At 73.0% G+C, this 224,620-nt stretch carries 205 protein-coding genes, 1 tRNA gene, 10 pseudogenes and 1 riboswitch (2 of these 217 running past the window's edge); of the genes and pseudogenes, 103 read left to right on the top strand and 113 right to left on the bottom strand.

All coding sequences use genetic code 11. The features are described from left to right. Window positions 1–355, top strand: the 3' portion of a protein-coding gene (locus DMB38_RS18770) for a TetR family transcriptional regulator (RefSeq protein WP_125936162.1). 317 nt of this gene lie to the left of the window's left edge; the window shows 355 of its 672 coding nt (coding positions 318–672); its start codon lies off the left edge, out of view; the stop codon is at window positions 353–355. 5 nt (window positions 356–360) lie between these two features. Here the strand turns inward: DMB38_RS18770 and DMB38_RS18765 are convergent, their stop codons facing one another. Together DMB38_RS18765 and DMB38_RS18760 are read right to left on the bottom strand one after the other, a co-directional pair. Beyond that, on the bottom strand, window positions 361–1,278 hold the full coding sequence (locus DMB38_RS18765) for a phosphoribosylaminoimidazolesuccinocarboxamide synthase (protein WP_125936161.1): 918 nt from the start codon (window positions 1,276–1,278) through the stop codon (window positions 361–363). A gap of 74 nt (window positions 1,279–1,352) precedes the next feature. Next, window positions 1,353–2,456: an alkene reductase gene (locus DMB38_RS18760; protein ID WP_125936160.1), complete on the bottom strand. Its 1,104-nt coding sequence runs from the start codon at window positions 2,454–2,456 to the stop codon at window positions 1,353–1,355. Between the two features lie 99 nt (window positions 2,457–2,555). Here DMB38_RS18760 and DMB38_RS18755 point away from each other — a divergent pair, with 99 nt between their 5' ends. Beyond that, window positions 2,556–5,276 carry a LuxR family transcriptional regulator gene (locus DMB38_RS18755; protein WP_125936159.1) on the top strand — a complete coding sequence of 907 codons (2,721 nt, stop codon included), beginning with the start codon at window positions 2,556–2,558 and terminating at the stop codon, window positions 5,274–5,276. On the opposite strand, the gene DMB38_RS18750 is transcribed toward DMB38_RS18755, so the two are convergent. Continuing rightward, complete coding sequence (locus DMB38_RS18750; RefSeq protein WP_125936158.1) at window positions 5,277–5,870, bottom strand: TetR/AcrR family transcriptional regulator; 594 nt, start codon at window positions 5,868–5,870, stop codon at window positions 5,277–5,279. It abuts the gene before it with no gap. Between the two features lie 70 nt (window positions 5,871–5,940). On the opposite strand from DMB38_RS18750, the gene DMB38_RS18745 reads away from it, so the two are divergent. Beyond that, complete coding sequence (locus DMB38_RS18745) at window positions 5,941–6,798, top strand: NmrA family NAD(P)-binding protein (RefSeq protein WP_240662364.1); 858 nt, start codon at window positions 5,941–5,943, stop codon at window positions 6,796–6,798. Between the two features lie 4 nt (window positions 6,799–6,802). Here DMB38_RS18745 and DMB38_RS18740 read toward each other — a convergent pair whose 3' ends face one another. Further along, window positions 6,803–7,396, bottom strand: a complete 594-nt coding sequence (locus DMB38_RS18740) for a TetR family transcriptional regulator (protein WP_125936157.1) — start codon at window positions 7,394–7,396, stop codon at window positions 6,803–6,805. 170 nt (window positions 7,397–7,566) lie between these two features. Between DMB38_RS18740 and DMB38_RS18735 the strand changes: the two genes are divergently transcribed. Continuing rightward, window positions 7,567–8,466: an NAD(P)H-binding protein gene (locus tag DMB38_RS18735; protein WP_125936156.1), complete on the top strand. Its 900-nt coding sequence runs from the start codon at window positions 7,567–7,569 to the stop codon at window positions 8,464–8,466. A gap of 15 nt (window positions 8,467–8,481) precedes the next feature. On the opposite strand, the gene DMB38_RS18730 is transcribed toward DMB38_RS18735, so the two are convergent. The 4 genes from DMB38_RS18730 to purD form a co-directional block, all read right to left on the bottom strand. Continuing rightward, entirely contained in the window at window positions 8,482–9,003 is a 522-nt protein-coding gene (locus DMB38_RS18730; protein WP_206337827.1) for a DUF488 domain-containing protein, read from the bottom strand. A gap of 185 nt (window positions 9,004–9,188) precedes the next feature. After that, on the bottom strand, window positions 9,189–10,640 hold the full coding sequence (locus tag DMB38_RS18725) for a N,N-dimethylformamidase beta subunit family domain-containing protein (protein WP_125936154.1): 1,452 nt from the start codon (window positions 10,638–10,640) through the stop codon (window positions 9,189–9,191). A gap of 136 nt (window positions 10,641–10,776) precedes the next feature. Beyond that, the gene (locus DMB38_RS18720; protein WP_125936153.1) at window positions 10,777–12,798 is read right to left on the bottom strand and encodes a hypothetical protein; all 2,022 of its coding nucleotides are present in this window, start codon (window positions 12,796–12,798) and stop codon (window positions 10,777–10,779) included. A gap of 274 nt (window positions 12,799–13,072) precedes the next feature. Further along, window positions 13,073–14,344, bottom strand: coding sequence for a phosphoribosylamine--glycine ligase (gene purD, locus DMB38_RS18715; protein WP_125936152.1), 1,272 nt, complete (start codon window positions 14,342–14,344; stop codon window positions 13,073–13,075). A 270-nt stretch (window positions 14,345–14,614) separates the two neighbouring features. Here purD and DMB38_RS18710 point away from each other — a divergent pair. Together DMB38_RS18710 and DMB38_RS18705 are read left to right on the top strand one after the other, a co-directional pair. Further along, window positions 14,615–15,453 (top strand): annotated as a pseudogene (locus DMB38_RS18710) (SLATT domain-containing protein). Window positions 15,454–15,573: 120 nt separating this feature from the next. Then, the gene (locus tag DMB38_RS18705) at window positions 15,574–16,512 is read left to right on the top strand and encodes a M23 family metallopeptidase (protein ID WP_125936151.1); all 939 of its coding nucleotides are present in this window, start codon (window positions 15,574–15,576) and stop codon (window positions 16,510–16,512) included. On the opposite strand, the gene DMB38_RS18700 is transcribed toward DMB38_RS18705, so the two are convergent. Together DMB38_RS18700 and DMB38_RS18695 are read right to left on the bottom strand one after the other, a co-directional pair. Beyond that, on the bottom strand, window positions 16,505–17,155 hold the full coding sequence (locus DMB38_RS18700; protein ID WP_047017051.1) for a hypothetical protein: 651 nt from the start codon (window positions 17,153–17,155) through the stop codon (window positions 16,505–16,507). The genes DMB38_RS18705 and DMB38_RS18700 overlap by 8 nt on opposite strands. A 128-nt stretch (window positions 17,156–17,283) precedes the next feature. Continuing rightward, complete coding sequence (locus DMB38_RS18695; protein ID WP_125936150.1) at window positions 17,284–17,964, bottom strand: GntR family transcriptional regulator; 681 nt, start codon at window positions 17,962–17,964, stop codon at window positions 17,284–17,286. Between the two features lie 189 nt (window positions 17,965–18,153). Between DMB38_RS18695 and DMB38_RS18690 the strand changes: the two are divergent. The 3 genes and pseudogenes from DMB38_RS18690 to DMB38_RS18680 form a co-directional block, all read left to right on the top strand. After that, window positions 18,154–18,684 (top strand): annotated as a pseudogene (locus DMB38_RS18690) (MarR family winged helix-turn-helix transcriptional regulator); the annotation flags it as partial. Between the two features lie 326 nt (window positions 18,685–19,010). Beyond that, complete coding sequence (locus DMB38_RS36955) at window positions 19,011–21,743, top strand: serine/threonine-protein kinase (RefSeq protein ID WP_240662363.1); 2,733 nt, start codon at window positions 19,011–19,013, stop codon at window positions 21,741–21,743. A 30-nt stretch (window positions 21,744–21,773) separates the two neighbouring features. Then, window positions 21,774–23,609, top strand: coding sequence for a DUF4328 domain-containing protein (locus DMB38_RS18680; RefSeq protein WP_125936149.1), 1,836 nt, complete (start codon window positions 21,774–21,776; stop codon window positions 23,607–23,609). 24 nt (window positions 23,610–23,633) lie between these two features. Here the strand turns inward: DMB38_RS18680 and DMB38_RS18675 are convergent, their stop codons facing one another. Next, entirely contained in the window at window positions 23,634–24,917 is a 1,284-nt protein-coding gene (locus DMB38_RS18675; protein ID WP_125936148.1) for an adenylosuccinate synthase, read from the bottom strand. A gap of 145 nt (window positions 24,918–25,062) precedes the next feature. Between DMB38_RS18675 and DMB38_RS18670 the strand changes: the two genes are divergently transcribed. From DMB38_RS18670 to DMB38_RS18660, 3 genes are all read left to right on the top strand, one after another. Next, entirely contained in the window at window positions 25,063–26,160 is a 1,098-nt protein-coding gene (locus DMB38_RS18670; protein ID WP_125936147.1) for a diacylglycerol kinase family protein, read from the top strand. 154 nt (window positions 26,161–26,314) lie between these two features. Then, window positions 26,315–27,685: an FAD-binding protein gene (locus DMB38_RS18665; protein WP_206337709.1), complete on the top strand. Its 1,371-nt coding sequence runs from the start codon at window positions 26,315–26,317 to the stop codon at window positions 27,683–27,685. A gap of 74 nt (window positions 27,686–27,759) precedes the next feature. Continuing rightward, a complete protein-coding gene (locus DMB38_RS18660) occupies window positions 27,760–27,960 on the top strand; it encodes a hypothetical protein (protein ID WP_101423106.1) in 201 nt (66 codons plus the stop codon). Window positions 27,961–27,969: 9 nt separating this feature from the next. On the opposite strand, the gene DMB38_RS18655 is transcribed toward DMB38_RS18660, so the two are convergent. Further along, the gene (locus DMB38_RS18655; RefSeq protein ID WP_125936146.1) at window positions 27,970–28,530 is read right to left on the bottom strand and encodes a helix-turn-helix domain-containing protein; all 561 of its coding nucleotides are present in this window, start codon (window positions 28,528–28,530) and stop codon (window positions 27,970–27,972) included. Window positions 28,531–28,623: 93 nt separating this feature from the next. Between DMB38_RS18655 and DMB38_RS18650 the strand changes: the two genes are divergently transcribed. The 3 genes from DMB38_RS18650 to DMB38_RS18640 all read left to right on the top strand — a co-directional run bounded on the left by DMB38_RS18650 (window position 28,624) and on the right by DMB38_RS18640 (window position 32,201). Next, the gene (locus tag DMB38_RS18650) at window positions 28,624–29,547 is read left to right on the top strand and encodes an ABC transporter ATP-binding protein (RefSeq protein ID WP_125936145.1); all 924 of its coding nucleotides are present in this window, start codon (window positions 28,624–28,626) and stop codon (window positions 29,545–29,547) included. Further along, entirely contained in the window at window positions 29,547–31,232 is a 1,686-nt protein-coding gene (locus DMB38_RS18645) for an ABC transporter permease (RefSeq protein ID WP_125936144.1), read from the top strand. The genes DMB38_RS18650 and DMB38_RS18645 overlap by 1 nt, the downstream gene beginning before the upstream one ends. Window positions 31,233–31,469: 237 nt before the next feature. Further along, window positions 31,470–32,201, top strand: coding sequence for a class I SAM-dependent methyltransferase (locus DMB38_RS18640; protein WP_125936143.1), 732 nt, complete (start codon window positions 31,470–31,472; stop codon window positions 32,199–32,201). On the opposite strand, the gene DMB38_RS18635 is transcribed toward DMB38_RS18640, so the two are convergent. Both DMB38_RS18635 and DMB38_RS18630 read right to left on the bottom strand, forming a co-directional pair. Further along, window positions 32,202–33,218, bottom strand: coding sequence for a 2-hydroxyacid dehydrogenase (locus DMB38_RS18635; RefSeq protein WP_125936142.1), 1,017 nt, complete (start codon window positions 33,216–33,218; stop codon window positions 32,202–32,204). Window positions 33,219–33,297: 79 nt separating this feature from the next. After that, window positions 33,298–34,488: a pyridoxal phosphate-dependent aminotransferase gene (locus DMB38_RS18630; RefSeq protein WP_125936141.1), complete on the bottom strand. Its 1,191-nt coding sequence runs from the start codon at window positions 34,486–34,488 to the stop codon at window positions 33,298–33,300. A 100-nt stretch (window positions 34,489–34,588) separates the two neighbouring features. On the opposite strand from DMB38_RS18630, the gene DMB38_RS18625 reads away from it, so the two are divergent. The 7 genes from DMB38_RS18625 to fbaA all read left to right on the top strand — a co-directional run bounded on the left by DMB38_RS18625 (window position 34,589) and on the right by fbaA (window position 41,171). Next, a complete protein-coding gene (locus tag DMB38_RS18625) occupies window positions 34,589–34,813 on the top strand; it encodes a hypothetical protein (protein WP_125936140.1) in 225 nt (74 codons plus the stop codon). A gap of 225 nt (window positions 34,814–35,038) precedes the next feature. Continuing rightward, on the top strand, window positions 35,039–35,557 hold the full coding sequence (locus DMB38_RS18620) for a DUF2617 family protein (protein WP_125936139.1): 519 nt from the start codon (window positions 35,039–35,041) through the stop codon (window positions 35,555–35,557). A gap of 118 nt (window positions 35,558–35,675) precedes the next feature. Then, complete coding sequence (locus DMB38_RS18615; protein ID WP_125936138.1) at window positions 35,676–37,340, top strand: polyamine aminopropyltransferase; 1,665 nt, start codon at window positions 35,676–35,678, stop codon at window positions 37,338–37,340. A gap of 166 nt (window positions 37,341–37,506) precedes the next feature. Next, window positions 37,507–38,439, top strand: a complete 933-nt coding sequence (locus tag DMB38_RS18610) for a hypothetical protein (RefSeq protein WP_240662362.1) — start codon at window positions 37,507–37,509, stop codon at window positions 38,437–38,439. A 211-nt stretch (window positions 38,440–38,650) separates the two neighbouring features. Next, complete coding sequence (locus tag DMB38_RS18605) at window positions 38,651–39,406, top strand: aldose 1-epimerase (protein WP_125939124.1); 756 nt, start codon at window positions 38,651–38,653, stop codon at window positions 39,404–39,406. 10 nt (window positions 39,407–39,416) lie between these two features. After that, complete coding sequence (gene pyrE, locus DMB38_RS18600; protein WP_047017035.1) at window positions 39,417–39,974, top strand: orotate phosphoribosyltransferase; 558 nt, start codon at window positions 39,417–39,419, stop codon at window positions 39,972–39,974. Between the two features lie 174 nt (window positions 39,975–40,148). Beyond that, a complete protein-coding gene (gene fbaA, locus DMB38_RS18595) occupies window positions 40,149–41,171 on the top strand; it encodes a class II fructose-bisphosphate aldolase (RefSeq protein ID WP_018839944.1) in 1,023 nt (340 codons plus the stop codon). Between the two features lie 203 nt (window positions 41,172–41,374). On the opposite strand, the gene DMB38_RS18590 is transcribed toward fbaA, so the two are convergent. Beyond that, window positions 41,375–41,785 carry a hypothetical protein gene (locus DMB38_RS18590; RefSeq protein WP_240662360.1) on the bottom strand — a complete coding sequence of 137 codons (411 nt, stop codon included), beginning with the start codon at window positions 41,783–41,785 and terminating at the stop codon, window positions 41,375–41,377. A 279-nt stretch (window positions 41,786–42,064) separates the two neighbouring features. Between DMB38_RS18590 and DMB38_RS18585 the strand changes: the two genes are divergently transcribed. From DMB38_RS18585 to DMB38_RS18570, 4 genes are all read left to right on the top strand, one after another. Further along, on the top strand, window positions 42,065–42,478 hold the full coding sequence (locus DMB38_RS18585; protein ID WP_125936137.1) for a DUF3151 domain-containing protein: 414 nt from the start codon (window positions 42,065–42,067) through the stop codon (window positions 42,476–42,478). A 195-nt stretch (window positions 42,479–42,673) separates the two neighbouring features. Then, window positions 42,674–43,564: a tryptophan 2,3-dioxygenase family protein gene (locus DMB38_RS18580; protein ID WP_125936136.1), complete on the top strand. Its 891-nt coding sequence runs from the start codon at window positions 42,674–42,676 to the stop codon at window positions 43,562–43,564. Beyond that, window positions 43,557–44,861, top strand: a complete 1,305-nt coding sequence (gene kynU, locus DMB38_RS18575) for a kynureninase (RefSeq protein WP_125936135.1) — start codon at window positions 43,557–43,559, stop codon at window positions 44,859–44,861. Before DMB38_RS18580 ends, kynU begins: the two co-directional genes overlap by 8 nt. After that, the gene (locus DMB38_RS18570; RefSeq protein ID WP_125936134.1) at window positions 44,848–45,606 is read left to right on the top strand and encodes an alpha/beta hydrolase; all 759 of its coding nucleotides are present in this window, start codon (window positions 44,848–44,850) and stop codon (window positions 45,604–45,606) included. The genes kynU and DMB38_RS18570 overlap by 14 nt, the downstream gene beginning before the upstream one ends. 124 nt (window positions 45,607–45,730) lie before the next feature. Here the strand turns inward: DMB38_RS18570 and DMB38_RS18565 are convergent, their stop codons facing one another. Then, on the bottom strand, window positions 45,731–46,297 hold the full coding sequence (locus DMB38_RS18565; RefSeq protein ID WP_047017030.1) for a YbjN domain-containing protein: 567 nt from the start codon (window positions 46,295–46,297) through the stop codon (window positions 45,731–45,733). 159 nt (window positions 46,298–46,456) lie between these two features. Further along, window positions 46,457–49,063 (bottom strand): ATP-dependent chaperone ClpB, encoded by a 2,607-nt coding sequence (gene clpB, locus DMB38_RS18560; protein WP_125936133.1) that lies wholly within the window; start codon window positions 49,061–49,063, stop codon window positions 46,457–46,459. A 1,073-nt stretch (window positions 49,064–50,136) separates the two neighbouring features. Here clpB and DMB38_RS18550 point away from each other — a divergent pair. The 5 genes from DMB38_RS18550 to DMB38_RS18530 all read left to right on the top strand — a co-directional run bounded on the left by DMB38_RS18550 (window position 50,137) and on the right by DMB38_RS18530 (window position 54,816). Beyond that, window positions 50,137–50,934, top strand: a complete 798-nt coding sequence (locus DMB38_RS18550) for a hypothetical protein (protein ID WP_346429511.1) — start codon at window positions 50,137–50,139, stop codon at window positions 50,932–50,934. A gap of 31 nt (window positions 50,935–50,965) precedes the next feature. Beyond that, a complete protein-coding gene (locus DMB38_RS18545; RefSeq protein ID WP_125936130.1) occupies window positions 50,966–51,940 on the top strand; it encodes a helix-turn-helix transcriptional regulator in 975 nt (324 codons plus the stop codon). 7 nt (window positions 51,941–51,947) lie between these two features. Continuing rightward, window positions 51,948–52,913: a helix-turn-helix transcriptional regulator gene (locus DMB38_RS18540; RefSeq protein ID WP_125936129.1), complete on the top strand. Its 966-nt coding sequence runs from the start codon at window positions 51,948–51,950 to the stop codon at window positions 52,911–52,913. Window positions 52,914–53,044: 131 nt separating this feature from the next. Continuing rightward, window positions 53,045–53,854 carry a helix-turn-helix transcriptional regulator gene (locus DMB38_RS18535; RefSeq protein ID WP_125936128.1) on the top strand — a complete coding sequence of 270 codons (810 nt, stop codon included), beginning with the start codon at window positions 53,045–53,047 and terminating at the stop codon, window positions 53,852–53,854. Between the two features lie 2 nt (window positions 53,855–53,856). Then, window positions 53,857–54,816, top strand: a complete 960-nt coding sequence (locus DMB38_RS18530) for a helix-turn-helix transcriptional regulator (protein ID WP_125936127.1) — start codon at window positions 53,857–53,859, stop codon at window positions 54,814–54,816. A gap of 147 nt (window positions 54,817–54,963) precedes the next feature. On the opposite strand, the gene DMB38_RS18525 is transcribed toward DMB38_RS18530, so the two are convergent. Continuing rightward, a complete protein-coding gene (locus DMB38_RS18525) occupies window positions 54,964–55,281 on the bottom strand; it encodes a helix-turn-helix transcriptional regulator (protein ID WP_240662359.1) in 318 nt (105 codons plus the stop codon). Between the two features lie 220 nt (window positions 55,282–55,501). On the opposite strand from DMB38_RS18525, the gene DMB38_RS18520 reads away from it, so the two are divergent. Continuing rightward, window positions 55,502–58,753, top strand: coding sequence for an NACHT domain-containing protein (locus DMB38_RS18520; protein WP_125936126.1), 3,252 nt, complete (start codon window positions 55,502–55,504; stop codon window positions 58,751–58,753). Between the two features lie 8 nt (window positions 58,754–58,761). Here DMB38_RS18520 and DMB38_RS18515 read toward each other — a convergent pair whose 3' ends face one another. From DMB38_RS18515 to dnaK, 4 genes are read right to left on the bottom strand one after another with little or no spacing between them, the layout of a single operon-like run. Beyond that, window positions 58,762–59,232 carry a helix-turn-helix domain-containing protein gene (locus DMB38_RS18515; RefSeq protein WP_047017025.1) on the bottom strand — a complete coding sequence of 157 codons (471 nt, stop codon included), beginning with the start codon at window positions 59,230–59,232 and terminating at the stop codon, window positions 58,762–58,764. Between the two features lie 5 nt (window positions 59,233–59,237). Further along, on the bottom strand, window positions 59,238–60,425 hold the full coding sequence (dnaJ, locus tag DMB38_RS18510; RefSeq protein ID WP_125936125.1) for a molecular chaperone DnaJ: 1,188 nt from the start codon (window positions 60,423–60,425) through the stop codon (window positions 59,238–59,240). Window positions 60,426–60,467: 42 nt separating this feature from the next. Next, window positions 60,468–61,259 (bottom strand): nucleotide exchange factor GrpE, encoded by a 792-nt coding sequence (grpE, locus tag DMB38_RS18505; protein WP_125936124.1) that lies wholly within the window; start codon window positions 61,257–61,259, stop codon window positions 60,468–60,470. Further along, on the bottom strand, window positions 61,256–63,121 hold the full coding sequence (gene dnaK, locus DMB38_RS18500; protein ID WP_047017022.1) for a molecular chaperone DnaK: 1,866 nt from the start codon (window positions 63,119–63,121) through the stop codon (window positions 61,256–61,258). Before dnaK ends, grpE begins: the two co-directional genes overlap by 4 nt. 379 nt (window positions 63,122–63,500) lie before the next feature. Between dnaK and DMB38_RS18495 the strand changes: the two genes are divergently transcribed. The 5 genes from DMB38_RS18495 (at window position 63,501) to DMB38_RS18475 (ending at window position 72,027) form a co-directional block, all read left to right on the top strand. Then, entirely contained in the window at window positions 63,501–65,801 is a 2,301-nt protein-coding gene (locus DMB38_RS18495; protein WP_125936123.1) for a (Fe-S)-binding protein, read from the top strand. Between the two features lie 248 nt (window positions 65,802–66,049). Continuing rightward, window positions 66,050–67,573, top strand: coding sequence for an FG-GAP repeat protein (locus DMB38_RS18490; protein WP_125936122.1), 1,524 nt, complete (start codon window positions 66,050–66,052; stop codon window positions 67,571–67,573). Window positions 67,574–67,741: 168 nt separating this feature from the next. Next, window positions 67,742–69,223, top strand: coding sequence for an FG-GAP and VCBS repeat-containing protein (locus DMB38_RS18485; RefSeq protein WP_125936121.1), 1,482 nt, complete (start codon window positions 67,742–67,744; stop codon window positions 69,221–69,223). A 133-nt stretch (window positions 69,224–69,356) separates the two neighbouring features. Next, window positions 69,357–70,823: an FG-GAP and VCBS repeat-containing protein gene (locus DMB38_RS18480; protein ID WP_125936120.1), complete on the top strand. Its 1,467-nt coding sequence runs from the start codon at window positions 69,357–69,359 to the stop codon at window positions 70,821–70,823. A gap of 328 nt (window positions 70,824–71,151) precedes the next feature. Beyond that, entirely contained in the window at window positions 71,152–72,027 is an 876-nt protein-coding gene (locus DMB38_RS18475) for a Yip1 family protein (RefSeq protein WP_125939121.1), read from the top strand. Between the two features lie 16 nt (window positions 72,028–72,043). Here DMB38_RS18475 and dcd read toward each other — a convergent pair whose 3' ends face one another. Further along, complete coding sequence (gene dcd / locus DMB38_RS18470) at window positions 72,044–72,619, bottom strand: dCTP deaminase (RefSeq protein ID WP_047017016.1); 576 nt, start codon at window positions 72,617–72,619, stop codon at window positions 72,044–72,046. A 28-nt stretch (window positions 72,620–72,647) separates the two neighbouring features. Continuing rightward, window positions 72,648–72,818, bottom strand: coding sequence for a hypothetical protein (locus DMB38_RS36165; RefSeq protein WP_164492553.1), 171 nt, complete (start codon window positions 72,816–72,818; stop codon window positions 72,648–72,650). Window positions 72,819–73,020: 202 nt separating this feature from the next. Here DMB38_RS36165 and DMB38_RS18465 point away from each other — a divergent pair. Next, window positions 73,021–73,094 (top strand) — tRNA-Gly (locus DMB38_RS18465). 51 nt (window positions 73,095–73,145) lie between these two features. On the opposite strand, the pseudogene DMB38_RS18460 reads toward DMB38_RS18465, so the two are convergent. The 13 genes and pseudogenes from DMB38_RS18460 to DMB38_RS18405 form a co-directional block, all read right to left on the bottom strand. Then, window positions 73,146–74,319, bottom strand: a pseudogene (locus DMB38_RS18460) (tyrosine-type recombinase/integrase). Then, the gene (locus DMB38_RS18455) at window positions 74,319–74,534 is read right to left on the bottom strand and encodes an excisionase family DNA-binding protein (protein ID WP_125936119.1); all 216 of its coding nucleotides are present in this window, start codon (window positions 74,532–74,534) and stop codon (window positions 74,319–74,321) included. The pseudogene DMB38_RS18460 and the gene DMB38_RS18455 overlap by 1 nt, the downstream one beginning before the upstream one ends. After that, a complete protein-coding gene (locus DMB38_RS18450) occupies window positions 74,527–75,867 on the bottom strand; it encodes a replication initiator (protein WP_125936118.1) in 1,341 nt (446 codons plus the stop codon). The genes DMB38_RS18455 and DMB38_RS18450 overlap by 8 nt, the downstream gene beginning before the upstream one ends. Continuing rightward, entirely contained in the window at window positions 75,864–76,076 is a 213-nt protein-coding gene (locus DMB38_RS18445) for a hypothetical protein (RefSeq protein ID WP_125936117.1), read from the bottom strand. Before DMB38_RS18445 ends, DMB38_RS18450 begins: the two co-directional genes overlap by 4 nt. 92 nt (window positions 76,077–76,168) lie before the next feature. Beyond that, entirely contained in the window at window positions 76,169–76,465 is a 297-nt protein-coding gene (locus tag DMB38_RS18440; RefSeq protein ID WP_125936116.1) for a SpdD-like protein, read from the bottom strand. Between the two features lie 21 nt (window positions 76,466–76,486). Next, window positions 76,487–76,681 (bottom strand): hypothetical protein, encoded by a 195-nt coding sequence (locus DMB38_RS18435; protein ID WP_125936115.1) that lies wholly within the window; start codon window positions 76,679–76,681, stop codon window positions 76,487–76,489. Next, complete coding sequence (locus DMB38_RS18430) at window positions 76,678–76,887, bottom strand: mobile element transfer protein (RefSeq protein ID WP_125936114.1); 210 nt, start codon at window positions 76,885–76,887, stop codon at window positions 76,678–76,680. The genes DMB38_RS18435 and DMB38_RS18430 overlap by 4 nt, the downstream gene beginning before the upstream one ends. Before the next feature lie 18 nt (window positions 76,888–76,905). After that, window positions 76,906–77,532, bottom strand: coding sequence for a DUF2637 domain-containing protein (locus tag DMB38_RS18425; RefSeq protein ID WP_125936113.1), 627 nt, complete (start codon window positions 77,530–77,532; stop codon window positions 76,906–76,908). Between the two features lie 80 nt (window positions 77,533–77,612). Beyond that, complete coding sequence (locus DMB38_RS36160; protein ID WP_164716037.1) at window positions 77,613–77,789, bottom strand: hypothetical protein; 177 nt, start codon at window positions 77,787–77,789, stop codon at window positions 77,613–77,615. Then, on the bottom strand, window positions 77,786–77,992 hold the full coding sequence (locus tag DMB38_RS18420; protein WP_125936112.1) for a hypothetical protein: 207 nt from the start codon (window positions 77,990–77,992) through the stop codon (window positions 77,786–77,788). The genes DMB38_RS36160 and DMB38_RS18420 overlap by 4 nt, the downstream gene beginning before the upstream one ends. Window positions 77,993–78,115: 123 nt before the next feature. Beyond that, a pseudogene (locus tag DMB38_RS18415) lies at window positions 78,116–79,502 on the bottom strand (FtsK/SpoIIIE domain-containing protein). 5 nt (window positions 79,503–79,507) lie between these two features. After that, window positions 79,508–79,853: pseudogene (locus DMB38_RS18410) on the bottom strand (hypothetical protein). Window positions 79,854–79,988: 135 nt separating this feature from the next. Beyond that, window positions 79,989–80,768: a GntR family transcriptional regulator gene (locus DMB38_RS18405; protein WP_125936111.1), complete on the bottom strand. Its 780-nt coding sequence runs from the start codon at window positions 80,766–80,768 to the stop codon at window positions 79,989–79,991. Between the two features lie 17 nt (window positions 80,769–80,785). On the opposite strand from DMB38_RS18405, the gene DMB38_RS18400 reads away from it, so the two are divergent. Then, window positions 80,786–81,256: an NUDIX domain-containing protein gene (locus DMB38_RS18400; protein ID WP_125936110.1), complete on the top strand. Its 471-nt coding sequence runs from the start codon at window positions 80,786–80,788 to the stop codon at window positions 81,254–81,256. Window positions 81,257–81,697: 441 nt separating this feature from the next. Continuing rightward, the gene (locus DMB38_RS18395; protein WP_125936109.1) at window positions 81,698–83,464 is read left to right on the top strand and encodes an RNA-binding domain-containing protein; all 1,767 of its coding nucleotides are present in this window, start codon (window positions 81,698–81,700) and stop codon (window positions 83,462–83,464) included. 666 nt (window positions 83,465–84,130) lie between these two features. Here the strand turns inward: DMB38_RS18395 and DMB38_RS18390 are convergent. Beyond that, window positions 84,131–85,348 (bottom strand): hypothetical protein, encoded by a 1,218-nt coding sequence (locus DMB38_RS18390; RefSeq protein ID WP_125936108.1) that lies wholly within the window; start codon window positions 85,346–85,348, stop codon window positions 84,131–84,133. Then, a complete protein-coding gene (locus tag DMB38_RS18385) occupies window positions 85,345–85,860 on the bottom strand; it encodes a DUF4365 domain-containing protein (RefSeq protein ID WP_125936107.1) in 516 nt (171 codons plus the stop codon). Before DMB38_RS18385 ends, DMB38_RS18390 begins: the two co-directional genes overlap by 4 nt. Window positions 85,861–86,459: 599 nt before the next feature. On the opposite strand from DMB38_RS18385, the gene DMB38_RS18380 reads away from it, so the two are divergent. Next, the gene (locus DMB38_RS18380; protein WP_125936106.1) at window positions 86,460–86,702 is read left to right on the top strand and encodes a DUF2188 domain-containing protein; all 243 of its coding nucleotides are present in this window, start codon (window positions 86,460–86,462) and stop codon (window positions 86,700–86,702) included. Window positions 86,703–87,242: 540 nt separating this feature from the next. Here the strand turns inward: DMB38_RS18380 and DMB38_RS18375 are convergent. Further along, window positions 87,243–88,994 (bottom strand): IlvD/Edd family dehydratase, encoded by a 1,752-nt coding sequence (locus DMB38_RS18375; protein WP_125936105.1) that lies wholly within the window; start codon window positions 88,992–88,994, stop codon window positions 87,243–87,245. A 12-nt stretch (window positions 88,995–89,006) separates the two neighbouring features. Then, complete coding sequence (locus DMB38_RS18370; protein WP_125936104.1) at window positions 89,007–90,467, bottom strand: Nramp family divalent metal transporter; 1,461 nt, start codon at window positions 90,465–90,467, stop codon at window positions 89,007–89,009. A 118-nt stretch (window positions 90,468–90,585) separates the two neighbouring features. Here DMB38_RS18370 and DMB38_RS18365 point away from each other — a divergent pair, with 118 nt between their 5' ends. Continuing rightward, the gene (locus DMB38_RS18365; RefSeq protein ID WP_240662719.1) at window positions 90,586–91,308 is read left to right on the top strand and encodes an FCD domain-containing protein; all 723 of its coding nucleotides are present in this window, start codon (window positions 90,586–90,588) and stop codon (window positions 91,306–91,308) included. A gap of 455 nt (window positions 91,309–91,763) precedes the next feature. Continuing rightward, window positions 91,764–93,536 (top strand): serine/threonine-protein kinase, encoded by a 1,773-nt coding sequence (locus DMB38_RS18360; RefSeq protein ID WP_125936102.1) that lies wholly within the window; start codon window positions 91,764–91,766, stop codon window positions 93,534–93,536. A 642-nt stretch (window positions 93,537–94,178) separates the two neighbouring features. On the opposite strand, the gene DMB38_RS36445 is transcribed toward DMB38_RS18360, so the two are convergent. The 5 genes and pseudogenes from DMB38_RS36445 to DMB38_RS18335 all read right to left on the bottom strand — a co-directional run bounded on the left by DMB38_RS36445 (window position 94,179) and on the right by DMB38_RS18335 (window position 98,373). Continuing rightward, window positions 94,179–95,663, bottom strand: coding sequence for an HNH endonuclease (locus DMB38_RS36445; RefSeq protein WP_206337708.1), 1,485 nt, complete (start codon window positions 95,661–95,663; stop codon window positions 94,179–94,181). A gap of 506 nt (window positions 95,664–96,169) precedes the next feature. Further along, the gene (locus tag DMB38_RS18350; protein ID WP_125936101.1) at window positions 96,170–96,466 is read right to left on the bottom strand and encodes an Imm53 family immunity protein; all 297 of its coding nucleotides are present in this window, start codon (window positions 96,464–96,466) and stop codon (window positions 96,170–96,172) included. A gap of 304 nt (window positions 96,467–96,770) precedes the next feature. Next, window positions 96,771–97,278: pseudogene (locus tag DMB38_RS18345) on the bottom strand (RHS repeat-associated core domain-containing protein); the annotation flags it as partial. A gap of 32 nt (window positions 97,279–97,310) precedes the next feature. Beyond that, on the bottom strand, window positions 97,311–97,751 hold the full coding sequence (locus DMB38_RS18340) for a TIGR03668 family PPOX class F420-dependent oxidoreductase (RefSeq protein ID WP_125936100.1): 441 nt from the start codon (window positions 97,749–97,751) through the stop codon (window positions 97,311–97,313). A gap of 112 nt (window positions 97,752–97,863) precedes the next feature. After that, a complete protein-coding gene (locus DMB38_RS18335) occupies window positions 97,864–98,373 on the bottom strand; it encodes a nuclear transport factor 2 family protein (protein ID WP_125936099.1) in 510 nt (169 codons plus the stop codon). A gap of 91 nt (window positions 98,374–98,464) precedes the next feature. Between DMB38_RS18335 and DMB38_RS18330 the strand changes: the two genes are divergently transcribed. Beyond that, on the top strand, window positions 98,465–99,058 hold the full coding sequence (locus DMB38_RS18330; protein ID WP_125936098.1) for a TetR family transcriptional regulator: 594 nt from the start codon (window positions 98,465–98,467) through the stop codon (window positions 99,056–99,058). 146 nt (window positions 99,059–99,204) lie between these two features. On the opposite strand, the gene DMB38_RS18325 is transcribed toward DMB38_RS18330, so the two are convergent. The 4 genes from DMB38_RS18325 to DMB38_RS18310 form a co-directional block, all read right to left on the bottom strand. Further along, a complete protein-coding gene (locus DMB38_RS18325; protein ID WP_125936097.1) occupies window positions 99,205–100,125 on the bottom strand; it encodes a hypothetical protein in 921 nt (306 codons plus the stop codon). A 130-nt stretch (window positions 100,126–100,255) separates the two neighbouring features. Continuing rightward, window positions 100,256–100,909, bottom strand: a complete 654-nt coding sequence (locus DMB38_RS18320; protein WP_125936096.1) for a DUF1707 domain-containing protein — start codon at window positions 100,907–100,909, stop codon at window positions 100,256–100,258. Between the two features lie 110 nt (window positions 100,910–101,019). Beyond that, the gene (locus tag DMB38_RS18315) at window positions 101,020–102,042 is read right to left on the bottom strand and encodes a hemolysin family protein (RefSeq protein ID WP_125936095.1); all 1,023 of its coding nucleotides are present in this window, start codon (window positions 102,040–102,042) and stop codon (window positions 101,020–101,022) included. Further along, window positions 102,039–103,385 (bottom strand): hemolysin family protein, encoded by a 1,347-nt coding sequence (locus DMB38_RS18310; RefSeq protein WP_125936094.1) that lies wholly within the window; start codon window positions 103,383–103,385, stop codon window positions 102,039–102,041. The genes DMB38_RS18315 and DMB38_RS18310 overlap by 4 nt, the downstream gene beginning before the upstream one ends. Window positions 103,386–103,684: 299 nt before the next feature. Between DMB38_RS18310 and DMB38_RS18305 the strand changes: the two genes are divergently transcribed. Then, window positions 103,685–104,644, top strand: coding sequence for a sporulation protein (locus tag DMB38_RS18305; protein ID WP_125936093.1), 960 nt, complete (start codon window positions 103,685–103,687; stop codon window positions 104,642–104,644). A 131-nt stretch (window positions 104,645–104,775) separates the two neighbouring features. Here the strand turns inward: DMB38_RS18305 and DMB38_RS18300 are convergent, their stop codons facing one another. Next, a complete protein-coding gene (locus tag DMB38_RS18300; RefSeq protein ID WP_125936092.1) occupies window positions 104,776–105,453 on the bottom strand; it encodes a response regulator transcription factor in 678 nt (225 codons plus the stop codon). After that, window positions 105,444–106,652: a histidine kinase gene (locus tag DMB38_RS18295; RefSeq protein WP_240662357.1), complete on the bottom strand. Its 1,209-nt coding sequence runs from the start codon at window positions 106,650–106,652 to the stop codon at window positions 105,444–105,446. Before DMB38_RS18295 ends, DMB38_RS18300 begins: the two co-directional genes overlap by 10 nt. Window positions 106,653–106,763: 111 nt before the next feature. Here DMB38_RS18295 and DMB38_RS18290 point away from each other — a divergent pair, with 111 nt between their 5' ends. After that, the gene (locus DMB38_RS18290) at window positions 106,764–108,089 is read left to right on the top strand and encodes a serine hydrolase domain-containing protein (RefSeq protein WP_125936091.1); all 1,326 of its coding nucleotides are present in this window, start codon (window positions 106,764–106,766) and stop codon (window positions 108,087–108,089) included. A gap of 18 nt (window positions 108,090–108,107) precedes the next feature. On the opposite strand, the gene DMB38_RS18285 is transcribed toward DMB38_RS18290, so the two are convergent. After that, window positions 108,108–108,692 carry a TerD family protein gene (locus DMB38_RS18285; RefSeq protein WP_125936090.1) on the bottom strand — a complete coding sequence of 195 codons (585 nt, stop codon included), beginning with the start codon at window positions 108,690–108,692 and terminating at the stop codon, window positions 108,108–108,110. 166 nt (window positions 108,693–108,858) lie between these two features. Here DMB38_RS18285 and DMB38_RS18280 point away from each other — a divergent pair, with 166 nt between their 5' ends. Both DMB38_RS18280 and DMB38_RS18275 read left to right on the top strand, forming a co-directional pair. Next, window positions 108,859–109,323: a hypothetical protein gene (locus DMB38_RS18280; RefSeq protein ID WP_125936089.1), complete on the top strand. Its 465-nt coding sequence runs from the start codon at window positions 108,859–108,861 to the stop codon at window positions 109,321–109,323. A 92-nt stretch (window positions 109,324–109,415) separates the two neighbouring features. Beyond that, window positions 109,416–110,135, top strand: a complete 720-nt coding sequence (locus tag DMB38_RS18275) for an alpha/beta hydrolase (RefSeq protein WP_125936088.1) — start codon at window positions 109,416–109,418, stop codon at window positions 110,133–110,135. A 22-nt stretch (window positions 110,136–110,157) separates the two neighbouring features. Here the strand turns inward: DMB38_RS18275 and DMB38_RS18270 are convergent, their stop codons facing one another. Next, on the bottom strand, window positions 110,158–111,513 hold the full coding sequence (locus DMB38_RS18270; protein WP_125939119.1) for a BTAD domain-containing putative transcriptional regulator: 1,356 nt from the start codon (window positions 111,511–111,513) through the stop codon (window positions 110,158–110,160). 100 nt (window positions 111,514–111,613) lie between these two features. Here DMB38_RS18270 and DMB38_RS18265 point away from each other — a divergent pair, with 100 nt between their 5' ends. Continuing rightward, window positions 111,614–112,144, top strand: coding sequence for a hypothetical protein (locus DMB38_RS18265; RefSeq protein WP_125936087.1), 531 nt, complete (start codon window positions 111,614–111,616; stop codon window positions 112,142–112,144). Window positions 112,145–112,225: 81 nt separating this feature from the next. Here DMB38_RS18265 and DMB38_RS18260 read toward each other — a convergent pair whose 3' ends face one another. The 10 genes from DMB38_RS18260 to DMB38_RS18215 form a co-directional block, all read right to left on the bottom strand. Then, entirely contained in the window at window positions 112,226–113,242 is a 1,017-nt protein-coding gene (locus DMB38_RS18260) for an oligopeptide/dipeptide ABC transporter ATP-binding protein (protein ID WP_125936086.1), read from the bottom strand. After that, window positions 113,239–114,243 carry an ABC transporter ATP-binding protein gene (locus DMB38_RS18255; protein WP_125936085.1) on the bottom strand — a complete coding sequence of 335 codons (1,005 nt, stop codon included), beginning with the start codon at window positions 114,241–114,243 and terminating at the stop codon, window positions 113,239–113,241. The genes DMB38_RS18260 and DMB38_RS18255 overlap by 4 nt, the downstream gene beginning before the upstream one ends. A 17-nt stretch (window positions 114,244–114,260) precedes the next feature. Next, entirely contained in the window at window positions 114,261–115,172 is a 912-nt protein-coding gene (locus tag DMB38_RS18250; RefSeq protein WP_125936084.1) for an ABC transporter permease, read from the bottom strand. Beyond that, a complete protein-coding gene (locus tag DMB38_RS18245; RefSeq protein ID WP_240662356.1) occupies window positions 115,169–116,098 on the bottom strand; it encodes an ABC transporter permease in 930 nt (309 codons plus the stop codon). The genes DMB38_RS18250 and DMB38_RS18245 overlap by 4 nt, the downstream gene beginning before the upstream one ends. After that, complete coding sequence (locus DMB38_RS18240) at window positions 116,095–117,183, bottom strand: LacI family DNA-binding transcriptional regulator (protein ID WP_125936083.1); 1,089 nt, start codon at window positions 117,181–117,183, stop codon at window positions 116,095–116,097. Before DMB38_RS18240 ends, DMB38_RS18245 begins: the two co-directional genes overlap by 4 nt. Before the next feature lie 19 nt (window positions 117,184–117,202). Continuing rightward, a complete protein-coding gene (locus DMB38_RS18235; protein WP_125936082.1) occupies window positions 117,203–118,735 on the bottom strand; it encodes an ABC transporter substrate-binding protein in 1,533 nt (510 codons plus the stop codon). Window positions 118,736–118,750: 15 nt separating this feature from the next. Next, window positions 118,751–119,125, bottom strand: a complete 375-nt coding sequence (locus DMB38_RS18230; protein ID WP_125936081.1) for a hypothetical protein — start codon at window positions 119,123–119,125, stop codon at window positions 118,751–118,753. Between the two features lie 7 nt (window positions 119,126–119,132). Next, the gene (locus tag DMB38_RS18225) at window positions 119,133–120,068 is read right to left on the bottom strand and encodes a DUF6772 family protein (RefSeq protein WP_125936080.1); all 936 of its coding nucleotides are present in this window, start codon (window positions 120,066–120,068) and stop codon (window positions 119,133–119,135) included. Then, the gene (locus tag DMB38_RS18220) at window positions 120,065–121,183 is read right to left on the bottom strand and encodes a hypothetical protein (protein ID WP_240662355.1); all 1,119 of its coding nucleotides are present in this window, start codon (window positions 121,181–121,183) and stop codon (window positions 120,065–120,067) included. The genes DMB38_RS18225 and DMB38_RS18220 overlap by 4 nt, the downstream gene beginning before the upstream one ends. A 196-nt stretch (window positions 121,184–121,379) precedes the next feature. Beyond that, complete coding sequence (locus DMB38_RS18215) at window positions 121,380–122,336, bottom strand: pyridoxal-phosphate dependent enzyme (RefSeq protein WP_125936079.1); 957 nt, start codon at window positions 122,334–122,336, stop codon at window positions 121,380–121,382. Between the two features lie 24 nt (window positions 122,337–122,360). On the opposite strand from DMB38_RS18215, the gene DMB38_RS18210 reads away from it, so the two are divergent. The 3 genes from DMB38_RS18210 (at window position 122,361) to DMB38_RS18200 (ending at window position 125,144) form a co-directional block, all read left to right on the top strand. Then, the gene (locus DMB38_RS18210) at window positions 122,361–122,888 is read left to right on the top strand and encodes a peptide deformylase (protein ID WP_125936078.1); all 528 of its coding nucleotides are present in this window, start codon (window positions 122,361–122,363) and stop codon (window positions 122,886–122,888) included. Further along, entirely contained in the window at window positions 122,885–123,556 is a 672-nt protein-coding gene (locus DMB38_RS18205) for a GntR family transcriptional regulator (RefSeq protein WP_125936077.1), read from the top strand. Before DMB38_RS18210 ends, DMB38_RS18205 begins: the two co-directional genes overlap by 4 nt. A 106-nt stretch (window positions 123,557–123,662) precedes the next feature. Then, a complete protein-coding gene (locus tag DMB38_RS18200; RefSeq protein ID WP_125936076.1) occupies window positions 123,663–125,144 on the top strand; it encodes a sulfatase-like hydrolase/transferase in 1,482 nt (493 codons plus the stop codon). Window positions 125,145–125,222: 78 nt separating this feature from the next. On the opposite strand, the gene DMB38_RS18195 is transcribed toward DMB38_RS18200, so the two are convergent. Further along, window positions 125,223–125,945: an alpha/beta hydrolase gene (locus DMB38_RS18195; RefSeq protein ID WP_125936075.1), complete on the bottom strand. Its 723-nt coding sequence runs from the start codon at window positions 125,943–125,945 to the stop codon at window positions 125,223–125,225. Window positions 125,946–126,192: 247 nt separating this feature from the next. Here DMB38_RS18195 and DMB38_RS18190 point away from each other — a divergent pair, with 247 nt between their 5' ends. The 4 genes and pseudogenes from DMB38_RS18190 to DMB38_RS18175 all read left to right on the top strand — a co-directional run bounded on the left by DMB38_RS18190 (window position 126,193) and on the right by DMB38_RS18175 (window position 129,783). Continuing rightward, on the top strand, window positions 126,193–126,936 hold the full coding sequence (locus DMB38_RS18190) for a hypothetical protein (protein WP_125936074.1): 744 nt from the start codon (window positions 126,193–126,195) through the stop codon (window positions 126,934–126,936). 140 nt (window positions 126,937–127,076) lie between these two features. After that, window positions 127,077–128,438, top strand: coding sequence for a serine/threonine-protein kinase (locus DMB38_RS18185; protein ID WP_125936073.1), 1,362 nt, complete (start codon window positions 127,077–127,079; stop codon window positions 128,436–128,438). 83 nt (window positions 128,439–128,521) lie between these two features. After that, a pseudogene (locus DMB38_RS36950) lies at window positions 128,522–128,777 on the top strand (TetR family transcriptional regulator); the annotation flags it as partial. Between the two features lie 103 nt (window positions 128,778–128,880). Beyond that, window positions 128,881–129,783, top strand: coding sequence for a TIGR03619 family F420-dependent LLM class oxidoreductase (locus tag DMB38_RS18175; protein ID WP_125936072.1), 903 nt, complete (start codon window positions 128,881–128,883; stop codon window positions 129,781–129,783). Window positions 129,784–129,814: 31 nt separating this feature from the next. Here the strand turns inward: DMB38_RS18175 and DMB38_RS18170 are convergent, their stop codons facing one another. The 4 genes from DMB38_RS18170 to DMB38_RS18155 all read right to left on the bottom strand — a co-directional run bounded on the left by DMB38_RS18170 (window position 129,815) and on the right by DMB38_RS18155 (window position 136,359). Next, the gene (locus DMB38_RS18170) at window positions 129,815–130,474 is read right to left on the bottom strand and encodes a ribonuclease H (RefSeq protein WP_125936071.1); all 660 of its coding nucleotides are present in this window, start codon (window positions 130,472–130,474) and stop codon (window positions 129,815–129,817) included. 35 nt (window positions 130,475–130,509) lie between these two features. Then, a complete protein-coding gene (locus DMB38_RS18165) occupies window positions 130,510–130,980 on the bottom strand; it encodes a hypothetical protein (protein ID WP_125936070.1) in 471 nt (156 codons plus the stop codon). Then, complete coding sequence (locus tag DMB38_RS18160; RefSeq protein WP_125936069.1) at window positions 130,977–135,674, bottom strand: RHS repeat-associated core domain-containing protein; 4,698 nt, start codon at window positions 135,672–135,674, stop codon at window positions 130,977–130,979. Before DMB38_RS18160 ends, DMB38_RS18165 begins: the two co-directional genes overlap by 4 nt. A 223-nt stretch (window positions 135,675–135,897) precedes the next feature. Continuing rightward, window positions 135,898–136,359 (bottom strand): hypothetical protein, encoded by a 462-nt coding sequence (locus DMB38_RS18155; protein WP_125936068.1) that lies wholly within the window; start codon window positions 136,357–136,359, stop codon window positions 135,898–135,900. A 347-nt stretch (window positions 136,360–136,706) separates the two neighbouring features. Between DMB38_RS18155 and DMB38_RS18150 the strand changes: the two genes are divergently transcribed. The 5 genes from DMB38_RS18150 to DMB38_RS18130 are packed head-to-tail and all read left to right on the top strand — an operon-like array spanning window position 136,707 to window position 141,472. After that, on the top strand, window positions 136,707–137,864 hold the full coding sequence (locus DMB38_RS18150; RefSeq protein ID WP_125936067.1) for a polyprenyl synthetase family protein: 1,158 nt from the start codon (window positions 136,707–136,709) through the stop codon (window positions 137,862–137,864). Then, window positions 137,861–138,658: a class I SAM-dependent methyltransferase gene (locus DMB38_RS18145; protein WP_125936066.1), complete on the top strand. Its 798-nt coding sequence runs from the start codon at window positions 137,861–137,863 to the stop codon at window positions 138,656–138,658. Before DMB38_RS18150 ends, DMB38_RS18145 begins: the two co-directional genes overlap by 4 nt. Window positions 138,659–138,669: 11 nt before the next feature. Then, window positions 138,670–139,278, top strand: coding sequence for a hypothetical protein (locus DMB38_RS18140; RefSeq protein ID WP_125936065.1), 609 nt, complete (start codon window positions 138,670–138,672; stop codon window positions 139,276–139,278). Beyond that, a complete protein-coding gene (locus DMB38_RS18135) occupies window positions 139,275–140,564 on the top strand; it encodes an FAD-dependent monooxygenase (protein ID WP_125936064.1) in 1,290 nt (429 codons plus the stop codon). Before DMB38_RS18140 ends, DMB38_RS18135 begins: the two co-directional genes overlap by 4 nt. After that, window positions 140,561–141,472, top strand: a complete 912-nt coding sequence (locus DMB38_RS18130; RefSeq protein ID WP_240662352.1) for a UbiA family prenyltransferase — start codon at window positions 140,561–140,563, stop codon at window positions 141,470–141,472. Before DMB38_RS18135 ends, DMB38_RS18130 begins: the two co-directional genes overlap by 4 nt. 66 nt (window positions 141,473–141,538) lie before the next feature. Here the strand turns inward: DMB38_RS18130 and DMB38_RS18125 are convergent, their stop codons facing one another. Then, on the bottom strand, window positions 141,539–142,003 hold the full coding sequence (locus DMB38_RS18125; protein ID WP_125936063.1) for a hypothetical protein: 465 nt from the start codon (window positions 142,001–142,003) through the stop codon (window positions 141,539–141,541). Window positions 142,004–142,116: 113 nt separating this feature from the next. Beyond that, window positions 142,117–142,860, bottom strand: coding sequence for a Crp/Fnr family transcriptional regulator (locus DMB38_RS18120; protein ID WP_125936062.1), 744 nt, complete (start codon window positions 142,858–142,860; stop codon window positions 142,117–142,119). A gap of 1,311 nt (window positions 142,861–144,171) precedes the next feature. Here DMB38_RS18120 and DMB38_RS18115 point away from each other — a divergent pair. The 3 genes and pseudogenes from DMB38_RS18115 to DMB38_RS18105 all read left to right on the top strand — a co-directional run bounded on the left by DMB38_RS18115 (window position 144,172) and on the right by DMB38_RS18105 (window position 145,300). Beyond that, on the top strand, window positions 144,172–144,507 hold the full coding sequence (locus tag DMB38_RS18115) for a metalloregulator ArsR/SmtB family transcription factor (RefSeq protein WP_047016963.1): 336 nt from the start codon (window positions 144,172–144,174) through the stop codon (window positions 144,505–144,507). Between the two features lie 2 nt (window positions 144,508–144,509). Next, a pseudogene (locus tag DMB38_RS18110) lies at window positions 144,510–144,659 on the top strand (cation transporter); the annotation flags it as partial. Window positions 144,660–144,694: 35 nt separating this feature from the next. Then, entirely contained in the window at window positions 144,695–145,300 is a 606-nt protein-coding gene (locus DMB38_RS18105) for an isoprenylcysteine carboxylmethyltransferase family protein (RefSeq protein ID WP_125936061.1), read from the top strand. A 12-nt stretch (window positions 145,301–145,312) separates the two neighbouring features. Here DMB38_RS18105 and DMB38_RS18100 read toward each other — a convergent pair whose 3' ends face one another. From DMB38_RS18100 to DMB38_RS18085, 4 genes are all read right to left on the bottom strand, one after another. After that, a complete protein-coding gene (locus DMB38_RS18100; RefSeq protein WP_125936060.1) occupies window positions 145,313–146,341 on the bottom strand; it encodes an NlpC/P60 family protein in 1,029 nt (342 codons plus the stop codon). A gap of 105 nt (window positions 146,342–146,446) precedes the next feature. Beyond that, complete coding sequence (locus DMB38_RS18095; RefSeq protein WP_125936059.1) at window positions 146,447–147,382, bottom strand: M56 family metallopeptidase; 936 nt, start codon at window positions 147,380–147,382, stop codon at window positions 146,447–146,449. Beyond that, complete coding sequence (locus DMB38_RS18090) at window positions 147,379–147,765, bottom strand: BlaI/MecI/CopY family transcriptional regulator (RefSeq protein ID WP_125936058.1); 387 nt, start codon at window positions 147,763–147,765, stop codon at window positions 147,379–147,381. Before DMB38_RS18090 ends, DMB38_RS18095 begins: the two co-directional genes overlap by 4 nt. An 89-nt stretch (window positions 147,766–147,854) precedes the next feature. After that, window positions 147,855–148,535: an RICIN domain-containing protein gene (locus tag DMB38_RS18085; RefSeq protein WP_125936057.1), complete on the bottom strand. Its 681-nt coding sequence runs from the start codon at window positions 148,533–148,535 to the stop codon at window positions 147,855–147,857. A gap of 230 nt (window positions 148,536–148,765) precedes the next feature. Here DMB38_RS18085 and DMB38_RS18080 point away from each other — a divergent pair, with 230 nt between their 5' ends. Together DMB38_RS18080 and DMB38_RS18075 are read left to right on the top strand one after the other, a co-directional pair. Then, on the top strand, window positions 148,766–149,344 hold the full coding sequence (locus tag DMB38_RS18080; protein WP_240662350.1) for a hypothetical protein: 579 nt from the start codon (window positions 148,766–148,768) through the stop codon (window positions 149,342–149,344). Window positions 149,345–149,425: 81 nt separating this feature from the next. Continuing rightward, entirely contained in the window at window positions 149,426–150,115 is a 690-nt protein-coding gene (locus DMB38_RS18075) for a thioredoxin domain-containing protein (RefSeq protein ID WP_125936056.1), read from the top strand. Between the two features lie 10 nt (window positions 150,116–150,125). Here DMB38_RS18075 and DMB38_RS18070 read toward each other — a convergent pair whose 3' ends face one another. The 3 genes from DMB38_RS18070 to DMB38_RS18060 all read right to left on the bottom strand — a co-directional run bounded on the left by DMB38_RS18070 (window position 150,126) and on the right by DMB38_RS18060 (window position 152,233). Further along, window positions 150,126–150,788 carry a DUF305 domain-containing protein gene (locus tag DMB38_RS18070; protein ID WP_125939115.1) on the bottom strand — a complete coding sequence of 221 codons (663 nt, stop codon included), beginning with the start codon at window positions 150,786–150,788 and terminating at the stop codon, window positions 150,126–150,128. Continuing rightward, window positions 150,764–151,393 carry a DUF3105 domain-containing protein gene (locus tag DMB38_RS18065; RefSeq protein ID WP_125936055.1) on the bottom strand — a complete coding sequence of 210 codons (630 nt, stop codon included), beginning with the start codon at window positions 151,391–151,393 and terminating at the stop codon, window positions 150,764–150,766. The genes DMB38_RS18070 and DMB38_RS18065 overlap by 25 nt, the downstream gene beginning before the upstream one ends. A 156-nt stretch (window positions 151,394–151,549) precedes the next feature. Then, window positions 151,550–152,233, bottom strand: a complete 684-nt coding sequence (locus DMB38_RS18060; protein ID WP_125936054.1) for a hypothetical protein — start codon at window positions 152,231–152,233, stop codon at window positions 151,550–151,552. A gap of 376 nt (window positions 152,234–152,609) precedes the next feature. Between DMB38_RS18060 and DMB38_RS18055 the strand changes: the two genes are divergently transcribed. The 3 genes from DMB38_RS18055 to DMB38_RS18045 all read left to right on the top strand — a co-directional run bounded on the left by DMB38_RS18055 (window position 152,610) and on the right by DMB38_RS18045 (window position 155,439). Further along, entirely contained in the window at window positions 152,610–153,596 is a 987-nt protein-coding gene (locus tag DMB38_RS18055; protein ID WP_125936053.1) for a bile acid:sodium symporter, read from the top strand. Window positions 153,597–153,723: 127 nt separating this feature from the next. After that, the gene (locus DMB38_RS18050; RefSeq protein WP_125936052.1) at window positions 153,724–154,161 is read left to right on the top strand and encodes an NfeD family protein; all 438 of its coding nucleotides are present in this window, start codon (window positions 153,724–153,726) and stop codon (window positions 154,159–154,161) included. Between the two features lie 120 nt (window positions 154,162–154,281). Continuing rightward, window positions 154,282–155,439, top strand: coding sequence for an SPFH domain-containing protein (locus DMB38_RS18045; RefSeq protein ID WP_125936051.1), 1,158 nt, complete (start codon window positions 154,282–154,284; stop codon window positions 155,437–155,439). Window positions 155,440–155,510: 71 nt separating this feature from the next. On the opposite strand, the gene DMB38_RS18040 is transcribed toward DMB38_RS18045, so the two are convergent. The 8 genes from DMB38_RS18040 to DMB38_RS18005 all read right to left on the bottom strand — a co-directional run bounded on the left by DMB38_RS18040 (window position 155,511) and on the right by DMB38_RS18005 (window position 162,537). Beyond that, window positions 155,511–156,560 carry an ABC transporter ATP-binding protein gene (locus DMB38_RS18040; protein WP_125939114.1) on the bottom strand — a complete coding sequence of 350 codons (1,050 nt, stop codon included), beginning with the start codon at window positions 156,558–156,560 and terminating at the stop codon, window positions 155,511–155,513. Between the two features lie 47 nt (window positions 156,561–156,607). Beyond that, a complete protein-coding gene (locus DMB38_RS18035; protein WP_240662718.1) occupies window positions 156,608–157,444 on the bottom strand; it encodes an ABC transporter permease in 837 nt (278 codons plus the stop codon). Between the two features lie 77 nt (window positions 157,445–157,521). Further along, window positions 157,522–158,340, bottom strand: a complete 819-nt coding sequence (gene modA, locus DMB38_RS18030) for a molybdate ABC transporter substrate-binding protein (protein ID WP_125936049.1) — start codon at window positions 158,338–158,340, stop codon at window positions 157,522–157,524. A gap of 21 nt (window positions 158,341–158,361) precedes the next feature. Then, window positions 158,362–158,748 carry a helix-turn-helix transcriptional regulator gene (locus DMB38_RS18025; RefSeq protein ID WP_206337707.1) on the bottom strand — a complete coding sequence of 129 codons (387 nt, stop codon included), beginning with the start codon at window positions 158,746–158,748 and terminating at the stop codon, window positions 158,362–158,364. Between the two features lie 143 nt (window positions 158,749–158,891). Further along, window positions 158,892–160,535 (bottom strand): substrate-binding domain-containing protein, encoded by a 1,644-nt coding sequence (locus tag DMB38_RS18020; RefSeq protein WP_125936048.1) that lies wholly within the window; start codon window positions 160,533–160,535, stop codon window positions 158,892–158,894. Between the two features lie 141 nt (window positions 160,536–160,676). Further along, window positions 160,677–161,396: an SDR family oxidoreductase gene (locus tag DMB38_RS18015; RefSeq protein WP_125936047.1), complete on the bottom strand. Its 720-nt coding sequence runs from the start codon at window positions 161,394–161,396 to the stop codon at window positions 160,677–160,679. Window positions 161,397–161,406: 10 nt separating this feature from the next. Then, the gene (locus DMB38_RS18010; protein WP_240662349.1) at window positions 161,407–162,210 is read right to left on the bottom strand and encodes a helix-turn-helix transcriptional regulator; all 804 of its coding nucleotides are present in this window, start codon (window positions 162,208–162,210) and stop codon (window positions 161,407–161,409) included. Between the two features lie 15 nt (window positions 162,211–162,225). Beyond that, window positions 162,226–162,537, bottom strand: a complete 312-nt coding sequence (locus DMB38_RS18005) for a hypothetical protein (RefSeq protein WP_125936045.1) — start codon at window positions 162,535–162,537, stop codon at window positions 162,226–162,228. 371 nt (window positions 162,538–162,908) lie between these two features. Here DMB38_RS18005 and DMB38_RS18000 point away from each other — a divergent pair, with 371 nt between their 5' ends. The 3 genes from DMB38_RS18000 to DMB38_RS17990 all read left to right on the top strand — a co-directional run bounded on the left by DMB38_RS18000 (window position 162,909) and on the right by DMB38_RS17990 (window position 164,371). Then, window positions 162,909–163,382 carry a hypothetical protein gene (locus tag DMB38_RS18000; protein WP_125936044.1) on the top strand — a complete coding sequence of 158 codons (474 nt, stop codon included), beginning with the start codon at window positions 162,909–162,911 and terminating at the stop codon, window positions 163,380–163,382. 336 nt (window positions 163,383–163,718) lie between these two features. Continuing rightward, window positions 163,719–163,970, top strand: a complete 252-nt coding sequence (locus DMB38_RS17995; protein WP_125936043.1) for a type II toxin-antitoxin system prevent-host-death family antitoxin — start codon at window positions 163,719–163,721, stop codon at window positions 163,968–163,970. Next, a complete protein-coding gene (locus DMB38_RS17990) occupies window positions 163,967–164,371 on the top strand; it encodes a PIN domain-containing protein (protein WP_240662347.1) in 405 nt (134 codons plus the stop codon). Before DMB38_RS17995 ends, DMB38_RS17990 begins: the two co-directional genes overlap by 4 nt. Window positions 164,372–164,570: 199 nt before the next feature. Here DMB38_RS17990 and DMB38_RS37680 read toward each other — a convergent pair. Beyond that, window positions 164,571–164,660: pseudogene (locus DMB38_RS37680) on the bottom strand (ATP-binding protein); the annotation flags it as partial. A 2,047-nt stretch (window positions 164,661–166,707) separates the two neighbouring features. Between DMB38_RS37680 and DMB38_RS36945 the strand changes: the two are divergent. The 10 genes from DMB38_RS36945 to DMB38_RS36935 all read left to right on the top strand — a co-directional run bounded on the left by DMB38_RS36945 (window position 166,708) and on the right by DMB38_RS36935 (window position 175,902). Then, on the top strand, window positions 166,708–167,262 hold the full coding sequence (locus tag DMB38_RS36945) for a discoidin domain-containing protein (RefSeq protein ID WP_240662345.1): 555 nt from the start codon (window positions 166,708–166,710) through the stop codon (window positions 167,260–167,262). Between the two features lie 81 nt (window positions 167,263–167,343). Beyond that, a complete protein-coding gene (locus DMB38_RS17975) occupies window positions 167,344–167,946 on the top strand; it encodes a hypothetical protein (RefSeq protein ID WP_240662344.1) in 603 nt (200 codons plus the stop codon). A 55-nt stretch (window positions 167,947–168,001) separates the two neighbouring features. Then, on the top strand, window positions 168,002–168,445 hold the full coding sequence (locus tag DMB38_RS17970; protein WP_125936041.1) for a GNAT family N-acetyltransferase: 444 nt from the start codon (window positions 168,002–168,004) through the stop codon (window positions 168,443–168,445). A gap of 98 nt (window positions 168,446–168,543) precedes the next feature. Then, window positions 168,544–169,650, top strand: a complete 1,107-nt coding sequence (locus DMB38_RS17965; RefSeq protein WP_125936040.1) for a hypothetical protein — start codon at window positions 168,544–168,546, stop codon at window positions 169,648–169,650. A gap of 201 nt (window positions 169,651–169,851) precedes the next feature. After that, window positions 169,852–171,441 (top strand): ABC transporter substrate-binding protein, encoded by a 1,590-nt coding sequence (locus tag DMB38_RS17960; RefSeq protein WP_125936039.1) that lies wholly within the window; start codon window positions 169,852–169,854, stop codon window positions 171,439–171,441. Further along, window positions 171,438–172,382, top strand: coding sequence for an ABC transporter permease (locus DMB38_RS17955; RefSeq protein ID WP_125936038.1), 945 nt, complete (start codon window positions 171,438–171,440; stop codon window positions 172,380–172,382). The genes DMB38_RS17960 and DMB38_RS17955 overlap by 4 nt, the downstream gene beginning before the upstream one ends. Window position 172,383: 1 nt before the next feature. After that, the gene (locus tag DMB38_RS17950; protein ID WP_125936037.1) at window positions 172,384–173,277 is read left to right on the top strand and encodes an ABC transporter permease; all 894 of its coding nucleotides are present in this window, start codon (window positions 172,384–172,386) and stop codon (window positions 173,275–173,277) included. Window positions 173,278–173,339: 62 nt separating this feature from the next. Further along, on the top strand, window positions 173,340–174,173 hold the full coding sequence (locus DMB38_RS17945; RefSeq protein ID WP_125936036.1) for a creatininase family protein: 834 nt from the start codon (window positions 173,340–173,342) through the stop codon (window positions 174,171–174,173). After that, window positions 174,170–175,165 carry an ABC transporter ATP-binding protein gene (locus tag DMB38_RS36940; RefSeq protein WP_240662342.1) on the top strand — a complete coding sequence of 332 codons (996 nt, stop codon included), beginning with the start codon at window positions 174,170–174,172 and terminating at the stop codon, window positions 175,163–175,165. The genes DMB38_RS17945 and DMB38_RS36940 overlap by 4 nt, the downstream gene beginning before the upstream one ends. Beyond that, window positions 175,153–175,902 carry an ATP-binding cassette domain-containing protein gene (locus DMB38_RS36935; RefSeq protein WP_240662340.1) on the top strand — a complete coding sequence of 250 codons (750 nt, stop codon included), beginning with the start codon at window positions 175,153–175,155 and terminating at the stop codon, window positions 175,900–175,902. The genes DMB38_RS36940 and DMB38_RS36935 overlap by 13 nt, the downstream gene beginning before the upstream one ends. Before the next feature lie 23 nt (window positions 175,903–175,925). Here the strand turns inward: DMB38_RS36935 and DMB38_RS17935 are convergent, their stop codons facing one another. After that, window positions 175,926–176,603 (bottom strand): GntR family transcriptional regulator, encoded by a 678-nt coding sequence (locus tag DMB38_RS17935; protein ID WP_125936035.1) that lies wholly within the window; start codon window positions 176,601–176,603, stop codon window positions 175,926–175,928. Between the two features lie 60 nt (window positions 176,604–176,663). Here DMB38_RS17935 and DMB38_RS17930 point away from each other — a divergent pair, with 60 nt between their 5' ends. The 3 genes from DMB38_RS17930 to DMB38_RS17920 all read left to right on the top strand — a co-directional run bounded on the left by DMB38_RS17930 (window position 176,664) and on the right by DMB38_RS17920 (window position 179,780). Next, complete coding sequence (locus DMB38_RS17930) at window positions 176,664–177,422, top strand: aldolase/citrate lyase family protein (RefSeq protein ID WP_125936034.1); 759 nt, start codon at window positions 176,664–176,666, stop codon at window positions 177,420–177,422. A 49-nt stretch (window positions 177,423–177,471) separates the two neighbouring features. Further along, window positions 177,472–178,263, top strand: coding sequence for a carbon-nitrogen hydrolase family protein (locus tag DMB38_RS17925; protein ID WP_125936033.1), 792 nt, complete (start codon window positions 177,472–177,474; stop codon window positions 178,261–178,263). Window positions 178,264–178,589: 326 nt separating this feature from the next. Then, window positions 178,590–179,780: an acyl-CoA dehydrogenase family protein gene (locus DMB38_RS17920; RefSeq protein WP_125936032.1), complete on the top strand. Its 1,191-nt coding sequence runs from the start codon at window positions 178,590–178,592 to the stop codon at window positions 179,778–179,780. 63 nt (window positions 179,781–179,843) lie between these two features. Here the strand turns inward: DMB38_RS17920 and DMB38_RS17915 are convergent, their stop codons facing one another. From DMB38_RS17915 to DMB38_RS17890, 6 genes are all read right to left on the bottom strand, one after another. Then, complete coding sequence (locus DMB38_RS17915; RefSeq protein WP_047016931.1) at window positions 179,844–180,461, bottom strand: GAF domain-containing protein; 618 nt, start codon at window positions 180,459–180,461, stop codon at window positions 179,844–179,846. Further along, complete coding sequence (locus tag DMB38_RS17910) at window positions 180,458–181,135, bottom strand: ATP/GTP-binding protein (RefSeq protein WP_047016930.1); 678 nt, start codon at window positions 181,133–181,135, stop codon at window positions 180,458–180,460. Before DMB38_RS17910 ends, DMB38_RS17915 begins: the two co-directional genes overlap by 4 nt. Beyond that, entirely contained in the window at window positions 181,113–181,481 is a 369-nt protein-coding gene (locus tag DMB38_RS17905; protein WP_125936031.1) for a DUF742 domain-containing protein, read from the bottom strand. The genes DMB38_RS17910 and DMB38_RS17905 overlap by 23 nt, the downstream gene beginning before the upstream one ends. Window position 181,482: 1 nt before the next feature. Then, entirely contained in the window at window positions 181,483–181,887 is a 405-nt protein-coding gene (locus DMB38_RS17900) for a roadblock/LC7 domain-containing protein (RefSeq protein ID WP_047016928.1), read from the bottom strand. Then, a complete protein-coding gene (locus DMB38_RS17895; protein WP_125936030.1) occupies window positions 181,884–183,899 on the bottom strand; it encodes an ATP-binding protein in 2,016 nt (671 codons plus the stop codon). The genes DMB38_RS17900 and DMB38_RS17895 overlap by 4 nt, the downstream gene beginning before the upstream one ends. 239 nt (window positions 183,900–184,138) lie before the next feature. Beyond that, entirely contained in the window at window positions 184,139–185,887 is a 1,749-nt protein-coding gene (locus tag DMB38_RS17890; RefSeq protein WP_125939111.1) for a hypothetical protein, read from the bottom strand. A 240-nt stretch (window positions 185,888–186,127) separates the two neighbouring features. On the opposite strand from DMB38_RS17890, the gene DMB38_RS36930 reads away from it, so the two are divergent. Both DMB38_RS36930 and DMB38_RS36925 read left to right on the top strand, forming a co-directional pair. Further along, window positions 186,128–187,330: a helix-turn-helix domain-containing protein gene (locus DMB38_RS36930; RefSeq protein WP_240662338.1), complete on the top strand. Its 1,203-nt coding sequence runs from the start codon at window positions 186,128–186,130 to the stop codon at window positions 187,328–187,330. Further along, window positions 187,282–188,121, top strand: a complete 840-nt coding sequence (locus DMB38_RS36925; RefSeq protein WP_240662337.1) for a tetratricopeptide repeat protein — start codon at window positions 187,282–187,284, stop codon at window positions 188,119–188,121. The genes DMB38_RS36930 and DMB38_RS36925 overlap by 49 nt, the downstream gene beginning before the upstream one ends. Before the next feature lie 27 nt (window positions 188,122–188,148). Here the strand turns inward: DMB38_RS36925 and DMB38_RS17870 are convergent, their stop codons facing one another. Beyond that, window positions 188,149–189,372, bottom strand: coding sequence for an FAD-binding oxidoreductase (locus DMB38_RS17870; protein WP_125936029.1), 1,224 nt, complete (start codon window positions 189,370–189,372; stop codon window positions 188,149–188,151). 213 nt (window positions 189,373–189,585) lie between these two features. Here DMB38_RS17870 and DMB38_RS17865 point away from each other — a divergent pair, with 213 nt between their 5' ends. The 6 genes from DMB38_RS17865 to DMB38_RS17840 all read left to right on the top strand — a co-directional run bounded on the left by DMB38_RS17865 (window position 189,586) and on the right by DMB38_RS17840 (window position 195,748). Continuing rightward, window positions 189,586–189,975 carry a RidA family protein gene (locus DMB38_RS17865; protein ID WP_125936028.1) on the top strand — a complete coding sequence of 130 codons (390 nt, stop codon included), beginning with the start codon at window positions 189,586–189,588 and terminating at the stop codon, window positions 189,973–189,975. A 95-nt stretch (window positions 189,976–190,070) separates the two neighbouring features. Further along, window positions 190,071–190,628 (top strand): RNA polymerase sigma factor, encoded by a 558-nt coding sequence (locus DMB38_RS17860; RefSeq protein WP_240662335.1) that lies wholly within the window; start codon window positions 190,071–190,073, stop codon window positions 190,626–190,628. A gap of 1 nt (window position 190,629) precedes the next feature. After that, complete coding sequence (locus DMB38_RS17855; protein ID WP_125936027.1) at window positions 190,630–191,424, top strand: hypothetical protein; 795 nt, start codon at window positions 190,630–190,632, stop codon at window positions 191,422–191,424. A 167-nt stretch (window positions 191,425–191,591) separates the two neighbouring features. Further along, entirely contained in the window at window positions 191,592–192,065 is a 474-nt protein-coding gene (locus DMB38_RS17850) for an SAM-dependent methyltransferase (RefSeq protein WP_125936026.1), read from the top strand. A 1,346-nt stretch (window positions 192,066–193,411) separates the two neighbouring features. Continuing rightward, a complete protein-coding gene (locus DMB38_RS17845; protein WP_240662333.1) occupies window positions 193,412–193,855 on the top strand; it encodes a nuclear transport factor 2 family protein in 444 nt (147 codons plus the stop codon). Between the two features lie 897 nt (window positions 193,856–194,752). Then, window positions 194,753–195,748, top strand: coding sequence for an aldo/keto reductase (locus DMB38_RS17840; protein ID WP_125936025.1), 996 nt, complete (start codon window positions 194,753–194,755; stop codon window positions 195,746–195,748). 53 nt (window positions 195,749–195,801) lie between these two features. On the opposite strand, the gene DMB38_RS17835 is transcribed toward DMB38_RS17840, so the two are convergent. From DMB38_RS17835 to DMB38_RS17810, 6 genes are all read right to left on the bottom strand, one after another. After that, complete coding sequence (locus tag DMB38_RS17835) at window positions 195,802–196,203, bottom strand: type II toxin-antitoxin system VapC family toxin (protein ID WP_125936024.1); 402 nt, start codon at window positions 196,201–196,203, stop codon at window positions 195,802–195,804. Next, a complete protein-coding gene (locus DMB38_RS17830) occupies window positions 196,200–196,424 on the bottom strand; it encodes an antitoxin (RefSeq protein ID WP_125936023.1) in 225 nt (74 codons plus the stop codon). The genes DMB38_RS17835 and DMB38_RS17830 overlap by 4 nt, the downstream gene beginning before the upstream one ends. Then, window positions 196,421–197,431: a ferric reductase-like transmembrane domain-containing protein gene (locus DMB38_RS17825; RefSeq protein ID WP_125939109.1), complete on the bottom strand. Its 1,011-nt coding sequence runs from the start codon at window positions 197,429–197,431 to the stop codon at window positions 196,421–196,423. The genes DMB38_RS17830 and DMB38_RS17825 overlap by 4 nt, the downstream gene beginning before the upstream one ends. A 160-nt stretch (window positions 197,432–197,591) precedes the next feature. Then, window positions 197,592–198,377 (bottom strand): MerR family transcriptional regulator, encoded by a 786-nt coding sequence (locus tag DMB38_RS17820; protein WP_125936022.1) that lies wholly within the window; start codon window positions 198,375–198,377, stop codon window positions 197,592–197,594. A gap of 9 nt (window positions 198,378–198,386) precedes the next feature. Next, a complete protein-coding gene (locus tag DMB38_RS17815) occupies window positions 198,387–199,175 on the bottom strand; it encodes an ABC transporter permease (protein WP_125936021.1) in 789 nt (262 codons plus the stop codon). Beyond that, window positions 199,172–200,122, bottom strand: a complete 951-nt coding sequence (locus tag DMB38_RS17810) for an ATP-binding cassette domain-containing protein (RefSeq protein WP_125936020.1) — start codon at window positions 200,120–200,122, stop codon at window positions 199,172–199,174. Before DMB38_RS17810 ends, DMB38_RS17815 begins: the two co-directional genes overlap by 4 nt. Window positions 200,123–200,246: 124 nt before the next feature. Beyond that, a riboswitch (cobalamin riboswitch) is annotated at window positions 200,247–200,402 on the top strand. Between the two features lie 206 nt (window positions 200,403–200,608). Between DMB38_RS17810 and metE the strand changes: the two genes are divergently transcribed. The 3 genes and pseudogenes from metE to DMB38_RS17795 all read left to right on the top strand — a co-directional run. Next, complete coding sequence (metE, locus tag DMB38_RS17805; protein ID WP_125936019.1) at window positions 200,609–202,927, top strand: 5-methyltetrahydropteroyltriglutamate--homocysteine S-methyltransferase; 2,319 nt, start codon at window positions 200,609–200,611, stop codon at window positions 202,925–202,927. A 320-nt stretch (window positions 202,928–203,247) separates the two neighbouring features. Beyond that, complete coding sequence (locus tag DMB38_RS17800) at window positions 203,248–203,454, top strand: hypothetical protein (RefSeq protein WP_125936018.1); 207 nt, start codon at window positions 203,248–203,250, stop codon at window positions 203,452–203,454. Window positions 203,455–205,378: 1,924 nt separating this feature from the next. Continuing rightward, window positions 205,379–207,070: pseudogene (locus DMB38_RS17795) on the top strand (ATP-binding SpoIIE family protein phosphatase); the annotation flags it as partial. 86 nt (window positions 207,071–207,156) lie between these two features. On the opposite strand, the gene soxR reads toward DMB38_RS17795, so the two are convergent. Beyond that, window positions 207,157–207,648 carry a redox-sensitive transcriptional activator SoxR gene (soxR, locus tag DMB38_RS17790; protein ID WP_125936017.1) on the bottom strand — a complete coding sequence of 164 codons (492 nt, stop codon included), beginning with the start codon at window positions 207,646–207,648 and terminating at the stop codon, window positions 207,157–207,159. Between the two features lie 54 nt (window positions 207,649–207,702). Between soxR and DMB38_RS17785 the strand changes: the two genes are divergently transcribed. Beyond that, window positions 207,703–209,244, top strand: a complete 1,542-nt coding sequence (locus tag DMB38_RS17785) for an MFS transporter (RefSeq protein WP_125936016.1) — start codon at window positions 207,703–207,705, stop codon at window positions 209,242–209,244. Between the two features lie 2 nt (window positions 209,245–209,246). Beyond that, a complete protein-coding gene (locus DMB38_RS36155) occupies window positions 209,247–209,423 on the top strand; it encodes a hypothetical protein (RefSeq protein WP_164716035.1) in 177 nt (58 codons plus the stop codon). Here the strand turns inward: DMB38_RS36155 and DMB38_RS17780 are convergent. The 3 genes from DMB38_RS17780 to DMB38_RS17770 all read right to left on the bottom strand — a co-directional run bounded on the left by DMB38_RS17780 (window position 209,407) and on the right by DMB38_RS17770 (window position 212,064). Continuing rightward, entirely contained in the window at window positions 209,407–210,585 is a 1,179-nt protein-coding gene (locus tag DMB38_RS17780) for an FAD-dependent oxidoreductase (protein ID WP_125936015.1), read from the bottom strand. The genes DMB38_RS36155 and DMB38_RS17780 overlap by 17 nt on opposite strands. 74 nt (window positions 210,586–210,659) lie before the next feature. After that, on the bottom strand, window positions 210,660–211,541 hold the full coding sequence (gene sigJ / locus DMB38_RS17775) for an RNA polymerase sigma factor SigJ (protein WP_125936014.1): 882 nt from the start codon (window positions 211,539–211,541) through the stop codon (window positions 210,660–210,662). Between the two features lie 97 nt (window positions 211,542–211,638). Continuing rightward, the gene (locus tag DMB38_RS17770; RefSeq protein WP_125936013.1) at window positions 211,639–212,064 is read right to left on the bottom strand and encodes a Rid family hydrolase; all 426 of its coding nucleotides are present in this window, start codon (window positions 212,062–212,064) and stop codon (window positions 211,639–211,641) included. A 127-nt stretch (window positions 212,065–212,191) separates the two neighbouring features. Between DMB38_RS17770 and DMB38_RS17765 the strand changes: the two genes are divergently transcribed. Continuing rightward, complete coding sequence (locus DMB38_RS17765; protein WP_125936012.1) at window positions 212,192–212,701, top strand: MarR family transcriptional regulator; 510 nt, start codon at window positions 212,192–212,194, stop codon at window positions 212,699–212,701. 51 nt (window positions 212,702–212,752) lie between these two features. Here DMB38_RS17765 and DMB38_RS17760 read toward each other — a convergent pair whose 3' ends face one another. After that, window positions 212,753–213,649, bottom strand: coding sequence for an NAD(P)-binding domain-containing protein (locus DMB38_RS17760; RefSeq protein WP_125936011.1), 897 nt, complete (start codon window positions 213,647–213,649; stop codon window positions 212,753–212,755). Between the two features lie 58 nt (window positions 213,650–213,707). Between DMB38_RS17760 and DMB38_RS17755 the strand changes: the two genes are divergently transcribed. After that, a complete protein-coding gene (locus tag DMB38_RS17755; RefSeq protein WP_047016902.1) occupies window positions 213,708–214,058 on the top strand; it encodes a helix-turn-helix domain-containing protein in 351 nt (116 codons plus the stop codon). Between the two features lie 157 nt (window positions 214,059–214,215). Here DMB38_RS17755 and DMB38_RS17750 read toward each other — a convergent pair whose 3' ends face one another. The 5 genes from DMB38_RS17750 to DMB38_RS17730 all read right to left on the bottom strand — a co-directional run bounded on the left by DMB38_RS17750 (window position 214,216) and on the right by DMB38_RS17730 (window position 220,373). After that, window positions 214,216–214,857, bottom strand: coding sequence for a hypothetical protein (locus DMB38_RS17750; RefSeq protein WP_125936010.1), 642 nt, complete (start codon window positions 214,855–214,857; stop codon window positions 214,216–214,218). Between the two features lie 47 nt (window positions 214,858–214,904). Further along, a complete protein-coding gene (locus DMB38_RS17745; protein ID WP_125936009.1) occupies window positions 214,905–217,895 on the bottom strand; it encodes a LuxR family transcriptional regulator in 2,991 nt (996 codons plus the stop codon). A 366-nt stretch (window positions 217,896–218,261) separates the two neighbouring features. Then, window positions 218,262–218,645, bottom strand: coding sequence for a MazG-like family protein (locus tag DMB38_RS17740; RefSeq protein WP_346429509.1), 384 nt, complete (start codon window positions 218,643–218,645; stop codon window positions 218,262–218,264). Further along, window positions 218,642–219,079, bottom strand: coding sequence for an ATP-binding protein (locus DMB38_RS17735; protein ID WP_125936008.1), 438 nt, complete (start codon window positions 219,077–219,079; stop codon window positions 218,642–218,644). Before DMB38_RS17735 ends, DMB38_RS17740 begins: the two co-directional genes overlap by 4 nt. A 79-nt stretch (window positions 219,080–219,158) precedes the next feature. Beyond that, a complete protein-coding gene (locus DMB38_RS17730; RefSeq protein WP_125939106.1) occupies window positions 219,159–220,373 on the bottom strand; it encodes a helix-turn-helix transcriptional regulator in 1,215 nt (404 codons plus the stop codon). Between the two features lie 69 nt (window positions 220,374–220,442). Between DMB38_RS17730 and DMB38_RS17725 the strand changes: the two genes are divergently transcribed. Further along, window positions 220,443–220,982: a GNAT family N-acetyltransferase gene (locus DMB38_RS17725; RefSeq protein WP_125936007.1), complete on the top strand. Its 540-nt coding sequence runs from the start codon at window positions 220,443–220,445 to the stop codon at window positions 220,980–220,982. A 133-nt stretch (window positions 220,983–221,115) separates the two neighbouring features. Further along, the gene (locus tag DMB38_RS17720; RefSeq protein WP_125936006.1) at window positions 221,116–221,880 is read left to right on the top strand and encodes an SDR family NAD(P)-dependent oxidoreductase; all 765 of its coding nucleotides are present in this window, start codon (window positions 221,116–221,118) and stop codon (window positions 221,878–221,880) included. Between the two features lie 26 nt (window positions 221,881–221,906). Here the strand turns inward: DMB38_RS17720 and DMB38_RS17715 are convergent, their stop codons facing one another. Both DMB38_RS17715 and DMB38_RS17710 read right to left on the bottom strand, forming a co-directional pair. After that, entirely contained in the window at window positions 221,907–222,854 is a 948-nt protein-coding gene (locus DMB38_RS17715; RefSeq protein ID WP_125936005.1) for a hypothetical protein, read from the bottom strand. A 145-nt stretch (window positions 222,855–222,999) separates the two neighbouring features. Then, window positions 223,000–223,638 carry a hemerythrin domain-containing protein gene (locus DMB38_RS17710; RefSeq protein WP_125936004.1) on the bottom strand — a complete coding sequence of 213 codons (639 nt, stop codon included), beginning with the start codon at window positions 223,636–223,638 and terminating at the stop codon, window positions 223,000–223,002. Window positions 223,639–223,824: 186 nt separating this feature from the next. Between DMB38_RS17710 and DMB38_RS17705 the strand changes: the two genes are divergently transcribed. Next, a protein-coding gene (locus DMB38_RS17705) for an FAD-binding protein (RefSeq protein WP_125936003.1) crosses the window boundary here: on the top strand, window positions 223,825–224,620 show its beginning. 878 nt of this gene lie beyond the right edge of the window; only the first 796 of its 1,674 coding nucleotides appear in the window; the start codon lies at window positions 223,825–223,827; its stop codon lies beyond the right edge, outside the window.

The raw sequence follows: 224,620 nt of genomic DNA, 5'->3' as shown, positions 1-224,620 counted from the left end.
CCGCTTCTTCTTCGGCGTCTGGGAGAACCGGCTCTCGCGCGAGCCTTTACTCGCCGTCATCCGCTCCGCCGTGAGCAACGAGACCGCGGCCGCCATCTTCCGCAGCATCGTCACGCGCAACCTGCTGCGCCGGATCACCCCGTCGCTGCCGCAGCCCGACGCCGAGATGCGCGCGGAGCTGGCGGTGGCGCAGCTCGTCGGGACGGCGATGCTGCGCTACATCATCCGGCTCGAACCGGTGGCCTCGGCTCCACCGGAGGAGCTGATCCGCCGGCTCTCGCCGATCGTGCAGTACCACCTGATGGACGGGCCGCCGTCGCCGCCGTCGCCCGCACCGTCGCCGCCGGGAGGCTGACGGACTCAGCCGTCCCAGCGCTCCCCCGTCAGCCGCTCGTACGCCTCCACGTACTTCTCCCGCGTACGCTCCACCACCTCCGCGGGCAGCTCCGGCGGCGGCGCCTCGCCGTGCCGGTCCCAGCCGGACGCGTCCGAGGTCAGCCAGTCGCGTACGTACTGCTTGTCGAAGGACGGCTGCGGCCGGCCGGGACGCCAGCCGTCGATCGCCCAGTACCGCGAGGAGTCCGGCGTCAGCACCTCGTCGCCGAGGACCAGTTCGCCCTCGCCGATCGCGTCGCCGGTGTAGCCGAACTCGAACTTCGTGTCCGCCAGGATCAGCCCCCGCCCGCGCGCGAGGTCCCGCCCGCGCCCGTACACCTCCAGCGTCACCCGGCGCAGCTCCGCCGCGACGAGCGGGCCGACGCGGCGGACCACCTCGTCGTACGTGACGTTCTCGTCGTGCTCCCCCACCTCCGCCTTCGTCGCCGGCGTGAAGACGGGCGCGGGCAGCGCCGAGGCGTCGGTGAGCCCCGGCGGCAGGTCGACGCCGCAGACCGCGCCCGATTCCGCGTACTCCACGAGCCCCGAGCCCGTCAGATAGCCCCGGGCCACGCACTCCACCGGCACCATCCGCAGCCGCCGGCACACTAGGGCGCGCCCCGCCCATGCGGCGGGGGCGCCCTCGGGCAGCTCGGTGGAGAGCACGTGGTGCGGCACGATGCCGGCGATCCGCTCGAACCACCACAGCGACAGCCGGGTGAGGATCCGGCCCTTGTCAGGGATCTCGGTGGGGAGCACCCAGTCGTACGCGGAGATCCGGTCGCTGGCGACCATCACCAGGCGGCCCTCGGCGTCCTCGTAGAGGTCGCGGACCTTGCCGGTGTGCAGATGGACGAGGCCGGGGACTTCGACGGGCTGGGGCTTCTCCACGAAACCGGTCACGGATTCCTCCGGGGTTTGCCGATGCGACAGTCGAATTGTCTCCCATCGGCGCGGCGCCTCCCCGGCCAGGCACCTCAGCCCGCGGTGGGCACCGGCGGCGCGAGCGCCGGGTAGTCGGTGTACCCGCGGTGGTCGCCGCCGTAGTACGTCGCCTCGTCGGCCTCGTTGTACGGTCCCCCGGCCCGTACCCGCGCCATCAGGTCCGGGTTGGCCAGCCAGCGCGCCCCGAGGGCCACGATGTCCGCCGTGCCCGCGGCGAGCAGTCGCTCCGCGTCCTCGACCGGGTCGCCGCCGCCGTGGTGCATCGAGTTCAGCATCAGCGGGCCCGCCCAGCCGCGGCGCACCTGCTCGGTCACCCCGCGCAGCTCCGGCGTGCCCTCCAGGAGGTGCAGATAGGCCAGCGGATACGGGGCCAGCGCCGCGACCAGCGCCGCGTACACCTCGGCCGCGTCGCTCTCGGTGACGCCGTTGGCGCCGTTGCCGGGCGAGATGCGCAGCGCGGTGCGGTCCGCACCGATCGCCTCGCTGACCGCCCGTACCGTCTCGACCGCGAAGCGGATGCGGTTCTCCACCGGGCCGCCGTAGGCGTCGGTGCGGCGGTTGGCGCCGTCGGCGAGGAACTGGTGGATGAGGTAGCCGTTGGCGCCGTGCAGTTCCACGCCGTCGAAGCCCGCCTCGATCGCGCCCCGCGCGCCGGCCGCGAAGTCCCGGACGATCTCGCCGATGTCGTCGGCGGTCAGCTCGCGCGGCACGGGGTGCGGCAGCAGCCCCCGGTCGTTGGTGAACAGGGACTCGCCGGACGCCAGGGCCGACGGCGCTTCCGGAAGCCCGCCGTCCGGGTAGAGGTAGGGGTGGCCGACGCGGCCGGCGTGCAGGAGCTGCAGGAAGATCCGGCCCCCGGCGGCGTGCACCCGGTCGGTCACCTTCCGCCAGGCGGCGACCTGGGCGGCGGTGTGGATGCCGGGAGTCTGGATGTAGCCCTGGCCGCGCACGCAGGGCTGGGTGCCCTCGGTGACGATCAGCGCGGCACCGGCCCGCTGCTCGTAGTACTCCGCCGTCAGCTCGGAGACCAGCCCGCCGTCCGCGGAGGCACGGGAGCGGGTCATCGGGGCCATCGCCAGCCGGTGCGGGAGGTCGAGGCGGCCGATCCGTACGGGCTCGAAGATCTTGTTCGTCATGTCTTCGACGCTAGGTACGGGGGAATGCCCGCCGGATCCGTAGCGCTTCGGTACTCGGATACGTGACCTGCCGCCGACCCGCCACGTAGGTGTGACTGGATGACTTTGTACGGGCGTCAGAAGGAGCTGGCCGCGCTCGACGCGCTGCTCGGCGCCGCCGCGGACGGCCGCGGGCAGAGCCTCGTGCTGCGCGGCGAGGCGGGGATCGGCAAGTCGTCGCTGCTCGCGTACGCCGAGGGCGAGGCGCGGCGGCGCGGCTTCACCGTGCTGCGCGCGGTGGGCTGGGAGGCCGAGCGGGGGCTGGCGTTCGCGGCGCTGCACCAGTTGCTGCGGCCCGTGCTCGACCGCGCCGGCACGCTGCCGCGGCCGCAGGCGGACGCGCTGGCCGCCGCGGTCGGCACCGGCGCCGCCGAGGGGCCCGACCGGTTCCTCGTCGGGCTCGCGGTGCTGTCGCTGCTCGCCGAGGCGGCCGACGGCGTGCCGGTGCTGTGCCTGGTGGACGACGCGCAGTGGATCGACGAACCCTCCGCGGACGCGCTGCTGTTCGCCGCCCGCCGGCTCGGCGTCGAGCGCGTCGCGCTGCTCTTCGCCGCCCGCGGCGACACCGGCTTCCCCGCCGCCGGGCTGCCGCAGTCGGCGCTCTCCCGGCTCGGCCGCGAGGACGCACTGGCCCTCCTCGCGGGGCTCGACGTGCCCGCGGCGGTACGGGAGCGGGTGCTGCGCGAGTCCCTCGGCAACCCGCTCGCCCTGCGGGAGTTCGGCGCCTCGGGGGTTGCGGCCGCGGGCCGTCCGCAGGCCGCCGGGCAGCCGCTGCCGGCCGCCGACCGGGTGCTGGCGGCGTACCGCGGCCGGGTGCTGGCACTGCCGGAGCGGACCCGGCTGATGCTCCTCATCGCCGCCGCCGACTCCCGCGGCACCCTGCGGTACCTGGTCGCCGCGGCCGAGCGGCTGGACGTGGAGCTGGCGGACCTGGCGGCGGCGGAGCAGCAGGGGCTCATCGCCGTGGTCGGGGAGTTCGTCGAGTTCCGGCACCCCCTGATCCGTACCGCCGCCTACACCGCCGCCCCGCTCGCCCTCCGCGTCGCCGTGCACGAGGCGCTGGCCATCGGCTCCGGCGATCCGGACTGCCGCGCCCGGCACCTGGCGTCGGCCGCGACGGGGCCCGACGAGGAGGTCGCCGCCGAGTTGGCCGACTGCGCGAAGCGGGCGCTGGCCCGCGGCGGCCCGGCGGCGGCAGCGGAGACGTACGTGGAGGCGGCCCGCCTCACCCCGGACGCGGACCCGCGGGTGCGGCGGCTGACGGCGGCGGCGTGGGCGGCGCAGCAGGCGGGGCACGCGGAGCAGGCGGCGGCGCTGGCGGAGGAGGCGTACGAGCAGACGGCGGACGCGGACCGGCGCGCGGAGCTGGCGTACGTGCGCTCCTTCTGGCTCTTCGAGAAGGACGCCGCGCCGGAGGCCGGCGCGCTGCTGCTCTCGCACGCCGCGGACTCGCGCGCGTACGGGCGGGAGATGCTGCGCGCGGCGGCGACGTACGCGTGGTTCGGCGGGGACGTCGCCGCGCTGCACCGGGCGGCGGACCTGCTGGAGGAATGCGGGGACGCGCCCGGCGCCGACGCCCGGCGCGCGGACCGCGCCGTGCGGGGGCTCGCGCACATGGCGGCCGACGACTTCGCGCGCGGGCTGCCGCTCGTCGCCGACCTGCTCGACGAGGCCGCCGTGGGCAGCCCGACGCGCCTCCAGGCGATCTCGTCCGCCTCGCTCCTCCCCGACGACGTCCAACTGCCCGTGATCACCGAGGAGATCGACTTCGCCCGCGGCGACGGCATCATCGGCCGGCTGCCGTACCTGCTGCACGTGCTGGCCCGCCAGCAGCTCTACGCGGGCGACCACCGCGAGGCGGCGCGCACGGTGACGGAAGCCGCCGCGATCGCCCGCGACACGGGGCTGCCGGTGCGCATCGGCCGGCTGCACAACCTGCTGGCGCGCATCCCGGCGATCGAGGGCGACGAGGAGCGCGTACGGACCCTCGTGACCCCCGGCATGAACGCCGGCGGCAACTACGGCGTCACCGCCCTGGCCCTCCTCGACCTGGGCCGCGGCCGTTACGAGGACGTGCTGAAGCGGCTGGCGGAGGCCCGCGCGGGGGCGGCGCGGTACAGCGCGGCGCTGCTCTTCGCGACGGCGGACGAGGTGGAGGCGGCGGTCCGCCTCGGCGCCCGGGAGCGGGCGCTGCCGCCGGCCCGCCGCTTCGCCGCGTGGGCGGCGGCGAGCGGGCAGCCGTGGGCGCGGGCCGTGGCGCTGCGCAACGAGGCGCTGCTGGCGTCCGGGACGGATGCCGGAGAGGGGGCCGGGACGGCGGAGGCCGGGGCCGCGTACGCGGAGGCCGTACGCCTCCACGCGCAGGCCCCTGGGCGCCCCTTCGAACGGGCCCGCACCGAGCTGCTCTTCGGCGAGCACCTGCGCCGCGAGCGCCGCCGCGCCGAGGCCCGTACCCACCTGCGCACCGCGCTCCGGCTCTTCGACGGCCTCGCCGCCGCCCCCTGGTCCGACCGCGCCCGCGCCGAACTCCGCGCGGCGGGCGAGGCCCAGGCCACGGCCCGCGCCACCGCCCCGGACCCGGCGGACCGCCTGACCCCGCAGGAACTCCAGGTCGTCCGGCTGGCGGCGGAGGGCACCAGCAGCCGCGAGATCGCGGCCCGGCTCTTCCTCTCCCCCCGCACGGTGGAGTACCACCTCTACAAGGCGTACCCGAAGCTCGGCGTCACCTCCCGCCGCGAACTCCCCGCCGCCCTGGCCCCGCCCGCCTCGCCGGGGCCGTAGTCACGGGCGCAGGCCCGCGAGGAGCACGGTCAGGAGGCGTTCGGCCTGTGCGTCGTCGCGGGTGCGGGTGCGGAGCCAGGACGCGGCACTGATCAGGGCGAAGACGTCGTCCGGGGTGGTGCCGGGACGGATGGCCCCGGCGGCGTGGGCGCGGGCGGTGAGGGTGCTGCCGGCGGCGGAGAGGCGTGCGCAGGCGGCGTGGAGTTCGGAGCTCTTGTCCTCGTGGCTGCCGAGGAGTTCCTCCGCGAGCCCGCTGTAGACGGCGCCGTGTTCGGCGACGGCGCGCATCCAGCGGGTGAGCTGGTCGAAGGCCGGCGGGGGCGGGGTGGCGGCCAGAAGGTCGTCGCCGAGGGCGAAGAGGGCGTCGTGGCGGTCGCGCAGCAGGGCGCTGAGCAGGGCGCGGCGGTTGGGGAAGTGGGCGTAGAGGGTGCCGATGGCGACGCCGGCGCTCCGGGCGATCTTCTCCAGCGAGGCTTCCGTGCCCTGCTCCTTGAACGCCTTGTCCGCTTCGGCGAGCAGGCGCCGGCGGTTGCGCTGGGCGTCGGCGCGCGGGCGGCGGGGGCGGGGCGGGGGCGCGCTGGGGGTGTCCGACATAACTTGAGGGGTCCTCGAATAAGCGTGGTAGGTTTTTCTTGAGACCACCTCAGGTTACTTGGAGGAGCAGATGATCCTCGTCATGGGCGCCACCGGCACCATCGGCCGGCACCTGATCCGGATGCTCGGCGAGACGGGCACGCCCTTCCGGGCGCTGGTGCGGGACGAGGCCAAGGGCCGCGCCCTGGGGTGCGACTTCGCCGTCGGCGACCTCGACCGCCCCGCCTCCCTCGCGCCCGCCCTCGACGGCGTGGAACGCCTCCTGCTGAACAGCGGCGGCGCGCTGCCGGTGGCAGGGCGGCAGCCGATGGTGCGGCAGCAGACCGCCGCCATCGACGCGGCGCGGGCCGCGGGGGTGTCGCGGATCGTGAAGGTGTCGGCCTGGCGGCCGGCGCCGGAGGCGAAGCTGTCGGTGCGGGCGCACTGGGAGATCGAGCAGCACCTGAAGTCCTCCGGCGTCCCGTGGTCGCTGCTGCGGCCCACCGGCTACATGCAGAACTTCTTCACCGGCGAGGGCGGCTTCACCGCTGAGCGCGCGGTCTCGGGTCCGTACGGGCAGGGGCGGGTCGCGTACATCGACGCGTACGACATCGCCGCCTGCGCGGCCGCGCTGCTGACGGGACCGGAAGGCGAGGGCCTGGCCTACGACCTCACCGGGCCCGAGGCGCTGACGCACGGGGAGATCGCGGCGAAGCTGGGCGTCCCGTTCCACGACCAGACACCCGCGGAGGCGGGCGCGGAGCTGCGCGCCCGGGGTCTGCCCGGCTGGTTCGTGGACGATCTCCTGTGGCTCTACGCGGACATGGCGTCGGGCGGCGTCTCCGAGGTGACGACGGCGGTACGGGACCTGACCGGGCGCGCACCCCGCAGCTTCGACGAGTTCCTGGCCGCGCAGCCCCCTCACACGCGGGGAGATCCCAGCTCTTGAGCGGTCACCCCTGATCGGCTTCCTCGCCCAGAACGGTGGCCGTGAAGCCGGCCAGTTGCGCGCGCACGCTGTCGGGCGACGCGCCCTCGCGCCCGACCACGTGCTCGACCAAGTCGGCCCGGACGGCGGCGAGCAGGACATGCGCCGTGAAGGAGCTGCCGGCCGGGCGGGGCATCTGCTCCAGCATCGCGGTGAGCAGGCCGTGCCAGTGCCCGTAGTGGTCCGCCCGGTACGGGCTGGCGCTGCCGCCTTCCTCCAGGGCCAGCGCCAATCGGCGGTTGTCCAGCTTGAAGCAGAGGAGGCCGTCCAGCAGGGCCGGCACTCGCTGCCGCGGCGCCGCGTCCGGCCCCAGGGGCGGCGGGCCGGACTCGACGGCTTGCCTCAGCGGCTCCAGGCGCGCAGCGTAGAGCGCGCGGAGCAGCCCCGGGCGGTCTCCGAAAGCCCGGAACAGAGTGCCCTTGCCGACGCCCGCCTCTGCGGCGACGGCCGCCATCGTGACGCCTTCCGCGCTGTCGCAGCGGGCGAAGAGTGCGTCGGCGGCGGCGAGCAGCGCCTGCCGATTGCGTTCGGCGTCCTTGCGCGGCTTGCGCTCGGTCATGCGGATCCCTCCCGCTTGCAAAACGGACCCATGGTCCGTATCTTCTAAACGGACCCGCGGTCCGGATAAGTCTACGAGGAGGGTACCCCCATGACCGGCCCGCCCCCTCCGGCCGACCTCGACCGCCGCAGCCTGCGACTCCTGCCGGACGAGGACATAGGGAGCACCCGATGACCACCACGCACGCCACACTCGTCATCGGGGCCACCGGCACCACCGGCAGCCGCACCGTGGCCCGGTTGGTCGGCGCCGGCCACAGGGTGAGGGCGGCGAGCCGCCGCGCCACCCCCGTACCCGGCGCCGAACCGGTCGCCTTCGACTGGTACCGACCCGGCACCCACGCCGCCGCCCTCGCCGGCACCGACCGGGTCTACCTCGTACCGCCCGTGGGTGACCCCGAACCGGCCGCGGTCATGCTGCCGTTCCTCCGCCGGGCCCGCGCCGCCGGCGTGCACCGCGCGGTCCTCCTCAGCGCCTCCGCCATCCCCCGGGGCGGGCCGGCCGCCGGAAAAGTCCACGAAGCCCTTCCCGGCATCTTCGGTCAATGGGCCGTGCTGCGGCCCTCCTGGTTCATGCAGAACTTCACCGGCGAGCACACCCACGCGACGAGCATCCGCGAGGAGGGCGTGATCCGGACCGCAACGGGCGGCGGCCGGGTCGCCTTCGTGGACGCCGAGGACATCGCAGCCGTGGCCGCCCGCGCCCTGACCGGCCCCGACGCCCCCGGCACGGACCTCGTGCTCACCGGACCCGAGGCCCTCGGCTACGACGACATCGCCGCCACCCTCACCCGGGTCACCGGCCGCCCGGTCAGACACCACCGTCTGTCCTTCGAGCAGATGCGCGATCGCCTCGCCACGCAACTGCCCCGGGAATTCGCCTCGATGCTGGCCGGCATGGACCGTGCCATCGCCGAAGGCGCGGACGCCCGGATCACCGGCACCGTCCAGCGCATCACCAACCGACCCCCACACACCTTCCGCGACGTGCTCGACCGCGAACTGGTGCAGGAGGGTCGCCGACCGGCGGAGACGCCCGCAGCCGCGCCCACTCGGCGGACCGTCACATGACCGGCCGGACAGGTCCTAGGCGGCGGCTGCGTCGTACACCAGCAGGCCGTCCTCCCGCAGCCGGGCGCCCGGCGTGACCCGGTGGGGGGTCAGCCGGCCGTCGTGGGACAGGTGCAGGACCGGGGTGCCGTGGGCCAGGACCGCGGCGTCGGCGATGAGGCGGCGGTGGCAGCGCCACCAGAGGGATTCGGCGCACATCACCGCCGTCCGTGCCGTCGCCGCCCCGCGCAGGAGGCCGGTCAGCGCCGCGGTGAAGCGCGGGTCGCGGGTGTAGCCCGCGTAGCCGCGGAAGGAGGCGTTCTCCCAGTACGTGTCCGGGGAGCCGGGCGCCGCCCTGCGGAAGCCGCCGAGGCGCGGCTCCCAGCGGTACGCGATGCCCGTGTCCGGCAGCCACCGCGCCAGGGCGTCGCGGGCCACGTCCGGGTTGCGGCGGCTGCCGGGGGCGGTGCGTACGTCGACCACCGACCGGACGCCCGCGCCGTGCAGCAGGGCGGCGAGCCGGTCGCGGTCCGCGGTGCCGTGGCCGACGGTCAGCAGCGGCGCGGGCCCGCCGCCGTCCCCGTACCCGCCACTGCCCTCCCCGCCCCCGGACCCGCCCGTCACGTCCCGTACCGGCGGCGGACGCGCGCGGGCACCGCCGCGTCCTCGACCGCATCGGGGCAGAGCTTCCGCATGGCCTCAGTCTTCGGCAACCCGCGGGCCGCCGCACGGCGAGCCGCCGGTCAGTCCCGCTTGCAGATCCGGTCCAGCAGGTTCGCCGTCGCCCGCTGGATCACGCTGTTCACGTGGTCGGGACGGTCCAGCGCGGGCGACCACGCGAACGTGCCCGCCGCGAAGACCAGCCCGCCCGCCGGCGTCTCGTACAGCGACGTCTCCTGGTACCGCCGCATGCCGCGCGAGTCCGGGTACGGCGAGTGGGCCAGCAGCTTGCGCCCGGTGTGCTTCGGCAGCGGAGCGCGCGGGAAGTAGCGGTCCGCCTCGCCCGCGACCAGGCCGGGCAGTTCGTCGCCCTCCAGCGCGCCGGTCGCCTCCCACAGCCAGTGGTCCGCGTTCCGTACGACCAGGGGGCGCGGCTCCGGCACCCGGCCCACGTACTGCACGCCCAGCAACTCCTGCTCCGGCGCGCCCTGTTCGCGCCAGAGCGCCGGGCGGCCGGGGCCCTGGCGCTTGGTGCAGTGCAGCAGCCGGTCGGGCTCGCCGGCCGCGGAGGGGGCGAGGCCGACCTGCCAGTACATGGTGTTGGCGGAGAGGAACACCAGCGACGTGCCCGCGTCCCGGGCCTTCTCCGCGGCCCGGCGCATCGGCACCGACCAGTACTCGTCGTGGCCGGGGAAGACGATGCCGCGGTAGCGCGTCGGGTCGACCCGGCCGGCGTGCAGGTCGCGGGCGTCCGCGTACGCGAGGTCGTAGCCGTAGCGCTCGGCCCAGCGGATGAAGTCGTAGGCGTGGCCGGCGTGCAGCGGCAGCCCGGCGCCCGCGTAGGGGCGGTCGAAGGAGACCGTGGTGGCCGCCTCCGGCTCGCCGAGGAGGCGGCCCTCGTCGTCCCAGGCGTGGTAGAGGCTGGCGCCCGTACGGCCGTCCTCGGGATAGAGGTTGTACGCCTGCCACGTGACGTCCGGCAGCAGCAGGAGCAGGTCGGCGGGCTCGGTCGAGCGGACGGTGAACGGCGCGTGCGAGCGGTGGCCGTCGGCGGTGGTGAGCACCGCGACGTACGCGCCCGGGGAGAAGTACGACGGGATCTGCAGCCGCCAGGACAGCCACCAGTGGTGGCACGAGACCGTGCGCCCGGCGGCCAGCGGCACCGGCTGCACGATGCCGGCGAGCCGCGGGCTGCTCGTCACCTTCGCGGCGCCGTCGCCCGCGTAGTGGCCGATGCGGTAGATGTCGACGGCGAACTCCTGCGGCGGGTCGACGGAGATGCGGAAGTCGACCGATTCGCCGGGCTCGGCGCAGGAGGGCGCGGCGAAGCCCTTGATCTGCTGGAGTACGTCGTTCGCGAGGTGGACCCCGCCGTCGCCGGTGGTGGCGGCGTCGACGTACCAGGGGACCAGGCGGCCGTCCTCGAAGGACTCCTCCCCGGCGTGCAGCCACGGCAGCGGCCCCGCCGCGAACGGGTCGGAGACCGCATGCGCGAGCGCCCCGGACTCCCATCGCCGGATGCTGTCGTGAACCACGGGCCGATTCCCTCCCTCGCCCCCGCGTGGATCGGCGAGTCCCAGACATCACATAACGCGAACAGGTCTTCACGGAACGCCGACATTCGTTCGACATGACGCCCGTACGAGGGTGGCGGTTCCGGAAAGCGTCAGGTCAGACCAGGAGAACCGGCTTCTCGGGCCGTACACCCGCGGCTGTGAGCCAGGAGCGCAACTGGGTGTCGTCGCGGGTCTCGACGAGCGTGCGGACCGCCGCCGCCGGGCTGCCGCCGCGGCGCGTGCGCAGCACCGGACCGTCGAGCCAGTCGAGTCCCGGGGCCGCGCCCGCGGTGTCGACGGCGGCGCAGCAGACCATCGCGAGGACGTGGTCCACGAGGAGTTCGCGGCCGGTACGGGGCGGCGTCAGCGGCGGCGTACCGCCGGCCGGCACGTTCTGCTGCTGCACCCGGGCGAGGGCGGCGCCGATCCGGTCCACCTCGTCCGGGCCCACGGTGAGCCGGTCCACGACGCGGGCGAGCGTGCCGCGGTCGGGGCGGCCCGCGGGCTCCGGGCAGTCCTCGAGCCGGTCGAGCACGGCGTGCAGCCGGGCGGCCTCCAGCCGCCACTTCCGGTCCACGACCTCGTCGGGGTACTGGTCCCAGCTCACCCCCGCGAACCCGGCCGCCGGCTCGCCGCCGACCACGGCGCCGGTGGCCGCGCCGCCGGGGCCGCTGAACAGCTCCGCGGCCAGCAGCGACGCCGCCTCGTCCACCATGCCGGGCTCCTCCAGCAGGTCGCAGGCGGGGCGCTCGCCGAGCCGGGTGGCGAAGCCCTCCGCGAGGCGGTCGCGGCGGGACAGCTCGGTGAGGGCGGAGACGACGCCCGCGTTGAGCCGGGAGGGCCAGCGGCCCATGCGCCAGGCGGGCAGCGCGACCCGGGTCAGCAGCCGGTCCCAGCCCGCGTACGCCAGCCCGACCTGCTCCTGCGCGACGATCCGCAGCCCGTAGTCCACGGCCTGGGCGCGCTCGGCCGCCGCGGCGGCGACGGCGCGCTCCATCTCGACGGGGTGCTCGCCGCAGGCGCGCAGCAGCAGCCGCGCGATGCCGCCGGTGAACCGCCGCCAGAGCAGGCCCGCGCGGGCGCGGGGGCCCCGGCGGGCGGGGCCGGGGGTTGGGTGAGGGCCGGGGGCGTACGGGTCAGGACCGCCGAGCGGCGCGCCCACGCCCGTCTCGTACGGCCCGGGGCCCGCGTCGTACGGACCGGGAGCGGCCTCGTACGGACCGGGGCCCTCCGCGCTCCCCGGCGCCCGGGACGGCAGCGCCGCCGCCGAGTCCAGGGCCCGTACGAAGCGGCGCGCCGCGGCGATGTCGGGCTGGGCCGAGGCCGCCGTCCCGGCGACGACCGGGGCGAGGACCGCACGCAGCTCGCCGACGCGCATCCACCACAGGAACGGCGAGCCGATGACGAGCACCGGGCCCTCCGGGTCGGCGGTGGCGCGCTCGACGACTTCGCGCCAGTTCGGCGCGTACGACGCCTCCGCCGACGCCTGCCGCCGGGCCGCGGCCGCGGCGGCGTGGCTCTCCGCGGCGGGGCCGCGCGGCGCGCCCTGCCCGTCGCCGGAGCCGAACACCGCCGCGTCGCCCGCACCGTACGCACCGGGCAGGCCCGGGGCCGTACGCGAACCGGGGACGGTGACGGAGCCGGAGCCCGTGCCGCCGGGCCCGCGGGGGCGCAGCGCCCGGGCCGTACGGCGGCCGAGGCGCCGCAGCCAGCTCCGCACGCCCGCCGGGGCGGGGCCCGGGTCCTCCAGCCAGCTGTCGCAGTCCGGGGTGAGCGCCACCGCCGCCGGCACCGGCACGCCCAGCCGCTCGGCGAGGTCGCCGACGAGGCGGTAGAGGTCGGGGGCGGCCCGGCGCGGCACCGGGACCGTCAGCGTGGCCGCGGGCTCCGCGCGCGAGATGGACCGCGCGACGGCGGCGGCCAGCGCGGGCGCCAGGACGGCGAGCGCGACGACTGGCCAGCGGAGCGCCGCGAGCACCCCGTCGACGCGCCCCATGGCCGAGCCCGCCAGCAGCACGACGGCCACCGCCGCCGGCAGCAGGACGACCCCGAAGGCCGCTCCCCGTACGCGCAGGACGGCGAGAGCGCGGGAGCGGGCGGCTTGCGCACCCGCCTCCGAACCGGTCGCTGTGGACACGTCCGTACCTCACCCCCTCAACCGCCGACGGGTAGGGCGACGGCCGTAACGAGGCGAAACGGCCGTACTCCACCACTGTCGCACCGGCCACGGCCAGTGCAATGCCGGTAGGCCAGTTGGCCTGATCAGGCCCCCACTGCCCGGACGAAGCCGACCGGACGGCCGGTACGTCGGGCAGGTGCACCATAGTTGGGGGGCGCGGCCACGTCAGCAGGACCGCCGCCCGGTCACCCGATGGAATGGCCTTGGGCAAAGGTCGGGACGCGGTGAAATTTCAGCCGGCGGCGGCCTCCGCGGCGCGCGCGGCGATGTCGCCGCGGTAGTGCGCACCGTCGAGACCGATCCGCCGAATCGCCTCGTAGGCGCGGTCGCGGGCGGCGGTGAGGTCGGCGCCCACGGCGGTGACGCACAGCACCCGGCCGCCCGCGCTGACGATGTGGCCGGAGTCATCGAGCTTGGTACCGGCGTGCAGGACGTACGCATCCGGGGCGTCCTCGGCCTCGACCGCGTCCAGTCCGGTGATGACGTCGCCCGTGCGCGGCTTCGCCGGGTAGTCCTTGGCGGCGAGGACGACGGTGACGGCCGCGTCGTCGCTCCACACCAGCGGCGGGAACGCGGCGAGCCGGCCCTGCGCGGCGGCCTGGAGCAGCCCGGCGAGCGGGGTGCGCAGCCGGGCGAGGACGGCCTGGGTCTCGGGGTCGCCGAAGCGGGCGTTGAACTCCACCACCCGTACGCCGCGCGAGGTGAGCGCCAGACCCGCGTAGAGCAGCCCGGCGAAGGGGGTGCCGCGGCGGCGCATCTCGTCGACGGTCGGCTGGAGCACGGTCTCGACGACCTCGTCGACGAGCTTCGGGTCGGCCCACGGCAGCGGCGTGTACGCGCCCATGCCGCCGGTGTTCGGCCCTTCGTCGCCGTCGTACGCCCGCTTGAAGTCCTGTGCGGGGGACAGGGGTACGACGCTCTCACCGTCCGTGACCGCGAAGAGCGACACCTCGGGGCCGTCGAGGAACTCCTCGATCACGACCTGCCCGGCGGCGGTGCAGGCGCGCGCGTGCGCGCGTGCCGCCTCCAGGTCGCCGGTGACCACGACGCCCTTGCCGGCCGCGAGGCCGTCGTCCTTGACGACGTACGGCGGGCCGAAGGCGTCGAGTGCCGTGTCGGCCTCCTCGGGGGTGGTGCACACGTAGGCGCGGGCGGTGGGCACGTCGGCCTCGGCCATCACGTCCTTCGCGAACGCCTTCGACCCCTCCAGCCGGGCCGCCTCCGCGCCCGGTCCGAAGCAGTCGATGCCGCGTACCCGTACGGCGTCGGCGACACCGGCGACGAGGGGCGCCTCGGGGCCGACGACGACGAGGTCCGCGCCGAGTCCTGCGGCGAGTTCGGCGACGGCGGGGCCGTCGAGTACGTCGACGGCGTGCAGCCGGGCGACGGCGGCGATGCCGGCGTTGCCCGGGGCGCAGTGCAGTTCGCGGACGCCGGGGTCGAGGGAGAGGGCGCGGCACAGGGCGTGTTCGCGGGCGCCGCCGCCGATGACGAGGACCTTCACGGGGTCAGCCTAACGGTCGGCTCCCGGGCCACCGGTCCGGGTGACGGCGCTTTCGCCCCCATACCCGGTCAACCACTCCTTACGAGGGTAAATAACGCCATTTTCGGCTCGTGTCCCCTCGTTCGGCGGTAGGAAGGCCGCCGCGGGCGCACCATCCGATTGCCCAGTCATCACACGTCACGTCCGTCACACAGAGCCCACAGAACCCAGAGGTCAAGCCGGAAACCGGCAGAAGCAGACGAGTTCGAGCGACGAGCAGGGAGACCCGTCATGAACCACTCGGAGGAGACCCGGACGACCGGCACCGCGACCGGCGCCACCCGCGAAGGCCGCGGCGGGCGCGGCCTCTTCGGCCGCAGGAGCCGGGCGGGGCGCGGGGGCCGCGGCGCGGACCGTGCCGGGGGCGGCCCCGGCCCCGGCACCGCGGCGCGGCCCGGTGAACTGCTGGCCCGGCCGTTCCCGCTCGGCGACTGGGGCGACCCGGCCAAGCGGCTGGACGAGCTGTACCTGTGGGCGGAGGAGGGCGCGCTGCACACCGCCGAGTCGTACCTGGCCGCCCGCCGCGTCAAGCGCCGCGCGGCGCGGGCGCTGCGGGCCTCGGCGGCGGTCTGCGCGGCGGCGGGCGCGGCGCTGCCGGTGCTGGACCTGACGGAGACGGTGCCGGACCGGTTCGCCGGCTGGGCGTTCGTGGCGCTCTTCGCGGCGCTGGCGTGCCTGGCGGCGGACCGCTTCTTCGGGGTGACGGCGGGCTGGATGCGCGACGTGGCCACGGCGCAGGCGGTGCAGCGGCGGCTGGAGGCGCTGCAGTTCGACTGGGCGTCGGAGTCGGTGCGGGAGGTGCTGGGCCCGACGGAGGGCACGGCGAGCGAGGCGGCGGAGCGGTGCCTGGTGGTGCTGCGGCGCTTCACGGAGGACGTGACGGAGCTGGTACGGGCCGAGACGGCGGACTGGATGGTGGCGTTCGGCGGCGGCAGGGCGGCGCTCGCGACGCAGTCGCTGGCGTGGGCCCGCTGCCCCGAGACCCAGCCCCAGGCCCGCGCCCCCCTCCCCCGGCCGGCCTACGCCCCACCATGCCGCGCCAACGCCCCCCGGAACCCCCGGGCCGTTAGCCGAACGGACCGCCGCACCGCCGCGCTTCCTCACCCCGGGCCCACGGCGCCAATCGGCACCCCCCGCCCGTAGGGCACAGTGGTAAGGGGCAGGCGGCAAAGGACGAGCGGGGGTTACGCGTGAGGTGGGCACGGGTCGTCGGGGTGGTGCGCTGCGCGCAGGTGGTGGCCACCGTCGCGCTGGTGGGCACGGCGCTGGCCGGGGTCGAGACGGGCGGCGCCGGGCGCGTGGCCCTGTGGGTCGCCGTCGCCGTCTGGGGCACCGCCATGGCGGAGATCGCCGTGCGGCTGGCCCTCGGTGCCGTACGGGCCCTGCGGCGGCGCGGCGCCCAGGACGCACCCGGCGCCGACGGGGCGCTCCCCGGCGCCGTCCTCCTCCACTCCCCCGTCGCCGGGCGCTGGCGCGCGTTCAACAGCCCCGCGGACAAGGTGCCCAGCCACGGCACCCACTTCCTCGCCCAGACGTACGCCATCGACATCATCCGCGCCCCCGGGAACGCCCCCGCGGACGGCGGCACCCCGGCAGCCGCGTCCGCCCCCGCGCTCCGCTGGTGGCCGCCGTTCCCCGCCAACCGGGACTTCCCCGCCTTCGGCGCCCCCGTCCTCGCTCCCGCCGCAGGCCGCGTCGTCACCGTCGCCGGCTCCGCGCACCGCGACCACCGCGCCCGCAACACCGTCCTCGGACTGGCGTACCTGATGGTCGTCGAGCAGATGGTCCGCTCGGTCGCCGCCGGTGCCGGCATCGGCGCGATCGTCGGCAACCACGTCGTGCTGGAGCTGGAGGACGGTTCGTACGCCCTCTTCGCGCATCTGCGGCGCGGCTCGGCGACCGTCCGCGAAGGCGATGCCGTACGGGCCGGGCAGCAGCTCGCCGAGTGCGGCAACTCCGGCAACTCCAGCGAGCCGCACCTGCACTTCCAGCTCATGGACGGCCCCGATCCGCGGCGGGCCACGGGCCTGCCGTTCACCTGGCGCGGCGTCGGCGTGCCGGGCAACGGCACGGACTTCACCGCCGACCCGGCCCGTACCCCCGAAGCCGCCGACCCGGCCGTCAACTGAAGACGATCATCGACCCCTGCGCCAGGCTCCGCGTCGCCGCCGCGTGCAGTCCCAGCCACACGTGCCGCTCCTGCGCGAACTCCCCGCCGTCCGCCGGCGCCGTCGCCGCCGGCTCCGACAGCTCGGTCGGCCCCGGCGGCGGTGCCGGGGCCGGGGGCGGGTTGTCCGGGTCGATGCCGATCGCCGGGGCGACGGCCATGAGTTCGCGTACGAGCCCCTGCGCCGAGCCCAGCGGCCCGCCGCCGGCCAGCAGTTCCTCCGTCACCAGCGGATGCGGGAAGTCGACGGGGACGTACGCCCCCGCGTGGTCGTAGTGCCAGACCAGGTGCGACTGCTGCGCCGTGGACTCGAACATCTCCAGCAACTGCTCGTAGTCCCCGCCCAGCTCGCCGACCGGCGTGACTTCGAGGCCGCACAACTGCAGCAGGTACGCGCGGCGCAGGAAGTGCAGCGCGTCGTAGTCGAAGCCGGCGACCGGGGCGACGTCCCCGGAGAGGCCCGGCATGTAGCTCTGCACGGGCACCGGCGGCAGCCCCGCCTGCGCCAGCGCCGCGTCGTAGGCGGCGATCTCCTCGGCGAAGGGGTTGTCGGGGCTGTGGCACAGGACGTCGACGAGGGGCACCAGCCAGAGGTCGCAGGCCAAGCGGTACGCTCCTTAACTGCGCGGTTCGGCTCAGCGTAGCCGCTGACGGCGGCCGCGCAGCACCCCCCGGCCGGGTAGCGCGCCCCGCCTCCGCCGGGTCTCGGCCACCCGGCCCCGGGGCCGGACCTTCAGCCGCCCGCGAGGCGTTCGATCAGCTCGAGCGAGTGCCGGTTGTACGTCCGTACGACCTCCTCGGCGGCGGCCACGTCACGCCGCTCTATCGCCTCCACGAGTTGCATGTGCCCCTGCCAGAACGTGCCGGGCACGCAGTCCTCGCTCGCCGCGCGCAGATACGGCACGGCGAACACCCAGCAGTGGATGCGCACCCGCTCCAGGAACTCGCTGATGTAGGCGTTGCCGATCAGGCTGGTGATCTCGCGCCAGAAGCGCAGGTCGTAGTGGACGAGCACGTCGAGGTCCCCGGCCTTCGCGGCCCGTTCCGCCTCCTCGCCGCGGCGGCGCATCGCGACGAGCGCGCCCGGCGGCGGGTCGACGATGTGCGGAGGGGTGGCACGGAAGACGCCCATCTGGACGACGGTGCGGGCGTCGGCCATGGCGCGGAAGTCGTCGAGGGTGAAGGCGTGCACGCGGTAGCCGCGGTGCTGCTCGACGTCGAGGAGACCCTGGGCGGAGAGGTCGACCAGGGCTTCGCGTACGGGGGTTGCGGAGACCCCGTACTGCTCCGCTATCTCGCCGACCGTGATGTTCTGCCCGGCCGCGAGCCGGCCGGCCAGGATCTCGTCGCGCAGGGCGTCGGCGATCTGTGCACGCAGCGTGTCGCGCCGGACCACGGCGCCTGCGGGGGTCATGCGGTGGGCCTTCCTGATGGGGGATGCCCCCACACGATAAGCGCACCGCGTGGCGGTGATCGACAGCATGCTGTCGTTTTGACAGCATGCTGTCGTGCCGGAAGGCGGGCGCCGGGCCTGCAGAACCGTTTACCTGGCCGTCTGCGCGTAACCGGCCGAAAAGCGACGGAGAGCGGAGGGCGGCGGACCATGCGCGAGAGCACCGGCGACGGCGGGTCGGACGGGGACGGCGTGCCCGCCGTCGGTGCGGCCGCGCTCCTGGACGCCGCCGCGGCGGCGTCGTTCCGGCTCGGCGGCCAGTTCCTCGCGCGCGGCGACCGGTTGGCCGCGCCCGCGGGGCTGACGGCGGCGCGCTGGCAGGTGCTGTACGCGGTCCGCCGCGAACCGCTGTCCGTCGCCGGGGTCGCGCGCGGTCTGGGCATGGCCAGGCAGAGCGTGCAGCGGATCGCGGACGTGCTGGTGGCGGGCGGGCTCGCGGCGTACGAACCGAACCCCGCACACCGCCGCGCCAAGCTGCTCCGCCCCACCCCCGCGGGGCGCCGGGCGCTGGCGCGGCTGGGGCCGGGGCACGCGGAGTTCGCCGGCCGGCTCGCGCACCGGCTGGGCGGCGAGGCACGGTTCGGCGAGACGCTGGCGGCGCTGCGGCGGCTGTCGGCCGCGCTGGAGGCGCTGCGGGCGGAGGACGCGGAAGACGCCGAGGCGGCGGAAGAGGCGGCGGAGGCGAAGGGGGCGAAGGAGGCCGGGGAGGCGGGAGAAGGCATCGGCGGAAGAGGAGGTGCGGCGGACCGGGAGGCGGACCGGAACCCCGGCCACGGCACGGGTCGGCAGCCGGGCCGCGGCCCCGGCGGGCAAAAGGCCGCTGACCTGGCCCGGAGCCCCGCGGCGCGGAGGCCCCGCAAGGCCCGTGACCGCCGCTGATCCACCGCGGGCGGAGATCACCGCCCCACGACGATGGTGTGACAGCACCGCAACGACAATCCCGGCCCCCCTCATCCCCACCCCCGGTCACCGCCTACGCTCTCCGGGTAGACCACGGGGGTAGGGGAATGGAGAGCGTGGAACCGCTGGCGCCGCAGGATCCGCGACAGATCGGGGCGTACCGGCTGCTCGGCAGGCTCGGCGCCGGCGGCATGGGCCGGGTCTACCTCGGCCGGACCGCCGGCGGCAGAACGGTGGCCGTCAAGCTGGTCAAGCCGGAGCTGGCCGCCGAGGAGGAGTTCCGCGCCCGCTTCCGTACGGAGGTGCGCGCCGCGGCGCGCGTCGGCGGCAAGTGGACGGCGCCGGTGCTCGACGCCGACACCGAGGCGCCGGTGCCGTGGGTCGCCACGGGGTACGTCGCCGGGCCGACGCTCCAGGAGGTCGTCGAGCGGTACGGGCCGCTGCCGCCGGAGTCGCTCTTCACCCTCGCGTACGGGCTGGCCTCCGCGCTCCGCGACGTCCACGCGGCCGGGCTGGTGCACCGCGACCTCAAGCCGTCCAACGTGCTGGTCACCATCGAGGGCCCGCGCGTCATCGACTTCGGCATCGCCCGCGCGCTGGACTCGCTCTCCGACGGCACGGTCACGCGCACCGGCATCGTCGTCGGCTCGCCGAGCTTCATGTCCCCGGAGCAGATCATCGGGCAGGACGTGTCGGCGGCGAGCGACGTCTTCTGCCTGGGCGGGCTGCTGGCGTACGCGGCGACGGGGCGGGCGCCGTTCGGGTCGAGTTCGTCCGGGATGCACGCGGTGATGTTCCGCGTCGTCCAGGAGGACCCGGACCTGGCGGGAGTGACGGACCCGGCGCTGCACGGCCTCATATCCGGCTGCCTGGCCAAGCTTCCGGGGAACCGGCACGGCACGGAGGCGATCGCCGGGCTGACGGGCCCGCCGGACCCGGAGGCGGCGTGGCTCCCGGCCGCGCTCACGGCCGACCTGGGCCGCCAGGCCGCACGCCTCCTGGACACGGACACGCCCCCGGCCGGTGACCGCGACACGAGCCCGCTCCGCACGGTCCCCCCGGCGGACCCGACCCCGCCGGCCCAGAGCCGCCTGGCGGCGGGCACCGGGGCGGGCGAAGTGGGCGCCCACGGAACCCCCGCGGGGGCCGGCGCGCCCGGAGACCCCGGCGCGGAGCGCCGGGTCGGGGGTGGCGAGGCACAGAACGGCGTGGGCGGCGGCTCCACGGGGGCCGAGTGGTCCCACGGTCCTGCGGCGGACGGAGCCGGCGGCTACGCAACAGGCACCGGAATCCCCCACGGCCCGGCCGGCGGCCACGCACCCGGCGCGGAGCACCGAGGCGCGGGCACGGACGGCCCGGCGACGGACCCGGACTCCGGCGCGCAGCGCCCGGTCCCCGGTGCCGGGACGGCCGGCGGAGCCGGGGCCCCGGCCTACCCCGGACCCGGCGCGGAGCGTCTGGGCAGGGGCACGAGCGAATCAGGCCACGCCGCCGGAGGCCCGGCGGAGAACCGGGACTCCGGCGCGCGGCGCCGAGTCCCCGGTGCGGGGACGGCGGGAGGAGCCGGCAGCCATGCGACGGGCGCCGCGACGGCGTACGGGCCGGGCGCGAGCCCCGCGTCCGGTGCGGCGGACGAGGCGGGTGCGCACGCGACACGCGCCGGAGGCGCGGTCGGGGGCGGGGCGTGGCCCCGGGCCGCGGGCTCCGAGGACGTCACCGTCCAGCGCTCCGCGGGCGGCGCCGGCGGCGCGCGGCCGCAGGCTGCGGACCGGGGTCCCGGGGCGGAGCCCCGGGTTTCGGGAAGGGGCGGGGACGGGGAGAACTCCCGCCCCGGCCCCACCCGCCCGTACGAGACCCCCGCCGCCTACGGCTCCGCGGCCCACCCCGCCGCCGACACCACCGCACCCGGCCCCGGCAATGACGCCCCGCCCCGCCGCCGGCGCACCCGCGCCCGGCTGCTCGCCGCGCTCGCCCTCCTCGTCGCCGCCGGCGTCGCCGTGCCCGTCGCCCTCGCCACCCAGCGCGACGGCGGCGCCCCCGCCGCCCGCGGCTCCGACGTCCCCGACGAGTACGTCGGCACCTGGCTCGGCACCCAGCTCAACGGCGGCGAACCCACCGGCACCTACCGCCAGTTCACGATCCGCCCCGGCGAGAAGGGCGAGGTCGTCGCCACCAGCATCGTGCTCAGCGGCGAGTCGCAGTGCACCAGCGAGGGCGAGCTGACCTCCACCGACAAGGGGCTGCACCTCGACACCGAGGTCGTCGAGGCCGCGCCCGCGGGCGAGTGCACGGCCGTCGGCGGGCACATGCTCACGTACGAGGACGGCACGCTGCTCTGGCGCGCCGACAACGGCCGTACCGCCGAGCTGACCAAGGTCGAGCCCCGCGACCGCCGCATGCCGCGCGAGCTGCTGGGGAACTGGCAGCGGCCCGCCGGGTCCGGCACCCAGGTGATGAAGGTCGTGCAGGCCGCCCCGGGGCAGATCGCCGTGCACTTCACGACCCGTACCGGCGACGGCGACACCTGCCGGGCGAAGGCCGACTTCGTCGGCGTCGACCAGCGCGACGACCGCGTGCTGCTCGGCCCCTCCGAGATCACCTCCGTCACGGGACCGGACAATCCCGACGACCCGGACGGCACCGGCACCGGCGAGACCCCCGACGGCCTCGGCGACGACTCGCGCACCGGCAAGCTCGGCGGCCCCTGCGTGCCCGGCTTCCCGTCCGCGATGCAGGCGACCGCCGACGGCTCTGTGCTGGACCGCCAGTTCCTCGGCGGCGAGCAGCGCACCCGGCACTACACAAGGGCGGACGGCTCGCCTGCCGACCCGACACAATAGGCTCCCCCGACGAGGGGGGAAGGGGGCAGCATGGACAGCCTCGGACCGGACGATCCACGCCGCGTCGGCTCGTACCAACTGCTGGGACGGCTCGGCGAGGGCGGCATGGGACGCGTCTACCTCGCCCGCTCCGAGCGCGGCAGGACCGCCGCGGTGAAGCTGGTCAAGGCCGAGCTGGCGCGCGAGCCGGAGTTCCGTCGGCGCTTCACGCAGGAGATCACCGCCGCGCGCCGGGTCGGCGGCGAGTGGACCGCGCCCGTGCTCGACGCCGACACGCACGCCGCGACCCCCTGGGTGGCCACCGGGTACGTCGCGGGACCCTCGCTGCACGAGGTCGTCGCCAAGGACCACGGCCCGCTGCCCGACGCCTCCGTGCGCGCGCTCGCGGGCGGGCTGGCGCGCGCGTTGCAGGCGATCCACGCCGCCGGGCTCGTCCACCGCGACCTCAAGCCGTCCAACATCCTCGTCACCATCGACGGGCCGCGCGTCATCGACTTCGGCATCGCCCGCGCGCTGGACTCGGTCACCGCCGCGGGGGACGGGCTCACCCGCACCGGCGCGGTCATCGGCTCGCCCGGCTTCATGTCGCCCGAGCAGGTGCGCGGCGAGCGGGTCACGGCGGCGAGCGACGTGTTCTGCCTGGGTACGGTGCTGGCGTTCGCGGCGACCGGGCGGATGCCGTTCGGTACGGAGGACAGCGGCGCGCACGCGCTGATGTTCCGGATCGCCGCGGAGGAGCCGGAACTGTCGGGCATCGAGGGCGAGTTGCGCACGCTGATCGAGCGCTGTCTCGCCAAGGAGCCGGACGCACGGCCGCAGGTCGCGGAGCTGGTGGCGCTGACGGAGGAGGCGGCGCAGCTCAAGCCGTGGCTGCCGGGGACGCTGCTGGAGCTGCTGGCACGGCGGGCGGTGGAGCTGCTGGACGCGGAGACGCCGCAGGCGGCGGGCGGGATGACGGGGACGGCCGGGGCGGCGCCCGCGTACGGGCCGCCGCTCACCGGCGCCGGCCCCGGCCCCGGCCCCGGCCCGTACGGTCACACCGGCATGCAGCCCCAGCACCACCAGCCGTACGGCGCCCCGGCCCACGCCCAGCAGCACCGCCCCGCCGCGTACGGCACCGCGCCCACCGCGCACCCGCCGCCCTACCGCACCCCGCCGCCGCCCTACGGCCAGACCGGCTGGCAGACCCCGCACCCGCCGCTGCCGCTCCGGCCGCGCGCGGTGCGGCCGGTCGCCACCGCGCTCCAAGTGCTGCTGGGCATCTACGCGGCGTTCGTCTGCCTCCAGGTCATCCAGGAGATCAACCTCCTGGTGCTGCTGGGCGAGGACGGCGCCGACACCTGGTACATGGCCGAGGACCTCGACCGGATGGAGAACTTCACCGCCGGCAACGTGCTCCTCTTCACGGTGTGCGCCGTGCTGTGGTCGGTCTGGTTCTACCGGCTGCGGACGAACTCGGAGGCGTTCGCCCCCGGTCAGGTGCGCTACTCCACCGGGCTGGCCGTCGGCTCCTGGTTCATCCCGGTCGCCCAGTTCTGGTTTCCCCTGCAGATCGCGAACGACATCTTCCGGATATCCAGCCCCTTCCCGCACCACGCGCGCCCGCCCGCCGGCTACGGGCCGCGGCCCGTGACGTACGGGAAGGGCGTCCTGAACTTCTGGTGGGCCACCTGGGTCGCCACCATGGTGCTCGCCCTGGTCACGGCGGAGGACTGGGAGGTCGGCAGCTCGATCGACTCGGCGATCCAGATCGTGCTGCTCGACCTGCTGTTCTCGTTCGTGCTGATCGTGACGAGCATCATGGCGCTGCTTGCCGTGCAGCAACTGACGACGCTGCAGGACCAGCGCCTCAAGGGAACGGTCTGACGGCTGACTGACTTAGGGGCAGGCTCAGAGGAACGAGTTGATCTGGATCGTCTCGTCCCGCCCGGGGCCGACGCCGATCGCCGACACGGGCGCGCCGGACATCTCCTCCAGCGCCTTGACGTAGCCCTGCGCGTTCTTCGGCAGTTCCTCGAAGGACGTGGCCTTCGAGATGTCCTCGGACCAGCCGGGCAGCATCTCGTACACGGGCGTGGCGTGGTGGAAGTCGGTCTGGCTGTACGGCAGTTCCGTGACCCGGCGGCCGTCGATGTCGTACGCGACGCAGACGGGGATGCGCTCCCAGCCGGTGAGCACGTCGAGCTTGGTGAGGAAGAAGTCCGTCAGGCCGTTCACGCGGGTCGCGTAGCGGGCGATCACCGCGTCGAACCAGCCGCAGCGCCGGTCCCGGCCGGTGGTCACGCCGCGCTCGCCGCCGATGGTGCGCAGCCGGTCGCCGTCCTCGTCGAGGAGTTCGGTCGGGAACGGTCCGGCACCGACGCGCGTTGTGTACGCCTTGAGGATGCCGATGACCCGGCTGATCCGAGTGGGGCCGACGCCGGTTCCCGTACAGGCGCCCCCCGCGGTCGGGTTGGACGAGGTGACGAAGGGGTACGTGCCGTGGTCGACGTCGAGGAGCGTGCCCTGCCCGCCCTCGAAGAGGACGACCTTCCCGTCGTCGATGGCCTCGTTGAGCACGAGGGTGGTGTCGGCGACGTACGGGCGCACCTGCTCCGCGTAGCCGAGGAGCTGCTCGACGACGGCGTCGGGGCGGATGGCGCGGCGGTTGTAGAGCTTGGCGAGGATCTGGTTCTTCTGGTCCAGCGCCGCGTCGACCTTCTGCCGCAGGATCGACTCGTCGAAGAGGTCCTGCACCCGGATCCCGACGCGGTTGATCTTGTCGGCGTAGGCCGGGCCGATGCCGCGGCCCGTGGTGCCGATCTTCCGCTTGCCGAGGAACCGTTCCGTCACCTTGTCGAGATCGGTGTGGTACGCGGTGATGAGGTGCGCGTTGCCGCTGAGGAGCAGCTTGGACGTGTCCACGCCGCGCTGCTGGAGCGCGCTCAGCTCGCCGAGCAGCACCTCGGGATCGACGACCACGCCGTTGCCGATCACCGGCGTGCAGCTCGGCGACAGGATGCCCGACGGCAGCAGGTGCAGCGCGTACTTCTGATCGCCGACCACCACCGTGTGCCCGGCGTTGTTCCCGCCCTGGAAGCGCACCACGTAGTCCACCGAGCCGCCGAGCAGATCGGTGGCCTTCCCCTTGCCTTCGTCACCCCACTGAGCACCGAGCAGCACAAGTGCGGGCACAGGCGTACACCCCTTCCGGGCGGGGCATGTCCAACGTGCGGTGCGCCGTGCACCGGGGATCGGACCGGGCCCCGGATAGACGAAGCCCCTGGCACAAGTGCGACAGGGGCTCTTGCACCGAGAGATTACCTGAGGAAGGACCGTGGTGTCGGCTCCAGACCCCACCGGGCGCTCACTGCTCGTGCTCATCGACCCCGCTGCACGGCGGGCGGACGGGGAAGCCGTACGGATCGCGAGGGACGTGCTCTCCGCGGCGGCGGCCACGAAGATCTGCCTGCCGGAGACCGCGCCGGAACTGGCGCGCGCCCTGGCCCGCCGGGGGGCCCGCCGGCCGGTGGTCATCGGTGACGACCGGGCGTTCCTGCGGGTGGTGAGCGAGCTGCGCCGCCAGGAGACGCTGGCGGACACGCCGCTGGCGCTGGTCCCGGTGGGCACGGCGAGAACGCTGGCGGCGACGCTGGGCGTCCCCACGGGCACGGTGGCCGCGGCCCGGACGGTGCTGGACGGCGAGGAGCGCCGGCTGGGACTGCTGGTGGACGACGGGGGCGGGGTGGTGCTGGACGCGCTGCGCCTGCCGGCGGCGGGGGCGGGCACGCCGGAGGAGGGTGCCAGGAGGACCCCGGAAGCCGCGAGCGCACAGACCGGTGCACAGGCGACCACCCCGGCCGCCCCTGCGCCCGGCGGCCTGGCGGCCCTGACGCAGCGGGTGGGCTCGGGAGCGAGCGCGGTGGGCCGCCGGTGGACTCCGGCGGCGGGCCTGCGGGCGCTGGCGGCCCGTGCGGTGGGCCAGCGGAACGGAACCGGCCGCGAGGCGGGTACGCCGCCGGTGGTGACGGAGTGGGGCGCGGAGGACGCGACGGGCGGCTGGGAGTCGGGCGGCGCGGAGGGCTGGCCGCCGACGCCGGAGGAGACGCCGGCCGCGGCCGGCGGCGACCCGGCGGAGACGACGCCCCCGGACGCGGACTTCCGCCTCCGCGTGGAGGCGGACGGCGTACTGCTGGCGGACCTGGACGGCCGGGCGGCGCAGGTGCGGGTGGTCACGGACCCGACGAGCGGCCTGGCCCAGGTGGTGATCCGCCCCCGCGGCCTGGGCGACCCGCTGCACGCGGAGGCCCGCAGCGTACGAGTCTGGGGCAGCGACTTCCGCTACCGCGCCGACGCCCTCCTCAGCCCCCCGGTGAACCAGCGCACGTGGACCGCCCACCCCAACGCCTGGCGCCTCATCACGGCCCCGATCCCCTGACGGAGCGCGGCGAGGCGTTTCCGGTCACCCCGGACGCGAACGGCTCAATCAGGGCAGCTCGCGCGATGCTCCCCGGGTTCCGGGAGGGGCCGCGGCAAGGCCGCCCTCTACGGTGAGGAGCCAGGGCAGCCGATCGCGGAGGAACGGAACCACCATGCCGGACGACTCCGCCTTCCCCGCGGCAGGAATGCCGCCGCTGGACGGGGACCTGCTCACGGCGTCCTCCGCCCGGGCCCCGGCCGCCGCCGACTTCGGTCACCTGGTCCACCGGATGCCGCTGGCCGTCCTGCGCCCGGGGTCGGTCGAGGACATCGCGGCCATGATCCGGTGGGCGTCGGCCAGCGGAAAGCAGCTCGCCGCCCGCGGCCGAGGCCATTCCGTTTACGGCCGCTCGCAGGTGGACGGGGGGATCGTCGTGGACATGAGCGGCCACGACGGCATCGGGCACGTCGGCCGGGACCGCGTCGTGGTCGACGCCGGGGCGACGTGGAGGGCCGTCCTCGCCCGGACGTTGCCCGCGCGCCGCACTCCGCCGGTGCTCACGAACTACCTCGATCTCACCGTCGGGGGGACCCTCTCGGTCGGCGGGATCGGCGGGACGACGAACGAGCACGGCATGCAAACCGACCACGTGCTGGAGCTGGAGGCCGTGACCGGCGAGGGAAAGGTCGTGACGTGCTCGCCGAGCGAGAACTCCGGGCTGTTCGACTCGGTCCGCGCCGGGCTCGGGCAGTTCGGGATCATCACCCGCGCCACCCTCGCGCTGGTTCCCGCCCCCGATCGCGCGCGCCGCTACGTCCTCTCGTACCCCGATCTGGAGGGCCTCGTCGCCGGCCAGCGGCACGTCCTCCGCGACACCCGGGCGGACCACCTGCAGGGCGCGATCCTTCCGGGCGGCGACCGGTGGCAGTACCAACTCGAGATGGTCGTCTTTCATCCGTCGGACGAGCCGCCGAACGACGCCCTCGTCCTGGACGGTCTCCGCGACGACCGGTCCCGTTCCGAGGTCGAGGACATCTCCTATGAGGAGTACCTGGAGCTGTTCGACCGCTTCGAGCATGCCCAGCGCTCAACCGGCGAGTGGTCGCGCCCCCATCCGTGGTTGACGACCTTCCTGCCCGGTTCGGCGGCGGAGCGGGTCGCACGCGGCGTGCTCCGTGATCTCGCGCCCGGCGAACTCGGTGGCCTCGGCCGGATCATGCTCTACCCGATCGACCCGCGCGCCGTCGCGACGCCCCTCGTCCGTCTCCCCGACGAGCCGGTCGTCTTCGCCTTCAACCTGATCCGGTCGGGCCCGCAGGACGCCGACCGGATCGAGCGGATGGTGGAAGAGAACCGGGCACTGTACGAACGCGTCCGGGACGCCGGCGGCTGTCTGTATCCCGTGAGCGCACTGGAGCTCACCGCGGACGACTGGGCGGAGCACTTCGGACCCCTCTGGCCGACGGTCCGACGAGCGAAGGAGCGTTTCGATCCTCAGCATGTGCTCACGCCCGGGTATCACCCGGGGGCAGGAGGCGCGTAGCACCAGGGATCCCCCGTGGACCCGGTTGCTGCGCCGGGGAGGCGGGGGGACGCGCGGCGGGGGAGGGTCGGGGGGTGAGTGAGTTCGATCCGCCGCCGGGGGTGCCCGTCCGGTATCGCGGTGCCCGCGGGCGGCGGGTCGAGGTGGTGACCGGGCTCGTCGTCGCCGCGACGCTGTTCGGGGGTGGCGCCGCGTTCGGGGAGTGGCTGGCCGTGGGGGAGGATGCCGGTGCCGCTACCGGGGTTTCTCTGGAGCGCTGCGCCGCGGACGACTGAGGGGGGCGGTCACTCCGCCGCCGTCGCCTCCTGGCGCCGTTTGACGTACTCCCACCAGCGCTGTTCCAGGCGGCCGTTCTCCTCGCGCAGGAACGCGAAGAACTCCGTCGTCTCCTCGATCCGGCGGCCCGCCGGGGTGTCCGCGCCGAGGATGCCGACGCCCGAGTCCAGGGTCTTCTCGAAGCGCCGGATGATGTGCTCCCGCTGGGCGAAGATCTGGTACCAGCGGTCGCTCTCCATCCGGTACCGCTCGCGCCGCGAGCCCGGTTCACGCTCGCGGGTGATGAGGCCGACCGTCGCCAGGTAGCGCACCGCGCCCGAGACCGCCGCGGGGCTCACGTGCAGCCGCTCGCTCACCTCCGCGGCGGTGAGGGCGCCCGCGTCGTCCGCCAGGAGGCACGCGAAGACCCGTGAGGCCATGCGCTGCATGCCCATCTCGGTCAGCTCGCCGGCCACCCGTTCCACGTATCTCGCCACGGCCTCCGTGTCACGGCCCGCGCCTGCTCTGCGCTCCGCGCCGTCGCCGCGCTCTTCGCGCCCACCGCGCTCGTCACGCTGCTGATCTGCCACTTCTCTACGTTCTCCCCGTCCGGCCCCGTCAGGGTCGACCCTAACGGTTTCTTAACTTCACAAATTTGTGAATACTCATGTAGTTTACATGTTATGACCAAGGCAATCACCGTCTCCGGCCTGACCAAGACATTCGGCCGGACCCGTGCACTCGACGGCCTCGACCTCGACGTGGAGACGGGCGAGGTGCACGGCTTCCTCGGCCCCAACGGCGCCGGAAAGTCCACCACCATCCGCGTGCTGCTCGGCCTGCTGCGCGCCGACACGGGCACCGCCCAGGTGCTCGGCGGCGACCCGTGGGCCGACGCCGTCACGCTCCACCGCCGACTGGCCTACGTGCCGGGGGACGTCGAGCTGTGGCCCAACCTCACCGGCGGTGAGGCCATCGACCTGCTCGCGCGGCTCCGCGGCGGCATCGACAAGCAGCGTCGCGACGACCTCATCGAGCGCTTCGACCTCGACCCGACCAAGAAGGGCCGGAGCTACTCCAAGGGGAACCGGCAGAAGGTGGCCATCGTCGCCGCCCTCGCCTCCGACGCCGAGCTGCTCCTGCTCGACGAGCCCACCGCGGGCCTCGACCCGCTCATGGAGGTCATCTTCCAGGACGTCATCACCCAGGCGAAGGCCGAGGGCAAGACCGTCCTGCTCTCCAGCCACATCCTCGCGCAGGTGGAGAAGCTCGCCGACCGGGTGAGCATCATCCGGCTGGGGAAGATCGTGCAGTCCGGCACGCTCAGCGAGATGCGCCACCTGACCCGTACGACCATCGAGGCCGAGACCGAGCGGCCCGCCACCGGCATCGACCGACTCCCCGGCATCCACCAGCTCCGCACCGACGACAGCCGGGTGCACTTCGCCGTCGACGGCGAGCACCTCGACGCCGCCGTGCGGCGGCTCGGCGAGTTCGGCATCCGCAGCCTGGTGAGCCATCCCCCCACCCTGGAGGAGCTGATGCTCCGACACTACGGCGACGAGCTGGAGCACAACGGCCACCACTCGGAGGCGGGAGCGGCCTGATGTCTGCCACCCCCTCCACCACCGACGACACCGCCCAGGGCACGAAGTCCCGGCCGGCCGCGCCCCCGCGCGCCGCCGACGGCGGCGCTGCTCTCGCCGGCGCCGGGACGCTCTTCCGGTTCGCGCTGCGCCGGGATCGCGTACGGCTGCCCGTGTGGGTGCTCGCGCTCTTCCTCGGCACCGCCTCCAGCGTCAGCAGCTTCGACACGTCGTACGACACGGCCAAGAAGCGCGCCGACATCGCCGAGACCATGGACAGCCCCGCCGGCCTGGCCATGACCGGCCCGCGGCACTACCTCGACGACTACAACATCGGCTCGATGACCGGCCACCAGATGCTCGGCTTCACGGCCGTGCTCGTCGGCATCATGAGCGTGCTCGTCATCTCCCGGCACACCAGGACCGAGGAGGAGACCAACCGCGCCGAGCTGGTGCGCTCCGGCGTCGTCGGCCGGCACTCCTACCTCGCCGCCGCGCTCGGCGTCGCCGTCGTCGCCAACGTGGTGCTCGGGCTGCTGCTGGCCGCCGGCCTGTCCGGCATGGGCGTCGAGGGCGTCGACGGCCAGGGCGCGCTGCTCTACGGCCTCGCGCACACGGCGGTCGGCATCTTCTTCGCCGCCGTCGCCGCGATCACCGTGCAGGTCACCGCGTACGCGCGCGGGGCGTCCGGCATGGCGATGGCCGTCATCGGCGCGGCGTACGCGCTGCGCGCCGCGGGCGACGTCGGCAGCGACTGGGTGTCCTGGCTCTCGCCGATCGGCTGGGTCCAGCGCACCTACGTCTTCGTCGACAACCGCTGGTGGCCGCTGCTGCTCGTGCTCGCCGCGGCCGCGGTCTGCGCGGCGGCCGGCTTCTACCTCAGCACCCGCCGCGACGTCGGCGCGGGCCTGCGGGCCGCCCGCCTGGGCAGCCCCGTCGGCTCGGAGGGGCTCACCACCCCGCTCGGCTTCGCGCTCCGGCTGCACCGCGGCCTGCTCGCCGGCTTCGGCGCGGGCGCGCTGCTGCTCGGCGTGATGTACGGATCGATCCTCGGCGACGCCGAGGAGATGATCGAAGGCGTCGACGAGCTGGAGGAGCAGCTCGCCGAGGTCGGCGGCGCCAACGTGGCGGAGTCGTTCGCCTCGGTGGTGATGATCGTGCTCGCGGTCGTCTGCTCGATCTACGTCGTGATGGCAGCCCTCCGCCCGCGCGCGGAGGAGTCCGCGGGCCGCGCCGAGCCGCTGCTGTCCACCGCGCTGTCGCGCGACCGGTGGGTGCTCAGCCACACGCTCGTCGGCGCGGCCGGCGGCACGGTGCTGATCCTGCTCGCCGGCATCGGCTTCGGCGCCTCGGGCGCGGCCTCCACCGGCGACGGCGGGCTCTTCCTCAAGCTCGTCGGCGCGGCCCTGGCCTTCGCCCCGGCCCTGTGGGTCACGATCGGCCTGGCGGTCGCCCTCTTCGGCTGGTTCCCGCGGGCCGTGGCGGTCGCCTGGGTGGTCCCGGTGTACGGCTTCGTCGTGGACTACCTCGGCGAGATCCTCAAGTTCCCGGACGTCCTGAGCGACCTGTCCCCCTTCGGGCACATCCCGCAGCTCCCGGCACAGGACATGTCCTGGCCGCCGCTGCTGGTGCTCACGGCGATCGCCGTGGGGCTGGTCTGGCTGGGCCTGCTGGGCTTCCGGCGGCGGGATCTGGAGACGAAGTAGCGGCACGGGGGCGGGCGTCCGGCCGCAAGGCGGGGCGCCCGCCCCGACGCGTGCGCCGCACGGCCCGCGGGCGCACCCGCGTACGACCGCGGGCCACGCGCGTACGACAGGCAGCCCGCGCTCGTACGGCCCGCAGGACCGCGCCCGTACGAGCCGCGCGCCCCCGTCCGTACGCCCCCGCGCCCCCGCATTAATTCGCTCGCCCCGGCCCCGCCCGCCCTGCTTGACTCCCGCCCCGTGACCGTCTTCCACGATCCCGCGTTCTTCGACCGCTACGCCCACGAATACGACCACGGCGACCCCTACGATCCCACCCCCTCCGTCGACTTCCTCGCCGCCCTCGTCCCGCCCGGCGCCCGCACCCTCGAACTCGCGATCGGCACCGGCCGCGTGGCCCTCCCCCTCGCCGCCCGCGGCGTCGCCGTCGAGGGCGTCGACGGCTCCACGGCCATGGTCGAGCAACTGCGCGCGAAGCCCGGCGGCGCCGACATCCCCGTGACCATCGGCGACATGGCCGACGTGCCGGTGGACGGCCCCTTCCACACCGCGTACCTGGTCTTCAACACCCTCTTCAACCTGCCCGACCAGGATCGCCAGGTCGACTGCTTCCGCAACGTCGCCGCGGTCCTGGAGCCCGGCGGGCTGTTCGTCATCGAGTGCTTCGTCCAGGACCTCGAGGAGTTCGACCGCAACCAGCGCGTCGCCACCCGCGCGCTGACCGAGGACAGCGTGAAGATGGAGTTCCTCGTCCACGACCCGGTCGCGCAGGCGGTCACGTACCAGCGCGTGACGTTCGACGCGAACGGAACCGCGCTGCGCCCGCTGCGGCTGCGCTACTGCTGGCCGAGCGAGCTGGACCTGATGGCGCGGCTCGCCGGGATGCGGCTGCGGGAGCGGTTCTCCGGGTGGGACCGCCGGCCGTTCGACGCGGCGAGCCGGTCGCACGTCTCGGTGTACGAGAAGGTCTGATCAGCCGGAACCGGCGGGCGGGAGCAGGAAGTTCTCGCCCGTGCGGCCCGCCAGCCAGTCGCGTACGTTGCCGAGCGTCGCCTCGGTGATCTGGCCGACCGCGTCGGCGGTGAAGTACGCCTGGTGCGAGGTGACCAGGACGTTGCCGAAGGTGATCAGGCGGGCCAGCCGGTCGTCCGGCATCACCTCCATCGACCGGTCGTGGTGGAAGAGACCGGCCTCCTCCTCGTACACGTCCAGGCCCACGCCGCCCAGACGCCCGGCGCGCAGCGTCTCGATCAGGGCGTCGGTGTCGACGAGGCCGCCGCGGCTGGAGTTGACGAGGATCGCGTCGTCCTTCATGGCCGCCAGCGCCGCCGCGTCCACCGTGTGGTGCGTCTCCGGCAGCAGCGGCGCGTGCAGGCTGATCAGGTCGGACTCGGCGAACAGCCGGTCCGTGCCGACGTACTCCATGCCCAGCGCCAGGCAGTTCCGGTTCTCCACGACGTCGCTGCCGAGCAGCCGCATGCCGAAGCCGTGCGCGATGCGGGCGAAGACCTCGCCGATCTTCCCGGTGCCGAGGATGCCGGCCGTACGGCCGTGGAAGTCGCGGCCCATGAGCCCGTCGAGGCGGAAGTCGAACTCGCGGGAGCGGGTGGCGGCGCGGACGAGGCGGCGGTTGACGGCCAGCGCCAGGGCCCAGGCGAACTCCGCGACGGAGTACGGGGAGTAGTGCGAGACGCGGGCCACGGCCAGGCCGGCGTCCCGGGCGGCGTCGAGGTCGATGTTGTTGTAGCCGGTGGAGCGCTGGGCGAGGAACCGGGTGCCGCCGGCGGCGAGGCGGTGCAGGGCGGTGCCGTCCAGCTCGTCGTTGGCGCCGGTGAGGACGATCTCGTAGCCGGCGGCGGTGGGCACGGTGTCGCGGTTGAGGAACAGGTCGAGGCAGCGCAGGGTGTGCTCGCCGCCGAACGCCGCCGCGAAGGCGGGCTCGATCACCGGCCGCTCGTCCGCCTGCACGCCGTACGCGACGATCTCCATGCCCGCGCCTCCTCTGCCGCTCGCGCTCCGGGTCCGCTGCCCCCATGCTCGGGGCCCGCCGCCCCGGCGGCCTCCCGGCTTACGCCGAACGGCCCTCCTTCAGCCGCCGCACCGCCTCCGTCAGCACCTCGTCCTTCTTGCAGAAGGCGAACCGCACGATGCTGCGCCCGGCGTCCGGATCGTCGTAGAACACCTGCGTCGGCACCGCGACGACCCCGCAGCGCTCGGGCAGCGACATGCAGTACGCGACGCCGTCCTTCTCGCCGAGGGGGGTGATGTCGGCGGTGATGAAGTACGTCCCGGACGGGCGGAAGACGCGCAGGCCGGCCTCCGTGAGCCCGGCGGCGAGGAGGTCGCGCTTGCGCAGCAGGTCGGCGCGGAGCCCGGTGAGGTAGGCGTCCGGCAGCGCCAGCGCCTCGGCGACGGCGTACTGGAAGGGGCCGGCGCTGACGTACGTCAGGTACTGCTTGGCGGTGCGCACGGCGGCGACCAGCGGCGCGGGGGCGGTGACCCAGCCGACCTTCCAGCCGGTGAAGGAGTAGCTCTTGCCGGCCGACGAGATGGACACCGTGCGCTCGCGCATGCCGGGGAGGGTGGCGAGCGGGATGTGCGCGCCGTCGAAGACGAGGTGCTCGTAGACCTCGTCGGTGACGACGAGGAGGTCCCGCTCGCGGGCGAGGGCGGCGACGGCCTCCAGCTCGGTGCGGTCGAGGACGGTGCCGGTGGGGTTGTGGGGGGAGTTGAGGAGGATGAGGCGGGTGGCGGGGGTGACGGCGGCGCGCAGCTCGTCGAGGTCGAGCCGGTACACGGGCGCGCCGGCACCTGCACCCGTGCCGGGGCGCAGGGTGACCGGGACGCGGCGGGCGCCGGCCATGGCGATGCAGGCGGCGTACGAGTCGTAGTACGGCTCCAGGGCGATCACCTCGTCGCCCGGCTCCAGCAGCGCGAGCAGCGCCGCCGCGACCGCCTCGGTGGCCCCGGCGGTGACGAGCACCTCCGACTCGGGGTCCCACTCCAGCCCGTACCACCGCCGCTGGTGCTCCGCGACGGCGTGCCGCAGCTCGGGGATCCCGGGCCCCGGCGGGTACTGGTTGCCGCGGCCCTCCCGGATGGCCCGTACGGCCGCCTCGGCGACCTCCGCGGGGCCGTCGGTGTCGGGGAAGCCCTGGCCCAGATTGATCGAACCGGTGCGTACGGCGAGGGCCGACATCTCGGCGAAGATCGTGGTCACGAAGGGGGTCAGACGGCTGCTCAGCGGTGGACGTCCCATGGGGACATGCTTGCACGGCGGAGGGTTGAGGAGGCCGTGCGCGGGGCACATCCGGTGATACAGCGGACCTCCGCGGGGGCGGGGGAGATTGGAAGGTCCGATGGGATTCATCGTTTTCGGCGTGGCCGCGATCGGGTTGGTCGTGGCGTTGTCCTTCACCCTCTCCAGGCATCCCGTCCACCGCGGCGGGCCGTCCGGCACGCGCCGCAGGGGCTTCGCCGGCGGGAGCGGCGGCGGGGCGGGTACCGGCTACTGGGGCGGGGACTCCGGCGGCGGGGACTGCGGCGGGGGTGGCGGCGGTGACGGAGGCGGCGGCGGGTGCTAGTTGTCACATAGTGAACAACTGACCAGTCGCGCGCCCGCCCGATGGAAACCCGGTGAAGAAGGGTAAAAACGCTGTCGGCGGGCCGCACTTCATGATTCCGTATTTCCCGGGCGCATTCCCCTTCTGCCGGGGCGTGCCCGTGTGCCTCTCGGCCTGCGCCCGCACTCGTGGTCCCGCCATGCGGCGGGCGGCCCGATGTCTTCCACCTGCCTGCGGAGCCGACCCATGCTCACCACTCTCAAGACCTCGTACACGGATACCCGGGCCCAGGACCTCGCATGGCGGCTCGGGATGGATCCCATGCCGGCCCTCGCGGTGCTCGACCTGCGCCTCGGCACCGCCGACGTACAGCTCAGACTCCTCGGTGCCTCCCATCAAGTGCTGCTCAGAGACGGCGATTCGGTCTGTTCCGAGACCGTCGCCTGTCTGCCGGGCAGCAGCACACCGCTCCCCCTCGGCGTGGCCAAGCAGGTCGCCGGGTGGGAGTACGAGTTCGCCGCCCGGGTCGAGACGCTGACCCGGGGGGCCTTCGAGTCCCGCGCCCAGGAGCTGCTGGCGCTGGTCGCCGACCACCCGCGCGGGCTCGCCGGCACGTTCCCCGGCAGCCCGCACGCGTTCACCGCGCTCCTGGTGCACCGTCAGGGTGACGTCGTCGGCTGGCGCACGTGGCACTCGTATCCGCAGGAAGGACGCCTGGTGGCGACGCGGACGACGATGGCCGCGCGGGTCGCGGAGCCGGTCTAGGACGGTCGCCGGGCGCGCCGCCGGTGCCGTGGACAGGGGGCAATTCGCCTATGTCCAGGGCATATTGCACACGTGTGGGTGACAAGGGGCGGCACCGGCGCAAACGTATCGTTCCTCCGTGATCGAACCGTACGAGCAGACGACGCGCGCCCCCGGCCGCGCCCCCGCGCTGCCGGGCGCGCCGCCGCCCGCCCTGCCGGTGCCGCCCGCCACCGGGCGGTTTCTCGTGCTCGCCACGGTCTTCGTCTGCGCGGCCTGCGGGTTGGTGTACGAGCTGGAGCTGGTGGCCCTCGGGTCGTACCTGATCGGCGACTCCGTCACCCAGGCGTCCGTCGTGCTGTCCGTCATGGTCTTCGCGATGGGCGTCGGCTCGCTGCTGGCCAAGCGGCTGCGGATCCGCGCGGCCGTCGCCTTCGGCGGAGTCGAGGCGGTGCTCGCGCTCCTCGGCGGCCTCTCGGCGATGGCGCTGCACGCGTGCTTCGCGTGGTTCGGCCAGCCGCGGTTCGTGCTCGTGGCGTACGCGCTGGCGATCGGCGTGCTGATCGGCGCCGAGGTGCCGCTGCTGATGACGCTCATCCAGCGCGTCCGGCGGCAGGATCCGGGCGGCGCGGTGGCCGACCTCTTCGCCGCGGACTACGTGGGGGCGCTGGCCGGCGGTCTGGCCTTCCCGTTCGTGCTGCTCCCGTGGCTCGGGCAGCTCTCCAGCGCGCTCATCACGGGGGCGGTCAACGCGACGGCGGGATGCGCCCTGGTGCTCTATCTCTTCCGGCACGACCTGAGCCGGCGTGCGCGCTGGGCGCTGTTCGCGGGGAACGCGACGGTCCTGGCGCTCCTCGCGCTCGCCGCACTCCTGTCCGCCCCTTTCGAACGTGCGGCCAGAAACGCGGTCTACGGCTCGGAGGTGCGGGTGGCGCAGACGACCGACGTGCAGGAGATCGTCCTGACGGCGGAGAAGGGGGGGTCCGTGGAGCTCTACCTCGACGGGCAGTTGCGCGTCGACTCCGCGGACGAGCAGCGCTACCACGAGGCGCTGATGCGGCCCGCGCTGGCCGCGCCGGACTCGCGGCGGCGGGTCCTCGTCCTCGGCGGCGGCGACGGCCTCGCGGCCCGCGAGGCGCTGCGGCACGCGGACGTCGCGGAGGTGACGCTCGTGGAGCTGGACCCGGCGCTGAGCCGGCTGGCGGCGGAGGATCCGCGGCTGACGAGGCTCAACGAGCACGCGTACGGGGACCCGCGGCTGCGGGTGGTGCACGCGGAGGCGTTCGACTGGCTGCGGCGGTCGGCGCCGCCGGGGCGGTACGACGTGATCGTGTCGGATCTGCCGGAGCCGCGGAACACGGGGAGCACGAAGCTGTATTCGCAGGAGTTCTACGGGCTGGCGGGGCGGGCGCTGGCGGACGGGGGCCGGCTGGTGGTCCACGCGGCGTCGTGGGCGGGTCGGGGTGCGGGGTCTGGGGCCGGCTCCGATTCCGGGAGCGGGAGCGGGACGGGGACGAGGAGCGGGACCGGGACCGGGAGCGGGGGCGAGGCCGGGGCGGCGGCGGGGCCGGGGTCCGGGGACGCGATGCACAGCCTGTGGACGGTGGCGGCGACCGTACGGGCCGCGGGGCTGGCCCCGTGCGCGTACGAGGCGGGCGACCGCGACGACCGCTGGGGCTTCGTGCTCGCCGCCCGCCGCCCCCTCGCCGCGACGCTGCCCCCGGGCGCGGCCCCGCTGGCGGCGCCGCCGGAGGCGGCGGACCTGGCGCCGTCGACGCTGCTGCACCCGAGGTATCAGGGGTGAAAACGGGCCGGGTTGCGGTCGCGCGGGTCTGTGCCTCACCGGATCGGGTGGACTTTCCGCTGGTCGGGGTGGGTGCGGTGGCCTTCGCGGGCGGTGGAGTGACCTGTTCCGCCACCCGCCGCAGAACCCTGTGCCGGGCAGGTTCCCCGTGGGTAGGCTCCGCTCCATGGAGCGAGAGGTGCACGTACCGCAGCCCGCTGAAACCGTTCGCCGCGCCCTGTCCGACGCCGAGCGGGTCGCCCGCAGCGTCCCGGGGCTGACGCTCGACGAGGACGGGGCGGAGGAGCCGGGCTTGCTGCGCGGCCGGCTGCGGCTCCGCGTCGCCGGCTCCAGCATCACGTACCGCGGCACGCTGCGGCTGACGCCGGGCGGCCCCTCCGTCGCGGTGGAGGCCGAGGGCGAGGAGTCGCGCGGCAGCGGGACGGTGACGGTGTCGCTGGCCCTCACGCCGCGCGAGGCAGTCGAGGAAGGGACGGCGACGCTGCTGTGCACGGGCACGGTGGCGAGCACGGGGCGGCTGGCTGCGGTGGAGGCGGCGCAGGCGGAGGCGGCGGGCGTACGGCTGCTGGAGCGCTTCGCGGAGAGCCTGGCGGCGGACCTGGAGGCGGAGCCGCTTGCGGAGGAACCCCCGGCGCCGGCCGGGGAGCCGGAGCACCCGGACGACGCCGTACAGCCGGGCGACGGCACCGACGCGGGGCTCGGCGACGACAACGAGCGGGCCATTCCCGGGATCCCTGCCCCTGAGCATTCCGGCGAGACGCCGCCCGGCACGGGCAAGGTCTTCGACGCCGAGGTGCCGCCGCCGTCGCTCGACCCGCTGGCCGACGACGTGCTCGACGCCCTCGCCGACGAGGAGGAGGACGCGGACGAGCCGCCTGATGACCTGCTGGAGGAGCCGGAGGCCGCGCACGCCAGGCGCACGATGATCGGCCGCAGCGCGGAGGAGGTCGACCACGCCCCGCCGCGGGGCCGGTACGCCCCGACCCCGGCCGCGGACGCACCGGCACAGGCGGCGGGCCTGCGCTGGCTGGCCCCGGCGGCGGCCCTGGCGGTCGCCACGGCGGTCATCCTGAGCCGGGCCCTGCGCCGCCGCCACTGACCGCCTCCGGCGCGGCCGGCGGGCCGCGCGGGGGCCGGGCCGCCCGGCCCGGCTCTCCGCCCCGGGCCCCGAGGCCCGTCGCTTCCCGCACACGCGCCCGCCCGCCGCCGGGCGCGTCCGTCGTCCCGGTCCCTCGCGGCGGGATGTCACGGGCCTCGTCTAGGCTCGGGGCGTGCCCACACGTCTCACCGCCGGTGACGCCGAGTTGACGATGGATCCCCGCAACGGCTGCCGGGTCGCGAGCCTGCGCGTGGCCGGGACCGAGCTGCTGCGGGCCGGCGATCGCTACGGCTGCTTCCCCATGGTCCCCTTCTGCGGCCGCCTGGAGCGGGGCGAGTTCCGCAACGGCGGCGTCAAGCACCGGCTCCCCGCCGACGCCCCGCCGCACGCCATCCACGGCACCGGCCGCGACACCGCCTGGCGCACCGTGCGCGCGGACGACGCCTCCGCCGCGTTCTCGTACGACCTCGCCGACCCCTGGCCGTACCCGGGCCGCGTGACCCAACTGGTCGAGCTGGAGCCGGACAAGGTGACGCTCACCCTCGCCGTGGAGACCACCGGCGACTCCTTCCCCGCGCAGGCCGGCTGGCACCCCTGGTTCGTACGGCACCTCTCCGACGACACGAACGACCCCGGCGTGCGCATCGACTTCGCCGCCGCCTGGCAGGAGCAGCGCGGCGAGGACCACCTCCCCACCGGCAAGCGCATCGAGCCGCGGCCCGGCCCGTGGGACGACTGCTTCGGCATGCCCGACGGCGTCGACGTGACGCTCACCTGGCCCGGCCGGCTGGAGCTGACCGTCACCAGCCGCGCGGAGTGGGTCGTCGTCTACGACGAGCAGCCCGCGGCCGTCTGCGTGGAGCCGCAGTCCGGCCCGCCCAACGGGCTCAACACCCACCCGCGCCTCGTCACCCCCATCGATCCGCTGGAGGTATCGACCACCTGGGCGTGGCGCACGCTCGGTTAGGCTCACCGCCATGAGCGACGCACACGCCGACCTGCTGGGTCAGATCAAGGACAAGGCCGTCGTGCACGGCAAGGTGACCCTCTCCTCCGGCATCGAGGCCGACTACTACCTGGACCTGCGCCGCATCACCCTGGACGGCTCCGCCGCGCCGCTCGTGGGCCGCGTCATGCTCGACCTGGCCAAGGACTTCGCGTACGACGCGGTCGGCGGCCTCACCCTCGGCGCCGACCCCATCGCCGACGCCATGCTCCACGCCTCCGCCGCCGCGGGCGACCGCGCGCGCCCGCTGGACGCGTTCGTCGTGCGGAAGGCGAGCAAGACGCACGGCATGCAGCGCCGCATCGAGGGCCCGGACGTCGCGGGCCGCCGGGTGCTGGTCGTCGAGGACACGTCGACGACGGGCGGTTCCGCGCTGACGGCCGTGGAGGCGGTGCGCGAGGCGGGCGCGGAGGTGGTCGCCGTGGCGACGATCGTGGACCGCGACACGGGCGCGGCCGAGCGCGTGCGCGACACGGCGGGCGTGCCGTATCTGTACGCCTACGGGCTCTCCGACCTGGGCCTCGGCTGAGCCCAGCGGAGCGCTCCCACGGGCCGGCGCGGGTTATCCACAGGACGGGGAAGCGCGGGCGGACATCTGGGAGGATGGGGGCACTCCAGGGGCGCCACGGCAACGGAGCCGGTCGCACTCGTACACGCACTGCAGACACCCGCACACACCCGCACGTCTCCAAGGAGCGGACAGATGCCCATCGCAACCCCCGAGGTCTACAACGAGATGCTGGACCGGGCGAAGGCAGGCAAGTTCGCCTACCCGGCCATCAACGTCACCTCGTCGCAGACCTTGCACGCCGCGCTGCGCGGCTTCGCCGAGGCCGAGAGCGACGGGATCGTCCAGATCTCCACAGGCGGCGCCGAGTTCCTGGGCGGGCAGTACAGCAAGGACATGGTCACGGGCGCCGTCGCCCTCGCGGAGTACGCGGCGATCGTCGCCGCGAAGTACCCGGTCAATGTCGCCCTGCACACCGACCACTGCCCCAAGGACAAGCTCGACGGGTACGTGCGCCCGCTCCTCGCCGCCTCCGAGGAGCGCGTCGCCCGCGGGGAGAACCCGCTGTTCCAGTCGCACATGTGGGACGGCTCCGCCGAGACCCTCGCGGACAACCTGTCCATCGCCCAGGAGCTGCTGCCCCGCGCGGCCGCCGCGAAGATCATCCTGGAGGTCGAGATCACCCCGACCGGCGGCGAGGAGGACGGCGTCACCCACGAGATCAACGACGAGCTGTACACGACGGTGGACGACGCGCTGCGCACCGCCGAGGCGCTGGGCCTCGGCGAGCAGGGCCGCTACCTGCTGGCGGCCTCCTTCGGCAATGTGCACGGGGTCTACAAGCCGGGCAACGTCGTGCTCCGTCCCGAGCTGCTGAAGGACCTCCAGGAGGGCGTCGGCGCGAAGTACGGCAAGCAGAGCCCGTTCGACTTCGTCTTCCACGGCGGCTCCGGCTCCTCCGAGGAGGAGATCGCCACGGCCCTGGAGAACGGCGTGGTGAAGATGAACATCGACACGGACACGCAGTACGCGTTCACCCGCCCCGTCGCGGCGCACATGTTCCAGAACTACGACGGCGTGCTGAAGGTCGACGGCGAGGTGGGCAACAAGAAGGCGTACGACCCGCGTGCCTGGGGCAAGCTCGCCGAGGCGTCGATGGCCGAGCGCGTCCGGACCGCCTGCGACCACCTGCGCTCGACGGGCACGAAGCTGAAGTAGCACCGCGTGGACACGTCCCGGCCGGGCCCACGGGCCGGGCCGGGCCTGCCCCGGCCGGCAGCAACCGATCGAAGAACGGCGCATCGGCGGGCGGCACACACGGAAGAACTCGGCGTCAGCGTGTGCCCTGGGGCACTGCCGACGCCGAGTTCACTGTTCCATCAGACCTCTTCCCGAGCAAAAGGCCTACGGATCAACAAACCTCAGAGGACGTCCAGCAGGTCGCCGTCGTTCTCGGTCTCGGCCTCGCTGTCGCTGGAGTTCTTGTCGTTGTCGATGCCGCAGACGTTCTGGCTGGAGGTCGAGTCCGCGTTGCCCGAGCCGAAGATCGGCACGGTGACGTCGCCCAGGTTGACCAGGCCGTACTGGCGCCGGTCGACGCTGTTGTCGATGTCCTGGTCGCACTTGACGACCGTGGTGATGTCGTAGTCGTCACCCTTGTCGTGCTTGCCCTTGGGCGCCGACTTGGGGGCAGCCGTCGTGCCCTCGGTCGAGGTGGCACCGTGCGGGGCCGCGGCCTCCGTGGTGTCGTCGGCGGCGGCCACACCGGCGCCGAGCATGGAGATGCTGCCGAGCATCGCGCCCACAACCACGGCCTGACGAAGCTTGCGCATGCCGTCCCTACTTTCTGTGTTTTGAGTGTGAATACCAGTCATCACACCACTTGGTGCCCTTTGTACCCGATTCCTGGCACCACCTAGGGAGGACACGCCACGCGTCGCCGACTGCGTTCTCGAAAATTTCGGTGCGCCGACGGCCGGCCGGAGAGCAGCCGGTCACCTCGCATCGACCGGGCAAGGCCGGCTCTCCGTGGTGAGGACCCGGCCGGGGCACCGCCGTCCATGCCGACCGCGGCGGTCACCGGCTGACCCGGCCATGGCAGGCTGGAACCCATGGCGATTCACGAGAACCTCCTCGGCGGCCCACCCCCCACCTACCTGCCCGAGGACCCGGGGCCGCGCGACCTGCTCGCGAGCGGCGCCGCCCCGTCCGAGGTGGCGGCGGAGTTCCCGGCGTCCTCGCTGGCCTGGGCGCAGCTCGCGGACGAGGCCTTCGAGGCCGGCCGCGCCGTCGAGTCGTACGCGTACGCGCGCACCGGCTACCACCGCGGCCTGGACTCGCTGCGCCGCAACGGCTGGAAGGGCCAGGGCCCGGTGCCGTGGGAGCACGAGCCGAACCGCGGCTTCCTCCGCGCCCTCGCCGCCCTCGCCCGCGCCGCGCAGGCCATCGGGGAGACCGAGGAATACGAGCGGTGCAGCACGTTCCTGCGCGACAGCTCGCCGACCGCGGCGGAAACTCTCTCCTGACGAGCCGGCCCGAGGGCTGACCGGGGCCGGCCCCGCCCGGCCCGGTCGGCTGCTCTTGCCTCCCGCCGCCGTGCCGCGGATGATGCGAAGTGGGTACGGCGCACCGGATGCCGCCGTACCCGAGGGGACCGGGGCCCTGTTGCCGGCAGGAAGGGGCGGACCGCTACCCGGTGGCTCATGTGTGGGAGACAGCTCATGGACAGCCGTGCTCACGACCCCCTGCCCGCGGAGACCGACGGTCGCCAGACCCCGGAAGACCGCCAGAACCCTGACGGGCACCAGCCCCCGAACCTCGACTTCCGGGGCACCACTCCGTACGAGGACTACGTCCAGGCGGACGTCCTCACCCATCTGCAGCACCCGCTCTCCGACGACCCCGGCGAGTTGGTCTTCCTGGTGACCACTCAGGTCATGGAGTTGTGGTTCACCGTCATCGTGCACGAGTGGGAGACCGCCGCCGAGGCGCTGCGCCGCGACGACCTGCCGGTGGCGCTGGCGGCGCTGCGGCGCAGCACGTACGAGCTGCGCTCGCTGAACGCCTCCTGGGAGCCGCTGGCGCGGCTCACCCCGCGGCAGTTCAACTCCTACCGCGCCGCCCTCGGCGAGGGCTCGGGGTTCCAGTCGGCGATGTACCGGCGGATGGAGTTCCTGCTCGGCGAGAAGTCGGCGTCGATGCTCGTGCCGCACCGCGGCGCACCGCGGGTGCACGACGAGCTGGAGAAGCAACTGGGCGAGCCCAGCCTGTACGACGAGGTGCTGCGCTACCTCGACGCCAAGGGCCACCGCCTCTCCGCCGACGTCCTGGACCGCGACCCGGCGCGGCGGTACGAGCCGCATCCCGAGGTCGAGGCCGCGTGGGCGGCGGTCTACGCGGGCCCGCAGGACTCCGGTCTGATCCAGCTCGGCGAGGTGCTGACGGACATCGCCGAGCTGGTGTGGCGCTGGCGCAACGACCATCTGGTGGCCACCCGCCGCGCGATGGGCGGGAAGGTCGGCACGGGCGGCTCGGCGGGGGTGTCGTGGCTGGAGAAGCGCGCGGCGAAGCAGGTGTTCCCCGAGCTGTGGACGGCGCGGAGCCATGTCTGAGTCGTACGGGCCGGGGGCGGCGGCCCCGGCCGGCGGCGGCGTGGTGACGGAGTTCGCGGCGCTGGCGAAGCGGGCGGCGGCGCTGGACCTGGCGGACCCGCTGCGGGCGAAGCGGGCGGAGTTCGTCCTGGACGACGCGGAGCCGCCCGGCGCGACAACGACCTCCGGCCCGCCGGTCGTCTACCTCGACGGCAACTCCCTCGGCGCCCTCCCCGCCGCCGTCCCGGCCCGCGTCGCGGACGTCGTGGCGCGGGAGTGGGGGACGCTGCGGATCCGGTCGTGGACGGAGTCCGGCTGGTGGACCGCGCCCGAGCGGATCGGCGACCGGATCGCGCCCTTGCTGGGCGCCGCGCCAGGGCAGGTGGTCGTCTCCGACTCCACCAGCGTCAACGTCCTCAAGGCCGTCGTCGCCGGGGTGCGCATCGCGCAGTCCGGCGCGGGGGCGGCCCGGGACGAGGTGCTGGTCGACGCGACGACGTTCCCCACCGACGGCTACGTCGCCGAGTCCGCCGCCCGGCTGACCGGCTGCGCGCTACGGGCCGTGGAGCCGCACGAGATCGCCGCCACCGCGGGACCGCGGACCGCCCTCGCGCTGGTCAACCACGTCGACTACCGCACCGGCCGGCTCCACGACCTGCCCGGCACCACCGCCGCGCTGCACGCGGCCGGCGCACTCGCCGTGTGGGACCTGTGCCACAGCGCCGGCGCGCTGCCCGTCGGGCTCGACGCGCACGGGGTGGACCTGGCGGTGGGGTGCACGTACAAGTTCCTCAACGGCGGCCCCGGGTCGCCCGCGTACCTCTACGTACGGCGCGACCTCCAGCCCCGCTTCGACTCCCCGCTGCCCGGCTGGAACTCCCACGCCGACCCCTTCGCCATGTCCGCCGGCTACCTCCCGGCGGACGGCTCCGTGCGCGGGCGCGTCGGGACGCCGGACATCCTGTCGATGCTGGCGCTGGAGGCGGCGCTTGAGGTGTGGGACGGCGTGGCGATCGAGGCGGTGCGGGAGAAGAGCCTGGCGCTGTCGGACTTCTTCCTGGAGTGCGTCGCGGCCCTCCCGGGCGGTCCTTCGCTCACGCCGCTCACCCCGCTGCCGCACGCCGAGCGCGGCAGCCAGGTCGCGCTGCGGTGCGCGGAGGCGGAGGCGGTGATGGGCGAGCTGATCGCGCGCGGGGTGGTCGGCGACTTCCGGCCGCCGGATGTGCTCCGTTTCGGCGTGACGCCGCTGTATACCTCGTTCTCGGACGTGTACCGCGCTGCCGGAGTGCTGGGAGAGGTGCTGGATGACCGCCGTTGACGAACTGGACGACGAGGCCCGCACGCTGTTCGCCCTGAAGCGGGTCCCGCCCACCCGCACGCTGGCGTACGGGGACCATCCGTCGCAGGTCGTCGACCTGTACGGGGACCCGTCCGCCCGGCCGGTCGTGGCACTGCTGCACGGCGGCTTCTGGCGGGAACGCTACGACCGCACGTACCTGACCCCGCTGGCGGCGGCGCTGGCCGAGGACCTGAACGGGTGCGTGGCGCTGATCGAGTACCGCCGCGTGGGCGATGCGGAAGGCGACGGCGGCGGGGGGTTCCCCGCGACGTTCGACGATCTGCCGCCCGCGCTCGCCGCGCTGCCCGGGGCCGGGCCCGTGGTCCTCGCCGGGCACTCCGCGGGCGGCCACCTCGCGCTCTGGGCCGCCTCGCGGTGCCCGACCGCCGTCTCCCGCGTCGTCGGCGTCGCCGCGGTCGCGGACCTGGCCCGCGCCCACGAACTGGGCCTCAGCGACGGCGCCGTCGCCGGGCTCCTCGGCGGCGCCGGGCGCGTGGCGGAGCGGCTCGACGAGACGGACCCGATGCGGATGCCGGCCCCGGCGGCGCCGGTCGTGCTGCTCCACGGCGAGGCCGACGCCGACGTACCGGTGGAGCTGTCCCGCCGCTACGCCCGCGCCGTGGGCGGGCGGCTGCTGGAGCTGCCCGGCACCGGCCACTACGCACCCGTCACCCCCGGCACCCGCGCGTACGAGACGCTGCGCACCGCCCTGACGGAACCCTGACCCCGGCCGCCCCGGCCGCCCCGACCGCACGGCCGCACGGCCGCACGGCCGCACGCCGGCCGGACCCGCACGCCGGGACCGGCGGCTCCGCCCGACCCGGCCGCGCCCGCGACCAGTCGCGCCCTCAGCCCTCCTTCGGCCCCTCACCGCCCGCGTCGCCGGGCCCGTCCTCACCGTCGCCGCCCTCGTCCAGCTCCTGCTGCAGCCCCAGCGTCTCCACCAGCCACTTGTCGAACTCGATCGACGCCCGCACCCAGCTCACCGTGCTCGACACGAAGTGCTCCAGCGCCACGCCGGTGCCGATCAGCATCTGCGCCTCGCCGATGAGCCGGACGGAGCCGTCGTCATGCGTGTGCGTGTAGACCTTCGGCCACAGCGTGCGCCGGTTCCAGTCGTCGATGGCCTCCAGCAGCTCCGGCTTGTCGTCCAGCGAGTGCTGCCGGTCGTAGAAGGTCCGCACCGAATAGAGCTGCTGCTCGTCCTCGCCGCGGAACATGAAGTACGTACGGAACTGCTCCCACGGCGCCGCGAGGTCCCCCTCCTCGTCGACGACGTACTTCAGCTCCATCTGGTCCAGGAGCTGCTTGACCAGATCCTGGTCGGGCACGATGGGCCCCTGCGGGCCGCCGCTGCCGCGGGATTCGGGCTGCTGGCCCCCGAAGTTCGGAATCGAGGACGGGTCGATGCTCACGTGGGGTTCCCTTCGAACGGTTCGGCGCCCATCCTCCCCCACCGGGGGCCCGTGCCCGCAACCCGGCGGCGACACCCTGTGGACAACTCGCTGCGCCGGAGCAGCGCGCCGGGCGGCACCACCGCCCGGCGCGGGCCGACAGGCCCCGTCCGGCCGCCCCTACCGCGCCGCGCCGACCAGCAACTGGTCCCCGAGCACGTCCACCCACACGGTGTCCCCGTCGCGCACCTCGCCCGCCAGGATCTCCTTCGCGAGCTGGTCCCCGATCGCCGTCTGCACCAGCCGCCGCAGCGGCCGCGCCCCGTAGCTGAGGTCCGGCTCCGGCTCGTCCTCCGGGACGCCCAGCCGCGCCAGCCAGGCCAGCGCGGCGTCGCTGACCTCCAGTGTGAGCCGGCGTTCCGAGAGCCGTTCCTGCAGATGGGCGAGTTGGATGGCGGCGATGCGCTTGAGCTGGTCGCCGCCGAGCGCGTTGAAGACGACGAGGTCGTCGAGCCGGTTGAGGAACTCGGGCCGGAAGACCTTCCGCACCGTCTCCAGCACCCCCTCCCGCTTCTGCTCGTCCTTGATCATCGGATCGACGAGGAAGGTGGAGCCGAGGTTGGAGGTGAGGATGAGGATGGTGTTGCGGAAGTCGACCGTACGGCCCTGACCGTCCGTCAGCCGCCCGTCGTCCAGCACCTGGAGGAGGATGTCGAAGACCTCGCTGTGCGCCTTCTCCATCTCGTCCAGCAGGATCACCGAGTACGGGCGCCGCCGTACGGCCTCCGTGAGCTGACCGCCCTCCTCGTACCCGACGTACCCCGGGGGCGCGCCGACCAGGCGGGAGACGGAGTGCTTCTCGCCGTACTCGCTCATGTCGATGCGGACCATGGCCCGCTCGTCGTCGAAGAGGAAGTCGGCCAGCGCCTTGGCCAGCTCGGTCTTGCCGACGCCGGTGGGGCCGAGGAAGAGGAACGAGCCCGTCGGCCGGTTGGGGTCGGCGATGCCGGCGCGGGTGCGGCGCACGGCGTCGGAGACGGCCCGTACGGCCACGTCCTGCCCGATGAGCCGCCGGCCCAGCTCCTCCTCCATGCGGAGCAGCTTCTGCGTCTCGCCCTCCAGCAGCCGGCCGGCGGGGATGCCGGTCCAGGAGGAGATGACGTCGGCGATGTCGTCCGAGCCGACCTCCTCCTTGACCATCGTGTCCCGCTTGACCTCCTCCTCGGCGGCCGACGCCTCCTCCAGCTCGCGTTCGAGGGCGGGCAGTTCGCCGTAGAGGAGCTTGGAGGCGGTGTCGAAGTCGCCGTCGCGCTGTGCGCGCTCGGCGGTGCCGCGCAGCTCGTCCAGCCGCTCCTTCAGCTCACCCACCCGGTTGAGGCCCTGCTTCTCCTTCTCCCAGCGGGCGGTGAGGCCGCGCAGTTCCTCCTCCTTGTCGGCGAGGTCGCGCTGGAGCCGCTCCAGCCGCTCGCGGGAGGCGACGTCCGACTCGTTCTTCAGCGCCAGCTCCTCCATCCGGAGGCGGTCGACGGCGCGCTGCAGCTCGTCGATCTCGGTGGGCGAGGAGTCGATCTCCATCCGGAGCCGGGAGGCGGCCTCGTCGACGAGGTCGATGGCCTTGTCGGGGAGGAAGCGGGAGGTGATGTAGCGGTCGGAGAGGGTCGCGGCGGCGACGAGCGCGGAGTCGGCGATGACGACCTTGTGGTGGGCCTCGTACCGCCCCTTCAAGCCGCGGAGGATCGCGATGGTGTCCTCGACGGTGGGCTCGGCGACAAGTACCTGCTGGAAGCGGCGCTCCAGGGCGGCGTCCTTCTCGATCCGCTCGCGGTACTCGTCGAGGGTCGTCGCGCCGACCATGCGCAGCTCGCCGCGGGCGAGCATGGGCTTCAGCATGTTGCCGGCGTCCATGGCGGACTCGCCGCCCGCGCCGGCGCCGACGACGGTGTGCAGCTCGTCGATGAAGGTGATGACCTGTCCTTCGCTCTCCCGGATCTCGGCGAGCACGGTCTTCAGCCGCTCCTCGAACTCGCCCCGGTACTTCGCCCCGGCGACCATGGCGCCGAGGTCGAGCGCGACGAGCCGCTTGTTCTTCAGGCTCTCCGGCACGTCCCCCTTCACGATCCGCTGCGCGAGCCCCTCGACGACGGCGGTCTTCCCGACGCCGGGCTCGCCGATGAGGACGGGATTGTTCTTCGTACGCCGGGAGAGCACCTGCACGACGCGGCGGATCTCCTGGTCCCGCCCGATGACCGGGTCGAGCTTGCCGTCGCGGGCGGCGGCGGTGAGGTCGGTGCCGAACTTGCCCAGCGCCTGGTACGTGCCCTCGGGGTTCCTCGTGGTCACGCGCCGGTCGCCGCGGATCTTCTCGAACGCCTGCACGAGCGCCTTGGCGCTCGCCCCCTGCTTCTTCAGCAACTCCTTGGCGGCACCGCCCTCGGCGGCGACCCCGATGAGCAGGTGCTCGGTCGACACATACTGATCGCCGAGCTTCCGCGCCCGCTCGGCGGCATCGGACACGACGGCGAGCAACTCCCGGTCCGCCCGCGGCGGCGACACGGTCGCCCCCTGCACCCTGGGCAACCCGCCGAGCAGCGCCTCGGCCCCGGACCGCACCGCGGCCTGGTCGGCGTCGACGGCGGCCAGCAGGTCCTGAAGGTTCTCGTTGTCCGCCACGTCGAGCAGGGCGAGCAGCAGATGTACGGGGGTGATGTCCGGATTGCCGCCGGACACGGCACGGCTGTTGGCGCCGGCGATCGCTTCCTGGCTCTTGTTGGTCAGCTCCGCGTCCACTGCTGTGTGCTCCTCCTTGCCGGGGTGCCGATCCTGGGTACGCCTCGGCCGCACTCGGCGTGCCTGAGGCCACGTAGCTAAGTTGAGTCTACTCCACTCAACTCCAACCCAGCACCGGCAACGGGCGACCGCGACGCGCCCGCCGCCCTCCAAGCATGCGCGCAGGAACACGCAAAAGCGGTGCCATCGCGGGGTTGCGTCCGCGATGGCACCGCTGGTGTGCCTTCGGGCGATCTGGACACGGGGGATACCGCCCGGTCAGGCACAGTGGGGGGTGATGCTCTCGCTATCAGGTACGCCGTCGGCTGCTACGGGAACGTGATCCTCTTCGCCAAGATTGACGAAGATCACGCCGCAGCGCACCACGCAGCGTACATAGCGCCTTGGCCTCCGGCGGAAGGCCCGGACGCTCCCGCCCCGGTCGCGAAGGATGGTGATCGGCTCACCCAGCAGGGCTACCGCCATCCTGTCCCCGGGTCGGGGAACCGCCGTAGCGAGATCGATGGAGTGCCATTGGTTCTCCATCTTTCGGCGGTCGTCTGGAGTCATCGCCATACCTAAGTCTGCGTTGTCAGCTTCCCTACACCTCGTCCAGGTTCAATTCCATATGGGGTCTTGCTGTGGCGCCAACGTCGCTGCGGAAGTTTCACTCCCAGGCTCAGCAACCTGCTGCTCGGCTTGAGAGTTGGCCGCAAGACCGATCGAGACTGCTGCAGCCAGCGCGACAACCCACCCAATCAACGCCCTCATGGGTAGTCCCGGCCTTCCTTGATTCGCTTCCCTGAGAAGAAGGTGCCGCACGTGGGAGCCGTTAACCACCTCCGCATTGCATCATGTTCCTGAATCACAGCTTCCTGTGGGACGGATAAATGGGTGTTAATGATGGCGAACCAGGCCACTCGCACGGATACGCGGACCTGTGCGAGGAGGGGTCGGAGCTCTACACCCGCGCCCTTCGAGCCGGCTCCGTCGCCCGATCCGAGGGGGAAGCTGCACCGTGTCTGATCAGCCTCGGACTGCTGCATCCGGACCCCGACGATCCGCAGTGGCTCCGTCCGGCCCCACCATCCGCGGTGCTGGCGCGACTTGAGCACCCCCTCGAACGGGAGATCCTGGAACGCAGGGAGCAGACCCTCGCCCTGGCCGGCGCCTTCGAACCGTTCCTCGCCATCAGTGGCGAGCACCCTCCGGTCAGCCGTGCCATCACGGAGCTGGATGGCGTCGATCACATCGACGCAACCATCGGCCGTGCCACCGAGGCGTGCGAGAAGGAACTCCTCACCGTACAGCCCGGAGGGCAGCGTTCGGCAGAGTTGCTGAACCGCGCGGTGGACCGGGTGCGTCCACTCATCGACCGCGGCGTCCACATACGAAGCCTCTACCAGCACACCGCCCGGCACAGCTACGGGTTGCTCGCCTACCAGGAGCGCGTGGGCTCCGACCGTATGGAGTTGCGGACCCTTGAGGAGCTTGTCGACCGGCTGATCATCATCGACCGCAAGGTCGCCTTCATCCCCGCCCAACGTGACCTGCCGGTGAACTCCAACCGCCAAGCGGCCCTGGAGGTGCGCCATCCAGGCCTCGTCGCCTACCTCATCGGGCTTTTCGAGCACCTCTGGCTGCACGCCACTCCCCTGGAGGAGGAAGTGCACTACGACCCCGCGGAGCCGGACGGGGTCACGGGGATACAACGCAGCATCGCCAAGCTGCTCGTCGAGGGCCACGTGGACGAGGTCATCGCCGACCGGCTCGGCATGAACGTCCGTACCTGCCGCGGCCACATCGCCAAGCTCGCCACCGTGCTCGGCAGCAACGGCCGGGCCCAACTCGGCTACCTCATCGCCCGCTCCGGCATTCTCGACAGATCCTGATCACGGACGCCACGCCCGGGAGAGTACTGAGATGTCCAGCAGGCACGAACACGTCCACGGGCCCGACGAGCCGTGCCAGGCGGCCCAGGACGTGTACGCCGACGCCCTCAGCGCCGGCCGCATCGCCCGGTCGGCGGTGCAGTCCGTGCCCTGTCTCACCGATCTCGCGCTGCTGCAACCCGACCCCGACGATGGGCAGTGGCTGCTGCCCGTCTCCGCCTCCGACGCCATGACGCAGCTCATGCTCGCTCACGAGCAGGACATCCGGGCGAAGCAGCAGCACGCGGCCGACCTGGCAGAGTCCTTCGGACGGTTCATCGAAATCAGCGCCGAGGCCGCCTCGGTCTCCTCCCCCGTCACCATCCTCGAGGGCCTCGGAACGATCAACACCGCCCTCGACCTGGCCGTCAACGAGTGCTTCGACGAACTGCTCACCATCCAGCCCGAGGCGTCCTCGCGCGGCGCCCGTGCCCTCGGCGAGGCCCTGAGACGGGTAAGACCGCTGGTCGAACGCGGAGTCCGGATGCGGAGCATGTACCAGCACGCGGCACGCGAGGCCCCGATGACCCTGGCGTATCTCCGGTTCGTCGGCCCGCAGCGCGTGGAAGTCAGAACCCTCGAAGAGATCGTCGAGCGGATGATCATCATCGACCGCAAGGTGGCCTTCGTACCCGCTCAACCGGACCGCCGGGTCGCCCTGGAAATCCGGCACCCGGGGGCCGTTGCCTACCTCGTCGGCGCCTTCGATCAGTTCTGGCAGCTGGCCACCCCCATGCACGAGGCGGCCTACACGGAGGCCACCCACGAGGGCATCACCGGTGTCCAACGCAGCATCGCGAGGCTCCTCGTCGAAGGCCACCTCGACCAGAACATCGCCCGCCGCCTCGGCATGAACGTCCGCACCTGCCGCGCCCACATCGCCAAGCTCGCTTCCACACTGGGCAGCAACAGCCGTGCACAACTGGGCTATCTCATCGCCCGCTCCGGCATCCTCGACGAGACCTGAGAGAGACATGTCGCACCCCCACCACACCACCGGCCTCTGCGCCCCGGGGAGGAAGCTCTACGCCTCTGCCCTGCGCTCCGGCCGTATCTCACACGAGGCCACGGCGACCGCGCCGTGCCTCTTCGACCTGGACCTGTTACGGCCCGAGCCCGGCGACACCCAGTGGCTGGTGCCGACGCCTCCGACGCAGGCGCTCGCCGGGCTCGTCGAGCCCCTTGAAAGAGAGCTGGGCGAGTACCGGCTTTTCGTGTCCGCGCTCGCCGACACGGTCGAGAAGCTGACGTCGCTCGATCCGGACGACCCGGCCACTTCCGCGTTCACCGTCTGGACGGGGAAGGAGCGGATCGACGCCGCCCTCGCGCGGGCCGTCGAGGACTGCACGGAGCAGTTCCTCGCCATCCAGCCGGCCAGCGGGCGGACCAACTGGAACCCCGCGACGATGCGCACCACCACCCACCGCGTCCGGCGGATGAGCGAACGCGGCGTCACGCAGCGGATCCTGTACAACCACACGTACCGGCACCACCCGGGTCAGCTCGCCTACCTGGACGAGCTGAGCGACACGGGGCTGGAGGTGCGCACCCTGGAGGTCATGCCCGAGCGACTCCTCATCGTCGACCGGGACATCGCCTTCCTCCCCGCGCAGCCGAGCCGCGAGGTGGCCATGGAGATCCGCCACCCGGGCCTGGTCTGGTTCCTGCGCGCCATCTTCGAGTACTTCTGGGAGCTCGGCGTCCCGTGGGGCCACCAGCCCCCCGAGCACGACACCCGGGAGGGCATCACCGGCGTCCAGCGCAGCATCGCCCGGCTGCTCGTCGAGGGCCACCTCGACGAGGCCATCGCCCGCCGTCTCGGCATGAACGTCCGCACCTGCCGCGCACACATAGCCAAGCTGTCCACCGCCCTCGGCAGCGACAGCCGCACCCAACTCGGCTACCTCATCGCCCGCTCCGGCATGCTCAAGGAGTCGTGACGGGTGGCGCACGTCCTCCTGCGGAAGCCCGCGGACGGTGACCGGTGCGGACGCACCGCATCCCGTGTCCGGTTCCGAGGGCCCACCGCCGGCCGCCGACCGCTCGGGCACACCCAAGGAGACCTGGCAGCATGGATCACCCCCACCCCCACACCGCCCTCTGTGATGTGGGCAGAAAGCTCTACACCTCCGCGTTACGCACCAGTCCGCTCTCCCGCGAGGCCACGGGTTCAGCGCCCTGTCTGATCGACACGGGCCTCCTGCGCCACGACCCCGCCGACCCCCAGTTCCTCGTACCCGCACCGCCGTCCGAGGCGGTCGCCGACCTCGTCCGCCCGCTGGAGCGGGAGCTGTCCGAGTACCGTCGCTTCGCCGGTGCACTCGCGGGCACGGTAGAGCAGCTCACCGCGCGCACCCCGGAAGAGGCGGCGCCGTCCCTGCTCACCCTCTGGAAGGGCAAGGACCAGATCGAAGCCGCGCTGCTGCGCGCTCTCGACGAGGGCACCGAGGAGTTCCTCGCGACCCAGCCCGCCAGCGGCAGGACCAACCGGACCGCCGAGAAGATCCACGCCACCGCACAGCGGGTCCGTGAGCTGCACGACCGCGGCATCTCCCAGCGGACGCTGTACAACCACACCTACCGGCACCCCGGCCTTGTCTGGTATCTGGTGAGCGTCTTCAAGTTGTGCTGGCAGTTCGCCGTCCCCTGGGAGCGTCAGGTCCCGTACGCGAACACTCCGACGGGCATCACGGGCGTCCAGAAGAAGATCGCGCGGCTCCTGGTCGAAGGCCGACTGGACGAGGCCATCGCCCGCCGCCTCGGCATGAACGTCCGTACCTGCCGCGCGCACGTCGCCCGGCTCGCCACCACCCTGGGCAGCACCAACCGCGCCCAGCTCGGCTACCTCATCGCCCGCTCCGGCATACTCGAGGAGGTCTGAGCATGGGGCACACCCCCCATCCCGCCTCCCACCTCTGCGCGGCGGGCAGGACCCTCTACGCCGAAGCGCTGCAGTCAGGGCGCATCACACCGGAGACGAGTGAAGCCGCGCCCTGCGTCGTCGAGTCCGGGCTCTTCCGCCGCGAAGGCGGCTGGCTGGTCCCGGCACCGCCGGCCGAAGCCATGGAGCGCCTCTTCGCACTCGTGGCGAAGGAGATCGGCGGCTACCGGGATCTCGCCCTCACCCTCGTCGGCTCCGTCGGGCGGTCGACACCGCCCGACGCCGGTACGGCCGCGGAACCCGCGATCACGGTCTGGGAGGGAAAGGAGCGGATCGACGCCGAGTTGGTGCGTGCGCTCCGGGAGTGCACCGGCGAGTTACTCACCGCCCAGCCGATGGGCAATCGGGCGGCCTGGGTGTACGAAGCGGCCGTGCAGCGCGTCTTGCCGCTCGCGGAGCGGGGGGTTCGTATCCGCAGCCTCTACAGCCACACCGCCCGGCACACTCCGCAGGCGCTGGACTACCTGGCGCGGGTGCAGCACACCGGTCTGGAAGTCCGCACCCTCGGGGAGAACATCGAGCGGGCCATCATCATCGACCGCGAGATCGCCTTCATCCCCGCGCAGGAGGACAACGTGGTGGCGATCGAGGTCCGCCATCCCGGCGTTGCCTGGTATCTCGCCGCCACGTTCGACCACTTCTGGCACCTCGCCACGCCCTGGGGCGAGGACGTCGCCGACCGGGTCACACCGGAGGGCGTCACGGGCATCACAAGCGTCCAGCTCAAGATCGCCCGGCTGCTCGTGGAGGGCCATCTCGACGAGGCCATCGCCCGCCGGCTCGGCATGAACGTCCGCACCTGCCGCGCCCATATCGCCAAGCTGTCCACCGCCCTCGGCAGCGACAGCCGCACCCAACTCGGCTATCTGCTTGCGCGCTCGGGGATCGTCGACGACGACTGAGGGGGCGCGGAGCGGAGGGGCGGAGTCGCTGGTGCGCGTGAGGCCGGGAAGCGAGCGCACCAGCGCTCCGTCCGAGGGGTGCCGCCGGCGCCCGCGTACGACGATGGCAGGTCGCCTGCGCGGCGCCCCAGAGGGCACTGGCCCCCATCATTCACGAACGCGGCGCCCCCGGCCATTGCCTCTTGGGGCAACCCGGTCGGGGCCCGCCACGGCCGGCATCAGGGCGCGGCGGTGGCGGTCGGCGACCAGGGCGGCCTGGACGCGGGACTCCACGTTCAGCTTGCGGCAGATGTTCGTCAGATGGGCGCGGACCGTCCGCTCCGCCACCCCCAGTTGCGACGCCAGCCGGCGATTGGTCGGGCCGTCGGCGAGCAGGAGGAGCACCTCGCGTTCCCGGTCGGAGAGCAGCGCGAGACCGACCGGGGGAGCCTGTCGCGCCGTGTTGTCCGAAGCGTGAGACCTCACAATATGAACTCCCGGACCAACTGAGCCGTACGTACGTCACGTCCGGCGACTTGTCCCCGTTCTCCACCAGAACATTGGCTTACCGTCCGTATCAACTCCACCCGAACCCAGCATCATCTTCCTGAAATTCATGATGCTGAGGGTGTACATAGCCGAAGGAACCGGACGTTCGGCGAACACCGCCGGTGACCTGTCACCGCCCGCTTATATCGTCTGCCCCATGGAACCCGCAGCCGTCGGCGCCAGGCTCGCGTCCGCGGTCGTGGCGCCCCTCGTCCGGCGGCTGTTCCGCAGCGAGGGCCCCGGGGCGGGGCTCGCCGGGCGGCCGGTGCGGATGGCGGCGCTGGTGTCGTTCCGCGGCGAGCGGCGGGAGCTGGACGAGGACGGCCTGCGCAAGCTCGCCGGCACGCTCGTACGCCGCGCCCTCGACGGCCCCGGAGGCGAGCCCGGAGGCGAACCCGCCCCCGTCCCCGCCGGCGAGGCCGAAGCCGTCGCCGGCGCGCTCGCCCGCAGCCTCACCGCCCTCGGCGACCTCGACCTGGACGACGTACAGGCGGTCCAACTCGGCCCGGAAGCCCTCGCCCGCCGGCTCCGCCGCGCCGCGGCGCAGCGCGGCGGCGATCCCGTACGCGAACTCTCCGCCGACGCCGCCTCCTTCCACGACACCCTCCTCGACACGGCCTGCCTGCACATCCTGCACTTCTTCAGCCAGCGCTCCACCTTCGTCGCCCGCACCCTCGTCGAGCAGTCCCGTCGCCAGGCCGACCAGATCGCCCGCCTCGACGCCCTCATCGCCCGCACGCCGCTCCCCGCCGCACAGGACGCGGCCTTCGAGCGCGACTACTTCGCATACGCCGCCAAGAAGCACGGCAGGCTCACCATCTACGGCGTCGATCTCGCCGACTCGCCCGCGAAGTGGCCGCTGGACGTGGCGTATCTGCGGCTGGAGGCCGCCGCCTCGGCGCAGGCCGCCCCGTCCCCGTTCCCCTTCGACGACACCGACCCCCTCCCCGACCCCGTGCTCCCCGCCGACCAGGCCCTCGCCACCTACGAGCGCGTTCTGCTCCGCGGCGCCGCCGGCTCCGGCAAGACCACGCTCGTGCAGTGGCTCGCCCTCTCCGCCACCCGCGCGGGCTCCGGCGCGGCACACCCCGCGGAACACTCCATGGACTACCTGGCAGGGCGCGTCCCCTTCGTCCTGCCGCTGCGCACCCTCACCCGGCACGGCCAGCGCCTCCCCGCCCCCCGCGACTTCCTCTCCGCCACCGGCAGCCCCCTCGCCGGCGCGCAGCCCGACGGCTGGGAGCATCGCGTGCTCACCGCCCGCCGCGGGCTGCTCCTCATCGACGGCATCGACGAAGTCCCCCGCGCCGAGCGCGACCGCACCCGCCGCTGGCTCTCCGACCTCGCCGACGCCTACCCCGGCAACCGCTGGCTCGTCACCTCCCGCCCCTCCGCCGTCGGCGAGGACTGGCTGGCCGCCGAGGGCTTCACCGAGCTGACCCTCGCCCCCATGCGCCCCGCGGACCTCACCCGCTTCATCGCCCGCTGGCACGAGGCCGTACGCGCCGGAGCCGTCCGCACCGGCGCCCCCGCCGCGGACGACGCGCAGCTCACGGCGTACGAACAGCAGCTCACCGCCGCCGTGCGGCACACCTCCGACCTCGGCCGGCTCGCCACCAACCCGCTCATGTGCGGCCTGATGTGCGCGCTCAACCGCGCCCGCCGCGGCTACCTCCCGCGCGGGCGCAAGGAGTTGTACGAGGCCGCCCTGTCGATGCTGCTCAGCCGCCGCGACCGCGAACGCGACATGGCCGTCCCCGACCTGCGCGAGGAACCCCAGCTCCAGGTCCTCCAGCGGCTCGCGTACTGGCTGATCCGCAACGGCCGCACGGAGCTGGACCGCGACCGCGCCGAGTCCCTGGTCGCCGCGGCCCTCCCGGCGGTCCCGGAGGTCGCGGCCCTGGGCGACGCGGTGGCCGTACTGGAGCACTTCCGCGACCGCAGCGGCCTCCTGCGCGAACCGGCCCCGGGCGCCGTCGACTTCGTCCACCGCACCTTCCAGGACTACCTCGGCGCCCGCGCGGCGGTGGAGGAGGGCGACATCGGCGTCCTGGCCGCGCACGCGGCGGACGACCAGTGGGAGGACGTCATCCGCATGGCGGTGGCCCAGGCCCGCCCGCGGGAGCGCGAGGAGATCCTGCGGGAGCTGCTGGCGGCGGCGGAGCGGAAGGGCGGGGTCGAGAGCGTACGCATCCGCCTGCTGGCGACCGCCTGCCTGGAGCACGCGGCCGAACTGGCCCCGGCGGTACGGGAGGCGGTGGAGCGCGAGACGGAGGCGCTGATCCCGCCGACGACGTCGATGGAGGCGCGGGCGCTGGGTGCGGCGGGACCGCTGGTGCTGGACCTGCTCCCGGGCCCGGAGGAGGCGGGCGACGCCGCCGACCTGGTTGCCGTGGCCGCCAGCCGCGTGGAATCCGACCGCGCCATCCCGTTCCTCGCCCGCTACGCCGCCCACCCCTCCCTGAGCGTGCGCAGGCAACTCGCCTGGGCCTGGCACCGCTTCGACACCGGGGAGTACGCCGAGGAGATCATCGCCCGGCTCGATCCCGACGGGCTGTACTTCACCGCAACCTGCGACGCCGAGCTACGGGCCCTGCGCGCGCTCGGCGGCCGCCCCATGATCGAGGTCCGCGGTCCGGCCGACCCCGCAGAGGTGCACGGCACGCTCGCCGGGATGCGCCTCACCCACCTGATCGTCCGCGCCCAGCCGAGGCTGGCGGACCTCGGCTTCGTCCGCGGCCAGAGCGAGCTGCGCCATCTGCGGCTCAGCGAGTGCTTCGGCCTGCGCGACGCGTCCGCGATGGCCGGGCTGCCCCTGCGCACCCTCATCCTCGACACCGTGCCGGGCCTGGCGGACGCCGTTCCCGAACTGCTCGCGGACCACCCGGGGCTGGAGAGCCTGTCGCTCTCACCGGAGCGGCGGTCCCGGCTGGATCTCGGCACGCTGCCGGCGCTGCCCGTGCTGCACACCCTCAATCTGCTCACCGCCCAGACCGCCGGGCTGCGCCCGCTGGCCAGGCACCCGGGGCTCCGCTTCGTCTACCTGGGCTGGCGCCACGAGGCGGCTGCGGACGACTGGCCGGCGCTGGCCGCGCTCCCCCGGCTCGAAGGGCTGCGATCCCCGCTGGACCTGCCCGCCGTCGCCCCCGCGGGCGCCGCGCTGCCGGGTGTACGCTTCCTCGGTCTGGTCGACGACCGGCCCGCGAGCGAACGCGACCTGGCCCGCATCCCCCCGCTCTTCCCGCAACTCGACCGCCTCGTGCTCGACCTGCCGCCGGGCAGCGGCCCGCTGGACCTCTCCCCGCTCGCCGCGCTCGGCACCCTGCGCGAGGTCTCCCTGCGCCCGCACATGAGAAACCTCCACGCCGGGCTCCCGCCCCGCGTGGAGGTCACCTACCTCGCCGACTGAGCCGCGGCTCAGCCCCGCTTCTTCTTCGGCTTCCACACCACCAGCGCGCTCGTCTGCTGCACCTGCTGGTACGGCACCAGGTCCCGCCGGTACGACGCGTGCACCTGCGCCTCCCGCTGCGCCATCGCGGAGGCCGCGCCGTCCAACGCGTCCGTCAGCTCCGCCACCTTCGCCTGGAGCGCGGCGACCTGCGTCTCCAGCTCGATGATCCGCTTGATCCCGGCCAGGTTGATGCCCTCGTCCTGGCTCAGCGTCTGGACCTGCCGGAGCAGCGCGATGTCCCGCGCCGAGTAGCGCCGGCCGCGGCCCGCCGTACGGTCCGGGGAGACCAGGCCCAGCCGGTCGTACTGGCGGAGGGTCTGGGGGTGCAGGCCCGAGAGTTCCGCGGCTACGGAGATGACGTAGACCGGCGTCTCCTCGGTCAGCTCGTACGGGTTGCGGCCGCGGGGGGCGCCGCGTCCGCCGTTTCTGCCGTTCATCGTCGTCAAGCTCCCTTCGCGGCCTTGAACAGCTCCGCGCGCGGGTCCTCGCCCGCGGTCGCCTTCCGGTACGACTCCAGCGACTCGCGCGCCGTGCCGTCCGTCTCCTTCGGCACCGCCACTTCGACGGTGACGAGCAGGTCCCCGCGCGTGCCGTCCTTGCGGACGGCGCCCTTGCCGCGGGCGCGCATGGTGCGTCCGTTGGGCGTGCCCGGGGGCAGCTTCAGGGTGACCGGCGGGCCGCCGAGCGTGGGCACCTTGATGTCCGCGCCGAGGGCCGCCTCCGGGAACGAGACGGGGACCGTCACCAGCAGGTTGTCGCCCTTGCGGCCGAAGACCGGGTGGCCGTCGACGTGCACGACCACGTACAGGTCGCCGCCGGGCCCGCCGCGCTCGCCCGGGCCGCCCTTGCCGCGCAGCCGGATCCGCTGCCCGTCCTGCACCCCCGCGGGGATGCGGACCTGCATCGTGCGGGACGACTTGGCGCGGCCGCTGCCCTTGCAGACGTCGCAGGGGTCCTGGGCGATGAGCCCGCGGCCCTTGCAGTCCACGCACGGGTCGGTCAGCGAGAAGCCGCCACCGCCGCCGCGGGAGACCTGACCGGTGCCCACGCAGGTCGGGCAGACCCGCGGGGAGCCGTTCTTGTCGCCCGTGCCGGCGCAGGTCTTGCAGGGGGCGGACGACGACATCCGCAGCGGGACCGTGGCGCCCTCGATGGCCTCCGTGAAGCTGAGCGTGACCTCCGACTCGATGTCCTGGCCGCGGCGCGGCTGCGTACGCCCGCCGCCGCGGTTGAACAGCCCGCCGAAGACGTCGCCGAGACCGCCGCCGAAGCCGCCGGTGGTGGTCTGGCCGCCGCCGGGGGCGCCGGGGCCCGAGCCGCCGAAGAGATCGCCGAGGTCGAAGTTGAACGAGCCGTTGCCGCCCGCGCCCGGACCCGGGCGGAAGCCGCCGTTGCCGAAGAGGGTGCGCGCCTCGTCGTACTCCTTGCGCCGCTGCGGGTCGCCGAGCACGTCGTTGGCCTCGGAGACCTCCTTGAAGCGCTCCTCGGCCGCGGCGTCGCCCTTGTTGGCGTCCGGGTGGTACTGCCGGGCGAGCTTGCGGTACGCCTTCTTGATCTCGGCCTCGGTGGCGTCCTTCGGGACGCCGAGAACCTTGTAGTAGTCCTTCTCGATGAAGTCCTTGGTACTCATTCCCGGCGTCCCTCCTCTCGTCCCTCGGCGGCCGTTACGGCGTCACCCCTCGTCCGGGCCACCGCTGTCCGTCTCTCCGCCGGACCCCGGCTTCGCGGATCCGGAGGCGTCCGAGCCGCCGCCGTCCGCGGCGCCGGCGGACTCGGGTCCGCCGTCGTCCGCGTCCGCCTGCTTCTCGTCCGGCTTCTCGCCCTCCTTGCCCTGCGACCCGGGCGTCGCCCCCGGCTGCGGCTCGGCCACGGCGACCCGCGCGGGGCGGATCGTACGCTCGCCGATCCGATACCCAGGCTGGAGAATCTGCACGCACGTCGTCTCGGACACATCCGGCGAGTAGCTGTGCATCAGCGCCTCGTGGATCAGCGGGTCGAAGGGCTCGCCCTCCTTGCCGAACTGCATGAGGCCCATCTTGGCGACGACGGTCTCCAGCGACTCGGCGACCGACTTGAACCCGCCGACCAGTTCCTCGTGGTCCCGGGCCCGGCCGATGTCGTCGAGCACGGGCAGCAGCTCGGTCAGCAGGTTCGCGTTCGCGACCTCCTTCACCGCCACCCGGTCCCGCTCGACCCGCCGGCGGTAGTTCTGGTACTCCGCCTGAAGCCGCTGCAGGTCCTTCGTCCGCTCGTCGAGCGCCTTGCGGGTCTCGTCGAGACGAGCCGCAAGCGGGCTGTTCGCGTCCCCGTTCCCGGCGGTGGCACCCGGCCCGGCTCCGTCGGCGCGCCGTGCGCCGGCGGGCGCGCTGCCCGCCCCGTCCGGGCCGCCCTGCTGTGCCTCCGCTGTCTTTGCGTCGGTGGGGACGTCGGGCTTCTCCTCGAAGCCCGGGGTCTCCTCCGTCACGCGGCACCACCCTTGGGCTTGTCGTCGTCCACGATCTCGGCGTCGACGACGTCGTCGTCGGCACCGGCGGGCGCGTCCTGCTGCGCCTGCTGGGCGCCCTCGCCGCCGGCGGCGGCGGGGCCGGACGCCTGGGCGTCGGCGTAGAGCGCCTGACCGAGCTTCTGGCTGGTGGCCGCGGCCTTCTCCGTCGCCTCCCGGATCGCCGCGGTGTCCTCGCCCTTCAGCGCCTCCTTGAGGTCGGAGATCGCGCCCTCGACCTCGGACTTCACATCGCCGGGCACCTTGTCCTCGTTGTCCTGGAGGAACTTCTCGGTGGTGTAGACGACCTGCTCGCCCTGGTTGCGCGTCTCCGCCGCCTCGCGGCGCTTGTGGTCCTCCTCCGCGTACTGCTCGGCGTCGCGCATCATGCGCTCGATGTCGTCCTTCGGCAGCGCGGAGCCGCCGGTGACGGTCATCTTCTGCTCCTTGCCCGTGCCGAGGTCCTTCGCGGCGACGTGCATGATGCCGTTGGCGTCGATGTCGAAGGTGACCTCGATCTGCGGCACGTTGCGCGGGGCCGGCGGCAGGCCGGTCAGCTCGAACATGCCGAGCTTCTTGTTGTACGCGGCGATCTCGCGCTCGCCCTGGAAGACCTGGATCTGCACCGACGGCTGGTTGTCCTCGGCCGTGGTGAAGGTCTCGGAACGCTTCGTCGGGATCGTGGTGTTGCGCTCGATGAGCTTGGTCATGATGCCGCCCTTGGTCTCGATGCCGAGGGACAGCGGGGTGACGTCGAGCAGCAGGACGTCCTTGACCTCGCCCTTGAGCACACCGGCCTGGAGGGCGGCGCCGACGGCGACGACCTCGTCCGGGTTGACGCCCTTGTTGGCCTCCTTGCCGCTGGTCAGCTCCTTGACCAGCTCGGCGACGGCCGGCATGCGGGTGGAGCCGCCGACGAGGACCACGTGGTCGATCTCGCCCAGCTCGATGCGGGCGTCCTTGATGACGTTGTGGAACGGCGTCTTGCAGCGCTCCAGGAGGTCCTGGGTGAGCTGCTGGAACTGCGCCCGGGTCAGCTTCTCGTCGAGGTGCAGCGGGCCTTCGGCGGAGGCGGTGATGTACGGCAGGTTGATCGTCGTCTCGGAGGACGAGGAGAGCTCGATCTTCGCCTTCTCGGCGGCCTCGCGGAGCCGCTGCAGCGCCATCTTGTCCTTGGACAGGTCGACGCCGTGGCCGTTCTGGAACTGCTTGACCAGGTAGTCGACGACGCGCTGGTCCCAGTCGTCACCACCGAGGTGGTTGTCACCGTTGGTGGCCCTGACCTCCACGACGCCCTCGCCGATCTCCAGCAGGGAGACGTCGAAGGTGCCGCCGCCGAGGTCGAAGACCAGGATGGTCTGGTCTTCCTTCTCCATGCCGTACGCGAGGGCGGCGGCGGTGGGCTCGTTGACGATCCGCAGGACGTTGAGGCCCGCGATCTCGCCGGCCTCCTTGGTCGCCTGGCGCTCGGAGTCGTTGAAGTACGCCGGGACGGTGATGACCGCGTCGGTCACCTTCTCGCCCAGGTACGCCTCCGCGTCCCGCTTCAGCTTCTGCAGGATGAACGCGGAGATCTGCTGGGGGGTGAACTCCTTCTCGTCGATCGGCTGCTTCCAGTCGGTGCCCATGTGGCGCTTGACCGACCGGATCGTCCGCTCGACGTTGGTGACCGCCTGGCGCTTCGCGACCTCGCCGACGAGCACCTCGCCGTTCTTGGCGAAGGCGACGACGGACGGCGTGGTCCTGGCGCCCTCGGCGTTGGTGATGACGCTGGGTTCACCGCCCTCGAGAACACTGACGACAGAGTTCGTCGTGCCCAGGTCGATGCCGACCGCACGTGCCATGTTGTCTATCCTCCGGATCAGGTGCTCTGCCTTGAGCTGGACAGGCTCAAGGGTGCCATGCCGACCACGCCGGGCGCAATTCACCTGAGTCATCTCCACTCAAGTTTTGTGCGTCATTGCAGGTGGGAACGGGTTTTCGGGCTACGGGCCGGGGGCCCCGACGACGCCGGGGACGCGACGCACGTCACCGGCCGGGCGGCTTCAGGGGGCCGGGGCCGCCCGGGTACCCTCAGGCGGAGAAGAGATAAGTTACCGCTTAGTAGTGGCTGGGTAAGCCGAGTAGCGGGGCACGTACTCCACGTACGGCCCGCACACGCACGCGGCAGATTCAGCAGACACGCAGAGCAGACAGCAGAGCAGTCCGGTCGAGGAGCCCTCCATGCAGCTCGCCGCCATCGTCGTATCGCTGGTGATCACCGCGGTCGGCACCGCGCTCTTCGCTCGCGCCATCGGGCAGATCATCGCCTTCGTCCGGCTCGGCAAGCCGGTCCCCGCCGGCAGCCGCACGGACGACCCGGTCGCGCGCAGCACCACGCTGGTCAGGGAGTTCCTCGGCCACACCCGGATGAACCGCTGGGGCATCATCGGCATCGCCCACTGGTTCGTCGCCATCGGCTTCCTCACCCTGGTGCTGACGCTCGTCAACGCCTTCGGCCAGTTGTTCGTCGCCGACTGGCTGCTGCCGGTGATCGGCGAGTGGCTCCCGTACGAGCTGTACGTCGAGTTCATCGCGCTGATGACCACGCTCGGCATCCTCACGCTCATCGTGATCCGGCAGCTCAGCCTGCCGTCGAAGGCCGGCCGCAAGTCCCGCTTCACGGGCTCGACGATGTGGCAGGCGTACTTCGTCGAGTACGTCATCCTCGTCATCGGCATCTGCATCCTCGTGCTGCGCGGGCTGGAGGGCTCGCTGCACCACGTCGGGGGTTACGAGGCCGCCTACTTCGCGTCGTACCCGGTCACCGCCGCGGTCGACGGGCTGAGCACCGGCGCCGTGCAGAACCTCGTCTACCTCTTCGCGATGATCAAGATCTCGACCTCCTTCATCTGGGCCCTCGTCCTCGGCCTCAACGCCACGATGGGCGTGGCCTGGCACCGCTTCCTCGCCTTCCCCAACATCTGGTTCAAGCGCAACGCCGACGGGGCGGTGGCCCTCGGCGCGCTCCAGCCGATGACCTCCGGCGGCAAGCCGATCGACTTCGAGACCGTCTTCGACGACGAGGACGGCGAGGAGACCGTCTTCGGCGTCAGCCAGGTCGAGCACTTCTCGTGGAAGGGGATCCTCGACTTCTCCACCTGTACGGAGTGCGGCCGCTGCCAGTCGCAGTGCCCGGCCTGGAACACCGGCAAGCCGCTCTCGCCCAAGCTGCTCGTCATGTCGCTGCGCGAGCACGCCGCCGCCAAGGCCCCGTACCTCCTCGCCGGCGGCGGCAAGTCCGCCGAGGGTGAGGAGAAGGCCACCGCAGAACAGCTCGCCGACGTACCGGCCGACGCGCTGGCCGAGGCGGAGCGCCCGCTGATCGGCACCGCGGCGGAGCAGGGCGTCATCGACCCCGACGTGCTGTGGTCCTGCACCACCTGCGGGGCCTGCGTCGAGCAGTGCCCCGTCGACATCGAGCACGTCGACCACATCGTCGACATGCGCCGCTACCAGGTGATGATCGAGAGCTCGTTCCCGTCCGAGGCGGGCACGATGCTGAAGAACCTGGAGAAGAAGGGCAACCCCTGGGGGCTGGCCAAGAAGCAGCGGCTGGAGTGGACCAAGGAGCTGGCGGCCGAGACGGGCATCGAGATCCCGGTCGTCGGCAGGGACGTCGAGGACCTCTCCGAGGTCGACTACCTGTACTGGGTCGGCTGCGCGGGCGCGCTGGAGGACCGGGCGAAGAAGACCACCAAGGCGTTCGCGGAGCTGCTGCACATCGCCGGCGTGAAGTTCGCGATCATGGGCGGCGACGAGAAGTGCACGGGCGACTCGCCGCGGCGGCTGGGCAACGAGTTCCTCTTCCAGCAACTGGGCGAGGAGAACGTCGCGATGCTCAACATGGCGTTCGGCGAGGACGCCGACGAAGGCGTGACGGTCGAGAAGGCGAAGAAGAAGATCGTCGCCACCTGCCCGCACTGCTTCAACACCATCGCCAACGAGTACCCGCAGCTCGGCGGCGACTACGAGGTCATCCACCACACGCAGTTGCTCCAGCACCTCGTGGACGAGGGCCGGCTGGTCCCGGTGACGCCGGTCGAGGGGATCATCACGTACCACGACCCCTGCTACCTGGGCCGGCACAACAAGGTCTACACGCCGCCGCGCGAGATCATCGCCAAGGTCCCGGGCGTACGGAACGAGGAGATGCACCGGCACAAGGAGCGCGGCTTCTGCTGCGGCGCGGGCGGCGCGCGCATGTGGATGGAGGAGCGCATCGGCAAGCGGATCAACGACGAGCGCGTGGACGAGGCGCTGTCGCTGAACCCGGACATTCTCTCCACGGCGTGCCCTTTCTGCCTCGTGATGCTTACGGACTCCGTAAACGGCAAGAAGAACGCGGGAACGGCGAAGGAGTCGCTGGCCGTCGTGGACGTGGCGCAGCTTCTGCTCGACTCGGTGAGGACCCCGGCCCAGGAGCCGCCGGGGGACGGCACCGAGGCGGCGGAGAGCGAGCCGGAGCCGCAGCCGGCGACGTAGCGGTACGACGGAGCTGTACGGCGGCGCGTGAGGGCGCCGCCGTACGGCGTGCGGCAGGCGTGACGTAGGACGGGACGCCACAGGCAACCCCCCACGGCGGCCGGCCCCGTGAGCCACACGGGGCCGGCCGTGGGGTGTCAGGCGCCGGTGCTGGCGCATTGGTTGGTACAACCATCGCCGGGCGGGGCGTGTCGTATGACGCGGGTGAACGCGACCCGGCCGTCAGACCGTCACCGGAAGGACCCCCCATGCGCATCCGCACCCTCGCCGCCCTCACCGCCTGTCTCGCCACCGCCGGCTCGGCGGCCGTCTCCGCCCCGGCGGCGGGGGCGGAGGACCGGGGCGGGACGGCGCCCGCCGTTTCGGCCGGCTCCGCGGGCTCCGGGGGCGGCTCCGCCGCCGACGCCCGCGCCGTACGGGCCGACTTCGACGGCGACGGCTACGACGACCTCGCCACCGGCGCCCCCGGCGGCCGGGTCGCGGGACACGCCGAGGCCGGCTACGTCCTCGTCAGCTACGGCTCCCCGGACGGCGTCGCCGCCCCCGCCTCCACCGCCCTCAGCCAGGGCACCGCCGGCGTCCCCGGCGCCCCCGCGGCGGACGACCGCTTCGGCGACCGGCTCGTCGCCCGCGACCTCGACGGCGACGGCCTGACCGACCTCGCCGTCACCGCCCGCGCCGATGACGGCGACGCGGCCGGCTCCGTCACCGTCCTGTGGGGCCGCACGGGCGGCCTCACCGGCGCCGGCGCCGCCCGCGTCCAGGTGCCCGGCGGCGGCGGCCTCGCCCGCGACCTGCACGCCGGCGACTTCGACGGCGACGGGAAGGGCGACCTGCTGGTGCCCAGCACCCGCAGCGACAGCGCCGAGGCGTACACCGTCCTCTACGGCCCGTTCACCCGCGCCGGCGCCCCCGCGCGCGAGAGCGGGCTCGTCGAGATGAAGCCCGAGGACAGCCTCGACGGCGTCGCCGTGGGCGACGTCACGGGCGACGGCGCCGACGACCTCGTGGCGTTCTTCAGCTTCCAGGGCAACGCCGAGGCCGGCTGGTTCTGGAAGGGCGGCCCCGGCGGGCTGACGCGGAGCGGCGCCGCGCTGCCCAACGGCGCCTCGCCGACCATCGGCGACTTCGACGGCGACGGGAAGGGCGACCTCGCGTACCGCAAGGTCGGCGCGAGCGTCGAGGACCTCCCGTACGGCAAGGGCAAGGTCAGCGTCGTCTACGGCACCGCGAACGGCCCCAGCGAGACGCGCCGTTCCGCCTTCACCCAGGGCACCGCGGGCGTGCCCGGCACCAGTGAGCGCGGCGACCAGTTCGGCGCCCGGCTCGCGGCGGGCGACGCGAACGGCGACGGCTTCGCCGACCTCGCCGTGGGCGTGCCGTACGAGGCCATCGGCAGCAAGCAGTCGGCGGGTTCCGTGGTGCTCCTCAAGGGCGGCTCCGGCGGGCTCAAGGCCCGTGGCGCGCAGGCGTTCCACCAGGACACCCCGGGCGTGAAGGGCGTGGCGGAGACCGGGGACCGGTTCGGCGCGGCGCTGGCGTTCGGGGACGTCACGGGCGACGGCCGGGCGGAGCTGGCCGTGGGCGCGCCCGAGGAGAACGGCACGGGCGCGATCTGGTCGCTGCGCGGCGCCGCGGGCGGGCTGACGGCGACGGGCTCCGCGGCGTTCAGCCCGGACGACTTCGAGGGGCCGGGCCGTACGGGCGGGGCGCGGTTCGGCACGGGCTTCGCGGACGAGGACCTGGGTCACTACCTGATGGGCCAGGAGTGACCGGATGAATCCCGCGAACTAGGTTCATTACCCAACAAGTTCGCGAAAAGCTGCATGAGGCATATGAAAGGCGGTAGTTCATACAACCTCGGGTGAACGTCAGGTGTCTCACCGCGTGAGAGGCCCACTGAGTAGCCGTACTCCGTCACCTACGTTCAGGAGCCCGACATGCCACGCAGCCGCCGTACGCCCACGACCGCCACCGCCTTAGCGGCCTCTCTGGCCGTCGTCGCCGGCGCCGCCCTCGCGGGCGGCGCCGCACCGGCCGCCGCCGCGCCCGCGGAAGGCGCGGTCGCGGCGCCCGCGAAGTTCCACGACGACTTCAACGGCGACGGCTACCCCGACCTGGTGGTGGCCGCCCCCTCCGGCACCGTGGACGGCGCCGCGCGCGCCGGGTACGTCGCCGTGCTCTACGGCTCGGCCGGCGGGCTCGACACCGCCAGGCGCACGGTCGTCAGCCAGTCCACCGCGGGCGTCCCCGGCACCTCCGAGGCCGGCGACGCCTTCGGCGCCACCCTCGCCTCCGCCGACTTCGACCGCGACGGGTACGCCGACCTCGCCGTCGGCGTCACCGGCGAGGACCTCGGCGGCGTCGCGGACACGGGGCGCACGATCGTCCTCTACGGCTCGGCCGGCGGGCTGTCCGGCAGCGGCGCGCAGGACCTGCGCCCCGCCTCCCTGACCGAGGGCAACGCCTACGCGACCGGCCTGGCCGCGGGCGACTGGTTCCACGACGGGTCGACCGCGCTGGCGATCCTGTCGGAGGACCACCTGGAGCTGTACGGGGGCTGGGGCCGGGCACGTACCCCTGCGCGCGCCCAGGCGGGCCATCCCTTCACCGACTTCCCGCAGGACTTCACGCCCACCGGCCTGGTCGGCGGCGACTTCGAGGGCGACGGCGCCGACGACCTCGTGGTCACCGGCCGGAAGTGGTACCTGGAGTATCTGCAGGGCCACTCCCTGTACCTCAAGGGCGGCGGCCCGGAGGGCTACACACGCACGGAGTTCGCCGGCGGTCCCGTCGGCGTCGCGGGCGACATCGACAAGGACGGCGCCGACGACCTCGCGATCGGCGATCCCTCGGTGCTGGAGCACGGCGAATACGAGCTGTCGGGCGGCGCCGTCCAGGTCTGGTACGGGGCCGCGGGCGGGCCGGGCTCGGGGCAGCCCGAGGTGTGGCAGCAGGGCAGCGGTGGCGTCCCCGGGGCGTACGAGGTGGAGGACCGCTTCGGCAGTGACGTCTCCCTCGGCGACGTCAACGGCGACGGCTTCCTCGACCTCGCGGTCGGCGCCGAGGGCGAGGCGATCGGCACCAGCGCCGGGGCGGGCGCCGTCTGGCTGCTGCGCGGCTCCGCCGGCGGGCTCACCACGACCGGGGTGCAGCACTTCAACCAGGACACCCCCGGGATCCCGGGCACCGCGGAGGCCGGCGACCTCTTCGGCTCCGACGTCCGGCTGCACGACCCCAACCGCGACGGCCGGTCCGGCCTGATCGCGGGCGCGCCCGGCGAGAACGCGGGGCAGGGGTTCGCGTGGGTGCTACAGGCCCGCAGCAGCGGGCTGATCGCGGACGGGTCGTGGAACTTCAGCGGGGCGTCGGTGGGCGCGAACGGGGCGAACGCGCGGTTCCCGGAGACGATCGCGGAGTAGCTCCCCCGTCGTTTCCGTAGGCGGAATGACACCTTCTGTCACTGTACGAACCAACTAGCCGTATTCCTACAACCTTTGGCCGCGGTACGGGGTCTTCTGATCGCCGTCATCGACCGCGCCCGGGAGCTGCCGCATGCATCACCGACTCCGTACCGCACTGGCCACCGCGACCGCCGCCGCCGCACTCTCGGGCGGCCTGGCCGCCGTCGCAGGACCCGGCGCCTCGGCCGCGGAACCCCCGGGCGCGATCGTCGACTTCAACGGGGACGGCGTCCGCGACGTCGCGGCCTCCGCGCCGGACGCGTACGTCGCCGGAGTAAGGGGCGCCGGCCAGATCGTCGCCCATTACGGGGCGAAGAACGACGGCACCACCGCCGGGCTCTCCGCCGGCCGCACCAAGCGGCTCAGCCAGCACAGCGCCGGCGTCCCCGGCACCGCCGAGGACGGCGACGGCTGGGGCGGCTGGACCGCCGCCGCGGACTTCGACGGCGACGGGTACACCGACCTCGCCGTCGCCGCCCCCGGCGAGAAGGTCGGCGGCGACGTCAACGGCGGCACGATCCAGCTCCTGTGGGGCGGGGCGAACGGCCTCGCCGGCGGTACGACGCTGCCCGACCCGCGCCCGTACGAGCACGACCTCTTCGGCCGGGGCCTCGCGGCCGGCGACTTCGACGGGGACGGCACGGCGGACCTGGCCGTGGCCTCCACGAGCGCGTCCATGGACGTCTTCACCGGCGGCTTCGGCCGTACGAAGGGCGACTACGGGGCGTGGGACACGGTCGCGGTGCCGCTGGACAACGGGAGGATCTGGGGCCGGTTCGACCTCGCCGCGGGCGACGTCGACGGGGACGGCGACGACGATCTCGTCGTCAACGGCCACGTGGACTGGGAGCGCAGCGGCGTCTACGTGCCGGGCTCCCCGGACGGCCTGACCGTCGCGGGGCAGCGGCAGCTCCCCGGAGGCGACACCACCGTCGTCGGGGACGTGAACGACGACGGCCGGGCCGAGATCATCACCGGCCTGGGGCGCGACGACGAGGGCACGCCGGGCGCGGCGCTGGGCGGCAACGTCTCCGTCACCTTCGGCTCCGCGGACGGCCCCGCCGCCACCACGGAGTTGAGCCAGGCGACGCCCGGCGTCCCGGGCACCCCGGAGAAGGGCGACGACTTCGGCACCGAGCTGGGGCTCGGCGACGTGAACAGCGACGGGTACACGGACCTGGCGATCGGCGCGGCGAACGAGACCCTGGGCGCCGCCGAGAACACCGGGACCGTCACGGTGCTCTACGGCGCGGCGGACGGCTCCGGCTTCGGCGCCGCGGGCGCCACGCTGGTCCACCAGAACACCCCGGGCGTCCCCGGCACCAACGAGACCCGCGACCGCTTCGGCACCGAACTCCTCCTCTCCGACCCCAACGGCGACGGCTTCGACGACCTGACGGTCGGCGCTGTCGGCGAGAACGACGGCAACGGAGCGGTCTACGCCCTGCGCTCGGACGCCGGCGGGGTGGCGGCGGACGGGGCGGTGGCGATCTACCCGTCGTCGGTGGGCATGCCGACGACGGGGGACCCGGGGTACGGGTCGGCGCTGGCAGGCTGAGGACGCTGCGCCGCCGGGGACGGCGACGTACCGCGTACCGCCGCCGGGCGCCCGGCGGTGCCATAGCCACGCCGGACGCCCGGCGGCGCGCCGCCTCGCCGCAGAGACGGCCAGGGCCCGGACCTCCCCCGGCCGGGCCCTGGCTCATGCCCGGGGAACACCCACACCCTGTGCCCCCACGCCCTGCCCGCCCCACCGCCCCGGGCCCCAGTAGGGCGGATCCCCTACGGGAAGTGCCGTCTTGGCCACAAACATCCCCCGTATTCCCGGGGCCCGGTGACCGCGGCGGGCAAGACCAGGTACGTTCGATCGCGTGGCAGGATTCAGGATGGGCCGGGGACGCGAGCCCCACGGCAGTCGGCAGCAGGGACGGCCGCAGGGCCCGCCGCAGGGCGGCCCCCCGCCTTACGGCGGTCCGCAGTACGGCGGTCCCCCGCCGCCGCACGGGCAGGGGCACGGGCAGCCGTACGGCGCCCAGTGGCGCCAGCCCCCCGGCAGCCACGGCCCGGGGCCCGAGTACTACGGCGGCGGCCACGACCCGTACGCCGCCGACCGCCCCGGCAACACCCAGCCGTACGGCGTCGGCGGGGGGCCGGACGACTACGGTCCGTACCAGGACGGCCACGTCTACCGCGCCGGCGAGGCGGCGGCCCCGCCCGTAGGCCCGCGGCTGCACTGGAAGGACCTGCTCAGCGGGATCGTCTTCCACCCGAACCGCACGTTCTGGCAGATGCGCGACCACAGCATGTGGGGCCCCGCGCTCACGGTGAGCTTCCTCTACGGCCTGCTCGCGGTCTTCGGCCTGGAGCAGGCGCGCGACGAGGTGCTCAACTCCACGATCTCGGCGAGCATCCCGTGGATCGTCGTCACGGGCATCGCGGTCACGCTCAGCGGCCTGGTGATGGGCACGGTCACCCACACCCTCGCCCGCAACCTGGGCGGCGCGGGGGCCCTGGCGCCGACGGTGGGGCTGGCGATGCTGATCGTGGCGCTCACGGACGCGCCGCGGCTGCTGATCGCGATGTTCATCGGCGGGGAGCACACGTTCGCGCAGGGCGTCGGCTGGCTGACGTGGCTGGCGGCGGGGGTGCTGCTGACGTCGATGGTGAGCAAGTCGCACGACCTGCCGTGGCCGCGGGCGCTGGGGGCGTGCTCGATCCAGTTGGTGGCGCTGCTGGCGCTCTTCAAACTGGGCACGCTCTGAGCCGCTACGGGCGTCGTCAGATCACGGTCCGGTGGAAGTTCTGGTACGACCGCGAGGGCGTGGGCCCGCGCTGCCCCTGATACCGGGAGCCGTACTTGGCGGAGCCGTAGGGGTGCTCGGCGGGTGAGCTGAGCCGGAACATGCAGAGCTGCCCGATCTTCATGCCCGGCCACAGCTTGATGGGCAGCGTGGCGACGTTGGAGAGCTCCAGCGTCACGTGCCCGCTGAACCCGGGGTCGATGAAGCCGGCGGTGGAGTGCGTGAGCAGCCCGAGCCGCCCGAGGCTGGACTTGCCCTCGAGCCGGGAGGCGATGTCGTCGGGGAGCGAGATGACCTCGTACGTCGAGGCCAGCACGAACTCCCCGGGGTGCAGGATGAAGCACTCGTCGCCCTCGGGCTCCACGAGCCGCGTGAGGTCGCTCTGTTCGACGGCGGGGTCGATGTGGGGATAGCGGTGGTTCTCGAACACCCGGAAGTAGCGGTCGAGGCGTACGTCCACGCTGGACGGCTGGATCATCGCGTCCTCGAAGGGCTCGATCCGGACCCGCCCGGCGTCGACTTCGGTCCGGATGTCCTTGTCAGAGAGCAGCACGCCCCGACCCTACCGGCTGCCCGGCGGGCTACCGCGTCTCGCCCTTGCCCACCGGCACGACGTTCCGCAACCGCGCACACCGCGGACACCGCACGAGCCCACCGGACCCGATCCGCCGGGCGGCGCCGACGTTCTGCATCGGGAGCGAGGCGGTGCTGAAGACGTGCCCTTCGGCACATCGGACGACGGTGGTCTCCATCAGGCTCCTTCCCCGTAACGCAACAAATGCCACACTACGGGACGAACCCCCCACCCCACACCCCACCCCCCTCCTCAAGGTAACCCCAACTCCCGCCCCACCCCGGCACCTCCACCCCACAACGCCAACAGCCCCCCGACGACCTCGCCGGGGGGCGCACATACGGTAGAGTGACAGCGAAGCGCCCCAGGGGGCGCTCTACGCGGGCGTAGTTTAATGGTAGAACATGAGCTTCCCAAGCTCAGAGCGCGGGTTCGATTCCCGTCGCCCGCTCCAGACAGAAGGCCCAGGTCAGAGACCCGGGCCTTACATGTCGTCTGGACCACGCTAAGCGTCTCGTGCCAGATCCGTGCCAGATGCCTGATCGTCCGGCCGGTCCTCCGCCGCCTTGCGCTCGGCACGTACGCGAGCGTCGAGCTTGTCCGCGATCTCCTTCTGCCGTGCCAGATCAGAGTGCTGGTAGATCAGCGCCGCCTTCTCCGAGGACTGGCCGGCACGAACCATCGTGTCCTTCAGCGTGGCCCCGCTCTGACTCGCCAGGGAGTGTCCGGTGTGCCGCAGGTCGTAGAACCGGAAGTGCTCCGGCAGCCCGACCTTGCCCCGCGCCTTGCGCCACTTCCGCCCGAAGGTCGAACGCCGGAACGGCTTGCCCCGCTCACCCACGAAGAGCAGGCCGTCAGGTTCCTTCTCTGCGTACCAGGCGAGGTGCCGCCGCAGGTCCCGCTCCAGGAACGCGGGCAGGACGAGGAACCTCCTACCGGCCTGGGACTTCGTCTCCCCTGGTGCCCGGCGGCCCGTGGTCAGCTCCGGCTCGGCAGTCCGGATCCACACGCCGATCCGGTCGAGATCTACGTCCGGGCGTCTGAGCGCAGCCTGCTCCTCCGGCCGGGCCGGGCCGTATGCCGCGATGTAGACCATCAGCCGCCAGCGCGGGCCCATGGCGTCGGCGAGCGCGTCCACCTGGGCGATGGTGGCCACCGGCCGCTCGGCCGCCGACTCCTTTCCCCGCACCCCGGATCCGGCAGGGGTTCCGGCGGATCAGTTCGTCGTCCTCGGCGGTCTGCATGATGGCCTTCAGCAGCCGGTACGCCTTGGCGATCGTGGTATCCGCGCCCGTCGCGTCCAGCCGCTCGGAGCGCCAGCTGCGGACGAGAGGCGCGGTGATCTCGTCTAGGTCCAGCGCCGCGAAGGTGGGCAGGACGTGCAGCCGGAGGAGACGGCGGTACAGCTCGTCCGTGGTGGCGGACAGCCGCCGCTCTCTGACCCAGCGCAGGGCGTACTCCTCGAAGTTGACCGCCCCGGCGTCCGGGTCCTGCCACTCACCGCGACGGATCTCCGCGTACCGCTCGGCGAGCCAGCCGTCCGCGTCCGCCACCGTCTCGAAGGTGCACGGCGCGGGACGCATGACGCCATCGGGCCCGGGATACCGAGCCTGGTAGCGGCCGGACGGCAGCTTGCGCACAGCGCCGAAGGTGCGGCGGCGGCCCTTCTTGTTCCCCATCAGGCAGCCCTCCCGTAGCGAGAGCGCCGACGCCGGCGGATGGGCTCCACGGTGTTCGCGTCGACGTAGGCCCGCAGCGCGCTCTCCGGGACACGGACGTGACGCCCGACCTTCACGTACCGGATTCGACGCTCGGCGATGAGCCGCCGGGGGAAGCGCACGGTGGTGCCCAGCACCTCGGCGACCTGGTCGACGCTGAGGTAGCGCTCATTCATCGGCGCTCCCTCCTGCCGCTGCGGGTTCTGGAGCGTGAGCGGCAGCTAGCCACTGCTCGCCGCGAGAGAGGCCGGTACCGGCGTAGACCCAGTGCGCGAGGACGAGGGTGGTGTCCGCCTCCCCCTCCGGCACGGGGTCGCCCCGCTCGGCGAGAGCCTGGAGGCGGCACCACTCCGCGCTAGCCTCACGAAGAGCCCCCAGGGCGGTCGAGTAGCGCCGGGTCTTGGTCGAGAAGTGGCCGCGAAAGCCGAGCATGTGCGCCCACGCCCGCAGCCGCAGCTCCTCCAGCTCGGGCCGCGCACCAAGACGCCACGCCGTACGGATCAGCTCGCGGGCATGGTCGGAGACGCGGAGCTGGGCCAGCTCGGCGAGGAACTTCAGCGGCCGGTCCAGGGTGCCGGTCGTCGCCTCGGCGCCTTTGGTGGCGTACTTGGCGATGTACGCGGCCACCGCACCGTCCGTCAGCTCGGTGCCGCCGTCCAACTCGGCGGAGCGGATCGGCCGGATGTCGAGCTGACGGCCGAAGGCGAAGGCGTACGCCCGTCCGTCGAGGACCGGGCCGTCCACGGTGGCGGCCGAGGCGGCGGCCCGGATGGCGTCGGTCAGCAGTTCGGCGGTATCCCAGGCGGGCGGAGCGGTGTCGCCGCCCTCGGGTCCGTCGAGCCGGACGACGGCATGGAAGTGGACGGCACCGCGGCGCTGGTACTCGGCGACCTTGGCGAACGAGACGCGCGCATGGTCGGCGAACGCCCGCTGCGTCAGGCCGGCGCGCTTGGCGACCTCCCGCCGCAGGTAGATCGTGAAGCGGGCCCAGATCTTCGGGGCGTAGGCGTTCCACAGCACGGCGTGCTCGTAGTCGTATGTCTCGGGATCGAGCGGAGCGCCCAGCTCGAGCGCGTCCGGCGCGTGCACGGCACCGCAGCGGCACCGGCCGGAGTCCGGGCGGTTATGGACCGGCCCGAAGGACGGCGCGGTGAAGGTCGCGAAGACCCTCGGGTGGCTGGCCACCTGCTCGGGGGTGCCCTTGCCGCCGCGCAGCCCGGCACTGATGAGCTGGTACGTGTCGCTCCGGTAGATCTCGGCACAGGCCGGGCACCGGCTTGCGCGCCGGTTGTTGCAGCGCATCAGCAGGTGCCCGGCGGGCAGTCGAGCGGTGTCGAGCTCGGCGCGGACCTCGCCCGTGGCGGTGTCGATGTCCGTACGCCGCCCGTCGAGCCGGACGGGGTTGGTGCAGCCGCCGAGCCGCTTCAGCTGACGGGCCAGGTCCGGGAGCGTGCCGTGCGAGGCGAGGCGGGCCAGGTCGGTGACGGGCGGCGGAGCGGTCGTCGTCATACGCGCCCCCGGGCGAAGACGGCAGTGGCCGCGCTGTCGAGCAGCTGCCGCAGGGGGTCTGCGACACCGGTCCCCTCGCAGGCCGGGCAGGCAACGGGGATGGTCTGGCGCGAGCCGGCCGGGAGCAGCTGGCCGGTGGTGATGGCGACGACGGGAAAGCCGTCGCAGTGGGCGCAGTGCCGCACGGGGGCGGGGGTTGGCTGGGTCATGATGGTTTCTCCTTCTTAACTCGGTTCGGGAAGGGGCCGGTCCGTCCGGGCAGCGGCGATGCTTGGCGGCTTGTGCGCTGCCTGGCGGCCGGTCAGCGGTGGGTGTGCTGGTTGCTGAGCAGGGAGCGCAGCACGACGGCGCATATGGCGACCGATGCGGCGCTGATGGCGACGGCCAGGAGCATCGAGACCAAGACCGTGCCGACGACGAGAACCACGGAGGTGCCGCCACCGACAGCGACCAGAAGGCCAGTCGGCGACAGTCGGAGTGCCGGGCGTGCCGGAGGCGGGGCGTGCTGGCAGCCGCAAGGCGGCGCGGTGTGCTGCTGCTCCACGACGGCGGGCACGGTGGGCACCACCGGGGCGGCGGGGTACTTGGGACGGAACATGGCAGGTCTCTCCTCTCAAGGTCACTTGGTGGTGCCGTTGATGACGTCGACGCCGGTCCGGGTGCCGGAGTCGATCGCGGGGGCAAGCAGGGTGTCGGCGAGCAGGAAGCCGACCAGCAGCAGGACGACGATCAGCCAGAGCGGCGGGCGGATCAGCTTGATGCCGAAGTAGCCGATCAGGGCCACCAGGAGGATCAGCGGGATCTCGACGTTCACGAGCGGTACCCCCGTCCACGTACGCGGCAGCGATGGGTACGGGCGGCGAGCTGAGCAGCCGACCGGGTGCCGTAGTCGGCGGACCAGCCGCAGCCCTCGGCGGTGCACACGGCGGCGTGCCGGCTACGGCCGCGTCGATCGCGGTGTGTACCAATCTGCACCGGGCCGATCTGGTGCACGGAGTGGAAGAACTCGCGGGCGGGCATGGCAGGACTCCTTTCTGATCAGGCCAGTTGGGTGGCGATCTGAGCGGCCAGCGGGGCGGGTACGCCGAGCCGGGCGCGCAGGGTGTCGGTGTCGATCGGCTCGCCGGTCCGCGCCTGGTGGGCGTCGGCGACCTTGCGGGCGTGCGCGAGAAGCGCATCCGGCACGGCGACGGGCAGCTCCGCGGCGGGCGGAGTCGCCGGAGCCTCGGCGGGTTCGCGGACGACCTCGGGGGCCGATTCGGGTTCGGCCGGCACGGCGGCCGAACGGCCGGTCTCCGGGGTGTGGGCGAGCAGGGTGCCGCCGAGGAAGGCCAGCGCGGGCCATCCGGCAACGAGGATCCGCAGCCACGCGGGCACCTGGTCGAGGTCGAGCAGTCCGGCGGTGGCGACGTTGGCGCCGAGCGAGGCGACCAGGGCGGCGGTGAACCACAGCCAGGCCCCGGCGGTCGGGGCCCCGGCGTCCCGCAGGATGCGCAAGCGACGCCAGGCCGCAACGAGCAGCAGGTCCACGGAGATCGGGTAGGCCCAGGCTTTCCAGCCGTCCTGCCCAGCAGCCTCGGCGATGTCGTGCAGGTGCGCGAAGCTGAGCGCCCCGGCGATGACCGCCTGCACGAGCACGGCGTCCGGACGAATGCTGGTGCGCATCGATCTCACTCCCTTCATCGGGTTGGGCCCGGGGCCGGGCGGGGCATCGGTGGCCTGCCGCGCGGCCCCGGGCGGACGGCTCAGTCGCCGCCCAAGTTGGGCGCGTCGAACGAGATGGGCAGGGACAGCGCGAGCGCCCAGCCGACGAGGTCGGCGAACTCGCGGTCGTGGTCGAAGCGCGTGGTGTACGCGACCAGGTCGCACAGCAACTCGACGGTGCGGGCGTGGTCATCACAGGCGGCGCACACGACGCTCACGCAGCCTTGGTCAGGTCGACGCGGGCAGCGGCGTAGTGCTCTACCGCCGCCAGGTACGCGGCGGCACCATCGACCAGCCGCCGGGCGAAGCGCAGGTGCTCCTCCAGCGGCAGCGTCGGGCCGTCGGCGATCGTCAGGTGCGTACCGTCGGCCACCAGCGCCAGGATCGGAGTGCGCTCGCCGCCGTAGGTGTGGCAGATCACCGAGCTGTCGACAGCGGGCCGGAAGTAGATCGAAGCGGAGGCTCTTCCTCTCGGGTTTCGGGCATGGCTGGGGTAGGGACTTGGCGTGAGGCGGTCACGCCGACCGATGGAGTTGGGGTGTGATCAGGCCGCTTCGCCGGTCTCGCCGGTCTCGCGGCTCAGCCGCACGTCGGCGGGCTTCACCATGTGCACGCGAGGCGGCGGCACCGGCCGGAAGGCGGCCAGCTCGGGCAGCTCAGGGGTGCGGTACGCAGTCGCGTTGCAGACGTTGACCGCGTCGCGCAGCGGCGTGAACGGAGCGCGGATCTTTGACCAGCCGCCGGAGGCGTCCCCGGCGATGGCCGTACTCGGGCGGTCGGTGGGGATGACCTGGACGGCGAGCACGGCATCCGGGGAGATGTCGCCGAACGTCATCTTGGCGGACGCCTCGTCGTTGACGCGGTGCGAGACTCGGCCGGTCAGCTGAGCGCGGAGCATGGTGATGCCCTTGCCCAGCTCGGAGCCGAAACGCTGGCCGCAGATCTCCACGTAGATCCCGGCGGCACGGCCGAGCTGCACCAGCCGCGCCAGGGCCGTGATGATCCGCTCCCGGCGCCTCTCCTCAGCCGCCCGTCCCCGCGGACAGGGCGAGTTCGGCCACCTCATCGATCAGCAGCACGACCGGCGCCGGGCGCATGTGGGCGGGCAGGCCCCAGATGTCGGCGGTGATCTCCGCATCCGGCACGTCCGAGCTGATGCGCTGCTCGGTCCGTACGACCTGGTAGTTCGCGCCCATCCGCTCCACGAGGGTATCCAGCAGATCGGCGGCATCGTCGGGGTTGTCCGCCAGGGCAGAGAACCGGCGCGCCATCGGCGCCAGCTCCACCCCCTGCTTGCAGTCGATCCCCACTAGCGCTACGTCCTGCTCGGCGAGTTCGGTCACCAGGCGCCGCTGGTAGACCGACTTGCCCGAGAGCGTGGCGCCGAGGTTTAGCCCGTGCGGCACCTGGCGGTAGTCGCGGTAATGGACGGTCCCGTCCTCCCGCAGCGCTACCGGGATCCGCAGGGTCTCGCGCTCGACCTTGGCCGGCATCTGCACACGCTTGAGCACGTCGTAGCCGGTCATGGCCAGCTCCACCACACCGGCCTTCACCTCGCGGGAGGTGACGCCCTGCATGGCGAACGAGTGCCGCAGCCGGTCGGCGGACGCGGCGAAGTCGAAGGCGTCCTCCCCCGGCCGCAGCTTCAGCCGGAGCACCAGGCCGGTACGGGTCGGGCGCAGTCGCAGGATGCGCGGCGAACGAGGCTGCGGAGCCGGACGGTTGGCCGCTCGGGCCAGAGCCAGCCGCCAGCGCGACGGCGGCGCGGTCAGCCCGCAGGCCTCCATGACCGAGCCGTACGTCACCAGGACGCGGACCGAGGCGATGACCACGCCGATGGTCAGCCAGTACCAGGCCGGGCGGCGCCAGCGCAGCACCAGCACGCCCGCACCTAGCACCAGGGCGACGATCAGCAGGACTTCTGACGACACGGAGATCAGTCCTTCCCGCCCGAAGCCGCCAGCGAGGTCACGGCGACCGCGCCGTAGGCGATCCCCCACCGCTTCTCGCCGTTGAAGGTGTTCTCCCAGTCGCGGGCCTTCAGGCCGGTCACCGCGACGGGGGTGCCGAGCGTCAGCCCGGACGGGATGCCGGTCTCCGGGATGGAGACGGTGAACAGGTTGGCTTCGCCCTCGTCCGCGATGGTCAGGCCGATGGTCATCAGCTTGGCTGGTCTCGCGGTCGATGGCGATCTCGCCGGTCTCCTTGTTGATGACCTTGTGCTTGGGCTCGACGGCCACGAAGACGACGGCGGTGGATGTGTCGATCTTGAAGGACGGCACGCGACTACTCCTCTGCATGAGACCGACTCAATCACTCATGCATATGAGTGACCTTCGAGAGTGCCTGACTCATGTACATGAGTCAACGGATCCTTCAAGATTCTTTGTACGCGGGCCCGTTGGAGCCCTCGGCGATCAATCCCCTGCCGGGATGCGGTAGTCCAGAACGAACCTGTCCGCCGCCATGATCGTGTCGCAGACCTCGACCACGCGCCCGTCGTCCGTACGGGCCTCACGGGTCAGATGGATCACCGGGGAGCCGGGGCTCAGACTGAGCGCGGTGGTCTCCTGCTTGGTGGCGAGCCGGGCCCGTACGGTCTCGGTGAACTCGTGCAGGGTGTTGCCGTGCTCCTCCAGCCGGGCGTAAATCCCGCCGCCGCCGGGCTTCTCCTCGAACATCTCGGGGATGTCCTTTACGACATCCCACGGCAGGTACGAGGTGGCTTCCTCGGTGGGGATGCCGTCGCTGAAGTACAGCCGCCGCCGGGCCAGCACCTTGGTGCCGGCGGTGACGCCCAGCCGCTCCGCGATCTCCTCCGGCACCTCGGTGGGGCCGACGTAGTGCACCTTGACCGTGGGCGTGACGCCCATCTGCTCGCTCTCCGCCAGGTAGGCAGCCTTGCCCGCCTTGCGGTGGGAGCGGCGGAAGCGGTCGGAGGACTTGCGGCTCACTGGCGGGAGCTTCTTCACGGACGAGCCCTTGCCGTGGTGGGTCTCGATGAGTCCCCGCGTGCGAAGCTCCGCGATGGCCTTACGCACCGTGCCGCCCGACACGTCGTAGCGGTCGATCAGCTCGGACTCGCTGGGCAGCATCTCACCGGGAGCGGGGCGACCCGCCTGAATCCCCCGGGCGAGGTCGTCCGCGATCTGCAGATAGCGCGGCTGGCCCGGGTCCTGCGCGGCCGGATTCCCCATAGTCCTTGCTTCCTCCTATGCTCATCTACATGAGTAACAGCAGCCGCCATGACCGGTCAACGCCGCTCCACTCTGTGTCGGTGGCAGGTGCGGTGGTCCGGGAGGACGGCCGGGTCCTGGCCATCCAGCGCGCCGACAACGGCACGTGGGAGCCGCCCGGGGGAGTGCTGGAGGTCGACGAGGCGCCGGAGGAGGGCGTACGGCGCGAGGTGTTCGAGGAGACGGGCGTCCATGTCGAGGTGGACCGGCTGACCGGGGTCTACAAGAACATGACGCGCGGGATCATCGCGATGGTCTTCAGGTGCAAGCCCTCGGGCGGCACCGAGCGCACCTCGGCCGAGTCCACCGCCGTTGCCTGGCTGACGCCCGACGAGGTGGCCGCCAAGATGAGCGAGGTCTACGCGATCCGGCTGCTCGATGCCCTCAGCGACGATGCGCCACACGTCCGTGCCCACGACGGCCGCCAGCTGCTGCACAGCGGTGGTTGAGTAGAAACCTGCTCTACGACTTCAAGGCGGCTCGCTCCGCTCGCCGCGCGGCCCGACTCCCCGGGCCGCCGCTCCTGTCTCCGCCCCGCTCCGGCCCGGTCCGCCGGCCCGCGCTGAGCGAATGCGCCATGACGTAGACGCGGAGAACCATCGTGGTCAGGGCAACCGGCTTCACGGCTCAGGCAGCCACCACGGGGCGAGCCTCGAAGATCGGGGGCCCACCTCGGGCTGTTGCGGGCAGGCAAGGTGCTGCCCGAGTCGCAGCGAGCTTACGGGTCCCCGGATCTCTCGCCCCATGGCAGCTCCCACCCAAAGCCGCTCCGCCAGCCTCACACACGTCTCGCAGCCCTGCCAGTCTCCGCCTGTGGAGGGATGCTCACCCTTTGGGACCCCTTTGGGGATACTCTGACAGCAAGACCTCTCCCAAAGGAGCCTCAAAGGATGTCACCCTCCATCACCCCCGTCCTGGAGAGGATCCTGGCTGGCAGGACGGCAGCCAAGTGCGAGACAGAGACTCTCGACTTCAAGCAGGCCAAGCCCAACCAGAAGGATACCTTCACCGATCTTGCGGAGGCTGCAGTCTGCTTCGCGAACGCCAGTGGGGGAACGATCGTCGTAGGTGTCGTGGACTCGCGCGCAGGTGAGCAGGCCTTCGTCGGGTGCGACCTAGATCCACAAACCTTGCGGGGAAGAATCCACCAGCTCACAACACCATCGCTACTCGTCGAGGTGGAAGAGCTCAATTTTGCCGGTAAGAGGCTGTTGGAGATCTCCGTGCCGGAAGGGCTGGAGGTCTACTCAACTGTAAAAGGTTACACGTACCAGAGGATTAATACGAATTGCATCCCGATGCGGCCCGCGGATGTTACTCGACTAGCTGAGGAGAGGCGAGGATTCGATTGGTCATCCACTTCAAGCGGACGCCCTCTCGAAGACATTGATCCACTCGCCTTCCGATACTGTAGAAGGCTCTTGACTAGCTCTATCGATGTCAGTCGACAAAAACATGGCAAGCTCAGCGACCTCGATCTATTGAAGGCCATGAAAGCCGTGGCCGACGACGGCAATCTAACCCGCGCAGGGGAATTGATGCTGTGTCAAGACGCTACATCATCCCCGACCGAGGCCGTTGTTTATCAGCATCGCCGAACTCAAGCGGGCGAGACCGATGCAATTCTCAGGATCGGGACGCCGATCGTTCTAGCCTTTGAAGACCTGGTGCAGGCCATTAGAGCCCGCCAGGGAATCACTCCCGTTACCCTTCCAGACGGCCGCCAGCTGCAGATTGAAGACTACCCATCGGCAGCTGTGCGCGAAGCCATCGTTAACGCATTCATTCACGGAGACTGGCGGCTCCGAGTTCCCGTGCACATCGAGCACTCACCCCAGTATCTAAAGATTGACTCCCCCGGACCACTGGTCTCGGGTGTGACCACCAGCAATATCTTGACGAGAGGGTCACGAGCGAGGTATCCAGCTCTTGCCGCCGCCTTCCGGCTCCTAGGGCTCGCAGAGGAAGTTGGTCAGGGCGTTGATCGCATGTTCCGTGAGATGATTCGTTCGGGGCGTGACATTCCCGTGATCTCGGAAGATTCAGAACAGGTCTCTGTTCTATTCCGCGGCGCACCTCCGAACACGCGAATTGCAAAGTTCCTAGCATCGCTTCCGGAAGACGAACAAGATGACACCGATGCTCTATTGATTATCCGCCTTCTCTGCAGCAAGCGCACCGTGAAGGCAAGCGAGGTCGCAGGAGTCATCCAACGAACCGAGGAAGAGGCTCAAGCGGCACTTTTGCGGCTATCCGTAGATCCACTCAACATTCTGGAGCCTACGCGCGGGACGATGAGGAATCGCTTTCCGGCGTACCGGCTAAGGGCTGAAGTGGTTGCTAAACTCGGAAGTGCCGTCACCTACCACAGTAGAGCAATCGACGATATCGACAAGAAAATCATCGAGCATATCGTCGACTACGGTGAAGTGAATAACCGCACGATTCAGCGACTGTTCGACGTTGACGTATACCAAGCACGGGACATTCTGCGCGATCTTGTCGGACGCGAGGTGATTACTCGCACATCCGAACAGAAGCGTGGCACCGCTGTGAGATACGGCCCGGGGCCGGCCTTCCCTAAGGCTAGGAAGCCGCGCGTTCGAAAGAAGGCCACCAAGCCCAACGAGAAGGATGGGGATCAGAAGATTTTCTAGTGACAGTTCGGAGCCGCATGCCAAGCACGGCCAGAAGGTCCTTCTTAGTCCTACAGGCTAGGCGGTCCCACTCACGAGAAACACCACATGGCCGGGTCCGGTCGGCTCCACGGCTTTAAGCAGCTACTTTGGGGCGAGCCTCTAAGATCGGTGGCCCCGCTCGGACCATTGCGGGCAGGCGAGGTGCTGCCCGAGTCGCGGCCAGCTTAGGGGCCCCCGATCTCTCGCCCCAAAGCAGCTCCAGCCCAAAGCCGCTCCACCGACCTCGGACTGCACGCACTGTTGGTCTTTATACCATCTGCCCACGATGCGAGCCGCCGTGACATACTGTAGCTGTCGATGCGCTGAGCCCGGCACTGCTGGGTTCCGCGCTGCTTGGCACGCTAGCGTTCGTGGTCCTTTACCGTCCCTGCCCAGCTTCAGGCAATTCGTCTGTCTCATCGCAGGAAGAGGTGACGGTCATGTCCGCTAACCGGCAGTCCCGTATTCGAGACTGGATAAACGCTCTACTCTACTGGGTGAGCACTATCTGCGCTGGAGCACCTTCTTGGGTGCTGACAGAGTACCTGGCGGGTCATGCAGTGGCGGGCTGAGCGCATCGCCTCTTCTTATGCCTACGCATGGGATATTTGCAGTACGAACTGGCCTCCGTTGGACGCAGTGGAGCTATGCACCCTCCCCCCGTTGTGGGGGAATTACATCGGGCCCACCAAGCGTATTATCACCTTCGAGAGCGTCATCCAGTGTCATGGTGGACGGATCAGGCCCGAAGGCGCTCACTTCCATCGTCGCTTGACGCCCAGTCGGCATATGCAGAACGCCTCGTACGAATACAGGACGCCGTTCAGTCATGAATTTGGAGGCCTGTCCGAACGCCTGCCAGTTCAGGTCAAATTTCACCGTCCTTACTTTTCCGTCAATAGCTGCTTGGACTGTGACCCTCCCGAATCCCTCGTGCGGCGGTGCTGCACAGTTCGTAATGATCCCGAATATCACCTGCTCCTGTACACGTTCTGCAGATTTCAAAGTATCCGCGATGTCTTCGACAATCCGCACTGACTCCTTTGGAAAGTCGACCTGACTGGTAAGAAGCCGAGGAGGGACGATGGCAGGAGCCCACTGGAAATTGACGTCGTAGCTGTCAACTTGCCCTGTGCTCAGCACCCTTGCCACTGCATCGCACAATTCTCGCGAAACACCTTCGGAGACCGCATCGTGCACCTCTGCCGAACTCGGAGTGCGATCTCGGTTCACCGAGATCTCTCCTAAGACCTCCAGTGCACGAGCCATCGTAGTTGTCACCCTACGATCAAACCGAGCAGCTTCAACCTTTAGGTCCAACTCCGGCAGTACTCCAGGACCTTCGTTGTCGGCGTAGACATCCGGAACCCGCACTTCGCTGATTACCGGGACGACATATGATCCCTCCATCGTGTGCCCTAACCTGACGTGCTTCGCATGATTAAGAGCCCGCTTCGGGATATTGCGACCGAAGTTTCCCTGTCGCATCAAAGTTGAGGCCGCAGAAGCAACCACTAACCGCTTTGCAGACTCAAAGAGTTCAATACCGGCATGCAGCGGAATTGTGTGGTCTAGTGAACTGTCAGCAGAGGCTCGCAGTTTGGTGATATCGAAGAACTGGCGAGCCATATCTTCGTGAATCTCGTCCGGACTTCTCCGCTCGATGCGCGCCAATTCAGTGGTTAGATTTCGCAACATCTGAGGGTAATCGGGGGCAGACTCGATCTTCGGCACCATGATTCGTTCAGACGCCGGCGACGACGCCTGCCAGATTTCGGCTAATGGACCGTGGACTACTGGTTGCCAATCAGCGCGTGATAGGTAGCTGGTCGCATCTTCAAACAGAACCCGCATATTACTCATGCCCGAGCCACCGCCTGCGCACCATTGACCAGGCGATCCATGGCGTAAGAAAACATCACTTCAAAACCCGCCAGGTCAATCCTCTGCTCTACCGGGAGATGAATTACTTTCGTACTAGCATTCTCAACTGGCGGCAAGTCTTGCACCTTCGCCCAGTACCCCGAGCATCGCATTTTTAATTCCTGCTCGTCATGAATCATCCATTCCTCGATATCACGAGGAACTATAACGAGCCCGAGAAATCCGACAGACGTTCGCGTCTCGATCCGTAACTTGTCATAGGTAGGAACGTCCAGGTCGTACGAGTATGCAGTCCCGTCTGCGTTTATCTTCGGGGCGTAGGTGCACTTCATCTGCAACTCAAACACCAGCCCATCCGAACGCTTGACCGATAAGTCTACGCCATCCTTGTCGACTTCCCATTTACCCAAGGTGTATCCGCCCCGGGTAGCTAGCGCCGCGACGTAGGCCAAGCTGACCTGCTCCTGCTGCCAGCTATCAGCGACCCCCACAAGCCCCCTCCGTTACTGCCTCATCTCCCTTACGGAGAGCCACAACGTACTGACGGATACGCGATCGCTCTAGAGGCCAGACGGACCCAGGTACGGGCCTGCGACGAACAAGCCCATCGCTGTTCCCGGCCAGCTGAGGCGTGGCATGTCAGAGATCGGCCACCGCGCTACCAGGTCAGACGGCATGACGTGCCCGATGCGTGCCCGATCGGGCGGGGAGCCACGGAGTACCACAGGGCTACCGACATGGAGCCAGGCAGTGTCAGGTGCTTCCCCGCCGTAGGTCAGCCGCCGCCCAAGGGTCAGTGGTACCGGATAGACTGGGTCGTTTACGTCGATTACCAACTCGCGCCACTACATGTGGGGTTCATCGGCGCCGCCTGCCACAAGATGTAGGGGGTAAGGGTTGCTGTCGGTCCGTCAGGCGTGCTCTAATTTTGGTGTTCGATTCAAGAAGGCCCCATGTTGGGGCTCGACTTGAGGTCGAGTGCACCGACATGGGGCCCACTGCGTTGGTACCGCCCTGGGACCCTATAGCGAGACCTGGCCAAGTCCAAGTGCGCGTATGCCGGTGCGTTCGCCTCAGAGAGTGAGGATGAATGTCCGGTCAGGCGAACAGCCGGGATGTGGTGCAGCGGGACGACGGCACGTGGGCCGTCACCGCCCCGGGCGCTCAGCGCGCAAGCGCCACCGCCGGCACCCAGGCGGAAGCCATCGAGCGGGGGTCGGAGATCCTTCGGAACGGCGGGGGCGGCGAACTCCGCGTCCACGGCCGGGATGGTCAGATCCGGGACCAGCGCACCATCTCCCCCGGTAACGACCCGTACCCCCCGAAGGGGTAAGCCGGGCATGGCACGGGGCTCTGCCGTCGCGCCTGCCGGGCCCCGTGCCAGATCCGTGCCAGTACGAGCGGTAAGCCGCAGTCAACAGCGGCTGCAGGATTGGGTCGCCTCGCCCTCTTCCGGCATTCATCGGCCCAGGTCAGCAGGCTGATCCGGCACGATCTATCCATGATTCCCAAGCTCAGAGCGCGGGTTCGATTCCCGTCGCCCGCTCCACGACAAACCCCCAGGCCAGCAGCCCGGGGGTTCTTTGTTGTCTAGACCGGTTCATGGACTCCGCACCAGATGCGCACCAGAAGGCCCGTCGTCGGGACCTTGCTCATCGCTCTCACGCTCCGCGCGAACGCGGGAGTCGAGTCCATGCGCGATCTCACGCTGACGCGGCTAGGGGAAGGGCACCGGCCATCGGCCCGGCGGTCCACGCGGTCTGCGAAGGTGGGTCGACGACTTCCGCGCGCACAACAACCTCCTCACCGAGGACGACGGACCGCGCGGCTGGAGTCGGAGGGAGGCTACGCGGACAACGCCGGCTACCGCCGCTCAGTGCGAGTCGCGCGGTATGGCGTGGCCGCGGGGGCCGCGCAGGAAGGTGAGGTCGGCGCCTTCGTCGGCCTGGGTGACGAACTCGGTGTAGAGCCAGGCGTAGCCGGAGGTGTGCCTGGGCTCCGGTGCCGTCCAGGCCGCGCGCCGCTCGGCCAGCTCCTCGTCGGAGACCTCCAGGCTCAGCCGGCGCCCGGCGACGTCGAGTTCGATCTCGTCGCCGGTGCGGACCAGTGCCAGCGGGCCGCCGACGGCGGCCTCCGGGGCGACGTGGAGCACCACGGTGCCGTAGCCGGTGCCGCTCATCCGGCCGTCGCAGATGCGGACCATGTCCGTGACACCGGCCTTGAGCAGCTTGGTCGGCAGCGGCACGTTGGAGACCTCGGGCATGCCGGGGTAGCCCTTGGGGCCGGCGCCGCGGATGACAAGGATGTCGTCGGCGGTGACGTCCAGCTCCGGGTCGTCGCAGACCTCGTGGTACGCCTCGGGCGAGTCGAAGACCAGCGCCCGGCCCCGGTGCTGGAGCAGCTCGGGGGTGGCCGCAGACTGCTTGAGCACCGCGCCGTTCGGGGCGAGGTTGCCGCGCAGGACGGCGGTGCCGGTGCCGGCGTCCTGGAAGGGCGTGGCCAGGGGGGTGATCACGTCGTCGCCGACTCGCTCGGCGCCCTCGGTGTTCGCGGCGATGGACCGGCCGGTCACGGTGATCTGCTGGGCGTGCAGCAGGCCGCCGGTGACCAGCTCGCGGTGGACGGCCGGCAGCCCGCCCGCGTAGCAGAAGTCCTCCATCAGGTACGCACCCGAGGGCTGCAGGTTCACCAGGGTCGGGACCTCGCGCGTGAGCCGGTCGAAGTCGTCGACGCTCAGCTCGACGCCCAGGCGGCCGGCGATCGCGGCCAGGTGGATGATGGCGTTGGTGGAGCCGCCGATGGCGGCGTTGGTGCGGATGGCGTTCTCGAATGCCTCCCGGGTCATGACCTTCGAGGGCCGCAGGTCCTCATCGACCATCTCCACGATGCGCTTACCGGCGCTCTGCGCGGTCTCGAACCGGCGGGCGTCGACCGCGGGCCAGGTGGCCGAGCCGGGTAGCTGCATGCCCAGCGACTCGGCCATGCAGGCCATGGTGGAGGCGGTGCCCATCGTCATGCAGTGGCCATTGGAGCGGGCCATGCAGCCCTCGGCGAAGAAGCACTCCTCCTGGGTCATCCGGCCGGTCTTCAGCTCCTCCTCGAACTGCCAGACCGCGGTGCCCGAGCCGACGTCCCGGCCCCGGTACTTGCCGTTGAGCATCGGACCGCCGGTGACCATCACCGCCGGCAGGTCGACGCTGGCGGCGCCCATCAGCATCGCGGGCGTGGTCTTGTCGCAGCCGCTCAGCAGCACCACGCCGTCGAGCGGGTTGGCCCGGATGAGCTCCTCGACCTCCATCGCCATCAGGTTGCGGAAGAGCATGGCGGTGGGGCGCATCAGGGTCTCGCCGGTGGCCATGGTCGGGAAGGCGAGCGGTAGGCCGCCGGCCTGCCAGACGCCGCGTTTGACGGCCTCGGCGACGCGGTCCAGATGGGCGTTGCACGGCGCCAGCTCGGAGGCGCTGACGGCTATGCCGATCACCGGGCGGCCGTCGAAGACCTCGTGGCCGAAGCCCTGGTTGCGCATCCAGGAACGGTAGATCATGCCGCCACGGCCCGCCGCGCCGAACCATGCCTGGCTGCGGCGGTCGGAGCGGGCTTTGCTGCCGACGCTGGCGTCAGTCACGTGGATCGCTCCTCAGAAGTTGTCGATGTACTGCTGGCGGATGGTGAGGGCGGCGAGCGTGCCGTAGAGGAGCACCGCCCAGATCAGCGCCGCAACCCGGTAGTTGCGGATCTTCAGGGGCGGGGGCAGGGACTTGCGGTTGAGGACGAGCAGCAGGATGGAGTACACGAACATCATCAGGCCGGAGACGCAGGCGGAGATGACGAGCAGTACCAGCGGCTGGTCGAAGCCGACGAGCAGGATCAGCGCGCCGACGGCGACGACGCCCCACACCAGCCAGAAGTACAGCCTGCTCTCGGAGACCGGGTGCCGGCGCAGGTAGGTCGACTTGAGGATGTCGGCGGCCATCCGCGAGGTGTAGTCCACGATGCCGGTCGCCGCGGTGAAGAGCGAGAAGGCGCCGATCAGCCAGAACGTCGTGCCGAACCAGCCGCCGACGGCGGACTTCAGCTCCTCGCCCTCGGCCTCCACGAAGCTGACGTCGTTGGCCAGCCCTTCCATGCCGAAGACCGTGGAGTGCGAGAGCAGCGAGGTCAACGTGATGGTCACGATGGTGACCAGCACGAACGTCATGCCCTGCTCAAGGTTGGCCAGCCGCCACCAGCGCCGCCAGCGGGACATGTTCTCGTGGTCGGCCGGGTCGAAGACGTAGCCCGCGGGTGCCTCGGTGGTTGAGGCCGCCTCCTCCTTGCCGGTGATCGGGCTGACCAGGCGTGGCACGTAGCGGCCCATGCCAAAGCCCTTGTCGCGGATCCAGTTCGACTGGCAGAGGTTCTGTCCGCCGCCGGCGCCGGCGTAGGCGATGGCGCCCATGAGCACCGCGACGCCCAGTTCGGTGGGGAACTGGCCGATGTGCGTGACGCCGTCGGGCAGGTCGCCCCAGCTCGATGCCTCCACGGCGAGCACGACGGCCAGGACGAAGAAGACGGCGACGACGGCCAGCTTGAAGAAGAGCAGCTTCTCCAGGGCGTTGTAGACCACGGGAGCCAGGGTCAGCATCGCCCCGATCGCGGCCAGCAGGCATATGCCGATGATCGCCGGGTCGCCGCCGAAGACGTAGCTGAGCATGGTCGCGGAGCTGGTCGCCCAGCCGGGCCAGAGGTTGGCGGCGTAAGTGAAGACCACCATCACCGCGCCCCAGTGCTTCCAGTAACGGTTGAAGCCGGAGACGGCGGTCTCGCCGGTGGCGAGCGTGTACCGCTCGACCTCCATGTTGATGAACCACTGGGTCAGCACGCCGACCACGGCGCCCCAGAGGAACACCAGGCCGGCCTGCGAGGCGATGTAAGGCCAGAGGATGAACTCCCCGGAGGAGAGTCCGACTCCGGCCGCCACCACGCCGGGGCCGATGATCGGCCACACCCTCTTCGGCGGGGCGGGGAGCTCGCGGACCTCGGGGGCCGGGAGGTTCTGGGTCCGCAGGGGGAATGGGCTGCTGCGCGGTGGGGTCACGTGCTCGTCAGCATGCGTCATGCCGAGCTCTCTCTTCGTTGAGGACGGCTCTCGCGTGGGCAGTTGACGGGAAAAGTTAAATCATTCGATGATTGCCGTCGAGGGGGCGGGAGGAACATTTGTGCGCAGACATCGGACGATGCACGAGTGGGCCGTCGACGAGTTGGTGCGCCGGATCGTCTCGGGTGAGGCCGCGCCCGGGGACTCGCTGCCGGTCGAGGAGGAGCTCGCCGCCGAGCTCGGGGTGAGCCGCGGGGTGCTGCGCGAGGCGGTCAAGTCGGTTGCGGGCAAGGGGATGCTGGGCATCAGGCCGCGTACGGGCACCAGGGTGCTGCCGCCCGAGGGGTGGAACCACCTGGACGCGGACGTACTGCGCTGGCAGCAGGAGTACGGGCCGCTGCGGCTGCTGCGGGAGACCGTCGAGCTGCGCCGCACCGTGGAGCCGGCCGCGGCCCGGCTGGCCGCCGCCCGTCGGCTGCCCGCAGACGTGCGCGCTCTGCTCGACGCGCACGAGCGGATGGCGGCAGCCGCCCGCCGCCCGGAGCACGCCGGCTACGTCGAGGCCGACGCCGCCTTCCACCGCGCCCTGCTCGACGCCAGCGGCAATCGGCTCTTCGGCTCACTGGGCCGCGCCCTGGACGTCGCCCTCCAGCACAGTTTCGCGATCAGCAGCGAGACCCCCGGCGCGCTGGAGGCATCCCTCCCTCGCCACCTCGCAGTCGCCGAGGCGATCGGGCGCGGCGACGGCGCGGAGGCGGCCGCCGCAGTCCTGGCCATCATCGACTCGGCGGAGCACGAGATCGAGCACTCCCCGGCGCTGGACCTCATCCCGCGGCCGGACGGCGAAGTCCGCACGCCGTAGGACAGCGGTGTGCCCCACCCGGACCTCCAACCCCCGCACGGAGCAAGGGTGCGTTGGGCCTTGACGCACGCGGTCGGGTCGGCGGCTCCGTACTGCCGCCGCCTACCGTGATGACGAGCAGGTTCAGCGAGGCTGCCGATCTCGCCCGCGCCTGGGTGGACCAGTTCACCGAGAACGGCCGGATCGTGGTGCCGCTGCGCCTGCGCGGACTCGACTGGTCCGTCGCCACTCGCGTGCCGCACACCGTGGACAAGACGGGTCTGCAACGGACACCGAGCGTGCCCTGTCGCCACCCGATACCCACACGTCGTCGCAGGCCAGAGACATACCAGCGCTCCGTGTTGTCTATACGTCTTGCCCCTCCGCGTGCCCGTTTCGTGCCCGATGGATCTTCGTCGTACCCCTGCCGAGCTTCTGCTCTCCCTCGTGCACGCCGCTCTGCAAGAGTGGTGGGCGTGGAGAATTTGAGGAGCCAGGATCCCAAGCGTCTGGGCGAGTTCAGGCTGCTGGCCAGGCTGGGTAGCGGCGGCATGGGGCGGGTGTATCTGGGACGGTCGCCGGGTGGGATGAAGGTGGCGATCAAGGTGATCCGCGAGGATTTCGCGGAGGATGCCGATGTCCTGGTCCGGTTCCGGCGCGAGGTGGCGACGGTGCGGGCGGTGCGCAGCCCGTACACCGCTCGTCTCGTCGGCGCTTCCCTGGACGTGCCGCCGTATTGGCTGGCGACGGAGTTCGTGCCGGGCCCGACGCTGCTGGAGGCATCACGCGGTACGTCCCTCGAACCCGCCCTGTGCACGGGGCTGTTCGCGGCGCTGGCGGAGGCGCTGGCGGCGGTGCACGGCCACGGGGTGGTGCACCGGGACGTGAAGCCGCACAACGTCATCCTGGCCCCGGGAGGGCCGCAGTTGATCGACTTCGGTATCGCCCGGGCGGCGGAGCACACGCAGCTCACCCGCACGGGGCAGGTGCCGGGGACCCCTGGTTATACCGCGCCCGAGGTGCTGCTGGGCGGCGAGACGGGTCCGGCGGCGGATGTGTTCGCGCTCGGCGCGACGATGGCCGCCGCCGCGACCGGCCGGCCGCCGTACGGCTGCGGGGAGTGGCCGGCCGTGAGCTACCGGGTGGTGCACGGCGAGATCGATGTCGACGGGGTGGAAGCCGGGCTGGCCGGGCTCATCCGGCAGTGCGCCGCCCGGGACCCGGCGCGGCGGCCCGACCCGCTGGATATCGTCCGGCGATGCGGCGTGACGTACGCGCTGGCGGAGTTACCGGCGTACCGGCGGCTGACCGGCGCGGCGCCGCCAGCGCTCCCGGTGCCGCCGGCGCTCCCGGCGCCACCGCGACGCCGGGGCTCGTTGATGACCGCTGCCGCCCTGGCCGTCGGAACGCTCGCGGTGGCGACAACGGTATGGCTGCTGCCGTCGGGCGGTGACGGCGCGACAGCGGGCGACTCGCCGACCGAGTGTGCCACTGACTCCTCCCCGGCCGGGTCCGGCTCCGGTGGCGGTAGGGGGCGGAAGAGTCTGACGATCGGCATCATGCCCGACCAGTCGACCATGAGCTACTGCGACCGGGACGGGAATCACGCCGGATTCGAGGTCGACGTCGCCAGGTACCTTGCCGGCGAACTCGGCGTCGAGGTCGAGGACATCACGTGGCGGGAAGTCTCCGCCGCCGAACGTACGGACGCCCTTGTGCGCGGCGAGGTCGACTTCGTCGTCGCGAGCTATCAGATCACCGACGCGCGGAAAGAAGAGGTCGACTTCGCCGGCCCTTACCTCTCCGCCCGCCAGGACCTGCTGATGCGCGCCGACGAACGGGTCCGGGATGTGACGGACCTCAACGGCATGAAGCTGTGCTCGGTCACCGGCTCCACCTCCGCGCAGGTCGTGAAGGAGGGAGGGGCACCGGGCGCGGACCTCACGGAGCGCAGTTCCTACGCGGAATGCCTCACCGCCCTGGACAGAGGCGAGGTCGATGCCCTGACCACCGACGACTCCCTCCTCGTCGGATACGCCACCCAGAGTGGGAACCCCAGTGACTACCGGCTGGCCGGACTGGAACTCAGCGCCGAGCACTTCTACGGCGTCGGGGTGCCCAAGGGCGAGACGGAGCTGCGCGACGACATCGACGCGGCGATCGACCAGATGATCGCGGACGGCTCCTGGGCGATGGCCGCCGAAACTTTCATCGGGGGCGTGGCCAACTACGATGCCCAGCCGCCTTAGCAGGCCGCGACGACCGGCTGACGCGGCACGAAGTGGCTCCAGAACAGGCGTTCATCTCATTCTCTCGCCCCGCCGGGCAAAGGCCGACGTCCGCGAGAAAGGGACCACAGGAATGCGCCCCCGCAACGTGGAGGCGAACGACACCGTACGCACGTCGCCGTCGGGGATCCCGATCCCGACGTGACCCCGGCCCGCCGGCCTCGTCAGGCCCACGGCTTCCGGCCGCCCTCGCCCGTGACCTGGGACAGATATCGCGTGACCGGGGGTTGCTGTTCTGGTGGCATTCACGTCGGTACACCGCCGTCCGGCACCCGGCGCAAGGATCACTCGACCAGTTCCCCAAGCCGCGGGCCCGCGCCGAGCAGAGCCACACCACGGGGGCGCCGGCTCCGTGGCCCAGGTTGGCCGGCCACCTCCCTACCCGCCGTGCCACTCGCGTGCCCTACACCGCGGTGAAACAGAGGCAACAAGGGTCACTGATCGCGTGCTCCGGTGGACCCGCTTCCTGCGTCGCCGCAGGTCAGACGCACGCAAGTCGTCCAAATCCTCGGGATTCCCAAGCTCAGAGCGCGGGTTCGATTCCCGTCGCCTGCTCCAGTCAGAAGGCCCAGGTCAGCGACCCGTGCCTTTTGTGTTGTCTGCTCACAGGTATGTCTTCAGTGGGCTTGCCTTCCACGCTCGGTCGAGGGAATCGTCCCAAGTCCCGTCTCGATCAAAGCTGGCGGCGCGGCAGCCGCGGGACATGGGCGCCGCAGCGGAATGGCGCCAGGGAGCGTCCCCGATCCGGGCAATGGCATTTCCGCAGTGCCGGCAGGTCGTGTGCTCCATCAGCTCATCGGCGAGCCGGTCGAATTGCGCGGTGCGGTCCGCCGCCTCCTCCCTGATGCCCCGCAGTACCTCCTCGGCGCTGGAGGCGCCCGTCGACCCGATGATGTCGCGCACTAGCGCCGCCGCCGCGATGGCGATGTCCGCCCGGCGTGCGCCCTCAACCAGGCTCCGCGCGCCATCGCTGTTGGGTGACTTGCGCACCGTTCGTTCGGCCAGTTCAACCGACGAACGACTCGACGTCGCCGCCAGGTCATCGGAAGATTCGAGTGCGGCGGCCCTGTCCTTGAGACGCTTGCGAGCCACTTCGAATGCCCATGCCTCTGTGGACGCCTTCTTGGCGACGTTGAAGTGTCTGCTGGTTGCCTTATCCATCACCGTGTGGAACTCTTCCATCAGCGCTCCCCAGTGAGGACCGCCGACGAAATCGTCCGGGCACCAGCCATAGTGACGCACAAGCTCATCGCGGACTCGGTCGAAATGGTGCCGGCTTTTCCGCACGGGACCGGATGTCTCGATGCGGATTCCGACGCGTTCCACCTGTGCCAGCATCTCGGGTTCCACGCCTGCCCACTTCATGTGACCGTCGCGTTCAGAGGCGTAGTCGACCCAGGACCAGAACGCCTCAGCGTCAGCGACGTCGGGCGCTTCACGATGGTGACGTGGGCACAGGAGGGCGAAGTTGCGCACATCGTTGGAACCGCCGAGTGCCACTGGGACCACATGGGCCCTTTCCACTGGTGACTGCCAGCAGATCAGGCAGATCGGCTCCACGAGACCGAGGTAGTTGGCGATGGCCTGGACCGAGGGCCTGGACCGGCGCTGGTCGGGGTGGCTGTCCCGACTACGTACAGGCAGGTCGCGGTGGTCATAGCTGTGCGCACGATCGGGGTCTCGTACGGACACGAGGTCAGGGATGTCCTCACGTTGCGGCTCAGGATTACTCACCTGATAGAGCGGTGTACTGATCTCCGTGAGATACGGGCCGAGGAATCCCAGCAGATAATCTCGCATGATCTCCAGGGAGTCGGCGTCGTAGCCGCCGGCGGAGTTTCGGTGTCCTTGGATATCAAGATATAGATGGCGCGGGGAACCCGGCGTCGTGCTTGCGGCCTTCTTGAGGATTGAGAATAGGCGGGTGGCACACTTGCCGAAGTCCTCTTCCACCCGCATGTCGTGGTACAGGGCAATGCCCTTCGGTTCCGGATCGGTTGTCTGCCCATCGGCAGAGGCGGTGCGGTGCGTGCCACCGGGGCGGGCTGAGCGCTGAGCCCTGGTCAGCTTCTCTGAGCTGTCATCCATGGAGGGACTGTAAGCGCCCGCTCTGACAGTACGTCCACGGCGTCTGATCTGAGCAAGCACGTGCGGTCTTGGGAGCCCACCGAGTAGGCGGAGCGCTGCACTGAGGCGCTCCACACGGCAGCGCGGCAGGCTCGTCCGGCGGAGAGGGAGCGAGGCCGTTCACCACGTCCAAGGCCGTACGTCCGGCCACCCACCCGGCGACGTTCATCCACGCAATCCCCGCCAGCAGCCATCGGCACACCTCGCCCTGACCAAGCACCGTGAGCGCGGGTCAACCCCATCCCGTGCCTTCGGCAAGTCAGTCGTCTGCCTCGCGGGCGGTCGCGAAGGTGTAGGGCGCAGCCCATCGATGCCATCCGGCCCGGAGTACCGCGTCTGATAGCGCCCGGAGGCTTCCCGCTCTCTCACCCCAGAGCAGTTCCCGCCCAAACCTGCTCCTTCGACCTCCGCTGGCCTCGGACGGTCCGGTCGTCGGTCACGCGGAGGGCAACGCAAGACCGTGGTGCTCAGGGTGAGAGGAAATCCAGGGTCGCGCGGACGGCTCTTTCCAGGTCCTTGGGGCCGCATGCGACCCGCAGGATGCGGCCGTCCGCGGATCTGTGCAGCCACGAGCCGTCGGTGCCTTCCTCCACATCAGGCGCAAGGGTGACACCGTCCTTGCTCGTGCCGGGCAGATCGACCTGGATGAGCCATCCGGGGTTGTCCAAAGTCTCGATCTTCACCCCGAACTCGTGCTCCCAGTCACCGTCGCACTGGTCTGCATACCAGGCGCTCAGTGCGCTGAGCAGATCACGGGTTTCCACCGGGGGTTATCTCCCAGGGTTCGGCCGGCCGGGCAGAGACGTCCGGGAGGTTGATGTGAGGTGTGGGGATGACCTGCCCTGTCTTCTTGTCGAAGTGTGGCTGGCCCTGCATGTCGGCACGTTTCACCATCTCCCACGGCGCGGGGTTCTTGGGATTGGACTAGGGAGCCCACTCTGCGTAGTGAACCACGCGCCCGGTTGAGGCGTCGCGCCGGAACGTCGTGTGTGGTCCGGTCGCGTTGGGGTCCGGTCGCAGCCCCTTCTTCCGGCCCTTCCCTCCGTTGCCGGCCGGCGGGCTGTGCGCGGCCAGACCCAGTGGGTCGGTCCAGGTGGTGGGGTTGTGCGGGTAGGTGTACGGGTTGGGGGCGGGGGGTCAAGCCCAGCGGGTCGAGGGTGGTGTAGCGGTGGCCGGGTCGTAGTGGCGGAGGACGTTGTAATGCCAGCCGGTTTCGGCGTCCGCGTACTGGCCGGGGAAGCGCAGCGGCATCTCGTCGGTGTCACCGCTCATCGCGAGAGGCAGTCCCCAGAGCGTGGACCTCTGCCGCCAGATCCACGGACTCGCCGCGCGTGGTCGCCTGTTCGACGAGGGTCGATCCGTCCGAGGTGAAGTCGGTGCGTTCCACCGCCGCGCCGGTGCTGTCGAGGCGCTCCTTTGCCACGCGGCGGCCGAAGCCGTCGTAACGGTAGCGCCAGGTGGTGCCGTCGGGGGTGACGGTGTGGGTGAGGCGGCTGTCGGCGTCCCAGGTGTAGCGCCAAGTCTCGGGCTTCTTCGACAGCCGGCGACGCTGCCGCAGGACGACGCGGCCGGCGGCACTCCGCTCCGCACTGGTGCCGAAGACCCAGGTCAGCGAGTTGGGCCTTTCGTGTTGTCGGTGAAAGCCCACCCGGTCCAGGTCACGACGTGGATGGCGACCACCGCGCCCGGTGGGGGTGCTTCCTCGTACTGACGGTACTTCTGTTGCAGCAGATCGACGGCCGGCAGGCGGCCGGCGTCGTCTTCCCGGATCTCAGCCCGGCCGTCGGCGCGGGCCCACCACAAGGATGCCCAGTCGTCGGCGTAGTGATCGGCGATGACCGACACGGCGGGGTTCTCCGCGATGTTGCGCAGCCGGCGCAGGTCGGTCGTGCGCTTCGGCTTGTGATCGACGGCGAAGACGATCACGTCCCCGTCGACGGCGAAGGTGATGGGTACGACGTGCGGCACACCTGCCCTGTCGGCCGTAGCCAGCCGCGCAACGGGGGAGCCGATGAAGCGATCACGAGCCTCGACCGCGGAGAGGTTCATGGGCCGAAGGTACACACCGTGCCGGATCCATGCAGGCAGCCCACGTGCCCCACGCTGAGCGGTCGCCCAAGTGACCCCGGATCCGGTCTCGACGCCCCCCCGCGAAAGGGCTTCAGCAGGCGGGGCTGCCTATGACGTTGCAGAACGTCACCGGGTTTCCGTACTCCTCTATGTGGACCAGGCGGCCGTTCTTCCAGTCGTAGCGGAAGATGTAGTCGTTCTCGTACGGGCGGCCGTCTGCCGTGGTGAAGTTGCCGGCGGCCTGGACGAACGAGGTCGTGCCGTCGGTGGTCGTGCTCACCCGGACGCCGGTGAAGTCGATCTCGCCCATGGTCGTGAACACGCCCTGGACGTAGCCCAGGACCTGTTCCTTCCCCGTGAAGCGGGCGGCGTCCTCCCTCTTTCCCGTCAACGACAGGGGCAGCGTCAGTGTGGCCTCCCGGTGCGTCAGCTCGGAGACGGTTTCGAGGTCCTTGCGCTCCAGGGCCCGGATGAACTCGTACGTCTGGCCCTTCGTTCCGGTCGCCGGCCCGGCGTTGGCGGTGCCGGTGACGGTGACGGCGGCGGCTGCGATCAGTGCTGCCACTCCCGCCGCCGGCAGCCAGATGGTTCGTGCCCGCATGGGTCGCTCCTCAGTGGACGGTTTTGAGACTGCGTATCGACTGATACTCAGTATCGTAAGCCATCCGGCGCGGCCTCACTAAGGTGACCGCATGGAACAGCAGGACCTCCCCGCCGGCTCGCTGCGCGCGCGGAAGCAGCGGCGTGCTCGTGAGGCGATCATCAAGGCGGCCCACGAGCTGTTCGCCGAGCGCGGCTTCGACCACGTCACCGTCGCCGACATCGCCCGGCACGCGGAGGTCGGACGGGCCACGTTCTTCCGGCACTTCGGCGACAAGCAGGAGGTCGTCTTCGGGAGCGACGAGCAGATCGACACGGTGATCGCGGAGGCCGCGCGGGCGCCCGTCGACGCCCCGATCGGTGACTCCCTGCCCGCGGCGCTGGCCCATGTGCGCACCATCGTCGTGGCCTTCATGGAGCGGCTGACCGAGGAGCCCGAGGCGTACACCCGCCACGAGCAGCTCGTCGCCCGGCACGCCGAACTCCGCGCCCGCAGCCTCACCAAGCAGCGCCGGTACGTCGAGGGGCTGACCGAGTTGCTGCGGGAGAAGGGCGCCGAACGGGAGACCGCCGCGCTCGCCGCCGAGATCGGGTTGGCGTGCTTCTACGCGGGGCGTACGGCTTCGGGGAACGACCCGGCGCGACTGGCCGCGGCCGTCGACGCCGCCTTCGGCCGTCTGGCCTGAACGGCAGGGGTATCGCGCCGTCGTTCGACCCCGTTGCGGCGGCCGGAGCCGGCGGCGATCCACCGCGGCGTGGCCCGCAAGCCGTAGCCGATCGCCGCCCCGGAAGACCCGGAAGCCCCGCAGCCCCGCAGTCCCGCAGCCCCGCCTCAGGCCGCGCAGAGCGGCGTCGTCCGTACGTAGCCGCCGTGGTTCTCGTCGTCCGTGCCCAGGAAGGCGTCCGTGGTGCCGGGGAGGCATTCGACCGCCTCGATCTTGTAGCCCGGGTGCGTCTCCAGCACGGCCGGGGACGCCGCCATCATGAGCCGTACGCGGCCGGCCGGCGTGACCGTGACGCTGCCCGCGTTGCTCACCGCGGAGTCGAACGGGCCGTCGTCGCCCGCGTCCGCCGCCGAACTCGCCAGGATCCGGCCGGAGTCGGTCACCGAGATGTCGGAGATGTAGCGGGTCCCGTCACCGGTCGGGTACGTCGCCCGGTAGTCCCGGCGGGTCACCGTGCCGAACAACGGCTGGCCCCAGGAGGCGAAGGTCAAAGGCGCCGCGTAGACCGTCGCCGGGCGGCCCGCGCCCGCGCCGCGGTCCGCCCAGAGGGCCGCGAGGTTGCCGTTCTGCGCGACGAGCGCGAAGCTCTCGAAGTCGTCGCCCTCGCCGATGGCCGGCAGCGGGGCGTAGTCGACGACCGTCGCCATGGCGCCGGTGACTTTCAGGCGGTAGACGATGCCGCGGCCGGCGAGCGCCAGGAACTCTCCCGGCGCTCCGGGGACGGCCTCGATGGCCTCCAGGTCGGAGGGTTCCGCTCCGTCCCAGACGAGCGGGGTGACCGCCGCGGAGCCCTCGCCGTGGGTGATCCGGGAGAGACGCGGCTGCCCGGACCGCTTGTTGTCGTGGACGACCAGGACGTCCGTCCCCGCGTCCGTACGGCCCTCGTACGCGGCGCCGCTCACGCCGCCGTGCGCATCGGTGCCGACCTTCAGCCATGCGTCGTCCGCGCCGGCCGGGGCGGTGGCGGCCATCGCCAGGAGCGCGGCCGCCGCGGTGAGCCAGGCCGTGCACTGCGTCGGAAGTTTCACCGGAGGGCTCGCTTTCTGTCCGTCGGGCGCGAAGGACTCGCGCCGGGACGTCAGGTTAGGGAGCGCCGGGCGGCCAGACCCGCCACCGTTACCCCGCTTGCCGGAGCGCACCGCCCGGCTCACGGGAGCACTACCTGCGCAGCAGCCACTGTCCGAACGTCCGCCGCCGCGGCCGTACGACGACGCGGCCGTGGGCCTTCTGCCCGTACAGCTCCACCCGCAGCCTCACCGGCACAGCGGGATCCGCGGGCGGTTCGCGGAACACGACCTTGCTGTGCACCAACTGCAGGCCGTCGGTGTCGACCACGATGCCGGGGCCGGTGACCAGCGTCAGGTTCTTCCCCATCATGGCCACGTCGATCCGCAGGGTGTCCTGCGTGATCACCGCGTCGGTGAAGTCGAGGGTCACCTCGCAGTACGTCACCGCGAGTTCCAGCCTGCGCGGCACCACCCAGCGCCCCACGCGCTCGATCGCGCCGCTGTGGATCTGCTCGATCCTGACCAGGTCCTTCACCTCGGCCCCTGCCGCACCGGCACCGGCCGACACGGGCGGCAGATCGGCGGTGAGCACGGCCAGTTCGCTGCGGGTACGGGCCGACAGGGCCGCCTCCACGCGCTGGTCCAGCTCATCCGCGGTGAGCAGGCCCTCCCCCGCGGCGATCCGCAGCACGTCCACCACCCGGTCCCGGTCGGCGTGCGAGGCGCGCAATTCGGGCTGCGAGCCCGGCGAACCCGGCGAGCCGGGGGCGGAGTGCTTCCCGGTGGGCGAGATCTCTCCCGACATGTTTCCGTCCTGGTCCGTCCTGGTCCGGTCGCGCGTGCGCGCGTGACGCGGGCATCGGCGCCCACCAGACTAGCGCTATATCGCGACACACATCCGGCCCGGCCCCGCACTCACGCCGGTTGCGCGTGAAGCAGGCGGGCGAGGATGTCGTCGAGGGTGAGCAGGCCGGTCAGCTCGCCGGAGCCGTCGCGGACGAGGGCGAGCGGCGCACGGTCGCGGCGCATGCGGGTCAGCGCGGTGGCGGCCGTGTCCGAGGCGGCGACTTCCGGTACGGGGCGGGCCAGCTCCGCGGCCGTCACGTCCCGGTCGCCCTCCCGCGCGACGAGGGCGGCGCGGGCGTGGACGACGCCCAGGACGCCGCCGGCGTCGTCGCGTACGAGCAGCCGGGTGCGGCCCGCGGCGCTCGCCGTCGCCAGGACGGCCTCCGGGCCGGCGCCCCCGTCGACGTAGACGATCCGCGCGGCCGGTGTCTGGAGGTCCCCGACGAGCGTGTCCGGCTCGGTCAGCGAGCGCGTCAGGAGCCGGGAGTCGGCGGAGTCGATGAGGCCGAGGCGCCCGGACTCGGCGACCAGGTGGGTGAGTTGCTCCCGGTTGTGGACGGAGGTCAGCTCCTCGCGCGGCGTGACGCGGCAGAGGCGCACCAGCCCGTTGCTGACCTTGTTGAGCACCCAGAGCGGCGGCCGTACGAGCATGACGACCCCGCGGAACGCCGGGGCGAGCAGCATGGCGGAGCTCTCGGGGTGGGCGATGGCCCAGGACTTGGGCGCCATCTCGCCGACGACCATGTGCAGGAACACCACGACGACCATCGCGAGCGCGAAGGCGATCCCGTAGCTCAGCCCGCCGGGCAGGCCCAGGTCCTCCAGCAGCGGGTCGACGGCGTGGGAGATCGCGGGCTTGGAGACCGAGCCGAGGCCGAGGGTGCAGACGGTGATGCCGAGCTGGGCGCCCGCCAGCATCAGCGACAGCTCGCGCATCCCGGCGAGCGCGGACCTGGCGCCGCGCCGCCCGTCGGCGACGGCCTGCTCCACCCGGTGCCGCTTGGCGGCCACGAGCGCGAACTCTGCGGCGACGAAGAACCCGCTGCCGATCAGCAGCAGCACGGTCACGAGGAGGGCGACGGGCAGGCTCATGCGTCCGCCCCCTTCGCCTCGCCGGCGGCGGGGGCCGCGGGCCGGTGTTCCAGCCGTACGCGCTCGGGCACGTGCCGTTCCAGCGCCAGTACCTCCAACTCCGCCCGGCCGCCGTCCGGCAGCTCCACGGTGACGCGGTCGCCGACGTCGGGGAAGCGGCCGAGGCGGTCGACGATCAGCCCGGCGGCCGTGTCGTAGTCCGCCTCCTCCGGCAGGGCGACGCCCGTCGCCTGCTCGATCTCGTCCAGCCGGCGGCCCGCCTCGACCAGCCAGCCGGTGCCGTCCGCGACGGCGACGGGGGTGCGGTCGTCGGACTCGTCCACGATCTCCCCCACGAGTTCCTCCGCGATGTCCTCGAAGGTGGCGATCCCGGCCAGACCGCCGTGCTCGTCGAGCACCACGGCGAACTCCTCGTGCCGCTCCTGCATACGCGCCACCGCGTCCGGCAGCGGCAGGGTCTCCGGCAGCAGCAGCGGGCGCCGGGCGGCCTCCCCGGCCGTCGTACGGTCGAGGCGGTCGGCCGGCAGCGCCATCAGCTCGTCGACGCCGAGGACGCCGACGACGTCGTCGCGGTGGTCCCCGATGACGGGGTACGCGGAGTGCCCGCGGCCCGCGATGAGCCGGACCGCCTCGCGCGCCGGGGCGCGGGCCGCCACGTACGCCACGTCGGCCGCCGGCACCATCGCCGCCGCCAGCGTGCGCTCGGAGAAGCCCAGCGCGTGGTCCAGCAGTTCGGCGTGCTCGCGCGGCAGGTGCCCGTGCTCGTGGGACTCGCCGATGAGATGGCTCAGCTCCTCCAGGGACGCGCCGTGGTGCAGCTCCTCGACGGGCTCGATGCCGACGCGGCGCAGCAGCCGGTTCGCGGCGCCGTCGAAGATCCGTACCACCGGCTGCGCCACCTTCAGGTACGCCAGCGTGGAGGCGCCGAGCGCCTTGGCGAGCCGGTTGGGGACGGCGAGCGCGAGGTTCTTCGGGGCGAGTTCCCCGATGACCATCTGCACCACGGTGGCCAGCACGAACGCGAGCGCCACGGAGATCCCGGACACGGCGCCGCCGGGTACGCCGAGGGCGGTCAGCACCGGCTCCAGCAGCTCGGACATGGCAGGTTCGGCGAGGAAGCCGACGACGAGGCCGGTGACGGTGATGCCCAGTTGGGCGCCGGACAGCATGAACGACAGCCGCCCCAGCACCGCGACGGCCCGGACGGCGCGCTTGTCGCCGGCCTCGGCCTCCCGGGCCAGCGCCAGCCGGTCGGCGGCGACGTAGGCGAACTCCTGGGCCACGAAGTACCCCGTGCCCAGGGTGAGGACGACCACCGCGGCCAGGGCGAACCAGGCGCTCATCGGTCACCGCCCGGGACGGGTCCGGCCGCGGGCACGCGGGGATGGAAGTGGCCCTGTTCGGGAGGTTCGCCCATGGGGGGACCGCTGCTCCTTGGTAGTTCGCCGCCGGCCGCCGGTCACCGGTCACCGGTCGACCGCTGCCGGCCGCCCGTCGCCCTGCTCCGTGCGAGTCGTCGGATCGAGTGGATCTGGCCGAATGCCGATGTCGCGGACACCAGAGTAAAGGGATAGTAAATCCGAGCGGCGATCCCCTCGCCCGCCACCTCATTCGCACAGACGACGAAGGAGACGACTACCGCATGGTGTTCAAGCGACTGCTCGGCGCGATCGGCGTGGGCGCGCCCAGCGTGGACACGGTCCTGGAGGGCGGTGCGGTGCTGCCCGGCGGCACCCTGGGCGGCCGGGTGCTGCTGCGCGGCGGCAGCGCCGCGGCCGACATCGAGCAGATCACCCTGGAGCTCGTCGCCCGCGTCGAGGCCGAAGGCGACGACGGCGAGCACGAGGGCACGGTGTCCTTCGGCCGCTTCCCGGTCGGCGGCGCCTTCCGCCTCGGCGAGGAGGAGGCCCACGAGGTGCCGTTCTCCCTGGTCCTGCCGTGGGAGACGCCGATCACCGAGTTGCACGGCCAGTCCCTCGGTCTCCCTCTTGGCGTCCGTACGGAACTGGCCGTGGCCGGCGCCCGTGACGCCGGCGACCTGGACCCGCTGGCGGTCCGCCCGCTGCCGGTGCAGGAAGCGGTCCTGGAGGCTTTCGGACAACTCGGCTTCGCCTTCACCTCCGCCGACCTCGAACTCGGCCACATCCCCGGCACCGGCCAGCAGCTCCCCTTCTACCAGGAGATCGAGCTGGCTCCCGGCCCGCAGTTCGCGCACGCGATGCAGGAGGTCGAGGTGACGTTCCTCGCCTCGCCCGGGGGCATGGAGGTCGTCCTGGAGGCCGACAAGCGCGGCGGGATGTTCTCCGCGGGCCACGACGCGCTCGCGCGCTTCACGGTGAGCCACCACGACGTCGCGCAGGCCGACTGGACCGCCCTGGTGGACTCCTGGGTGAAGCAGTTGGCGGAGCACCGCGGCGCCCCGCCGGGCTCGTACGGCCACGGGGGACACCACCACGGGGAGGACCACGGCCGCCGCGGCCCGGGAATGGGCACGGTCGCCGTCGCGGCGGCGGGCGGCCTCGCGGCGGGCGTCGTGGGCGGGATGGTCGCCGCGGAGGTCGTCGACGAGATCGGCGACGCCTTCGAGGACGAGGAGGAGTAACCCGCCCCCGCGGTCCGGCGGGCGTGGTCCGGCGGGCGCGGTCCGACGGGCGCGGTCCGACGGCCGCGGTCCGACGGCCGCGTCCGGCTGAGGGCCGGTAGCCGCCGGGGCGGCCTCCCGGGCCTGCCGGGTCACGTTTCGGGCGTAGCCCGGTGCCCGTCCAGGGCCCGTTGCCGGCGCAGGTGGGCCAGGACGGCGCGGACGCGGCGGTGGCCGCTGTCGCCGGGGGCCAGGCCGAGCTTGAGGAAGACGTTGCCGATGTGCTTGTGCACGGCGTTGCCGGTGATGACGAGCCGCCGGGCGATGGTCGCGTTGTCGTGGCCCTCGGCCATGAGCGCGAGCACCTCGCGCTCCCGCGCCGTGAGCGCGTCGACGGGGTCGCCGCGGGCGGCGAGAAGCTGGGCGACGACCTCCGGGTCCATGGCCGTGCCGCCGCCCGCCACCCGGCGCAGCGCGTCGGTGAACTCCGCGACGCGGCTGACGCGGTCCTTGAGCAGGTACCCGATGCCGCCGCGGGTGTCGGCGAGGAGGCGGCCCGCGTAGTCCTGCTCCACGTACTGCGACAGGACCAGGACGGGCAGCGCCGGGTGGTCGCGGCGGGCCCGTACCGCGGCCCGGATGCCCTCGTCGCGGAACGTCGGGGGCAGGCGTACGTCCACGATGGTGACGTCCGGGCGGTGGGTGGCGACGGCGGCGAGGAAGCCGCGGGCGTCGGCCGCGACGGCGGCGACCTCGAAGCCCTGGGAGTCGAGGAGGAGTTCCAGCCCGGACGAGAGCAGGACGTTGTCCTCGGCGATCACTACGCGCACGGCAGCTCCACGGTGACGACGGTCGGCCCGCCCGGCGGGCTGCTGATCCCCAGGGAGCCGTCCAGGGCGGCGGCCCGGCGGCGCATGCCGTCGAGGCCGGAACCCGGGGCGGCCTCCGCTCCGCCGGTCCCGTCGTCGGCGATCACCGTACGCAGCAGCGCTCCTTCGCGGGTGACCCGTACCGACGCGCGGGCGGCGCCGCTGTGCCGGGCGACGTTCGCCAGCGCCTCGGTGACGGCGAAGTACGCGACGGCCTCGACCGCCGCCGGGACCTCGCCGAGCGGGCCGACGTCGACGCGCGTCGGCACCCCGGCCCGGGTGGTCAGGGTGCTGAGCGCGCCGGGTAGTCCCTGGTCGGCCAGCACCGGCGGGTAGATGGTGCGGATGACGGAGCGCAGTTCGGTCATCGCGTCCTCGGTCTCGGCGTGCGCCTGCCGCACCAGCACGGCGGCCCCGGCGGGGTCGGCCGCGAAGCGATCCCCCGCCACGGCGAGCCGCATCGCGATGGCCACGAGCCGCGCCTGGGTGCCGTCGTGCAGGTCCCGTTCGATGCGGCGGAGTTCGGCGCTGTGCGCCTGGAGTACGTCCGTACGGGTCCGGGTCAGCTCCGTGACGCGCTCGACCAGGTGCTCCGCGGGCGAGGGCGCCAGGGCCGCGAGGCAGCAGCGGGCGTGCGCGCGGGCGAGCGGCGGGAGGGCGGCGGCGGCGAGGGCCGACAGGCCCGCGGCGTTCATCAGGCCGTGCGGCAGCGCGGTGTCCCAGTCGGTGAGGTGGACGCTCATCAGGGGAAGCCACGGCGGCGAGGGAAAGGCCCACCACAGCAGGGTGATCACCGGGGTGAGGGCGAGCGTGCCGAGGAGGAGCAGGGCGAGGCCGCCCGCCGCCAGGCCCGTGCCGGCCTGGATCACGAGCCACCGCAGGTTGCGGACGGCGGCGCGGGGGTGCGGCTCGACCGGCTGCCCCAGCAGCGCCCCGGCGCGCCGCCGGTGCCGCTCCGCCCAGCGCTGCGTACGCGACGGAACGCAGAGCAGCGGCGCGGCGGCGAGGGTCGCCGCGGCGGTGGCGAGGGTGGGCAGCAGGTAGCGGCCGGCGCGCCAGGCGGCGGTGCAGCGGGCGCGGGCGGCGCGGAGGAGGGCGGGCGCGGCGGGCGCGTTGGGCGCTTGCCGGCCTGCATACGGGGAGGGTGTCGGAGACCGCACACGCGTCACCGTAGGTACCGGGCGGCCCCGCAGGCACTACAGCCAGCCGTACCTTTCCTCCGGCAGTCCGGGGTAGCGACCGGCGGCCCGCCGCCTTCCTACCGTGCCGCCATGGAATCCACCCGCACGAAGACGACACCGCGGCGCCGCACCGGCGGACGGCGGTGGCCGGCGGCGGCGGCCGTCCTGGTCGCCGCCTGCGCGGCCGGCGCCGTACAACTGCCCGCCGACGCACGCGAAGACGCACACCGAGCGGCCGGACCCGGCTACGGCCGCGACGATCTGCGCCGCGACACCGACGCCGTGAGGGACCTGGGCATCACCGGCGTCCAGGCCCGCGTGACCGCGGGGCCCCCGCGCGGGGGCTCCCCGACCGCGGGCCCCCTGGCCGTGGGAGGCGGCCGGAACCTGGTCGCCACCAGTGGCGTCGCCGACGTGGACACGCACCGGCCGGTGCCCCGCAACGGCTACTTCCGGATGGCCAGCACCGGCAAGGCGCTCGTCGCCACCGTGGTCCTGCAACTGGCCGACGAGGGCAGGCTCGGGCTCGACGACACGGTCGATCGCTGGCTGCCGGGACTGGTGGCCGGCAACGGCAACGACGGCGGCCGGATCACCGTCCGCCACCTCCTCCAGCACACCTCCGGCCTCCACGACGACCTCCCCGGCTTCGCCACCCCGCGGGAGTACTACGCGCACCGGTACGACACCTACACCGCCCGGCAGGTCGTCGCGCGCGCGATGAAGCACCGCCCGGACTTCCCGCCCGGCACCGGATGGGGCTACTCCAACACCGGCTATGTCCTGCTCGACCTGATCATCGAGAAGGTCACGGGCCGCCCGTGGCACGAGGAGGTCGAGGCCCGGGTGCTGGCACCGCTCGGAATGGACCGCACCTACCTGCCGGGCGGCACGCCCACCCTGCGCACGCCGCACGCCCGTGCGTACCAGGTCTTCCCGTCCGGCGAACGCCTGGACGTCACGAAGGTGCTGGTCCCCGACCCCGGCGGCTACGTCTCCACCACCGCGGACCTCAACCGCTTCCTCCGGGCGCTGCTCGGGGGCGAGTTGCTGCCGCGGGCGCGGCTGGCGGAGATGCGGGAGACCGTCCCGGTGAGCGAGGAGCTGGCGGAGTTCTGGCCGGGCGGACGCTACGGCCTCGGCCTCGTCGAACGGCCGCTGTCCTGCGGCGGCAGCTACTGGGGCCACGGCGGCGGCGAAGCCGGCTACATCACCGTGAACGGCGCCACCGCCGACGGCGGCCGGGCCGTCACGGTCTCGATGTCCACCGCGCTGGGGGACTCCCACGAGAGCATGCTCCGGCAGGAGCGGGTCGCGGGCGAACTCGTCGACCGCGCGCTCTGCGACACGGGCGGGGGCGGCGGAGGGAAGCAGCGTCCGCCCAGGGGGGCGGCGTCCCGGGCGAACGCTTCCTGATTGCTCCGTGCCTGGTCGCTACTTGCCTGCGGCGAAGCGCATGAGCGAGTGTTCGTTGCCCTGCTTGATCTTGCCGGTCTCGTTGATCACCTGGAGCCGCCAGGTCTCCCCGGAACGGGTGGCCTTGGCGACGGCGCAGCCGTTGTCGGTGGTGAGCAGGCTGGGCCAGATGTCGGCGACCTGCTGGGTGCTGCCACCGGAGGCGTCGTACACCTTGAAGCTGATGTTGCGCGCCTTCTGGAAGCTGCTGCCCTTCTTGTAGGCGGCGGCGACGAAGACGATGGCGGTGATCTGGCCCGGGATCCGGGAGAACTCGACGGTGACCGTCTCGTCGTCGCCGTCGCCCTTGCCGGTCTGGTTGTCGCCGCTGTGCACGATCGCGCCGTTGCCCATGGGGTCCAGCGAGTCGAGGCCGGCGAGCCGGACCGGGTCGGATCCCGCCATGGCGATGGCGATCAGGTCGAGGTCGGTGCCCTTGGTCTGGCGCAGCTTGCCCATGAGCCCGCCGCTGCTCCCGACCGTGGGGTCCCAGGAGACCCCTATCGACAGGTGGGTAACCCCGGCCAGGTCCGCCGGTTCGTCATCCTTCGTAAGCGTGATCATTCCCGATCCCTTGGTGGTGAGACGGTGCAATCCGAGCGGCTCCGGCGCCACATGGGCCTCGGGTGACAGCCACTCCGTATGGGAACATACCGTGCCGGGCCGGACGCCAGGGACCCACAACGCCCCGGATCCACCCCGGAACCGCCCCTCCGGCGACACTGATTCCATGCGCAGCGTCTTCGACGACTACTTGGCCGAATGGAATCACCCGGTCTTCTGGCGGCCGGTGGTCGAGAGGCTCGCCGAGCGGGCCCGCGACTGGCCCGACGGCCTCCCCGCGCCGGACCACTTCTACGTGTACGAGGCAATCGACTGCCCCGAAGCCGCGGAAGGCGGACTGCTCGTCTGGATGGACGTGTCGGATCGGCGCACGAACCAGGTGATCCGTACGCTCGGCGGCCAGTTCGATCACGCAGGGCTGCGCTGCGGGCCGCTGGTCTCCCATGCGCCGGGTCAGCCTCGTGACCTGGTGAACCTCACCTGGTCCACCGTGCCCCTCGAAGGCCACTCGCTGCCGGAGCTGGCCGATCGGCTCCTCGCCTGGCTCGTCGACGAGTCGCAGCGCGTCGGCGGTGTCGACGAGGGCGGCCCTCCGTCCGTCGCGGGACGCCTGAAGGACCGGTCCGGCTGACCCGTGCAGGCCGGCCACGGGTCGCGGGTCCGTCTTCGGCCGCTTACCGTCGGTCGGGAGGGGGTGGCCGCCGAGCGTGAGAGCAGGTTGTGATGGCCGACAAGCCCGCCGTCGTCCTGGTGCACGGTTTCTGGGGTGGAGCCGCCCACTGGGCGAAGGTCATCGTCGAGCTGGACCGGCGGGGCTTCACCGACTTGCACGCGGTGGAGAACCCGCTGACCTCCCTGGCCGACGACGCCGAGCGCACCCGCACGATGATCAAGCAGGTAGACGGCCCCGTGCTGCTGGTCGGGCACTCCTACGGCGGGGCGGTGATCACCGAGGCCGGGGATCTGCCCAACGTCGCCGGGCTGGTCTACGTCGCCGCCTTCGCGCCCGACGCAGGCGAGAGTCCCGGGCAGATCGCCCAGGAGACCCCGCCCGCCGCGTTCGAGAACATCGCGCCGGACTCCGACGGCTACCTGTGGATCAAGCAGGACAAGTACCACGAGAGCTTCTGCCAGGACCTGCCCCGGGACGAGGCCCTGGTCATGGCGGTGACACAGAAGGCGCCGCTGGGCTCGACCTTCGGTGACAACGTCACCGCAGCGGCCTGGAAGACCAAGCCGGTCTGGTACCAGGTCTCCACCGCCGACCGCATGATCCACCCGGACAGCGAGCGCCGCATGGCCCGGCGGATGAACCCGCGCAGGACCGTCGAACTCGACGCCGGCCACGCCTCCCTGGCCTCCCAGCCCGGACCGGTCAGCGACCTGATCGAGGCGGCGGCCTCCGAACTCACGGGCGAGACCTGGAGCGCCAGGGCGGCCTGACGGCGGCTGTGCGGTGCGGGTTTCAGGTGAGGCAGGCCGCGTGCTCGCGGGCCGCGCAGGTGCCCAGGGAGCACCAGCGGCGGCGGCCCTGGGTGTCGAGGAACAGCCAGCCGCAGTCCGGGGACGGGCACGCCGTCACCGTGAAGCGCCGCGGGTCGGCGAGGAGGTCGGCGGCGCTGCGGGCGACCGCCAGTACCGGCAGGCGCAGGCCCGTCGAGGCGGGGAGCCGCCAGCGGCCCAGGCCGTCCTCGTCGCGGTGGAACTCCGCCGCCCGGGCGGCGGCTTCGGCCGTGCGCGCGACCTGCTTGAAGGCGCGCCGGTCGGCCGGGTCGACGAAGCAGTCGTGCATCGCGGTACGCAGCTCGCGGGCCTCCGCCAGCGCCTCCACGGCGGCGGCGGGCTGCTCTTCCGCCTGCTTGAGGAGCCGGGTGACCAGCCAGTCCTCCAGCACCCCGAGGTGCCCCGCCCACACGGCGAGCGCCCGGTAGCCCGTCAGCCACTCCGCCCCGGCCGCGCGGGCGCCGTCCCAGCCGGCCCAGGTGTTGCAGAACTCCAGGGCGGGCTGGCCGCTGGTGTGCAGGGGCAGGCGTACGCCCCGGACCCGGACGGCGTACGCGGGCAGCGGCGGTTCGTCGAGCGAGGGGTCGGCGCTGAGCACCTTCGCGTGTACGTCGCGGAGGGCCGGGCCCGGTGCGACGCCCAGTTCCGCAGCGAGGGCGAGGCGGGTGGTGCGGTAGACGTCGAGGGCCTCGGCCTGGCTGCCGGCGCGGTAGAGGGCGGTCATCAGGGAGGCGACGAGCCGTTCGCGCAAGGGGTAGCGGGCGACCAGGGGCCGGAGTTCGGCGGCGAGGGGGCCGCCGCCGTCGCGCGCCCCGTCGCGGCCGGTGTGCAGCCGGTCCTCGGCGCGCTGCTCCAGGGCGCCGAGCCGGAGTTCGGCCAGCTCCGCGCCGAGCCGGGCGCGGAGTTCGCCGTCCGCGAGCCCGTCGAGGAGTTCCCCGCGCCACAGGGCCAGCGCCTCCTCGGTACGGCGCAGCCGCTCCGCGGGGTCGCGCAGCGCGGCGGCGGCGCGGGCCCGTTCGGCGAACTCGGCGGCGTCGGTCCGCCACCCGCCCGGCTCGGCGGCGTACCCGTCGCCGCGGGTCACGATCCGTACCCCGTGCGGCCGGAGCGCCATGCGCAGCCGGCTGACGTAGGTGTGCAGCGTGCCCCGCGCGCCACCCCCGTCCCACAGCACCTCCGCCAGCCGCCCGGCGGCCACCGCCCGCCCGGGGGCGAGCAGCAGCACCGCGAGCAGCAGCCGCTCCTGGCGCCGTCGGCTCAGCGAGACCGGGGCGCCGTCGCGTACCGCCTCGAAGGGCCCGAGCAGGCGGAACTCCAACACGAGGGCAGCGTACGCCGGTTGTGGTGAGCGGATGGTGAGGCGGCGGGACCAGGCTCGGAGGACGAGCACGTGCCCCGATCCGAAGGAGCCGGTACCCATGCGCCGTTACGCAGCAGCCACCGCCGCAGCGCTCTGCCTCACCGCCACCCTGGCCGCCCCGGCGGCGACGGCCGCGGGCGGGGAGGGCGACGACGGGGGCTGGCGCCCGGTGGACTACCCACCGGTGAACTACCCCGCGGGCGAGCGCTGCGACTTCCCCTTCCGCACCGAACCCCTCCTCGACGAGACCATGGTCAAGACCGTCGCCACCTACCCGGACGGCTCTCCGAAGACCGAGCTGTACAAGGGCGCCCTCCTCGTCCGCGTCACCAACCTGGAGACGGGCGCGAGCTACGACGCGGACGCGGGCGGCCGCTCGATCGTCCGCTACGCCCCGGACGGCGGCCACGTCTACTACGCCACCGGCCCGGTCCTCATCGGCTTCAAGGACGGCCAGGGCAACCTGCCCCGCGGCGAGTACCTGGTCGACGGCGTCTACACCCTGGAGATCACCGCGTCCGGCCACCGCACGGTGACGTGGAAGGAAGGCACGAAGAAGCTGACCGACGTCTGCAACAAGATCGCCTGAGCCCGGCCGCAGCCCGCCGGCCGCCCCGGGGCGGAGCAGGCAGCTCCCGGGGGAGCTGCCTGCTCACCGAACGTGACCCGCTCAGCGGGCGACGGCCTCGCCCGCGGGTTCGCCCGCGTAGTGGCACGCCGCCGGGTGGGTGCCCTCGTCCCGTACGCGGAGGGCCGGGGGGTCCGTTCTGCACAGGTCCGTTGCCAGGGGGCAGCGGGTGTGGAAGCGGCAGCCGGGCGGGGGGTCGGCCGGGGAGGGGACCTCGCCGGTGAGGGGGAGGGTCGCGGTGGTGTCCGGGCGGTCGTGGACCGAGGGGGCCGCGGCCAGGAGCGCCTGGGTGTACGGGTGCTGGGGGGACTCGAAGACCTGGGCCGCCGTGCCGTGTTCCACGATCGTGCCCAGGTACATCACCGCCACCTCGTCCGCGATGTGCCGCACCACGTCCAGGTCGTGGGAGATGAAGAGGTACGCGATCCCCAGCTCCCGCTGCAGATCCGCGAGCAGGTTCAGGATCTGGGCGCGTACGGACACGTCCAGCGCCGACACCGCCTCGTCGCACACGATCAGCTTCGGCCGCAGCGCCAGCGCCCGCGCGATGCTCACCCGCTGGCACTGGCCGCCCGACAGCTCGTGCAGGCGGCGGCCCGCGTACGACGCGTCCAGGCCCACCCGGGTGAGGAGCCCTGCCACCTCCTGCGCCTCGTCCGCCGGTGCCCTCTCCTTGTGGATGTGCCACCCCTCCGCCACGATCTCCGCGACCCGCATCCTCGGGTTCAGGGACGTGTACGGGTCCTGGAAGACCATCTGCAGGTCGTTCGCCACCCGCCGCCGCTCGCGGCGGCCCGCCGTCGCCAGGTCCAGGCCCGCGAAGGAGACCGAACCCGCGAAGGGCGGCAGCAGGCCCACCACCGCGCGGGCCAGCGTCGACTTGCCGCAGCCCGACTCGCCGACGATGCAGACCGTACGTCCCGGCCGTACCGCCAGGTCGACGCCCGCGACCGCGTCGACGCGGCGGCGGCCCAGGCCCACGCGGCCCGCGACCGTGTAGCCCGCGTGCAGGTCCCGGATGTGCAGCAGCGCGTCCTGCGGTTGCTTGCCCGTGCTCATGACGCCGCCTCCACGTTCCCCGCCTCGGCCAGGACCTTCCCGCTGTGGTGGCAGGCCGACTCGTGGGCCTGCCCCACCGCCGTCAGCGCCGGGTCCTCCGTGCCGCACACCTTCGTGGCGTACCGGCACCTCGGCGCGAACGCGCACCCCGCGGGCAGCGTCCCCGGCGCCGGCGGCTGCCCCTCGATCGGCACCAGCCGCCCCGGCCGCGCCGGGTCCGGGACCGCGTCCAGCAGGCCGCGGGTGTACGGGTGCGCCGGTGCCGTGTAGACGTCGTCCAGCGCGCCCGTCTCCACGATCCGGCCCGCGTACATCACCGCCACGTCCTGCGCGACGCGGGCCACCACGCCCAGGTCGTGCGAGACCAGCAGCATCGCCATCCCCGCCTCCGTCTGCCGCCGGGCGAGCAGCCGCAGGATCTGCGCCTGCACCGTCACGTCCAGCGCCGTCGTCGGCTCGTCGGCCAGCAGCACCGCCGGGTCCAGGGTGAGGGCCATGGCGATGACCGCCCGCTGCCGCATGCCGCCCGAGAACTCGTGCGGGTACGCGCCGTACTTGACCTCCGCGTCGGGGATGCCGACGGTCCGCATCAGCTCCACCGCCCGCTCCCGGGCCGCGCGGCGGCCGGTGCCCCGGCGGCGCAGCGTCTCGGCGATCTGCCAGCCCACGGTGAACGACGGGTTCAGCGCCGCCATCGGGTCCTGGAAGACCATCGCGATCTTCGCGCCCCGCAGGTGCCGCCACTGCGCGCCGGTGAGCCCGGCGGTGTCGCGGCCCTCGATCTCGACGGTCCCCGCACTCACCCGCGCACCCGGCGGCAGCAGCCCCATCAGGGCCAGCGACGTCAGCGACTTGCCGCTGCCCGACTCGCCGACAAGGGCGGTGACCCGGCCGGGGACGAGGTCGAGGTCGACCCCGCGGACGACCTCCCGGGCACCGAAGGCGATGTGTACGTCCCGCAGCCGGGCCGCCGCGGATGTTTCCACGGTCGTGGCAGGCATCGTGTTCTCCTCTCCGCTCATATCTGCGACCGCGGGTCCGAGACGTCCCGGAAGCCGTCGCCGATCACGCCCACCGCCGTGACCACCAGCGCCAGAGCCGCCGCCGGCATGGTGGAGATCCACCACGCCGAGCCCAGGTAGTCGCGCCCCACCGAGACGGTGGCGCCCCACGACGAGGTGTCGACCGGCACGCCGAGGCCGAGGAAGCTCAGCGACGCCTCCGCGACCATCACCAAGCCCACCTGCACCGTCGCCGCGACCAGCAGCGGCTGCCAGACGGACGGCAGCACGTGGCGGACCATGATCCGCACGTGGCCCGCCCCCAGCACCCGCGCCGAGTCGACGAAGCCGAGCCGCCGCGTCGCCATCGCCGACGCGCGGGCGACGCGGGCGAAGATGACCCACCTCGTGATCGCCAGCGTGATGACGATGTTGGTGACGCTCGGGCCGAGGACCCCGGCCAGCAGGATCGCCAGCAGGATGGAGGGGAAGGCGAGCTGGATGTCGCCGATGCGGGAGGCGATCGTGTCCGGCCAGCCGCCGAAGTAGCCCGAGACCAGCCCGACGACGAGGCCGACCGCGCCGCCGACCAGGATGGTCGCGCAGGCGACCAGCAGCGAGATCCGGGATCCCGCCAGCAGGTTGGCGAGCAGGTCGCGGCCCATCTGGTCGGTGCCCAGCCAGGCGATGTCGCCGGTGTCGGTGCGCTCCCCCGGCGACAGCAGCCGGTTCGGCAGGTCGGTGGCCACCGGGTCGTACGGGCGCAGCAGCGGCCCGACGACGGCGGCGAGGACGAAGAGCGCGAGGATCCCGGCGCCTATCCACACCCGCACCGGCACCCGCCGCGCGGCGTCGCCGGGGGACTTGCCCGTACGGGGCTCCTCTGCGGCGGGCGCAGGAGCGGGCGCGGCCGCGGTCGTGCTGCTCATGCGTCCTCCGGGGTGAGGCGGGGATCGATGACGAAGTAGACGACGTCCACGAGCAGGTTGAGGACGATGTACGCCAGCGTGATCGTGAGGATCGCGGCCTCGACGACCGCGTAGTCGCGGTTGGTGATCGCGTCGACCATCAGCGAGCCGATGCCCGGCCAGGAGAAGACGACCTCGATGATGACCGCGTTGGCGATGAAGTTGCCCATCAGCAGGCCGAGTACGGTCACGACCGGGATCGCGATGTTGCGGCCGACGTGCACGTACTGGATCGTCCCCTCGCCCACGCCCTTCGCGCGGGCCGTACGGGCGTAGTCCTTGGCGCCCTCCTCCAGCGCGCTGCTGCGCACCAGCCGGGCGAGCCAGCCGATGAACGGCAGCGACAGCGTGAAGGCCGGCAGCAGCACCGCCGTGGGCGAGCCGTCGACGGTCGCGGGCAGCCAGTCGAGTTGGCGGGCGAAGATGAGGATCAGGACGATCCCGAGCCAGAACGACGGGATGGCCTGGCCGGCGAGCGAGCCGGTGGAGACCACCAGGTCGAGCAGCTTTCCGGGGCGGCGGGCGCAGAGCATGCCCAGCGGGATCCCGACGGCGACGGTGAGCAGCAGCGCCGCGAGCGAGAGGCTGAGGGTCGCGGGGAAGCGGTCCAGGGTGTTGCCGAGGGCGGAGCCGCCGAGGCGCCAGGAGTCGCCGAGATCGCCGCGTACGATGCCGGCGAGGTGGTCGGCGTACTGCCGCCACAGCGGGTCGTCGAGGCCGAAGTCGGCCCGTACGCTCTCCAGTTGCTCGGCGGAGGCGTCGGGGCCGACGATCAGCTTGGCGGGATCGCCCGGCACGACGCGCACGATGAGGAACACCAGCGTCAGCGCGCCGAAGGCGACGACGACGGCCTGCGCGAGGCGTTTGGCGAGGAACGCGCCCATCATTGCTCACCTCTTCTTCCCAGTGGTCCGGCGGAGGCGCGTACGACGAGTTCGGGGGCGAGGAGGGTACGGATCGGATCCGCGTCCTCCGCGACGGAGTCGGATCCGGACCGCACCCGCTCCAGCAGCCGGTCGACGCCGGCCCGGCCCACGTCGGGCGCGGGCAGCCGGACCGTGGTCAGGGCGGGGTCGAGGTACGCGGAGAACGGGTGGTCGCCGTGGCCGACGACCCCGATGTCCGTGCCGACCCGCAGCCCCCGCTCGGTGAACGCCCGGTAGAGGCCGAGCGCGTGGTAGTCGTTGCCCGCGAGCACCACCGCGCCGGGCCCCGCCCGCCGCGCCAGTTCCGCGCCGACGGCGTACGCCACCCCGGGGTCGAAGGGACCGGAGACCGGCACCCCCTCCGGCGCGGCCGCCGGATCCACGCGCACCACCGCGTCGTCGGGCGCGGCGATCCCGCGGGCCGCCAGCGTCTCGCGGAAGCCCCGGATACGCTCCGAGACCGGCGAGATCTCCAGGTCCTCCTCGACCAGGTACAGCTCCCTCGCCCCGCCGTCCAGCACGTGCTCGGTCGCCGCGCGCGCACCGGCGTAGTAGTCGACGCCCACGACGTCGGCGTCCAGCTCCGGCAGGTGCCGGTTGAGCAGCACCACGGGCGTACCGGACTTGCGCAGCCGGCTCCAGTGCTCCGCGCCGTGCTGCACGGGTATGGCCAGCACGCCGTCGACGCCCCAGCGCATCAGCTCCTCGGCGGCGCGGCGCTCGTTCTCCGCGGAGTCCTCGGTGACCATGAGCATCAGCGAGTAGCCGCGTTCGCGGCCGCGCTCCTCGATCGCGGAGATGAGGCGGGCGTAGAAGGGGTTGGCCGGGTTGGTGATGACGAGCCCGAGGGTCATGGCGTTCCGCAGCACGAGGGAGCGGGCCATGGTGTTGGGCACGTAACCGAGGCGTTCCGCCTCCTCCTTGACCCGCTCGCGGGTCTCGGGGCTCACCGCGTCCTTGTCGGCGAGCGCCCGGGAGACGGTGTTGACCGACAGGTCGAGCGACAGGGCGATGTCGCGCAGCGTGGGTCGGCGGCGTGGGGTCATGGGATCCTCCGGCACGGGGTCATCGGCGCCCCACCACGGCGAGGTCGGGCTGGTTGTTCGGGGCGGGGGTGAAGCCGGTCAGCTCCTCCGCGCGCCCGTACCCGGTGACGAGGGTGACGGGGAAGAGACCGACGGCGTCCGACCATATGGTCCCGCAGGCCTCGCCGTAGAGCGCGTTGCGTTCCGGTCCCTCGGGCGCACCGGCGGCCCGGGCCAGGACGGCGTCGAGCTCCCCGTTGGCGTAGCCGAGGCGCTTGGCCTCCGAGGTGTAGAGGCGGCCGATGGTGAAGGCGGCGTCGCCGGTGGTCACGGTGTTCGTCTGGAGGTTCATGTCCCAGTCGAGACCGTTGAGCCGCTCCAGCCACATCGCCTTCTCGATGCTCTGCGGCTCGACGGTGACGCCGATGTCGGCCCACGCCGAGATCAGCGCCTGCGCCAGCTCCCGCGACAGCGGCCCGGTGGCGTCGAACCACATCATCGAGGTGGAGAACCCGCGCCCGAGCCCGGCCCGCGCCAGCAGCCGGCGCGCCTCGTCCGGGTCGTACGGCCAGGGCCGCTGCGGCGCGAAGCCGGCGACGGTCTCGGGTATCGGCGCGCGCATCTGCTTGCCGCCGCGGCCGAAGAGGGAGTCCACGATCTGCGGCACGTTCACGGCCTGGCAGAGCGCGCGGCGGACGTCGGGGTCGTTGAAGGGCTCGCGCCCGCAGTTGAACCAGTTGAAGTAGTACGTCCAGGAGGGCACCGACTCGACGGTGATCCCGGAGACCCCGGTGACCTCGGGCAGTTGGTCCGGCGGCACCGGCCAGAGCAGGTCGATGTCGCCGTTACGGAGGGCGGTGATCGCCGTCGAGGTCTCCGCGATGTACGGCATGGAGACGGCGGGCAGTTCCGCCCGGCCGCCCCAGTAGTCGTCGAACCGCGCCAGCTCGACGGAGGTCGACGGGGTGAAGCCGGTGACCCGGAACGGACCGGAGCCGACGGGGCTCCGCTTCTGCTCCGGGTCCGCGACCAGCCGCGCCGGGACGACGAACAGGAGGGTGAGGTTGACCGGGAGCGAGCCGAGCGGCCCGTCCGTGGTGAAGACCACCGTGTGGTCGTCGGGCGCCTCGGCGCCCGTGACCGTCGCCCAGAGCGGGGTCTGCGCGGACGCGACCTGCTGGGTGTGCTTCAGGCACGCGACCACGTCGCGGGCGGTGACCTCGCTGCCGTCGTGGAAGACGGCGCCGCGGCGGAGCGTGAAGACCCACTTCGTGTCGCCCTCCCGCCGCCACCTGGTCGCGAGCCCCGGCGCCAGCTCCGCGCCCTCGCGCCGTACGAGGGTGTCGAAGACCAGCCGCTTGACGATCAGCGACGCCTCGTCGACGGCGGTCGCGGCGTTGTACGGGTCCAGGTCGGTGACCGGCTGCCCGAACGCCGCGCGCAGCGCCCCGCTGGGCGCGGCGCTGCCGACGCCGCAGCCGGACAGCAGCACCGCGGTGGCACCGAGCCCCGCCATCGCCAGGAAGTCCCGCCGCGCGGGGCCTCTCCCACTCGCTCTGCTCGCCCCGGTCATCTCACCACCTCCGGATCATGACTTGAGTGCCAGGTAGATCAGGACCTTGAGGGACGAGGCCGTGTCGCCGGTGGCTTCGGCCGGTTCGTCGACGACGGTGCCGCGCAGCCGCAGCCAGCCGCCGAAGCCCTCGGCGGGCCAACTGTGCAGCGGCCCGTCGTCGGGGTCGACGGACTGTTCCGTGCCGCGGTCGAGGTCGCACCAGTGGAGGCCGTCAGGCGATATCTGGGTGCGTACGAGCATCCGCGGGGCGCGCCCCGAGGCGTCGAGGACGCGCACGAACCAGCGGGCCTCGCGGGCCCAGGCGGCCTCGTACGGCTCGGTGGTGAACTCGCCCGTCAGGGTCGCGTTGCGCTCGATGACGGCGGTGAAGGACTGTCGCATGGTCATGTCGCCCTCACCAGTCCACCGAGATCAGCACGGAGTCGAGGTACAGGAAGTTCCGCACGTCGGTGTGGGTGCGGACGGAGACGTAGAAGTTGAGCAGGTTCTGCAGCGACCCGTACTCCTCGTCGTACGGCGGGACGGGCACGTCGGACATGTCGTGAACGACGTCGTTCACCTGGAGTTCGACGTTGCTGCGGGTGCGGGTGTCGATGACCCAGCGCAGATAGTGCCAGTTGACCTTGGTGGGGACCTCGTTGAAGCAGAGGTCCTGCCGCTCGCCGAACTGCCGCCAGTCGGCGGGGTCCGGGGCGGTGAAGTCCGCGGTCCGCGGGAGCTTGACCTTGCCCTCGAAGTGCTCGCGGGGGGTCGGCTCGGGGACCGTGGGGTACATCCAGCGGTGCTGCACCTCGTGGTCGAGATCGGTGTTCTGGTACCGGACGACGTTGTGGTAGCGCACGCCGTCGCAGATGTCCGTCGCGACGGTGAGCGCGCCGAACTGCTGCTCCGACGGGTGGTTGTTGGCGTCCCACCGGCCGCCGCCGGCGGCGGTCGCGGCGCCGTTCTCCGCCGAGGCGGCCTCCGCCTTGTACGCGAAGTACGTCTCGAACTGCACCCGGCCGCGGCCGGACATCGTCAGCCGCCGGATCGCCACGCCGGTGTGCCCCGTGACCGGCCGGGTGGCGACCTTCAGGGCGTACGTGCCGGACATGGCCCCGTGCGTGCCGACGTCGAAGAAGTTGCAGGAGCTGAGCTGCGGCGGCCGGAAGTCCGACATGTGGTCGTCGACGGTGTCGAGATCACCGTGCTGGTCGTGGTTGCCGATCAGCTCGATCCACCCGTGCGTCCCGGTGTTGAAGTCGTCGTGGACGAGGATGCGCCGCAGCGGGTTGAACTTCGCCAGCTTCGGGTCGAGCAGGCGCGGATCGGGGTGTGGTGCGGTCGTCACCGGTTTCCTTTCATGAGGCGGACGGTGGCGTAGGAGAGGTTGTGGTCGGAGCGGAGGAGTTCGGCCTGCGGTCCCTCGGTCGCGGTGGTCTGCGGGATCTGCACCCACTCGCTGACCTCCGTCCCGTTCCGGACGAAGAGGTGGTCGATCTTCTCGCCGAGGGGCAGCGGGATCTTGCCGCCGTTGTACGAGGCGTACTCGTCGCCGGTGACGCGGTCCGCGACCGCGAGCGCGTCGGTGAAGCCGACGTCGGAGAAGGCGTCGATGGCGCTGGCGCCCTCGGCGATGGAGCCGGAGTTCATGTCGCCGGCGAAGACGATGGGCAGGTTGCGGGTGTGCTTGTTGCGGAGGGTCAGCTCCTCGGCGGTGCGCCTGGCGTCGGCGTAGCGGACCTCGTCCCAGTTCTTGGTCCAGCCGTTGGGGTCGGTGGCGCCGTTCTTGCGGTATTCCAGGTGCATGTCGACGACGACGAAGCGGGCGCCGGAGCTCTTCTCGCGCAGCACGTTCCAGGTCATGGTCTTGCCGTAGATCTCGGTGGAGTCCGGCAGCCAGAGCAGGTCGTGGGGGAGTTCGCGGCCGCGCCTGTCGAGGTGGGAGTAGCGGGAGGCGTCGTAGTACGTGTAGCGGCCGGCGCCGGACTTGAGCGGGTAGCCCTTCTCCGGGTGGCGGGTGCCGGCGTAGTCGGCGGGGGCCTCGGCGTAGCCGTGCTCCTGGAGGGCGGCGGTGAGCGGCGCGCGGAAGGACTCGACGTCGACGGCGGGCTGGCTGGGCGTCGCGTTGTTGCCGATCTCCTGGGTGGCGACGACGCCGAGCCCGGCCGCGTCGATGTCCGCGGCGACGTCGGCGGCCCGGCCCTCGGCCCAGGGACGCAGCTTGGTGGCGCAGTCGCGGCCGATGACGCGCTCGCACTCGGCCTTGGTCGGCAGGCACCCGTGGCCGCACACGTTGTACGTGCCGACCCGGACCTCCACGGTCCGCCCGGCCGCTCCGGGCCGGCCGTTCTCCCCCTGGCCGTCCTGGTCTGAGGCCGCGGCGGCTGACCCGCCGAGCAGCGCGAGGGCTATCGCGACGCCGGGGACCACCACGGTGGATATTGCACGCAATCTGGGACGCATCTCGGCTCCAGCCTCGACATGAACGTTAACGTGAGCGTTGCGATGAGCACGCTACGCATGCCGTGGCCGGAAGTAAACGGTCCGGACGCGACTACTTGGTGAAGGGGCGGCGACAAGGCGGCGCCCCCGGCCTCGGGTTGGCGAGGCCCGGGGGCGGCGGGCGGGGCGCGGCGGGGCCGCGGGGGTCATCCGGCCGTCAGCCGGTCCCGGCGGGCAACTCCGCGAGTTCGGCGAGGAGTTCGGGTGAGAAGTTGCTGCCGGTCACGACGGTCGCCAGAGCGCCGGGGGCGAAGCGGTGGTGGAGCGCGGCGGCGACGCCGAGGGCGGCGGCGGGTTCCAGGATCAGGCCCACGGTGTCGCGCACCGCCCGCAGCGCCTCGCGGATCTGGTCGTCGTCGACGAGCACCACGTCGTCCACGAGGCCGCGCATCCTGTCGACGGCCGCGGGCACGGGCACCCGGACGGCGACCCCGTCGGCGATGGTCCGGGCCTCGGGGGTGCTGACCGGCGCGTTCCGGCGCCAGCTTTCGGCCATCGCGGGGGCGCCCGCCGCGCAGACGCCCACGATCCGGGTGCGGGGCGCGCGGGCCTTGGCCCAGCAGGCGATGCCGCCGATCAGGGCCCCGTTGCCGACCGGTACGAGCAGGGTGCCGGTGAACGGCGCGAGTTCCACGGCGATGGTGCCGGCGCCCTCGGAGATGCGCGGCTCCTCGCCGTCCTCGACGAAGAGGCGGTCCGCGGCGCCGTCCGCGTAGGCCCGCGCGGCGTCCTTCGCGGCATCGAAGTCGGTCCCGGCCAGGACCACTTCGGCGCCGAGGTCGCGCATCCTGGCGACCTTGACGGGGTTCGCGTTCCGGGCGCAGTACACCGTGACCGCGATGCCGCGCGCGCGGCCCGCGTAGGCGACGGCCTGGCCGAAGTTGCCCGCCGAGGCGCAGACCACCCGCTGCCCCTCGGCCAGTTCGTGCATGAAGTAGTCCGCGCCGCGGCCCTTGAAGGACCGGATCGGGTTGAGCGTCTCCAGCTTGAGCGCCAGATCCCGGCCCACCCGGCGGGCCAGGGCGGCGTCCTCGACGTACGGGCTGTCGCGGAAGACGGGATCGATGAGGCTCGCCGCTTCCTCGATGTTCTCCACCTGCAAGGGCTTGACCATCTGCGCATCGTATACGATGAACGCATGGCCGTACGATCGACGCTCCAACTCGGCGATCCCGCCCTGCGCCTGCCCGCCGCCGACGTCGCGGAGCCGGGCTCGGCCCGGACCGCGGAAACCGCCGCCGACCTCGCGGACACCCTGGCCGACTGGGTGGCGCGCACCGGATACGGCCGCGGCATCGCCGCGCCGCAGATCGGCGTGGACAGCCGCGTGATCCATCTGCACCTGGACCGGCCCTGGACGCTCATCAACCCCCGGATCACGGGCCGTTCCAGGGAGACCTGGGAGCCGTGGGACGCCTGCCTCAGCTTCTCCCTGCAGTTCTTCTGCCGGGTCGGCAGGGCGAGATGGGTGGACGTGGAGTACGTATCCGCGGACGGCGAGCGGCACGGCCTGCGCGCGGACGGCGACCTCGGCGAACTGCTCCAGCACGAAATCGACCACCTGGACGGCATCATGGCGGTCGACCGGATGATCTCTCCGAGCACCCTGTGCATGCGCTCGGAGTTCGAGAAACGCCACCGCGACGAAAGCCCGTACCAGCAATGACCACGTACCCCGCAGGCGCGAACGAGCCCATCACCCGGGCGGAACCGCTCCGCGAAGCCGTCTACCTCCGTATCGTCGCCCTCATCACCGCGGGCGAGTACGCCCCGGGCGCCCCCCTCACCGAGGCCGGCCTCAGCCGCACCCTCCAGGTTTCCCGCACCCCTGTGCGCGAAGCCCTCCTCCGCCTCCAGGCCGAAGGCGTCCTCCAGTCCGCCCTGGCCCGCGGCTTCACCGTCCGCCCCCTCGTCCGCCGCGACGCCGCCGAGCTGTACCCGGTGCTGGCCGCCCTCGAAGCCCTGGCCGTCCGTACGATCACGGCGCTCGACCCGGCCACGACGGAGCGGCTGCGCACCACGCTCGGCGAACTCGAAGGATGCGCGGACCCGGTACGCCGCTGGCAGCTCGACACCGAGTGGCACACGACGATCGCCGCCGCGGCCGGCAACCGCCACCTGCTGGGCATGCTCACCCAACTGCGCACGAACCTGTCCCGCTACGAACTCACGTACATGCGCGAGGTGAAGTACCGCGCGGAGGTCGACCACGAGCACCGGAAGGTCCTGGCGGCCCTCACCGCGGGCGACTTCGCGCACGCTGCCGACCTGCTGGAGGCCCACTGGCACGACGGCATGCGCACGATCCTCGACTGGCTCGGGGGGCCGGATTAAATCGTCCGGTCATTGACGGGGTCCGGCGGGCGTTCGCATGGTGCCGGTAGCACTCCTCCTTCTCGCTCTCCTTCTCCGTACCCCGCACCGGAAAGGAACGGACGCCGTGACGTGCCCTACCGCCCCCAACATCGTGTTCGTCATGACCGACCAATTCCGTGCCGACTTCACCGCGGGCGAGGGGTTCGGTCTCGACACCATGCCCTTCCTCGACTCCCTCGCCGCCGGCGGCATGCGGTTCAGGCGGGCGTACACGACCGCGCCCGCGTGCGTGCCCGCGCGCACCAGTGTGCTGACCGGGCGGTGGCCCAGCGCGCACCGGGTGCGGCAGAACTCCACGCCGCAGGGGGTGATGCGGGGCGACGACCTGCTCGACGTGCTGGGCGGGGCCGGATACCAGCTCTTCTACGCCGGGAAGACGCACATGTACCGGGGGCGGAAGGAGTTCTTCGACGCGTTCTCCGGTCCCTACTGGCACGAGAGCGGGCCCGACGAGACCGCCGAGCAGCAGGACTTCGCGCGCTGGATGCGGTCCGTCGACCACGGCCCGACGACGGAGGCGACGCCGTTCCCGGTGGAGCTGCAGTTCGCGCACCGGATCGTGTCCGACGCGATCGGGCAGATCTCCGCGCGGGACCCCGGGAAGCCGTTCTTCTCGTGGATCTCCATGCCCGAGCCGCACAACCCGTACCAGGCGCCGGAGCCGTACTTCTCGCTCTTCGGCGAGGACGAGGTGCCGGCGCGGACCTGCGGGCCGGAGGCCGCGGAGCGCAAGGGCGGGGCGTACAAGTGGCTGCGGGAGCTGGTGGAGGAGAAGCGGCCCGGGTACGACCGGCTCTGGCGGCGGTACCGCGCCACGTACTGCGGGATGCTGCGGCTCATCGACGACCAGTTGCGCCGCCTCGTCGACCATCTGAAGGCGGAGGACGTCTGGCGCGACACGCTGCTGGTCTTCTTCGCGGACCACGGCGACTACGTCGGCGACTACGGCCTCCAGCGCAAGGGCGCCGGGATGCCGGAGGTGCTGGCGCGGATCCCGATGGTCGTCCACGGCTGCGGGGTCGAGGCGCGGGACAACCGGCGGGACTTCGTCTCGCTCGCCGACCTGCTGCCGACCGTCTGCGAGGCGGTGGGACGGCCGCTGCCGCTCGGGGTCCAGGGCCGCAGCCTGTGGCAGATGCTCACCGGGGCGGACTACCCGGCGGCGGAGTTCGCGGACGTCGTCACCGAGCGGGGGTACGGCGGGCTGCCGTACCCGGACGACGCGCGGCCGGAGCTGCACTTCCCGTACGAGGGGACGACGTACGACGAGCTGAACACCGTGACGCAGAGCGGGTCTTCACGGATGCTCCGGCACGACCGGTACAAGCTCTACCAGCACGTGGACGGGGAGGCGGAGCTGTACGACGTCGCGGCGGACCCGATGGAGCTGCACGACCGCTGGGACGACCCGCGCCTGCGCCACGTCCGGGCGGACCTGACCCAGCGCCTCCACCGCTGGTCCCTCCGCCTCACCGACGACCTCCCCGACGGCGCCTACGACCCCCTCCTCCCCGCACACAACTGGCACCGCGGGGAAGGCGATTAGCGCCGGCCGCCGCGCGGGGGTGGCGCGCGGCGGCTGCATACGGGTGCACGGGACGGTTCGCGGGGCGTCATGCCGCCGTCAGCGGACCGACCGTGCCGCCTCCTCGATGAGATCGGCCACCGCGTCCGGCCGCGAGACCGTCACCGCATGGCTCGCGTCGAGCGTCACCGTACGGGCCTCGGCGCGCTCCGCCATGAACCGCTGCGCGGCGACGGGGATGTTCTTGTCCTCGGTGGTGAGGAGGGCCCAGGACGGCACCGTCCGCCAGGCGGCGGCGCCCGCGCCCTCGCCGAGGGCCGCGCTCGTGATGGGGCGCTGGGTGGCGGCCATCCGCTGCGCGGTGACGGGGGGCACGTCGGCGGCGAACTGGCCGTGGAACTTGTCCTGGTCGATGGAGAGGTCGGTGACGGCGCCGCCGTCGGGCAGCGCGGTGGGCACCTCCTTCAGCGTCTCGCCGAGGGTGCTGCCGGGGAACTTTCCGGACAGTTCCGCGGCGCTCTCGCCCTCGTCGGGGAGGAAGGCCGCGACGTACACGAGCGCCTTCACCTTGTCGTTGCCGGCGGCGGCCACGCTGATCACCGAGCCGCCGTAGGAGTGGCCGGCGAGGACGACGGGGCCTTCGACGCTGTCGAGTACGTCCCGGAGGTAGGCGGCGTCGCTGCGCAGGCCGCGCAGCGGGTTGGCGGGGGCGACGACCGGATATCCCGCGCGCCGCAGCTTGTCCACCACCCCGTTCCAGCTCGACCCGTCGGCGAACGCGCCGTGGACGAGGACGACGGTCGGCTGCTTGCGGTTCGACATGAGGAGCCTCCGTGGCTGGTTTCCTGCGCCGCCGGGAGGCCCCGGCGACACCCGTAAAGCTAGCGCACAATTCCCTTGGACACAAGTTAGTTGCGTGCGAGCTGAACGGGCGGGGGCGCGCCCGTGATCCGCGTGCGCTGGAACGTTTTGGCTGTCCGATGCTCCGCAGGTAACGTGTGCGCCTCCTCCGGCCGATCCAAGGTCAACCCCCGGGAGGCGCCCAGCAGTCGAGTGAACGAAGGTCGAGATGAAGTACGTCATACGCGGGCACCGCGTCGCCGTCGCGGCGGCCGGAACGGCGGCGTTGCTGGCGCTCACCGCCTGCGGCAGCGACGACGAGGGGGACGGCGGAGCGAGCGGGGGACCCGCGCAGACGGACGCCGTCGAGGCGATGCGCGCCGCCACGTCCGTGCACGCGGTCGGCGAGATGATCGTCGTCGCCGACCCCGCCCAGATCGACGTACGGCTGGACGACAAGGGCAACTGCGTCGGCAGCGCCACCACCGACGACGGTGCCGTGGAGTTCGTCATGCAGGGCGACAAGGCGTGGATGAAGCCGGACGCCGCCTACCTGGACTCCGAGTACATGTACGACGACGCGGTGATCGAGCAGATCGAGGGCTCGTACCTGGCGGAGACCAGGTCCGACGTCCAGTCGGCCATCACGGACCTCTGCAAGATCGACACGTATGCCGAGCAGACCGACAGCGTCGTGTCGTTCAGCCCCAAAATGACGCAGAAGGAGCAGACGAAGCACAAGGGCGTGCCGGTCGTGCCCTACGTGAACGAGGACCCCATGAACAGCGACGGCGCCGGCATGAAGATCGCCGCCGAGGGCAAGCCGTACCCGGTGACCATCACGGACCCCGAAGGGGCCGAAGTCGACCTGGCGTTCTCGGCGTTCGGTGAGCCGGTGAAGCCGAAGGCTCCCTCCGCGGATTCGGTGCTGACGGAGGACCAGGTCATGGACCTCGAGTACGAGGCCATGTAGCGGGCGGCCTCGCCGCCTTCGGGGGAAGCGGCGGCGGTACGGGTCGGGGGGCCCGTTCCGCCGCCGGCTGCCGTTTCCGGGCGGGTCCTTCCCACGGGACGGCCCGGAGGACCCCCGGGATCACTGCCTACGATGGAGACATGGCTGGGGCGAGCGGTCTGCTGATCGCGGGCCGGTACCGGTTGGACCGACCGGTGGGACAGGGCGGCATGGGCCGGGTGTGGAGCGCTCGCGACGAGCTGCTCGACAGACGGGTCGCGGTCAAGGAGATCCTCTTCGCCGCCGACGTCGGGGAGAGGCAGCGGGAGAAGCAGCTACGCCGCATGATCGTCGAGGCCCGCGCCGCGGCCCGCCTCAACCACCCGGGCATCACCACCGTGTACGACGTCGTGGAGCACGACGGCGCCCCGGTGATCGTGATGGAGTTCGTCGCCGGCAGCTCCCTCGCCGCCGTCCTGCGGGAACGCGGGCGGCTGCCGGTGCCGCGGGTGGCGGAGATCGGCGTCCAGGTCCTCGACGCGCTGGCCGAGGCGCACGCGGCGGGCGTGGTGCACCGCGACCTGAAGCCGGACAACATCCTGGTGACCGACCGGCGCGCGGTGATCACCGACTTCGGCATCGCCGCCATCGCCGACGCGGCGGGCCCGGAGGGCGCGGCGGGCCTGACGACCACGGGCGGCATGCTCGGCACGCCCGCCTACGCCTCCCCCGAGCAGTTGAACGGCGAACCGGCCACCGCCGCCTCCGACATGTGGTCGTTCGGCGCCACGCTGTACGCGGCCGTGGAAGGCCACCTGCCGTTCCACGGCGAGAACCTGTGGACGCTGCGCCAGGCCGTCTCCGCATCCGCCCCGGCGCCTTTCCGCCACGCGGGACCGCTGGCCCCGGTCCTCACGGCGCTCCTGGCGAAGAACCCCGCCGACCGGACGACCCTCGCCGCGGCGGCAGCGGAACTCCGCGCCCACACCCCCGCCCCGCCCCCGGCCCACCCCCGCAAGCTGCGCCGCCCCTGGAAACTCCTCCCCACCCGCCGCACCCACCACCCCGCGTACGCCCCGCGACTCCCGCCGACGCGGGTCATGCGGGCGGACCCCGTGGAGGAACTGGAACGCGCGGCGCGGGAACGGCTCCACAGCCAGGTCCAGGTCCACCTCGGCCTCCTGGACGTCATCGCCGCGGCACCGCCGTCGGACGCGGACCTGCTGACGGGCCTGCAGAACCTCAAGGACACGCACACCCACCGGGTGGGCCGCATCCTGGAGGACGAGGAGCACAAGTTGCTCCGCTTACGGGACCTGGAGGACGAGGAGTCGCGCCGGGCGATGGAACCGTACGCCTCCCACCACGGCGCCTGGCTGGCCACCCACCGCGACGCGCTCGCGGCCCTGGACGAAACGCTGCCGCTGTCGCCGGCCCTCCTGACGGGCGAAAGCCCCCGCGAGGCATTGCTGTCGGCGGTCGCCGCCTTCAGAACCCACATGCTCGCCATGCAGTCGGACTGAGCGGCGAGGACCGGGCGGTTCCGGCACACGACCGTCTCGTCCGCCCTGCGAGGCCACCACCCCCAGCTCACCCACCCCGCGCCTCCGCTGTCACCGCGGACCGGGAAACGCGGATCGCGGCGGCGGTCGCGGCCCGGCCCGCAGGCATGCGCCTGGCTGACGCCGTCACCGAAGCAGTGGTCCGGCAGTACACGAACACCGGCGAGCGCGAGCACCAGCGCCGGAGGACTGCTCGTACTCTCCGGCTCACTGCCCGACCGGCTCCGCACGGCACTGGACCCGCTCGCGCCCGCGTTCGACGCCGCCGAGCAACACACCGGCAGTGAGGCGGCGTCGTGAGCCGGGCGCGATCACGGCCCCCTAGGCTGGTCGCTCGGAGAGGACCACGTCGAGGCGGGGCCGACATGCGCACTGCCCGGCGGCGACGCAGGTGAAGGGCGCCATGAAGATAGGTTTCGCACTCCCCCAGTTCCACCGCCAGGCCTTCGACGTCGCTCGGACCGCCACGTTCGCCGCCGCGATCGAGGAGGCCGGAGGCGCCAGTCTCTGGGTGGGCGACCGCAATCTGGCCGCGGTCCGGCCCGTCGTGGGCTACGGCGGGCGGGGAACCACCATTCCGGAGGAACTGAACCCCGCCGCCGACCCGTTCGTCCTGCTCGGTGTGGCGGCCGCCTCGACCAGCCGGGTGCTCCTGGGCTCTCACGTACTGATCGCCCCGCTGTACCCGCCCGTCCAACTGGCCCGGTCGCTGACGACGATCGACCTGATCAGCGGCGGGCGGCTCCTCCCCGGCTTCGGGATCGGCTGGTCTCCCGAGGAGTACCGGGCGGCCGGGCTGGACTTCACCCGCCGCGGCGCGCGCATGGACGAACTGCTCGACGTCCTCGACGCCATCTGGACCACCGACCCGGCGCGGTACGAGGGCGACCAGCTCTCCGTGCCGGAGCACCACTCGCCCCTGAAGCCCGCGCGACGGCCCCGGCCGCCCTTCTACCTCGGCGCGCTGTCCGAGCGGGCCCTGCGCCGGGTCGCCCGCCGCGGCGACGGCTGGCTGCCGTTGACGGTCGTGCCCAGCTACGTGGACGTGGACGGGCTCCTCGCGCAGCGTTCGACCCTGGACGAGCTGGCCCGGCAGGACGGCCGCGACCCCCGGGCCATCGACACGGTGCTGCGGGTGAACATCGACGCGGGGACGAGCACGGCGAAGGTCGTCGACACCGTCAAGGACATCCACGAGCGGACCGGAATCGACCACTTCATGATCGACTCGATGTACGAGATCGACACCGTCGAGGGCTCGGTGGAGCACGCCCGGCGGATCCTCGAACTCGCCGGGAGAGGCTGAGCCCACGCCGAAGCGCGGGCCGCGGCCGTCGTCACGCCTTGGCGCACTCCACGTGGCCCCAGCCCGTGCCGTTCTTCGCGATCGTCGTGCCCGCCTCGTACGGCCGGCCGCAGCGGCAGCGGCCCGGGTACTTGGCCTTCAGGGTTCCGGTCCTGCCGGAACGGCGCTTCGGGGCGGCGGACGGGACGCGCGCCGGGGCGTCCTCCACCGTCGGCAGCGGGGAGCCGTGGGCCGTGCCCGCCGGGTTCTGGGTGCGGGCGGACTGGGCGGCGGCCGCGTCCGCGGCGGCGTTGTACGGGTCGCCGCCGACCTGGTGCGCGCGGACGTGGACGAGGCGGACGTCGCGGCCCGTGAGGCGGTCGTCGATGCTGCGTACCAGCTCCTGGTTGGCGACCGGCTTGCCCGCCGCGGTCTTCCAGCCGCGCTTCCGCCAGCCCGGCAGCCAGTCGGTCACGGCCTGCATCGCGTACGTGGAGTCCATGCGGACTTCCAGCGGGACGGCCGGGTCCGTGGCTTCCAGGAGCCGCAGCAGGGCGGTGAGTTCGGCGATGTTGTTGGTCGCCGTGCCCAGCGGGCCCGACTCCCAGCGCGCGACCGCGCCGTCCGGGCCCGCCACCACCCACGCCCACGCGGCCGGCCCCGGGTTCGGACTCGCGGCGCCGTCGCATGCGGCGATGATCAGGTCAGCCATGCGGCCGATTCTGCCATCCCGCCGGGGGCCACCCGTCAGCCGACGACCGCCTCGACGAGCACCGGGAGGTCGCTGTCCTGCTGGATGGCGCCGACGAGGAGCGTACGGTCCCCCAGCCGCCAGGCGCTGTGGTGGAGGTAGTCGAGCCCGCCGGTCGGATCTCCCTCCGCCGGTGCCAGCCGGGCGCCGAGCGGCCCCTGCTCCACCTCCGCCGCCACCCGGCGCGACTCCGCCTCCGCCTCCTCGTACAGCGCTTCGAGGGCCTCGAAGCCCTCGTCGTCCTCGTCCACCTCCCGCAGCCACAGCGTCACCGCGAGATGGACCCCGGGCGGATCGCCCTGGATGCCCGCTGTCAGACCGTCCTTCTGCCAGACCCGCGGAAAGGGCGCGCCCGGCCTGGCACGCAGCACCGACCAGCCTTCCTCCGCAAGCGTCGCGGCCAGCAGCTCGCCCGTGAGCTGCGGCGCGGAGGCCAGGCGCTGGACGAGAGCGATGAGTTCGTTCATGTGCTGATCATCCCGTTCGCCGGTACGTGGAACACCTGCAGTCTGCCATCACTCATGGCGTCCGCCACCGACTGGCTGACCGAGCTGTCGGAGAAGAGTTCGCGCAGGTGGTCGGCGCCCTGCGGGCTGGAGGTGGCGTAGCGGACGCCGTTGGCGCCGAGTTCGTCGTTGAGGGCCACCAGACGCTCCGCCTGGTCGATGATCCGGTCCTGGTTGTAGTGGCGGTGCTCCGGGTTGTACTGGGACGACGACCACTGGTTCTCGTTGCCCGTCCACTTCGCCTCGACGAGGAAGTTGTCGGCCGTCGGCCCGCCGTCCACGTGCACCTCGCGGCCGTTCTGCAGCTTGAAGACCTGTTCGTAGTCGGTATGCGTGACGAACCGCTGGTACTGGTACGAGACCCGCTTCAGCAGCTTCTCCGTCAGCCAGTCGATGCGCAGGAACTGCGGGCACATCTGCAGACCCAGCGGGTCGGACCAGGTGAGCGGGTTCGGCGCGTACGCGTAGGTGTCCGGTGCGGCGGCGAGGCCCAGGGGGTCGGGGGTGAGGAACCGGGTGCTGCGCGGGTCGTAGTAGCGGTGGCGGTTGTAGTGGAGGCCGCTCTCCTCGTCCGCGTACTGACCGGGGAAGCGCAGGGGGCAGGCGGCGGGGGCGGCGGGGTCCGCGCCGGCCGGGCCGCCCCACACCGTGGCGCGGTGGCGCCAGACGACCTCGCCTTCCGGGGTGATCAGGTCGGTGGGCGCGCCGACGAGGTCGGTGGCGATGGCGTAGAAGCGCCGGTCGATCTCCTCCTGCGGCGCGTCGCGCAGCGAGCGGCGTTCGCTCTGGGCGACGGGCCGGTGGCCGCCCGGTTCGTAGTCCCAGGTGACGGAGTGGCTGCCGCCGTCGTCGGTGAGCGTCGACTGCTCCGCGAGACGGTCGCCGTCCCAGGCGAAGTCCACGCGCCGGGCCACGGACCCGTCGGCGCCGAGGAGTTCCTTGGCGAGCCGGCGGCCCATCGGGTCGTAGCGGTAGCGCCACCGGCTGCCGCCGGGGGTGACGACCTCGGTGAGCTGGTCGTCCGCGTCCCAGGTGAACTGCCAGGTGCGGCGGGCGCCGGAGAGCGTGCGGCGGGTGATGCCCGTGCAGCGCCCCTGGTCGTCGTAGTCGTAGCGGGACCGTCCTGCGCGCCGGAGGCGGTTGCCCGTGTACGTGAACGCCTCCGGCTCCGCGGCCGTCCCGGGGCCGGCGGCGGCCGCCCCGGCCACCGTGCCCGCTGCCGCGGACGTGACGTTGCCCGCGGCGTCGTAGGCGTAGCGCTCGCTCCAGCCTTCGGCGCGTACCGCCGTGATCCGGCCCTCGGCGTCCAGTTCGAGGGTGCGGGAGCCGGCGTGCAGGTCGTCGAGGCCGACGAGCCGGCCGGCGGGGTCGTAGCGGTAGTCGGTGCGGCCCACGGTGCGGAACTTCGCCGGCGGGTCGTCCGCCGCGGACTCGCCGGGGGCCGTCAGCTCGCGGCCGGTGAGCCGGTGGTTCTCGTCCCACCGCCGACCGATGCGGAACTTGTCGCCGAAGACCCGCTCCGTCTCGCGGCCGATCCCGTCGTACGCGAACGTGACCTCGTGTCCGTCGGCGACCAGCCGCACCGGCAGCCCGTTGTCCGCGTACTCCCACTCGCTGACCGCCCCGGAGGGCGTGCTGCGCCGGCGCCGCCTGCCCAGCTCGTCGTACGCGTAGCCGGTGGTGCGCCCGTTGACGGTCTCGCGCAGCAGCCGCCCGGCGTCGTCCCGCTCCACCTCCAGGACGGCGTCGGCGTTCTGCGCGCGGACCATGCGGCCGTCGGTCCCGTACGCGTACGTGGTGGCGGCGGTGCCGCTGCGCTTCTCCACGATCCGGCCGCGGGAGTCCCGCCGGTACGTCGTCGTCTGCCCGGCGCCGTTGGTGCGCGCGCTCAGCCCGCCGGCGGCGTCGCGGGCGTAGCGCAGCACCCGGCCGTTGAAGTCGGACTCGGCGACGAGCCGGCCGGCGGCGTCGAAGTCGTAGGTCCAGGTGGCGCCGCGGGCGTCGGTGACGGTGGTGAGGCGCAGTTCGGTGTCGTAGGCGAAGAGCCGGCACGCTCCGTCCGCGCCCGTCTGGGCGGCGAGCAGGTCGAAGTGCGTGTACTCGAAGCGCACCGTGGCGCCGGTGGGGTCGGTGTGGGCGACGAGGTTGCCCTCGGCGTCCCAGTGCCAGGTCTCGGCCGTGCCGTCCGGGTGGGTGCGGGTGACGGGCTTGCCCTCCGTGGTCCAGGTGACGTGCGTGACCTGGCCGAGGCCGTCGACGGTGGCGGTGATCCGGCCGAAGGCGTCGCGGCGGCGCTCGATGGCGGCGCCGTGCTGGTCGACGGTGCGCACCGGCAGCCCGCGGGGGTCGCACTCGACGCGGGTGGTGACGCCGAGGGGGTCCGTGAGGGCGGTGAGGCCGCCGGCGTCGTCGTACGCGAAGGTGGTCGTCGCGCCGAGGGGGTCGGTCACCGAGGTGCGGTTGCCGCGCTCGTCGTAGGTGTAGCTCCAGCGGGTGCCGTCGGCGCCGTGGAGGACGAGGGGCAGGTGGATGTCGTTGAACTCGGCGGTGACGCGGGTCTCGTCGGGGGAGACGACGGCGGTGAGGTTGCCGGCCTCGTCGTACTCGTAGCGGGTGGTGTGGCCGAGGGCGTCGGTGTGGGAGCGGAGGCGGTTGCGGTCGTCGTAGGTCCAGTGCTCGGTGTTGCCGAGCGGGTCGGTGACGGAGGTCCGCTGGAGCAGCTCGTTGTGGTGGTGGACCGTGGTGTGGCCGAGGGAGTCGGTGTACGCGGTGGTCCGGGCCGTGGCGTCGTAGGCGATGGTGCAGTCGAGGAAGCCGTCGGGGCCGCTCCCGCGCACGCAGCGGTCCTCGGTGTCGTACGCGAACTCGTACCAGCTTCCGTTGCGGTCGATCCAGGCGGTGACGCGGCTGCGGTCGTCGTAGGTGTAGCGGAACGGTTCTCCGGAGGAGTTGACGACCTCGGTGAGGTTGCCTTCCGGGTCGTATCCGTACGACACGAGGACGGTGCTGTCCTCCCCCTCCCGCAGGGCGAGGGCGGTGATGTTGCCCTCCTCGTCCGTGCGGACGTCCACGTGGTAGCCGCCGCTGTGCCGGATCGCCTCCGGCAGGCCGTCCGCCGCGTAGTCGAAGTCGATCCGCTGCCCGTTGCGATCGGAGACGGCGCGTACGGGGAGCACGAGCGGACCGCCGTCCTCCTGCGCGCCGCCGGCGGCGAAGTGCCGTGTCAGACCGCCGGCCGGATCGGTGACCCGGATCTCGCCACCGGCCGTGCCGTCCCAGACGAGCGGCCAGGCCGGCCCCTCCGCCGGCAGCACGGGCACGCCGGGCCGGGGAACGGGGTACGCCAGCAGCATGCCGTCCTCGGTGGCGAGCGCGGCGCCGTCCGCGTCGATCTCCAGCCGCTGGTCGAAGGTGGAGGCCCACGAGGCGCCGAACCAACGGCCGTAGCGGTACGTGGACAGGTGCGTCCGCGTGCACGTCAGCGCGAGCAGTCCGGGCAGGCGGACGTCGGTCTCGATCATGATCATCTCGCCGGAGACCATGTCGACCGGATCCCCGCCGGGGCACCGGCCCACGGCCGCCTTGCCCTTGGCGACGAGGTTGTCCATGCCGCTGCGCAGGCTGTTGGCGGCGCCGCGGAGCTTGTTGAGGCCCTTGGTCCCGAGGCCCCGGATCGCGGCGGCCATGCCCTTGAGGCCCCCCTTGGCGAGGGCCTTGAGGCCGCCGGCGAGCTTGCCGAGGGTGGTGAGGCCCTTCATGCCGGGGATGCAGTCCAGGGCGGCGAAGGCGACGTCCCAGAGGGAGGCTTCGCCGTTCATGTACTTGTAGAGGGTGTCGGCGAGGACGACGAGGGCGGCGGCGAGGACGACCCAGGCCAGCGGTCCGCCGATGATGAGGACGACGATGCCGAGGACGGCGACGATGACCTTGCAGACGGTGACGATGGTGTCCCAGTTGTCCTTGACCCAGTCGACCGCCTTCTCCCACCACTTGCGGTTCTGAATCCCGGCGTCGGAGGCTTCTTCGAGCTTGTCCTTGGCCTCGGAGGCGGCGTCCTCGCGCATCTTCTTCGCGTCGGCGGCCATCTTCTTCGCGGCTTCGAGGCCGCCTTGGGCGTTGTCGACGGCCGTCTGCGCGGAGGCGCGGGCGGACTTGGCGTCGGTGGCGTTGCGGGTCGCGGCGCGTACCTCGGACTCGTCGGGCTTCTCCTTGCCCTCCTTCCCGTCGTACTCCTCCGTCTTCTTCGTCGCCCGATCCACCCACGAATTCGCCGAATCAAGACGCCCGTTCGCGGCGGTCAGATCACTCTGCGCCTCACGGCCCTTCGCCAGCGCCTTGTCGGCCAGCGACTGGGCCCGCTCCAGCTTCGGCCAGTACGCGGCGAGGGCGTCACCCGCCAGGTCGTAGGAGCGCTGGAGCTTCTTGAGGTTCTTGGGGACTTCCTCGAACTCGTCCTGGAACGCCTTCGCGGTCTTCCCCGCCCACCGCAGCAGCGCGTCCTCACCGGCCATGCCCTTGATCTGCCGCAACGCATCCGCCACGTCATCGGCGAAATCGTGCAGCTCACGCGCCAACTGCTTCACCCGCTCCGGATCACCCGGCGTCGGGTCGTCATCCAGATCGAGTACGTGCCAGTCCGTCGGCCGATTTCCCACTGCTCCCGACCCCCGAAGTCCCCTGCCAAACAGCCCTATCGGTGCCCGAACCACGCTTATCGCTACCCACGCGTGCGTGAAAAGACGACAGGTGGTGGCGTCCGGTTTCAGGCGGTGCTGGAGAGCAGGTTCGTGCCGGGGAGGTGAGGAGGGCCGGGTACTGCTTGCCGGCCGGTGGCCGGGCGGATCGCCCGGCCACCGGCCGTACGTGACCGCGGGTCTGTCACTCGAAGACGAACGGGCCCGGGTTCTGCGGGGTCGTGGCGTCGCAGGTGGCCGTGATGCCGAGGACCGAGACCGTCAGGGACGCGGCCTCCAGCGAGTCGCCGGAGGCGACCGTGCCGTCGAGGGGGCCGGTGTCGGCCGGGGCGCCGGCCGGGATGGCCGGGTTGGAGCTGCCGGAGAACTCGACCGTGTCGGTGCCGTTCCGGGTGAGGGTGAGCGTCGAGGACGCGGAGCCGGCGCCGATCGGGATCGGGGCGGTGATGGCGTCGGTGGTGATGGTGACGGTCGCGGCGGTGCCGTCCTGCGTGGCTTCGAGCGTCGCCTCGCCGGCGCCCCAACTCCCGCAGTCGAACCCGATGGTGGCGGTCTGCGGCTCCACCGCCAGCGCGCTCGGCGCCGCGAGTAACAGCGCGCCGGCGACCGCGGCACCGACGCCCAGGGCGGTGCGTGCGTTCTTCATGGAGTGCCTCTTCCTGTGGGGGGTCGGGGTGGATCACCCCGGATACGTAGGCATTGAGGCAGCTCCTCGTGGCGAGAGCAAGAGCGGCGACCCGACATTTTTGTCATGGGCATCGCTATTGCGCCATGTTTGTTACCGGCGGGTCAACAGCCCCCGGAAGCCGCGCCGGAGCGCGTCCCGTACGCCGGACCGCCGGGTCCTCGCTGCCGCATCTCCCCCGGTCGTGCGCCGCGTGGCGGGGAGCGTGCCCCCAGAGGGGTGATCCTCAGTGCCCTGGGCTTTCGCGCCGTCGTTACCAGCCAAACGGGCGCCTACGCACCCTGCCCCCGGGAAGGCGGCTAGTCCTCATGCAGCGCACCGACGCCGGCCCGGCGTGCTTTCCGCTCGCCGAGTTGCGTCACGCCGTCGACGGCGGCATCGCCGCCTGGCTGGACCGCGCCGGTGCCGGCGCCGACGGCTCCGACCACCTGGCCACGGCGCAGCGCTGGGCGCTCTGCCCGCCCGGGAAGCTGCTGCGGCCGATCACCCTCCTCGCCGCCGCCGGTGCCGTCGGCGGCTCGTACGACGCGGTGCTGCCCGCGGCCGTGGGCCTCGAACTCGCCCACGTCGCGACCCTCGTCCACGACGACATCATCGACGGCGACGAGTTGCGCCGCGGCAAGGCGGCGGCGCACCGCGAATTCGGGCTCGCGCACGGGGTGCTGGCCGCCGACTCGCTCTTCTTCGCCCTCTTCGAGCAGCTCGGCGCCTGCCGGCGGAGCGGGGTGCCCGCGGGCCGCGTGCTCGACGCCGTCGAGGTCCTGGGCGCCGTCGGGCAGCAGACCGCGCGCGGCGTCGCGCAGGAGGTCGCACTCAGCGGCAGCCTGCGCGAGGTGACCGCGGCGGCGGACGGTGGCATCGCCGCGTACGTGGAGATGGCGCGGCTGAAGAGCGCATCGCTGTTCTACTCGGCGTGCCACGTGGGGGCGCTGCTCGGCGGCGGCAGCCCGGAGGAGACGCGGGCGCTCGCGGCGTACGGGGAGGCGATGGGGATCGCGTTCCAGATCCGCGACGACCTGCTGCCGTACGTGCCCGGCGGCGACGCCGGGGACGGCGACGGGGGCGGCGGGCTGCGCGCCGGGAAGCCCGTCTGCAGCGACCTCCGCAACCGCCGCCCCGCGCTGCCCGTACTCCTCGCCCACCGCCTCGGCGGCCGCGCCGAACGGGCCGCCCTCGTCGAACTGGTCGACGGCACGAGCGACGAACTCGCCCGCCAGCGGCAGCTCTCCCGGCTCGCCCGCGACACCGGCGCGCTGGACGCGGCGCAGAAGATGGCCCGCGCGTACGTCGACCGCTGCCGGGAGGCGCTCGCGCCGGTGCCCGCGGGGGCGGACCGCGACCGGCTGGCGTGGCTGGCCGACGAGGTGGCGGGCACGGCGTACGAGCACGACGCGGCGGGCACGGCGTACGGCCATGAGGCGGCGGACACGGCCCGCGGCCACCACCCCGGCGGTGACCGGCCGTGAACGCCCCGCCCCCCGACCCAGCCGCCCCCTTCGCCATGCCCCGCGGCGGGCCCGCCGCCGCCCGCTGGGACCGGCTCTACGAGACCGGCAGGGCCGAGTACATCGACCTCCCCGGCGACCCCGCCACCACCCGCCGCGTCCTCCGCGGGCTCGACCGGTTCCAGCGCCTCACCCTCGGCTACCGCACCTGCGCCCGCCTCACCGCCGCCGAGTTCGGCCCCGCCCCGTACCCTCGCGTCCTCGAACTCGGCGCCGGCTGCGGGCGGCTCGCGTACCGCATCCTCCGCGCCCACCCCACCGCCCGGGTCACCGCCAGCGACGTCAACCCACGCGTCGTCGAAGAGCTGCGCGCCGGGCCGCTCGGCCGGCATCCGCGCGCCCGCTGCGCGGTGCTCGACGCGACGGCGATCGACGCCCCGGCGGGCGCGTACGACGTGGCGGTGATGGCGATGTCGCTGCACCACCTGCCGCCCGCCGGGGTGCTGGCGCTGCTGCGGGAGGGCACGCGGGTGGCGCGGACGCTGCTGCTCGTGGACGGGTGGCGGCACCCGTTGTGCCTGGTCTCGGTGCCGCTGATGTTCCTCACCGGCGGCCCCGCCCAGGCGCACGACGGGCTGATCAGCCTCCGCAAGGTCTACGGGGCCGCCGCCGTCCGGGCACTCGCGGGGATGTGCGGAGCGCCACTACGGGTGCACACTCGGTTCGCACTGCCGGGGTATCTCGTCGCCACCGCCACGCGGTCGTCGTACGCCCCGGCACCTGCCGTCCCGACACGTCTCCGGACCCGAAAGTGAGCCGCAACGGTATGCCCACGAGGACCGAGTTCCTGCCCGCAGCCCACAACGACGACGACTTCGACACCTTCGGCACCGACACCGCCCGCTCGGCCATCGCCCGGTTCCGCAGCCCCATGACGCGGATGCTGCTCGGCACCGACGGTCTGACGACGACGCTCCTGGAGTCGTGGGCGGGCACGCCGATGCGGGTGGGCGACGTGGCGCTGCGGGTCGTCCGCCCCGAGCTGGCCCCGCGCGGCGTCGTCGCGCTGCTCGGGACCGAGGGCGAGGTGCTCGTACGGCACTCGACGCTCAGCGACGCCGGGGGCCGGAGGTGGTCGTGGAACCGGGTCGTGGCCGGCCCCGGCGGCGACCCGGCGCTGCGGCGCTGCCTGACCGACGCCGCGGTGCCGCTGGGCCCCGCGCTGCGGGCGGCGGGCGCGCGGCTGGAGCGCACCGTCGTACGGGCCGGGGTCACGCCGTGGCCGCCGGAGCCGCGGGAGGAGGCGCGGGCGGAGGAGCCGCGGCCGGCGGCGTTCCGGACGTACCGGCTGTGGTGCGGGGACGACGTGCTGGCCGCCGTGCACGAGGTGTTCAACCCCGCGCACGTACCGGCGGACCTGGGGGAGACGGCATGAGCGGCACGAGCACGGCGGCGGGGCCGCGGCGGTTGCGTACGCAGGTCGCCGTCGTGGGCGCGGGACCGGCGGGACTGGTCCTGGCGAACGTCCTCTTACGGGCCGGGGTCGGCGTCGCCGTCGTGGAGCGCCGCTCCCGCGCCGAGGTCGAACGGCGCGCGCGGGCGGGCCTGGTGGAGCACCGGGTCGTCGAGTACCTGCGCGCGCACGGCCTCGCCGACCGGCTGCTCGCCGAGGGCACCCGGCACGGCTGGTGCGACTTCCTGTGCGCGGGCCGGCTGCTGCGCTTCGACTACGGCGCGCAGTCCGGGGGCATCCGGCACTGGGTGTACCCGCAGCAGCTCCTGGTACGGGACCTCATCGCCGACCTCGGCACGGCGGGCCACACCCCGGAGTTCGGCCTGCCGGCGACCCGCGTGCACGTCGACGGCGCCGGTCCCGCGCGGGTGGAGTGCCCCGGGCTGGACATCGAGTGCGACTACGTCGTCGGCTGCGACGGCCCGCACGGCATCACCCCGCAGGCGCTGCCGCCGGACACCGCGCCGCGCGCCGAGCTGGACGAGCGCTACCCGTACGACTGGCTCACGCTCCTCGCGGAGGTCGACCGCGGCGTGCCGGGCGTGGTGTACGCCGTGCACGAGGACGGCTTCGCGGGCGTCATGCCGCGCACGTCCCGTATCGCCCGGCTCTACCTGGAGATCCCCGCCGGGGACGCCACCGCGCGCTGGACCGCGGCGCGCGTGCACGAGCGGCTGCGCACCCGGCTGGTGGGCGCGGGCGCGGCGGTGCCGCGGCTGGGGCGCATCATGGAGACCGGGGTGCTGCGGATGCGCAGCAGCGTGCGGCAGCGGTTCCAGCACGGGCGGCTCTTCCTCGCGGGGGACGCCGCGCACGTGCTGACGCCCTCGGGGGCGAAGGGCATGAACCTCGCCGTCGCCGACGCCGCCGACCTGGCCGACGCGCTGATCCGCCGCTACCGGGACGGCGACGAGACGCACCTGGCCGGCTATACGGCCCGCAGGCTCCCCGAAGTGCTGCGGACCCGCGACCTCGCGGCCGGGTTCCTGGACCTGCTGCACCCGCAGGGGGAACACCCCGCGGACCGCAGGGGGGAGCTGGCGCGGCGGCTGGAGCGGCTACGGGAGCTGGCCGAACCGGGCGCCGCGGGCGCGGCGTTCGCGCACTGGTACGTCGGCGCGGGACCCGGCCTCCCCGTCCCGCGCAGAGCCCCACACGGCACCCCCCACACGATGCAGTCGAGAGAACCCAGGGAGTCCACTCCATGAGCCTTGCGGTCCAGGCGCGGGCGTTGTACGGCTTCTCGCGCGGCAACCAGGCGCTGCTGAGCATCGCCCAGCCCCTGGTCGGCGCGCTGCTGGCCACCGACCACCCCGCGCCGGGCCGCCTGGCCGCCGCCGTCTTCGCCACCGCCGCGGCGTTCTTCGCGGTCTTCGCGGCGAACGACCTCTTCGACGCCCGGCTCGACCGGCGCAGCGCGGCGATGGCCCACACCCGCGCGGCCCCGGACATCGACAGCGCGGGCGGCCGGCACCCGCTGGCGCAGGGCAGGCTGCGCTTCGCGGCGGGGCTCGCGTGGGTGCTGCTGCTGGGCGGGATCGCGCTGGCGGTGGCGGTCGCGCTGAGCTGGGTGTGCGCGGTGCTGTTCGTCTGCGCGGCGCTGCTGGAGGCGGCGTACTGCAAGCTGGCCACGGTCACGGCGTACAAGTTCCTGCTCAGCGGCGCGATGGTGGCGATCGGCGCCTGCGCGGGCTGGTTCGCCTTCTCCGGCACCGTCGACCCGCTGCGCCTCGGGCTGCTGGCGCTGTGGATGGCGGCGTGGGAGATCGGCGGCCGGAACATCCCCAACGACCTCGCCGACGTGGCCGAGGACACCCCGCTCGGCATCAAGACGGTCCCGATCGTCTACGGCCCCCGCGCCGCCGCCCGTCTCTCGGCGGCCCTGCTCCTGCTCACGGCGGCCACGGCCTGCGCCCTGGCCGTGACGGCCTGGCCGTTCTACGGCGCGGTGGGGATCGCGGTCACGGCCCTCACCGCGATCCCCACCCTCGTCCTCCCCGCCGCCCACCTCCTCCGCCAACCCGAACCCCCCACGGCCCTCACGGTCTTCAACCGCGCGTCGTTCCACCCCCTGGGAGTCCTCGCGGCCTTCGTGGCGGGGTCGCTGGTGGTCTGAGGCGGGCGGGGCGGAACACTCACCCGGGCACGGCGGTTCCGCCCTCCGGCCCGGTCACCGGCCTGCTCACGGCCTGCGGAGCGTACGGACCCGCTGCTGGGCGCCGCTCACGGACGCCGCGAGCCGGGTGCGGGCCTGCTCCTGCTCCATGGCGGCCACCATCAGGTCCGACCTGGGGCCGGACACGGGCGACTTGAGCGCCGTGCCGAGGTAGGCGTCGCAGCGGGCCACGATGTCCTGCAGCTCGGTGCGCAGCACGCCTGGCCGGCCCGCGTAGCCCTCGATCACGTGGCGCAGGGTGCGCAGGGGGCCCAGGTCGGCGGCCGTGCTGGGCTTCTGGGCGAACCGGCACAGCAGTTCGTGGACGTCCTTGAGGTACCGGTCGACGTCGTCGAGGTCCTTGGCGGCGTCGTCCGTGAGCCGGTTCCTCCTGTTCCAGGCGAAGACCCGGCGGTTGTGCCGCAAGGTGACGACGGCGGCGGCGAGGACTCCGGTGCTGCTGCAGATCGCCGCGGTGGTCGTGAGGTTCATCGCGCTTCCGTTCGTCGATGCGCGCGGCCCGGCTCCGGTGACACCGGAACCGCGCGAGGTGAGGGTGGGGGGCAGTCGACCGCGGGGCGGTCGGCGGGTCGGTGCGGGGGGAGCTACGTGGTGACGGCGAGGCGCTCCAGGACGTTCAGATCGGCCACCACCAGCTCCCGGTACCCGCTGTCGACCGCCTGCTCGACGGTCCGCAGGTGGCGCAGCGCGTTCTCGACCGTGGACGTGCCGAGCGCGAGGGCATCGGAGATGTCGCTCTGCCGCAGCCCCTTGATCGTGATCCGGTCGGGAGCGACGGGGTCCCTGGTCCCGGCCGTGTGGGCGAGGTGCACCAGGAGCGTGGTCACGCGGGCGAGGGGGGACCTGCGGGTCATGGAATAGACCTTCTCGTCCGCGCGGTTGCGGTCCTCCAGGCTGCGCAGGAGGGCGAGCTGCATCGCCGGATGCTGCTTGAGCAGGACGTTCACCCGCTGCGCGGAGCAGGGCATCACCCACGTCGTACTGAGGCAGACCGTCTTCACCGGCGACCAGGGCTCGATGAGCTTGGCCTCGCCCAGGAACTGGCCGAGGCCGCGGAACCGGGCGATCAGGTCCCGGCTCCGGCCCATCGGGTGGCGCTGCTGGACGACGAAGCCGCCCAGCACGATGAAGCAGTCGCGGTCGTCCTGGCCGAGCGGCAGTTCCTCGCCGGACTGGAAGGTACGGGCATCGGGGCCCCACGTCTGCACCAGCAACGGCCAGATGGCGCGCGGGAGGTGGTACAGAAAGCTGCCCTGGGGCATGGGCCGGCGGCCGGCGAGCACCTCGGCGGGGTTGAAGCCGTCGACCTTCGACGGAAGCGAACCCATCTCTACCCCCGGCCTCCCGGTCGAGCGGGAGGGCCGGCGCGATCGCCGGCCGCGGCGGGGTGGGGCGGGGGTGGGGCGGCAGCGCAGTACGACGGCGCGCCCGCGGAACACGGGGGGCCTGTGCTGCGACGCCGTCGGAGACGGCGCGGTCCAAGGTCCGAGCCTCCTTCTGCTCCGGAACGTGAAATCGGTGGGTCCAGCACCTCTCCCCGTGCCTGTCCGGATGGTGAGTCCGGCTGCGGCACGGGACAAGCGAGGCACCCACATTACCCCCTTGGCATGGCAGATCCCAGCTATGCCCGATCGTTTCCGCAGCCTCACCGAGAATCCCCACCGGCGGGGAATGAAATTCCAGCCAGAGGGGCCTGCACCGGGTGCCACCAGGCACGGAACTCGACGGTTTTTCCCGCGCAACAAGGTTTCTGCAATTGCCCGTGCCGGAACCACGGGATTTCCGGCAGGTAAACGCCGCGGGAGAATACGCGCGGGGGTCACGCAACGCACCGGAGGCTCCAGGGAACCACCCTGGAGCCTCCGGGAAGAGGTCTGGACCCACCAAGGCTCAGACCGACTCCCTATTTAACACCACAGCGTGCAAGTACAGCACCACCGGCGCCTACACCGAGGGAGCATTCCCCACGGGCGGGGCTTTCGGCATCCGGATCGGGGCGCCGTGAAGGGCACCGAGAGTGACCGGTGCCGCACGACACCGACCGTCCGCTTTAGCGGGGTATGCCGCGATTCACCTCTGCGAAAGGCCGCGGGGGCGAACCGCCCGACGCCGGAGCGTACAGGTACGCGCACCCAGCAGACTCGGTGCACTTATGCAAAGGAGGTGCTGCACCCACCCCGCAGGCGCGCGACCCGGGGACACGGACATCGCTTCCCGCACCCCGGCGGCGTGACGATCGGTGAAAGCCTGCCGGCCGCGATACGCCCCGAAAAAAAGGGGGCCGGAATTCCCCTCGGGGACCGGCACGCAATACCCAAGGAGTTTTGTCGACTCACCGTGAGCCAATGGCCCACGCCCGTCCGCCCGGGGGCAACTGATGGTTCGTCAGCGCACGCGCCCGGAGCCCGCGGACACTCCATGCCGCACCAAGAGCGACACCCAACTCCCGTGCCCCACACGGCCCGACACCGCCGCGCGAGGGGCCGCGCCGGGCCTGCCGGCGGACGCCCGGCCGGGCCGGGGGCCGGGTGGCGGACGGCGTCCGCCCCCTCACGCCGGGCGGGCGCCCCCCGTGGACGGTGCCGCCGGTGATTGGTTCACTCTTCCATGAATTCAGGATTCTCTGTATCGTCTCCGGCGTGCTGACCACCGCCACGGACATCGACGTGCTGGCCCGCTTCGGGCGGGCGCTTGCCGACCCCATCCGCTGCCGGGTCCTGCTCGCGCTGCGCGACGGGCCCGGTTATCCCGCCGAGTTGGCCGAGGCGCTCGGCGTCTCCCGGACCCGGCTCTCCAACCATCTGGCGTGCCTGCGCGACTGCGGGCTCGTCGTCGCCGTGCCCGACGGGCGGCGGGTGCGGTACGAACTCGCCGACGCCCGCCTCGGGCACGCCCTGGACGACCTGCGGGCCGCCGTCGTCGCCGTGGCGACGGACCGGACCTGCCCCGACGCCGACGCCGAAGGGTGCTGCTGACGATGGCCGCGGGCGTCGGCACCGGTCCCGGCCAGAGCCGGGCTGCCCTGCTCACCCGCCGGATACGGCTGCTGGTCGCGGCGACCCTCGCGTACAACGTCGTCGAGGCCGTCGTCGCGCTCACCGCCGGGGCCCTCGCCTCCTCCGCGGCGCGCGAGTGCTGCGGCACCGAGCGGGGAGGACCGTCATGAGGGGGTGGGCGTGGGTTGCGCTCGGGCTGTACGTGGCGTGGGGCGTCGCCGCGTTCGGGGTGCGCGGGGTCGTGCAGCGGCGGCGTACCGGGGACGCCGGGTTCCGGGGGATCTCCGGGCGGCCCGGTGAGGCCGCCTGGTGGGCCGGGGTACTTTTCGTCCTCGCCCTCCTCGGCGGCGCCGCCGCGCCGGTGGCGACGCTCGCCGGGCTGCCGACCGCCGTCCATCCCGCGCTGCAGTGGGGCGGACTGGCCGTCACGCTCGCGGCGATGGGCACCACCTTCGTCGCGCAGACGAACATGGGCGCCTCCTGGCGCGTGGGCGTCGAAGCCGGGGAGCGCACCGAGTTGGTCACCGCGGGTCTCTTCGCCCACGTACGCAACCCCGTCTTCACCGCCATGACCGCCGCCGCCACCGGCCTCGCGCTCGTCCTCCCCAACCCGGTGTCCCTCGCGGCCCTCGCCGCGCTGGTCGCCGCGGTCCAGTTGCAGGTCCGGGTCGTGGAGGAGCCGTACCTGGCGACGGTCCACGGCGACGCCTACGCCGCGTACACCGCCCGCGCCGGCCGCTTCCTCCCCGGCATCGGCCGGGGCACGGCCTGACCTCCCGGGCCGTCAGGGGCGGCTGGCGGCGTAGAAGGGCATGCTGTCGACCGGGACGATCTCGACGTTCTTGCCGGTGCGGGGCGCGTGGATCGCCTTGCCGTCGCCGACGTACATGCCGTTGTGCTGCGTGTCGTTGTACCAGTAGATGATGTCGCCGGGCTGCATGTCCGCCTGGCTCACCTTGCGGCCCGCGTCGTACTGCTGCTTGACCGTACGGGGCAGTGAGACCCCCGCCGCGCTCCACGCCGAGCCCGTCAGGCCGGAGCAGTCGAAGGAGTCGGGGCCGGTCGAGCCCCACTCGTAGGGCTTGCCGAGCTGGGCGTACGCGAAGTCCAGTGCCGCCTTCGCGCGGCCGCTCGCCGGGCCGTCGTAGGTGTCCGCCGCGTCGCTCGTGCCGGCCTCGGCCGCGTCGCGCTCCTCGGCGGCGTCGAGGCGGGCGCGTTCCTCCGCGGTGAGGGAGTTGAGGAGCTGCCGCGCCTGGGTCAGCTTCGCCTGGACCTCGTTCTTCTTCTCCGCCGCGGCGGTACGGAACTCCTCCGCCTCGCGCAGCTTCGCCGACGTCTCCTTGCGCTGCTGCGCCAGCTCCCGCTGCCTGTCCTGGAGCACACTGAGCGCCGACGCCTGCCGGTGGCCGACGCGGTCGACCAGCTCGGCCTCCTGGAGATATTCGTCCGGGTCGGCGGAGAGGGCGAGTTGCACGCTGGGGTCGATGCCGCCGTTGCGGTACTGCTCGGCGGCGAGCGGGCCTATCCGGTCCCGCAGGTCGTTGATCTCCTGCTGCTGGCGGGCCGCCTCGTCCTGCGCCTTCTCGGCCTCCTCCTGGAGCCCGCGCTGGCGCTCGCGGGCGGCGTTGTACTCCTCGGTGGGCCCCGTGGCCTCCTCGTACAGCTTCTCCACCTCCGCGCGCACCTCCTCGACGGTGGGCTTCGGCTCGGCCTGGCCGCTCTGGGTCGAGAGCAGGGTGAAGGCCCCGGCGGCGAAGGAGAGGGTCGTGATCCGGGCGCGGCCGGGGGACTTCGGGCGGCGGTGCGCTCCCATGGCGGAGTTGCTCCTCATCCTCGGTGGCGACAGGAACCGAAAGGCAACTTAGTAGATTAGTAGAAGCGCGGGCAAGCGACCCCCTGCAAGCCGGGGGTACGGGCGTCAGACCAGCGCGGGCGGGCAGGCCACCAGCAGCGGCACCAGCGGCACCGTCAGCGCGACCGCCGCCACCGCACCCCGCAGCACCGGGTGCGCGCGCCGCCGCGGACCCAGCACCCGGCGCAGCCGCACCGGCACCGTGCCGCCGCCGACGGCGAACGCCCCGCTCGGCGCGCGGCAGGCCGCCATCTCGTACATCGCCGTGGCCAGCACCCGGCCCGGGTGCCGCCGCAGCGCGCGGTCGTCCGCGGCCATCTCCAGCAGCAGCGCCGTCTGCCGCCGCACCTGCCGCGCCAGCGGCAGCCCGCGGAACACGGCGGCGAAGCCGTCCGCCGCCGCCTGCGGCAGGTGGTGCCGGCCGGCGACGTGCGCCCGCTCGTGCTCCAGGACCGCGTCGACCTGCGCGGCAGACAGCAGCCGCAGCGCGCCCTCGCTGACGACGACGCGCGCGCGGCGGCCCGGCAGGCAGTACGCGACGGGCGTGCCGTGCGCCACGACGGTGGCGCCCAGCGCGGCGGAACGGCGGCCGACCATGTCGAGCACGGCGCGGTGCCGGGCCCGTACCCGCCGCGCCCGCAGGGCGTGCACGCCGACGCTCACCGCCACCGCCCCGGCCACGGCGGCCGGCAGCACGCCCGCCAGCCGGCTCGCGACGCCCGGGTCGGGCCGCCCGGTGCCGAGGCCGAGGTCCACGCCCCGGTCCGGGCCCAGGCCGCAGGAGTGCAGGAAGCCGACGAAGCTGGCGTGCAGATGCTCGGTGGGCGTCGCCAGGTGGTACGCGGCCAGCGCCACGGAGAGCGTGAACGCGACCGCGAGCGCGTGCCACACGGCGACCGCGAGCCGCGGCGCCCGGTGCGGCCACGCGCCGCGCAGCACGAGGCGCGGCGCGACGACACCGAGCACGGCCGCGTACCCCAGGACGGGCAGCGCCTCGCTCACCCCGGTCCCCGGCCCTCGCCCCGGCGGCCGGCGTCGCTCTCGCGCAGCGCCTTGCGCAGGGCGGCGACCTCGTCGTCGGTCATGCCGTCGACGAAGTGGGCGAGGGCGGCGGACCGGTCCTCGCTGGCGCCGAGGGCGTCCTCCATCAGCGCGGCGGAGTACGCCTCCCGGCTGCGGACGGGGGTGTAGAGCCAGGCCCGGCCCTGTTTCGTACGGACCAGCCAGCCCTTCTGGTACAGGATGTTGGCGACGGTCATGACCGTCGTGTAGGCCAGCTCGCGGTCGTTGTTGATGTCGTCGACGATCTCGCGGACGGTGGCGGGGCGCTCCCACTTCCACAGCCGGTCCATGATCTCCGCTTCGAGATCCCCCAGCCGCCGCATGATGTTTCCCCTCCGCAGGCGATGCGCGCAGCCACATCGTAGCCAGGGGCGGCGGCCCTGGGGCCGGGGGCGATGGCGGGCGGGAAGGATCACCTGCGCCAGAGCTGGCCGGTGTAGTTTCCGCAGGGGTTGAGCACCAGGCCGACGTTGATGGCGGGAGGCCCGGCCGTGTCCATGCACAGTCCCGTGGTCTGGTTGACCAACTGGCCGGTGCCGGGATCGTGGTGCCATACCTGGCCGGTGTAGTTCCCGCACGGGTTCACCACCAGGCCGGCCCCCGTGGCGGGGGCTCCTGCCGTGTCGAGGCACAGTCCGCTGGGCGGGTTGGCAAAGTGACGATCGTTCTCGTCGTAGGTCCAGCTCTGGCCGGTGTAGTTCGCGCAGGCACGCACTTGTACTTCGACACCGGGTCCCTGGGGACCGTTGGTGTCGATACACAACCCGCTGGAGATATTGGTGATCGGGCCGTTGCCGCCGGCCGGGGGAGTCTCCTCCCGCGGAGCCGGATCGGGGTCGCTCTCGCCGGTCTCCCCGACGGACGCGTCCTCGTCCGCGGGAGCGTCCTCGTCCACGGCGGCGTCTTTCTCCGCAGGGGCGCCCTCGCCGCCCGCGCCCACGGAGCCCCTGTGGCCGTTCGGGGCGGTGCCCCCGGTCGGAGCCGGATCGGCTCCCTCCCGTAACTGATCGAAATTGGTGATCCCGAAGAACGCCAGCACGGTTATGCCGGAGGCCGCAACGCCGAGCCACACCGACACCTTGTTCTCTGCCATGACTTTCCCCCCGCGCACCCCACTGCGGACAAGCCGACGATAATGCACACGAGTTCAGGTGTCCGGCGAGTTCCCAGGCCACCGCGCGGCACGGTGACGCACGGGTTCGGATAGCGCAGAGCGGCATTCCGTCGACTATTCGTTCGAGCCGAAGAAAGAGAAGACCGTACCGGCCGGAGGGCGGCCCTGGGCCCGGGGGCGGTGGCGGCGCTGGTTAGGCTGCGACGACCATGACCGCCCGTCCCCACCTCGCCCCCGCGCCCCCCGCGCTCGCCGCCGGATGCGTGCTGCTGCCGCAGCTCGGGTCGGTGCTGCCCGCCGGGGCGCCGCGGGCGCAGGGGTGCCTGTGGCTCTTCGCCCTCTCGGCCGTCGCCGGGTGGCTGGTCGCGGGGCGGCAGCGGCGTACGGAGACGGGCGGGCTCGCCGTCCTCGTCGCCGTGCAGCTCGCGCTCGACCTGCTCTGCGTGGTCACCGCCCCGGCCGTCGCGGGCCCGGGACACCCGCCGTGGGGGCTGCTCGCCGCCCAGGCCGTCGCGCTGCTGATCTCCGCGCGGCTCCTCGGCGCCGCGGACGCGCTGCTGGTGCGCGGCCGGACGCTGGTCGCCGAGGTGCGCGGGTACGTCCTCGCGCACCGGCTCGTACGGGCCGCGCACCCCGCGTACGCGCCGCCCCGCCCGCCGCTCCCCGCCGCCCAGGCCCCGCCCCGCCGGCACCGCGGCCCGGCGGGGCTGCGGCTGCGCGCGCCCCCGGCGTACGGCCCGCTCCCCGCCCGGCAACCGGTCCCGGGCCGCCTCGCCCTCGCCTCCTGACGGTCGCGGACGGGAACGCGGTGCCGGCCGGCGCCGCCGGTACGTACGCCACCGCCCGCCCGCACCCGTCGTGAGGAACCCGTGCCCGAGAACCGCACCACCACCCAGAGCCGGAACAAGAAGAAGCACCTCTACGCCACCGTGATCATCGCCGGCGTCTTCGTCGCGGTCTTCGCCCTCGCCGCCGCCTTCCTGCCCGGCGACGACTCCCCCGGCGACGCCACGCCCGCCGCCGACGCCCGCGTCGTACGCGCCGACAGCCACCGCCTGACCTCGCCCGCCGACAGCGAGCTGACCCTCGTGGAGTTCCTCGACTTCGAGTGCGAGGCGTGCGGCGCGTACTACCCGGCCGTCGAGAAGCTCCGCGAACGCTACGGCGACCGCGTCACCTTCATCGCGCGCTACTTCCCCATGCCCGGCCACCGCAACGGCGAACTCGCCGCCCGCGCCGCCGAGGCCGCCGCCCGGCAGGACAAGTTCGACGAGATGTACCGCAAGCTCTTCGACACCCAGGCGGAGTGGGGCGAGGCGCAGGAGTCGAAGGAGGACGTCTTCCGCGGCTTCGCCCGCGAACTGGGCCTGGACATGGCCCGCTTCGACCGCGACCTGGCGGCCCCGCGCACGGCCGACCGGGTCCGGGCCGACCAGCGCGACGGCCTCGCGCTGGACGTCCAGGGGACGCCGACGTTCTTCCTCGGCGGCGAGAAGATCTCCAACCCGCAGTCGTACGAGGACTTCGCCGCCGCCATCGACGAAGCGCTCGCGCGCTGACCCGGGGCGGCTACGGCTTCATGAGGCCGCCGCGCTCCTGGAGCATGTCCCGCATCAGCTTGATCTCCGACTGCTGCCCGCGCAGCGTGGTCTCCGCCAGCCGCCGCACCACCCGCGTCTCCACCGCGCCCGCCGCCATCTGCGACATCTGCACTCCGCCCTGGTGGTGCGCGGTCATCAGCCGGAGGTACAGCACCTCGGCGTCCCTGCCGTCCGCCTCCCGCAGCCGGCGGAGCTGGGTGTCGGTGGCCATGCCGGGCATCAGCGACCCGTCGCGCGCCTCGAAGGGCATCTCGTGGCCCATCCAGGCCATCGGCGGCTCGCCCGACGACTTCGGCAGCTCCCACTCGTCCAGCCAGCCGAGGAGCATGCCGCGCTGGTTGGCCTGGGTGTTGACGACGTCGTACGCGAGCCGGCGCACGTCCTCGTCGCCGGTGCGGTCGCGCACGATGAGGGACATCTCCACGGCCTGCTGGTGATGCACGATCATGTCGCGGGCGAACCCGGCGTCCGCGGAGCCGGTGTCCGGGACGGCGGGGGCGTCGTCGCCGTCCGCGCCGGTGGCGAGGACGGCGAGGAACGCACCGCAGACGAGGACCGCGGCGGCCAGCATCGCGAGCGGCCACCGCAGGGCGGGCCGGAGGAGCGTCACGCGTCCTTCCCACCGGTGCAGGCGGCACCCTGCTCGGGGGTCTGCGGACCCTGGACGTACTTGTCGAAGAACTTGCCCACCTTCGGGTCGGCCGCCTTCTCGACGGTGAGCTGCTTGCCCCAGGCGGAGAGGGTGATCGCCCCGGTCTGGTCGGGGTGGGGGCTCATCAGCGAGTACGGGGTGTTGGTGACGCGCTCGGAGAGGGTCTTGACGTCCGCTTCCTTCGCCTTGTCGCCGTACGTGACCCACACGGCGCCGTGCTCCAGGGAGTGCACGGCGTTCTCGTCGCGTATCGGCTGGTCGTAGACGTCGCCGTTGCAGTTCTGCCAGGCGGGGTCGTGGTCGCCGCCGGCGGGGGGCGTCATCTTGTAGTCGACGTCCTCGGTGACGTGGTTCTGGTCGAGGTCGTCCCAGCTCTGCTCGCCCTTGAGGGGCGCGGCGGCGGCCTTCTCGTCCTCGCGGGCGCTGTCGACGATGAAGTAGCCGCCGACGGCGGTGGCGACCACGACGACGGCGGAGGCGAGATAGGTGATCTGCTTGCTGCGCCGCTCCCGGGCGGCTTCCTTGCGGCGCATCTCCTCGACGCGGGCACGGCGGGCGGCGGCTTTGGACTTGGCGGAACCCATGGTGTGCGGACCCTTCTCCCCGGGACGCGCGCGGACGCGGCGGGCGCGGGCGCGCGGCGGGGTGTGTGTAGGGGGAGTGGACGGAGTACGGGGTGGGCGCACGCACCGGGCGCCGCGGGCGGCGGTCCGGTTCTGGGGCGTGCGCGGGGGCCCGTCCTAGGTCCGCTGGACCTGGAGTTGGTGGAGATCGGGGGTGCCGAGAGCGCCGGGCGGGGCCGGAGTGACGCCGCAGCCGGCGACGGCGGCCGCGCTGGACGCGTACGAGGGAGCGGTGCCGGGCGGCGGAGAGAACGCGGGCCCGGAGAAGGGCGCGGCGGGCGCCCGCTCGGAGGCGGCGGGACACTCCCCGGCGGGAGCGCCGGGGGCGTGGACGGAGGTGCAGTCCAGGGGGAGGGCCGCGGCGCCGGCGGAGGGGACACCGGCCGGGAGGGGGCCGCCGGGTGGGCCGCCGGGCCGGGGGGCATCGCCGGGTGGGCCCTCGGGCTGGGGGTTGTCGCCGGGCTGGACCCCGGCCCGGAGGCCGTCGGCCGGGAGGGGGCCACCGGATGGCGCGTCGGCCGGGAGGGCATCGCCGGGTGGCCCGTCGGCCGAGAGGAGGTCGGCGGGGGAGGCGCCGGCCCGCGGACCGTCGCCCCGTAGCGCGTCGGGGCGAAGCGTCGCCAGGACGTCGGTCTGCGGGGCGTCGGCGCGGAGGACGAGTCCGTGCGCCCCGGCGGTGCCGGAGCGGCCGGCGTCGGCGCAGGACGCCGCCCCGGCGAGGAGGCCCAGGAGGACGAGGACGTAGCCGAGCAGGCGGAGGCGGCGCACCGCGGCGTCCGGAACCCTGCGTGGCCTGGTCATCGCCGCGCATCGTAGCCCGCCCGCCCCCGCCGCAACAGCGCCCCGCACCGGGAACGGCCCCCCGCGGCCCCCGCCCCGGCCGCACCACGGCCACCCTCCGCACCCACCCCGGGGCCACCACACCAACCCCGCACACCCCTACCAACACCGCGTACCTGCATCAAGCTCGCGTACCCACACCAACCCCGCACACCCGCCCAAGGGTAGGCCGCCCCACCGACAACGCCCGTCGAGCGGCCCCCGCGCGCACCCCCGGCCCGGCCGCCGCCCGAGCCCACACCCGAGGCGCCCCCGGACCACCCGCACCCGGCCGCCCCCGCCCCGCCGATTACCGTCTAGGGAGAACCGCAGATCACCCCACCCCCGAGGAGCAGCCGTGGCGCAGTCCGGCGGGATCGTCGCCGCCATGGAGCGGCACCAGGTTCCCGTCTACCTCGGGGCCCTCGTCGCCGGCGGGGTCGTCGGGTGGGCCGCGCCCGGCGCCGGGCCCGGTCTCGAGCACGCCATCAACCCCGTGCTCGCCGCCCTCCTCTACGTGACCTTCCTCCAGGTCCCCGCCGCCCGGCTGCTCCGCTCCCTGCGCGCCGGCCGCTTCCTCGCCGCCGCACTCGTCGTCAACTTCGCCGTCGTGCCGCTCGTCGTCGCCGCGATGTTCGCCTTCCTCCCCGACGAGCAGGCCATCCGCATGGGCGTCCTGCTCGTCCTCCTCACCCCCTGCATCGACTACGTCATCGTCTTCAGCGGCCTCGCCGGCGGCAGCAGCCGCCGGCTCCTCGCCGCCACCCCCCTGCTCCTGATCGCGCAGATGGTGTTCCTGCCCGGGTACCTCTACCTCTTCATGGGCTCCGACCTCGCCGACATCGTCGAGGCCGGGCCCTTCGTCGAGGCGTTTGTCGTCCTCATCGCCGTCCCGCTCACCCTCGCCTGGCTCACGCAGGCGTGGGCCGCCCGCCGCCCCGCCGGGCAGAAGACCGCCGACGCGGCGGGCACCGCGATGGTGCCGCTGATGGCCGCGACCCTCGCGACCGTCGTCGCCTCCCAGGTGCCCAAGGTCGACGACAGCGTCGGGGACGTCGCCCGCGTGGTGCCGTTCTACGTCCTCTTCCTCGCCGTGATGGCCTTCGCGGGACTCGGCGTCGCCCGGCTGTTCCGCCTCGACGTCCCCGCAGGACGCGCGATCGTCTTCACCGGCGCGACCCGCAACTCCCTCGTCGTCCTCCCCCTCGCCCTCGCGCTGCCCGACCGGCTGGCCGCCGCCGCGGTGGTGGTCGTCACCCAGACCCTGGTCGAGGTCGTCGGCATGGTGATCTACGTACGCCTCATCCCCCGGCTGCTGCCGGACGCCGTACGCGCACGAGCCTGACCCCGCGCCCTCTCCCGCGGCGCGCGCACAGCCCGGCCGAATCCCGGAACCACCTGAACTCGCCTGTTCTGCCCGGCATTTCCGAGAGGTAGGTTGGAGGGCAAGTCCCCCGAGGGAGGCTGACGCGATGCCGTGGATCGTCTGGCTGCTCGCCGCCGCGGCGCTCGGCGCCGCCGAGTTCTTCACGATGACGCTCGTCTTCGGACTGCTCGCCGGCGCCGCGATGGTCGCCGCCGTGGTGGCCGGGGTGGGCGTCGGCGCGCTGGGGCAGTTCGTGGCCCTCGGGGCGGCGGCGGCAGCGGGGCTCGTCCTCGTACGTCCCGTCGCGCTGAAGCACATGGCGCAGACCCCGCTCACCCGCGACGGCAGCGACGCGCTGCTCGGCAAGCGGGCGGAGGTCGTGCAGGAGGTCACCGCGACCCGGGGGCTGATCAAGCTCTCCGGCGAGGAGTGGTCGGCCCGCGCGCTGGACGAGACGGCGGTGATTCCGGTGGGGGCGCTGGTGGAGGTCATGGAGATCGAAGGCGCGACGGCCGTCGTCTACCCCCGCGAGCTGCTTCCCTGAGCCCGCCGAGCCCCGCACCCGCCCCGCCCCCGAACTTCCGAGCCCCTGAGCCCTTGAGCCCTTGAGCCCCTGAGACCCGAGCCCCGACGGGCCGCCGAACGCACAGCCAACGGAGGAAGTGTGGACCCGGTTGTCATCCCGATGCTCCTGGCGGCGCTGGTCGTCGTCTTTCTCGTGTCGAGCAGCGTGCGGGTCGTCCCGCAGGCCCGCCGCTACAACATCGAGCGCTTCGGCCGCTATCGCCGTACCCTCCAGCCCGGCCTGAACTTCGTCCTGCCGGTGGCGGACCGCGTCAACACCAAGCTGGACGTACGCGAGCAGGTGTACTCCTCCGATCCCCGGCCGGTGATCACCGAGGACAACCTCGTCGTCAACATCGACACCGTGCTCTACTACCAGATCACCGATCCGCGGAAGGCCGCGTACGAGGTCTCCGACTACCTCCAGGCGATCGACCAGCTCACCGTCACCACCCTGCGCAACGTCATCGGCGGCATGGACCTGGAGGAGACCCTCACCTCCCGCGAGGAGATCAACGCCCGGCTCCGCTCGGTCCTCGACGACGCCACCGGCAAGTGGGGCATCCGCGTCAACCGCGTCGAGATCAAGGCCATCGACCCGCCGCACAGCATCAAGGAGGCGATGGAGAAGCAGATGCGCGCCGAGCGCGACAAGCGCGCGGCGATCCTCCACGCCGAAGGCGAGCGGCAGGCGAAGATCCTCACCGCCGAGGGGACGAAGCAGAAGGACATCCTGGAGGCGCAGGGCGCGCAGCAGGCCATGATCCTGCGGGCGGACGGCGAGGCGCAGGCGGTGGAGCGGGTGTTCCAGGCCGTCCACCGCAACAACGCCGACCCGAAGATCCTGGCGTACAAGTACCTGGAGACGCTGCCGCACCTCGCGAAGAGCGACAACAACACGTTCTGGGTGATCCCGGGCGAGCTGACCGAGGCGGTACGCACCGTCACCACCGCCTTCGGCGACAAGCCGGCGCCGGGCGTGCCCCAGGCCGTACAGGCGAACGAGGCGGCGACGGCGGGGGCGACGGCGGAGACGGCGGCGACCGGGGCGGCGGCGGACGGTCAGCCGCCGGCGCTCGACAAGGCCGGGGCGCCCGAGCTGGCCGCCGCGCCGAAGCCCGCGCTCGACGCGGTGGCGGCGGCGGTGGAGGCCGCGAAGGTGGCGGACGCGGCGGTGAGCGAGGCCAAGGCGGAGGCAGAGGCGGCGAGTTCGCCGCAGCCGCAGAAGGCGAACAAGGCGAAGCCGGCCGACGAGTAACGGTGCGCCGGACCACCCGGGCCGTACCGGCCGACCGGGCCACGCCGCCTGGGCGCCCCGGACGGCCGGGTTCAGGCCGGGTACGCGTGCGTCTGGGTCGCCTTCACGGCCGCCCAGACCTCCGCGCCCGGGTGCAGGTCGAGTTCGGCGGCCGCGGTGGTCGTCAGGTCGGCGGCCAGGGGGAGTTCGCCGGTGAGTTCGGCGCGGATCCGGTCCGCGTGGGTCTCCAGTCCCGCGACCGCGCAGCGCCAGAGGTTGCGGGCGCTGGAGCCGGTGGGCCGGTCCCGGTGCAGGGTCACGGCACTGGGCGGGAAGGCGACGAAGACCGGCCCGGTGAGGTCGTCGGCGGTGGTGATCGCGGGTCCTCCGGCGAGGTCGACGGAGTGGCCGCGTGCCCGCCCCCGGTAGAGGTTGAGGCCCACGAGGTGGGCGATGTAGTCGGTACGCGGGTGGCGGGCGATGTCCGTGGGGGCGCCCTGCTGCACGATGCGGCCGTCCTCGATGACCACGAGGTGGTCCGCCAGCACCATCGCGTCCAGCGGATCGTGGGTGACGAGCACGGCGACGGCCTCGAAGTCGGCGAGGTGGCGGCGGAGCTGGGCGCGGACCTCCAGGCGGGTACGGGCGTCGAGCGCGGCCAGCGGCTCGTCCAGGAGCAGCAGCCGGGGGCGGGTGGCCAGCGCGCGGGCGAGGGCGACGCGCTGTGCCTGGCCGCCGGAGAGCCGGCGGGGCTTGGCGGCGGCGTGCTCGCTGAGGTCCATCCGCGCCAGCCAGGCGGCGGCCTCGGCACGGGCCCCAGCCTTGGTGGCGCCGTGGCAGCGCGGCCCGAAGGCGACGTTGTCCAGGGCGCTGAGGTGCGGGAAGAGCAGGTAGTCCTGGAAGACGACCCCGACCGGGCGGTCTTCCGGCGGCGTACGGTCCAACTCCGCGGCGTCGAGGCGCAGATGCCCGTCCGTGAGCGGGACGAGGCCCGCGAGGGCGCGCAGGGCGGTGGTCTTGCCGGCGCCGTTGGGCCCGAGGAGGGCAAGGACGTCGCCGGGGCGTGCGCGGAGCGTGACGTCGAGCCGGAACGCGCCCCGTTCGACCACGAGCCGCGCGTCGAGCCCGCTCTCTCCCGGCATCTCCGCGCCCGCCTCCACGCCCACCCCTTCGCGTGCCGAATCGCCGCTCATGCCGAGGTCATCCAGCGGTCCCGTAGCCCCGCGAGCACCGCCACCGAGACCGCGAGCAGCACCAGGCTCAGCGCGATCGCCGCCTCCGGGTCGCTCTGCAGCGCGAGATAGACGGAGAGCGGCATCGTCTGCGTACGCCCCGGGAAGTTGCCCGCGAACGTGATCGTGGCGCCGAACTCGCCCAGCGCCCGCGCCCACGCCAGCACCGCACCGGCCGCGATGCCCGGCGCGACGAGCGGCAGGGTGACGCGGCGGAAGGCGGTGAAGCGGGAGGCGCCGAGGGTGGTGGCGGCCTCCTCGTAGCGGGGGTCCGCGGCCCGTAGCGTGCCCTCGACGGCGATGACCAGGAACGGCATCGCCACGAACGCCTCCGCGACCACCACCCCCGCGGTCGTGAACGGCAGCGTGACCCCGAACCAGTCGTCCAGCCACCGCCCCACCACCCCGTTGCGCCCCAGCGCCATGAGCAGCGCCACGCCGCCGACCACGGGCGGCAGCACCAACGGCAGCGTCACCAGCGCCCGGACGAGCCCGCGCCCCGGGAACTCCACCCGCGCCAGCAGCCACGCCAGCGGCACCCCGATGACCAGGCTGAGCGCCGTCGCCGCCGTCGCGCACACCAGCGAGAGCCGCAGCGCCTGCCACACCTCGGTGCTGGTCAGCAGCTCCGGCATGCTGCTCCACGGGGCGCGGAGCAGCAGGGCGAGGAGCGGCAGGACGAGGAACGCGAGGCCGAGCAGCGCCGGTACGAGCAGCGGCAGCGGCGCCCCGCCGCTGCCGGGCGGGCGGGACCGGGGCCGGGACGCGGTCCGGGACGCGGGCCGGGGCCGCACGCGGCGCCAGCGGGGCGGGGCGGGGCCACCGGCCAGGGTGTCCGCCGCCTCGCCCTTGTCCGCGCCGGAGGGGAGCGTCACGGCTTGAGGAACCCGGCCTCGGTGAGCACCTTCTGCCCCGCGGCCGACCGCACCAGCTCGACGAACGCCTCGGCCGCGGCGGCGTTCGGCGCCTCCTCGAGCAGGGTGATCGGGTAGTCGTTGATCGCGTCGGCGGACTCGGGGAAGTCCACGCCCTCCACCGTGCCGCCGGCGGCCCGCACGTCGGTCTTGTAGACGACGGCGGCGTCGGCCTCCTTCAGCACCACCTTGGTGAGGGCGGACTTGACGTCCTCCTCGTACGACACGGGGGTGAGCTTCAGCGCGCCGGCGTCCAGGGCCTTCTGCGCGGCGGACCCGCAGGGCACGGTCTCGTCGCAGAGCACGACCTTCAGGTCCGGGTCGGTGAGGTCCTTCAGCGAGGCGATCCCGTCCGGGTTGCCGGGCAGGGTGGCGATCTCCAGTCGGTTGCGGACGAAGGTCTCGGGGGTGCCGGCGGCGGCCCCGGCGTCCGTGACGATCTCCATCGTCGTGGGGCTGGCGGAGGCGAAGACGTCGGCGGGGGCGCCGCCGGTGATGCTCGCGGCCAGGGCGTCGCTGCCGCCGAAGCTGAACGTCACCTTCGTACCGGGGTGATCCTTCTCGAACTGCGCGCCGAGCTTCTCGAAGCTCTCGGTGAGGGAGGCGGCGGCGAAGACGGTGACCTCACCGGACAGCTCGCCGCCCTTCCCCGGGTCCGAGCCGGCATCCGAGTCGGAGTCGGAGCAGGCGGTGAGCGCCAGCAGGGCGGCGGCCCCGGCGCCGGCCATACGGAGGGTGGGGCGGCAGCCGCCGGTCCGGCGCGCGGAACGGGTCATCACAGGTCCACTCCCTGACGTCTACGGTCTCTCGACGACCACGTTGGTCGACTTGATCACTGCCACCGCCGGAACGCCCGGCGCCAGCCCCAGTTCCTCGGCCGACTCCCGGCTGACCATGGACACCACCCGGAAGGGACCGGCCTGGATCTCCACCTGCGCCGAGACGTCCCCCAGGTGCACGTCGGTGACGATCCCGGCGAAGCGGTTGCGCGCGGACGACCCGGTCGGCCCCCGCTCCGCTCGGTGCATCTCCCGGGCGTACGCCGCGAGCGCCGCCCCGGGGATGATCCTGCGCCCCGCGTCGTCGCGCTCGGCGGTCAGCTTTCCGGCGTCGACCAGCCGCCTGACGGTGTCGGCGCTGACACCGAGCAGGGCGGCGGCGTCTCCCATCCGGTACGTATGCATGCGCCGATGATAATGCCGCACCTGCGAGGTGAAAGTCACTGGTCACATCGCACAAGCTCGGCGATACGAGAAATGGCCTGGCATGTGCGTTCCCACAGACCCGCAGCGCCTGCTCCCTCAGGGCCGTCGCGGGGCGCGCCGCCTCACACCGGGCGGCACTCGCCGGTGTTCTCGGCCTCGGAGCACAGGCCGTGGCCCTGGTCGCGGAGGATGTCGCGGCCGGTCTGCTGGGTGAGGAAGTTGAGGAAGGCCGCCGCGATCGAGCCGGCCGGGGGCTCGCCGTAGGTGTACGCGAACTCCGTCTGCCAGTACGGATAGTTGGCGTCCTCGACGCCGGCCGCGGTCGGCTCCCTGCCGTCGATCTTCAGCTTGACCAGCTCGCCGGCCGCCCGGTGGCCGTCCACGCCGGCGGCCTCGCTGTAGCCGACCGCACCGGCCTTGGCCGCGGTGGCGGCCAGCATCGTGTCCGTGCTGCTGACCTCGCAGCGCCCGTAGCGCCGCGCCCCCAGGGCGGCGCAGTCGGTCTCCGTGAACTGCGGCGGCTCCTTGCCGTTCAGCACCTTCTCAACGAGCGTGCTGCGGGTGCCGGAGCCCGGTTCGCGGTTGATGAGGTGGACGGGGACGTTCTCGCCGCCGAGTTCGGACCAGTTCTCGACCCGGCCGGCGAAGACGTCCCGTATCTGGTCGAGCGTCAGGTTCTCCACGCCCGCCTCCTTGTTGACGACGAGGGTGAAGACGGAGAAGGCGACCGGCCGCGGTATCAGCCGGGGATGGCCCGCGGAGGCGAGTCCGTCGGTGAAGGCGAGGTGGTCGCCGAGCCCCCTGCCGACCGGGATCTCCTCGTCCGCACCGGCCGCGTCGAGGTCGGTCACGCCGTCCGTACTGCCCCGGAAGGTGTCCTCCTCCAGCGGAATCGACACGTCCGCCCCTTCGCACCGGGCCAGGTAGTCCGCCGCGGCGGCCCGTACGGCGGGCGCGAAGGCGGTGGAGCCGTGCAGGTGCAGCGTGCCGTCGACGCAGCCCAGCGGGGGCCGGCGGTCGTCGCGGAGGAAGAGTGTGAAGGACGCCTGCACGACGACCGCCGCGATGAGGATCCAGATGGCCCACCACGCGGGCCGCGAGGCGAAGACGTGGCTCTCGGTCCTCGTCGCCCGCAGCCGCAGGAACCGCGCCAGCGGGTCGTACCACCGGTCGAGCCCGTCGGTCCCCTGCACGAGGGGCGGCGGAAACCGGTCGGTCCCGTTGTCGTCGGGCCACCGCTCCAGCACGACGAGCACCTTGTACTCGGCGCCGCGCGGCAGCGTCACCTTGGGGAGCTGGATGGTGCCCGTACGGTCCGCCGCGTCGTTGTGCCGCCGGAACCCCGGCTTGGCGACGACCTCGCGCACGGTGTCGCCCTCGGTCCGTACCTCGAAGAAGAAGTCCCGCAGCACCCCGTCGCTCGGGTCGGTGAGCACCACGGCCGTGACCCGCCGGTCCCGGAAGGTGACCTTGATGCCGTGGTGGTCGGCGGGATCGGCGAGATAGTCCTCGGACACGATCTTCGTCGACCCGGCGTTCTCGATCCGCAGCAGGACGAACGAGGGATCCCTGAGCTGGTGCCCGTCGTGCTGCATGTCCCCCAGCACCCCGGCATACGGCTTGTTGGCGGCATCGGCGGCCAGGGTGTCCATCTGCACCCGGTACCCGAGCCGCTTCCGGCCGATGACGGCGAACTCCCACAGGAACGCCACCACGGGAAACGCGAGACTGAGAATCGCGATCCACTGCTCGACCCGTTCGCCCACCGCCCGGCCCCCTGAATTCCTTGCACAGCGAAGGAGTTGGAAGGAGACCAGGGTGCGGAGTGACTGCGGCCGACCGCCGGAGATGCCGAAACCGTCCGGCCATTGTTCATCCGGGATCCATGTACGCCATTTGGTGTTCGCTCAGATCAGCAGGCCGCCCGTGGCGCGGAGGTTCTGGCCGGTGATCCAGGCGGCGTCCGGGCCCGTCAGGAACGAGACCACCGCGGCGATGTCCTCCGGGCGGCCCAGGCGCTGGAGCGCGGTCATGGCCGCGGTCTGGGTGAGGGCTTCCGGGGGGTTGGTGGCGTGGAGGAGGGCCGTTTCCGTGGCGCCGGGGGAGACGGTGTTGACCGTGATGCCGCGCGGGCCCAGCTCCCGGGCGGCGACCTGGGTGAACTGTTCCAGTACCGCCTTGCTCGCGCAGTACAGCGCGTGACCGGGGGCCGGGACCACCGTGTTGAGGGTGGAGATGTTGACGATCCGGCCGCCGTCCGGCATCAGGGCCGCCGCCTCGCGCATCGCCAGGGCGCCGAACCGCGCGTTCGCCGTCAGCACCCGGTCGAACTCCGCCGCCGTCAGCTCCGCCAGCGGCAGCCGCGGGTTGACCGCCGCGTTGTTCACCAGGATGTCGAGGCCGTCGCGGACGGGGGCGAAGGCATGGGCGAGGGCGTCCGGTTGCTCCTGGTCCGCGCGGACCGCCTCCGTGCCCGGGACCTCGCGTACGACCTCCGCCGCCGCCGTCTCGTTCTCCTTGTACGTGAAGACCACCCGCGCGCCGTCGCGCGCCAGCCGGGTCACGATCGCCCGGCCGATGCCCCGCGAACCGCCCGTCACCAGCGCCGTCCTACCGTTCAGCAGCATGCGCGGGACGCTATCCGGCGGCCGGCTCCCGGTATTGAAGGTTTGCGCACAGCGCGGTGGGCGTCAGGCCCGTCAGCTCCCGTACGTCCCGGGTGAAGTGCGGCTGGTCGGCGTAGCCGCAGGTGGCGGCGATGGCCGCGAGGTCGTGCGCCGGGTCGGCGAGCCGGCCGACCGCGTGCTGGAGACGGGCGATACGGGCCACCCGGCCCGGCGGCATGCCGATCTCGCGCCGGAAGCCCAGCTCCAGGTACCGGCGGCTGACGCCCAGCCGGGCCGCCAGCGCCGGGATGGGGATCCGGCGGCCGGGACGCTGGAGCCGGTGCCAGGCCGCGGCGAAGGGAGTGGCGGCCGGGCTTCCCGGCCCCGCCCTCAGCCACGTCTCCATCGTCGCCACCAGGACGTCCAGCCGGCGCGGCCCCGCCTCCGCCAGCCGCTCCGCCAGTTCCTCCTCCCGCCGCCGCCCCAGCACGTCCGCCAGCTCCACCGTCTCGCCCACGAACTCCCGCGCCGGCACCCCCAGCAGCGCGGCCGTCCCCGCGGGGGTGAGGCCGACGGTGACGCCCTCGCGCCACCGCTGCGTGGCGTGGATGCCGTACGCGGAACGGGCGCCGGTGACGAGGCGGTCGGCGCCGGTGACGTCGATGACGAGGACCGTGGCGTTGACCGGCAGCAGCCGATGGCGCACGGGCACACCACCGCCGGCACGGAACGCCGAGCACCCGATGACGTACGGCGCCAGCCGGGGCGGCGGCGTACGGACCACCGACTCACAGGGCTCCGCCTGCCGTAGCGCCGGAATGGAGTGCACGTTCACCACCACGATGATCCCTCAACGCGGACTGGCGGGCTTGCGCGGCCTGCTGATCATGTGGCCCACGAAGAGCGCGATGGCGAGTACGCCGATGCCGATCCCGACGTAACCTTCGACCTCGGTGCGGGCCTCGACTTCCTGCATCTCGGCATAGTCGCGACCATCGCCGGTGAGACCGCCCTCATAGCAGAACTCGTCGGGTTTCATCGACTCTGCACCACAAAGTACCCCGTTGCCGTTCGTGAGCGCAGGGCCGGTGTTCACGAGAATAACCAGGCTGATCACGAACAGCGCACCGACCAGTAACTTGATCCAGGGCCTCTTCAGCACCTCATCAATTTAGTGCAACTCGCAGTTGTTGTACCCGGCCGTCGAGTGGCTGCTGGCCGGAGTGACGTGGACCAGGCGGGGCGGAGGCACCAGTGGGGAGGACCGTCGTCCCGGGAGGAGACCCGTCGATGACCACCACCAAGCGCTCCCCTGCCGTGGCGCTCGCAGCCCTGGCCGTCTTGGCGCTCGCCGTCGGCTGCGGCCACACCCGCCTCGGGAGGGGGGTCCCGGACGGTGATCGCCGTGCCGTGGACGTAGCGTCAAAGGATCGGTCACTGAGTGTCAATGACTCTGCATCAGCGGGGCGGGAGTATTCCCTCACCCGCAGATGACGGGGAGAAGTTCGAGCCAGGATGTGGGGGAGGACCTTCGTGCGCAATGCTGGAAAGGCAATCGGAGCCGCCGCGGCGGCACTCTTGACGCTGAGCCTCGCCGGGGCCGGGACGGCGAACGCCGAAGACGGATCGCAAGGATTCAACGCGGACAACTGGACATGCGAGCCGGGGAGCAAACCGAGCGCCACGGATCCGGGTGGGCGAGATGCGTGGATCACGGTCCGGCACAAGGACGATTCCACGAACTTCGCCAGGTTCTACTTCCAGGCACATGGCGAGATTTTCACCTTCACGAACAGCACCGACGTCATCAACAGTTCCGGAGACACGCTTCAATTCGACGCGTATGCCATCGAGTTCAACAATGACTGGGACTGGAGGTGGTGGCTCTTCAAGCGGACCTGGATCGAGGACAACGTGTCTCTTCCCGAGGATCAGGGTTTCAGTATGGAACTCTGGAGCGACCAGGGGAGTACCGGTCCCTGCATGAACCGTTCCGGACGGACCTGATGCCGGCCGGGGCCGGGGTGATGCGGCGCGAAACTGCGTGGCGGTTTCACACGGTCCGGTGAGCTGTGGCAGCGCGAGCCCTTCCCGAGGATCGGGGAGGGCTCCGCCGTGCGAGCTGCCGGTTACCGCGGGCCGAGCGGCGCCCGTCCCCTGCCGTGAAGGGTGAGCGGTCCTCCGCTCATGTCACCGTTCTGATAAACGAGGCCCAGACGAGCTTGCCGGGGCCGGTGCGGTCGGAGGTGCGGCGGGCGTCGTCCTCGACGGTGACATGCACCCGGAACCGGCGGCCCGACGTCTCACCTCATTTTACCAGCAGGTTTCTGATATTCTGAATGCATGAAGATGATGAGCGCAAGCGAGGCTTCCCGGAGCTTCGCTTCGGTGCTGGACCAGGCGGAGCACGGGGAAACCATCGTGATCACCCGCAACGGCAGACGTCTGGCGATCCTCGGGCCGGCACCCAGCGGGAACGGCGCTGCGCTTGCCGACGTGCTGGAAGCACACGCCGCGGCTCTCGACGAGGACTTCGCGTCCGATGTGCTGGAGACCCGGAAGCTGCTGACTCTGGAGGATCCGTGGGAAGGGTGATCCTCGACACCGGTGTCCTTGCTGCGGTCGATCGCGGCCGGATTGAGCTGGCCAAGCTGTTGCGCGCCCGGGATGACGACATCACCATCGCTGCCGTCACGGCGGCTGAACTGCTGCAGGGCGTGGAACTCGCGGCGGACGAGCTGACCACACGCCGTCGCCAGGGATTCGTCGACGCGGTGCTCGCCATAGTCCCGGTGGATGACTACACGCTGGATGTAGCGCGTGTGCATGCCCGGTTGCTGGCGTACACCCGAAAGCTGGGCAAGCCGCGCGGTGCGCACGACCTGATCATCGCGTCGACGGCGATTGCCACGAACCGGACGGTGATGACCACCGACGCCCATGCGAAGTTCGATGAACTGCCCGGCGTGGCCGCAGAGATGTTCCCCGTCCCCTGACTCCAAGCTGCACCGAGAGGCTCGGACAACCAGCAAGTCCCAGGTCACAGACCTAGGACTGCACGGGTCCTGCCGGACTCGTGGATCCCCACCCGATCGGGCACGCATCGGGCACGCAGACCTCCGCGGAGGTTTCACGTGGTGGTCGCGCGGGCCAGAGGGGCAGCGCCGGGGAGCTTGAAGGAGGCCCAGACGGGCAGCCCCGCGGGGTGCCGTGCACCAGGGCGTTGGTCACCAGCTCGGAGACGCACACGCGGATGTCGTCGGCGCGGTCGGGACCCGCACCCACCGCTCGCCGCGATCTACTCCCCCGCGGTCACAGGGGTTACAGTCGGGGGCCCGGACCGCGGCGACGGGAGGCATCCCGCTATGGCGACCCCGACTCCCTTTCCCCGCAGGCGGTTTCTGCTCGCGAGCGGGGCCACCGCCGCCGGGCTGGCCCTCGGCACGCCGGGGGTCGGCGCCGCCGCCTCCGGGCCCGGTCCCGAAGCCCTGCTCTACCACCGGCTTCTGCTCCGCCACACCCGCTGGGTCGAGACGCAGTGGGACGACGCCGCCGGGCGCTACCCGCTCGCCGACTTCGGCTTCGTCAGCGTCCTCGGCAACGCCGTGCTGCTCACCCACGGCACGTATGACGCGGACCTCGCGGGCGTCGGCCGCGACACGCTCGCCGACCACACCGTACGGACCATCCGGCACTTCGCCGCCACCAACTTCTGGGCCACCGGGGCGACCTGGGGCGGCGGCGGGTACGAGTGGGGCGGGCGGGTGTTCTGGGACGGGACGTTCGAGTCGTACTTCGTCGCCGCCGCCCGGCTGCTCTGGGACGACCTCGACGCAACCACCCGCACGCACGTCGACGCCATCGCCGTCCGCGGCGCGCAGTACGTCGCGGGCCTCGGCGCCGGCGAGGATCCGCGCAGCGGCGGCTGGTCGTCCAACGGGCTCACCGGCGGGCACCGCGGCGACTCGAAGATCGAGGAGATGGGCGCGAAGTCGATGCCGCTGGCCACGGGCCTCGCGTACCACCCGGGCCACCCCGACGCCCCCGCCTGGCGCGAGTGGCTGACCCGCTGGCTGTCGAACATGACGGGGCTGCCCTCCGCGGACCGCGAGAACGGCACGCTCATCGACGGCCGTCCGGTGTCCGAATGGAACACCGCGCAGAACATGTACGAGGGCCACGTCGTGGAGAACCACGGCACCTACGCGCCCATGTACCAGCAGTCCACGGGCGCGTACCCCGGGCGCAACGCGCTCCACTTCCTCATCGCCGGCGCCCCGCTGCCCGAGGTGCTCGCCAAGCAGCCCAACGCGGCCGGTCTCTGGCACACGATGACCCACCTCGGCACCGCCGCCGGACTCTCCTCGCACCCCATGGTGGCCGACCGCTACCACCTCTACGGCCGCGACGTACTCCCCCTGACCTGGCGCCGGATGGGCCAGGCCGACCCGTACACCGCCCGCGCGGAGCGGATGCTCGCCGCGCATCTGGAGCCGTATCTCGCGTACCCGCCGGAGAACCGGCTGACGAAGTTCAGCGGCGAGCCGAAGTACGAGCCGGAGGCGCGCGCGGAGGTGGCGATCGCGTACCTGCTGCACGTCTGGCGCGACCGGCTGCACGGCGACGTACGGCCGGTGAGTGAGGCCCGCTATTGGGCGAGTGTGACCGGGGCGACGGACTACGGCGCCGAAGTCGGGCTCGTCGCACACCAGTCGGCGCAGGCCCTGGCGATGGCGGTGAGCAAGGCGGGGCACGTGAAGTTCGCGTACCTGCCCGAGCACGACGACTGGCTCTTCGACGTCACGGGCGCCGCCCCCGCGTTCCTGCCGGGCACCGCGCTCGCGGTCACCGGCCGCCGCGTCGCCCGCTACACCCGGGCCGCCGACGGCTTCGACGGCTCCGCCACGGTGCTGCGCTTCGCGCAGGGCACCGCGGGCTACGCGACGCTGCCCACCGGCGCGGTCGTCTACGCCACGTCCGGCCTCGCCGCCGACGAGGGGCGGCTGCGGCTGCACACGCTGGCCATGCCGGGCGTACGGGGCCTCGACGGCGACCGTACGTTCCACGGCCCCGGCGGCGCCGTCACCCTGGCGCCCGACGGCGGCGACGGCGGGGTGGACGAGGTGCGCTTCCCCGCGGTCGCGGCGCGGCACGTGCGGATCCTCGGCGCCCGGCCCGCGACGCAGTACGGCTACTCCCTCTGGCGCGTCGAGGTCTACGGCCCCGGCTCCGCCACCGACCTGGCCCGCGGCCGTACCGCCACCGCCTCGTCCGCCGACCCCGCCTACCCCCGCCGCACGCCACGGACGGCGACCCCGCCACCCGCTGGGCGGTGGCCCGCGCGGAGCGGCCGCGGGCGGACAGCTGGCTGGCGGTGGACCTGGGCGCGGAGCAGCGGGTGGACCGGGTGCTGCTGGGGTGGGAGGCGGCGTACGGCGCGGAGTACCGGGTGCAGGTGTCCGCGGACGGCGCCGCCTGGCGCGACGTGGCGGCGGTGCCCACGGCGCACCGCTTCACGGGGAACTGGGTGAACGTCGACGACCGGGCCGGTTTCGTCGTACGCGGCGGAAGCGACCCGATCCGCGTGACGGCCGGCTCCGTCACCCTCTCCGCGGGCCCGGCCGCCCCGCTGATCGCCGAGGGCTACCCGGCGCAGCGCGCCGGCCGCACCCGCGCCCTGGCGGCGGCCCCCGCACCGACCACGGACGTGCCCGGCGTGGCGGCGGCGCTGGCCGACGGCCACCTCGCCGTCTTCAACCTCACCAACGCCGCCGTCCGGGCGACCGTCCACGTCCCCGCGGGAACGGACGGGGATCCCGCCCGCACCGTCCGCGTCGACCTCCCCGCCGCCGCGGCCACGATCCTGCCGCCCGCCTCCGGTGCGTGACGTCCGCTACTGCGCGGGTTGCGGGGGTGCGGGAGGATCGTCCGGTCATGGGCTCTGGGGTGCGGGTCGGGGAGGTTCGGGGTGGGGCGGGGTTTCGGGTTCCTGGCCGCGGTGTGCGCGGGTGCGGTGCTCCTGGCCGGGTGCGGTGAGGAGAGCGGTTCCGGTACGGGTACGGGTATGCCGTCGGGCGGCGGCTCCCCCTCCACCGCGGAGGAGTACGCCGAAGCGACGCGGCAGGAGCACGACCGCGCGTGGCCCGGCATCGCGCGGAAGTGCCGCGACGTGCGGCCGGAGCCCACGGCCGCGGCGGAGGGCGAGGGCGAAGGGGGCGTACCCGAGAACCCCAAGTACGGCGAGAACAACGCCTACAAGCAGACCACCGACGTCACCCCCGACGAGCTGTGCCGGGGCGAGGCCCACGCCGCACGCATCGCCGCGGCGCTCGAGGACGCCGCCCCCGCCGGCCCGAAGGACGAGCGGCAGATCCGGCGCGTTCTCGAAGACCTGGGGTACGCGACGGATACCGTGACCGCGCGTCAGGCCGGCGCATCCGCCGTCGCCTGGGACGTCATGGTGGCCGGGGCCGGCCCGTGCATCAGCGGCAACACCGACTGGCCCGGCGAGATCGACGTGCACGGCGTCTACATGGAAGGCGGCTGCACCGAACCCGTCGGCGGGCACTGACCAACTGCGGAGGACCGGTTTGACGCGCGGGCCGTCCGCGATGTTGGCTGCCCGGGTGTCCGATCTCCGCTTCACGCCGCCGGCCGACGACGAGGCGCTCCGGGACTGGCGCCGCGTCCACAACGCGACGATCCCGACGCATCACCTCTCCCTGGACGACGTACGGGACCGGGCGTGGCGGCACCACCTGGAGCTGGCCTACGCCGACGGCGTGCTCGTCGGCTGCAGCACCGTGCGCCCGCCCGAGGACGGCACCCGCACCGCCACCGTCATCGCCCGCGTCCTCGCCGAGCACCGCGGCCGGGGCATCGGCGAGGAGCTGTACGCGCGCGGGCTCTTCCGGGCGTGGGAGCTGGGCGCGGAGCAGATCGCGACGGTGGTGCTGTCGTCGAACGACAGCGGACTGCGGTTCGCGCGCAAGCACGGCTTCGTCGAGACCGAGCGCTACGTGCTGCCGGGCGAGACGATCCCCTGGATCGACATGAAACTGGCCCCCTAGGCCCCGCGCGGACGGCGCCGGGCGCGGCGGGTCGCGTGGGGTCCCGGCCCGCCTGCGCTCGTGTCCCGTTGTCAGTGGCGGCGGGCAGCATTGCCGCCATGCGGACGGTGTACAGCGGCGAACTGCACGTGCATTACCGACAGTTCTATGTCGAAAGCAGGGAGGACTGGCCCGGGGAGGGCCTGGCGGAGACGTTCGCCGGGCAGCGCAACGGGCTGTGCGGGGCCGCCGTGCCCGGGCACCTGTTCCTCACCACCGGGCTGCACACCGGCCGGGTCGGCCTGACCGTCGAGGTGCACGACGAGGCGCCGCCCGTCGCCGCGGCCTGGGAGGAGGTCGTGGAGGTCTCCTTCCGGCCCGCCGCACCGCGGACGGCGGTGTACCCGTGGGGTGACGGGGAGCTGTGCGCCGCGGAGCTGGCGGAGACCGACCACCGGGTGCGGTATTGCGCACGCGGTATGGACGTGGAGTGGGACGCGGAGTCGGCCGTGCTCGAAGGCGGGCCGCCCGTGGACCACTACCTGCTCCAGTTCTGGCCCGCCCCGCCGGCCCCGGACCGGATGATCCGCCAGACCTCCCGCCGCGCCGCGCACCGGCACGAGTACGCCCGTCGCCTCCCCCCGCCGCCCACGCGCGAGGAAGCCGCCGCGGCCGCGCGGGCGGAGCGGGAGCGTAAGGAGCGGGAGCGCACGGCGCTCCACGAGCAGGTGGAGCGGCGGCGGTGGGGCGGGCGGATCCCCGGCGAGCGGGTGCGCGCCGCCATCGGGGCCGGGTCGTGGCTGGTCACGTGGGACCGCGACCTGATCGACGAGGTCGACGCCGCGGGCCCGCGGGCGCAGCGCGGCCTCGCCCGCTGGGCCGCGCACCGGGCGCTCGCGGCGGCCGGACTCGACCGTATCGGCTGGATAGCCGCAGGACTCGCCGCCCTGGACCGGGACGAGGACCTGCCGGAGCCGTTCGATGACGAGGGGCGGGCCTTCGACCGGCTCTTCGCCGACCCGAGCGTCCCGATGACCCTCGTGCCCGCCCCCGGCGGCGGGAACGACGACGCGCTCCAGCAGGCCATGGCACTGCCCGCGCTCCTCGCCGCCGCCGATCCCGACCCGCTGCGGGCCGCCCTGGAGGCGCTCGCGCACGCCGCCGTGACCTGGGGCGGCGCCCGCCGGGAGCTGTTCGCCCAGGCCCGCGCCCGGTTGCCGGGCTGACGGCACGTACGGGCTCCCGCCCGGCCGCCAGGCCACGTCCCCCACCGCCGCTCCACACCTCGCTGACCACCGCTTCTCTTCCGGTATCAAGGTCTGCACACCCGTTGACCCTCATGTGGACCCCGTGTATACCTGCCACATGCACGGTGGATCCACCGCCGGTACGGCTCGTCCCCTGGCCCCGATGTGTGGAGATATTCAATGGCACCAATCAGCAGGCGGCACCTCCTCGCCGCCGGCGGCGGCGCGCTCGGCAGCGCCGCGCTGGCCGCGTGCGGCAGCCCGGTCAACCTGCCGTCGTCCATGGAGGAGGTCACGCCCCGGCCCGGCGGCCCGAGCCGCGGCGGGGTGCTGCACTTCGGGCTCTCCACGGACCCGGCCAACCTCGATCCGCACGTCACGACGGGCGCCGCGTCGGACCTGCTGCGGCAGCTCACGTACAACGCGCTGCTGCAGTACGACGGCGACGGCGAGATCATCGGCGACCTGGCCGCCGAGTTCGGCTGGGCCGACGACACGACGTACGAGGTGAAGCTCCGCCCCGGGGTCCGCTTCCACGACGGCTCGCGGCTGACCACGAAGGACGTCGCGTTCTCGTTCCGCCGGATGATGGACGAGAAGACCGCGGCGACCACGGGCCCGCTCCTCGACCTGATCGAGGAGGTCGAGGCCAAGGACGACACCACGGTCCTCTTCCACCTCAAGCAGGCGGACTCCACGATCCCGTTCGTCCTCGCCAACCCGACCGCGAACATCGTCTCCCAGCGCTGGATCGAGTCGGGCGTCGACCCCAAGACGCAGGTCATGGGCACGGGACCGTTCCGGTTCGTGGAGCGCATCCCCGGCGTGAGCACCACCTTCGAGCGCTTCGACGAGTACTTCGAGCCCGAGCTGCCGTACCTCAACGCCATGGTCTTCCAGCCGATGAGCGACGACTACGCCCGCGTCACGGCCCTGCGCACCGCCACCGTCGACATGATCGACTACGTCCCCGCCACCCACGTCGACGTCATCAGCGAGAACCCCCGGCTGCGCCTCGCCTCGGACCGCAGCTTCGGCTTCGGCTTCGTCGGCTTCGTCACCAGCAAGCCGCCCTTCGACGACGTACGCGTCCGCAGGGCCGTCGCGATGGCGATCAACCGGGACTCCGTACTGGAGACCGCGCTCCTCAACCACGGCCAGCCGATCGACGGCGCGCTGATGCCGCCGGCCTTCGCGCGCTACTCCGGCTCCCTCGACAACACCATGGACTACGACCCCGAGCAGGCCCGCTTCCTCCTCAAGAAGGCCGGCCAGGAGAACCTGACGCTGCCGGTCGTCACCACCAGCACGTATTCGGTCATCGCCCGCCCCGCCCAGGCCATGCTCCCCGGCATCCGGGAGGCCGGGGTGGACGTGCGGCTCACCCAGCAGGAGTGGCTCACCTTCCGGGCCAGCGTCGAGGCCAGGTCGTACCCCGTGCACTCCTGGGGCACCGCGCCGAAGTTCGGCGACCCCGCCTCCCTCAGCGACTTCCTCGGCAGCACCGGCACGTTCACCAAGAACACCGACTTCAAGGACGAGCGCCTCGACCAGCTCCTGGCCGAGGGCCGCCGCACCCGCGACCGCGCGCTGCGCGACGAGATCTACCGGGACGTCGAAGAACGGGCCCTGGAGCTGGTGCCGATGACCTGGACCGTACGCCGCCAGCAGGGCGAGGCGCACTACGACTACGTCAAGGGCTACCGGCACCCGCCGAAGGGCTCGTGGACCGGAGTGACGCTGCGCCGCATATGGATGGACAAGAAATGAGACGGTTCCTCCTCACCAGATTCGCGCAGGCGGCACTGCAGCTCTTCGCCGTCGGCAGCATCGTGTTCCTCCTCGTCCGCCTCATCCCCGGCGACCCGGCGCGCGCCGCGCTCGGCGAGGGCGCCACCGAGGAGCAGGTGGCGCAGACCCGCGAGGCGATGCACCTCAACGACTCCTTCATCAGCCAGTACGTCGGCTTCTGGGGCCGGCTCTTCCAGGGCGACCTCGGCACCTCACTGCTGAGCAGCCGCCCCGTGATGCAGGACCTGCCGAACCGGCTGGGCAACTCGCTGGAGCTGGTGCTCGTCTCGCTGGTCATCGCGGTCACGCTGGGCGTGCTGCTCGGCCGGGTCGCGGCCACCCGCGCGGACAAGCCCGCCGACCACGCGCTGGTCGCCGGCTCGATCTTCGGCATCTCGCTGCCGGTGTTCGTCGTCGGCACGCTGCTGCTGATGGTCTTCGCGTTCCTCGTGCCGATCCTGCCGCCGCAGCGCTTCACCACGCCCTGGCAGGATCCGGTGGCCCATCTGCAGATCCTGATCCTGCCGGTGGTGACGCTCACCGCCGCCTCATGCGCGGTCATCACGCGCATGACGCGCGCGGCGATGCTGGAGACCCTCTCCGCGGACTACGTCCGCACCGCCCGCTCCAAGGGCCTCGCCGAGCAGCGGGTCATCAAGGACCACGCGCTGCGCACCGCGCTGCTGCCGGTGGCGTCCGCGACGACGGTGGAGCTGACCACGCTCATCGGCAGCACCGTGCTGGTGGAGACGATCTTCGGCTGGCCCGGGGTGAGTTCGCTGCTGATGAGCGCGGTCGGGCAGCGCGACTACCCCGTCATCCAGGCCGTCGTCCTCGCCGTCGCGGCCGTCGTCATCCTCGTCAACCTCGTCGGCGACCTGGTCGTACGAGCCCTCGACCCGCGGGCGGAGGAAGCCTGACATGCCGACCGTCGAACTCACCACCGCCCCGCCACCGCCCACCGCCGCCACCCCGCCCCGCCGGGGCGGCCGGCACCTGCTGCGCAGCCTCGCCGCCAACCGGCGGACGTCGATCGCCGGCGGCTTCCTGCTGCTGGTCTGCGCCGCCGCCCTGCTCGCCCCGGTGATCGCGCCGCACGACTACCGCGACATCGCCGGCACCCCGCTCACCCAGGGCGGCCTGCTCGGCATCGACGACTACGGGCGCGACGTCTTCTCCCGGCTGCTCATCGGGCTGCGGACGTCGCTGGCGGTCGCGCTCTCCGCGGTCCTCATCGCCGGTGCCATCGGCACGACGCTCGGCCTGGTCGCCGGGTACGGCGGCCGGTGGGCGTCGAGCATCATCATGCGCGGCATCGACATCCTGCTCAGCTTCCCGCCCATCGTGCTGGCCATCGCCGTGGTCGCCGCGATGGGGCCCGAGCTGGTCAACGTCGTCATGGTCATCGGCGTGCTGTACATCCCGCGGTTCACCAGGATCGTCTACAGCCAGGTGCTCGCGATCCGCAGCGTGGAGTACGTCGAGGCCGCCGAGATCATGGGCACCGGGCGCAGCACCATCCTGCTGCGCACGATCCTGCCGAACGTCGCCGCGCCGGTGATCGTGCAGCTCAGCCTCTCGGTCAGCTTCGCGATCCAGATGGAGGCGGGGCTGAGCTTCCTCGGCCTCGGCGCCCAGCCGCCGCTGCCGTCGCTCGGCACGATGGTCGGCGCGGGCCGCGACTTCCTGGAGGTCCAGCCCACGCTGCTGATCTACCCGTCGGTGCTGATCATCCTCATCGTGCTGGCCCTCAACGTCTTCGGCGACGGCCTGCGCGACCTCCTCGACCCCCGCCGCAGCGGCACCGACTCGTGAACTCCCGTACGCACACCGCACCGCGGCAGCACCCCAGCACAGCAGCGAAAGGAACCAGCCCCATGGCCGTCTCCCTGCCCGACACCCACCGTCTCGGCGAACTGTCCTGGACGCAGGTCAAGCACCTGGCGGAGCAGGACCCGGTCGTCCTGCTCCCCATCGGTGCCATCGAGCAGCACGGGCCCCACCTGCCGGTCCACGAGGACTCCATCGTCGCCGAGTGGGTCGCGGACAAGCTCGCCCGCGAGCACGGCCACTGGGTCGCGCCCGCCCTCAACTACGGCCACTCCGGCGTCTTCCGCGGCTTCGCCGGAAACCTCTCCCTCAGCCAGGAGACGCTGCGCAACGTCACGTACGAGATCCTGGAGGCCCTGGTCGCCTCCGGCTTCCGGCGCATCGTCATCGTCGACAACAACGGCGGCAACGTCGGCCCGGTGACCGGCGCGGCCATCGACGCCCGGCGCGACTTCGGCATCCTCGTCGGCCACCTCTACCCCTGGCAGCTCGGCTACGCCCTGATGCGCGACGTGTACGACGACCCGGCCACCGCCTACGGGCACGGCGCCGAGCCGGAGCACTCGGCGATGCTGGCGATCTTCCCCGAGCAGGTGCAGAGCGAGCTGGCCGAGCCGGGCGGGCTCTCCTCGCCGGCCGGCTGGACGCCGACCAGCTACACCGAGGCCGCCATCCCCGGCCAGCCCGTACCCGGCACGGTCCTCTGGGACTTCTCCGAGATCAGCGCCACCGGCTGCACCGGTGACGTGAGTCTGGGCAGCGCCGAGACGGGCAAGGTGTGGATCGAGCGGGTGCTCGGCTTCTGCGCCGCGTATCTGGCGGAGTATGACCGCAACACCCGTACGGCGGCGGAGGCCGGAACCGCGGCGGGGCCGAAGTGACCGGCGCCGGGGAGGAGAAGGAGGGGACGGCGCCCGAGCCGGTGCTGAGCGTCGAGCGGCTGTCGGTGGACTTCCGCGTCGCCGGCGAGTGGACCCCCGCCGTACGGGACGTCAGCTTCACCGTCGGCCGCGGCGAAGTCGTCGCGCTGGTCGGCGAGTCCGGCTCCGGCAAGTCGGTCAGCTCGATGTCCGTGCTGGGCCTGGTCGCCGGGAGCGCCCGGCACCGCGGCAGCATCCGCTTCCACGACACCGAACTGCTCGGCCTCGGCCACGAGGCGCTGCGCGGCATCCGCGGCAAGCGGATCGCGATGATCTTCCAGGAACCGATGACGGCGCTCAACCCCGTCTACACCATCGGCCGGCAGATCGCCGAGGCCATCCGCTGCCACGAGAAGGTGTCCGCGGCCGGTGCCCGCGCCCGCGCGATCGAGCTGCTGACGAAGGTCGGCATCCCGGAGCCCGAGCGCCGCGTCGACAGCTACCCGCACCAGCTCTCCGGCGGCCAGCGGCAGCGCGCGATGATCGCCATGGCGATCTCCGGCTCCCCCGAGGTCATCATCGCCGACGAGCCGACGACCGCGCTCGACGTCACCGTGCAGGCGGAGATCCTGGAGCTGCTGCGCGGCCTGCGCCGGGACCTCGGCTCCGCGGTGCTCATCATCACCCACGACATGGGCGTGGTCGCCGACATCGCCGACCGCGTGGTGGTGATGAAGGAGGGCGAGGTCGTCGAAGAGGCGCCCGTGGGGCGGCTCTTCGCCGCGCCCGAGCACGAGTACACCCGCCGGCTGCTGGCCGCGGTGCCCAAGCCCCCTCCCCCACCGGCTACCCCCCAGTGGCGGGGGTGTCCCCACTCCCGGGCGAGGCGGTGCCCGCCGCGGAGACCGGCCCCGAGGCGGCGGGGGGAGACACGACGCTGCGGATACGGGACCTGGAGGTCGAGTACCCCGGGCGGCTGGGCCGCAAGGGGTTCAAGGCCGTGCACGGCGTGAGCCTCACCATCGGCAAGGGCGAAGTCCTCGGCCTGGTCGGCGAGTCCGGCTCCGGGAAGTCCACTATCGGCCGGGCCGTCGTCGGGCTGTCGCGCGCCACCGGCGGGTCCGTCGAGGTCTGCGGCACCGACGTCACCGGCCTGTCGGGACGCCGGCTGCGGGCCTTCAGGCCGACGTACTCGATGGTCTTCCAGGACCCCGGCGCCTCGCTCAACCCCCGCTGGTCGATCGGCGACTCGATCGCCGCACCGCTGCTGGTCAACCGCCGCGCCGACCGCGCCGCCGCGCACTCGCGGGTGGCGGAGCTGCTGGAGCAGGTCGAGCTGCCCGCGCACTGGGCGAGCCGGTTCCCGCACGAGCTGTCCGGCGGCCAGCGCCAGCGCGTCGGCATCGCCCGCGCGCTGGCGCTGGAGCCGGAGCTGCTCATCGCCGACGAGCCGACGTCCGCGCTCGACGTGTCCGTCCAGGCCACGGTGCTGCGGCTCTTCCGCGAGCTGCAGGACCGGCTGGGCTTCGCCTGCCTGTTCATCAGCCACGACCTCGGCGTGGTCGAACTTCTCGCGCACGAGGTCGCGGTGCTGCAGAACGGCCGGCTCGTGGAGCACGGCCCGGCGCACGAGGTGCTGACCAACCCGCGTACGGAGTACACCAAGCGGCTCGTCGCCGCCGCGCCCGTGCCGGACCCCGAACAGCAGGCGGAGCGGCGCCGGCTGTGGCGCGAGATGGCGGCGGCATGACCGCCGCGCGCTGCCGCCGCCGGTCAGTCCAGGTGGGCGACGACCGTCTGGTCGGGGTTGAGGTGGGTGCGGATCGTCCGGGCCGCGGTCTCGAACTCGTACCCGCCGAGGGAGTCCAGCAGCGCGTGGTGCTCGCGCATGATGAGCGGCAGCCGCTCGGGGCGGATCGTTATCGCCGAGACCCCGATGCGCTGGTGCCGCGGCTGGAGGCTGCGGAAGAGGTCGGTGAGCACGGTGTTGCCGGTGGCCCGGACGAAGCCGAAGTGGAACTGGAAGTCGAGCTTGCCGTGCTCGGCGATCGCCTCGCGGTCGCCGGCGCGGCAGCGCGCCAGCAGCTCCGGGTCCCCCATCTGCGCGAGCAGTTCGGCCTGCCGGGCGGGGATCTCCAGACGCTTGTCGCACAGGGTGCGGAAGCCGTGGATCTCCAGCACCTGGCGCATCTCGTACGTCTCGATCATCTCGGCCACGGTGACGCGCCGGACCTGCGCGCCGCGCCGCGGCAGCAGGTCGAGGAAGCCCTCGGCGGCCAGCCGGTGCAGCGCCTCGCGCACCGGCGTCCGCGACACCCCCGCGGCCACGGAAAGGACCTTCTCCTCCAGGAACGACCCCTCGGGGTAGCGCCCCAGCAGGATCGCCTCCTTGACCCACTCGTACGCGCGCGCCCGCGCCGTCACCGAACGGCCGTCCTCGTCGACTGACACGCTCCCCGCCCTCTCTGGCTCATGTGTATACGCAGTGTATACCTACTACGAAGGAGGCTCATGCCCCCCCGCACGACCGACCGCCGGCGCGCTTACGCCGCCTGGCTGTCCGACCCGAGTTTCGCCGCCGCCGAGATCGTGGCGGCCACCGGGTACGGCGCCGTGGTGCTCGACATCGAGCACGGCGCCTTCGACCTCGCCGACCTGGAGCGGTTCATCCCGTTCCTCCGCCGGCTCGACCTCGACGTGCTCGCCAAGGTGCTCGGCCCCGAACGCGGCCCGATCCAGCAGGCGCTGGACTTCGGCGCCACCGCCGTCGTCGTGCCGCACGTGGAGAACGCGGCGCACGCCGCCGAGGTCTGCGCGTACGGCAAGTTCCCGCCGCTGGGGGACCGGAGCTTCGCGGGCGGCAGGACCGCGGGCTACGGCGGGTTCGACGACGACTGGATCGCCCGGCAGGACAGCGGCACCCGGGTCTACCCGATGATCGAGGACGCCGGGGCCATCGAGGAGATCGGGAAGATCCTCGACCTGCCGGTGGTCGACGGGGTGTTCGTCGGGCCCAGCGACCTGTCGATGCGCCGCGCGCGCGGCGCGTACACCCGGAGCGAGGCGGACTTCGCGGACCTCGCCGCCATCGCGGACGCCGCCCGGGCGGCCGGCAAGCCGTGGGTGCTGCCGGCCTGGTCGGCGGCGGAGAAGGCGTTCGCGCTCGCGCACGGCGCCGACCAACTGGTGCTCACCATGCAGCACGGCGCGCTGCTGGCCGGCTTCGGCGCCGCGGTCGCCGAGACCGACGCGCTGGCAGGCCGCGCCTGACCGGGCGCCGCCGGACCGTACCGCTCCACGACACGAAAGGCACCACCTCATGCTCGCCACCGTCGCCCAGTTCGCCGCCACCACCGACAAGGCCGCCAACCTCGACGCGGTCACGGGGCTCGTCGCCACCGCCGCCGCGCGCGGCTCGGACCTCGTCGTCCTCCCCGAGAACTCGATGTACGCCAACCCCGACCCGCAGGCCGAGACGGCGAGTCAGGCCGAGGCGATCGACGGCCCGTTCGCCACCGCGGTCGGCGCGCTGGCCAAGGAGCACGGCGTCGCGATCGTCGCCGGCATGACGGAGGCCGCGGCCGACGGCGGCAAGCCCAGCAACACCGTCCTGGCCGTGGACCGCGGCGGCGAGCAGTTCGGCGTCTACCGCAAGGTGCACCTCTACGACGCCTTCGGCTACCGCGAGTCCGACCGCATCCAGCCGCAGCCCGCGAAGGCGCTCACCTTCGCCCTCGGCGGCCTCACCGTCGGCGTCATGACCTGCTACGACCTCCGCTTCCCCGAGATGGCCCGGTTCCTGGTCGACGCCGGCGCCGAGGCGATCGTCGTCCCCGCCGCCTGGGTCACCGGTCCCGTCAAGGAGGACCACTGGACCACGCTGCTGCGGGCCCGCGCGATCGAGAACACCGTCTACGTCCTCGGCTCCGGCCAGACCGGACCCGTCTCGTGCGGGCAGAGCGCCATCGTCGACCCCATGGGCCAGATCGCCGCCTCCGCCGGCGAGGCCCCGGGGGTGGCCTCCGCGGTCCTGGACGCGGCGCGGGTCGCGGAGGTGCGGGTGAAGAACCCGAGCCTGGCCAACCGCCGCTTCTCCGTGTCCTTCGGCTGACGCCCACCGCGCAACCGCGTCCCTTTTCCGCCCCTTTGAGGACGGCCCCCCGGCCGGCCGGTCGCTGCCGGCCGGCCGGGGGCCGTTCCGGGGGCGTTCGGCCGCGGCGGGGTGTCGAGCAAAAGGGACCGTAGCGCCCATACGAGGCGGGTGCGGAGCGCGACCGCCCGCATACGGGGAGGTGAACGACCCGGAAGCGAGCGTTTGTGGGTGCTGCGGCGATGGCGATAAATCTTCACCGTGGGTGGAGGCCCTACCTGGCCTCTGTCACGACAGGCCCACGCCGACCTGCTCACCCCACCTGCACGCGAGAAGGCGAGACTCAGATGGACGGTTACTTCCTCACGGAGCGTCATATACGTCTCAGGGAGGAGGTCCGCGCCTACGCGGAGCGCGAGGTCCGCCCCCGTATCGCGGGAATGGAGGAGTCGCGGAGCGTGCAGTTCGAGCTCTCCCGCGACATCGCCAGGCAGGGCTGGCTCGGCGTCACCGTCGAGGCCGAGTACGGCGGGATGGATCTGGGGCACCTCGCCAAAACGATCGTGATCGAAGAGCTTTCGCGCGTGAGCGCCGCCATGGGCGCGATGGTGCAGGCGTCGCAGCTCGGTGTCGCCAAGATCGTCCACTTCGGCAGCGCCGTCCAGAAGAAGACGTGGCTGCCGCTGATATCCGCCGGCGTCTGCATGCCGACCATAGCCGTCACGGAACCCACCTCGGGCAGCCATGTGCTGGGGATGTCGGCGAGCGCGGAGCGCGTCGGGGACGAGTACATCGTCAACGGCCGCAAGGTGTTCGTCGGCAACAGCCACGTCGGTGATCTTCACGGCGTCGTCGTGCGCACCGGACCGGGCTCCAAGGGCCTCTCGGCGCTGCTGGTGGAGGCGGACCGCCCCGGCTGCACGCTGGGCCCGCACCGGCCCTCCATGGGCCTGCACGGCTTCAGCTTCGGCGAGGTGATCTTCGACAACTGCCGGGTGCCGGTGTCGAACCTGCTGGGCCGGGAGGGCGACGGGCTCTCGGTCGCGTACTCCTCCAGCATCCTGTACGGCAGGCCCAACCTCACCGCCGTCGCCCTGGGCATCCACCAGGCGCTCGTGTCGGAGACGACCGCCTTCGCCGCGCGGCAGATCCGCTACGGCAGGCCGCTGGCCGAACTGGGCACCGTCAAGCAGCGGCTGGGGGAGATGCAGTCACGGCTGATGACGGCCCGGCTGACCGCGTACCACGCGACGCATCTGCTCGACCGCGGGCTGCCGTGCGACGCGGAACTGCAGAACGCCAAGCTGGTCAACGTCGAGTCCGCGCTCGACTCGGCGCGTACGGCGATGGAGGTGCACGGCGCCTGCGGGCTCTACCCGGAGATGTCCGTGGAGCGGTATCTGCGCGACGCGTACCACGTGTTACCGCCGGCGGGCACCTCCGACGTACAGCGGCTGCGGCTGGCGGAGGTGGCGCTCGGCGCGGACCACGAGCCGTGGTCGACGCGCCTTACGCCACACTCCGTCCAGCCGGTCTGAGGAGCGGAGCGACAGGGGGCGCCGGGCCCCCGCACGGCCCCTGCGGCATCGCCGCGGGGGCCTTCAGCTTGCGGCCCGGCCCCGGCTGCGCTCTTCGAGGATCTCCATCAGCGAACGGGCCTGGGTCTTGATGAACTCCAGGCCCTCCTGGGCCTGCCGGCCCCACGGGCGCGGCTCGGTGTCCACCACGCACACGGTGCCGAGCGTCACGTCGGTCACCGGGTCGATGAGCGGCGCGCCCATGTAGGTGCGGATGCCGATCTGGTCCACCACCGGGTTGCCCGCGAAGCGGGGGTACGCGCACACGTCGGGCAGTACGAGCGCGGTGCGCCGGCCGACGACGTGCGGGCAGTAGCCGTGGTCGCGGTCCATGACCCGGCTCACCTCCGGCTTGCCCGGCTGCTCGGCGAGGCTGGGGTCGGCCCATTCCGCGGGCGGCGCGTACAGCCCGGTGAAGTACTGGTGGTCGGTGATGAGGTTGACCATCGCGTACGGGGTCCCGCCCAGTTGGGCCAGCGACGCGGCGCCCTCGGCGAGCCGGGCGGCGAAGGCGTCGAACTCCGGGTCGGGGTTGTCCCCCAGGCCCAGTTCGTGCAGCCGCTGCTTGCGCCGCTCCAGCTCCTGGTCCTGCTCCCCGTCGGTCATCAGATGGCGGGCGGTGTGGTAGTCGAAGGTCGTCATGCGGGGCTCCTCGGTGGGGAGGTGGGCACGGGCTGTGCGGACTCGGACGCGGACACTGCCCCGGTCGCGGGCTCCGGTTCCGCCGAAACCCCGGCCCTGGCCGCCACGGACCGCGCGTGCGCGTGCTCGACCAGCCTGATCAGCAGGCTGCGCGCCGAGCTGGTGGCGCGGGCGTCGCAGCACATCACCGGGGTGTCGCTGCGCAGATGGAGCGCGGCCTTCACCTCTTCCGGGGTGTAGTGGTAGGCGTCGTCGAACTCGTTGATGCCCACCACGAACGGCAGGCCGCGCCGCTCGAAGTACTCGACGGCCGCGAAGCAGTCGGCGAGCCGCCGGGTGTCGGCGAGGACGACGGCGCCGATGGCGCCGCTCGCGAGGTGGTCCCACATGAACCAGAACCGCTTCTGGCCCGGCGTGCCGAACAGCAGCAGCATCATGTGGTGGGCCGTGAGGGTGATACGGCCGAAGTCCATCGCGACGGTGGTGGCGTCCTTCTCCGGCACCCCGTCCAGGCTGTCGTGGTCGACGCTCGCGGCGGTGAGGGTCTCCTCGGTCGTCAGCGGCGGGATCTCGCTCACCGCACCGACCATCGTGGTCTTCCCGACCCCGAACCCGCCGGCTATCACGATCTTCAGCGGGACGAAGGAGTCGTCAGAGATTGCGTAGTCCGACAAGGACCTTCTCCAGTAGGTATGGGTCGGTGGGGTCTGGCGGGCCCGCGGGCGCCGTCAGGATGAGCGCGCAGGTGTCGAGCAGGTCGCACAGGAGGATCTTGGTGACCGCCACCGGCAGCCCGAGCCGGCCGGCGACCTCCGCCACCGAGCGCGGGCCCGCACGGCACTCCCGCAGCGTCTCGTCGTGCTCCGGCGTCAGCGGCACCCGGGGCAGCGTCTTGGCGGCCATGACCAGCGTCTCCAGGGCCAGCCTGCGGGTCGGCACGGTCCGCCCGCCGGTGACCGCGTACGGGCGTAACCGCGGGGCTCCGTCCTCCACCCAGGGGGCGTCGTCGTACGACGTCATGTCACCGGACGGAGCCCGGGGCCGCGGCGGCGGCGGTCCGTGCGGGCGAGGTGAGGTGGGTCGGGACGCGCTTGACCAACTGGCCCATCTCGTAGCCGATCACGCCCAGGTCCGCGTCCGGCTCGGCGAGCACGGCCAGGACGGCGCCCGGGCCCGCGGCCATCACGCACAGCACCACGTCCTCGTGCTCCACGAGCACCTGGCGCACGCCGCGCACGGTGTCGGTTCCGATACCGGCGCCGAGCGAGAAGAGGCCGGTGGCCACCGCGGCGAGCCGGTCGGCGGCGGCGGTGTCGAGGTCGTGCGCGTGCATCCGCACGCCGTCGGTCGAGGCGACGACGGCGCTGCGGGCGCTGGCGACCTGCTGGACGAAGTTGGCCAGAAGCCAGTCGAGGCTTTCGCTCACGTAGACGGGCCTTCCGTGGATCGGTGCTGGTGCGTGGGGGCGGGTCCGGCCGGGTCTTCGGCGTAGTCGGCGGCGCGCTGGTCGCCGTCCTCCGCGGCCCGGGAGCCGGCGGTGAAGCTCGCCATGAGGCCGGTGTTCAGGGGTGAGGAGGGGGCCGCCGGGCCGCCGGGCGCGGCACCGGGGACGCCGGGTTCGCGGCGCAGCTCGGGCACCAGGTGGCTGCCGGAGCGCTCGGGCAGCGGGGGGCGCTGCCCGGGAGCCGGAGCCGGCGACGCGGGGGGCGGGGCGGCGTGGCGGGGGGTGTAGCCGGTGGTGTCGGGGTGGCCGGCGCCGGGCGATGGGGGTTCCCCCGCCAGTGAGGGCGTAGCCGGTGAGGGAGGGTACGCGGGGGTGCGCTCGTGGGCGGCGGTGTTCTCGTACGGGCCGGTGCTCTCGTACTCCGTGCCGTCGTACGCGGGGGTGTTGTCGTAGGCGCCGAGGATGTCGTGGCGGCCGGTGCTCTCCTGGGTCCCCGTGATCCGGTGCGTGCCCGTGCTCTCGGGGGCGCCGGGGATCCGGTGCCCTCCCGTGGCCTCGTGCGCGGCGCTGCTCTGGGTCGCGCCGTTGATCTCGGCGGCGCCCTGCTGCCGCTGCCGCGCCACGCCGTTGGCGGTACGGGCGGGCAGCGACGCGGGGGCGGCGCTCCCGACGGCGGCCGGGCGGCGCTCGGCGGCGTCGGCGGCGAGGGCCGCGGGCTGCGGCGCGGCGACCGCGGCGGCCTGCGGCTGCGGTGCGGCGGCCTGCGGCTCGCGGGTGGCCGGCTTCGCCTTCTCCTCCGGGTCCATCAGCAGCGCGTTGGGCAGCAGCACGGTGGCGCGGCAGCCGCCGTAGACGTTGCGCTGGAGCTGGACGGGGATCCGGTGCCGGCGCGCGAGGTGCGCGACGACGAGGAGGCCGATGCGGCCGTCCTTGATCTGCTCGTCCACGACCTGCGGAGTGGCCCGGCTCAGCAGGGTGTTCATCCGGTCCTGCGTGTCGGACTGCAGCCCGAGGCCGCGGTCGTCGATCTCCACGACCAGACCGGCCGCGGCCGGCTCGACGCGCAGCTCGACCTTGGTCTCCGGCGGGGAGAACCCGGCGGCGTTCTCGACGAGTTCGGCGATCAGGTGGATGACGTCGGGGGCGACGGCACCCTCCAGCACGCCGGTCATCGGCGGCACCAGCTTGACGCGCCCGTAGTCCTCGACCTCGGAGACCGCCGAGCGCAGCACGGCGTTCACCGGCATCGGCCGGCTGATGCGGCGCGGCACGGCGCCGCCGAGGATCGCCAGGCTCTCCACCTGGCGGCGGAGCCTGGTGACGAGGTGGTCGAGCTGGAAGAGGCCGTGCAGCAGGTCCGGGTCCTCGACCTGCTTCTCCAGCCCGTCCAGCTCGTCCAGGGAGCGGATGACGAGGTTCTGCAGCCGGCGGGCGAGGTTGACGAAGACCTCGATGCGGCCGCGGGAGGAGACGTCCACGACGGCCTTGAGCGCGGCGTGCACGGTGGCGTGCACCAGGCGCTCCACCGTCTCGGGGGTGACGTCGGCGGCGGCGCGGGCGGAGGGGGGCGCGGTTTGCAGCGACAGCGCGTCGGGCTCGGGGCGTTCGCCGCGCTGCGCCTGGTCGACCAGGCGCAGCAGCTCGCCCTGCGCGGCCTCCAGGAGCGCGGTCAGCTCCAGGTTGCGTTCCGCGCGGGCGTCTTCCTCGGCGTCGAGCGCGTCGGCGAGCGCGCCGATGCGGAGTATCGCCAGGACCGTGATGCCCACCACGGCCAGCACTCCGGCACCGATGATCATGCGGGTCTCGGCGCTCGTCGACCCGCCTATGAGCGCGCCGTACGTCGTGGCGCCACCCACCAGCAGCGCGGCGGTCACCGGCAGCAGCGTGACCCGCCAGAGCCGGGCGCGCAGGGCGCGGCCCGCGCGGCGCCGCCGGGAGGGGAACCGGCCCTGGCGGGGGCCGTCGTTCCCGGCGGGAGCGGGGTGGTCGGACATGGGCTTCCTCGCTGGATGGGCCGTACGATGCCAGCATCTGGCTGCGCTGTCGTACGGCGTCGTGCGGCGTTTCTTCCGGCCGTCTGCCGGGCAGTGCGCGCGCGGCGCACACACATCGAGTGGTCACCGTGGCCTCAACGGCACCGTGAGCCACACCTACATTGCTCAGCAAGCGGTGTCGTTGCTAGCGCTTCCCGGGGTCGTTTGGGGGTCGCTTCCCGGGGGTTCGAACGCATGCGTCATCTTCGCCCGCCGCGGTGCCGGTCGGGCCGGAACTGCGTTCGGTTTCCGCCGGTCACGGCCCCGGCGAAGACGCCGGGATCGCCCTCGGCGGCCTCCCGCCCGGCCGGGTCGCCCGGCCCCAGCCCGCCGACGTAGCGGAGCACGTCGTCCAGCTCCGCCAGGCCGATCAGCCGGCTGCGCGGCCGGAGCATCCCGGCGCTGCCGTACCGCCCCAGCTCCGCGCACCGGTCGGTGAGCCAGGCCCAGTCGAGGTCCAGGTGGTCCGCCAGCCGGCGCAGCCGCTCCGCGGGCGTGGCGCCGTCGGTGACGCTGTGCGTCCGCGCGTGCCGTACGGCGTCGGCGTACGCGCGCAGCCGCGCCCAGTGGCTGGTGGTGTCGACCTGCCAGATCCCGTCCGTACGGAGCCAGTTGGCGATGATCGCCCGCTCGCCCGGCACCAGCGCGAACCCGTCCACCTGCGCGTACTCCGGCTCCGTGACCACCCACGTGGTCAGCCCGTGCCGCTCCAGCAGCGCCAGCGTCAGGAAGAGCAGCGTGCGCTCGTAGCGCTCGCTGGTCTTGACCGCGTTGTGCGGCAGGCAGAAGGCGTACCCGTACGGGCGGTCGGCGTCCGCGAGCAGGTCGTGCAGCGCGCGCAGATACGTGTGCTTGTGCCGGAAGAAGAGCCAGGCGGCGGCCTCTTCGCCGAACTGCTCGCGCGCCCAGAACACCGGCGGCTCACCGGAGTCGGCGCGCAGCTCGCGCAGGATGTGCCGGTCGCAGACGTACGAGCCGAGCCACGCGGTGCCGACGTCGGAGAGCTCCGGCATCGCCGAGCGGGCCACGGCGGACCGCTCGCGGGTGAGGAAGTCGTCCAGCCCGCTGCGCTCCGCCTCCAGCACGGCGTCGTCGGCGAGGAGGCCGTCGTCGAGGTTGAGCACGGCCCAGAGGACCGCGTACGTCAGATCGTCGAGCCGGTACGCGCGCGGGATCGGCAGCACGTCCACCGGGTCGGCGGCGACGGGCTGCCGGGCGCGTACGGCGTCGAGCACGAACAGCCCCTCGCCGCGCCGCGCGCCGAGCGCGGCGAGCAGGAGCGCGCGGCGCGCGGGGCGGATGAAGTCGCGCAGGTGCGGGTGGTCGTCGGGCCCGATGACGACGCTGTCGGAGCCGGCCTCGGCCTCGTACAACTGCACGGCGACGGAAGTCCCGTCGAAGACGCGGTGGCCGTCGAGCTGCCAGACCCCGCCGCCGCCGGGGGCCGGCGCGGTGGGCGAGAGGAAGGACGTGGACCAGGTGACGTCGAGCGCGCGGGCGGTGGCGAGGGAGGCGTCGTCGGGCAGGCGGGGCGTGGTGAACGTGCGCGTGGGCGCCGGGCCGAGGAGCGCGTCGACGTCGATGCCGAGCATGTGCTCCAGGACGGTGCCGGCGTTGCCGCGCGGGATCTGCTCCCCGGCGAGCCACCGCTTGAAGGTGGTGCTGGAGATGGTGAGCCGGGCGAGCCGCGGGTCGCCGTACTCGGCGGCGGCCTTGCGCGCGGCGTGCGTGTAGTGGACCTCGAACGTCGAGAACCTCGCCCAGCCGCGCTTGGCCAGCTCGACGCGGAGCAGCGTCGGCGGCGGCGCCACGGGGCCGGGTTCCGGCTCCCGTGGGGCACCTTGGGTGTCTGCTCCGTCCTCTCGTGCATCGCCCGAGGAAGGGCCCGAGGAGTCCTCGTCCGCGGGCTGCGGGGTGTGGCCGTCGGCGGGTGGTCCCGTCGTGGTCATGTAAGCGCTACCTCGATCTGCCGGCTCAGACCGGAACTTTGCGCTCCGTAGCCTGCCGTCTGGCATGTGCCGTTCGTAAGTTCCAGGGGTGTGCAGAGCGTTCACCATTACTACGCGCATTAAATCGGGTGATCCTCCAGGTCGTTCGAGGGTCGTCCGAGGCAGAGTGTCCTGCGTGCGGCGCCGGACCGGCAATAATGCGCGTCCATGACGCGAGGCAGGCCCACGACTCGGTTGACATTGACGGACCGGGAACTCCACTTCCTCGAACACCTGGTCGCACAGAGCGCCACCCCGGCGGCGACGCGGCTGCACTGCCGGATCGTGCTGGCGTGTGCGGCGGGCGAGTCGAACGGCGAAGTGGCGGCCCGCTTCGGCATCACCCCGGCGACCGTGTGCCGCTGGCGCAACCGGTTCGCGCGGGAACGCCTGGGGGCGGTCCGGGGCGCGGGGGAACGGGGGCCGGGGGCGGGCGGGCGCGAACGGGGGAGCGGGGTACGGGAGTCGGGGGTGCGGGAGCGGGGCGCACCGGCCGGCGGGGAGCAGGGCGTACGGGAGCGGAAGGCATCCCGGCGGGAGGCGAACGGTGCCGCGGGCGGGCAACCGGGCGCCGATCCCGGGGGAGCCGGGCACGCGGTGGGGCGGGCCCTCTTCCGGCGGTTCGGTGCCCCGGCGGCGTCCGGGGCCGGGTCCGCGACCGCGACCAGTTCCACCCCCGGAACCCGGCCCAGCGCGTCATCCACCTCCACCACCGCATCCCCGTCCACCACCGCATCCCGGCCCCGTGCCAGGGCTTCGGGCGGCCGGGGGCCCGGCATAGGCGGCGGCACCGGCCCACACCCCGGTGCCGCCCCGGGCGAGAACGTGAACGTCCGGCTGGCCGCCCTCATGCGGGAGTCGGGGCTCACCCCCACCTCCCTCGCCGGCCAGGTACGGGAGCTGGGCCGCCGCCGCGGGCTCGAACTCCGGTGCACGCACACCTACGTCAAGCGCTGGCTGCGCGGCAGCTTCGGCTCCTCCGTACCGCCCGAGCTGATCGCCGCCGTGTTCTCCCGGCGGCTCGGCCGCGACATCACGCCCCGCGACCTCGCCGCCCCGCCCCCATCCGGCTACGCCACCGCCGGCGGGGCCGCCTCCCTCGCCCGCCGCCTCCCTCCCGACGACCTCGGCCTGCGCGGCCCGTCGACGCCCCTCGGCGCCGTCCGCACCGCCGCCCAGCTCTGGGACGCCGACCCGCGCTACGCCCTCCCCCGGTCTCCGCCACCGACCTGCGGGACTCCGTCCGCCGCTGGCGCCGGGCCACGCCGCCCACGCCGCCGCAGCGCGCCATCGGCTCGTACCGCGTCGGACAGCCGGACATCGCGAAGATCCACGCGCTCACGGAGCACCTGGCGATGCTCGACAACCGCTACGGCGGCGGCGCCGCCCGGTCGATCGCGATGACCCACCTCCGTACCGACGTGCTGCCGATGCTCGAAGGCAACTACACGGGCACGGTCGGCCGCAACCTGTTCCGCGCCGCGGCCCTCGTCACCCACCACACCGCGCACCTGCTGTACGACACCGGCAGGCACGGCGCCGCCCGGCGGTATCTGCGGCTCGCCCTCGACATGGCGTACCACGGCCACGACCGCGCGTTCGCCGCCAAGATCCTCGGCACCCTCGCCCACCAGGCGGTCCACCTCGGCGACTACCGCGAAGCCGTCGAACTCGCCGAAGCCGGCCTCGCCGAACCCGGCCTCACCCCCGCCGGACGCGCCGCGCTGCACGCGATGGCCGCCCGCGCGCACGCCCGGCTGCGCGACTCGCGCGCGACCGCCATCTCCCTCTCCCACGCCGAGAGTTCGCTGTCCGCCGGCACGCCCGCCCAGGAGCCGGTCTGGCTGCGCTACTTCAGCGGCGCGGAGCTGCACGACGAGATCGCGCACTGCCTCGTCGACCTGCGGCAGGCGCGCGCCGCGCGGCCGCACGCGGAGCACGGGATCGCGGCGCGCACGGACCGGTACGCGCGCAGCATCGCGTTCACGCGCGTCGTGCTGGCCACGGCGTGGCTCCAGCAGCGGGAGGTCGAGCGCGCCTGCCAGGTGGCGACGGGCGCGCTGCGGGCGACGGAGGACATCCAGTCGGAGCGGGTACGGGGCTATCTCGCCGGGTTCCGGGAGCGGCTGCGGCCGTTCCGGAACGTGCCGGCGGCGCGGGACTTCTCGTACAAGGCGGCGCGGATGCTGCGCTGACGCGCACGGTCGGGGAAGCGGGGGTCCTCAGGGCGTACGAGGCACGCCCTCAGGGCGTACGAAGCGGGCGGGCCGGTACGGCGCCAGCTCCGGCGCGTCCCGGCCGGTCAGCAACTCCCGTGCCACCAGCTCCCCCAGCCGCAGGGACAGGGTCATGCCGCTGTGCGTCACGACGGTGTACAGCCCCTCGGCCTCGGCGTGCGGGCCGACGATGGAGTTGTCGTCCGGCGGCAGCGGCCGGGTGCAGACCCGGGCGCCGGCGAGCCGGGCGGTGCCGGCGAGGCCGGGCAGCATGGCGCGGGCACGAGCGTGGAGTTCGCGGCCGAGCGCGGTGACGCGCGCGGCGGGCGTGTGCTGGTCCACCTCGTCGTTGAGGTCCAGCGCCTCCAGGTAGACGCGCCCGCCGGCGAGCGGGCGGGCGTGCAGGCGCGGGCTGAGCACCATGCGGGTCAGCGGCGGCCCCGCGGCCTCGTCCGGCCGCAGGTGGGCCAGGAGCGTCGGCGCCTCGGACCCCGGCGCGTCGCCGGGCACCAGCGGCACGTACGCCCCGGCCAGCGCCGCGACCGCCGGGGTCCGCCACCCGGCGCAGCACACCGCGACGTCCGCCGGCACCGTCTCGCCCCCGGCGCACCGCACGCCGCGCACCCGGCCGCCTGCGGTGTCGATGGCCACGACGCGGGCGGCCTCGCCGGTACGGACGTGGACGCCGCGGGCGCGGGCGGCGGCGAGGAGGTGGGCGACGAAGGGCCGCGGGTCGACGGCGGCCTCGTCGGGGAAGTACGCGACCTGGGCGGCGTCTTCGATGCGCAACGCCGGCTCCAGCTCCCGGGCGCGTGTCACGGGAATCCACTCCGCGGCGTACCCCCAGTCGCGCAGCCGGGCGACGGTCCGGCGGAGCTCGTCGAGCCCGGCTTCTGCTGAGGCCCACCGCAGGGCACCGCCGGGGCGGTACCAGCCGGGGCCGCGGGCGCCGCCGCCTCCCCCGTCCGCGTACGCGGCGGGCCCCGTGGCCCGTACGAGAGCGGCGTGGGCGCGCATGCCCGAGACCGCCAACTCGTGGTAGTGCCGCGGGGTCTTGGAGTGGGCGTTGATCCAGGCCATGGAGCTCGCCGTGGTCCCGGCCCCCGGTTCGCCGCCGTCGAGCAGCCACACCTGCACGTCGCCGTCCGCCCGCGGTCCCCCGCCCCGCTGTCCTCCGCTGCCGAGTTGCACCGCCAGCGCCGTACCGATCACGCCTGCACCGATCACCACAATGCGCACGATGGATTCGCCCCCGTTTCGCTCGTGCACGCAGTCGCTACCAGGCTGCCACCGAGCGGGCCGCGGCGAGGGAATGGAAGATGACGTGTCCGGATATCACCCGTGGCGGGAAGGAAAGCAAGATTCGTGCGGAAGGTAGGTTCGAGATGCCGGTATCTGATCGACTAGCCGAGCACTGAACCGATCGACGAGCGGAGCACGCGCATGCAGCACATCGTCCGACCCGACGGATCCCCGCCGGTCAACGGCTACAGCCACGCGGTGACGTTCACGGGCACCATGGTCGCCGTCTCCGGCCAGGTGCCGCTGGACGAGGCCGGCCGCCTGGTGGGCGAGAACGACGCGGAGGCGCAGGTGCGCCAGGTGTTCGCGAACCTCACGACGGCGCTGCGGGCGGCGGGTTCCGGCCTGGAGCACGTCGTGAAGCTGACGGTCTACTTGACGGACCTCGACGACCTGCCGGCGTTCCGCCGCGTACGGGACGAGATCCAGAACCCGGCGCTCCCGCCGGCGAGTTCGCTGGTGCAGGTCGCGGGCCTGGTGAGCCCGGACTTCCGGGTGGAGGTGGACGCCCTGGCGGTGGTGCCGGGGTGAGGTCGGTCAGCGGTTCACGGTCCGGGCGAACGTTCTGTGCCCGTACTCCGTCATAGCCCTGACGCGGTTGCAGGCAGGGCGAGGGAGGCGACGCGATGGCAGTCCGCCGCAGACCGGCGCACGGCGGGCACGGCGCGGACGGCGCGGACGGCGGGGGTCACACGGACCTCGCGCTGTCCGCGGCCGACACGCGCCGGGTACGGGCCGTGCTCGCGCTCGGCGGCGTGCCGTTCGGCGAACTCGACGACGGCGTGCAGCAGGTCCAGCTCAAGCTGCTGGAACAGCACCTGGCCCCGGACCGCGCCCCGGTCCGCAACCCGGCCGCGTGGGCGGCGGCGGTCGCCTCCCGCGTAGCCGCGGACTGGCACCGCGGCCGCACCCGCGACGCGGGCCTGCGCGACCGCCTCGCCGCCCGCTGGACCCGCCCGGCCGAACACCCCGAGGACGCCAGGCTGCTGGCCCTGGCGGTGGCGGAGGGCCTGGAGGAACTGCCGCCGGGGCAGCGCCAGGTGGTGGTGCTGCGCTACTACGCGGACCTGCCGGTGAAGGACATCGCGGAGGCCCTGGGCATCCCGGAGGGCACGGTCAAGAGCCGCCTGCACGGCGCGGCGGCGGTGCTGCGCACGCGGCTGCGGGAGAGGGAGGTGGGGTGAGGTGCCGGGTCTGACGGAGGCGGAGGAGGCACGGCTGCGGCGGGCGCTGGGGCTGATCGCGGCGGAGGCGGAGTCGGGGGCGGGGGCGCCGGGGGCGGGGGAGTCGTCGGAGTCGGGGGCGCCGGGGGCGTCGTCGGAGTCGGCGGCTGCGGCGGCTGAGGCGGCTGAGGCGGAGGCGGCGGGCGGGGACTGGGGCTGGGCCGAGCCGGCGCCGGGGGTCCGGCGGGTGCGGGGGGCACGGCGGGCGCTGGCGGTGGTGGTGAGCGCCGCGGCGGTGGTGGCGTTCTGCCTGCTCGCGTACACGACGATCAGCGGCGCGGGGACGGACCGTATCGCGAAGGACGACGCGGGGGCGGGCGCCGCGGAGGACGCCGGAGGGGATGCGGGAGGGGACGCGGACGGCAAGGGGCTGTCGCGCCTGGAGAACGCGGCGTGCACGAAGCGCCTGCTGGAGGGCACGGTGGCGGACGTGCAGCAGGTCCCGCACCCGCCGGATGCGTTCCCGTGGGTGGAGGTCACGCTCACCGACGTCCGCTGGCACGTACCGCCGTCGACGGAGAAGCGGGTGACGGTGCGGCTGCCGGACCCGGTGGAGTGGAACGACGAGAAGCCCTTCGCCCGCGGTGAGCTGCTGCTGGTGGAGGACCTGGGCCGGGAGGCGATCTCGTACTTCCGCGACGGGGAGGGCGAGGGGCCCGGCCTGGAGACGGTGCGCGGGGAGCGGCTGCGGGCGCTGAACAGGGCGCAGGAGGAGGGGGTGCGGTGCCCGTCGTACTTCGTGAACGGGGAGGGGTGACGGGCCTGGCGGGGCGTCAGCCCGGCGAGGCGTCAGCCCGGCGGGGTGGAGGGGCGCAGGCGTCGGCGGTGGGGGCGCAGGTGTCGAAGGTGGGGACGCGGTCGCAGGAGCGCGCGCACGGACCTGCGTGAGCAGGGCCACGATCTCCCCGGGGATAGCCTCTGGCCATGCCGAGCTTCGAGATCACACCGATTGGCACGGTCCGGAACGACCGGACGGACATCCAGAACACGGACAACTGGGGTGCTGTCCGCAGCACGATCACGGTGGACGAACGCTTCGGCGAGTCCTGCCTCCAGGGCCTGGAGGACTTCTCCCACGTGGAGGTCCTGTTCGTCTTCGACCGCTTCCCGGAACCAGCCGCCGAAGCCTTCCACGAACCCCGCCCGTACCGGGGCCGCACGGACCTCCCGCCCATGGGGATTTTCGCGGGCAGGGGCCCGAGGAGACCGAACCGGCTGGGGGCGACGACGTGCGAGATCGCGGGGGTGGAGGGGCGGGAACTGCGGGTGGTGGGACTTGACGCGGTGTCGGGGACGCCGGTGGTGGACCTGAAGCCGATGATGAGGGAGTTCCTGCCGGTGGAGGTGCGGCAGCCGGGGTGGGTGAGCGGGATGATGTCGGAGTACTTCAAGGGGTAGGGGACGGGCTGGGGCGGGAGTCGGCTCTCGGGGCGCGGGCCGGGTCCGGCGGAATCGGGCCGGGTCCTGGGGAATCGGGCCGGATCCGGGGGCGCGGCCCGGGTCTGGGGGGCGCGGCCGGGTCTGGGGGGGCGCAGCCGGGTCCGGGGCGCAGCCCGGGTGAGGGACGGAGACCGATGCCGACGCGCAGCCCGGGTGCGGCGGGACGGAGGCCGGGTGCGGTGGGTCGGAGGCTGGGTCCGGGGGAGGTCGGCCGGGTCCACAGCCCCCGTACTGCGCCAAGCCCCCATCTCCCCTCACACCCACCCAAGGGTATGCGCCCGGACTGACAACGCGGGGGGCAGCAGGGCGCTGAGCTGGTACGTCGTGTCTGCGCGGGCCGGGTACGGGGGTACGGCGTCGGGGTAGCGGCGGTGCGTTGGGGGTGCCCGTACCGGGGGTGGCGGCGAGGGGAATGGCCGTGTCGTTGGGGCTCCCCCCGGGCCACCCCGCTTGTGAGTGTGCGGGCCTCCGCCCGGTGTCAAGGGCGCTCCCTCCGCTTCGCTGCGGGAACGTCGCTGCGCGATGGGGCTTCGCCCCACCCTTGACACCGGACTCCGGCCCGAAAGACCGGCAGCTACGGGTGGCCCGGAGGGAGCGGGCGCCCTCCGACTGGGACTACGGATGCGGAGCCCCGCGGACGGGGGCCGGAACACCCGGAGTTGACTGCCCCGATCGCGGGCGATGCTGCACCACGTACCTCCACGCCCTACGGCGCGCCCCGAGCGGAGAAATCTCGCCGTAACTCGCGGTAACACCCGCCGATCCAGCCCAGAACAAGCCCCGAAGCCCGACTTTCGCCCCTTCACTCGCACACACACGCGCCCCGGCCGCTCGCGATGCACAAACTCATGTCAACTGACCCAACAAACCAGGCTAAATACCCCACGCCAGTCGAGTTTCTCCCCATTACGGGCATCGACCACCCACCACGGCGGGGATCCACTGCCCGAGCGCGCCCGGGTGAACACACTTGGCGCGAACCCGCGGTGGCCTACCGCCTAAATCACCCAAAAGCACCCACGAGAGCCGAGTTTCGCCCACTCGCGTGCACGAGGCCGCTCCTGAAGGCGTTGGCCGCTGCCCGCCCGCCCCGAGGGAGCGCCACCGATACAAACTCGCCGTACCCCTCTTGCAGAACGAGGACAAATCGCCCACGTGGGTCGACTTTCGCTCACCAAGACGCAGCCGCCCGAGCGAAGGGGCTGTCTTACCTCCGGGGTAATCGTGTCGGCCGGCCTGGGCGGGCAAACTTGCTGATCTCGCCGCGTTGCCAGAACGCGGGCCAAGAGACGAAGGGGGCAGTCGTGTCGGAAGCCGTGCCCGCGAGCACGCGCTCTGTGGTTGAGGAGTTGCTGCGTCGGATCGGTGAGGGCGATCCCGCCCGCATCGCTGAGCTCTACGCCGAGCAGAGCGACTGGAAGCTGGACTGGCCCGAAGCCGAGCACGGTCGCCCCGCTACGCCTTGGATCCGCCACCGGTCCACCCGCGCCGACGCGGCGGCCCACTTCCGCGAGATTGCCGAGCATCACGTACCGGAAGACGTGGCGACCCAGGTCGAGCGCATCTTGGTCGACGGAGAGGATGCCGTTGTGCTCGGGGAGATCCGCCAGACCGCCCGGTCCACCGGACGCGTGTATCGCGCCCGGTTCGCGCTGCACCTCACGGTCGAGGACGGGTTTGTCACCCGGCACCACGTCTACGAGGACAGCCTGGCCGTCGCCCAAGCCTTCGACGCGGAGCGTCGGTAAAGGCCGGTCACCGGGCGCCCCGTGTCACCCCCGGCGGAGTCCCGTCCTGGTTCGGATAACCCGGCCCGGGTCCTACCCGCGGATGCGCCGGCAACCGGGCCGGGCTCCGGCCCCCTTGGCCCTGGCGCCCACGACCGGAGCCACCCCGGCCGCCGCTCCCCGTCTCCGCGCCCACCCGCGATCGGGGCAGCTCGAACTCCCGGTGTTCCGGCCCCCGTCCGCGGGGCTCGGCATCCGTAGTCCCAGTCGGAGGGCGCCCGCTCCCTCCGGGCCACCCTTAGCTGCCGGTCTTTTACGGGCCGGAGTCCGGTGTCAAGGGTGGGGCGAAGCCCCATCGCGCAGCGACGTTCCCGCAGCGAAGCGGAGGGAGCGCCCTTGACGCCGGGCGGAGGCCCGCACACTCACAAGCGGGGTGGCCCGGGGGGAGCCTTGACGACACGGCCATTCCCCTCGCCGCCACCCCGCACACCGGCACCCCCAGCGAAGCACCGCCGGCCCGGCACCGTACCCCCGCACCCGGCCCGCACAGACACGACGTACCAGCTCAACGCCCTGACGCCCCCCGCGCTGTCAGTCCGGCCGCATACCCTTGGGCGGGCGTGAGGGGAGATGGGGGCATGGAGCAGTACGGGGGCGACGGACCCGGCCGGCCTCCCCGTACCCGGCCTCCGACCCACCGCACCCGGCCCGCGTCCACCCAGACCCGGCCTGCGTCCACCCAGACCCAGCCGCACGTCGGGGCCCGTCTACCCCGGACCCGGCCCGCGCGTCGGGACCCGTCTACCCCGGACCCAGCCGCACGTCGGGACCGTCTACCCTCCGGACCCGGCCCCCGCCCCCAGACCCGGGCCCGCTACCGCCCCGAAAGCACCCACCACCCCCGAGAGGAGCCGCCGTATGCGAGCCGACGAGGTCGTCCCCCTGGGACGTACCGGCGTGGCCGTCACCCGCCTCGGGCTGGGACTCGCCTCCATCGGCGGCCTCTTCGCGCCCGTGTCCGACGAGGACGCCGCCCGCACCGTCGACCGTGCCTGGGACGCCGGCGTCCGGCTCTTCGACACCGCGCCCGTCTACGGGTACGGGCTCTCCGAGCGCCGCGCCGGTGCCGCGCTCGCCGCCCGCCCGCGCGGGGAGTACGCGCTGTGCACGAAGGTCGGCCGGCTCATCGTGCCCGGCGGCACCGACACGCAGCCGATCTGGGCGGACCCGCCGCCCGGCGTGGGGCCGCGGCGGGACTACTCGTACGCAGGTGTCATGCGCTCGGTCGAGGACAGCCTGGCGCGGCTGGGTCTCGACCGGATCGACGTGCTGCACGTCCACGACCCGGACGAGGACTTCCCCGTCGCCGTCACGGACGCCTACCGGGCGCTGGCCGAACTCCGCGCCCGCGGCACGGTCGGCGCCGTGTCGATCGGCGTCAACCACGCGCCGGTGGCGGCCCGTTACCTCCGCGAGGTGGCCGCGCCGGGGCCGGACTGCGTGATGCTCGCGGGCCGGTACAACCTCCTCGACCACACGGGCCTCGACGAACTGCTGCCGCTCTGCGCGGCCCGCGGGGTCGCGGTGCTGGCGGCGGGCGTCTACCAGTCGGGCCTCCTCACCGATCCCCGCCCCGGAGCCCCCCACGGCTACACCACCGTTCCCCCGGCCCTCGCCGCCCGCGTCGCCGCCTGGCACACCCTCTGCCGCCGGCACGGCGTTCCGCCGGCCGCGGCGGCGATCGCCTTCCCCTTCGGCCACCCGGCGGTGACCGGCGTGGTGATCGGCGCCCGCGCTCCCGCTGAAGTGGCCGATACCGTACGCGCGTTCGCGCACCCGGTCCCGGAGCAGCTCTGGACCACGGCCAAGGCCGACGGCCTCCTCCCCCCGGAGGCCCCCACGCCGGGGGCCTGAACCCCGAGGGCCCGAACCCCGGGGGCCTGAACGCCCGGGGCCTGAACGCCGGATCAGCTCTCGTCGTGGAGGCTGATGACGCGGCAGCGCGGCCCCGGGGCACGGGCGAGTCTTGCGTCGGAGGTCAGCAGCGGGGCGTCGAGGCCCTCGGCGAGGGCGACGTAGAAGGCGTCGTAGGAACGCACGCTCCCGAGCTGACGCACGCGCTCCAGCAGCGGCAGGTGCTCGTGCCGGCGGATGGGCAGGGTGCGGTAGTCGGCCACGGCGCGCGTGGTCTTGTCCCCGGCGAGCACCCCGGCACGCTCGAGGCGCAGCAGTACGGAGGTGACCTCGGTATCGATGAGGTACGGGGCGGACAGCAGGCTCGCGCCGGCCAGGTGGCGGGCGGCCGCCTTGCCTCTCGCGCCGGTGTCGACCAGAAGATCGACGATCGCGGACGAGTCGACGACGATCAACGGTGCTCCTCGTCCGCGAGCGCGGCGGTGTCCACATCGGTGATATCGACCGAGGCATGCCCACGGATGCGCGTGACGATCTCGTCCATCGTGGGGATCGCCGCCTCACGTTCGATCAACTCGTGCAGGAAGCCCTGGAGGGACTTCCCTTCCTGGGCTGCACGCACCTTGATCGCTCTCAGGGTTTCCTCGGAAACGTCACGAATGGTCACGGCCGTCATGCCTGCATACTACCTGCACTGCCAGCAGATTGCCTGCGCTCACTCGTCGGCCGCGTTCGGTGCATCACCGCCACCAGGGCCAGCGTCAGTGCCAGCAGCCCCGCCCAGATCACCCACTGCTCCGGCCACAGCCCCGGCGACGCCCCGTCCGGGGTGCGGCCGCCGTCCACGCCCGTGGCGACCACCGCCGCCAGGCCGACCACCGTCGCGACGACCGCCAGGCGGCCGGCGGCGCGGGCGGTCAGCGGGAGGGGGCGGGCGCGGCGGGGGCCGCGGAGGTGGAGGCGTTCGCTGGGGCGGGCGGGGGAGAGGAGGCGGAGGAGGAGCATGGCGGCTATGGGCATCTGGAGGGCCCAGACCAGGGTGCGGAAGGCGCCGTCGTACCAGACGTTCGTGCCGTACAGCAGCGTGTGCCAGACGCTCAGGACGTAGACGACGATGATGAAGCGGTGCAGCGCCCGCCACATGCGCGAACCGGTGCGCTGGCGCAGGTAGTACGCGAGGCCCAGCGGGATCGCGAGGTAGAACGCGAGCAGGCCGACGAGGATGGCGATGCGGCCGGTGCCGGTGGCGTAGCCGCCGGGTACGAAGACCTTGACGAAGGCGTCCCACAACCGGCCGGCCCAGGTCGCGCCGCCCTCGTTGCCGCGGACTTCCTCCAGGAAGAACATCACCGCGTGCATGAACATCAGCGCGATCGTCGTCAGACTCGTCGTGCGGTGCAGCTTCTCCAGCCCGGCGGGCGGCAGCCAGGGGACCCGCGGGCGCGGGCCCGTGCGCAGGAGGCTGAAGACGATGGTGATCCACGCCCACAGCAGGCCGGACCAGCCGAACGCCTGGCAGAGCCAGTACATCCAGTAGCGGTCGGCGTCGGCGAGCATCGGCATGACCTGGACGGTCGCCGACGAGCCGTTGTCCACGCGGACGTAGAGCCAGACGAATATCGCCCCGGTGACGACGAGCGCGATGCCCGCATCCGGTCCCGCGGCCCGGAGGTCGGCCTTCAGCCCCGGCCAGTCGAACCATCCTTCCGGCCGGCTCCCGGTCTGCCCTCCCCCGCCCCGCCCGCCGCTGCCCGCTCTCCTCTTTTCCGGCAGCCCTGATCGACGTTCCACGGCCATCTCTTCCGCCTCCCGAGTCCCGCCGACCCCACGTGATGTGTACCCATCACCCCGGAGATCGACGCGTCTCCAGCGGCTCCAGCCGCGTCCACCCCGTCCAGCCCCGCTCCCGCAGCAGCTCGATGAGTCGCCGCGCCGGCGGCGCCGCCTCGAACGCCAGCGTGTCCATCAGCTCCGCGAGCGGCGGCGCGAGGTCGACGTCGGCGACGTAGTCGCGCCCCCGTTCCGCCGTGAGGCGGGCGAGGTACGCGGCGAGGTCGTCGGCGAGGGCGGTCAGGCGGGGGTCGTCCGGCGCCCAGTCGAGGGCGTGGCCGAGGGTGCGGTAGAAGTCGAGGAGCTGGGGGTCGGCGAGCTGGGCCCGTTTACGGGCCAGCCACTCCGGTACGCGGTCGGGGGAGTGCGCCGCGAGCGGGATCCAGCCCTCGCGCTCGACCGCCACGATCCGCTCGTCGACGCCCAGTTCACGGAGCCGGTCCAGGAACGCCACCACCTCCGCGGGCAGCGCCAGGCTGTCGCCCGCCGTGAGCCGGGCGATGCGGCGGCGGGTCTCCTGGCGGGCGCGGATCTCGGCCCGCAGCCGCCGGTCGATGTCCGCGACCGCCGCCGCGAACTCCGCCTCGCCCGCCCGCAGCAGCTCCCGCACCCGGGCCAGCGGGACGCCGGCCTCGGCGAGGGTGCGGATGCGGATGAGTTCGACCACGGCGGCGGCGTCGTAGCGGCGGTAGCCGGAGTGGTCCCGGTCCGGCTCGGGGAGCAGGCCCTTGGCGTGGTAGTGCCGGACCGCGCGGACCGTCACGCCCGCGTACGACGCCAGTTCGCCGATGGTCAGCATCGGGGCATCCTAGGCCGCCGCGCGGGTGCGGTAGAGGCGGCGCGACCAGAGGTAGCCGGCCACGCCGAGCGCCGCGCAGCAACCGGTCGCCCACGCCGCGTCCGCTCCGTCCGGCGCCCCGCCGAGCAGCCCCCGGATCAGATCCATGACCGGCGTGAACGGCTGGTGCGCGGCGAACCACCGCAGCCCCGCGGGCATCGTGTCGACGGGGACGAACCCGCTGCCCACGAAGGGCAGCAGCACGAAGACCGTCGGCAGGTTGCTCGCCGTCTCCGGGTCCGGGCTGGCCAGCCCCAGCGCCACCGTGAACCACGTCAGCGCGTACGAGAGCAGCCCGAGCAGCCCCGCGAGGCAGACCCAGTCCGCCGCCGACGCGCCCGTCCGCAGCCCGAGTACGAAGGCCACCGCGCCGACCGCGGCGAGCGCCAGCGCGGTCTGGATCATCGCGGCGAGCACGTGGCCCGTGAGCACCGAGGACTTCGCGATGGGCATGGTGCGGAACCGGTCGATGATGCCGTCGGTCATGTCGTTGGCGACGAGCACGGCGGTGCCGATGGACACGCTCGCGACCGTCATCGTGAGGATCCCGGGGGCGATGTACGTGAGGTAGGAGCCGCGGTCGCCGCCGGGGAGTCCCGAGCCCATGGTGCCGCCGAAGACGTACGTGAACAGCAGCAGGAAGAGCAGCGGCTGGCCGACGAGCATGATCGTCATGGACGGGTAGCGGGCCATGTGGCGCAGGTTGCGGCGCAGCATGGTCGCGGAGTCGCGCAGGACGTACGTGCCGGGGGCGCTCATGCCCGTACCTCCCGGGCGGCGGCGGCGTGGCCGGTCAGGGCCAGGAACACGTCGTCCAGGTCCGGGGTGTGCACCGCGAGCCCGGTGACCGACCCGTCGTCGTCGAGGCCCGCCAGCAGCCGCCGCAGCGCGCCGAGGCTGCCGTCGTACGGCACGGTGACGGCCGGGGCCGCCGGGTCGGCCACCGCGCCGGGCAGCCGGCGCGCCAGCTCCGCCGCCCGCGCGGCGTCGGCGGCGTGCAGTTCGACGTGGCCGCCGGTGACGCGGCGCTTCAGCTCGGCCGCGGTGCCCTCGGCGACGAGCCGGCCGCCGTCGAGCACCCCGATGCGGTCGGCGAGCCGGTCCGCCTCCTCCAGGTACTGCGTGGTGAGGAAGACGGTGGTCCCGTCGGCGACGAGTTCGCGGACGACGTCCCACAACGCGCGGCGGCTGCGCGGGTCGAGTCCCGTGGTCGGCTCGTCGAGGAAGATCAGCCGCGGCCCGGACACCAGGGTCATCGCCAGGTCGAGCCGCCGCTTCATGCCGCCGGAGTACGTCGCGGCCCGCCGGTCGGCGGCGTCCGCGAGGCCGAAGCGGGCGAGCAGCCCGGCGGTGACGGCGGCGGCGCGGGGGCGTGCGAGGTGGCCGAGGTCGGCCATGAGGCGCAGGTTCTCGCGGCCGGTGAGCAGCCCGTCGACGGCGGAGAACTGGCCGGTGACGCCGATCGCCGCGCGCACCCGGGCGGGTGCGCGGCGGATGTCGTGGCCGGCGACCCGCGCGGTGCCGGCGTCGGCGGGGAGGAGGGTGGTGAGGATGCGGACGGTGGTGGTCTTGCCGGCGCCGTTGGGGCCGAGCAGGGCGTAGACGGTGCCGGCGGGCACGGTGAGGTCGACGCCGGCGAGGACCTCGCGGCCGCCGTACGCCTTGCGCAGTCCCGCGGCCTCGACGGCGGGGGTTCTCGTGGTCATGGCGCCATGCTCGGAGGCTGACCCTGCGTCGGGGTCAAGGGCGGCGGCGCGGGCGGCTGCCGGAGGGGCGCCCTACACTGGCCCGTGCAGCCGGTTCGCCCCGTCCGCCAGGCGGTGGCGTCGCAAGAGGGAACCCGGTGGGAATCCGGGACTGCCCCGCAGCGGTGAGCGGGAACGACCGCCGTCATACGCACTGGATCCGCCGGATCCGGGAAGCGACGGCCAGTAGGCGCCCGTGCGCGCGAGTCGCGTACGGACCTGCCCGCGAGTCCGAAGACCTGCCCGCTGCCCGTGCGCGGGCCTTCCGTGCGCGGACATCCCGGTGACCTTCGAGGGCGGGTCGGCGCACGTGACGTACGAGGCAGGCATGCGGAATTCCGCCGGGCGGTACCGGCGGGGACGTGCCGCGCCGCCTCCTTCGCGGTTGTCTCCCCCTCTCCTTCCGGTCCCGGGATCTCAGGGATTCATCTCGCGAAGGAGATCTCCGTGACAGCGAAGTCCGCAGCCGCGGCGGCACGGGCGACCGTGTACGGCTACCCCCGGCAGGGCCACCACCGGGAGCTGAAGAAGGCGGTCGAGGGCTACTTGAAGGGCCGGGTCACCGCCGGCGAACTCCGCGCCACCGGCGCGGAGCTGCGCCGCGCCACCTGGCGGGAGCTGGCCGGCGCCGGCGTCCACGAGGTGCCGACCGGCGACTTCTCGTACTACGACCACATGCTCGACACCACCGTCATGGTCGGCGCGATCCCCGGCCGCCACCGCGCCGCCGTCGCGGCCGAACACCTCGCCGGCTACTTCGCCATGGCCCGCGGCACGCAGGACGCGGCGCCGCTGGAGATGACGAAGTGGTTCGACACCAACTACCACTACCTCGTGCCCGAGCTGGGCCCGGACACCGTCTTCACCGCCGACGCGGCCAAGCAGAAGGACGAGCTGGCCGAAGCCCTGGCGCTCGGGCTCGGCACGGCGCGGCCCGTGCTCGTCGGGCCCGTGACGTACCTGCTGCTCGCCAAGCCCGCGCCCGGCGCGCCCGCGGACTTCGAGCCGCTGTCGCTGCTCGACCGGCTGCTGCCGGTGTACGCGCAGGTGCTGGCCGAGCTGCGCGCGGCCGGCGCCGCGTGGGTGCAGCTCGACGAGCCGGCGCTCGTCCAGGACCGTACGCCCGCGGAACTCGCCGCCGCCGAGCGCGCCTACCGCGACCTCGGCACCCGCGCCGACCGCCCCTCGCTCCTCGTCGCCTCGTACTTCGGCCGCCTCGGCGACGCCCTCCCGGTGCTCGCGAAGGCGCCCGTCGAGGGCCTGGCGCTGGACTTCACCGGCGCCGCCGCCGCGCAGCTCGACGCGCTGGCCGCCGCCGGCGGGCTGCCCGGCAAGCGGCTCGTCGCGGGCGTCGTGGACGGCCGCAACGTGTGGGCCTGCGACCTGGAACGGGCCCTCGCCACCCTCGGCACCCTCCTCGGGCTCGCCGACCGCGTCGACGTCGCCCCGTCCTGCTCGCTGCTGCACGTGCCGCTCGACGCCGCCGCGGAGCGGGACATCGACCCGCACCTGCTGCGCTGGCTGGCGTTCGCCCGGCAGAAGACCGCCGAGGTCGTCACGCTCGCGCGCGGGCTGGCCCACGGCACCGGCGCCATCGCCGCCGAACTCGCCGCCGGCCGCGCGGGACTGGCCGCCCGCGCCGCCTCCCCGCTCACCCGCGACCCGGCCGTCCGCGCCCGCACCGCCGCCGTCACCGCGGCCGACGCCCGCCGCCCCGCGCCGTACGCCGAGCGCGCCGCGGCCCAGCGGGCGCGGCTGCGGCTGCCGCTGCTGCCGACGACGACCATCGGCTCCTTCCCGCAGACGGCCGAGCTGCGCGCCGCCCGCGCGGACCTCCGCGCCGGGCGGCTCGGTGCCGGGGGCTACGAGGAGCGGATCGCGGCGGAGATCCGCGAGGTGGTGGCGTACCAGGAGCGGGCCGGGCTCGACGTGCTCGTGCACGGCGAGCCCGAACGCAACGACATGGTGCAGTACTTCGCCGAGCGGCTGACCGGCTACCTCGCCACGCGGCACGGCTGGGTGCAGTCGTACGGCACCCGCTACGTCCGCCCGCCGATCCTGGCCGGCGACGTCTCGCGCCCGGAGCCGATGACGGTCCGCTGGACGACGTACGCGCAGTCGCTGACGGACCGCCCGGTCAAGGGCATGCTCACCGGGCCGGTCACGATGCTGGCGTGGTCGTTCGTCCGCGACGACCTGCCGCGCGCCGAGACCGCCCGGCAGGTGGCGCTCGCGCTGCGCGACGAGGTCGCCGACCTGGAAGCGGCGGGCACGGCGGTCGTGCAGGTCGACGAGCCGGCGCTGCGCGAGACGCTGCCGCCGCGCGCCGCGGACCGGCCGGCGTATCTGGCGTGGGCGACGGAGGCGTTCCGGCTGACGACGGGCGTCGCGCGCGCGGACACGCAGATCCACACGCACATGTGCTACGCGGAGTTCGGCGACATCGTGGCGGCGATCGACGACCTCGACGCGGACGTCATCAGCCTGGAGGCGGCGCGCTCGCACATGCAGGTGGCGTACGAGCTGGCCGGGCACGGCTATCCGCGTCAGGCGGGTCCCGGCGTGTACGACATCCACTCGCCGCGGGTGCCGGGCACGGCGGAGACGGTGGCGCTGCTGCACACCGGGCTGCGGGCGATCCCGGCCGAGCGGCTGTGGGTGAACCCGGACTGCGGGCTGAAGACCCGCGGGTGGGCGGAGACGCGGGCGTCGCTGGAGAGCCTGGTGGCGGCGGCGCGGCAGGTGCGGGCGGAGCTGCGGGGGTGACGTAGCGGCAGGGGGCGGGCGCTGACGCCCGGGTACGGGCCGGGTGCCGGCGGCCGTACGCGCCGGGCGCCGGCATGCCGCCGGCGCTCCGGCGCGGGGGGGCCGGCCCGCGTCAGGCGTCCGCCCCCTGCGCCTGCCCGGGGGAGGGTCGTCCGGCGAGGGGACCAGGCGTGGGTGTGTTGGTCGTCGATGGTGCAGCGGGCTGCCGATAGCTTCTTGGGGCGGTGTTTGTGCGGGCACGGCGGCGAGGGCGGCCGTGATGCGGCACTGAACACACCTGGGTGCGTGGCGAGGCGTGACATGGGGTTGTGGAGGCAGCCGTGGCGGAGTCACGAGACAACGACCGGCTGGCCGCGCGCCTGGTGGCGGTGGGGGCACTGGGGTTCGTGCTGGTGATGCCACCGCTGCTGGCGCAGTTCGACCGCATGGACCGGGTCTTCGGTGTCCCGGTCCTCTGGGCGTACGTGTATCTCGTCTGGGCGATCGTGATCGGCCTGGTCGCCCTCATCGGCACCAGATCCAGGTAGTGCTGTGCTCCGGGCCGAGGTCGTCGTCGCCGTTTCGGTGGTGTACCTCGGTCTGCTCTTCGCCGTGGCCTTCTACGCCGATCGGAGGGCGGACGCCGGCCGGAGCCTGATCAACAACGCCACGGTCTACGCCCTGTCCCTCGCGGTGTACGAAACCGCATGGGCGCTCTACGGCAACGTGGGCGGCGCCGCCGCGACCGGTGTCGGCTTCCTGGGCCTCTATCTGGGGCCGGTGATCATGCTCGCGCTCGGCTGGCCGGTGCTGCTCCGGATCATCCGGATCAGCCGCCGGCACCGGGTCACGTCACTGGCCGACTTCGTCTCCGCCCGCTACGGCAAGAGCGCGGTGCTGGGTGGCCTGGTCACGATCATCGCCGTGGTGGGGATCGTTCCGTACATCTCGCTCCAGCTCAAAGCGGTCTCCGACACCTTCGAGATCATTCGCCGGTATCCCGAGATCGCCGCTCCCTCGGAGATGGACCAGGTCCCGCTCCTCCAGGACACCGGGCTGTACGCGGCGCTGCTGCTCGCCGCGTTCACCATCCTCTTCGGCACCCGCCACCTGGACACCGCGGAACGCCACGAGGGTCTGGTCGCCGCCGTCGCGTTCGAGTCCGTGGTGAAGCTCGCGGCGCTCCTCACGGTCGGGATCTTCGTGACCTTCTGGATGTTCCGGGGGTTCGACGACCTGTTCTCCCAGGCGGCGCACGCCGACCTCACCCAACTGTTCACCCTGCACGGGCACACCAGCTACGGCACCTGGGTCTGGGTCATGGTGCTGTCCATGCTGTCGATCGTGCTGCTGCCGCGGCAGTGGCAGGTCACCTTCGTCGAGAACGTCGACGAGAAGCACCTCAAACGCGCGATGTGGCTCTTCCCGCTGTACCTGCTCGCGAACACCTTCTTCGTGCTTCCGCTCGCGGCGGGTGGCCTTCTGCGGCTCGGAAAGGCCACCGACCCCGACACCTACGTGCTGGCCCTCCCGATGGCCGCGGGCCAGCAGGCACTCGCGCTCTTCGTCTTCATCGGCGGCCTCAGCGCGGGCGCCGCCATGATCGCCGTCGAGAGCATCGCACTCAGCACCATGGTGTCCAACTCGCTCGTGATGCCGCTGCTGCTGCGCGGCAGGTCCCGGCTGGTCCGCCGGGACGATCTCACCGGCCTGGTCCTGGGCATCCGCCGCACGGCCGTCGTGCTGATCGTGCTGCTCGGCTTCGCGTACTTCCGGCTCGCGGGCGAGGGGCGGGCGCTGACGTCGTTCGGACTGGTGTCGTTCGCGGCCGTGGCACAGTTCGCGCCCGCGATCATCGGCGGCCTGTTCTGGAAGGCCGGCACCCGCCGGGGCGTGCTGGCGGGTCTCGTGGCGGGGTTCGTCATGTGGGCCTACACCTTGCTGCTGCCGAGCTTTGCCGAATCCGGGCTGCTGCCCGCCTCGTTCCTGCACGAGGGCCCGTTCGGCATCGAGCTGCTCCGGCCGCAGCGGTTGTTCGGCCTGGCGGGAATGGACCCGGTCGGCCACGCGATGTTCTGGAGCGCGCTGGTGAACATCGGCGGGTATGTGGCCGTCTCGCTCGCCGACCGGCCGAATGCCGCCGAGCAGGCGCAGGCGGTGCAGTTCGTCGACATCCTCGCCGAGCCCGCCAGCGAACGGCGCTGGCGGGCCCATGCCACGGTCGGCGCCCTGCAGACGATGCTGGAGCGCTTCCTCGGGCGGGAGGGCGCCGAGCGGACGCTGCGCGCGTACCCGGGGACGGCGCCCGAATCGCCGAAGGCCGAGGCGCCCGCGGAGCTGATCCATCACGCGGAAGCCCGGCTCTCCGGCACGGTCGGGGCGGCGTCCGCGCGGCTCGCGGTCGACGCGGTGGTCGGGCAGGAACCCGTCCGCACCGACGAGGTGATGGAGATGATCGGCGAGGCGTCGCAGAGGGTCGAGCTGGTCCGGCAACGGCTGGAGTTCCTCTACGACGCGACCAGCAGCGTCGGCACCACCCTCGATGTGACGCATACGGCCGAGGAGTTGGCCCAGGTCTCGGTTCCGGGCTTCGCCGACCACGTCACCGTCGACCTGCCCGAGGCCGTGGTGCGCGGTGACGAACCGGGGATCGCCGGCGGCGACAGCGGCCCGCGGATACGGCGCACGGCCGTCAGCCATATCCATGACGACGCTCCCTTCTTCCCCATCGGCGACCTGATCACCTTCGCGCCGTCCTCGCCACCCGCCCGCAGCATCGAGACCGGGCAGGCGATCCTGGTGCCCCGGCTGCGTGAGTCCCTGGGGTGGCGGGAGGTCGATCGCGCACGGGCCTCACGCATCCTGGACCACGGAGTCCATTCGCTCATCACGGCGCCGCTGCGCGCCCGCGGTGTGCTGCTGGGCGTCGTCAACTTCTGGCGCTCGGAGAACCCCGAGCCCTTCGAGCAGGACGATCTCTCCCTCGCGGCCGAACTGGCCGCCCACGCCGCCGTCTCCCTCGACAACGCACGCCGCTACACCCGCGAGCACGGCATGGCCGTGGCCCTCCAGCGCAGCCTGCTCCCCCGCACCCTGCCGGAACAGAACGCCGTCGAAGTCGCCTACCGCTACCTCCCCGCGCAGGAAGGCGTCGGCGGCGACTGGTTCGACGTGATCCCCCTGTCCGGCGCCCGGGTCGCCCTGGTGATGGGCGACGTCGTCGGCCACGGACTGCACGCCGCCGCCACCATGGGACGGCTGCGCACCGCCGTGCACAGCTTCTCCTCCCTCGACCCACCGCCCCACGAACTCCTCGGCCACCTCGACGAACTGGCCACCCGCACCGACCAGGAACTGGTCGCCGCCGGCGGCGAGACCACCATCACCGGCGCCACCTGCCTGTACGCCGTCTACGACTCCGTGACCCACCGCTGCGCCATCGCCCGAGCCGGCCACCCGGCACCGGCCCTCGCCCGCCCCGACGGCACCGTGGAGTTCCTGGACGTCCCCTCGGGCCTTCCCCTCGGCATCGGCGGACTGCCCTTCGAATCCGTCGAACTGCACCTGCCCGAGGACAGCAGACTCGTCCTCTTCACCGACGGCCTCGTCGAACGCCGCGACCAGGACATCGACACCGGACTCGACATCCTGCGCCAGACCCTCGCCACCGCCGGTCACACCCCCGAGGAGACCTGCGACGCCGTACTCGACGCACTCCTCCCGCCCGTGCAGAGCGACGACATCGCCCTGCTCGTCGCCCGGACCCGCGTGCTGGGGAGCGAACAGGTCGCGCAGTGGGACGTCGAGCCCGACCCCGCGGCCGTCCACCGCGTACGCGCCGCCGTCTCCACGCTCCTCGCGGAATGGGAGCTGGAGAACCTCCAGGAGAACACCGAGCTGATCCTCAGCGAGCTGATCACCAACGCCATGCGCCACGGCGTCGGGCCCATCAAGGTACGGCTGCTGCGCGACCACACGCTCACCTGCGAGGTCTACGACCACAGCCTCACCTCGCCGCACCTGCGCTACGCCGCCACCATGGACGAAGGCGGACGAGGTCTCTTCCTCGTCGCCCAGCTCACCTCACGCTGGGGAACCCGCTACACCCAGGACGGCAAGGTCATCTGGGCCGAACAGCCCGCACCGGGGCCGCCCGGCACCTGACCGGCCCGGCCGTCGCCGCCGCCCGCGTACCAGCGGAGGGACCCCGCCGAGGCCGGCTGACCACCGGTCCCCGGCCCGGACACGCGTCAGTCCGCCGGCGGGACCCGGGTCTCCTGGGCCAGCCGGCGGGTGAGGAGCCGGCGCGGGCCGGGTCCCGTGTCGCCGAGGCGGTCGTCGCGGTTGCGGAGCAGGCAGCGCTCCAGCGACAGGCAGCCGCAGCCGATGCAGTCGGTCAGCCGGTCCCGCAGCCGCACCATCTGGTCGATGCGGATGTCGAGTTCGTCGCGCCAGGCCGCCGACAGCCGCGCCCAGTCCTCCTGCGTCGGCGTGCGCTCGTCGGGGAGCGTCCGCAGCGCCTCGGCGACCGTGCGCAGCGGGATGCCGACCCGCTGCGCGGTGCGGATGAACGCCACCCGGCGCAGCGTGTCCCGGGGGTAGCGGCGCTGGTTGCCGGGGGTGCGGCGGCTGCGGATGAGGCCCTTGCCCTCGTAGAAGTGCAGGGCGGTGACGGCGACGCCGGAGCGGGCGGCGAGCTGGCCGACCGTGAGCTCCTTCGCGTCGAAGGGTGGCTTGTCCATTCCGGCAGGCTAGCCCTTGACCTCGATGATGGTCGAGGTTTGAGACTGGCCGCCATGACCACTTCCCACGCCCCGGCACCGGGGCAGGAGCAGGGCAGGCGGCGGCGCCGACTCGGGCTCGCCGTGCTCGCGCTGCCCGCACTGCTCGCCTCCCTCGAACTGACCGTCACCAACCTCGCGCTGCCCGCCATCGGCCGCGACCTCGGCGCCGGCAGCACCCAACTGCTGTGGACCGTCGACATCTACGCCTTCCTCCTCGCCGGCTCCCTCATCACCATGGGCGTGCTCGGCGACCGCATCGGCCGCCGCCGGCTGCTGCTCTACGGGGCCGCCGGCTACGGTGCCGCCTCGCTGCTCGCCGCGTACGCCGTGAACGCGGAGATGCTCATCGCCGCCCGCGCCCTCATGGGCGTCGCGGGCGCCACCCTCATGCCGTCGACGCTGGCGCTGGCGGCGGCGCTCTTCCCCGGGCCGCGGGAGCGGACGACGGCCATCGGCGTCATCGTGGCCAGCGTCTCGGGCGGCACGGCGATCGGGCCGCTGGTGGGCGGCTGGCTGCTGGAGCGGTTCTGGTGGGGTTCCGCGTTCCTCCTCGGCGTGCCCGTGATGGCGGTGCTGCTGGTGCTGCTGCCCGTGCTGCTGCCGGAGTCGCGCGGCCCGGCGGGGCGGCGGGTGGACGTGCTCAGCTCGCTGCTGTCGCTGGCCGCGGTACTGCCGGTGGTGTACGGGCTGAAGCAGATCGCCGCCGAGGGCGCGGGCGCGGTGCCCGTCGCGGCGGTGGCGGCGGGGGTGCTGGTGGCGGTGGCGTTCGTACGCCGCCAGCGGGCGCTCGCCGACCCGTTCGTGGATCTGCGCCTCTTCGCGGACCGTACGCTCGCCACCGCCGCGGCGACCCTGGCCGCCGGGATCTTCGTGCTCTGGGGCTCCAACTACGCGCTCGCGCAGTACCTCCAGCTCGTGGAGGGTCTGTCACCGCTGGACGCGGGGCTGTGGACGGCGCCGTCCGCGCTCGGCGTGATCGCCGGCTCCACGCTGGCGCCGAGACTGGCCCGCCGGTACGAGCCCGCGCGGATCATCGCCGCCGGGCTGGCGCTCTCCGCCGCCGGATACGGGGTGCTGACGCAGACCGGCGGCGCGCATGCGCTGCCGGTGCTGGTCACCGGCGCGGTGATCGTGTCGGCGGGGCTGGGGCCGATGATGGCGCTGGCCACCGACATGGTCGTCGGCGCGGCCCCGCCGGAGCGGCAGGGCGCGGCGGCGGCGATCTCGTCCACGGCGCCGCAGTTGGGCGGCGCGCTGGGCATCGCGCTGCTGGGCAGCGTGATCACGGCGGTGTACCGGGGGCGTACGGACGGGGCGGTCCCCGAGGGCGTACCGGCGGACGCGGCCGGGGCGTTCGAGGACGACCTGAGCGCGACGGTCACCGCGGCGGAGCGGCTGCCGGGGCCGGCGGGCGGCGAACTGCTGGGCGCGGCGCGGGCGGCGTTCGAGACGGGGTTCCAGGTGGCGGCGGTCGTGTGCGCGGCGCTGACGGTGGCGACGGCGGTGCTGGTGGCGCGGGCCGGTGTGCGGGGGAAACGACGCGTAAGTCCGTAACCATGCGTGACGCCCGCAGCCCGCCCGCCCGCACGGTCCGGGTGCGGAGAGCGTACGAGGACGGTGCGCCCTGGTCCGGCCTGCCCGTCGCCGCGCGCGACGGCGCCGCGGACACCGCGGCGCCGTCGTTCGACGACTACTACCCGGCGCAGCGGGACTACGTCACCTCGCTGACCTGACCGCCGCGGGTGCCTCCGGCTCGTCCTCCCGCGGGAAGAACGGCAGGTCGATAAAGACGCGGTCGGCCGCCGCCAGGATCTCCCCGGCGTCGTCCACCGGCGGGTGGATGTACCCGTTGATCTGCTCCTTGACGAACGCGCCGTCCGCGCCCGTCGCCATGACCGCGCGGTCCCAGCCCCGGGTGAACACCCCGCCGGCGCCGCCCAGATAGAGGCAGGTGACGTACGGGGCGGGGGTGAACGGCCGCGGCGGTATCCCCAGCAGGTCCGCCGCCGCGTTGTAGCCGGCGACCTTGCCCAGCGGCGTCGCGTGCTGGCACGCCTGCATCACGGTGTGCTCCGCGTCGTACGGCGCCGCCGCCGTGTCCCCGGCAGCGAACACCTCGGGCAGCGCCCGCAGCCACTCGTCGACGGGCACCCGGCCGAGGTGGTCGAGGTCGCCGGGGTCGGCCACGAGCTGCCGGGTCAGCTCCTGGGCGCGGAGCCCGGTCGACCACACCACGGCGTCCGCGTCGACCCGTTCGCCGCCGGAGAGCACCGCGTAGCCGTCGCCGACCTCCGTCACCGAGGTGCCGAGCCGCCGCTCGACGCCCAGTTCGTCCAGCGCCGCCTCGATCGCCGCGCGGGGCCCGGGGCCCAGGGGCTCGCCGACCGTCTCCGCGGTGTCCACGAGCAGCACCCGGCCGCGCCCCGCCAGCTCCGTCGCCGCCTCCAGGCCGACGAACCCGGCGCCGACCACCACGGCCGCGTAGCCGTCGCGGCCGCGCAGGTGGCCGGTGAGGCGGCGGGCGCCGGCGAGGGTGTCGATGTCGAAGAGCCGCTCGGCGCCGGGCAGGCCCGCGGGCGGCACCAGCCGGCTGCCGGACGCCAGCACCAGCCGGTCGTAGCCGATCTCCGTGCCGTCCGCCACGACGACGCGGCGTCCGGTGTCGATGGTGCTGACCGTCGCGCGTACGTGCGCGACGCCGATCGGGCCCAGGATCCGGTCCAGCGCCACCGTCGCGCGATCGGGCTCCGGTTCGTACAGCCGCGGGCGCAGCACCAGGCGGTCGTCGGGCGCGATGAGCGTGATGCGCAGATCCGCGTCCCCGCGGGCGAGCGCGGCGCCCGCCGCGCTCCACACGCCGGCGAAGCCCCCGCCGATGATCACGACATGGTTCATCGTGTGGTCCTTCCTCAGCTTGCTCGGTACGGACCCTCCCGGGGGAGGATCCGCAGGGAGACAAGACAGGGGGCTCAGATGTGACCGAGGGCGGCGACGGGGCCGAGTTTGTCGGGGTTGGCGAGCCGGCGGATCGCGGTGAGACGGCCGTCGGCGACCTCCACGGTGTCGAGCCAGACGGGCCGGCCGTCGCGGTACGTGGCGAGCGCGGGCTCCCCGTTGACCTCGACGAGGCGGACGGCGTCGGGGCGCGCGATCCGTACCGAACGGACCGCGAGCAGCGCGATCGTCTCCGCGCCGCGCACCGGCCGGCGTGCGGCGGTCGCCCTGCCGCCGCCGTCGCCGACGTACACGGCGTCGGGGTGCAGCAGCGCGACCAGCCCGGCCATGTCACCGGCCTCGGCGGCGGCCTTGAACGCCCGCAGGACGCGCTCGGTCTCGGCCCGGGAGGCGTCCGGCCGCCGCCCGTCGGCCCGCACCCGGGCGCGCGCCCGGGAGGCGAGCTTGCGGGCGGCGGCGGGGGTGGTGCCGAGCACGTCGGCGACGCGGGCGAAGGGGAAGTCGAAGACGTCGTGCAGCACGAACGCGACGCGCTCGGCGGGCGTCAGCCGCTCCATCAGCACGAGCATCGCGGTGCCGACGGACTCGTCCACGAGCACCTGCGCGGCGGCGTCGGGCCCGGTCGGCAGCGGCTCGGGCAGCCAGGGCCCGACGTACGCCTCGCGCCGGACGCGGGCGGACTGCAGCACGTTGTACGAGGTCCGCGCGGCGACGGTGACCAGCCAGGCGCGCAGGTCCCGCACCTGGGCCAGATCCGCCTCGGCGGCCCGCAGCCACACGTCCTGCGTCACGTCCTCGGCCTCGGCGACGGACCCGAGAATCCGGTAGGCGGCGCCGAACACGGCGGGCCGGTGCGCCCGCCAGTCCGCGTCGCTCAACGCCCGGGTGGCCTCCACGGGTCACGGCCTCCTCACACCGGCGCCTGCCTGCGTCTGCAGTGTATGCAGACGCAGGCAGGCGCTCGTGAGCCGGGGACGACCGCCCGGCGCGGGGTCAGTCCCCGGAACCGGCGATGGCGGTGACGCGGATCTCCACGCGCATGTCGGCGAGGCCGAGGACCGTGACGCCGGTCTCGGTCCAGATCGGCTCGCGGCCGCCGAGGCGACGGCGGAACTGCTCGGCCATGACCCTGTTGTGGTCCTCGCCGATGGCGTCGTCCCCCGGCGCGACCTTGTGGTACGAGTTGACGTGGATGACGTCCTTCCAGGTGGCGCCGACCGTGGCGAGCGTGCGCTCGACGTTGTCGAAGGCGCGGACGATCTCCTCCTCCAGCGAGTCGGGGATGACCAGGTCGTCATCGACCCCTGCCTGGCCGGAGATCTCGACCCGGTCGCCGACGCGGACCGCCCCGCTGTAGCCGAGGGCCTTGTTCAGCTTCTCGCCGTAGCCCGGAACGACGCCGAAGGTGACGGTGCTCATGATGCTCCCACTTCCTGTGCCTAGGGGTGCGCTTCCTCTCGCATGAGTTCACGCGTAAAGTGATACTAGCAAGCGATGACTTCAAGCGCAAAGTGATAGCCGGCGCGCCGGAGAGACGGGAAGGTCCATGAGCAGCACGGAAGGGCCCACGAGGAACACGGGCGAGGACGGGGACGACGCGGAGCTGCGATGGCTCGACGAGCAGGAGAAGGCGGCGTGGACGGGGCTGATCTCGCTCGTCCTGCTGCTGCCCGGCAAGCTGGAGCCGCCGCTGCGGCAGGAACACGGCCTGACCCTGTTCGAGTACCTCGTGCTCAGCCATCTCTCCGAGGCCCCGCGGCGCAAGCTGCGGATGGGAGAGCTGGCCTTCCTCGCCAGCGGGTCGCTCTCCCGCCTGTCCAACGTCGTCAAACGCTGTGAGCAGCGCGGCTGGATCGTACGATCACCCGACCCGGCCGACGGCCGCTACACCCTCGCGGAACTCACCGACGCCGGCTTCGGCATCGTGCGGCAGGCGGCGCCCACGCACCTGCGCTCCGTACGCCGCGTCGTCCTCGACTCGCTCAACGCGGCCGACCAGAAGGCCCTCACCCGCATCGCGGAGAAACTCCGCATCGTCCCCGACGGCCTGGGCTGAACAGCCGGGGGCGGCCCCCGCGGGCGGCGGCTCCGGGAGCCGCCCCCGGCGTCAGCCCGCCACCCGGTGCAGCCGGCCCGCGACCAGCTCCGTCATGCGGACGAACCCGTCCGTCCCGTACCCGAGCCCGATGACCCGCTGCGCCTGCCCCGCCGCCGCCCGCATCACCCCGGCGTCGATGCCGTGGCTCTCGGAGGTCGCGATGATGTGCTTCATCGACGACGCGGACGACGTGATCGGGTTGGCCTCCCCGGAGTAGTCCTCCGCCGCCACCCCCGCGGCCATCCCCTCGATGGCCTCCGGCAGGATCGCGCCGATGCCCTTCGCGAACGGCGCCAGCTCGGCCGGGCCGACCCCCTCCGCCCGCGCGACGGCCAGCGCGTGCGCGCAGCCCGCCATCGTGGTCCAGAAGATGTCCAGCAGCGCCACGTCGTACGCCGCGGCCCGGCCGAAGTCCTCGCCGAGGTGCGTGTGGGCGCCGCCGAGCGCGGCGAGCACCGGCTGGTGCTCGCCGTAGAGGTCCTTCGGGCCGCTGTAGATGAACACCCCGTGCGGTGTGCCGATCGTGGACGTCGGCGTCATGATCGCCCCGTCGAGGTAGCGGATGCCCTGGTCCGCGGCCCAGGCCGCCGCGTCGCGGGCCCGCTCGGGGGTGTCGGCGCTGAGGTTCGCGACCGTACGCCCCTTCAGTGCCGCGGCGACGTCCTCGCGCCGCAGCACCGCGTCGGAGGCGTCGTAGTCCACGACGCACACCACGGTCAGGTCGCTCGCCGCCACCGCCTCCGCGGCCGACGCCGCGCGCCGCGCGCCCCGCCCGACCAGCTCGGTGTCCCGGCCCGGCGTCCTGTTCCAGACCGTCGTGCGTACCCCGGCGGCGACGAACGCGCCGGCCAGGGCCCGTCCCATCGGGCCCAGCCCGAGGACCGTGACGGCAGACTCTGCGGACATGACTAACCTCCATAAGTGACGACAGGGAAAAGGGACACGTGGTGACCATGGGGGTGCCATGACGCGCAAGCTCGCTCAGAACACGAACGTCTGCGGAGTGACCGCCGCGATCGCCGTGATCGACGGCAAGTGGAAGACGACCCTGCTCTGGCTGCTGGAGACCCGCCCCCACCGCCCCGGCGAACTGGTCCGCCGGCTGCCCGGTCTCACCGAGAAGGTGCTGACGCAGGCGCTGCGCGAGATGGAGGGCGACGGTCTGGTGCACCGCGAGGTGCACGAGGGGCTGCCGCTGAAGACGGTCTACTCCCTCACCGACTTCGGCCGCGACCTCTCCGTGGCGCTGGCCCCGCTCTCCGACTGGGGCCACCGCCGCCTGGACAACCTCACCGGAGCCGCGGCGGCTCCCTGATCACCTCCGTTTCGCGTCTGCCTCCAGCGTCGCGCCCCGGCGGCGGCGTGCCAAGTACCCACAAAAAGGTGGGTACGGCCGTACGGGGCACCCGCCACCGCACGACACCGCGGGGGCGTCCGCCGTCCGGACACCCCCGCGGGCCGCGCGCGGCGGGTCAGTCGATGCGGACGGGGCCGCTCTTGGCGCCGTTGCCGCCGAAGTTGCATATCGACGGCGCCATCACGTGCGCCGGGCTGGACCAGCCGGCGCACTGGTACGTGGAGTGGCCGTACCAGTCGTGGCCGAACTCGTGCGCCGCCAGCAGCGCGTCGTCGTTCACGCCGCCCATGAAGAGCGCGATGCGCTGGCCCGCGCCCCAGTTGCAGCCGACGATGTTGCCGCCGCCACCGCAGTCGGTGATGTAGCTGTTGCGGCACTCGACCGGGGTGCCGCTGCCGGACGTGCGGTCCAGGTTGGCCCAGGCCGCGGCGCCCTGCGCGATGGCGCCGGCGTAGGCGTTGCAGGACGAGGTGAGGTAGTAGCTGCGGTCGGTGGGCACCGGCCAGGCGTTGGCTCCGAAGTCGCGGCCCTGCGGGCCCTCGGCCGCCAGCGCCTCGAACTCCTTCGCGGTGATGCCGTGGCCCTCGCCGGGCTTGCCCTGTGCCGCGTGGCCGGCGTGGTCGTGCGCGGACGCCTCGACGACCGCGGCGCCGCGGGCCTCGGGCGCGGGCGCCGCCTGCGCGCCGGGGCCGACGACCGCCGCGGCCAGCGCGGCCACGGCCACGAGTACCGATCTCAGGAGTACCTTGCTCCGCATGGCGCTCTCCTCTGCTGGTGGGGGATCCGGGGCGGCGCGCCGCCCGTTCACAGAGATCGCATGTCCGCGGCCGCAGAACAATCCGGGAAAGGGTACGTAGGCGGTACGTATTCATTGCCCGCGCCGCCCGGAGCCTCCGCTCGCCCCGCGGCCTCCGCCACCTCCGACCGCGAGCCGACGTGCAGCTTCCGCAGCAGCTTCGCCACGTGCTGCTCGACGGTGCGCGGGGAGAGGAACAGCACGTCGGCGATCTCCCGGTTGGTGTGGCCGAGCGCCACGAGCCGGGCCACTTCGCGCTCGCGCGGGGAGAGCTGGTCGCCGTAGCCGCGGCGGCCCCGGCGGGAGGGGAGGGGGACGTTGTGGCCGCGGAGCACGCGGCGGCAGCGGGCGGCGTCACGGATGGCGCCGAGGTCGGTGAACTGCTGGGCGAACGCGGCGAGTTCGCGGGCCGGTTCGGGGCCGGTGGCCGCCGGGAGGCGGCAGCGGGCCGCCGCCTCGCCCGCGCGGGCCGCCGAGTACGGCTGCGGCAGGGCCGCGTACGCCCGTTGCGCCGCCGTGAAGAGCCCCGCCGCCTCCTCCGGCCGCCGCCGTCCCGCCGCCACGATCCCCCGGCACGCCCGCAGCGCCGCCGCCGCCAGCGGCGCGTCCCGGCCCGCGATGCCCGCCGCCAGCTCCGCCGTGACCTCCTCCGCCGCCCGCAGCTCCCCGGCCCGTACGAGCGCCGTGACCGCCGGCGGCGCCAGGTCGCCCGCCCACGGCCAGATGTCCTTGCGCCGGATCCGCGCGAGCCCCCGCTCCGCCTCCGCGCGCGCCCGCTCCGGGTCGCCGCGGGCGGCGAGCAGCCGGGTCATGGCGCCGGCGGCGGTGGCGAGCACCGGCGCGGGCGCGTTGCGCGGGTCGGCGAGCCCGGCCGCCGCCAGCTCCGCCGCCGCCTCGTCCCACTCCCCCAGCGCCGACGCCAGCAGCCCCAGCACGAGGTGCGCGTCGGCGGCGATGCTGGAGACGCCCTGCACCGTGTCGAGGGTGTGCCGGCAGCGCTCCGCGAGCCCGCGCCAGCGGCCCGCGTACCACTCCAGGCGCAGCGCCGTGCCCTCCACGATGCCTTCGAGGAACGCCGCCCCGCACTCCGCAGCCAGCCGCCGCCCCTCGCCGCGGTAGCGCTGCGCCGCCTGGTAGTGGCCGAGGCAGGTGGCGGCGTCGGCGAAGTTGCCGCAGGCGCGGGCGACCTGGCGCCGGTGGGTGCCGGGTCCCGGACCCGCGACGAGGCCGTCGGCCTCGGCCCGGACGGCGGGGTCGCCGAGGCTCATGCGCAGGGCCAGGTGGTTGCCGCGTACGGCGGTACGGACCGCGGGGTCGGACTCGTGCGCCACCAGCGCCTCCGCCCGCGCGATCCACGCCTCGTAGACCTGCCGCGGGTGGTCGCCCCAACTCGGCATCGCCAGCGCCGCCATGCCGCGGGCGGCGAGCGCGGGCCGGGCGTGCAGCTCCGCCACGGCGACCTCGGTGCTGACGCGGCCCTCCTCGTAGCGTCCCGCCTGGTTGTAGAGGAGCAGGCCGAGGTTGAGGCGGATCTCGCCGCGTACGCCCTCGGGGATGTGGCGGTCGCGGACGATGTCGTGGAGCAGCGCGGTGGCCCGGTGGTGGGTGAGCCCGACGACGGCGTCGCGGCTGAGGTCGACGGCGATACGGGCGCGCTCGGGGCGGCCCAGCCGCCCGTCCGACAGCAGTTCCTCCAGCACCCCCACGGCGAGCGCCAGATCGCCCATCTCGCGCGCGGAAGCGGCGGCGGCCTCGGCGTAGCGCTGCCACCGGGCCGGCTCGCCGCCGTGGTGCGCGTGGTACGCGAGCTGGATGAGGGGCTGCGGGTCCTCGGCGGCCAGGGCGCGCATCGCCTGCCGGTGGAGGCGGCGCCGGTCGGGGCCGAGGAGACCTGCGTAGACGGCCTGCTGGGCGAGGGCGTGGCGGAAGCCGTAGCGGTCCTCGCCCCACTCGTGCAGCACGCCGGCGCGGAGCGCCTCGCGTACGGCGGCGGAGTCGGCGGGCGCGGCGGGCTGCCCGGGGGTGCCGCGGACGACGGCGGCGATGAGCGCCTCCCCGGCGGGCACGCGGAGGACGGAGGCGGCCCGTACCGCGTCGGCGGCGGCGGGGGAGAGCACGCTCATCCGGTCGGCGACGGCTTCCTGGAGGCGGGTGGGGACGGGCATGCGGGCGAAGGCGGCGTGTGGGGCGCCGTGTTCGGGGCCGCCGTGCGGGGCGCCGTGTTCGGCAGCAGGCAGGGCCCGTACGACCTCCTCGACGACGAAGGGGATGCCGGCGGTGCGGCGGTGCAGCTCGGCGGTGAAGGCGTCGGACGACTCCGCCGCCCCGGTCAGGGCGGTGAACATGCCGCGTACGCCGTGGACGTCGAGGGGCCGCAGGGGGATGACGACGGCGGTGGTACCGGGCGGCTGCCGGTACGCGCGGCCCAGCGGGAGCCCGCTGCCGGGCAGGTCCTCGCGGCGGTAACTGAGCACGGCGGACAGCCCGTCGGGCGGATCGTCGACGAGGAAGCGCAGCAGGTCGCGGGTGCCGTCGTCGGTCCAGTGCAGATCCTCGACCACCATCACGGTCTCGCCCGCGGCGTCCAGCAGGGCCCGTACGGCACGGAAGAGCCGGTGCCGCCGGGCCCGTAAGTCGCTGAGCAACTCGGGCGCGGGCGGCAGCCGGTCGGCCAGCTCGGGCAGATACGCGCGCAGGGCACCGCACACGGGGCTCAGCGCGGTGGGCAGGCCGCCGGCGAGATGCCGCAGCAGATCGAAGACCGGCCCGTACGGAAACGGCTCCCGCAGCGGCCGGCACCCCCCGAGCAGCACCCGCCGCCCCCGCACGGCGGGATCCCGTAACGCCTCCCGGATCAGCCGCGTCTTCCCGATCCCGGCCTCGCCCTCGACCATCGCCACGGACGGCGCCCGCGTGACGGCATCCACGAGCGCGCCCAACTCCCGCGCCCGGCCGACGAGCACGGGCGCTTCCGCGGGGCGCGGAACGGTCACGGTCATGAGCGCCTCCGGCCGGTGGGGTCCAGCGACGCGCGGGGCGGGGGTGTGCGCGGCGCGTCGCGGCGGCAACAGCGTGAAGGTAAGCGTCAGCGCACACCCCGAGCAAGACCGGCCCGGGATGTCACATCGCGGGCCCCGCGCCCGTCCTAGAGGAAGACAGCGGGTTCGCACGCGACCGAGGGGGGACGTCATGGAGCATCCGGCGCGCTCGCCCGGCGCCGGCGCGAACCCCTTCGCCCACGAGACAGTGGGTGGCGTGAGCCCACCGCCGGGGCCCCACGCCACCCACTCCCCACCCCGGTCGCCCTGACCGGGCCCAGGACCGAGTGGCGCGGCACCTTCCCCCGGGGTGCCGTGCCACTCTTCTCATCCGGGGAACCGCCGGGCGCCTTCCCGCAGCCGCGCGGCGAAGACCTCGGAGGCGTCGCCGGAGATCGAGGCGAGGGCGACCATGCTCGTCACGATCACCTCGCACAGCGCCGCGCAGACGTCGTCGATGGTGTGGGTCTTACCCTTCCGCGGATCGGCCCCCATCAGCCCGTGCACGGATGCGGCCACCTCCCCGTACGCCTCCCCGACCTCCAGAATCCGCAGCAACCGCCCGGTCCGCCCCTGCACGGGACTCTCGTCGTCCAGCCACGCGCACAGCCGCTCGATCGTGGTCCAGGTCTCGTCCATGACAGTCCTCGGTGTGGGGTCCGGCAGATCCGCGGGCGGCGGCAGGGAGATCGACCCGCCAACGTCCTTCACGAGCCGCCTCCGAAGACGTCGACGTCCGCCCACACCCGCTTACCCCACGGCATCGGCTCGGCCCCCCAGGCGGCAGAGAACCCGGCCACCGCGGCCAGCCCCCGCCCCGACTCGTCTTCCCCGCCCGCCTCGACGACCCGCGGCATGGCCCGCGACCGGTCGACGACGGCCACCCGCACGCGCCGCGGCCCGATCCGGGAGACCCTGACGTGCACGACCTCAAGCCGCGCGTGCCGCACCGCGTTGGTCACCAGCTCGCTCACGACGAGACACGCGTCCTCGGCCCCGGCTTCCAGCGCCCACGCCCGCAGCGAGGCGGAGACAAGCCGGCGCGCCCTGGCCACCGACGCCTCGGTACGCGGCAGGGTCACGCCGTAGGCGGGCAGATCACGGGCGGTCGGCTCGGTCACCCTCGTCACGTGTGTTTCGTGCATGGGCAGAACCTAGGGGCGCGCTACGTGACCGGACAGGGACGCTCTGTGCCATTCCCAGGCGGGAGTGGGACGCGGTGTCCTACCCGTCCACGCGCAGACGGGCGGCCAGTTCGGTGATAGGGGCCGTGCGGCGGGGTTCGCGGGTGCGGAGGTCGGTGACCAACTGGCGGGTCGTGCCGTGGTAGCGCATCCACTCCGGGGCGTCCCGTTCCGCGGCCAGCAGGGCGTCGGTCGCGCGGGCGTCCTGGGCGAGGTTCGCGTGGGCGAGCGCGCGGTCGACGTGGAAGCGGGCGCGCCAGGTGGGGGGCAGGGCGCGTACGCCCGGGATCGTGCGTGCGGCGGTGACGGCCTCGTGGCTCTTGTCCATCTCCACCAGGAAGTTGACCTTCGCCACGCCCGCGTTCGCCGGGCCGAAGGGGGTGGCGTAGTCGAGCCGGTCCTCGCCGATGCGGGCGGCGGCAGCCGAGGCCAGGCGCAGCAGGTCCTCCACCCGGTCGTACCGGGACTCGCCCTGCCGCGCGCAGGCCGTCGCCGCGCGGAGCAGCAGGATCCCCCACAGCGACAGTTCGACGGGCCGCGACCGGAAGCCCGGGTCGATCGCGTCGGCCTGGGCCAGCGCGACGTGTTCCGCGTCCTCCAGCCGGCCCTGCCGGGTGAGGATCCACGCGAGCGTCGAGGCGCCGATTGCCTCCAGGTACGGGTCGTCCGAGCGCCGGGCCGCGTCCGTCGCGCGCTCCATCGCGGTGAACGCGGCGTCCTCCTTGCCGAGCGCGGCCAGCGTGGTCGCCGCGACCTGGTACGCCTCGGCGAGCACCGCGCAGGCCGCCGAACGGGCGGTGCCCTGCTGCACGTCGACCGCGGCGCGGGCGTCGCGGATCAACTGCGGGAGCAGCGCGCCGATCTCGCCGATGTGGCCGTCCCGCCGGATGCGTTCCGTGGCGCGCAGCGCGGCCCGCAGCGCGCTCACCGTCGGCGGGTCCTCGGGCTGCGGCTCCTCGCCGAGCAGGTCCGACACGGGGGCCACGGCCTGCCGTAGGGCGAGGACCGAGGGGGCGTCGCCTTCGGCGTGCGCTTCGAAGGTGGTGGGCTGGCCGATGAGCGCGGAGGTCTCGACGTCGAGCGCGCGCGCCAGCCTGTTGAGCGTGGAGAGCCGGGCGGAATGGCGCCGGTTCTGCTCCAGCTTCCGTACGGTGTCGACCGAGACGCCCGCGCGCTCCGCGAGCCCCTCCTGCGTCAACTCCCGCCGCACCCGCAGCCGCCCGACCCGGTCACCGATGGACTCGCCGTACCCCATGGACACCTCCGCGATGCGGATTCCCCTCCCTACGCTACCGCTCACGTCCGACACCTGGAGGAACCACGCATGACGGCACACCCGATCGAGCTTCGCGTCGCCACCACCCTGCCAGCCGTCCGCAGTGACCTGCTCGACGTCTACGCCGCCGTCCGTGCCCCGCTCCTCCACCTGCCGAACTACGCCGTCACCGCCTTCGGCGAGCGTCTGGACCGGCACGGGGCCGAGCCCGGGTTCACCGCCGTACTCGCCTACGCCGAGGGGCAGCCCGTCGGGTACGCCTACTGCAACACCATCGAACGGGGCGACCGCTACTGGCAGCGCACCGACCCGGAACCCGCGGACGCCTACACCGCCCGCCCGGCCACCGCGCTCAAGGAGATCGGCGTACGGACCCCCTGGCGCGGCACCGGCACCGCCCGGCGCATCCACGACGCGCTGCTGGCCACCCGGAGCGAGCCGTACGTCACCCTCATGGTGAACGCGGCGGCGGGCGACGGAAAGGTGCATGCCCTCTACGAGTCGTGGGGGTACGACGACATCGGCCGGAGCCAGCCCTCCGCGGCATCGCCGCTCCTCGCCGTGATGGTCCGCGCGCGAGTGCGCTGATACGGCGCCGTGCCCGCCCCCGGGCGGGGTGGCGTACGCCACAGGGGTGGAGTGTCACGCATCGGGGGCCGGCGGACTCTTCATGGAAACCGGGTCGCATCCGCGTGGCTCGGTGCGGGAAAGGAGTCCGGTCGTGGCGGAGCGTGCGGGGCAGGGGAAGGTGGCTCTGGTCACCGGGGGGAACAAGGGGATCGGGCGGGCCGTCGCCGAGTTGCTGGCCGCCCAGGGGGTTGCCGTCGTCGTCGGGGCGCGGGATGCGCGGCGCGGAGAGGAGGCCGCGGCGGCGATTCGCGGTGGGGCGGGGGACGCGGAGGCCGTGGTGCTGGACGTGACCGATCCGGACTCCGTACGGGCTGCCGCCCGCTGGATCGAGGCGCGGTTCGGGCGGCTCGACGTGCTCGTCAACAACGCCGGCATCAGCGGGTCCGGGCAGGCGGCGCCCGAGGACGCCCTCGACCGGGTGCCCAGCGCCGTCGACGTGGAGCGGGTCCGCGCGGTGTTCGACACCAACGTCTTCGGGGTGATCACCGTGACCAACGCGGTGCTCCCGCTGCTGCGGCGGTCCACGGCCGCGCGGATCGTCAACCTCTCCAGCCACGCCGCCTCGCTCGCGATGACCGCCACCGTCGGCGGGCCGCTGTCGGAGCTGCCGTCCGCGGCGTACTCGCCGTCCAAGACGGCGCTGAACGCGCTGACGCTGCAGTACGCGAACGAGCTGCGCACGGAGAACATCCTCGTCAACTCCGCCGCCCCCGGGTACGTCGACACGGACATCAACGGGCACAGCGGCTTCCTCACCCCGGCCCAGGGCGCCGCCGTCGTCGTGCGCCTGGCGACCCTCGGCGACGACGGCCCCACCGGCGGGTTCTTCAGCGAGGACGGGCCGCTTCCCTGGTAGCCCCGGGCACCGCCGGCCCGCGGGCGTCAGTAGACGATGCTGAGCGCCGAGAGGTCCGTCTCCAGCTCGGTGGCCGTGACCTCGCCGTCCTCGACCGTGAACCGGAAGGCCACCCGGGGGTGGCCGTTCTGGACCCAGACCAGGCCCGCGGCGCCGTCGATGAGGGCGGGGATCGGGGTCCAGGTGCGTACCGTGCAGACGCGGGTGACGGACTCCGTGCCGCGGACCTCCGTGGTGCCGATGACGGCGTCGCCGCCGCGGTGTTCCGCCGGGGCGGGGTGCGGGGCGGCCTCGCCCGCGGGGCCGGGGGAGGCGGGCGGGGTCTCCGCCGCGGGGCGGCGGTCGGGGTGGTTGGGGTCCAGGGCCGTCAGCATGGCCCGGAAGTCGCCCCCGCGGGACGCCGCGAGGAACGCGCCCGCGATGTCCGCGCCGGTCGTCGCCCCGGCGTCCGTCCCGGAGCCGAACGGGCCCCTGTCGTTGCCGGTCCCGCCGTATCCCGCCGCCGTGCCGGGACGGCGGGCGCTGCCCGCCAGTTCGCGGTTCGCCAGCGCCGCCAGCGCGGCGATCTCCTCGAACGGCGCCGCGAACATGTCCTGGAGCACGTACGCCAGCCGCTCGGGCGGCAGCAGCGTCTCGCACACGACCAGCAGGGTCACGCGTACGGACCGGGGGAGGTCCGCCGGCGGTCCGCTCACTTCGGGCATCTCCACGACGGGCCCCGACCGGAGCATGTGCAGCGTGACCTGCGCGACGGTCGTGCGCATGCGGCCGTCGAGGCCGTCCGCCGCCACGCCCGCCACGCCCGGCGCACCCGCCGCGCCCGCCACACCGGCGGCACCGGGCACGCCGCGGCCCAGCCTCGTCCACTCCTCCCGGCCCGCCTCCTCGGCGGGGCCGAGCAGCCGGTACGCCAGCGGGCGCAGGCCCGGGCGGTCGGTCTCGAAACGTTCGGCCAGCCAGTCGTGTTCGTCCATCCTGTCGAGTCCTCTCGGCGACACCTCTTTCCTGATGACAGTCGAGACAGGGCCGATGTGACCGCGGAGGAGAAAATGCCGGAAAGCCGGGCGTACGGGCTGGAATGAGCAATTCCGGCCCGTACGCCCGCCACGGGGACCGCCGTCAGCCGCGCGTGCCCCACCAGTCGCGCGCCACGTACGCCGGCCGCCACTCGTCGCGGTACGCCGCGCGCACCGGCTCCGGCAGGATCGCCAGCGTCGCCGCCAGGGTCTCGTCGTCCGCGCCCTCCAGCATCCACGCCGTCAGCACCGGCCCGTCGGCGCCGCCCTTGGCCGCGTGCACGCCGCCGAAGTGCAGCAACTGCGCCGGGGTCAGCGTCCGTTCGATCAACGGGAGGGTGACGTCCTCCTCGTGCGTGAGGTGCGCGTCGAGCTTCACGGCCAGTTCGTCCGCCAGCCCCGCCAGCCGCTCCGGGCCCGTCTCGCGGTCCGCCAGGGCGGCGTCGACCGCGTCGAGGAGGGGGTCGATCCGCGCGTGCTCGTCCTCCATGGCGTCGACGACGGCAAGGTCGTCGGGACGGTTCTCCAGGGCTTCGCGGAGCGGGGGCCACAGGGCCTCGTCCTCGGCCGTGTGGTGGATGTGCAGGACCTTCTTGAAGAGTTCCCAGCCGGCCGCGGCGGCGAGGATGCGCCGCGGTTCGTCGTCGGTGCGTACGGTCGCCTTCGCGATGTGCTCCAGGTCGCGGCGGAGCGCGTGGTGCATCGCGTACATCAGCGTGAAGTCGATGGTGTCGTCGCTCATTCTCAGTTCTCCCTTGCTCACCCCTACTGACAGGACAGCCCCGCGGAATGTGAGGCGGCGCGGAGAGGTCGGCCGGAAAAGGGGTGCTGGCTGCACCGCGGGGCGGGGTGCTAGGCCCATGTCCCCCCGGGTGGCGGGTCCTTAGCGTCGAAAAGCCCCCCGACCCGGCGCAAGGAGAGCACCCGTATGTCCGCATCCACCCGCCGCGGCCTGCTGCGCGCAGGCGCCGCCGCGGCCGTGGCCGCACCGGCCGCCGCGTACGCCGCACCCCGGGCGCACGCCGCACCGCAAGCCGCACCGCAAGCCGCCGCCGAAGGCGCCGCCGGCACCACCGGCACCGCAGCCGCCGGCAGCGCCTTCGGCCCCGTGACCGTACGCCCCGACGACCCCCGCTACGCCTCCCTCCGGCTCCGCGGCTACAACCACCGCCACGCCTCCCACCCCTCCCGGATCCGCCTCGTCGGCACCACCGCCGACGTCGTGCGCGCCGTCTCCGACGCCTTACGGACCGGGGGCCGCGTCGCCGTGCGCAGCGGCGGGCACTGCTTCGAGGACTTCGTCGACCACCCCGGCACCGACGTGATCATCGACATGAGCGGCATGCGCGCCGTCGGCTACGACCCCGCGCGCCACGCCTTCGCCGTCGAGGCCGGCGCCACCCTCGCCGAGGCGTACCGGCGGCTCTTCCTCGGCTGGGGCGTCACCGTTCCCGGCGGCACCTGCACCGGCGTGGGCGCCGGGGGGCACGTCGCGGGCGGCGGGTACGGCGCGCTCTGCCGGCTGTACGGGCTGACGGTGGACCACCTGTACGCCGTCGAGGTCGTCGTGGCCGACCGGTCGGGCCGGGCGCGGAGCGTCGTCGCCACCCGGGAGCCGTCGGACCCGCACCGGGACCTGTGGTGGGCGCACACCGGGGGCGGGGGCGGCAGCTTCGGCGTCGTCACCCGCTACTGGTTCCGCTCCCCGGACGCGGCCCCGGGCG

Source organism: Streptomyces sp. WAC 06738 (assembly GCF_003945505.1).
In the GTDB taxonomy this organism is placed as follows: domain Bacteria; phylum Actinomycetota; class Actinomycetes; order Streptomycetales; family Streptomycetaceae; genus Streptomyces.
Note: the sequence above shows the minus strand (reverse complement) of the source record. Positions and strands in the feature narration are given on the sequence as shown.

What these genes read in the sequence shown, in the direction of transcription:
- DMB38_RS18760 (WP_125936160.1), bottom strand. Translation starts at nt 2,456, where the DNA reads ATGACGAACAAGATCTTCGAGCCCGTACGGATCGGCCGCCTCGACCTC.
- DMB38_RS18755 (WP_125936159.1), top strand. Translation starts at nt 2,556, where the DNA reads ATGACTTTGTACGGGCGTCAGAAGGAGCTGGCCGCGCTCGACGCGCTG.
- DMB38_RS18750 (WP_125936158.1), bottom strand. Translation starts at nt 5,870, where the DNA reads ATGTCGGACACCCCCAGCGCGCCCCCGCCCCGCCCCCGCCGCCCGCGC.
- DMB38_RS18745 (WP_240662364.1), top strand. Translation starts at nt 5,941, where the DNA reads ATGATCCTCGTCATGGGCGCCACCGGCACCATCGGCCGGCACCTGATC.
- DMB38_RS18740 (WP_125936157.1), bottom strand. Translation starts at nt 7,396, where the DNA reads ATGACCGAGCGCAAGCCGCGCAAGGACGCCGAACGCAATCGGCAGGCG.
- DMB38_RS18735 (WP_125936156.1), top strand. Translation starts at nt 7,567, where the DNA reads ATGACCACCACGCACGCCACACTCGTCATCGGGGCCACCGGCACCACC.
- DMB38_RS18695 (WP_125936150.1), bottom strand. Translation starts at nt 17,964, where the DNA reads ATGACCCCCGCAGGCGCCGTGGTCCGGCGCGACACGCTGCGTGCACAG.
- DMB38_RS36955 (WP_240662363.1), top strand. Translation starts at nt 19,011, where the DNA reads ATGGAGAGCGTGGAACCGCTGGCGCCGCAGGATCCGCGACAGATCGGG.
- DMB38_RS18680 (WP_125936149.1), top strand. Translation starts at nt 21,774, where the DNA reads ATGGACAGCCTCGGACCGGACGATCCACGCCGCGTCGGCTCGTACCAA.
- DMB38_RS18665 (WP_206337709.1), top strand. Translation starts at nt 26,315, where the DNA reads ATGCCGGACGACTCCGCCTTCCCCGCGGCAGGAATGCCGCCGCTGGAC.
- DMB38_RS18650 (WP_125936145.1), top strand. Translation starts at nt 28,624, where the DNA reads ATGACCAAGGCAATCACCGTCTCCGGCCTGACCAAGACATTCGGCCGG.
- DMB38_RS18645 (WP_125936144.1), top strand. Translation starts at nt 29,547, where the DNA reads ATGTCTGCCACCCCCTCCACCACCGACGACACCGCCCAGGGCACGAAG.
- DMB38_RS18635 (WP_125936142.1), bottom strand. Translation starts at nt 33,218, where the DNA reads ATGGAGATCGTCGCGTACGGCGTGCAGGCGGACGAGCGGCCGGTGATC.
- DMB38_RS18630 (WP_125936141.1), bottom strand. Translation starts at nt 34,488, where the DNA reads ATGGGACGTCCACCGCTGAGCAGCCGTCTGACCCCCTTCGTGACCACG.
- DMB38_RS18625 (WP_125936140.1), top strand. Translation starts at nt 34,589, where the DNA reads ATGGGATTCATCGTTTTCGGCGTGGCCGCGATCGGGTTGGTCGTGGCG.
- DMB38_RS18620 (WP_125936139.1), top strand. Translation starts at nt 35,039, where the DNA reads ATGCTCACCACTCTCAAGACCTCGTACACGGATACCCGGGCCCAGGAC.
- DMB38_RS18610 (WP_240662362.1), top strand. Translation starts at nt 37,507, where the DNA reads ATGGAGCGAGAGGTGCACGTACCGCAGCCCGCTGAAACCGTTCGCCGC.
- DMB38_RS18605 (WP_125939124.1), top strand. Translation starts at nt 38,651, where the DNA reads ATGGATCCCCGCAACGGCTGCCGGGTCGCGAGCCTGCGCGTGGCCGGG.
- pyrE (WP_047017035.1), top strand. Translation starts at nt 39,417, where the DNA reads ATGAGCGACGCACACGCCGACCTGCTGGGTCAGATCAAGGACAAGGCC.
- fbaA (WP_018839944.1), top strand. Translation starts at nt 40,149, where the DNA reads ATGCCCATCGCAACCCCCGAGGTCTACAACGAGATGCTGGACCGGGCG.
- DMB38_RS18590 (WP_240662360.1), bottom strand. Translation starts at nt 41,785, where the DNA reads ATGCGCAAGCTTCGTCAGGCCGTGGTTGTGGGCGCGATGCTCGGCAGC.
- DMB38_RS18585 (WP_125936137.1), top strand. Translation starts at nt 42,065, where the DNA reads ATGGCGATTCACGAGAACCTCCTCGGCGGCCCACCCCCCACCTACCTG.
- DMB38_RS18580 (WP_125936136.1), top strand. Translation starts at nt 42,674, where the DNA reads ATGGACAGCCGTGCTCACGACCCCCTGCCCGCGGAGACCGACGGTCGC.
- kynU (WP_125936135.1), top strand. Translation starts at nt 43,557, where the DNA reads ATGTCTGAGTCGTACGGGCCGGGGGCGGCGGCCCCGGCCGGCGGCGGC.
- DMB38_RS18570 (WP_125936134.1), top strand. Translation starts at nt 44,848, where the DNA reads ATGACCGCCGTTGACGAACTGGACGACGAGGCCCGCACGCTGTTCGCC.
- DMB38_RS18545 (WP_125936130.1), top strand. Translation starts at nt 50,966, where the DNA reads ATGTCCAGCAGGCACGAACACGTCCACGGGCCCGACGAGCCGTGCCAG.
- DMB38_RS18540 (WP_125936129.1), top strand. Translation starts at nt 51,948, where the DNA reads ATGTCGCACCCCCACCACACCACCGGCCTCTGCGCCCCGGGGAGGAAG.
- DMB38_RS18535 (WP_125936128.1), top strand. Translation starts at nt 53,045, where the DNA reads ATGGATCACCCCCACCCCCACACCGCCCTCTGTGATGTGGGCAGAAAG.
- DMB38_RS18530 (WP_125936127.1), top strand. Translation starts at nt 53,857, where the DNA reads ATGGGGCACACCCCCCATCCCGCCTCCCACCTCTGCGCGGCGGGCAGG.
- DMB38_RS18520 (WP_125936126.1), top strand. Translation starts at nt 55,502, where the DNA reads ATGGAACCCGCAGCCGTCGGCGCCAGGCTCGCGTCCGCGGTCGTGGCG.
- DMB38_RS18515 (WP_047017025.1), bottom strand. Translation starts at nt 59,232, where the DNA reads ATGAACGGCAGAAACGGCGGACGCGGCGCCCCCCGCGGCCGCAACCCG.
- dnaJ (WP_125936125.1), bottom strand. Translation starts at nt 60,425, where the DNA reads ATGAGTACCAAGGACTTCATCGAGAAGGACTACTACAAGGTTCTCGGC.
- dnaK (WP_047017022.1), bottom strand. Translation starts at nt 63,121, where the DNA reads ATGGCACGTGCGGTCGGCATCGACCTGGGCACGACGAACTCTGTCGTC.
- DMB38_RS18495 (WP_125936123.1), top strand. Translation starts at nt 63,501, where the DNA reads ATGCAGCTCGCCGCCATCGTCGTATCGCTGGTGATCACCGCGGTCGGC.
- DMB38_RS18490 (WP_125936122.1), top strand. Translation starts at nt 66,050, where the DNA reads ATGCGCATCCGCACCCTCGCCGCCCTCACCGCCTGTCTCGCCACCGCC.
- DMB38_RS18485 (WP_125936121.1), top strand. Translation starts at nt 67,742, where the DNA reads ATGCCACGCAGCCGCCGTACGCCCACGACCGCCACCGCCTTAGCGGCC.
- DMB38_RS18480 (WP_125936120.1), top strand. Translation starts at nt 69,357, where the DNA reads ATGCATCACCGACTCCGTACCGCACTGGCCACCGCGACCGCCGCCGCC.
- DMB38_RS18475 (WP_125939121.1), top strand. Translation starts at nt 71,152, where the DNA reads ATGGGCCGGGGACGCGAGCCCCACGGCAGTCGGCAGCAGGGACGGCCG.
- DMB38_RS36165 (WP_164492553.1), bottom strand. Translation starts at nt 72,818, where the DNA reads ATGGAGACCACCGTCGTCCGATGTGCCGAAGGGCACGTCTTCAGCACC.
- DMB38_RS18455 (WP_125936119.1), bottom strand. Translation starts at nt 74,534, where the DNA reads ATGAATGAGCGCTACCTCAGCGTCGACCAGGTCGCCGAGGTGCTGGGC.
- DMB38_RS18450 (WP_125936118.1), bottom strand. Translation starts at nt 75,867, where the DNA reads ATGACGACGACCGCTCCGCCGCCCGTCACCGACCTGGCCCGCCTCGCC.
- DMB38_RS18445 (WP_125936117.1), bottom strand. Translation starts at nt 76,076, where the DNA reads ATGACCCAGCCAACCCCCGCCCCCGTGCGGCACTGCGCCCACTGCGAC.
- DMB38_RS18440 (WP_125936116.1), bottom strand. Translation starts at nt 76,465, where the DNA reads ATGTTCCGTCCCAAGTACCCCGCCGCCCCGGTGGTGCCCACCGTGCCC.
- DMB38_RS18430 (WP_125936114.1), bottom strand. Translation starts at nt 76,887, where the DNA reads ATGCCCGCCCGCGAGTTCTTCCACTCCGTGCACCAGATCGGCCCGGTG.
- DMB38_RS18425 (WP_125936113.1), bottom strand. Translation starts at nt 77,532, where the DNA reads ATGCGCACCAGCATTCGTCCGGACGCCGTGCTCGTGCAGGCGGTCATC.
- DMB38_RS18405 (WP_125936111.1), bottom strand. Translation starts at nt 80,768, where the DNA reads ATGGGGAATCCGGCCGCGCAGGACCCGGGCCAGCCGCGCTATCTGCAG.
- DMB38_RS18400 (WP_125936110.1), top strand. Translation starts at nt 80,786, where the DNA reads ATGCTCATCTACATGAGTAACAGCAGCCGCCATGACCGGTCAACGCCG.
- DMB38_RS18395 (WP_125936109.1), top strand. Translation starts at nt 81,698, where the DNA reads ATGTCACCCTCCATCACCCCCGTCCTGGAGAGGATCCTGGCTGGCAGG.
- DMB38_RS18390 (WP_125936108.1), bottom strand. Translation starts at nt 85,348, where the DNA reads ATGAGTAATATGCGGGTTCTGTTTGAAGATGCGACCAGCTACCTATCA.
- DMB38_RS18380 (WP_125936106.1), top strand. Translation starts at nt 86,460, where the DNA reads ATGTCCGGTCAGGCGAACAGCCGGGATGTGGTGCAGCGGGACGACGGC.
- DMB38_RS18370 (WP_125936104.1), bottom strand. Translation starts at nt 90,467, where the DNA reads ATGACGCATGCTGACGAGCACGTGACCCCACCGCGCAGCAGCCCATTC.
- DMB38_RS18365 (WP_240662719.1), top strand. Translation starts at nt 90,586, where the DNA reads ATGCACGAGTGGGCCGTCGACGAGTTGGTGCGCCGGATCGTCTCGGGT.
- DMB38_RS36445 (WP_206337708.1), bottom strand. Translation starts at nt 95,663, where the DNA reads ATGGATGACAGCTCAGAGAAGCTGACCAGGGCTCAGCGCTCAGCCCGC.
- DMB38_RS18340 (WP_125936100.1), bottom strand. Translation starts at nt 97,751, where the DNA reads ATGAACCTCTCCGCGGTCGAGGCTCGTGATCGCTTCATCGGCTCCCCC.
- DMB38_RS18335 (WP_125936099.1), bottom strand. Translation starts at nt 98,373, where the DNA reads ATGCGGGCACGAACCATCTGGCTGCCGGCGGCGGGAGTGGCAGCACTG.
- DMB38_RS18330 (WP_125936098.1), top strand. Translation starts at nt 98,465, where the DNA reads ATGGAACAGCAGGACCTCCCCGCCGGCTCGCTGCGCGCGCGGAAGCAG.
- DMB38_RS18320 (WP_125936096.1), bottom strand. Translation starts at nt 100,909, where the DNA reads ATGTCGGGAGAGATCTCGCCCACCGGGAAGCACTCCGCCCCCGGCTCG.
- DMB38_RS18315 (WP_125936095.1), bottom strand. Translation starts at nt 102,042, where the DNA reads ATGAGCCTGCCCGTCGCCCTCCTCGTGACCGTGCTGCTGCTGATCGGC.
- DMB38_RS18310 (WP_125936094.1), bottom strand. Translation starts at nt 103,385, where the DNA reads ATGAGCGCCTGGTTCGCCCTGGCCGCGGTGGTCGTCCTCACCCTGGGC.
- DMB38_RS18305 (WP_125936093.1), top strand. Translation starts at nt 103,685, where the DNA reads ATGGTGTTCAAGCGACTGCTCGGCGCGATCGGCGTGGGCGCGCCCAGC.
- DMB38_RS18290 (WP_125936091.1), top strand. Translation starts at nt 106,764, where the DNA reads ATGGAATCCACCCGCACGAAGACGACACCGCGGCGCCGCACCGGCGGA.
- DMB38_RS18285 (WP_125936090.1), bottom strand. Translation starts at nt 108,692, where the DNA reads ATGATCACGCTTACGAAGGATGACGAACCGGCGGACCTGGCCGGGGTT.
- DMB38_RS18280 (WP_125936089.1), top strand. Translation starts at nt 108,859, where the DNA reads ATGCGCAGCGTCTTCGACGACTACTTGGCCGAATGGAATCACCCGGTC.
- DMB38_RS18275 (WP_125936088.1), top strand. Translation starts at nt 109,416, where the DNA reads ATGGCCGACAAGCCCGCCGTCGTCCTGGTGCACGGTTTCTGGGGTGGA.
- DMB38_RS18265 (WP_125936087.1), top strand. Translation starts at nt 111,614, where the DNA reads ATGCGCCGTTACGCAGCAGCCACCGCCGCAGCGCTCTGCCTCACCGCC.
- DMB38_RS18260 (WP_125936086.1), bottom strand. Translation starts at nt 113,242, where the DNA reads ATGAGCACGGGCAAGCAACCGCAGGACGCGCTGCTGCACATCCGGGAC.
- DMB38_RS18255 (WP_125936085.1), bottom strand. Translation starts at nt 114,243, where the DNA reads ATGCCTGCCACGACCGTGGAAACATCCGCGGCGGCCCGGCTGCGGGAC.
- DMB38_RS18250 (WP_125936084.1), bottom strand. Translation starts at nt 115,172, where the DNA reads ATGAGCAGCACGACCGCGGCCGCGCCCGCTCCTGCGCCCGCCGCAGAG.
- DMB38_RS18245 (WP_240662356.1), bottom strand. Translation starts at nt 116,098, where the DNA reads ATGATGGGCGCGTTCCTCGCCAAACGCCTCGCGCAGGCCGTCGTCGTC.
- DMB38_RS18240 (WP_125936083.1), bottom strand. Translation starts at nt 117,183, where the DNA reads ATGACCCCACGCCGCCGACCCACGCTGCGCGACATCGCCCTGTCGCTC.
- DMB38_RS18235 (WP_125936082.1), bottom strand. Translation starts at nt 118,735, where the DNA reads ATGACCGGGGCGAGCAGAGCGAGTGGGAGAGGCCCCGCGCGGCGGGAC.
- DMB38_RS18230 (WP_125936081.1), bottom strand. Translation starts at nt 119,125, where the DNA reads ATGACCATGCGACAGTCCTTCACCGCCGTCATCGAGCGCAACGCGACC.
- DMB38_RS18220 (WP_240662355.1), bottom strand. Translation starts at nt 121,183, where the DNA reads ATGCGTCCCAGATTGCGTGCAATATCCACCGTGGTGGTCCCCGGCGTC.
- DMB38_RS18215 (WP_125936079.1), bottom strand. Translation starts at nt 122,336, where the DNA reads ATGGTCAAGCCCTTGCAGGTGGAGAACATCGAGGAAGCGGCGAGCCTC.
- DMB38_RS18210 (WP_125936078.1), top strand. Translation starts at nt 122,361, where the DNA reads ATGGCCGTACGATCGACGCTCCAACTCGGCGATCCCGCCCTGCGCCTG.
- DMB38_RS18205 (WP_125936077.1), top strand. Translation starts at nt 122,885, where the DNA reads ATGACCACGTACCCCGCAGGCGCGAACGAGCCCATCACCCGGGCGGAA.
- DMB38_RS18195 (WP_125936075.1), bottom strand. Translation starts at nt 125,945, where the DNA reads ATGTCGAACCGCAAGCAGCCGACCGTCGTCCTCGTCCACGGCGCGTTC.
- DMB38_RS18190 (WP_125936074.1), top strand. Translation starts at nt 126,193, where the DNA reads ATGAAGTACGTCATACGCGGGCACCGCGTCGCCGTCGCGGCGGCCGGA.
- DMB38_RS18185 (WP_125936073.1), top strand. Translation starts at nt 127,077, where the DNA reads ATGGCTGGGGCGAGCGGTCTGCTGATCGCGGGCCGGTACCGGTTGGAC.
- DMB38_RS18175 (WP_125936072.1), top strand. Translation starts at nt 128,881, where the DNA reads ATGAAGATAGGTTTCGCACTCCCCCAGTTCCACCGCCAGGCCTTCGAC.
- DMB38_RS18170 (WP_125936071.1), bottom strand. Translation starts at nt 130,474, where the DNA reads ATGGCTGACCTGATCATCGCCGCATGCGACGGCGCCGCGAGTCCGAAC.
- DMB38_RS18165 (WP_125936070.1), bottom strand. Translation starts at nt 130,980, where the DNA reads ATGAACGAACTCATCGCTCTCGTCCAGCGCCTGGCCTCCGCGCCGCAG.
- DMB38_RS18155 (WP_125936068.1), bottom strand. Translation starts at nt 136,359, where the DNA reads ATGAAGAACGCACGCACCGCCCTGGGCGTCGGTGCCGCGGTCGCCGGC.
- DMB38_RS18150 (WP_125936067.1), top strand. Translation starts at nt 136,707, where the DNA reads ATGCAGCGCACCGACGCCGGCCCGGCGTGCTTTCCGCTCGCCGAGTTG.
- DMB38_RS18140 (WP_125936065.1), top strand. Translation starts at nt 138,670, where the DNA reads ATGCCCACGAGGACCGAGTTCCTGCCCGCAGCCCACAACGACGACGAC.
- DMB38_RS18135 (WP_125936064.1), top strand. Translation starts at nt 139,275, where the DNA reads ATGAGCGGCACGAGCACGGCGGCGGGGCCGCGGCGGTTGCGTACGCAG.
- DMB38_RS18130 (WP_240662352.1), top strand. Translation starts at nt 140,561, where the DNA reads ATGAGCCTTGCGGTCCAGGCGCGGGCGTTGTACGGCTTCTCGCGCGGC.
- DMB38_RS18125 (WP_125936063.1), bottom strand. Translation starts at nt 142,003, where the DNA reads ATGAACCTCACGACCACCGCGGCGATCTGCAGCAGCACCGGAGTCCTC.
- DMB38_RS18120 (WP_125936062.1), bottom strand. Translation starts at nt 142,860, where the DNA reads ATGGGTTCGCTTCCGTCGAAGGTCGACGGCTTCAACCCCGCCGAGGTG.
- DMB38_RS18105 (WP_125936061.1), top strand. Translation starts at nt 144,695, where the DNA reads ATGAGGGGGTGGGCGTGGGTTGCGCTCGGGCTGTACGTGGCGTGGGGC.
- DMB38_RS18100 (WP_125936060.1), bottom strand. Translation starts at nt 146,341, where the DNA reads ATGGGAGCGCACCGCCGCCCGAAGTCCCCCGGCCGCGCCCGGATCACG.
- DMB38_RS18090 (WP_125936058.1), bottom strand. Translation starts at nt 147,765, where the DNA reads ATGCGGCGGCTGGGGGATCTCGAAGCGGAGATCATGGACCGGCTGTGG.
- DMB38_RS18085 (WP_125936057.1), bottom strand. Translation starts at nt 148,535, where the DNA reads ATGGCAGAGAACAAGGTGTCGGTGTGGCTCGGCGTTGCGGCCTCCGGC.
- DMB38_RS18080 (WP_240662350.1), top strand. Translation starts at nt 148,766, where the DNA reads ATGACCGCCCGTCCCCACCTCGCCCCCGCGCCCCCCGCGCTCGCCGCC.
- DMB38_RS18065 (WP_125936055.1), bottom strand. Translation starts at nt 151,393, where the DNA reads ATGGGTTCCGCCAAGTCCAAAGCCGCCGCCCGCCGTGCCCGCGTCGAG.
- DMB38_RS18060 (WP_125936054.1), bottom strand. Translation starts at nt 152,233, where the DNA reads ATGACCAGGCCACGCAGGGTTCCGGACGCCGCGGTGCGCCGCCTCCGC.
- DMB38_RS18050 (WP_125936052.1), top strand. Translation starts at nt 153,724, where the DNA reads ATGCCGTGGATCGTCTGGCTGCTCGCCGCCGCGGCGCTCGGCGCCGCC.
- DMB38_RS18040 (WP_125939114.1), bottom strand. Translation starts at nt 156,560, where the DNA reads ATGCCGGGAGAGAGCGGGCTCGACGCGCGGCTCGTGGTCGAACGGGGC.
- modA (WP_125936049.1), bottom strand. Translation starts at nt 158,340, where the DNA reads ATGACCCGTTCCGCGCGCCGGACCGGCGGCTGCCGCCCCACCCTCCGT.
- DMB38_RS18025 (WP_206337707.1), bottom strand. Translation starts at nt 158,748, where the DNA reads ATGCATACGTACCGGATGGGAGACGCCGCCGCCCTGCTCGGTGTCAGC.
- DMB38_RS18015 (WP_125936047.1), bottom strand. Translation starts at nt 161,396, where the DNA reads ATGCTGCTGAACGGTAGGACGGCGCTGGTGACGGGCGGTTCGCGGGGC.
- DMB38_RS17995 (WP_125936043.1), top strand. Translation starts at nt 163,719, where the DNA reads ATGAAGATGATGAGCGCAAGCGAGGCTTCCCGGAGCTTCGCTTCGGTG.
- DMB38_RS17965 (WP_125936040.1), top strand. Translation starts at nt 168,544, where the DNA reads ATGCGGACGGTGTACAGCGGCGAACTGCACGTGCATTACCGACAGTTC.
- DMB38_RS17960 (WP_125936039.1), top strand. Translation starts at nt 169,852, where the DNA reads ATGGCACCAATCAGCAGGCGGCACCTCCTCGCCGCCGGCGGCGGCGCG.
- DMB38_RS17955 (WP_125936038.1), top strand. Translation starts at nt 171,438, where the DNA reads ATGAGACGGTTCCTCCTCACCAGATTCGCGCAGGCGGCACTGCAGCTC.
- DMB38_RS17950 (WP_125936037.1), top strand. Translation starts at nt 172,384, where the DNA reads ATGCCGACCGTCGAACTCACCACCGCCCCGCCACCGCCCACCGCCGCC.
- DMB38_RS17945 (WP_125936036.1), top strand. Translation starts at nt 173,340, where the DNA reads ATGGCCGTCTCCCTGCCCGACACCCACCGTCTCGGCGAACTGTCCTGG.
- DMB38_RS17930 (WP_125936034.1), top strand. Translation starts at nt 176,664, where the DNA reads ATGCCCCCCCGCACGACCGACCGCCGGCGCGCTTACGCCGCCTGGCTG.
- DMB38_RS17925 (WP_125936033.1), top strand. Translation starts at nt 177,472, where the DNA reads ATGCTCGCCACCGTCGCCCAGTTCGCCGCCACCACCGACAAGGCCGCC.
- DMB38_RS17920 (WP_125936032.1), top strand. Translation starts at nt 178,590, where the DNA reads ATGGACGGTTACTTCCTCACGGAGCGTCATATACGTCTCAGGGAGGAG.
- DMB38_RS17915 (WP_047016931.1), bottom strand. Translation starts at nt 180,461, where the DNA reads ATGACGACCTTCGACTACCACACCGCCCGCCATCTGATGACCGACGGG.
- DMB38_RS17905 (WP_125936031.1), bottom strand. Translation starts at nt 181,481, where the DNA reads ATGACGTCGTACGACGACGCCCCCTGGGTGGAGGACGGAGCCCCGCGG.
- DMB38_RS17895 (WP_125936030.1), bottom strand. Translation starts at nt 183,899, where the DNA reads ATGTCCGACCACCCCGCTCCCGCCGGGAACGACGGCCCCCGCCAGGGC.
- DMB38_RS17890 (WP_125939111.1), bottom strand. Translation starts at nt 185,887, where the DNA reads ATGACCACGACGGGACCACCCGCCGACGGCCACACCCCGCAGCCCGCG.
- DMB38_RS36925 (WP_240662337.1), top strand. Translation starts at nt 187,282, where the DNA reads ATGCTCGACAACCGCTACGGCGGCGGCGCCGCCCGGTCGATCGCGATG.
- DMB38_RS17865 (WP_125936028.1), top strand. Translation starts at nt 189,586, where the DNA reads ATGCAGCACATCGTCCGACCCGACGGATCCCCGCCGGTCAACGGCTAC.
- DMB38_RS17860 (WP_240662335.1), top strand. Translation starts at nt 190,071, where the DNA reads ATGGCAGTCCGCCGCAGACCGGCGCACGGCGGGCACGGCGCGGACGGC.
- DMB38_RS17850 (WP_125936026.1), top strand. Translation starts at nt 191,592, where the DNA reads ATGCCGAGCTTCGAGATCACACCGATTGGCACGGTCCGGAACGACCGG.
- DMB38_RS17840 (WP_125936025.1), top strand. Translation starts at nt 194,753, where the DNA reads ATGCGAGCCGACGAGGTCGTCCCCCTGGGACGTACCGGCGTGGCCGTC.
- DMB38_RS17830 (WP_125936023.1), bottom strand. Translation starts at nt 196,424, where the DNA reads ATGACGGCCGTGACCATTCGTGACGTTTCCGAGGAAACCCTGAGAGCG.
- DMB38_RS17820 (WP_125936022.1), bottom strand. Translation starts at nt 198,377, where the DNA reads ATGCTGACCATCGGCGAACTGGCGTCGTACGCGGGCGTGACGGTCCGC.
- DMB38_RS17815 (WP_125936021.1), bottom strand. Translation starts at nt 199,175, where the DNA reads ATGAGCGCCCCCGGCACGTACGTCCTGCGCGACTCCGCGACCATGCTG.
- DMB38_RS17810 (WP_125936020.1), bottom strand. Translation starts at nt 200,122, where the DNA reads ATGACCACGAGAACCCCCGCCGTCGAGGCCGCGGGACTGCGCAAGGCG.
- soxR (WP_125936017.1), bottom strand. Translation starts at nt 207,648, where the DNA reads ATGGACAAGCCACCCTTCGACGCGAAGGAGCTCACGGTCGGCCAGCTC.
- DMB38_RS17785 (WP_125936016.1), top strand. Translation starts at nt 207,703, where the DNA reads ATGACCACTTCCCACGCCCCGGCACCGGGGCAGGAGCAGGGCAGGCGG.
- DMB38_RS36155 (WP_164716035.1), top strand. Translation starts at nt 209,247, where the DNA reads ATGCGTGACGCCCGCAGCCCGCCCGCCCGCACGGTCCGGGTGCGGAGA.
- DMB38_RS17780 (WP_125936015.1), bottom strand. Translation starts at nt 210,585, where the DNA reads ATGAACCATGTCGTGATCATCGGCGGGGGCTTCGCCGGCGTGTGGAGC.
- DMB38_RS17770 (WP_125936013.1), bottom strand. Translation starts at nt 212,064, where the DNA reads ATGAGCACCGTCACCTTCGGCGTCGTTCCGGGCTACGGCGAGAAGCTG.
- DMB38_RS17765 (WP_125936012.1), top strand. Translation starts at nt 212,192, where the DNA reads ATGAGCAGCACGGAAGGGCCCACGAGGAACACGGGCGAGGACGGGGAC.
- DMB38_RS17760 (WP_125936011.1), bottom strand. Translation starts at nt 213,649, where the DNA reads ATGTCCGCAGAGTCTGCCGTCACGGTCCTCGGGCTGGGCCCGATGGGA.
- DMB38_RS17755 (WP_047016902.1), top strand. Translation starts at nt 213,708, where the DNA reads ATGACGCGCAAGCTCGCTCAGAACACGAACGTCTGCGGAGTGACCGCC.
- DMB38_RS17750 (WP_125936010.1), bottom strand. Translation starts at nt 214,857, where the DNA reads ATGCGGAGCAAGGTACTCCTGAGATCGGTACTCGTGGCCGTGGCCGCG.
- DMB38_RS17745 (WP_125936009.1), bottom strand. Translation starts at nt 217,895, where the DNA reads ATGACCGTGACCGTTCCGCGCCCCGCGGAAGCGCCCGTGCTCGTCGGC.
- DMB38_RS17735 (WP_125936008.1), bottom strand. Translation starts at nt 219,079, where the DNA reads ATGCACGAAACACACGTGACGAGGGTGACCGAGCCGACCGCCCGTGAT.
- DMB38_RS17730 (WP_125939106.1), bottom strand. Translation starts at nt 220,373, where the DNA reads ATGGGGTACGGCGAGTCCATCGGTGACCGGGTCGGGCGGCTGCGGGTG.
- DMB38_RS17725 (WP_125936007.1), top strand. Translation starts at nt 220,443, where the DNA reads ATGACGGCACACCCGATCGAGCTTCGCGTCGCCACCACCCTGCCAGCC.
- DMB38_RS17715 (WP_125936005.1), bottom strand. Translation starts at nt 222,854, where the DNA reads ATGGACGAACACGACTGGCTGGCCGAACGTTTCGAGACCGACCGCCCG.
- DMB38_RS17710 (WP_125936004.1), bottom strand. Translation starts at nt 223,638, where the DNA reads ATGAGCGACGACACCATCGACTTCACGCTGATGTACGCGATGCACCAC.